The sequence below is a fragment of the Paenibacillus sp. J22P51 genome (assembly GCF_059692215.1).
In genome coordinates this window covers 1-230,686 of the sequence record NZ_JCAUAZ010000006.1, presented here as the reverse complement: position 1 = coordinate 230,686, position 230,686 = coordinate 1, and the positions used below count along the sequence as shown (strand labels likewise).

Genomic DNA, 230,686 nt, shown 5'->3' with positions numbered 1-230,686 from the left:
TTCGGCTTTTGCGAATTGAGTCTCAAGACCAAAGAATTCTCGGGTTTAACGCGGTTCGCACGTTAAAAAGCGGAGATGAAACCACGCTGATTACGTGGTCGGGTATTCCAGGCGATCGGCCGACGATGGGGTTAGGGATGGGAGATTTACTGCTTACCCGGGGGCTGACCGAAGAGGAGATCGAGACGAGGAAGCACGAGGTTCAAGCGGAGAGCACGTACTTTTTTACGCGATGGGAAAAGTGGAAGATACCTCAAGAAATATACGGCTATGTGACGGAGAAACGTAAGGGCTTTACGGCTAGATTATCTAGAGCCGACGTTGACAAGGCTCGTGAGTCTGCAAACACGACACTTTGGGGCGGACGAGTGAAAGAAGAGATTCTGCAAATTGCAGATTACTGGGCTGCAAAAAGTGACGATGAGCTGTTCGAATTGGTACCAGTAGGCAACCCTAGGGCGCTTTCAGTTGGCCAATATTTCGGGGATCCTCTCGAAGGCGGCAAACGAACTGCTTATCAGCTTTGTCTAGAGCGGCCTTATCAATATTATAACCCTAAGACCCAAACATGGTGGTATAACGGGATGAAGCTGCATAACCCAACAACGGGTGAAGAGATCGTAATGGACGACGATGGCCAAGGGTTTTTGGCACCAGAAGGATTTCCAAATCCGGGTGTACGGTATATGTTTACGGCTTCGTACCGTCTATTTATCCTATCCATGTTGATGGGAAATCCATATTGCTCCGTCTTGGAGGATACAAATGTGTGTGAAGAGACGACAGGCATGCAAAACTCCGGTGCGATTAATAACTTGGCTTATGCTTATCTGCTGACTGGGGAAACGAAATATGCCTTCAAAGCTTTACTGTTAATTGGGCGAATTGCTGAGTTGGTTCCGTATATGAACGGCAACTATGGATCGGGCTACTACGACACGGTGCAAATATCCGAGCCGACTACGACGGAATCCCACTGGCTTTCTAACTTCTTTGAAGCAGCGGACCTGCTTTATGAAGCAGGGGAGGCGTTTCGTCCTGATCTAGAACGCTTTTTTGCGGCCAAACCCGATGCAGAGAATAAGACGAGAACTACTCCATTCAATGTGAACACGGCTGTCCACGAAATGATTCCTTACATTTTGTACAGTTGCGAAATTGAGAAAACTCGCGACGCCGACTGGTCTCTGCGTTGGATTTATTTACAGTTGCTTATCGGCTCGTATATGGGAAGCGGCAAGCTAATGCATCATATTTTGTATGGTGGAAAATATAGCTTGGAATCGAAGTTTCGTAATAACTTTTTCCGAGATGGCCGTTATATTTACGATTCATTGGGCTATATGGCAGCGATTTGCGAGCAAGTGTCCATGATGGCAAACAACAACTACGGGTTCACGGATGAGGAGCATTTTCCAAAAGGAATCGATCTGTTTGAAGATTCGGATTTCAGTCTGAAGCAGGTGATCGGGCTGTTTGCGAAGCTTCGATCGGGAAGCCTGATACCTATGTTTGGCGACACGCTCGCGGATAATGTAGAGCCGATATCTGAAGATCGTCGGAAAGGCAAAATCACTTATACACCGTCCTATGAAATCATTTACCGCCGTTCGCCATCGCTTCGTTCGGTAATAGGCGGGCTTTTATCCCGATATGATCAGGAGGAGTTAACCGCCTATCGCCTCAGGAGCGTTCGAGATACGAACAATAAGCACTCGTTATTACTGCTCGCTACGGCGGCCGAGTGGGAGGAATATCAGCAGTATGAGGCGAATTCCGATCAGCTTCAACCTTCCTTCCTTCTACAAGACTCCGAAACGAGTATGTTCCGTGTAGGTACGAATGCTCACAATTGCAAGCATGTGATGCTGTACGGACAGCCGACCGCAGGACACCATCATGGTGATAAGCTGGGTTTGTGGATTGGGGGCTACGGGTATCATCTGCAAGCCTCAGGCGGAAGATATCCGTTTACGTGGCTCAGTCCCAAATATGAGGCGTGGGAAACACATGCGGCTGCATGTACTGTTGCTATAGTCGATGGTAAGGATCAGATGCATTCCTATTCACGCCAAAAAAGCCACTACGAGGGTAATATACTGCAAATGGCGGGACTTGATAATACAATTGCTTATCCGGGAACGCTTTACGAGCGTTGGTGTTGGGTCGTTCAAGCTCCTGATCAGGAGAACGCATATATTGTTGATTTTAATGGCTTATCGGGCGGGAAAACGTTCGATTATAATACGGTAGGAATGGACTGTACGCCAGAATCCATACTATTCGAAGGTATCGAGGAAACGGAATGGCTGCCTATGGAAGGCACACTAGCTGGTTCGGATGTTCCTTTATACAGCAAGCCTGGCTACGGATGGATGAAAGCTTTGCGCAAGGCTAAGGTGACTCGACCCGTTTCCTGGACATTCCCTTATGGTGCTGCGTCCTTGAAAATTCATACAGTTCCAAAAGGGGAAGAGCGCGAACTCATCTTATGCCTCGGAGAAAAGGGCGGGGAGGAAATGCGGAAATCCCGTTGGGAACCCTTTGTTTTATGGAGGGACGAAGACAATTTGGACGCTGCGACTCATTCAGCAGGTTTTAATAGCGTGTTGGAGCCGTTCGAGGGAACGTCGTTCCTGCAAGCTGTTCATCCGCTGAAGTCGGTCTTGGACTCAGCCACTCATCACGCTATGTCGACTGGCATCGAGATTCAGTATAAGGATGGTATTCATCGGGATATTGTGCTCAGTTCTTATACGGAAGGGGAAAAGGTCCGCTTCTGTGATTCCCAGGGACGAATCTTTGAAACGGATGCCAAGGCTTTGGTGCTGCGCTATCGGTATGATCAGCTCGTTCAACTTGAAGCTGTACGTTACTCCATTATCCGAACATCGGATGGTGAGTGGACAGCAGACGTATCTGCTTATCGAGGGGTTGTTACTGAAGTGGATGCAGAAACCCGAGCCATTAAAGTTGAGCTCGATCGCGTTGACGAGGGCTTGGAACAAGCGTTCCAAGGGCAGGCTGCATTAATTGACTCCGCGGATTACTTGAAGCCATCTGCCTATAACCTACATGAGACGCAGCTTGACGGTCGCATACTTTCTTTTCGCTCAGACATGACGCTCATTAAGTTGGAAGAAGGTTGGCCTTCTCCACACAAGCGGCTTGGATTGGGGAATAAACAGGTTATCGAATATCGTGGTAAAAGGGTGCACATGGACGTAAAACCCGGGGATTCGTTCACACTTTCTAATGTACTTCGACTTAGCTTAAGTTAGAGCGAGTAATCGGGATAATAGCAAGGCTGGAGCATTTCTACGGAGGGGACCGCATATGAACATTGCTAGAGTCGGAATTTTACTGGATCGACGCATAGAGGAACAACGGTTGAAATACGGTTTAAATGTGTTCGAACGGTACATAGGAGAAGTGCTTTCCCATGCTGGAATTCCGTATGAATGGTTGGATAGTGTCCATCATATGATGGAAAAATTCTATGATTTGATTATCGTAGCAGCAGCCCCGAATGATGAAGCGACATCTCAATCGATCTGGGCTTACGCGGAGCGTGGCGGGATCGTCGTCAGTTATGCGGGGATCAACGCATTGGCGAAGCGGCTCGGCTATATGAAATCAGTCTCGCTCACGACAGGTTACGCCGAATTGCCTGAGAGCCTCGGGGACACCCGGTCGCTCCGATTTCTCGGCGCTGTTCCTTGGGTGCGCCCTCAGCAGCATGCGGAAGTGGGCGATTGGGGACCCGGTGTCCGTGACACAAATGGATCGCTTCACGGAAGTATGGAATGGGGAGACATCGCCTGCGAGCCGAAGGGAAAGAAGCTTGGATCGGTGCTGCAGCATTTTCAAGTCGGCTCGGGCTCTATCGAACGATGGAGCGTCGATCTACCGGGCACAATCGTCGGTCTGCAGCAGGGGACGGCACCTGTCTACGATGACGGAGTTCCTGCACCGGACGGGAGCGCGCCCGTCGATGAAGGACTATGGAAGGCAGACGACCGAGTAGAGCTGGATTGGACACATGACCGCGTGCTAACGGAGCAAGGGGCTCCCTATTTCGCCCATCCTTACGCTGATTTGTGGCGAGAGGCCATCGTTTCCCACATTTTGCGAAGAGTGGCGCAGAAGGGTAAAATATTGCCATTTGTCGACTATTGGCCCGAAGGAATATCAAAGATAGCCATGCTATCCCATGACAGTGACCGCAATTGGGACGAAGACGCTATTGCGACTTTGGAAATTCTCGAGGAACACGGGATCCAATCGACATGGTGCATGATGAAGCCGGGCTATAGCGCTTGGGTCTATCCGCGGATTAGGGAAGCAGGACATGAACTTGCGCTTCATTTCAACTCAAACGTGAACGAAGGCGGGAGTTGGACGAAAGAGGACTTCAAGCGGCAAGCCGAATGGCTGCAGGATAACGTCGTACAAAAGGCGGTCACCAACAAGAATCACATGACCCTCATCGAGGGTTGGGGAGAACTGTTTTTGTGGTGTGAAGCTTGCGGCATCGAATCGGACCAGACGCGGGGACCGAGCAAGAAAGGAAATGCCGGTTTCTTGTTCGGAACGTGCCATCCTTATTTCCCGATTGCTTGGTCGGATGAACGGAACAGGATGTACAACGTTCTGGAAATCGGTTTCCTTACACAGGACCTTCCCCAATTTACTGATACGGGTGTTATCGTTCCTTTCTTGGAGCAGGTAAGCCATGTTCGGGGAGTAGCTCATTTCCTGTTCCACCAGGGGCGTATTCAAAGGTACCCCGAAGTGCGGGAAGCGTTTCGACAAGTCGTCAAGGAAGCGCGGGAGCGTGGCTTCACTTTCTGGACCGGCAGTCAGATCAACGAGTGGGAACGAGCTCGAAGAACCGTTCGCATCATTGGCGTGACGGAAGACGAGTCCGTCATCCTGGGCGCTGCTGACCATGCAGCTCAGGCTGTTTTCTGGCGGCCGCTTCGCGAGGATGAACAAGCAACCCCAGATGATGTCATTGAGATGAAGTTCGGAATTGTGTGCAAACGAATGTCGAGGAGCAAATCAAAAATAGGAGTTGAACAAACATGAAATTTGCTATTGTCGGTTGTCAGCACTATCATATCAAGTCATTTATCGAAGAAATGATCAAAGAAGGGCATGAATTTACAGGAATATTCGACCAAAGCGATTATCATATTCCAGGACAGTACGCAGCTTCTTATGGAGTTCCAATGTTCCAGTCCATAGATGAACTCCTTGAACTGGGAGTAGAAATCATTGGCAGCGCCGGACCAAACATTAGTAAAATCGACGTGATTGAATGGGCTGAAAAACATGGGATCCACGTCATGACGGATAAACCGGTTGTCATCGACGAGAACGGCTTGAGCAGGCTACGCCAAGTGATCGACCGGAAGCGAATTAAACTTGGGATGATGTTGACCGCCCGTTTTGCTCCGGCCCAATTTACGCTGAAATCAATGATCGACGAAGGGCTGCTAGGTGAAATCGAGGATTTCACCTTCTTGAAGCCGCATAAACTTCATCCAGCCACCAGACCTGCGTGGTTTTTCGATAAAACACTGAACGGAGGTCTGATCATCGACCTGATGATTCACGACGTCGATATGCTCTGGTGGTTTACGGGCAAGGAAATCGTGGGGCACAATAGTATGTTGGTCAAAAATCGGTTCCCGGAATATCCAAGTCTTTATGAAAACGCAGTTGTCAACGTAATTCTTGAAGACCATATAACGGCTACGATGAAATCAGATTGGTTGATGCCGGAAGCGTTCGAGTCTTGGGGAGACGGCCGTATCTTCGTATCTGGTACCAAAGGAAGAGCTGAAATTCGGACGTCCGGAGACCCGCTTGGACAACCAGGACCATTCATTGCCTTTACCGATCATCATAACAAGACGACTCGCTGGGAAATCAAGACTCCACCCGCCACACTGGCGGCAGATTTCTTAAATCAAATCGCCGGCAAACCTCACCGTTTGTCGGTGGAGGACGTATATCGCGCGAATGCAACCGTTTTGAGAATCGACCACGCGAGCACAAAGCTAACTAATGTGTAAGAACCACTTTGAATAAGTTGAAGGAGGAACTGAAATATGGAAAAGTTAGCGATTGACGGAGGAATACCAGTTAGGAGCAAGCCGCTGCCTCCACCTTTCAGAGGCTCGATGCTGATCGGTGAAGAGGAAATCGATTCGGTCTCTAAGGTGTTGGCCGCCCAATCACCGTTCCGTTACTATGGACCGGATATGCAGTATGCGGTAAAGGCTTTGGAAGATATGATAGCACGGGACTTGAATATCCCATATGTGCTTGGCGTCTCTTCATGTACGGCCGGTTTGGTGGTTGCCATGAAGGCGCTCGGAATCGGTTACGGCGACAAGGTGATTGTACCGGCAAATACGTTCATCGCAACGGCAGGAGCCGTCGTAAGCAGTAATGCGGTGCCCGTATACGTCGACATGGACGAATCGCTCAACTTGGATCCGGACGATCTAGAACGGGTTTATGATGACGAAGTCAAAGCGATCATCGTGGTACACATCAACGGCAGTCCGTGTGACATGGATAAAATAATGGCATTCGCCAAAAAACGCAACATTTTCGTGATTGAAGACGTAGCCCAATCCCAAGGCTGCACGTACAAAGGACGGATTTGTGGCACAATCGGGGACATCGGCGTGTTCAGCTTTCAAATGAATAAAATGTTGACGGCAGGCGAAGGCGGAGCGGTCATAACCTCGAATCCCGAGCTGTTCGAACGTGCTGTGCGCTATCATGATCAAGGCATGTTCCGGGACAAAGACCGCTTCGGAATCGAACCTCAATACGTGATGTCCGGACAAAATTACCGAATGAGCGAGCTGACCGGCGCCGTCATGATCGAACAGTGGAAGAAGCTCGATACCGTGATCGGAACTATGAGAAGACATCACCGTAAAATTCGCTCGTTCATTGCGGCTGAGATGCCGAATGTAAGATTCCGCGCGGCCGTTGACGACGACGGCGATACCGGCTGTGTATTGGGCATCGTTCATTCTACACTGGAACGGGCCCAGGAATACGCAGCAGCGATGAAAGCGGAAAATGTCTCTACTCATGCGATGTACGATGGTATACCTTGTTATATGATCCCATGTTTCTTCGAGCAGCGTACGGCCGAAAAGGACAATTTCCCGTACAATTTTCCGTTCAAGAACCCGGTCGTATATACAAAAGACATGTGTCCAAAATGCGATGACCTGCTGGGTAGAATAACGATCACTTTGATCAGCCCGATCCTCACTGATGAAGAAGCGGATGAAATCGCTACAGCAGCTGTTAAAGTGTTAAAGGCGTTGGAAGTCAAAGAAAGCGCCAAGGCTCACGGTTGATGAGAGGATCTTGCCGAGATTGAAGGCAGCCGTAGTCATCCTACTTGATTGGAAAGGAAGAATGTCGCGTGAACATAGCGAGAATCGGGATTCTGCGGGACAAACGGTCCATAGAGCAGCGATTGAGATATGGGCTGAATACGTTCGGTCTTTATGCTGGTGAAATCCTTTCCCATGCAGGCATCCCGTTCGAATGGATCGATGAGCTGCATCAGATTCTGGAGAATAAGTTTGATCTCATCCTCATTGCTGCAGCACCGAGTCACGAGGCCGCTAACGATACCATTTGGCGATATGCGGAGCGTGGAGGAATAGTTGTTACATTCGCCGGGTTAAATGGCTTTGCACGTCGGCTAGGCTTCGCTGGAACTGAACCACTTCCTGCAGGCTATGCTCATTTGCCAGAGGGGCTGGGAGACACAAGACCCCTGCGTTTTCTAAGTGCCTCGCCTTGGGTGAAACAGAAAGAGCCTGCAGAAGCATGCAAGGATTGGGGGACGATTGCTAATGTTCCCCTGGGTGTTTCTTCGGGTCCCCTGTTGCAACAATTCACAATCGGTTTAGGAACAATCGAACGTTGGAGCGTCGATGTGATGGGAACGATTGTTGGTTTGCAGCAGGGAACAGGACCCGTTCTGGAGGACGGGACACCAGCTGCTGATGGGACTGGGAACTTGAACGATGGGCTGCTTAAAGCTGAGGATGGGCTAGAGATGAATTGGGAGTATGATAGAAAAACGACAGAAACTGGAATGGCTTACTTCGCACATCCGTACGCGGATTTATGGCGTGAAGCTGTTGTTTCACATATTCTCAGACGAATGGTTGAAAAACAAAAACCTGTGCCATTTTCTGACTATTGGCCAGAAGGTGTAGAGAGAGTAGCCATGATTTCACATGATAGCGACCGAAATTTTGACGAAGACGCAGTCACTACTCTGCAAACACTAGCAGCCGCAGGCATTCACTCTTCTTGGTGCATGATGAAGCCAGGGTACAGTGCCTGGCTTTACCCGCTAATCGAGGAAGCTGGTCATGAGCTCGCTCTCCATTTCAACTCGAATATCAATGAGGGTGGCAGATGGGATCAAGCGGATTTCAATCGGCAAATCGAGTGGCTTAGGAACACCGTCCAGAGCAAAGTGATCAGCAATAAAAACCATTTCACCCGATTTGAAGGCTGGGGAGAGCTGTTCCAGTGGTGTGAAGAATGTGGCATCGAATCGGATCAGACGCGAGGTCCGAGCAAATCGGGAGCGGCTGGCTTCCTTTTCGGAACCTGTCAACCGTATTATCCGATGGCTTGGTCGAATGAAGCCAACCGCCTTTATGATGTGCTGGAAATCGGATTTTTGACACAGGATATTCCTCAGTTTACCGATGCAAGCGTAATTGTCCCCTTTTTAGAAGAGGTGGAAAAGGTTCGCGGTGTAGCGCACTTCTTATACCATCAAGGACGAATACACAGCTCGCCGGAGGTTCAAGAGGCTTTGCTTCAAACTGTGCATATAGCCAAAGAACGCGGATTCACGTTCTGGACCGGGGGACAAATTAACAGCTGGGAGCGTAAACGAAGGCAAATGAGAATTACCGGTTTGGATGAAAAAGGGAATGTCATCACCAGAACCGAGTACGATGAGAATGAAGCTGAGCAGGCGGTTTTTTGGCGTCCGATTCTTTCGGAAGAGGAACCGGGGGCTGAGCAGCTTATCAACGAACGCTTTGGCGTTAAGTGCGTACAACTGAAAAGAGGGTGAACCTATGCTAACGATGTATAATAATCGAAAAGATTTTCAGAATGCCGAATGTGATACAGCGATTTTGCCAGTTGGCGCACTGGAACAGCACGGAAGTCATCTTCCTTATGGTACAGACAATATTATTGCCGGAGCGCTGGCAGAGAGAATAGCGGTGACGCTAGATGCTTACCTGCTCCCTCCAATTAGCATTGCTTCTTCCATCGAGCATCGTGCCGCCAAAGGTACCGTTTATCTCAAGGCCGATACGCTCGCACTTGTCATCAGAGATATTGCTGAATCCCTGCTATACTCTGGCTTCAGACGCCTTCTTCTCATTAACGGCCACGGTGGTAACTGGATACTAAAGCCGACGATTCGGCAGCTTAACAGAGACTTCGCAGACCGCTCAGTAGAGATGGAGGTCATTCTCATTCATACATCGGTCGCGCTGGGACGGCAGCATGAAGTGATGGAGCATACGAAACTCGATATCCACGGAGGGGAAAAGGAAACCTCACATATTTTGCATCTATGTCCTGAACATGTAAAGGACTATGTCCCGCAAACTGCGCCGACGACAGTGCCTCAGGATTTCATGGATTACTTTGACGTTACAGAATTGACGGAAGACGGCTACTGGGGTTATCCAGAGGTTGCTAGTGCGGAGAAGGGCATGAAAATGATGGACTTAATGGTAGAATGCTCTTTAACGTATTTGCAACAAATAGAGAGGGAAAAAGAAAGAATCCGCCAACTAAAGAACTAATACTTGGGCCAGCTAAGAGGAGTGGAATATTCATGCATGAGAGCGGATTGAGCGTGAGGGCAATGACAGAGGAAGATCTTCCTTTTGCCATGGAATTGAAAAATATAGCTGGCTGGAATCAAGTGGAGAACGATTGGCGAGGATATATGCGCTTTGCCAAAGACGGCTGTTTTCTCGCGGAAATGGGTGGAGAGAAAGCGGGTACTGCGACGGCCATCCCTTATGAGAACCGATTCGGCTGGATAGGCATGGTGCTCGTACATCCGTCTCAAAGAAGATTCGGTATAGGGACTGCCCTTCTCCAGAAGACGATTACTTTTTTGGAGGAACATGGCGTTGACTGTATGAAGCTGGACGCCACGCCGATGGGGAAGAAGGTTTACATCCCACTCGGGTTTCAGGATGAGTATGAAGTTACGAGATACCAGGGAAAGGCACCTACCCTGCCGCTAAATCGCTTGGTCACGGACCTGACAGCGGAGCCCCTAACCCCGGGGAATATGGATGAGATCATTGCCTTTGATGCACATAGCTTTGGAGCCAATCGCGGAGAAATTCTGCGTACCTTATATAAGCGTCATGAAGAGCTGGCCTTTTATGTAAAAGAGGACGGCGTTGTACTTGGATACCTGCTTGCCAGAATTGGTTTCGATGCGGTGCAGATCGGCCCATGGGCAGCTGTCAATGAATTGGCGGCAGAGGTGCTCTTTGTTGAGGTCTTGCGAAGCATCCCAGACAGAGGAATATTTTTGGACGTTCCCAAACCGAACTTATCAGGTACTGCCTTGATGGAGAAGTACGGTTTTGAAGTGCAGAGAGGGTTTTGGCGTATGTTTTTAGGAGAGAACCGCTATCCTGGGCAACCGGAGCACATCTATGGCACATCAGGTGCTGAAAAAGGCTGAAAATTCGAATAAATATGTTTACGAAATGAACCCTTATTCGTTACTATAAGAGGAGATGCAGATCGCTTTCTTCAAAGGGGGAACGAAAGGATCATGAGTAAACGCCTTCTTATGTTTTTGATTACAGTAATGGGCACGAGCGGCCTTCTAACAGCTTGCCAAGGTACGGATACATCAGCACTTAAGCAAGCTGTCAATAAGGTTTCGAAAAAGCCGATCGACATCACCATTCTCATGCAGGACGGCGGGAACCAATACGCACAGAACATAACCGAGGACGATAAGTATTTTAAGGAAATGTCGAGGCTTTTCAGCCAATATACCGGAACCCCCTACAATGTTAAGTTTGAAATGGTCAGCTCCAGCATTTATGACAAACAGCTTGCCATTCGTTTTGCTTCCGGTGATATTCCTGAAGTTATGTGGTCGTCCCGCATCGACAATCCGAGTCATCCGAACGCGGTTGAGGACGGTGTGTTTCTAGAGCTTGGGCCGCTCATTGACAAATATGGTCCAAACTTGAAAAAGGACATTCCGGCTGAAGCCTGGAAAGATCCGCGTGTAAGCAAAAACGGAAAAATTTTCGGAATTCCCAAAATGTCAGCGCTTCCGAACATGCTTGTTTTGTTATACCGCAAGGATTGGCTGGACAAGCTTGGCATGAAAGAACCAAAAACGATGGATGACTATTTAGCATTCTTCGAAGCGATTAAGGATTTAGATATGAACGGCGACGGCAACACGAACGATGAAGTGCCTTTTGCCATGCGTAAAGGTCTTGCGTTCTCTGAAGCCTTCTTCGGATATTTCGGTGCCCATCCGGATGCCTGGCAATATCGTGATGGACGTTTTGTTCCGAATTTGATTGTACCTGAAATGAAGGATGCGATCCGTTTTTACAAAATGCTTTACGATAAGGGCTACGTAAATCGAGACATGTTCACGATGAAGGATAATGATTGGGGAGACCTGATTCATCAGGGCAAAGTGGGCATGTGGTTTCATCAAGTGCAAGTTCTGACTAGTGGGGGTCAAGAATATTTATTCACCGATCCGAAAGCCAGTGTGGGAGTGCTGCCGGGCCCAATGAATGCACAAGGAAAAGTGAATTTGGTTCCAGAAAGAACAGGTGTGAACAACGTCTATACCATATCGTCTAATGCTTCGCATCCTGAGGATATCATTAAGTTTTTTGACTGGGTCCATTCGGATGATCCGGCTAAAAACAAGTTCTTTGCTTATGGGATTGAAGGTATCAATTATCAGGTAACTAATGGAAGTATCAACTGGGATCCGAATGCGAAAGTCAATATGGACAAAGGCACGAGGATCTTTTACCAATCTATGATTAACCCAGCCGGTGATTCGCGGATGTCTCCACTCGTCGTTAAAGCAGGAAGATTTGCCGACTTGACTCAGAAAGGAATCGAGTATACGAAAATGAATTTCTTTAAAGATGAGTCTATGTATATGCCGACACCGGGCTTGCTGAAAGCGAAAACTGAGCTAGGATATCGTGATGGTTCCTTATATATGGACATGTTCATAAGAGTGCTGACGGGTCGAGAACCCCTCGACACCGCATTTGACAAGTTCGTAACGGACTGGAAAAACCAAGGTGGGGAACAGGTTATTCAAGAGGCAACGAAATGGTATAAAAGCTATTATAAAAAATAATAATCTGTTTAACAGCCCGTTTATGTAATCGATAAACGGGCTGTTTTCATAGGAGGAGAATTCTATGCAAGAGATACAAGGTACTCATTATAAAACCGGTGAATCGATCATCGTTACTGTGAATCAGGGCAACATTACTGATATCCGTGCCGTACCTGATGAGTGTGATTACAAAGACCAATGGTTGATTGCACCGGGGCTTGTTGATTTGCAGATGAATGGCTGCATGGGTATTGATTTAAACGTGTTCCCAATTGATTCAGAGCGAGTACATTCGATTGTTCGGGAAGTTTGGAAACAGGGAATAACGACATTTTTTCCAACGATCACGACAAATTCGGTTGCTAACATTTCGTCAGCGATGACTGCGATTGCTAAGGCTTGTAAAGAAGATTCAGCAACGGATGCCACAATAGGCGGCATCCATCTGGAGGGACCATACATTTCACCTGAGAATGGCCCACGAGGAGCTCATAAACGGGAATATGTTTGCGAGCCCAATTGGGATACCTTCGTACGTTGGCAGGAGGCGGCAGGGGGACGAATAAGGATAGTTACATTATCCCCCGAGTGGCCAAGCTCCACTGATTTCATTCGGCGATGCTCAGAAAGCGGCATTATTGTCGCAATCGGACATACTGCCGCATCTCCAGAGCAAATTCGGGATGCGGTCTCTGCTGGTGCCCGGATGTCGACCCATTTTGGAAACGGAGCCCATTTAACACTTCCACGTCACCCTAATTACTTATGGGAACAGCTGGCCCAGGACTCACTTTGGGTTTCTTTAATTGCGGATGGGTTCCACTTGCCCGAATCTTTTCTTAAGGTCGTTATGAGGGTGAAGCAGGAATGTGCCATTCTCGTAAGTGATGCGGTGCATCTAAGCGGGATGCCGCCTGGCAAATACTACTCTCACAATCGCGTTTATGTTGTGAAAACAAACGAAGGCCGTCTTCACTTAGCGGATGAACCTCAGCTGCTAGCCGGTTCAGCACAGATGCTTCCATGGGGGATCGCGCATTTGATACGTAAGAAGCTGAGCTCCTTGCATGAAGCTTGGGAAATGGCTTCTGTTCGTCCGTCGACTTTGATGAATTTGCCATCAAGAAGCGGGTTGCAAATAGGAGGTCCAGCTGACCTTGTGCGGTTTAAAAAAGAGAGGGACGGAGGAATTACCATCTGCGAGACCTATAAACAGGGGATTTCCCGATATGCAATTGAAGCACAAAAAGACATGTTTTAACGCTAAAAAACATGTTCAAACCCGCTCAAATTGACTAATCTGAATATGAATTTAGGGAAAGGGTGCTTTATATAATGTTGAACCTATCGAGAAGTGGCAATTAACATGAAAAAATGGGGTATCGGGCTTATAGGCTGCGGTTCTATTGCTGACGTTCATTTAGAAGCAATAAGCGGTATCGATCAAGCACGGATTGTCACGGTTGCCAGTAGAACAGAACAACGTGCACGGAATACGAGTGAAAAGTATGCTTGCGGATGGACGACCGATTACCTAGAGATTTTGGATAACCAAGATATTGATATCGTCTGCATTACGACTGGCAGCGGCAGTCATGGGCGCATCGGTATGGAAGCACTGCGAGCGGGCAAACACGTGCTCGTTGAGAAGCCTATTGCAATGTCGGCTAATGAGGCTTCGGCGATGATCCGTTTAGCGGAGGAGAAACAACTTACTTTGTCTGTCGTGTCACAGACTCGATTCTTTCCGCATCATCAGTTGCTCAAGCGGACGATTGACGAGGGCAAGATCGGCAACCTGCTGCTTGTTGAGGTTTCTCGACCGTTTTATCGATCGCAGGACTATTATGATGAAGCGGATTGGCGTGGTACGAAAGCCGAAGATGGAGGGGCCTTACTTAATCAAGGTATCCACTCGATTGATCTGCTGCTCTGGCTTGCCGGTAAGGTGAAGTCAGTAACTGGGCGAACTGCGACGCAGACGCATCATATGGAATCCGAAGATATGGGGCTCGCCTTGTTTACCATGGAGAACGGAGGATTTGCCACACTTATGTGCACAACCTCCGCATTACCTGGATTTCCACCTAGCATTAATGTTTACGGAGATAAAGGAACTATCAAAACTGTTGGTCAAGAGATCACCCATTGGACGGTTCCCGGCATTCCTCTTCCAACCTATGAAAATGACAAGACAAGTGGAAATGCTGGTGCTGATCCCCGAAATCTTAACTCCGCTTATCATAGCATGCAAATTATCGATTTTATTGAATCCGTCAGTCAAAGGCGCAAGCCAGCCGTGACGGGTAAAGCAGGCAGAGACGCGGTGCGCCTTGTTGAGTTGATTCACCGCTCATCTGAGCAGGGTGGAATACCAGTTCCATTCGAATAATAACCAGTCAAGGAGGAATAGTCTATGAAGGAGCAATTGGCTATCAATGGTGGAGACCCGGTTCGCATTAAACCGTTACCGCCGATGTTGAGAGGTGCAATGGTTTACGGGGAAGAAGAGACGGCGTATGTAGCCAAGGTCGTTGACGCAGGCTCTCCGTTCCGTTATTATGGGCCGAACCTGCAGGGAGCAGTTGAGGAGTTTGAACGTCTTATGGCCGAACGGTTGAATGTTTCATATGTTCTTGGCGTTTCGTCTTGTACAGCGGCACTCATTGTTGCGTTGAAGGCACTCGGCATTGGCTATGGAGATAAAGTGATCGTTCCGGCGAACACGTTCACAGCAACAGCGGGAGCGGTCGTGTGTGCGAACGCCGTTCCGGTGTTTGTCGATATGGACGACACGTTAAACATGGACGTAGACGATTTGGAGAGGGTCATGGACGACGAAGTGAAGGCTATAATCGCAGTTCATATTAATGGCAGCGCCTGCGATATGGACCGAGTTATGGCATTTGCTCGTAAGTACGATCTTCCGGTTATTGAAGACGTTGCGCAATCACTTGGCTGTACCTATAAGGGACAATACTGTGGCACGATCGGGGATATAGGCGTATACAGCTTTCAAATGCAAAAGATTCTCACTGCAGGAGAAGGCGGGGCTGTGGTCACGAATTCGCCGGAATTGTTCGAAAGGGCCGCACGATATCATGATCAGGGTAATTTCCGAGACAAAGGCAAGTATCAAATAACGCCTCAGTTTTCGCTCATCGGCCAAAACTACCGAATGAATGAAATGACCGGGGCGGTCATGGTTGAGCAATGGAAAAAGCTGGATACGGTCATATCCGCTATGCGGAAGCATCATCTAACGATTCGCGAGGCTTTGAATACGCAATTGCCAGGCATTCGAATTCGTCCGTCGGTTGATCTGCAAGGCGACGTCGATTGCGTTTTTGCGCTGCAGCATGCAACGAAAGCTGCTGCGGATTCTTTTGTGGAAGCGATGAACGCGGAGAACATTTTCTGCTTCAAAATGTACGGCGGAGAGCCGATTTACATGCAATCGTTTATTCTTAATCAGAGAACAACGGATAAAGATAACTTTCCATTCAACTATCCGTTCCAAAAACCGGTTGTCTACAGCAAAGGGATGTGCCCGCACGCGGAAGACTTACTTCAGCGGACTACGCTCCTGCCAGTAAGCCCGATTATGACAGACGAGGACACACAGGATATCATCAACGCTGTGGTTAAAGTTTGTAAAGGTCTGCAACTGGAGGGAATCTCATGGCCGAACCCGAACTCAAGCTTGGCTTAATAGGCTTAGACACTTCCCATTGTAAAGTGTTCTCCAAAATTTTGAACGATCCGAATGATCCTAATCATATTACGGGGGGTCGCGTCATTGCGGCTTTTCCCGGTGGATCACCGGACTTTAAAGCGAGCGCAACACGTGTGGAGGGATACACTACCGAGCTTCGAGATGTGCTGGGGATTCACATTGCAGAATCTCCGGAAGATGTAGCCTCGAGCTGTGACGCGATACTTATCACTTCGGTAGACGGACGGGTTCATCCTGAGCAATTTGCCAAGATTGCTCCTTTTGGAAAGCCTGTTTTTATTGATAAACCTTTCGCTGTCAGTCTGGAGGAAGCTCGAGCCATTGCCAATTCCGCAGAGAAGTACGGTGTTCGATGGATGAGCGGTTCAGTACGTCGCTATGCGGATGCCTTGAATAAGGCGCTAAGCAGGGAGGACAGCAGTAATATCACCGGGGCTGACTGCTATGGTCCGATCGAGTTCACGCCTACTCAGCCAGGCTATTATTGGTACGGAATTCACCTTGTTGACGTCCTATATCGGGTACTCGGGACCGGCTGCCGTTCTGTCACGGCCTTTTCTGGGAATGGTCATGAAACGGTTACTGCGGTCTGGCAAGACGGTCGCATCGGAACTTTGCGGGGGAATCTGCACAATGGCACACATGGAACTTGGATTCACCGAGACAAGGCCTCGGAGTACGTTGACACAGCCGCTGATGGGCTGCGTAAGTATGCTAATTTAATGCAGGATATTTTACATATGTTTCGAACCGGAGAGCCCCGCATTAATCCGCAGGAGACATTAGAAATTATCCGTTTCATAGAGGCGGTCAACGAAAGTCGAGAAAGCGGAAAAACCGTATCACTCTAGGGGGAATTCATATGCAATTACAAGCTGATGGGTTAGCACAATGGATCTGGTCAGACGGTGAGGAGAGTCCACGCAACGAGTGGAGATGTTTTCGCAAATCGTTTGATGTACCGACTATAGGTTGGGATTCAGCTACAATAGCAATCACAGCTGATTCACGATACGTGCTTTATATAAACGGGGAGCTATTGGGTCGTGGCCCTGCTCGCTCGTGGCCCTCAGAGCAATTTTATGATGTTTATGAGATTGGGAGGCTTCTAAAACCCGGACGGAGTAATACTGTTGCTGTTCTCGTGCAGCATTTCGGCTTGTCCACCTTTTATTATTTGAGAGGACGGGGAGGTCTTGTTGCGCAGCTTGAGCTCTTTGAGCAGGATCAGAAGGTTAAAGCAATAGGTACGGATGCTTCGTGGCTGACGTCACGTCATCTGGGGCAGGACCCTCGTGCGCCAAGGATGTCGACGCAGAACGCTTTTGCAGAACGAATTGATGCAAGACAGTGGGACAACGCATGGGTGAATCCTGACTATAATGACAGCGCATGGACACCGGCAACCCTAATTGGGCCTGTAGGAATGGAACCGTGGACACGTCTTGTTCCTCGAGATATTCCTTTCCTGACAGAGGAGCCCATTTATGCAGCACGAGTTGAAAGCTTAAGCAAAGTTAAACCAATTCGATGGAACGCTTATATCGACATTCGCTGTCAAATGGTGCCCGGCAGTGAGAGTCACATGAACGCGGTCACGTTTGGCGGATTTCTGGCCACGGTCATACGTGTACCGATAAGGACGAAAGCTATTCTTGGTTTTCCTAACTCAAGTATATTCGGTCCCCTTACTTTAGGGGGAGTTCCATACACAACTGATCAGTTCTACGGAGATGCACCTGAGAAATATGTGGAAGTTGAGCTAGCGGATGGCGACAACCTGTTTTATATGGATATCACCGGAGCTGATCATTCGGTAGGCTTTTACATGGGAATTGACTGTGAGGAGTCCTTCGAGGTCGTATCCCCGCTCCCATCTGATGAATCAGAATCTCCGTTCGTTACGATAGGGCCGTTTGAATATGAAGTTATTGCCAGCCGCCCCGTTGACCGAAAAGTAGTGTATGCTCATCCTGACTATATCCGGGCGAAAGGGTTATCTTCAAAAGAAGAGTTAACTGACTTTCAGGAATGGGTAAAGCCGGTACGGAAGGCGCTCGTCGACGAAGCTAACGTGTTTACGTTAAGTGTGTGGAAAAACCGAACCGAAGCGCTCGCCGTGCCGAATCAGCTGCAAAATATCGTCAAAGCAAGCCATTTACCTGCTGAAATACCCTTGTTTAAAGGACAAGATACGGAATTAATCATCGATTTCGGACGAATAACTTCCGGTTTTATTACATTTGAGGCAGAATGTCCCGAAGGTACGATCTTTGACTTTTATGGATTCGAATTTATGGAAGATGGTTGGCGCCAGGAAACATATAAGTTAAACAACACACTTCGTTACGTATGCCGAGATGGCTTTCAATCTTATGTGTCTTCGGTTCGCCGAGGCCTTCGCTATTTGATGGTGACTGTACGTCGTGGGGAAATGGAAAGGGAAGAACCTGTTCGACTTTACAACGTAGGTATGAGGCAAAGCACATACCCTGTTGCAGAGATTGGACGTTTTCAATGTTCCGATTCGCTGCTTACAAAAATATGGGATATTAGCCAAAATACCGTTCGGTTATGCATGGAGGATACGTTTGTAGACTGTCCCACTTATGAGCAGGCGTTCTGGGTAGGAGACGCGCGCAACGAAGCATTAATTGGGTATTACTTGTTTGACGCGGATCCGCTCGTTCGTCACTCTCTGAGCTTAGTACCTGGCTCTGCAGGACAATCACCTTACTATGTCAGTCAAGTCCCAAGCGGTTGGAGCGCAGTCATACCAAATTGGACGTTTTTCTGGGTAACGGCATGTAAGGAATATTATCAACGTACGGCTGATGTGGCTTTCGTAGAGCAGATTTGGCCCCACATCCGTTTTACCTTAGATCATTATCTAACTCATCTGAATGAACAAGGTTTATTTGATTTCCAAGGCTGGAATTTCTTTGACTGGGCTGAAATTGATCAGCCTAATGACGGGGTTGTCACGCATCAAAATTTATTTTTGATGAAGGCCCTGCAAGAGGCCTCGGAGTTAGCACAAATAACGGGTGATCAACAAACAACAGCAATATACGAGCAAGCTGCCGAAAAGCTGATGACAGCGATTAACCTTAATTTATGGTCGGAGGATGGAAAGGCCTATATAGACTGCATCCATGCGGATGGACGTAAGTCAGACCGTTTCAGTATGCAAACCCAAGTAGTGGCTTCATTATGTGCGGCAGCAAAAGGAGATCGTGAAGCGATCATCGATCGTTACCTCGTGGATTCCCCTACTGAGTATGTGCAGGTTGGAAGTCCGTTTATGTCCTTTTTTTACTATGAAGCTTTAGCCCAAAAAGGTCTCTATAGTCAGATGATAGAAGATATCCGTATACGGTTCGGGCAGATGATCGAGCATGACGCAACGACTTGTTGGGAAATGTTCCCGAATTCTACCAATAGGCAAAATGACAAGTTTCTATCTCGCAGTCACTGTCATGCCTGGTCGGCTGCGCCCGGATACTTTTTTGGAGCTTATGTTCTGGGGGTTCGAAGCAAGGTCCCAGGTTGGCAGGAAATTATCATTGAACCGAACCCATGTGGATTGGAGTGGGCGCGAGGCAGTGTCCCTCTGCCTGTGGACGGACGAGTTGATGTTTACTGGAAAGTGGAGGAAGAGGGTAAGATCAAGATTCGGGTCGAGGCCCCATCTCATATTCAAGTAGATATTCGGGTTCCGAATGGTTATGAAGGACATGTAGAGCTCATACAAAATACAGCGATAAACGGAGGGGACACCCATGACAAGCTATGCTCAATCGAAGTCCCATTATGAAACATCCTCTCAATATTTAGCAGGGGGAGTAGCCAGCTCGCTTCGGGCGGCGATGAAGCCTGCTCCGCTTTTCGCTGATTCTGCTTCCGGCGCTTATATTCGTGATGTGGACGGCAATGAATATGTCGATTATTTGCTCGCTTATGGACCGCTGATTCTGGGTCATGCCCATCCGGAGTTAACGGATCGCGTCTACAAGGCCATGCAGGGTGGATTTACATACGGACTTCAGCACAATGGAGAAATTGAACTGGCGAAGCGTCTCGTAGAGGTGCTGCCAGGTGCAGAACTTGCAGCATTCAGCGGTTCAGGCACCGAGGCCGTCATGCTTGCTTTGCGTGTAGCGAGGGCTTACACGGGTAAACGCAAAATCGTACGGTTCCATGGTCATTACCACGGATGGTCGGATTCGATATTCACCTCTTTTCCGAGTGCCGACATGAAAAAAGGAGCCGGTCAGGCGAACGCAGATTCTGTCATTTTACCCGGAACAGGAGGACAGAGCGAAGTTAGTCTGCAGGAAGTCATCTTGCTTCCTTGGAACGATCCGCAAGCGCTGGAGGACACGCTGAGACAGCATTACAATGAGATTGCCGCAGTCATAACAGAGCCTGTCATGTGCAACTCCGGCTGTCTCGCTCCTCGGCCAGGTTACTTAGAGTCGATGCGGACGCTAACCGAAGAGCTCGGTATTACGCTCATTTTCGATGAAGTGATTACCGGATTCCGGCTTGGTCTTGGAGGGGCTCATGGACGTTTCGGCATCCAGCCTGATTTAATTGTCATGGGTAAAGCTTTAGCTGGCGGTATCGCGTTAAGTGCGGTAGCTGGTAAAAAGGAATGGATGAATCTTATCGCAACTGGTGAGGTCAGTCACTTAGGGACGTTGAACGGCAATTGTATCTCCACTTCAGCGGCCCTAGCGGTTCTAGATGTGCTTTCACGTAATGAAGGGGCTGCTTTTCAGCAGATGGAAACCACTGCTAATGCTTTGGTCGACGGACTCCGTGGCCTGCTGCAGAAACACAGAATCCCTGGCGTCGTGAATCAGGTTGGACCCGTATTTCACATGATGTTTGTGGACCTTCCGGAGGTGAGTGATTTCGCGGGGTTTTCCAAACGGGATGCTGGTAAATATGCAACATTTGCAGAGCGAATGCTGCAGCAAGGTGTATTAGTAAGGCCAAATGGCTTATGGTACGTTTCCGCAGTCCATGGAGAAAAAGAAGTGACTCAAACGCTCCATGCCGCTGACCTTGTGTTAAACAGTCTTTAACATCGTAACGCAGATGGGAGATTCGTTCATGACCAACGAAGAGAGCATGCGCATTCGAACGATCGCTTGGCACAAAGCTTCCGAAAATGAGATGTCCGCGCGAATACGCCGTATTTTGCAGAAGTGGCTTCCCTTTGCCGACAAGCAGTTTGCAGATTGGTCTGGGCGCCCTTCATGCGGGCATTTTTTTGGCGGTGCCTATTGGTATGGGCTTGAAACTGCCTATACGGCATCCGTCTATGCTTTGCTTGCGAAGCTTCCGAATTATGAGGAAAAGATGACTGGAATCCCTCGAGATGAGGTGAAGCGGAAAGCTATTGCAGCGATCCGCTATTTGGGCTTCACCCATGATACAGGCCCGGAGGATTGTGTGCGGGCTGAAGGGAGGAACCGTTTTTGCAGCTTAACGAAATGGGGCGGAAAAGGTCAAAAGTTTTTCCCCGCCAGCCAAGTCGGAGTGACAATTGCTTCCTTCGGGTTATCGGCGTGGCTGCTTTGGGAGGATCTAGACGAAGAAACACGCTGTTTGAGCCGAAATGTGCTGACCGATTATGCGGACCGCTGGTGCGATGAAGATCCGAGAAATGGCGCTTATTTCGACACACAGACCGAGGAAAATGCATGGACGGCAGGTGGAATTGCAGCGGCACTTGCGCTGTTTCCTAACCACCCACAGCATGAAAGTTGGAAAAAAGGTTTTGAAGCTTGGTCACTAAACGCCATCACGACGCCAGTCGATCGAGCTAGGGAACCGCGGTCCTTTAAAACCGTTACGTTTCATCCAGACTTTACGACAGAAAACCACGGGTTCGCTCACCCCGGATATATATGTGCAGGCATTAATCTTCGAGGGATTCATGCCGTTTTTTCTTTAATAGGGGATGAACCCATAGCGGAAACAGTGCTGTATAACAATGAGATACTCTACAATAAAACAATCAAAGTGTGGGCGCAGTTTGACGGCTTGGCTGTCCCCGTACAGGGTCAGGATTGGTGGTATAACAGGCAGCATGAACGTCAATTCACTCATGCGTTTATGAATGTGATTCATAGGGACAGAGATGCGTCTTTATTAGAGCGCAGAGCTCTTGCCATTATTGAAGGCATTCAGAATAGCAATCAACATGGTTGCCTTCTTGAGGAAAACGGGGAGCAATGCGTGATCTCCGGTTATCAAACAGCAAAAGATATGGAGCATACATCCGCGAAGGATTTGGTCGCTTCCTGTCTGCTTCATTTGTTTGGAGGGGCAGGTGCTGAACCCAGTGATGCGGACGAGATGGCCGATAGACTGAGTGGGGTTTACGTGTATCCGTATGGCTGTTCTGTGATTCACAGGACACGTGACAGCTTCTCGAGCTTCAGTTGGCGCAACCGTGTGATGGGACTTACGATCCCTGCAAAAGGATGTTGGAGCATCACGCCACTGCCCGCTAGTTACACGGGTACGGCCCAGTTTGAGATTGAGGCGGATTCACAAAGAACTCTACATTCGAATGAGCGATATGTACTGCGAACCGAGAAGGAAAACATTCGTGAGTATGCGGATGGTTTTGGTGCGATAGCTTCGCTAATGCGTGGTGTCGAAGAGCTTCGTCAGGATGTCGCTTTCGTTTCTTTGCCAGATGGGAAAACCGTCTATATAGAATGTATTCAGGTGTTGAAATCTTGCAAGATTGCTGAAATGAATACGGGGATGATTGGAGTCCGCAATGAACATTACAGTGTCATGCCGGACTTGGCCCAGGGACGAAGGACGCTTTACTTCCCAGATCGAACAGCTTCTTACAAAGGGTTTTATGGGTATGAGCCGAATGAGATTACAGACTTAGACCCGGTGGAATGGATACAGGTGGATGATGAAATCGGTTATGTCCTGTTCGGTTCACAAGGAATACGGTACATCAATCAGCATGAGTATAAGAAATGGAAGGGCGTTGAGGATATTCTCATTTTAAATCGACGCAGCGAAGAATCGTTCATCGGTCAGCGTACATTGGAACCTTTCGTAGTGGTCACCTTGCCTAATCGAACCAAGGAACAGACGAAAGCAATTGCGGATCTCACGCACCTTTTTACTTGTGAAGAAGATGGTGTTGTGATGCTCGGTTGTGAGAGGCAGTTCATATTTGCGAATTTCAATACGACTGCTTTGACGGTCCATGCCAAAAGGGAAAGTAAGTTGAACCTGAATCGACTGCCCTTATTCGAAGGAAACAATCGGATTGAAGGAAATACGTACATGTGGAGCGGCAGATTGGACGCGTTTACGAGCGGATTTCGAAATAGTGAATGGACACTGGAAATTTTGGGGGCTGGTCAAGAGGAAACATGTCATGTAGAGATTTCAGTACTGCCTGATCGCCTTTATGTGACGAATCGGAGAGAGGAAAGCATCTCGATTATGCTTCAGCATACTGATGACGGACATCGGCGAATAATAGAGCTTGCGCCAGGCTTGACGGAATTTTTGGAATTATAGCCTTTCACGAGCAACTCGAAGCCCGCAGGCCCGATTTTCGACGAGTTAGTCGATATTTTCGAGCAACTCCAGGTCCGCAGGCCCGATTCTCGACGAGTTAGTCGATATTTTCGAGCAACTCGTGGTCCGCAGGTTCGATTCTCGACGAGTTAGTCGATATTTTCGAGCAATTCCAGGTCCGCAGGTTCGATTCTCGACGAGTTAGTCGATATTTTCGAGCAATTCCAGGCCACATGCTCGATTTTCGAGGAGTTAGTCGATATTTTCGAGCAACTCGTGGAGGAGGACGAATTAGCCCAATCAGATTCGGACATCCAGTGTTTGAAATGCCATGTCAATGCGTCAGTCTAGACCCCACAGTGAAACAAAGAAGAAAAGGTGTCCCTCATAAGGGACACCTCTCTTATATAAACCTATGCAGGCGAAGGTCTGTCGAAGTAGACAGTCTTGACTTGGGTGTAGAACTCACGAGCCGACTTGCCTTGCTCACGGGAATTGGAGCTTGATTCCTTCATACCCCCGAACGGGACATGGGGTTCTGCGCCGGCTGTTTCGGAGTTCACATGTACGATGCCGCATTCGATCTCATCGACGTAACGCATAGCTTTACCAATATCACGAGTGAATACAGCTGTACTTAGGCCGAATCGGCTTGTGTTAACGAGTGCGATGGCCTCGCTAAGATTTGCTGCAGGCACGACTGAGACGACGGGTCCGAAGATCTCTTCAGTAGCTAGACGACTGTTAGGATCGACATCGGTGAACACCGTTGGGGTTACAAAGAAACCTTCTGAACCGAGAGTTTCACCTCCCGTTACGAGTCGAGCTCCTTCTTCTTTTCCGATTTGTATGTAGTCCAATACGGTTCGTTGCTGATCAAGGGAAGCAAGAGGTCCCATGTAGGTTTGCGAATCCAAAGGGTTACCCACGGCAAGCTTGCGGCAACGCTCGGCTAGCGCTTCAGTGAATGCGTTCAGCAATGGCGTTTCCACGATGACACGACTGGTAGCGGTACATTTTTGTCCGGTCGAGCGCATGGCTCCGCGGATCGTCATCTCAACGGCTAAATCCAAGTCAGCATCGGATAGAACGACGACGGCATTCTTACCGCCCATTTCTAGCTGATACTTCTTACCAAGCTCAGCACTGGCAATAGCGATGCTGCGGCCAACACCATTGGAGCCGGTGAAGGAAATGCCGCGCACTTGATTGTCTGTAGTAAGAGCGGGGCCGAGAACGGATCCGCGACCGAACACGACATTGAGCACACCTTCCGGAAGCCCAGCATCAACCAGGGCACTCGCCAAATGATAGGCTGTCAGCGGAGTCAGATCTGCCGGCTTCCAGACCACGGTGTTGCCGTAAATGAGGGCGGGCGCGATTTTCCACGCTGGAATCGCGATAGGGAAGTTCCATGGTGTTATGACACCGACTACGCCAATTGGGTCACGGCGTGTGTAAAGAAGTGTGCTCGGATCCGAAGCAGCGTAGACTTCGCCGGTTTCCTGACGCGCTTCTCCGGCATAGTATCGGAAAATCGCTGCAGCCCGCATCGTTTCTCCAATGGCTTCGGGTAATGTTTTTCCTTCTTCCAAAACCAAATCTTTAGCAATGAGTTCGGCACGAGCTGTAAGCAATTCGGCTGCACGGTATAGAATCTCACCTCGAGCGACCATACTCATGCTGCGCCATTTGGGGAAAGCAGATGCCGCAGCTGTTGTGGCATTCTGAAGATCATGGCCATCGCTGTCTGGAAATTCAGCCAAAACCTCTGAAGATTTAGTAGGATTTAAATTAGGACGCATGCGTCCGGATTGGGTTCCGACCCAGTGGCCGGCAATTAGATTATGATAACTTTTCAACGATTCCAACACCTTTCCGTAGTGGATGATCATTAAGAATAATAGATTTAGTTCAGCTTAAGTTGATGGAATCTAACGAATTCAGCAGCAAGAGTTCGGGAGATGATTTCGAGAAGTTTCTGCCCGCTCTCCGCACTTGCTGAGCCCGCATCGTCACTGTAGCCGTCAATCGCTGCCCAACTACCGTGGCGTTGGATAAGCGGGCCAGTGGAAGGGTCTCTAGGTGTTGAAGGGATGGTACGGCGTTTCGGTAAAGGCAGCAACTCGGTTCTTACCAAATCAGGTCGTAATGCGAGAAGTAATGAAGTTTCAAAACCTCCGGCATGGCCAGGGACGATACCCAAACTACCAGCTTGACCTTCCTGAACGATTTGGTCCCAGGCGACTGTCCAATAAGATACGGCTCCAGCAATAACGGGGTGACGCAGTGCAAGTTCACGGGCCGCGAGTCGCACGCATTCTTCATTTCCGCCATGGGAATTGATCAAGTAAATCCGGCGGAAACCGCTGCTCACCAAGGAGTCAGTCAGGTCGCGAAGCACCCCAATTAATGTGTCATTGGAAAGCGACATCGCTCCTGGATAGATAAGGTGATGGTGCGAGGAACCATAGGTTACGACGGGGCACACCAAGATTGGAATCTCATTACTAGCTCGTGCTGCGGCTTGAAGGGTAATGCTTTCTGCTAGAAGGGAGTCAGTCCAAACGGGTAAGTGCGGTCCATGTTGTTCAATGGCAGCAACGGGTAAGATGACGGTTGCTTCAGGGGCCCATTTCCCGATTTCGTCCCGGTTCAATTCTTGAAAAAGCAGGCTTCCTGGTCGATCTGAAAACGTATACATTTGGAAAAATCCTCCTTTACACCCGAACTCACTCCTATTATACTTGGAATATCATCATTTTTGAAGTGGGTTTCAAAATACTGAACTAGATTTTTTCGCCAGACCTTTTTCCAATAAAACCGGGGGTGCTGTTATGAAAGAAACGCGAGAGTTTTTGGCCAGTCTAGGTTATCCAACGGGAGATGCTCATCATCTTCCGACTTCATCAAAACGTTTTGCAGATGGGGCGCAGGTTCGATTTGAAATCCCGAGTGTAGAAGGACCAAACGCTCTAGCGGCTACTTTGGAAGCAGCCAAGGAGTACGGTGTAACCATACACCGTGTATCACAAGGCAGCGGAATTATGATGCACACCGATTCGGAAATTCGTGAGATGCTCGAGCTTGCAGTGGCTGATGGTGTGGAGGTCAGTCTGTTTGTGGGACCACGTACTACATGGGACATAACGGCAGCTAGTCACACCCCTGCAGGTAAAGGCCAAGCATTGCGACATGAAGGGATGGATCAGTTGATCTATGCCGTCGAAGATATTAAGCGGGGCTGCCGTTTGGGACTGAGAGGCGTACTTATTGCCGATGAAGGCCTTCTTGCTATTGTTGGTCAAATGAAGAAGGCGGGACAACTGCCAGCTGATCTGGTCGTAAAAGGCTCTGTTTCACTAGGAGCAGCAAACCCTGTCTCCATTAAGCAAATGGAGACGCTCGGCGCAGACACCTACAATGTACCAACGTCGCTTACATTAGCTCGATTGGGGGCAATTCGCGAGGCTGTTGATATGCCAATTGATATTTATGTGGAGGCACCAGACGATTTTGGCGGTGCCATTCGCTTTTACGAAATTCCGGAAATTGTCAGAGTTGTTTCACCGGTTTATGTGAAATTCGGGCTAAGAAATGCGGCTAATGTATACCCAAGCGGTATGCATATTGAACATATGGCAATAGCCCAATGTAAGGAGAAGGTTCGACGGGCTGCATTAGGATTGGAAATTTTACAGCGCTATTATCCCGAAGCCATCATATCCAAGCCTGGAGCGGCTGGATTGGCAGTCCCAGTACTCCAATAAGGGGGATTTCAGTTGTCCGTTAACGTTGTAAAACTAGCCGTGATCGGATGCGGAGACATTGTGATGGGGCAGCATCTTCCGACTCTCCTTGAGAACCCGTCTGTTCACGTAATGGCGGTATGTGATAAAGATCCGGTTCGAGCTGCGGCGGCTGGAGCTGCTTTCGGCAGCTCTTATCATACAACCGACCATAAACGAATTTTAGAAGATAAAGAAGTGCAGGCCGTTTTGGTATGTACGCCACCTTGGGCAACACCGAGTATCACAATGGAGGCTCTACATGCGGGTAAAGATGTTCTCTGTGAAAAGCCGATGGCTACTTCGCTCGATGCTGCCGAACAAATGGCTGAAGCAGAACGTTTGAGCGGGCGCCTTCTACAAGTCGGTTTTACCTATCGGCACGGACCGTTAATGGATGGTTTACGGGGATGGATAGGGAGCGACAGGCTCGGGCGCCCGCTGCAAATTCGATTAAGCACATTTGATGAAGTGTGGGATCCTGAGGGGAATCAGGAGCACTACGAGCGAATATTAAACACCTTGCGCCACGGACCGCCCTGTATACATGACGGAGCTCACGCAGCTGATCACCTTGCTTTCTTGACTGGCTCTACTCCAATTAGGATTACAGCTCGGGGGCTGACTAGCAGACCGGAGTTTCCTTCACCTAATTACAATTCAGCTCTGATTGAATTCGCTAATGGAGATCAAGCTAAACTGGAAATCGGCTGGTTTTTCCCTGGATTTCCGCTTGGTGAATTTCAAATTCTTGGTCCTAAAGGAATGGCCTATCTAGATCGAGCCAAAGGCGAAGCCGTATTGATCAGTAATCGGTTAACCGAGCGCATTCAACTGTCCGAGAACCGAGTTAGCTCTTGTTTTCGGGCTCAGTTACAGAAATTTCTAGCATCCATAGAGTTACGCCAAACGCCTGTACCTGGCAGCCGGGAAGGTATTTCAAGCCTGCGTCTAACGTTAGCTTTCGTTAAAGCTATGGAAAACGGTGAGTCGGTGCAGTTAAGTGAGGAGAGAGAAACATGATTATTGACGCTCATGTGCTTGCAGGTGTAGGACAGTATCATCGAGTAGATCCGGAACAATTGATCGATCAGATGGATCGAAGTGGGATTGACATGGCCTTAATTAGCCCGATAGATCGTGAGATGGCGGTTCATAACCGAGAGGGCAATGACCGTGTGCTAGCACTTTCCCGTAAGTATGCAGGGAGGTTTCTCGCTTATGCCACAGCGAATCCATGGTATGAGAGCGGGGCTGTAGCTGAGCTGGAGCGGGCCTTGGGAGAAGGTGCGGCTGCAGTTAAACTTCATCCTCCTTTGCAAGGTTTTATGATTCTAGAGAAGCTTGTCCATCCATTGATTGAGGTGGCAGCACGTCACCGTGCGCCGGTTTATGTGCATACTGGGACACCAGCTTTCGCTCTTCCTTTGCAGCTTACTGAATTGGCTCAGAACTACCCTGAAGTTTCTTTTATTATGGGGAAGAATGGGAAATCCGACTTCTGGATGGATGTCATGCCAGCATTTGAACGAGCGCCTAATTTGTACGGCGACACAGCCCATGATTTTCCGGAACGGGGGATGGCACGCATGTACGGAGGAATTGGGTCACAACGAATGATCTTTTCCAGTAATCATCCTGTTGCCCGCATGGCGCTTGAAGTCGATAAGGTACGAGGCATGGATGTGCCCGATTCAGATAAGTCAGCCATCTTAGGTGGAAATGTTGAGAGATTGATAGCTGAACGATTTCGCCAATAAGCGACTTCCCAGATAGGAGGCATATGTATGAAAATAGACTTTCACGTACACCAACCCGCTAGACGGGAAGACGGTACCTATCCATTTTCGGCAGCAGAGTATGTTGCGTATATGAACGAGCTGGGCATCGACATGAGTGTCATATTTACGATTGACGGCTTTTGGCAGAACGCCAAAGCTTGCAACGATTATTTAGCCGAGTGGTGCTCGCCATTTCCGGATCGCCTTGTTCCCTTCTGCACGGTAGACCCTAGGCGGCGAGGAGCAGCTGAGGAAGTATATCGTTGTGTAACCGAATTAGGGATGCGTGGCGTGAAACTGCACAACTGGTTGCAGGGTTTCAGTCCTTTAGAATCCTTCATGGCACCAGTATGTGAAATAGCCTCAGAGCTGGGTATCCCTATCCTTTTTCACGACGGTACACCGCCATACGCTTCCTCACTTCAAATCGCTGAGCTGGCTGTTAGACATCCAAAGCTAAAGGTATTGCTTGGACACGCAGGGTTGCATGATCTTTGGCCGGAAGCGATAGCTGCAGGAAAACGACACCGTAACGTGTACTTATGCATGTGTTCTACGCCTCCTTTTGCCATGGAACAGATTGTGGCTGAAGTTCCGATAGAGCAGATCGTATTCGGCACAGACGGAGGTTTGTTTCATAAGCCACAACAACCTTATGTTGACTACCGGTTCCGGGAATTTGATTTGCTAGATATTCCTGAAGAAACGAAAACACAGATTCTAGGTCCCAATGCCATACGTCTATTAGGGATGGATGGGAAGGAGGCATTGCATTGAATATGAAGATCACCAGCATCGAAACTATTCCCGTTCAGGTTCCCATACATCCGGAGCGTGCGATCCGATCGGGTCGGGGTAGCCACTTGGTTTCACCGTTCCTACTGGTTAAAGTCCATACAGATGAAGGGATCACTGGTCTGGGTGAAGTGTCCTGCACACCGGGATGGAGCGGAGAAGATAGCGTTACTGCGGCTCATTTCATTCGCAACTTTTTGGGTCCCTTGCTGATCGGGGAAAATCCGTTACATATTGAACGGTTAACGCAAAAAATGCAGAAACGCATTGCGCATAACGTCTTCACGAAGGCAGCATTGGAAATGGCCTTATGGGATATTTTAGGGAAAACCGCTAATTTGCCGATCTATCAACTTCTAGGAGGACCCGTACGAGATTTCGTGCCTACTAAATTTTCTATTACCGGTGTTGAGCCAGATCAGGCTGCGGAAATCGCTGCATGGGCCGTAGAACAAGGTTTTCGCACCATGAAAGTCAAAGTTGGAACAGGACCCGAGAACGATATAGCTCGAGTGAAAGCAGTTCGGAATGCGATTGGACCATCGATCCGTTTAGGCGTTGATGCGAATGGCGGCTGGACGCCCCGTGCGGCAGTTTCTACGATTAGACGTCTAGCCGAAGAAGGCATATATTTTGCGGAACAACCGGTACCTTCACTTGATATGTCATGGTTAGCCGATGTGCGAAATCAAGTGAACGTGCCAATCATCGCCGACGAAAGTCTATACTCGCTGCAAGATGCTATGGCGTTAGCACGTTCTGGAGCTGCAGACGTATTCTCCCTCTATATTGGAAAAGGCGGAGGTATCGGGCCTGCAAGAAAATCCGCAGCAGTTGCGGAAGCAGCCGGTCTCACCTGCACGGTGGGCAGCAATTTGGAACTGGGCGTAGCCAGCGCGGCGATGATTCACCTTGCCATGGCTACTCCGGGGATCGGCGCGGAAGAGTATCCTTGTGATATTTTGGGACCTTTTTTCTATGCTGATATGCTCTTAGCAGAAGCGTTGCCAATTCAAGGAGGCGAAGCTAGACCTCTCGAGCGGCCTGGGTTAGGTGTGGAGTTGGACGAAGAAAAGGTGGAGCATTACCGGGTCAAATAAGGCCAGATGGATTAGGAGGAGAAGCCGTGTATTTACCTAGGAGCAACGGTGCGCGTATCAGCTGTGATGTCATGTATCAAGGGCATCGAATGGCTGTTCTGGAGAATGAACTTTTATCTGTCACTCTGTTATTAGATCAGGGGGGCAGTATTGTAGAATTTCGATACAAACCTTTGGATGTAGATGTGATGTACCGGGCTCCGTGGGGAATGCGGACTTGGGGGAACTGGGTTCCTACCACATCCAATCCTCGGGGCAACTGGATGGACCATTATCCAGGCGGCTGGCAAGTGATCTTTCCTGCGGGAAGTACGGCTTCCACTTACAAGGGGGCTGAGCAGGGCTTACATGGCGAAGCCAGTCTGATGGCTTGGGAGTATGAAGTGATCTTGGATACGCCGGACGAGGTCGCCCTGTTGATGCGTGTAGAAACGCAACGTTTGCCTTTCCGCATGGAAAGAGAGCTGCGGCTCAAGCGGGGAAGCGGTGCTTTACAAATTCGTGAAACGGTAGAAAATGTAAGCCCTGTCGAAGTTCATTGCATGTGGGGCCAGCATCCAGCTCTTGGTGAGCCTTTCCTCGGTCCGGAAATGGAACTGCATTTGCCGCCTTGTCGCATTACTCGTTCGGCAGGCGGAGAAGACTTGCCGGGAAGGGTTGTTCCTGGGACAACTGGCGAATGGCCTTTTCTGCCGGGAAGAGACGGTCAGCCAGTCGATTTAAGACAAATGCCGCCTCGCGAGCAGTTGGCTGCGGATATGCTTTTTGCTGCTGAGCTGGAAGAAGGTTGGGTAGCGGCATGTAACCCACAGCTCGGAATGGGGTTTGGTATCAGCTGGCCTCTGGAGGTTTGGCCGCATCTGTGGATTTGGCAAGAGTTCGGCGGAACGACCGGCGCTCCATGGTTCGGTCGAGCCTACACGATGGGGATTGAGCCTTTCAGCAGCATTCCAGGGTCGGACTTGCCTGGACTTACGGGGGCTATCGCCAATGGCACCGCTTCGCTTTTTGCCCCTTTCGAAAAGAAATCCATTACATTTAACGCGGTAGCTTTTGCCTATGAAGGGAATTTGCAACGGATTACGCCTGATGGGAACGTACAATGGCAGGATGGAGGCAAGGACCAATGATCGATTATCACACTCACTTGGGTGAGCCTAAGCATTATAGTCCAGCGTATTTGGCAGAGGGTTTCAAGATGAGAGGCAAGCCGGTACAGCGCACGACACCGGATGAACACTATGAAGCGATGAAAAATGTGGACAAATGTATTGTGCTAGCTTTTCGCAGCCGTCATCTGGGTTTTAATGTCCCTAACGAATATGTAGCGGAATATTGCCAACGGGACCCGCAGAAGCTGATCGGATTTGCTTGCGTCGACCCCCATGATTACAATGCGTTGGATGAATTGAAGGAATGCTATTTCAATCTGGGTATGAAGGGTCTGAAGACGAGCCCCATCTATCAAGCCTACGATCCTATGGATGAGCGTATGCTGCGCATTTACCGATTCTGTGAGGACAAAGGGCTTCCGATTCTCACACATCAAGGCACGACATTTCCTCAAAGGGCTCCCATGAAATGGGCTCACCCGGAACAATTGGAACAAGTTGCACTTGCCTACCCTGATTTACGGATCATTATCGCTCATCTTGGTCATCCGTGGGAAGCTGAAACGATCAGTGTAATTCGCAAGCATCCCAATGTGTACGCGGATGTATCGGCACTTTACTATCGTCCGTGGCAGCTTTATAATTCCCTGATGCTTTGCAAAGAGTATGGCGTTTGGAAAAAGCTGATCTTCGGAACGGATTACCCAATTTGCAACTTTGAGGACTCGGTTAAAGGGCTTCGTAAAATGACAGAATACGCCCAGCAGATGCCTTTTCCGGGCTTTACGACTGAGGATATGGAAGCACTGCTGAACAATGATATTTTGGCAGAGCTGAATTTAGCTTAATTTTTTTTATAATTGTAGGAGGCGACAGGATGAAAAAACAAGCCATACTAACCGATGGGGCTCCGTTACCCGTTGGGGCTTATTCGCAAGGATTAAGGGTTGGAGACTTTGTGTACGTTTCCGGTCAAGTGGGGCGTCATCCCGTAACCGGAGAACTTGCAGAGGGCATAAAGGAGCAAACAGCGCGTACTTTGGAGAATGTCCTTGCTATTCTTCAGGCAGGCGGAGCGACTTTTGAAGATGTGGTGAAGTCTACCGTTCATTTGAAAGATATGAGTGATTTTGCTCCTTTTAATGAAGTATATGACAGCTATTTTCCAGATCCCAAACCTGTAAGGACAACTGTGGGCAGTTATTTGCCCAAAGCGCTGGTGGAAATTGACGTTGTTGCCTATGCACCGATTCAAAAATAGGTCCTAAAGCCGGAAAGGGGAAGATACGATGGTGGAACCACTCACGAAAGAATCACTAATCGAGTTTTTTAGAAGCTTGGGGATTCGTACTGGAACTCGTCTTGTCGTCCACAGTGCTTTACGCAATTTAGGGCCTATTGAAGGCGGTGCGGATACCGTTCTAGATGCGCTATTAGCATGTATTGGCAGCACAGGCTTGCTGGTCATGCCTACGTTCACCTATCAAAACGAAGGTTTTAATCCGGCCATTTCCCCAAGTAAAACAGGCATATTATCCGAAATGCTGCGCAAACGAACAGATGCCGTGCGGTCCCTACATCCTACACATTCCATTACTGCGGTAGGGGAAGGGGCTGTCGCTCTTTGCGAGGCACATTATTTGAAACCGGGCCTTGGTATAGACAGTCCGTTAGATCTATTGGCCAAAATGGGCGGCGGAATTCTTTTACTTGGTGTTGGTCACACGAGCAATTCAACGGTCCATGTAGGTGAGGCTTATGCCAAAATGCCCTATTTGGACATTCCTTTTCGTCCTAGTGATTCAAGGAGTATTCCGGTACTCGGTTCCGTTCAAATGGAGGTGGAATTACTTGATCCGCCTGGCTGCAGCCGAGCTTTTGGAGTCATTGAGGCAATACTACGGAAGCGCAGCGCCATTCAAGATGGTCTTATTGGCAAAGCGCTAGTCCAGTGGATACCGGGAGATGAAGTCATATCTGCCACGACAGAGCTTTTGCGCTTGGACGATGCAGCCCTGCTCTGCAGTGATCCAATTTGTTATCGCTGCAGCAAGAGTCGTGAGAGATTATGGCGATAGAACGTTGGTTTAATCAGCATCAAAGAGATAGAGAAGGTGAGTTCTAATGAATAAACGAGTATCAAAGTCCCAATTAATTCCAAACGTCGATCGAGCTTTCAAAATTCTTGAACTTTTAAGCGCATCCCCTGACGGGCTTCGGTTTGTTGATATTTATGAACGACTTTCCCTAGCTAAAAGCAGCGCTTTTGTTCTCCTAGATAACTTGGAGATGAAAGGGTACGTCGAGAAGATGGCTGAGGGTAAATATCGGGCGACGCTTAGGCTATTTCATTTAGGTAGTCAAGTTTTGAAAAATATGGATATTCGCGCGATTGCGCTCCCCTTTATGGCCGCTTTACGTGACGACACAGGATTCCCGGTCCACCTGGCTATGCTGGACGGATTGGATGTCGTTTATTTGGAAAAAGTCGAGGGCACGAGCTTCATCCGCTTCGACACCTATATAGGCAAGCGTTCTCCGTTGCACTTAACAGCAGTCGGCAAGGCTATCGCCGCCTTTCTGCCCGAGCCGCAAACGGATGAGATCCTTGCGGCTCGAGGTCTCGGAGGAGGAACGGGAAAAGCTGCCGCTACTTTGGCAGATTTCAAGGTGATGCTGGAAACCGTAAGAGAGAAAGGCTATGCGATTGAGGACGAGGAAGAGGTGCTCGGAGTACGCTGTATCGGAGCACCAATACGGAATCACGAAGGCAATGTGACGGCATCTATCAGCATCATCGCCCTTCTTCACGAGATGCCGAAAACTCGGTTTTCCGAGCTCAGCTCAAAGATTATTCATACGGCAGGACTAATTTCATCAGCGCTTGGAGGCTCAAGATGATAAAGTTAGGTTTTTCCGAGTGTAACGTTACACCCCCAGTAGGGATTTGGCTGGGTGGATTTTCCAACCGGACGGAACCTTCAATAGGGGTAAGAGACCACCTCCGTGCCCAGGTTATGTGGCTGGAAGGCACGGATCGTGAAGAAGAGCATATAGTCGTCGTAGTCGATCAAGTGGGCTTAACCCGTAGCTGGACGGATTCGCTTCAGGAGCGGCTCCAACATCTATGGGGCCTTCGTTCTGATCAAGTGTTGGTTCACTGGACTCACACCCACTGTGCACCGCTTTATCGGGAACCGACTCCAGGCTTTGAGCACGCGGTATTTTCAGCGGATTATTTCAATGGCCTTATAGATGCAATCATTGAAGTATGCCGGGCCGCCCGGAACGATTTGGAAGCAGTCTCGTTATTCTTCGGCACAGGCAGCAGCGATTTAGCGGTTTCCAGACGTCTCATTGTGGACGGTCAAAATGTATTTGCCGCAAATCCTTACGGCGTAGTAGATCATGAAGTTCCCGTGGTGAAAGCCTGCCGTTCCGACGGGAGTTGCAAACTTGTGCTGTTTAGCTATGCCTGTCACCCCACTATGACCAATGGGCTTCTCATTTCTGCAGAATTTCCGGGTGTGGCACGGAGTTTGATTGAGAAACGCATACCGGGGACCCGCGCGATGTTTCTACAAGGCTGTGGAGCTGATGCCGTGGTCGGCGTCCTCAGCAGCGAGAAGGAGCGCTATCTTCTCCAAGATCAATGGGAGGATATGGAGGCTGCCGGGCGGAGTTTAGCTTGGAAGGTACTGCTCACATTGGCTCACCAAATGGAGCCTGTAATAGACGATACACTGGCAGGCTTTACAGAAAGTTGTTATCCGACCTTCGAACATTTCCCTACACGGATTGAACTTGAAGAACGTGCAAAAGGTGATCATGTCGGAGATTCCCGCTGGGCGAACTATCTTTTGCAGCGCTTCCCGAGTGAACCTGTCTGGCCAGTAAACATCGAAGCACGCATTCATGGACTTCGACTCGGCGATATATTCATCCTAGGCCAACCGGGTGAGGTTGTTGCTGCATATGGCCTTCGTCTAAAGGAGCGTCACCCCAAACTCCGTTTGATCACTTTAGGTTATTGCCACTCTCAGATCGGATATATTCCGCGCCGATCTATGTACGATGAGGGGGGCTACGAAGTGGATGCTTGGAGGACTTGGGGCTATCCGTCCCGTTGGGATCGTAACATCGAGCAATTGTTTGAATATACAGCGGAAACCGTACTATCACAATTGAAAATGGGGGAGACGCCATGAAATACACGGCTGAACTTGCTGTTGACGCACATTGTTCCTTAGGGGAAGGGCCTGTCTGGGACCCCTCAGGGCAACAGGTACTTTGGATTGATTACGACGAAGGAACACTGCATGATTATATGCTTTCCAGCAGTGTTCATCGCGTACGCAAGCTGCCGATGAAGGTGGCTTCATTTGCATTAAGGGAGGGCGGAGGCATCCTCATTGCGGGTGACCGGGGACTTGCTTTTTACAATCCAGAAGATGAAACCATAGAGTTTGTATGCGATCCGGAAGGCCACCTTCCCCAGACTCGGTTCAACGACGGAAAATGTGATCCGAAAGGCCGTTTTTTTGCGGGTACCGCATCCAACGGAGCTGGGCGGGTAGGGGCACTGTATGTCTTCTTTCCAGATGGAAGTTACAAGCAATTGGATTCAGGGATTAGTTGCTCCAACGGCATTACCTGGTCCATTGACGAAAAAACGATGTACTATATCGATTCACTTGCCTACCGCGTGGACGCGTTTGATTTCGACATAGAAACGGGACTAGTGACCGGAAAACGTACGGTGATCCCTTATCAGGGAACGGATATTTTACCTGACGGGATGACCTCTGATGAAGAAGGTATGATCTGGGTGGCTGAATGGGGTGGCTGGAAAGTGAGCAGATGGAATCCTGCTACGGGAGAGCGATTGGCCGTCGTTGAATTGCCGGTGAAATATGTAACATCCTGCGTTTTCGGCGGTAAGGATATGGACGAATTGTACATCACGTCGGCCAGTTCCCCTTTGCCTGCGGATGCCCACGCAGAACAACCATCGGCAGGCGGTTTGTTCCGTGCGAAAATCGGCATCAAGGGCCGACCGACCTATCTCTTCAGAGGGTAGAATTCCTAACCCGTAATTAGTTAGCAAAGGAGCAACGGGAATGAACGAGAAACAGCAAAATATTTTGTTGATTTTGACCGACCAACAGCGCATCGATACGATGAAATGCTATGGGGGAACGGTGTGTCAAACGCCAAATCTCGACCTTTTGGCTGAAGAGAGCATTGTATTTGATAATGCGTATGCAAGCTGTCCCATCTGTACGCCTGCAAGAGCGTCCTTGCAAACTGGATATTATCCGTTCAACGTCGGGATGCAGGCGAACACCTATGGATCTCATTGTCTGATCCGCGAGCTGCCTGATGACCCGATGCTGCTCAGCCGCCAGCTTTTGAAGCAAGACTATAGTGCTGGATACACAGGGAAATGGCATCTCGGCCATGGAAAAGAGATTCTTGAAACGGAGGATTTCAGAAGATACAGTAAGAAGTCGATTAAGTTTCCTGAATTCCAATTCAATATCCGTAGCCTGCCCACTGACTTGGGGTACGAAGGCGATGATTTCCCTGGGCACGGGGATGGCGGTTACGAATATCCGGAATATCTTCATTACTTGGAGGAAAACAATCTTCGCTTTGAAACGGTAAACACGTTATCCGGCAATTTTGACGTACATACGGCATCGGAGGTCGTGTCTCCAATCGAATCGACGGTAGAGTATTATTTAACCGAAAGGGCTATTCATTACATCGACCGTTTCCGTCGGCGAAAGCGTCCGTTTTTCTTTGCTTTGAATTTTTGGGGGCCTCACGAACCGTATATGGCGCCGACGAAGCATCTTGATTTGTACCGGGATAAGCAGCTGGAACCATGGCCTAATTTTTATGACAACAACGAGAATAAGCCGTCGATTCATAAAGCCCGAATGGCCAATTCCAAGGATTGGTCGGCATTTGAGCCGTACGTCAAGCACTATTATGGTTTTATGAGCTCGATTGATGAGCAGATCGGGAGACTTCTCGATTATTTGAAGCGAAACGATTTGTTTGATAATACGACGATCATCTTCTCTGCTGACCATGGCGAATCGCTTGGCATACACGGTGGCTTGAGCGATAAAGCGTTCTTCATGTATGAAGAGACTTGCCGTATTCCGCTGCTCGTAAAGCCAGCTGGTTCGAAACAAGAGATGCGAAGAGAAAATCGGTTCATCGGCTCCTGCGATTTGTATTCCACGATTTTGGAGCTGTCTGGGGTACATCGGGAAACGGCAAACTCCCGGGACGGTCGTTCGTTCGTGCCGCTTTTGGAAGGAGAATCCGTCACGGATTGGCCGGATTGCGTCGTGACGGAATGTTCCGGCCTTGAAAATGTGTTGTTCACCCAGCGGATGATTCGACACGGCAATCTGAAGTACGTTTTCAACTGCGGGGACTTGGACGAACTATACGACCTTAGTCAGGACCCACATGAAATGTCCAATCTGGTCGCTAATCCGACATACGCATCCTCGCTCACGTTCATGAGAGGAAGGCTGGCGGAATGGATGAAAGAGCACCAAGATGGATTGCTAAAGCTTTTCAAACGAATGAGGGAAGTGTAAGGATGAACGACATAAAGAAGCCCTCGAATTCGAACATGCAGTACAATGAACGGATTTATTATACAGTTAATTGATACATGTACAATGAACTAGGGATGGCCGAGGGGGTCGTCCCTTTTCTCTTTTTTTCAAATCTATTCATAAAATGCCATGCTTCTGAAATTTCTCCCATACCTCAAATTAAGAGGGAGATTTACGATAAGGGTTGAAAGTGTCTGCTTAGAGGTCTACTAATTATACGAGGAGGGTTTATCGTGAGGACAGGTTTCACTCGTAAGGTACTTAGTATGGTCATGGCAATTGTCATCGTATTGACGATGGTCATCCCGGTCTCGGCACATCTTAGTATTTCCACCGAAGATGGCATAACAAAGCATATCCAGCAAGTAGTTGCGAACACTTCGAACGCCACTGTTACATTCGGCAGTACGGCGCTTTTGGTTGATGGAAGCGTGTACATGCTGGGTGGAAACGGTAATGGTCAGCTTGGAAATGGTACGATAGGCGGTGCAAGCACAGTCTTTAGTAAAGTCTTAACCGGTGCAGGCACACCGCTTACCAACATCACGCGCATTTACCAAAATAGCGGCACAATGTACGCGTGGAGTCAGTCCAATGGCAAACTCTATGGATGGGGACGCGCATACGGAGGTAAATTGGGTGTACTCGGTGGCACGGGTACAACTCCAACTGATGTTCCATATGCGACCGAATTAACGTTTTATGGCAATAAGACGCTATCGGAGCTTGGAATTAGCTTTGACGGCTCTAACGAACAGACTTTAGGCGGAATAGCTGGTACTGACGGGACCAAGCCCAGCACGATCTTGGCAATAGCCACAGACGGGAAGGTATATTCCTGGGGCTCCAGTGGCAGCAATAACCTTGCATCGAATGACTTTCGTCTCGGGCGCGATATCAGTGTTGCTGAAGCTGTTTATAGCATGAACGTGTCATATAGCAGTGTAATGCCGACTCAAGTAATATTCAACCCTGCAGATGCGAGCGAACGGGCGATAGCAGTTGCTGGTTCAGATGATGTGCCAAACGTCAATTATATACTTTCTCAGTCAGGCGTCCTATATGCTTTTGGTAACGGGCTTACCACCTCGGCTGCCGCGACATTCGTTACAGTCGAGCATCCTGACAAGGCTGCAGGCAGAAAATTTGTAAAAATGAGCGTATCCTCCAGTGGAATAGCTAACCTGTTGGACGATCAAGGATACATATATACGGTATTTAATACAGGAGGCTCCAATAATGTGTATTCGGCTGCCGCGAGAATCGCAACCCGTCCTTCGGCCGTTTATGGCAACGGGACGACAGGCGGTATAAACGGGAATGCGGCAACAGGAATAACATTTAGAAATGTTTACACGATGGGTCCAACTAACAACCATGTCATGTTCGCCATAGCAATCGACGGCACAGTTTATGAGTGGGGTTCGTCAACAAATGGAGGAGCTGCACATGGTGTACGTTTCGGCGATGGGACAGCGGCAAGTAAAGACGTATCAACAGCAGTTAAAAATGATTATTTAAAAGACGTTGAATATATGAGTATGTTCCGGACAACGGCGGCAGCGGTAAGGGGCAATGTCATTTATACGTGGGGTTTCAATGCAGGTGTCGATCAGCTTGGCAACGGCTCTGGTATTGGCCAGACCGCTTCACAAGGCACACCGAAACCAATTAACGAAGCGGCGCTCGTTAATATTCCCACGCTCGCCGCGCATGTGAATGACGAATTGCCGCTTGCAGTCTCCTATTCCCCTGCGAATAGTGCTGCCGGAGTTGCTCTTACTATTGCACCGAGTATTACATTTAATAAGATCGTTTCTCTTGCCAGCGACAGTTCGATTGCCGATACGGTAAAGGTATACAAAGGAACGAATAATACAGGAACTTTACTGGCTCCTAGTGCTTATACGGTAACGAATACCGGTAAAGTACTGACGATTACATTTGCAAACGCGCTTCAAGAATTATCAGACTATTATATTGAAATTCAAGGAGGCAAGCTCAAGGATTTCAAAGGGACAACCATTGCAACACAAGGTTCAACGTTCAAAACAGTTGGACAGTTATCGGCTGCACCTCTGCCGGCGCACAATGCAACAGGTGTTTCGATTCAAATAAAGCCTTCAATTGCTTTTTCAGCTTCATTAAACAGCGTTACCAATTTAAACACTTCAGTCGAACTGCATCAGGGTACGTTCACAGGCACGCTGGTCCAATCTACGGCTGCTTTTGAAAATCAGAACTCAGTGGTGAGGATTTCGCCCGTATCCGCACTTGCCTATAACACCGACTATTATATAGTCCTTAAGGCTAACTCTTTTAAAGATCCCAATAATGCCATGTATCCAACCGCGGACATGGTTTACAAATTTACAACAAAAGCCCCTGCCGCTTTCTCATCAGCTGTCATCAAGCAGGCCGTTTCCTTTAGCGGCTCGGACGCGGACGGAAACGCGACAGCGCTTTTAACGACCGACGGTAAAGTCTATGTCAACGGCAATAACGCTAACGGCATATATGCAAACGGTTCAATTTCAATGCCGAACGGCGGATTAACCGGTGTATTCAGACCAGCATATACAAGTGCGGGCGTCGAACTCAGCAGTATTGATATGATTTACACAGCTCAGGGCAGCCTGCTCTATGCTTGGGATGAGGAAAACAATAAACTATATGCTTGGGGCAAAAACGGCTTTGAGCGATCAGGTATTCTTAACTCCGCTGCATCCGTTCAGTGGGCTACCCGGTCTACCTTCCACAATATCCCTATCAATTTTGCAGGAGCCCGCCGTTCTCTTACCGCAAGTGTCGGCAGCACTTATGTAATCGACAAGGACGGTGCGGTATGGTCGTGGGGTCAGGCAGCGGCCGCCAACACTGGCAATGAGGCTAATGGGTGGACGAATGACTTTCGGCTTGGTCGTGACCTTCCCGGTATATCTGTAGCTTCAGGCGTATTAAGAACGGTCTGGGAAACACAATCTTCTAATGGGATCAAATATTCGGATGCCGGTAAGGCATGGTATTCGGCAAAGCCGGATAAAATTGTATTCACTTCCGACCCAAATGAAAAAGCAATCGAGGTAGTCGGTGCGGGCACGACCTCGGCCTTCATATTGACAAATTACGGAAACATTTATGCTTTTGGAGGTACAGGTACAAATCAGTTCTCATCCGATCCGGCTAATCGCTTTGCGAAGATAGCTCACCCTGTATCGGGGCGCAAATTTGTCCAGATCAGCGCGTCAGTCAATGGCACGGCAATCATGCTTGACGATCTAGGTCAGGTATATGCCCTATTTGCCGGGGCCTTCTCCAACAATAAAACAAACCTTGCTCCACAGAAGCCTGCTGCCATTTACAACGCTACAAACGGCATACCGAACGCGGAAAGCCTTATTTTCGACGACATCTTGGCATTCGGTAGCGCTACCAACGTTACCTATATGGTGAAGACTTCCGACGGTAGGGTCTATGTATGGGGCAGCAACCAAAGTGCCAAGCTTGGCCTCGGTATCGCGGACGTTAGCAACACTTCTGTCATCCCGTTTGCAACCGAGAACACCGCGCTAAAGGACGTAGAAGGTTTCTATGGAATTAATGATACGGCACTCGCTTGGAAAGGCGACGTCATTTATACATGGGGGTTTAATCCTTACAACACCTTAGCCAACGGAACCAACATAGCGGACTACAGCTTGTCGCCGTTGCTGATTACGAAGCCTTATCTTGCGAATATACCGGGCTTGCAGGCTATCGCTCCTGACGGCGATCCGCCAACTGCACCAGATTCGGCCCTTGAAGGGACCAACGCAAACTTTGTTTACAAGCCAGCCGTATCGCAAGACATCAATAACAATATTCTGGTTGATGACTTTATGGGCTGGGGCGGCCAGTACAACCATCAGCTTTTCTCCGACCTCAACAGGACGGTTTATGATGCCACGGACGCCAATCTTAAGAATCTCGAAGAGAAACTCGTCAATCTGAATCCGAAGTATACACGCATTTTCTATGACCCAGACCCACAAAGGGCGATTCCCTATGTCAATAACGCGGCGGGCGGAAATTCGGGATATACGGCGCTCTACGGAGACCTGAATTTCGAATCGCTCGAACAGACGCTGCAGCTTGCTAAGGATACCCACTCGTCCGTAAACCTCACCTATTGGCATCCGGCCACTGAGTTAAACGGCCAGGTTGTAGCTAGCAGTGATACCAGTTGGGATATCAGCACAGGAATGGGGCGCTGGGCTAAACATCTGAAGACACTTATTGTGGATAAAGGTTTTACCAACATTAAAGCCCTTACGATTTACAATGAACCGAACGACGGCATTCCTATGGATAAGTATGTGCAAGTCTACAGGGCGCTTGACACAGCCCTTAAGAACGAGGGGATAAGAGATCTCGTTAAGATTGTAGGAGGCGACCTGCTGACCGGAAACCAGACGGCTTGGTTCAAGCTTATGGGTGAGAATCTTAACGACGTGGTTGACGAATACTCGATCCACAGATATTGGTTCGACGGTTCGACGAGATACAACATGCTGCTCACTGTGCAGGCGATTATTAACACTCTGCCCGAAAACCAACGCAAGCCGGTCCAAATCACCGAGTTTGGTCCGAACAAAGGCTATATGAACGCAGCCTACAGCGGAAGCCAGGCCAATCTAATCAAATACGCCTACGAGACCTCAGGCTTTAACATTATGTCGGCTGCGCTAGGCTTTGACGGAACTAGCAAGTGGGACATCTACCATGCCAAGTATGACGGGGACATCCAGGACCACAGCATGATTAGGGATGCGAGGGATGGGTATGAGCTTCGTCCTGAGTATTGGGCGTTCTTGCTTCAATCCATGACGTCGGAATCGGGCTGGAACAACGTAAAAGTTCGCGCTGGCAATGGCGACGGCGGTTCCAACAACAAGATTGTCGCGGCGCTAGAGAGTCCTAACGGTTCCGAGCAAAGTTTCTTCCTTCTGAATCAGTCTACGACGTCAGCAACCAACATAAGTGTCGAAGGCCTTGACACTTCCAAGACCTACTACGTGTATATGTGGAACGAGAACGGCGACGGCAAGATAACCGAGAAGGGCGCGCTCACCCCGTCCGGTACAGCGTCAGCGCAATCTTCCAATGCCGCTGGAGGCATCTATAAGGTTACAGGTATTAAGGGGAATTCGTATGCTGTATTGACAACAAGACAGTTAGACTCTGCAAGATGGGCGGATGTATGGGATTATGATAATACTCCCGATGTGTTTATATCCCCGTCAAACAACACGAATGGAGTATCGGTAGATGCACAAGTCGAAATCGGCTTTAATGTCGAGTTCCTTAATCGAGATGGGATCGGCGACATCAATAAGATCGACCCAACAAGCACGCCGCAGGTTTTGGATGGACCTAATTTCGCAGGGATTGTGAAAATTTACAAAGGAACAAGTAATAGCGGTACAGCGCTTGTTGAGGGGACCGACTTTGTGGTCAAATTCAAAACCGGCGTAGGCTATACCTATAAAGATAAGAAGCTGGTTGTCAGCTTCCCGAATGAACTTGAACGGAATACGGACTACTATGTTGAAGTTCAGCCAAACGTGTTAAGACATGTCAGACCAGCTCCGACTTCCATCCCGTATTCGTTTGTAAATACGATACTAGTTGGTTCAACCTTCAAAACGGAAGCGGTTCTGGACACATCGCCGCCAGTGCTTTCCCTTCCGGGAAATATTACAGCTGAGGCTGCTGATCCTTCAGGTGCTGCAGTATCCTTTACAGCAACAGCCACCGACATCGTGGATGGTTCAATCGCTGTAGCCTGCACTCAGAGCTCTGGTTCTACCTTCCCATTGGGGATTACAACGGTAAACTGTTCAGCTCAAGACAATGCTGGTAACGCAGCAACAGGCAGTTTTACAATAACGGTAAACGGGACTCTCATCAGTAGTAAAGATAGCTATTTACGGCAAGGATCTCCTAATACCAACGAAGGCGGCAATCCAAATCTGAGAATTCAAGCTAGCGGTAATAACCGTGTGCTGGTTGGATTTGACGGCCTAGATCAACTTAGTACGGTCGGTTTGAAAAGTGCCACACTTGTTCTTACTATTATGGACAATTCAGATAACTGGGGTAGTAACGACATTCGCAGTGTAGATGCACATCGCCTCTTAATGCATTGGACTGAGGGGAATGGTTCAAATGATGAAGTTAGGCAATCGGTTCGTGGGACCGATCATGGAGTTACATGGAACAGCCCAAGTGATACGGACATAAGCAATCAAAACGATGATGGAAACAAATGGGATATGCTCAATCCAGGAAAAGTGAGCAAACAAGGCGGGAAATATGCCGATGCTACAGCAGCGGGTTTTAGCCATTATAACGGTCTAAGCGGGAAAGTCACTTGGGATGTTATCGAAGATATGAAGGCTGGAGCTGGATTTGGGTGGCTTATTAAAAAGACAGAGGAAGGTGCAAGTGGAAAAGTAATTTACTATTCCAGAGAATATGCTATTGATCATAATAATCTAGATTTAGCTCCGCGATTAATACTGGAATATGGTCCTTGAAATAGCTGAGGGAAATCTGAAGGCTTGAAGTAAGGTTGATTTTAAAAGTAATAACGGAATATTAATAAAAAAAATGGGTTGCCTCTATAAGGCAACCCATTTCACTTTGATCTCCCAGTTAATAAGATCCCTTTTTAAGTGCGTTAAAGTAACAGTGCCATTGGTTTGCGGGCGGAGAAGTCCTATACGGGTATCCCTTCAATAATAAAATTATTCATTGGCGTAGGGACTATTTTTGTTAATTTAAACCCTGCTTTTTCGAATAGTTCACGAAACTCAGATTCCGTTCGCTCTTTGCCAGTTAAGAGCACAGCCATTTCCAAATCAACAAAATTGAGAAAGGGATCAGATTCGCTATCTGTTTTAATGACATTTTCAATTAATATAATTTTTCCATGATCAAGTATTCCTTGTCTGCAATGTTGAAGGATCTTGATGGACTCCTCATCACTCCAGTCGTGAATAATACTTCTTAAAATATAAGCATCCGCGCCTACCGGAACAGAATCGAAGAAACTTCCAGCAATGCATTCGCAACGATTTTCAAGCCCTACGCTCTGAATGAATGTTTTTGTTCCTTCAATGACGGTTGGAAGATCATAAATTGCTCCTGTAACATGAGGATATTTGCACAATATCGCTTCCATCAATCGGCCATGTCCGCCACCGATATCAATAATCTTGTTGAATGGGGAAAAGTCGTAAATTTCCAACGTAGGACCAATTACTTTTGAAAATCCTGACATCGCATTATTAAAAATTTCTCCAGCTTCTTGGTTCTCCGATAAGTAATCGAAGAAGGGGATGCCATACGTTTTCCGGAAGGCGGGTTCTCCGGTTTGAACTGCATGCAGAAGATTACTCCATGAATTCCTATCCCATTCTTCTCCTACCATAATGGCGATGCCTCTGGCAGAACCTTTAATGTCTGTCTGTAGGAATACACCAAGCGGACCATTTTCAAAGCACTTATTGTCCAACTCTTTGAATATCCCTGTACTAGAAAGCGCTCGCAGTAGACGATATAGCGTAGGTGCATGCGTTTTTGTTACTATAGCGAGTTGTTCAAGACTTTTAGGAGACTCTTTTAACAAATCCGGAATGCCCAACTTCGCGGCAACGGATATGGATTGTTGAATCCATCCCCCAAAAATCAATTGGTATAAATGCTGCGATTCACCTGCCATTCGATCTCTCCTTCATTTAATAAATTTAAGATCAAATTATTCGCATCTCCTAAAATGTAGAACGTTATTCTAAAGGCGATTATGGATAGGAGGGCGCCTTTTTTCTTAATAAACTTGTTATCCTTATCGACATGATTCCCCTTTACGCTAGGCCTTATCGCACTGTAATATATATAATACAACGGGAGTGCTTGAACTTGAATGCTCCTTTAGACACTGGATCAATTAAATTGTAGAAAGCGATTTCTTTGTTGCTACACTTAAAACCACGGAGGTCTAATGAGGAATATTTACCTTGACTACAACGCTATTTCTTTAAGATTAAATCAGTTAGCACAAGAAGTTAGAGACAAAAAATACGAAGCACTAGTCATTATACTCCGTGGTGGTGTTTTCGCTGGTATACAAATGGCATTTTTGACTGGGTTACCCTTTTATTTCTTGAATTATGACCGTAGGATTAATAAACCTACTTGGTTTCAAAAACCGCCGAATTCAGAACATATTTTGCTTATTGAAGACTTTGCTGGATCAGGAAAAACACTTATTGATTGTAAACAATTCCTAATCGATTCAGGTTATAGAACGGATACTTTTGTTGTATGCAGAGATCATTTATCTGCCAGTCAAACAGATTTTTATTGTTTCGATTGTCAAGACAAAGGAGCTAGATTTATTCTACCTTGGGAACGTCATCGTTTGTATTCTTCAACATTGACTGGAAGTCAAGGACTGGATGACCACGAATATATAAAAACAGCTTGGGATATGGATGGCATTTTTCTAGATGACGTACCATCGGAACGGTACAAAGAAAGCTTAGAGTGTGCATTGCTACTTAGAGACACATATTCTTTATCGCCATTAGCACCCATATTAGAAGAACAAGATGTCATTGTAACTGGTAGACCCATGATCGATAAAGAGAGGACTATGCTATGGTTGGCAAGGCATGGCATTAAGTCTCCTCTTTATCTTAGAGATGATCAAATAGATAAGCCCACTAAAGAAACCACTGCAGAATGGAAAGGGAAAAGGGCACTTGATCTTGGTTGTACCCGTTATGTGGAGAGTGAGGCACAACAAGCCGTTCATATTGCGAAATTGTATCCTGAGCTTCAAGTGGTATGGTGGAATACTGGCGAGCCAGTATTAATTCAAGCGACAAGTCGATGTATATATACCAAAAGGGGGGAAATACGTGAAAGTGCTTTTCAATGATGCTGACTTCGAAAATTCTATCATGTTTAAGCACAGAGAACAGCTGATCGATTATCGCGATAATAGTTTAGGAGGTTCGATTCTTAATGAATCTTGATTTAGGAACTCATTTTCTTACCTTTCGCAATCAGATTATAGGTAACGAAAAATCATTTATCTCACCTTTTGGTAACCAAAACATCCTCTATGCGGATTGGTCCGCTAGCGGGCGGCTATTCCTTTCCATCGAAGAAAAAATCAGCCATATATTTGGCTCATTTGTAGCGAACCCCCATACCGAATCCAGCATCACGGGCTCCACGATGACACAAGCTTATAAACTAGCCAAGTCCATCATCAAACAACATGTCAACGCGCAAAAAGATGATGTTTTACTAACGTGTGGTTCTGGCATGACAGGGGCTTTAAATAAATTTCAGCATATTTTAGGGTTGAAAATGCACGAACGTTTTAAACCCCTTATTTCACTGGGAGAAAACGACCGACCGATTGTTTTCGTGACACACATGGAACACCACTCTAACCATACCACATGGACCGAAACGATTTGCGATGTGGTTGTAATCCCCCCTAATATAGACGGGCAAACCGATCTGAATAAGCTCCGGGACTTATTAGTTCAATATCAAAATCGAACTTTAAAAATTGGTTCCTTTACTGCCTGTTCGAATGTAACTGGTGTAATTACACCCTTTTATGACATGGCACGGATCATGCATGAACATGGCGGTTATTGTTTTGTTGATTTTTCTACTTCGGCTCCGTACGTTTCAATTGATATGCATCCGAGCAATCCGTTGGAAAAATTGGATGCCATTTTCTTCTCTCCCCATAAATTTTTAGGTGGACCGGGTTCATGCGGCATCGTTATATTCGATACACAGCTCTATCACAATCAAATACCCGACCAACCAGGCGGCGGAACGGTACTATGGACCAATCCCTGGGGAGAAAAAAGCTATGTCCGCGATATTGAAGAACGAGAAGATGGTGGGACACCAGGATTTTTACAAACGATCAGAACCGCACTCGCTATGACAATAAAGGAAAACATGGGAGTAGATAACATGTTGACTCATGAAAAAGATTTAATGAAAGTGTTGTACAAACATCTTGACACCATTCCAAATCTTCATATTTTAGATCGTCATCTTGAAAATCGCATCGGAATTCTCTCTTTTTATATAACGGATATTCATCATAATCTGATCGTTAAATTGTTAAATGATAAATACGGCATTCAAGTGCGAGGTGGCTGCTCTTGCGCAGGCACGTATGGTCATTTTCTACTCGATATTGACCGAATAAAATCCAAACAAATCACTGACCAAATTAATCAGGGGCTGCTTCGAGCAAAGCCGGGTTGGGTGCGAATCTCCATTCACCCGACAATGACTGAAGAAGAAATGAAAATCATAGGTCTTGCCATTTCTGATATCGTAGGTCACATTGACGAATATAGAACGATGTATCGCTATATTGAGGAGAAGAACGATTATGTCCATGTAAATAACATAGACAGACACATAGATGCGTGGTTTACCTTTTAAAACCACTAAAGCGAAATGATTTTAGTGGGCCATAAATGATTCGGTCAATGCGAAACGAGCCTTAGAAGCGATTCTAGAGGCTCGTTTTCCTTTAATTTTTTTCTTGTGTTAGAAATGTAGACTCTTGCAGCGGTCTCCTTAAAGAGGGGCTTTTTAAATATTATTTTGCGGGTTCGTAGAGATCGAAAACGCGAACGAGTAACGGTTCAAGCGCGATACCTGCAAGTTCCTTCGTTCTGGCTCCTATAGCAGGCGTGGCATGTTCCATTTGCGCATGCGTTTGCCACACAGTGTAAGCCCCGTATTCACGATTTTCGTCGTCGATTAGCAGATCAATACGCACCAATCCGTCGGCTTTACGAATCGCTATGCTGGTCACGTTCCAACATTCCATTTCTTTAACTTGATTAGAAGGTAATTAGTTAATTACTAGCGAATACTTTTGCACAGTATTTTATGGGGGAGAGTATTGCAAATGAACAATCTTATAGGGGATCGAATATATTTACGCGAATTTATGTCTTCTGACTGGCTAGATGTTCATGCGTATGCTTCGCAGGAAATTGTTTGCCGTTTCCAACCTTGGGGGCCTAACACTGAAGATCAATCAGAAGCATTTGTAAATCAAATCTTAGTTGACACTAATGAGACAACTAGAACACGTTTTGTGTTTGCAATAGTTGAGAAAAGTACAGAAAAAATGATAGGTGCAGGAGAATTTAATATCAGATGTTTTACACATAAAAATGGCGAGCTAGGCTATATAGTTCATCCTGATTATTGGGGTAAAGGAATCGCTACAGAAGCTGCTAAATTATTAGTGAATTTTGGCTTTAAGAAGTTTCAACTCCATCGAATTTATGCAACTTGTGACCCAAGAAATATAGGATCCACTAAAGTACTTGCCAAGATAGGAATGACACAAGAAGGAAGATTGAGGGATGCACTGTTAATAAAAGACGGTTGGCGTGACTCACTGGTGTTCGGTATCCTAGAAGATGACTGGAAAATCATATAATTTTTTAGTCCCCGTCAATCGGGGATTTTTTATTTCAAAGCACCTATGTTTGTGTCGCGAGTATCAGTAGAACGATCTCCTCTAAACGCATCGCAATACAACAACATTAAAACACAACGCAGGGCAAAGACAAGAGGTTAGTATGACGCTAAAATGGAATCGAACACACATGATGACAACATGGCATTTTGAGAAGCAGCAAAGTATACAAACAAGATGTGGCTCTAATACCCAGCGCAGCCTAGAGAATATTCCAACCACTATATCGGGACGCATCCCTCGAATTCTTTGGGTTCCACATCCAAGTACATGTACATGGGAGGGGTTATAAAGTTGCAAATTTTGTAACAGTGGGATGACTGAAAATTTTATGAATTCAATTAAGAAAGCGCATTCTTTTTATGATTTTAATTAGCAAATCCCAAAAGGAGGATTTTATTAAAATGGCTAACAAAAAGAAACCAAGTATGAGCTTTTTACTTATTGTTGCATTATTACTTTCACTTGTTTTTCCTAGTTCAATATTTGCGGCATATACGCATCAGCCTGTTGATATTCAAGAACCGACATCGCCTATCCAGATAACTGCAAACGGCAAAAACATGAAATCGGATGTACCGCCTAAGTTTATTGACGGTAAAATATGGGTGTCTGCTGAGGCCATAGCTCATTATCTATATTCGGTATTTTATGAGTCTATCGACGGCAAAGAATTTGTTCTGAAGAATGATTTTTATGAGATGACAGCTGAATACGGAAGCAACAAAGTAACATTAAAAGACGGCTCAACGGTTATTACCGAAATGCCCTTTAAAGACGGCGTTAGAAGTTTTATCCCCTTGGATACTGTCATGTATGCGTTTGAAGCAACATACACGTGGGATGCCTCGAGCAATACGGCAAAAGTTCAATTTGATGAAAACCTGTATATTGCCGCTGATGCCGCTTTGCCGGTAGCGGTACCGGGTGTTGATATAACAGCTGTGGCAGTTTCGAGAGACGGATATTATAGCATTCCGAGCAACGATCCAAACGCAGAAGTAACAGTATGGCGGAAGTCAGCGGGTCCGGAAAACTATGTAAATGGTAATGTGCCAGAACCGAGAAATACCGGATACGCTTGGGTTATACAGCCTAAGCCTGGTTATAACGCGGCAACAGGTGCCTTTGAAGGTGGTATTAATTATTTGGCCGGCGGACAAGGCACTGACGAAATCATTAGAGTGAGAATTCACTACTCAGACGGCAGGCCGGATAAGGAATTTAAAACCACAATTACCTCGAAAGCCCAAGTTGGTTCTGGAACACCCATACCCATTACAGGAAATGATTTGCTGTTAAGAACTACGTTCAATAATATAAGCATGTATCTCAATTATGATAGATACACTTCCGGAGATACGATTCCATATAAGATTGCGACAACACCTGCCGCCACCACAATACAGGTTGTCTCTGACCCTGCAAATGAGGTGCATTTCAGAAAAGTAGGAGCTGCGACATGGGAAGATGGCCTTGCACTGGCATGGGATTCGCCTAACAAGCAGTTCAGAGGCTCTATCGTCGGTCTTGAATCAGACACCGAATATGAAGTGCAAGTTAAAGTTCTTAAGGACAATTCAACCTACACTAAAACAATAAGAACATGGAAAGAAGACGTCCCCATTGCTAGAGATATACCTATCGCATCCATATATGAGCCAGGAAAACCGCTTTCGGTTCAAGGGTTAAGAGGGACAGAAAACGGGTATATCCGTATCATTGGAGACGGAAAAACCGTTATCGATGTAACCGATGAATTTTGGTCAGCGGTAGTGATCGCGCAGTCCGAATACGTGATTTTGGAAAATTTGATTATCCGTGGAGGCAAGAGAAGCGGGCTAGCTATTCTCAGTTCAAGTCACCACATCCGAATTATCAATAATGATATTTCCAATTTCGGAAGACCAACAACACAATACTTAGGTCTGCAAAAGATCGTCGCCAATGCTGATCCAAACCTGGCTGTTGACTTGCGTACAGGGCAACTTTATACTGCCAACGCCACGCCTGTTAACAATGACTCCGGTATTTTTATAAGCGACGTAAGCAATCTTGTCATTGAAAAAAACTATATTCATGACCCAAAAACAAGTAGCAATGCCTGGAACGGGGGCGGAGGCAGAGATTTTTGGCCTAACTGGAATGAAAAGCATCCGCAAGGTGTAAGCGGCATGTATGCAAGAGGTGGACAAGGCAACGTTATTCGATACAATGACATTGTCGGAAGCGACGATCACCGGTTTAACGCTGGCATTGAAACTTTTGTAAATGGCGATAAAAACGGCGGTATTGGGACAGACTCCGACGTATACGGCAATTATTTGGCGTATGCGCAAGCTGACAGCATGGAATTAGAAGGCGCGGATATGAACTTAAGGTTTTACAACAACAAAATAGAAGGGGTTTCTGGCGGCATCGGCATGGATTCGAATTATGTTGGTCCCGTGTATATCTATAGAAATCTTATAGAAAACTTGGGTGACGAATGGGGATTGATTGCAGGAGTAACCAAGTACGGAACAACTCTTAATGAAGCGGTTTCTAAGGGTATGGGTGTTAACTATCTGTTTAACAATACTATCCTTAGTTCAATGGGTCATATCACCCGAAAAGACGCTCAAATATACAGAGTGTATCAAAGGAATAATATCATGGAATCCATAGATAGTCCGCTTCTTAGTGGCCAATACGAAATTACGATTAAACATATGTTTAATTATCCGGGAGTCAGTTACGATTATGACTTGTTTAACGGAACCGGGGTAACCCCTAATGTCTACAGTACTACGGGTGGACCTCCGCCTATTGTTGAGCCTCATGGGATAACCGGGGCCAAAACCGGAAACCCTGTCACAGCAATTGCTGCTGATAACAGCAAAAAGGCAACTTTCACTAACAGAGATGAAGGTGATTTTAGCCAAACAAGCAGCAGTCTTGGCTTTGATATGGGCACAACGATTCCTAATTTTGTAACCGCGGCCGACTACACAGGCGCTGCACCTGATATTGGAGCGATAGAAAGCAGCAAAGATGTGATTATGCCTACCCGACCAACCGCTTTAAGGTCAGGTGGCGGCAAGTATCAGGTTAACATTACAGGGAATGAGACTGGGCAAGTCATTATTAAAACAGCAGGTATTCCGAGTGGAACAAAGTATGATTTGACGAAGAACAGAGATTATGATTGGTTTACCGTTACAAATGCAGAAGGGAAGACCCAAGGCTCAATAACTCAAGGTGTCGATTTGGTACTCACTTTAAAAGGCGACCCTAAAAAAATCGGTAAAAATTTCTTGGGTGGACAATTCGGAACAACAATAACAAAAGGTCTTGCTGACTTTGCTAATTCAAAAGCTAGTGTATTAACCGGTCAACCGGCAAAAGGAAAAGGAGCCTTCCTTGTTAAATTGGACGATGGTCTTTCTCTGCCGGTTTCGGTTTATGTAACGGAAGGTAACTATGATGCGAGCTATAGTCTAACCTATAACTACAATGACGGTGTTACATCTGATGAAACTGTGACGGTTCATGCAAACGGAATGTCGCTCGGCGAAACGGTCACCCCTCCTCCGACGCCTACAAGAGAAAATTATATCTTTGTAGGTTGGTACGACGAAACGCTTGCGCACAAGTTTGATTTCAGCAAAGCAGTCGAAGCTGATACCGTTCTTTACGCAAAATGGAAGCCTGGTATAGTTATTACAAGTGTGTCCCCTGGCAATGGGCAAAGCGATGTAAATTTTGACATTGTTTCAGCGAACGGCAAGGGTTATAAGGCGTTTACTGCAAACAGCAAAGATGGAATATTCACAGAATACAGCAATGTAAATTACAACGCCAAAGGCGCGCACATCAAGGGACTTACAAACGGAATGACCTATTATGTGTATATCGAATATACAGATGATACGGGTACAATAAGAAGCGGCACTGTTGAGATAAAAGCGAGCAAGTAGATAAAGATATATCCCCCTGCCTAGCAGGGGGTATATTTTATTATTAATGGAATCGGATAAGAAAGGTGTGTCATACATGGCAGAAAAGAATTTATTGCCGACTGGTATCCCGGAAGAGGAGGGTATTCCATCATCTTCCATACTTCATTTTATTAAACGCTTAGAAGCTAGCCATTTGTGTATGCACAGCTTTATTATAATGCATTCGGGAAAAATAGTAGCGGAAGGCTATTGGAAACCTTTTACCGCTGACAAAAAACATCGTATGTATTCCACCAGTAAGAGCTTTGTTTCAGTTGCAATCGGTTTAATGGAAGGAGAAGGACTCCTGTCTCTGGATGATCGTGTTATTACATTTTTCCCTGAAAAGCTTCCCCTTGAGGGCGTACATCCTTACATAGAAAAGATGACGATTCGCGATCTGCTGATGATGGCATCAGCCCATGACAAGACAACTTTCAAGCAAGTTGATGATGATGACTGGGTGAGGACATTTTTTACGGTTCCGCCAACACATCTGCCAGGCACCGTTTTTTCGTACGATACATCTGCGACTGTTACACTTACTGCAATTGTAGAGAAAGTAAGCGGGATGTCTTTGCTAGCCTATATGCATCCTCGTGTGCTGACGCCAATCGGTTTTTCGGAAGATGCTTACTGTTTGAAAACACCTTTAGGCGTCTCTAACGGGGGCTCAGCCATTTTTTGTACCTCGCGTGATCTCGCGAAATTTGCCTTAACTTGCATGCAGGAAGGCAAATTTGACGGCCAACAGTTAATTCCTGCGGACTATATGAAAGCTGCAACATCTTACCAAATCGATAGCACAAATTCGATTTTCAATTTTATTGATAATCAGCAAGGTTATGGTTATCAATTTTGGAAAACTCGCAATAATGGGTTTTCTTTCCTGGGAATGGGAGGACAGTTGGCTGTCTGTTTGCCGGACAAGGATCTGCTCATTGTTACTACGGCAGACACTCAACCGAATCCAGATGGCATACAAACTATATTTAATGTGATATGGGATGACATCTATCCGCATCTTTCAGACACACCATTGATGTCAGACGAAAAATCATATAGGGAATTGTGCGAGAAAACAAGCAATCTTTCTATTTTACTTCCGGAAGGAAAGTTAACTTCTCCAGTTACAAAAAGCATTAACGGAAATACTTATCAATTAACGGATAATCCTATGAACATAACGAAATTAAGAATATTTTTCCATGAAGAAGAGGGGATATTGGAATTTGAAAATCATAAGGGCAAGCATCAGATCGCTTTCGGTTTTGGAAAAACAATTGCTCAAAAGTTTCCTGTATACGATTATGACTGTATAACAGCTGCTGTATGGAAAGATGAAAATACACTATATATTAATCCAATGATAATAGATGATTACTTTGCACATTTAAGAATTACCCTTTGTTTCAAAGACAACACCGTTACAATAGTAATGAAAAAGTTTGCAGAGCGCTTTTTAGATGAATATTCCGGCTTTGCCAGTGGAGTAAAAATTTAGTTGGATCCGCAATCTTAATAAAGAGAGGCTGCATATCCCCAAAAATATGAGAAAAGGATTATTCTGGAAATAAATGATTATTGCTCAGAAAAACCCGCACAAGCAGACTACTGTAAATTCGACAATTGTCGTACCAGCAGGGACAACATACGATGGACAAGGCGCAACTTTCGTGGCTAATGCAAGTACATTGGGGGATGGCGGACAAGGTGAAGGCCAAAAGCCAATGTTCAGATTAGAGGCTGGCGCAACATTGAAAAACGTTATTCTCGGCGCTCCTGCCGCTGACTGCGTACACAGCTACGGTTGATTTACTCCAACAGGTCGTTTTGAACTTGCGCTGCATGTATGGCTAACAGGCAGAAATCTTCAATGATTTGTGTTAAAATATGGATGATAATCAGCTCTGTTACCGAATCATTCCTAATAAGTGTTCAACTATAATTTAAATATTCCCAGATTGACCCTTTTGTGATCCAAGCAGAAGGGTTTTTGATGTTGGTGTTAATCTTCAATCTTACACTTTGACTCTTTACAGAGGAGTCTAGGTCTGCTAGAATTACCAAATCCGATTGTCAACTTGCGAACAATGATTTTGGTTAACAATCAAAAAATTAGCGGATGGTGATCATTTGTGATAACGGATTACGAAAGGCTTGCGGCCATGAATAAGGATCACTTATGGCATCCTTTTACTCAGATGAAAGACTACAATAACTCTAATCCACTCATTATTGAACGCGGCGAAGGCATCATGCTGTATGACGTTCAAGGACGCGCTTATTACGATGGTTTCTCATCAGTTTGGCTCAACGTACATGGACACAACGTGCCGGAGCTTAATCAGGCGATTACAGAACAGCTAGGGCGTGTCGCCCATTCCACCCTTCTCGGAATGGCCAATGTACCAGCAATCGAGCTTGCAGAAAAGTTAGTGGAGATCACTCCGGAAGGATTAAACAAAGTGTTTTACTCAGATTCAGGAGCAACTGGAGTTGAGATCGCGATCAAAATGGCTTTTCAATACTGGCATAACAAGGGGATAAGGGGTAAAACGAAGTTTATTACGATGAATCAAGCGTACCACGGAGATACAATTGGCGCGGTAAGTGTTGGTGCAATTCCTCTGTATCATGACGTGTTCCGTCCCATGTTATTTCCTTCGCACGTTATTCCTTATCCCTACGCTTATCGACATGAGGGTGGTGAGACAAAGGCATTGGAAGCTACGCTAACTGCACTAAGTAATTTGCTTGAGACGAGGGGAGATGAAATTGCGGCTCTCATCGTGGAGCCGATTGTGCAAGGGGCTGGTGGCATCATTCTCATGCCGCCAGGTTGTTTAAGTCAGATGGCTGCACTGTGCCGCATGCATGGCGTGCTGCTCATCGCTGACGAGGTGGCGACAGGTTTCGGTCGGACGGGCGCTATGTTCGCTTGTGAACTCGAAGATGTTTCACCAGATTTGATGGTGATTGGGAAAGGCTTGACCGGTGGTTATTTGCCGGTGGCAGCGACGCTTGCGACTGACGAGGTGTATGAAGCGTTTTACGCCGATTACAATGAGCAGAAAACATTTTTCCACGGTCATTCTTACACAGGAAACCCGCTTGGTTGTGCGGTTGCTTTGGCCAGCTTGAAGCTGTTTGAAGAGCGAAACATGGTCGAAGGAGTAAAGGCAAAGGCATCATTTGTCGAGCATAAGCTCGCAGCGCTTAAAGACCGCCCGCACGTCGGTGAAATTCGACAAAAGGGACTGATGATTGGAATAGAACTTGTACGGGATAAGGTTACACGAGAGCCATACGATTGGGAAGATCGAATCGGCGTTCGTACGAGTCAGCGGGCTAGAGAACTTGGAATGCTAACTAGACCACTCGGGAATGTGATTGTTTTCATCCCTCCGCTTGCCAGTGGTGAAGCTGAGCTGGATGCCATGATACATATTTTGTCTGAATCAATATTTCAAGTCACCGAAGGTGGTTAAGTTACATGAACAAAGTGAACTGTGAATCGATACGCGGATTATTTGTGACAGGTACGGACACCGGCGTGGGGAAGACGGTCATAACTGCAGCTATTACCGCTATGCTTCGTGCTGAAGGGCTGAATGCCGGTGTCTGGAAGCCGATTCAGTCTGGTGCACTTATTGGTAGTGGACTTACCGATGCTGAGCGACTGCTGAAAAGCACGGGAATCAATGAGCAGCCAGAGTCAATCGCGCCATTTACATTTGAAGCTCCGCTTACGCCGATGCTTGCTGCCAAGCAGGCAGGTGTGACCCTTACACTGAAAGAGCTAATCGCCGCTGGCTTACCGCTCACTAAACGTTACGAAGCACTGCTCATAGAAGGTGCGGGTGGCGTAGCTGTTCCGTTGACCGAAGACGCCCTCATGGTGGATTTAATCTCGGAGCTTGGGATACCCGCTCTAATTGTAGCCCGTTCTAGCCTCGGAACCATTAACCACACACTTCTGACTGCTTCATTCCTTCGGAATCGCGGTGTCCCAATTGTTGGTGTCATTTTAAACGATGGAGAATTAACAGAGCTAAATGACGATCCAAGTGTCGCCACGAATGCACAACTAATTGAACAATACATTAACCTTAAGGTCCTAGGTCGGTTTCCACATTTATACGCCGAAGCGACTTCAGATACGTTGATACATACCGTACGAAACACAATACAATTCACGCCTATCAGAGAGGCATTTGCAGTTCAACTTATGGGAGGATGATTGAAATGAAAAAAGTTGCACCTGAGATGGAGTGGCAATCACTTGCCCAAAAAGCTTTGCATGGAGAATGTTTAACATTAGAGGAAGGGTTTGCTGTGCTCGAAGCGGACAATGATGAGATACTGCTACTCATGCAGGCTGCGTTTAAGGTGAGAAAACATTTCTACGGTAAAAAAGTGAAGCTGAATATGATCATCAATGCCAAAAGCGGTCTATGCCCTGAGGACTGCGGCTACTGCTCACAGTCGATCGTTTCCACGGCCCCGGTTAAGAAATACACCCTGCTTGATAAAGATACGCTGCTTTCAGGCGCACGTGAAGCGTTGGCACGCAAAGCCGGAACCTATTGCATCGTAGCGGCTGGGAAGGGACCAACAGACAAGGAACTGGATCAAGTAGTGGACGCGGTTAGAGAAATTCGTCAAACAATGCCGCTAAAAATATGCGCATGTCTGGGCATTCTCAAGGACGATCAAGCGAAACGTCTTGCAGAAGCTGGCGTACATCGCTACAACCACAACTTGAATACGAGCAAAGCTAACTACCCATCCATCACGACGACCCATACCTATGATCAGCGTGTTGAAACCGTGGAGAAGGTAAAAACATACGGCATGTCCCCTTGCTCTGGTGTCATTATCGGCATGGGAGAGACAAATCAAGAAATTGTAGAAATGGCCTATGCGCTCCGCGAACTAGATGCGGATTCGATTCCGATCAATTTTCTGAATGCGATACCGGGAACTCCTCTGGAACATGCAGGCCGCACACCGTCGATGAAAGCGTTGAAGGTACTAGCACTATTTCGTTTCATTTGTCCGTCTAAGGAAATCCGCGTGGCTGGTGGTCGTGAGGTCAACCTCCGTACGCTGCAGCCATTGTCACTGTTCGCCGCAAATTCACTCTTTGTAGGTGATTATTTAACGACAACAGGCCAAGACATATCGGCTGATCATCAAATTATTGAGGATTTGGGCTTTGAGATTGAATTAAATGCCCTATAAGGCGGTGTCGACCATGAACTGGATGGAAAAAGAACTTGAATTATTGGCTGATGCTTCATTGGAGCGTTCCTTGCGTGCAAATAGTTCAGTATTGGGATCTCCTGGCTATACAATGCGCGGAGAACAAGTGTTACTCAACATGTCCTCCAATGACTATCTTGGACTCTCCCAGCATCCTGCCATACTGGAAGTGATGCGTGAGGCTCTGCTCACGGAAGCAGCTGGCTCAGGCGCTTCACGCCTAGTGACAGGCAACCGATTGCCTTATGTTCGGCTTGAAGAGGCACTAGCCGATTGGCAAAGCTGTGAAGCAGCGTTAGTATTTGCAAATGGCTATATGGCTAATACTGGTGTAATAAGTGCGCTTGTAGGACGAGGAGATGTTGTTTTCAGCGATCAGTTGAACCATGCAAGTATTGTGGAAGGCATAGTATTGAGCCGAGCGGAGCATGCCCGGTATCGACATAACGATATGGAACATTTGCGTACGCTATTGAATAAATATCGTGATAAACGGCGTAAGCTGATTGTTACTGATGCTGTTTTCTCCATGGATGGCGACCAGGCGCCATTGCATGAACTTGTTGCGCTCAAACACGAGTACGGAGCGATGCTTATGGTGGATGAGGCACATAGTGGGGGGATCTACGGAGCACAGGGCGAGGGATTATGCCACGAACTAGGGCTGCAAAGTGATGTGGATATTCACATGGGAACATTCAGCAAATCGTTCGGTGTCTACGGCGCATATATCTGTGGCAGCCGTACGCTAATACGATGGCTTGTAAACAAGGCTAGACCGCTCATCTATTCAACTGCGCTGCCTCCTTCTATCGTAGCTGGTATTTCAAGGGCTTTAGTTTTGGTACAAGAGGAACACTGGCGCCGAGAAAGGATTTACTCGGCAAGCAGGTTATTTCGGTCCTCACTTTGTGACGCCGGGTTTAACATCGGTGCCGGCGGTTCCCCGATTGTACCATTAATCGTAGGCGATAACGATACGGCTTTGCGCTTCAGCAGTGCTCTTGAAGAAGAGGGGATCGCAGCGGTTGCCATCCGTCCACCTACTGTGCCTAATGGCACAGCACGCATTCGCTTTTCCTTGTCAGCCGTTCATACAGATGAGGAGTTAACCAAAGCATCCGCACGCATCCACAACATCGGACTTCGACTAGGGGTGTTGAGTCCATGATTGTACTGGATATTAACTCAGAGAAAACGAATCGCCAGACAAGCGGCACCATATTGTGGTTGAGCGGATGGAGTATGCCGGATACGGTTTTCGATCTGATTCGTGCGTTATTGCCGGATTTCCATCATATTTCCGTAGATTACAGTGATGCCGATTCTCCCGATAAAATGCTGTCCCTGATTGAAAAAGCAGTAAAAGATTTTATGTGTTTGGAAGGTGCAGCATGTAGGACAAGGGCTTTCCAAGGTCCGCTATTAATCGGAGGCTGGTCTCTCGGAGGCTTACTGGCGCTAAGACTAGCAGCCAAAGGGTTCGTTGATGGGCTTGTGTTGTTCGGAGCAACTGCTCGGTTTACTCGGTCAAAAGAAGAGTCTGACCTCGGTTGGGCAGATATATACGTTAAGAAGATGATTTCAGGTCTCACACAGGATCGATGGGGTGTTGAAACAAAGTTCCGACAGCTCATGTTTACGCAGGCAGAATGGGAAGCAGATCTAGGCGGAAATCTTCCCCCAATCGGTAGCTGGACTTCCCCTGCGCTAATAGCAGGACTTCAGATTTTGCGAAGCGAGGATTGCTTGCCTCAACTGAAGAGCATCACTTGTCCGGTATTTCTTGTGCACGGAACTGAGGATAAGATTTGCCCTTACGGCTCTGCATCAGAAATTATGGCTCATTTACCTAAAGCAAAATTACTCACGATACCTTCCAGCGGGCATGCCCCATTTTTGGGTAGGGAAGATCATATCGCTCATGAACTGAGGAGATGGTGGCTTGAGCAATAGAATAAGTGATATTCGACGTCAATTTAATCGTAATGCAACTTCGTATGATGCTCACGCTCATGTTCAGCGTATGATGTCAGATCGACTTGCACAATCTTTCATAGGTTGGAAGAACAAAGCTAACATAGCCGGGCTCAACATTCTTGAGATCGGCTGCGGCACGGGGATACTGACCGAGATTCTAGTAAATGAATGGCCCAGTGCGAGTATTATTGCACTCGACATTGCACCTGTGATGCTCAAATTGGCTGAACAACGTGTCCTATCAGTTCAAGCGAACTTTGGCATCAGTAAAATTACATCGGATCGTTTACGTTTTCTTCATGCTGATGTTGAAACATGGGCGACAGATGCTCCGACATCCTCGTTTGATCTCATCGTCTCCAACGCCTGCTTTCAATGGTTGAGCAATCCTAAGCAAACACTTGGTCACCTTCGGCGGATGCTTCGTCCTGGAGGCTTGCTGATATTCACGACATTCGGGCCTGATACATTCTGCGAGATGCATAAGGCTTTTAATGAAGTTTATCGAGCCAGTGGAATGGAGCCGCAGCGTCACGGACTGTGGTTTCTATCGACAAATGAATGGAACAGCTTGCTCAAGGAATCAGGATTTTCAAGTATCCAATATGAACGCTCGATTCAGATGGAAAAGTATGCTTCAGCAAGAGATTTTCTTCACTCGGTAAAAGCGATGGGAGCCAGCACTTCAGAGGCTGTTACTATGCGTGGACTCAGTTCGCGACACCTGTTCACAAACATGTATAAGGAATACGAGGAAAAGTTCAGCATACAGGGAGGCGTTGCTGCCAGTTATGATCTTCTATTGTTCCAAGCATTGGCGGATGGGTAGATAAGAGATTCGAGAACATGATAAAAATTTCAAACCGCTAATCGAAGAGTTGAAGTTAAAATAACCAAACTGAGTGAGTGAAGAACTTAACTAAGGCGTCAATGGAAAGGAAAGAGAAGCAATAAAAATTGCCGCTCACATCATTATCGGTGAAATTATACCTTTAGTGATGTGAGCGTTTTTTATGCAGCGGAATTGTCGGATGACAAGAACTAGTATAGTGTTGTATTGATGACATGATTAGTGGGATTATTATTACGAAGATAACTTGTTTTGGAGGAAAAAATAAAAATGAAAAACAAGCTGCTAAAAGCAGTTTTTACTATGTTGACTTTTTGCTTCCTTTTTTCAGCCTGTGATTCCAAAAAGACAACGATTGAAGAAGTCAAAGAAAAGATATCGATTGAAGAAGCGGAAAAACTGATTTTAGTAACACCAGATATTACTCAATCGAACAAAACGGATATAGAACTGATGGAGATTACTCCTTCTAATATTTGGGATCAAACAAAATGTCAGCTTTATAAGATTGTAGATGAGTATAAGAACTCGGAAACGTTTATCGTGACGAATCAAAAGGCTGTTCATATAGGCAATGGGTTTGGCGGGTTCGGTGTAACAAGCGCTGTGCCATACGATGTCAATAAAGACGGGATATTGGATATCGTTTATGCCTATTCATTCGGTTCAGGTATCCATCGCTCTGATATTTCGTGGATAGATCTCAAGAGTTTTACTGAGCATCATGTTGAAGATATGCCTGAAAGAACGGTAATTAGAATAGATGATTTGATATTAAAAATTGAAAGTAATAAAGTGCTAGTTTATCGTATTGCCGAAATGGATGAAAATAAAATCAATTTCGATCGTTTGCGATTATACCCCACAGACAAGGATATAGATTACATGAGACTAGAAAAGAATGGTACTTTATTTTGGGAGAATAGCAAATTATATAATAAACGTTAATGTTAAAATATAGATGCAACGAATTCGAGACGGATTGAGGTAATTTCTTCAGACAGCAACTATTCGCTCCGGAGGTTCGTCTATTTAACGACGCCTTTATTTTCCAATGGATAGAGACTATAGACAAAGGTACATGAACGGAGCTGCTGCTGTTGATGAAAAAATGGATAACGGTTACTGTCCTTTCTGCGCTCCTGCTTAGTTCCTGCTCCGCCGCAGGGGAGGAACGGTCGAAAGCCACGGATGCTGTTACGGGAAACAAATCCCATAAACAACAATTGATTCATGCTGAAGGAACAAATGTGATGGAACGGATAGCCGTTCCTAACGGTTATGAGAGGGTGCCCGTAGAGGATGGGTCATATGGGGATTATTTGCGGAATCTGCCTCTGAAGCCCCATGGCTCCAAGGTACATTTGTTTAATGGGGAGCTCAAGGCTAAGGAAGTTTACGAAGCTGTGCTCGATGTGGATGTAGGGGAGCGGGATCTGCAGCAGTGCGCGGATGCGGTTATGAGGCTGCGGGCGGAATACCTGTATGGCAGTGGCAAATATGATAAGATTCACTTCAATTTTACAAATGGCTTTAAAGCTGACTATATAACATGGAGGAAAGGGAATCGGATTGAAGTTTCCGGCAACAAGGTCTCATGGACCAAACGGGGAGCGGCATCCGACAGCTACGAGGTGTTTCGAAGTTATCTGAACATGGTATTTGCGTACGCGGGAACGTTGTCATTGTCGAAGGAAATGAAGCAGGTGCCGCTGTCAGAGATGCAGGCTGGAGATGTGTTTCTGGAAGGGGGCACGCCGGGACATGCAATCGTCGTATTGGATATGGCTCAGAACCCCAAGACCGGTGAAAAGCTCTTTATCTTAGCTCAGGGCTACACGCCTGCGCAAGACATACACATTCTGGAGAATGAGGATAACGGGGCGGGGAATCCTTGGTATTCCACTGCCTTTGAAGGGAAGTTGAAATCCCCGGAATGGACATTTACAAGGGAACAACTGTACAGGTTCACAGATTAATGCCAAGGGAGAAGGTCCAATAGGATCTTCTCCTGTTTTTTTGTTATTCCGGGCCTATTGCACGAAGATGAATAGTAGAATAACCTCGTTTGTTCTAAAAAAAATTGCAATAGAATAATTTTTATAAAATAAGAAGAACGTCTGATTCCATGAAGAACTTTTTAAATCGACTGACATAATGTAGTTTATTTCCTCAGTAATCAATAATGGAGGATGCAATTATGGCCATTATAGAGCAGACGATTTTCAATTCATTTGGTAACAAATTTATTACTAAGGATAAAGAGATTCATATTGTCGGTAAAATGGATGAACCGCTTATTTTAATTTTGGACAATGTATTAAGCTACACAGAATGTGACGCGTTGATTTACTTAGCTAATAACAGAATGCAGCGAGCTAAAATCGGCAAATCTCGCGTAGTAAGCAATATTAGAACAAGCAGCAACATGTTTTTTGAGGAAAGCGAAAATGAATTGATTCAAAAAATTGAGACCAGAGTTTCTGAACTGATGAATATACCGATCTCACATGCTGAACCGCTGCAAATTTTACATTATAAAGCTGGGGAACAGTATCAGCCTCATTTCGACTATTTCACATCCGGAAATGTTGTAAACAATCGCATCAGCACACTGGTGATGTATTTAAATGACGTGGAAAAAGGTGGCGAAACGTATTTCCCTTCGCTCCGTTTTGCAGTAACGCCGAAAAAAGGCAGTGCCGTGTATTTTGAATATTTTTATAACGATAATCGCTTAAATGAACTAACATTACATGCAGGAAATCCCGTCGCAATCGGGGAAAAATGGGTAGCGACCCAGTGGATGAGAAGACAAAGACATCGCAACACTTAAAGGGAAAATTCATCCGTCAAAAGGAGCAGACAAGGTAATGACCTTGTTCGCTCCTTTTTTATCGAATATGTGTGTTTTGATTGTGGATGGCTAATTTCATTGTGGATGAATGTGCAGGGTAATTTTGTTCTAGCATATTGCTAAATATTTATGTATAATACCACAAAATAATAGATGGGGGTGACAGGTGCGTGCAGAAGCGCTGGATCGAAGTAATTGAAGCACAATTGCTTCCGAATTTGCAACTTGCCAGTGAGCGGCCTTATGACCCGATCGTCGTTTATAGTGTTCCTGAGCCTTGGCAGCTTGTCGGAGCGGGTAATTATGCGGCTGTGCTGATGCATCCAAGTTATCCGGATATGGTGGTGAAGGTGTATGCGCCGGGGCGGCCGGGCTTAGAGGATGAAAAAGAAATATATCGACGGCTGGGCAAGCACCAGGCTTATTCCGAATGCCTGTATTCGGGTGATTATTATCTCGTACTGCGCCGACTAACGGGCGTTACGCTATATCAATGTGTGTTGCGCGGCATCCCGATTTCGCGTCAAGTGCTGCACGATATCGATGATGCGCTGAAGTATGCGGTTAGCCGGGGACTGACTCCGCATGATGTGCATGGCAAAAATGTGATGCAACGGGGCGGTCGAGGCTTGGTCGTCGACGTATCGGATTTCTTGAAAGAAGACGATTGCTCGATGTGGGACGATTTGAAGCGCGCTTATGATCGCTTTTATTTCCCATGGCTGCGTAGGCTGCCGTTCCCGGAGCTCCTGCTGCACCTTGTGCGCCGAGGTTACCGGAAATACCGCAGTTGGGCGCGAACTTCGAGTGAGTTACACAAGAAAGGTATGTAAAATGGTTTTTAACCTTCAATTTCTGGTTCGACATCTGGTTGTGTAAGAAGAAAAGCGAAACAATCAATATAGATGATCCGGCGCTACCTTGCGGTAGTGCTTTTTGTTTATTGGGGGTCTGCAGCGTCTTTTTAACATCTATTGTAAAGGGGAACTTCCAACAACTAATAACATTTATTGCCCCTAACTGGTTGTATAACACCTCGTATTAGTTTTGCCCAAGCACAATTGGACTCTTGCTCATAACATGAAGATACACTGACCTTTATGGAAGGGAATTTATTTTACACACATCTCAACATTGTTCTTCATTACAAGAATGACTTCTCGAGAGCGCATATATAGATAAAATAATAGAAGGTGAACGAATATGTCTGAAATTTTAATAGCTGCTGTCGGAGACCTTATGGTAAAACGGTATATCATTTCCGATGCTAAACTGGCTAACGGGACTTACTCTTTCGACCCACTTTTAGAAAAGGTAGCTCCAATTCTAAAAAAAGCGGACTTAACAATTGGAAATCTTGAAACCACTTTCGCTGGACCTAAGGGGGGAGTAAGACGGAAATCACGTGGTCCATTGTTCAAATGTCCTGATGAACTAGCTCCAGCTCTTAAAAGAGCCGGTTTTGATGTTTTAATAACAGCAAACAATCATTGTATGGATTTCGGCACCACAGGTTTGCTTAGAACGTTACGGATTTTGAACCAAAATGGGATCGATCATACCGGTACATTCGAATCTGTAAACAAGGCGAAAGAATATCTAATCAAAAACATCAAAGGTGTAAAGATCGGAATTCTATCCTTCACATCGGGGCTCAACGGTATTCCAATACCATCAAATAAATCGTGGATGGTCAAACGAATCCAAACGAAAAAAATAATTGGGGATGTTCAACATTTGAAAAAACAAGTTGATCTTGTGATCATTTATTTACATTTCGGAAATGAATACAGTCATACTCCAAACCTGAAACAGAAGCAATTGGTGAAACTTTTATTTAAACATGGAGCCCATATAATTTTGGGGTCACACCCACATGTTCTTCAGCCGTTAAGTACGAGGGGAAAGCAACAATTTGTTATTTATTCCTTAGGTAATTTTATATCTACTAAATTGAGGGGAAACCCCCATACACAAAGCAGTATTATTCTTAATATTAAAGTCAAAAAAAATGAAGAAGGGAAAATAATTATTTCGGAGACTAATTATATTCCGACTTTAGTTCATCGAAAATTTGAAAGCGGTCGTAATAAAACAGAGGTTACCTCCATTCATGAAGCCTTAAATGAAAACAATCCGAAATTAAGTGCAAAGCAACGTGAACGATTTCAAAACATGTTAAACCAAACGGAAAAAATAATAAAAAGTAAGGTGTAACTTTTTTAGCTCTAGTGTCGCTGATATACCCTATGAAAAATAAGGGAGTCATATATCAGGTCCATTAGGCAAATCGTTTGCAGCCACTTGCGAGAGTGGTTTCTTTATTTTTCTTAATTCAGCTAACTGCAGTTGAATAATGAAAAAAACCACGGGATTCGGGATTCCAGTGGTCATTTTGAAGAGATCTGCTCTTATTCAGGCTATTATGCCGTAATATAGCCTATTATTTAAGCGGAAAAACAAACTAAATCCGATGTCGGCTTCAAATTCCGGAGAAGGCTGCTCTCGGGTAATCTCGACACGAACGAGCTGCGATGCTGTTACCGTTTCGCGGACAGACTTCGAGAGATCTGCCGCATTATTCATGTTGATTGCCCGGACAAGCCTAGCTGCGTAGACGCGATCTAAAGAGATTCTTCGATATAACGGGATTACCGCTTGAGCTATGATTCTAAGCTGTCCCGCATTGGGAGCCGGTGTTCTGATAGCAAATGAAAACGCTCCGAAACAATTGGTTGGACTCGGCGACGCAAAGCAGACAAAGAATCCGCCAAGTCCTGTTACAACAATCCGCCTGGTATACAAGGGTTGGATCAGCTTTTCCACTTCGATGGGTGAAACTTTGAGCAGCGCTGATAATCGTGCAGTGAAAACCTGGTCCGTCGCGATTTTCCGATATAGACGCAAAGCCCTGATGGATGTGATCCTGAGAGAGTTCACATTTGCAAGGGGCAGCGTCTGACCCGGCCTCACTCTCTTACATTTCCATTTCCGATGAAGAAAACTCATCAAGCACCTCCTCTGAATACTTACAATCCCCACAATACGAGTTGTGGTAACGGATTATTTGTATGCATCGGAGGCGACAGGTGCTTGGACGACGTTTTCGTTAGAAAAAACCATCACATTAATTATAATGCGATGGTTTTTTTATCATTGAGATCTCAGTCTGGCATGAGGAAGGGCCTTAGCGGTTCTGATTGTAAAGGTCTTTTATTTCGCTATCGAGCAGCTTGCGGCTGTAGATCCGCAGATTATCGATCAATCCGTTCCAGCGCTGATCGTTCACTTTGCTGACACCGATTAACATGCCGCTGGTTGTCGATTCTGCAGTTCGGGCAGCGGAACCATCTGGTACTCCGTTTAAATACAGGCGCGCTGTAGTGCCGTCGTAGGATACCGCTACGTGTGTCCAAGTTGATAATGGAATGGTTCCGGTTGATATGAGAGGGGTGTTACCGATATAAGTCTCAAGATTACCGCCTGTCGTCCGACAAAGCCAGATGCGCCCGTTTGTTCCGTCTTGCTGCAGGATGAACTCTGCGTTTCCTGAAATTGTGTCCATCTTGACCCAAGCAGCTGCTGTAAACGGTGTCACCGAAGGATCAAGCATGAATGGTAAGGTACCATAGTCATTGACGCCATCCATATCAATCGAATTGCCCATTTTGCCAGCTACCCATGTCGGTCCGTTGATAAGTGTTCCAACATCGTTGGGTCCGGCCGAATCGTTAGCTGCCGTTCCCGACGTTTCGTCAAAGCGCCAGTAACCTGCATTGTAAATATCCTTTATATTCTCGACTGTTAGTTTACGGTTGTAGATCGACAACTCATCGATATCCCCGTTCCAGTAGGAGGTGGAAGTCAGCGGTTTATCTGCCCCAATCAGCATCGTATCTGGGGATGACTCTAATGTTCTCGTTGCTGTTGTGTCCAGCTTCCCGTTAATGTAGAGCCTGACAGTCGTGCCATCATATGTTACACCGACATAGGCCCACTGACCAATTGGCACGGTTCCCACAGAAATCGTGGCAACGTTGCCGAGGTAGGTTTCAAGCGTCCCGTCCGCTCGGACACAAAGCCAGATGCGTCCATTTGTACCCTCTTGCTGCAATATATATTTGGCAGTAGAAGATGTCGCAGCCATCTTAACCCAAGCCATCGCAGAAAACCCACTCGATATTCCAGGATTCAAAAAGTTCGGCGTCCGAACGTAATCATTAACGCCATCCAAATGAAGTGCACCGCCAAATTTTCCGCTAGTTGTCCATGTAGCGCCATTGTTGAGCGTACCGTTATGACCGAATAAAGTAGCGTCCGCTGCAGTAGTGCCGCTTGTTTCGTTAAAATGATAAGTCGCCACCTGTTCCAGATCGTCTGTCGCAACCGTGGTTAGCGCTACAAAACTTTGATTCGCTAGCGTGACAGTAATCTGACCTGATGAGTTCGTTTGAACGTCGCCGATTGTTTTCGTGCCCCCCGTACCTTCGTCATTCCAAATAAACATCGAGAACTTCTTATTCGCAGCTAGACCTCCGATCGACACTGTCGTTGAAGCTCCCGTGTCATTGAGCGCATAAACGGCCATGTCTGATGTCGTCGGACTTTTAAGTGCGGTCACCAACTTACCTGTGACTGAACCGCTAACGCTAACTACCTGCCAACCCGGCTTGGCTGTTTGCGTTAGAAGTCGTGTAACATTATACGCTGGTTTGAGCGGATACCCATCTGTTCCGCTTCCGATTTCGGAATAGTACTGGGAGCCGTTGTCATATTTAGCCTTGTAAGCGTCCCATTTGACGGTAGCGACAAACTTGCGGTTGAGCGCATTTAAATGAAACCAGGCTTGCTCGAAGGCACTTATAGTCGTATCACTAATTGGAGTCGATGTACCATTCAGGCAACCTGGGTCTGGACATGTGGTTTTATCCCCGCGTACTCCGTATTCGTTAATGTATACCGGTTTCTGCGCACCAGAGGGCAAACCGCTTACGATGGTTCGAATGTCATCCAGACGTGTAATACCATAGCTCTTATTGTCGTAGTCCCAATAGATATGCACGGAATACCCATCCAGGACATCGCTCATATTGTTGCCCATATAGGTGAACCATGACTGTTGATTGGTGGAGACGAGGTCACCACCAATCAGCTTGATGCTGCTTCGTATACCGTATGTTGTCAAATCTGCCGAAAGCGCACGGTATAGGGATTCGTAAATGGACTGAGTGATTGATGTGCTGTTCACTTCGTTCTGAATCGTCACATATTGAACGCAGGTAAGTCCTCTAGTGACACGCAGATCATACAGTACATCTGCGAATGCTTGCATTTGTGTGGTTACATTGGTATAAGGCCCGTGCCAATAAGTGATGTTTACGGTAGATCCTGAATTTTGTGCAAGCTGCACTGTACTAATGAAAGAGCTCATGTAGTCCGGATAATTCACTGTATCAAACGCCTTGTCATCGAAGAAAATACGGACATGCTGCGAGCCGAGTGCATCCACTTTTGCCTCAAGATCGGGAAGATTCCCTGTCGTAATCCCGTCTACGCTACTAATGGAAGAGTAGAGATTTTGATTGTATTCCGTACCATGCCCAACATAATTAGAAACCAGCACAGTACCAGTATTGACCGTAAACTCTGGTGCGGCGAGCGCGACGCTGACTCCAAATAAGGTGTTCGCTGCAATAAAAGGAATCAACAGAAGGCTTCGCGTTTTATTCCATACCTTTCCCATTTCATTTACCTCCTATCATATTATACTGAGTGGTATTAGGTAAAAGGTCATACCACTTAACTCCTATGATATTACGAAAAAAAATGGACAATTATGACAAGTTATGGCTTATCCTCTATTTGCGTATGCCTTCATGGCCGTTCGGTGGTGTCACCACCACTATTAAATCGTTGTATCCTTTTACCAAGAGGGATGTAATCATGCGAATTAGCGAGTAGTTGGACAAAGGGTATATCATGTCATTTGGCGAATTTACTATCATTAATGATAAGAAGTCGTTGCAAACATTATCAAAATTGCTGTGTTAGGAAGTGACAGATTGACTGTAGTGTTGGAGAAAATCATGGAAGAAGGATTAGATGCTTTAAAGAATCTCTTTGAATTTGCTGCTTATGATCTGTCAGAGTTAAATAGATCCAACATTAATGAAAAGGGATCTTATATCTCGAGTCTCAATTGTAGAGAATGGTATGAAGATCCAAACTATAATTTATATTTTATTCGAGTTGATGGAGAATTAGCAGGATTTGTTATCATTAAGCATTTATCAGAAGAAGAAATATACTACCTCAATCACTTCTTTGTCTTGAAGAAATATCGTAGAAATAATATTGGAAAGCAAGCTGCAATAAAAGCGTTTAAATTATATACAGGAAAATGGAGAGTGAGTGAATTCGATTGGAATACTCCAGCACAAATCTTTTGGAGAAAAGTTATTAAGGAATATACAAACGATCAGTATCATGAGATCAGGAGAAAAGATAACAAAGGTCCAGCACAAGAGTTTACATTGTAATTCAGATTAGTTTAATTGTGACATCTCAGACAGTAACAAGTATTCAACTCCCGGAGAAACGTTAGCTACATATAAATAAACGAGCAGGCACTGCGACGACCTACTTTTTTCTATTGAAGCAAACTCAAAAGGAAGGAATTACCATGGTTTGAGAGAATAATAAGCGACATGTAGATGAGTGGGTGATTGTTAGTGGAAATTGAAGAAATATTTTTTAGCAGATGAAGGGGTGAAACAGATGAGGAGAATTGCTGTTACCGGTGGAAACGGTCAATTCGGCGAAGCTCTTGTTATAAGTTTAACAAAGAGAGGATATAAAGTTTCGATTCTTGATCGATGCGAGAAACCAGGGTTATTCGAAGGGAATCAGAACGTATCGATTCACCTCGTCAATCTGTGCGAATTTGAAGAGGTAGTTCAAGCATTAGATGGATGTGATGCCGTCATACATATAGCAGCTATTCCGACGCCAAAAGTGGAGGCCGCTGATGTGGTTTACAGCAACAATGTCGTTAGTACCTATAACGTGCTCGAAGCTGCAGCGTCAATCGGAATAAACAACGTTGTCATAGCATCAAGTGAATCGGCTTATGGCTTTGCATGGGCTCACAAACCTTTATCCCCTCTATATGTGCCGATTGATGAAGAACATCCGCTGCTTCACGAGGATTGTTATGGTACGTCTAAAGCTGTTAACGAATTGACGGGCCTGTCTTTTCATCGAAGAACTGGAATGCAAGTCGTCAATTTACGACTCTCCAGCTTGTTGAATGAAAAGGAGTATGCATATTTCGAATCTTGCCTTGAGAAGCCGGAAGAGCTTCGAAGAGTGCTGTGGAGCTATGTGGATATGCGCGATGCCGCAGAAGCTTGTATACTGGCTGCCGAAGCAGAGGGAGTTGGCTGTATTACATTGAATATTGCAGCTGATGATACGTTTCAGACACGCAAGTCGGCAGAGCTCTTGGCCGACTATTTTCCCGAAATCAAAGATATACGCAACGAGTATCAAGGGCATGAAGCGTTCTATAGCAATGATAAAGCGAAGCAGGTGTTAAACTGGAAACCTGTATACTGTTGGAGACACCGTTTGGGACGAATTGAAGGATGAGGCGATGTGTTTATGAAAGCAAAAAGGTGTAGTTAAATCGGCTTACCGCGTGCTGGACATCATTGAGTTATTGGCAGAAAGAATCTTTGTCTATGAGTTTAATGGATATTTCCCACGGGAGGTCAAATTGAATGAAAATAGCTGAAGTGTTATCGAATCATCCCGATCGATTATGGCATATCGCGAAACAGGCGGGCGTGACGCATGTAGTATCTCGGATGCCACTTAATAAAGAAAGTTTGCCATCATCGGATTATATGGATTTACTGAATCTGAAGATGCGTTATGAGGATTTTGGACTGAAGCTGGAAGTGTTCGAGCCCGGTCTCGAGTGGCAAATACATAAGACGCGTCTCGGAATAGATGGACGCGATGATGAAATTGCGATGTTCAAACAGTTAATTCGCAATATGGGGAAATTAGGCGTACCGGTTCTCTGTTACAATTTTATGGCCGTATTTAATTGGATTCGAACCTCCCTTTCTCTACCAGAGAGAGGAGGGGCGACCGTGACGGGGTACGACCATTCTTTAATGTTAGAAGCTCCTCAAACGGAAGTAGGTACGATCAGTGAGGATGAGCTTTGGGAAAATCTAAAGTACTTTATGAAGGAAGTTGTACCAGTCGCCGAACAGTCAGGCGTTAGGCTTGCTCTGCATCCTGATGATCCGCCACTTTCGCCTATTAGGGGGATTTCTCGGATTATTACAAGCACGGGTGCCTTGAAACAAGCAATCGAACTCGTTCCAAGCGAGATGAACGGCGTAACTTTTTGCCAAGGAACGCTTGCAACCGCAGGTGAAGATATCCAGAAATCGATCGTAGAGTTTGGGAGTCGAGATAAACTGTTTTTCGTCCACTTTAGGGACATTCGCGGAAGTAAAGAGAAATTTACCGAGACCTTTCATGATAACGGTCAAACGGATATGTTCGGCGCCATACAAGCTTATAAATCCGTTGGATTTGACGGGCCGGTGCGGGTTGACCACGTACCTACGATGGCAGGGGAAATGAATCATGATCCCGGTTACGAGTCTATGGGACGGGTATTTGCAATCGGTTATTTGAAAGGGCTACTTGATGGAGCACGATCATAAAGGGAGATAATTGTCATCGCAAATTACGGGAATATAATGCTAACTGCGCTGTAGAAATTGGACGGGCAAAATCTTTCGGGATATCATGGTATTTAAAGACGATACTTTTGGACTAGAGGGTATGATGTTTTCCATGATCAGGGGCATTTCTTGCTTATGTTCGACAATTTTATTGTATACGCTTACAATTTATTATGTGTCCATCTCCCTATATAATTATCTAATTATTAGGAATATAATAGATTTACAGTAAATAGAAGTCTACCCAAGATAATGGCAAAACCGTTTAAAGGCGGCGACGCAAAGCTACAGGGGCTAAGGGAAACTATGCCAGCCAGCTATCAAAAGGGTAGGCTTTTTCTGTCCAAAAACATCCTTGGGTCCTATTATTACCCTTTCACATTACACTTTGTAGACTCTATTTGTTAGATACTAGGCCACCCGGATCTCCCTTTCGACAGGAAGGAGGAGGGTAAAGGTGAAACCAGATGAAATGATAAAGTTGATTCTACAATTTGGGAGTTTCCTGCTGGCATTGTTAACCTTCATCGCTGTAGTCTTAATAAGAATACATTAATACCTTAAGAGGCCTACCTTTCGCCGCTAAACGATTATCAGGTAGGCATTTATGAACTATTAGCCCAGGAGGTCCCAAAAGCCAAAGTATCTAAAAAAACAGGAGTGTTGGTAGCACTCTTGTTTTTTTTTCAAAATTACAACTAGAAAAAATGTTCTCCCCGAATAATAGCATATAGATAACAGTCCGATCAACAGTAAATTCAGAATTTTTAAAATATTTACTGTATCACAATTATGGCTTCAATTTATAATTTAATCATATATAGGAGGTAATTTAAATGGAGCGAAAAGTACATGTAATTCCCTTTCAAGTGCTGGAACAGGCTGAAAAGGTCAATGAAATTCCTAAAGGTGTTGAAATGATTCAGGCCCCCAAAATTTGGCATCAAACAAAAGGGAAGGGTATAACGGTTGCTATATTGGATACTGGCTGTGATATTACTCACCCTGACTTAAAAGAACGGATTGTCGGAGGAAGAAATTTCACGAACGATGATGGAGGAAAAAGGGATGTATACAAGGATTACAATGGCCATGGTACCCATGTTGCAGGGACGATCGCGGCAACGCAAAATAACAATGGTGTTGTAGGTGTTGCCCCTGAAGCAAATCTGCTCATTATCAAGGTTCTTGATAAAAATGGTTCTGGTCAATACGAATGGATTATTAATGGGATTAACTATGCAATTGAACAAAAAGCGGATATTATTTCTATGTCACTTGGCGGTCCAGTAAATCTTCCTGAACTTCATGAAGCAATTCAAAAAGCAGTTAAACAGAACATCCTTGTCATTTGTGCGGCAGGAAATGAAGGGGATGGCGTTGAATCAACAGATGAGTTTGATTATCCAGGTTGTTATAATGAAGTGATAAGCGTAGGTGCAATTGACTTGGAGAGACACTCATCCAATTTCTCAAATTCAAACAATGAAGTAGACTTAGTAGGTCCGGGCGAGAAGATTTTATCAACTTACTTAAATGGCAAATATGCTACATTGAGTGGAACCTCCATGGCTACTCCACATGTTACCGGAGCAATGGCTCTAATCAAAGTTCTTGTCAATACAAGCTTCGAAAGAAATCTTACAGAGCGTGAGCTTTATGCCCAATTAATAAAAAGAACGGTACCCTTAGGGAATTCTCCAAAACTTGAAGGTAATGGACTTGTCTATTTAGATATAATGGACAAATTGTCTGGAATATTCAATCAACAATTTGTCGCTAAATTGCTTAGCTTATAATGAATAGTCCGCAAAAAATAAAGAGCCGTCTTCCAACAATTAATTGGAAGGCGGTTCTTCTATTTGCATGAACTTAAAAGAGTATCGTCCAGCCTGGTTTCACTTGATGCTTCGTATATGAGACTCCGGCGACTTTTATTCCGCTAGGGTCGAGTAGAGTAATAATATCACCCGCGTCTCGGAAGAATGCAGGTTCAGTTACTGGGATGGACATAAACTGTCCGGGTTCGATGATGCCATGAATCTTGTACTTTTGCTTAGCCTTGTTTGCGATTACCCACCCTGTCAAGTCTACGGCCCAATTGGAAGCATTCAGCAGTGTGACCGTTTCGTAACTGCCGTCTTCAGTCAGCACGACGACCCCTGCGATTCGAATGCTGCTTCCCACCAGAACCGGCGTTATGTCGGTATTAGGTACTGGTTCCTCCGCAGGGCCACTGATTACGTGTCCCGAATTATCGTCGGTGTGCCATGACTGGGACTGAAAAGCGAGGAATACGGCGATCCACCTGTCCTCCGACGGGAAGTGAAACAGCAGCCCCCCGTCCTGGTAGACACCGTCGTCTTTCGTAAACGTGCCACTGTTACCTTGATTCATATGAATATCGTGAATGCCGTTGCCGATTTCGAATCCAAAAATTTTGTCCGGCTTGCCGTGTTCAGGACCCCATCTTTCACCGAATGCGTACATAACGGAATCTTCTGTTTCCATCGCGCGTCTGATGTAGAAGTCAAGTTTCTCGTTCAGATCGTTGTCTCTTCCTGGTACATTGAAGGCAAGCGGTAGCATGTTTCGGCGATCGAATAGATTGCTACGAATATAATCAAGTGCCTGTCCGTCAGGCTTGCTTGCCAGCGGCGAAAAGCCAAAAGGCATAGCAGCCAATTCGGCCGTCGTGACATGCTGAAAATGTTCAATCGTACAGTACAACAGCTCGGATGGGCTAAGTTGCGACTTGACATTGATCGCTATGCGGAAGTGTTCGTTATTTGCGATAGCGTGTACCTGGTAATGCGGGTTCTCGTTTGTGCCGAGACGCCTGTCGTGTGCTTTGCATTTGAGCAATCCGTAGGGATGGATGGGCATAATATTCCTCCTTCAATCCGGACTCGACAATGTCCGTTCACTCATTAAACCTTTCCACATAAGGGGAATAATTCCTCTTTCTATTCGTTGTAACTTTTTGTAAACCATGATACACATACAAAAGATGAAACTACAATCCTTCAACCAAAATAGAGCCCTTTCCGCAGGCTTTAACGGAAAGGGTGAAGTTTAGAAATATGAAATTCGTTTGGAGCTTTACGGGAGTTTCGTTAAGAATACAGTGGTCAGACAAACCATACTTCCGGCCGGAGCATTAACCGAAACCGTACCTGTATTACCGGAATTTACAGTTCCTTCATTCGACAATTTGCCGCTGCCGTCGGCATTCCAAATGACCACATTAAAATTCGTGTTGGCCGGCATATCTCCGATGCTGAACGACGCACCAGCTTGATCGGTGCTCAACGCGAACAGGGTCAATTCGCTATTGGGACCTTTATACGGAGTGATCAGTTTGGCCCCTGAAGTGCCGTTGTAGCCGAGCACCTGCCAACCTACACTTATTGCATTTCCGAAGAGCCATTCCATGTAGTAAGCAGGGCGAAGGGGCCAACGATCCTGACCAGGTTCTGGGTTGAATAGATATCCAATCAGCGAGTAATCCTGATAGCCCATATCATACTGGGCTCTGTACATATCCCATTTGGAGAATCCGCCAAAACCTAAGTCAGCGCCCAGCATATTGAACCATGCCTGTTCAAACGCGCTGATATTGGTTTCGCTAATTGGCGTATAGCTTCCATCGCTGTTTTTGTAATAACCGAATAGTGTTTGCTTCAGAACGCCATTCTGATATGGATTTGGATCAAAAATTTTACTGCCGTCGTCATATGTTTTTTTACCCCGAACGCCATACTCAGTAACAAATAGCTGTTTGCGCTTTTCCGGTGCAATGGTATTGTAAATTGTTTTAATACCGGTCAACCGCGACTGCAATTTTGCAGTATCCCAGTAATCCCAGTAAATGTGCACAGACCATCCGTCTAGAATGTCGCCCATATGATCGGCCATATAGTTGAACCATGCTGCCTGGTTATCGCTAATCAAATCCCCGCCAACAAATCTGATTTGATCGCGAATGCCCGCATCCTTCAAAAGTTGGTCGAGCGTGCGGTAGTATCGCTCATTGACAGGGATATTCTGGGAAATCCATGTGCCTGTGGTATTCGGCTCATTTTGAATCGTAATTTGCTTGATGACGGTTATGCCCTTATTTTTGATCAAATCAACCAAAGTGTTTGCAAAGTTCTGCATACGGCTTTGTATATCCGCATCAAGTTGGGCCGGCGTATCCGGTATTGGCTTAGGTGCTGACTGCCATGTAATGTTAACATAAGCCCCGATTTTCTGAGCGAGTGCTACAGTATTGTAGAAAGATTCCAATTGGCTGGAGTTACCTGGCAGGAAGTCCTCTTTCGTTATGAAAATACGGGTCAAGCCAGGTCTCAAGGAAGCAACCTTATTTTCTAAATTATTGGCAACGTCCTTAGGCGGTAAATTAGTTGTGCCTTGCGTGTTTATCGCCGTATACAGATTTGCATTCATTTGAGAGCCATAGCCCTTGAAGTCGGACACTACGGTCTGATGAGCGTTTAAAGCAAATTCGGTAACAGCAGTTTCCGCATTCAGGACTTCGGTATTAATTGTTTGTGCTGTTTGGACTAGCACCTGAACGGAAATTTTCGTTTGTAGCGGTACGTCTCCAAGATCTATGATAGCACTGCCATTTGGAGAAGAAACGTTTTTATTGTTTTCCGTGCTCTGCAGCTGCCCGTCAGTTCCGATCACTTTAACCTGGATTTTTTTAAGCTGATCGGGTGCAGCAGTCTGTGCGTCGGGGGGCAAAACCGTAAGATACAGTTTGGCGCTCGAATCTTGGGGTCCACGAAGAGCGTAAGCATCGAGTCCAAAAGACTGTCCATTCGATGCGGCGGGATGCTGTTGGCTGGATTCTGCTCCAGCAAATCCCGAAAGTGAGAAGGTCATTAGCAGAGAAAGTACGATGGCCAATAAAGATTTTTGTTTACCAAATAACGTCATACATCGATCCTCCTATTTTTTACAAGTACCATCCAAACATAACTTCCAATATAGGGATATGCGGTTCTTTAGCGCTCAAACTCCTTTCATGTTTAGAATTGTTTTCACCTTAAAGGTACTGCTCAATTGGTTGAATTAATATGGGAAAAGGTAGCAATAATATGTTCTTTTTAAACTAAAAGTACAAATCTTAACAGATAAGACAGAGAAATTTAAATCAACCATCAGGAAATCTTTTGTGTATCATCTTTAGCAAATGAAAAGGCAATTGATCACATTAGTGGATCAATTGCCTTTTTTCTTTATATCTTAAAGATACATTCACAATAGACCATAATTTTAAGGATTAAAACATATACCAACACCTAAGGAGTTGAAATAATAGAAAAAATAGATTTTTTAACAAAAACGATGATGAAACGGTTTCTAAAATGGTATCTGGAGAGATGTTGAACGATGAGCATTTATAATCGCATTCTTCTGCTGCTCTTTGCTCTGTTAATTCCGGTGTTACTCATGAACAGCTACACGAACCAAGTCAGTGAAAGCGTGTTGAATAAGCAAATCCAAAGGACGAACTACGATCAATTGTCCTATTTTTTAAGTTTAATTGATTCCTCTGTCTATCGACTAAAGTTAAATTCCATTGTGCTCAGTAACGATCCAAGCGTGAAAGAATTCGCAGCTATTCCCTTTTTACGAGAACCGCTTGAAAATCAAAAAATACGATCTACACTTCAGGACAAAATCAACTTTCAGGCACTTTCTTATGATTGGACTAGTCATATTGCAATCTATTCCCTTACTACGCAGGAAGTCATCTCGACTGATCCGCAGCCGGCTTACGATGAATCCTACCTGACAAGAAATGTATCCGCCGATTGGGTGTACAAAAAAGGTGCTCCTTATAGAGCCGGTTTTTATTCTTATGTGACTGGCCCTTTCACGGCAGACGTTTCTCTAGAAAAGGCCAATCTGATTGTAGAAATGAGCCTGTCGGAAGATAAAATTAAAAATATGCTAGACGAATTCAAGGCTAGTGGCCGTGGAGATCCTTTTCTTTATTCGATGAAGGATGGATTTATCGGAAATAAAAGCGTTAATGAGCAGTTAATCCATCAGGTCATTGATTCTATTCGTGCTCGTTCATCCGAAGATCCGCCCACCTTTACGTTGAATATAGGAGGGAGGGGGTACTTAGTAAACACGATTAAATCAAAGACATTAGGCTGGTACTTAATCGACTATGTTTCGCTTGAGGACATACTAGCCCCGATCAATAAGAGCAGTAATTTGTTTCACTTAGGGTTGTTTGTATTGTTGATTATGGGATTTATTACTTCCTATGGTCTGTATCGGAATGTACAAAAACCAATCCACTCGTTAATTGGGGCAGTGAAAAGGCTCAAAATGGGGGATTATTCCTATCGGATAAAATCATTTCCGAAAAATGAATTTTCCTTTTTGTTCGTTCAATTTAACGAAATGACGGCGACCATTCAAGAGTTGATGGAAAAAGTGGTAGTAGAGAAACTGCACACCCGCGAGGCGGTCTTAAAACAGTTGCAGTCACAAATCGATCCTCACTTTCTATACAATTGTCTAGGATTCATTGCCAATATGACAAAGCTACATAACGAAGAGGCTGTATTGGCCATGGCCTACAATCTTTCTGATTATTACCGGTATACGACTAGACTCGAGAAAAAGGTTACCACCCTCAAGGAAGAAATCAAGATGATTACGCATTACTTAGAAATCCAGAATCTGCGAATAAACCGAATACGCTATGAGGTGGACATTCCGGATGAAATGCATGAAATGCAAGTACCACTGCTAATTTTACAGCCGATCGTCGAAAACTCGATTATCCATGGCATTCAGAAGAAAATCAGCGCAGGCACCGTTAAAATCGTAGGGAAACATGATAAAAATAACCTGGTCATTACGGTAGATGACGACGGTCCAGGATTGAATGAGGAACAACGACAAAGGCTTAAACAAAAAATTAGGGAAGCGCTAGACGACGAAGTTGGTTGCGGGATGTGGAACGTTCACAGAAGATTGACTTACTTTTTCCCAGAGGGGGCAGGCCTTGATTTCGAACCTTCCCCGCTAGGTGGGCTGAAGACCACACTTCGTTTTGGTAACATTACCCAGTTAAAGGAGTGTGAACCTATTGAACGTCCTGCTGGTTGACGATGAAGCACACTGGTTGGAAGGATTATCGGAATCGATTCCGTGGGAAAGTCTCGGGATTGATCATGTGCATACGGCACAAAATGGAATTGAAGCATTGAATCTGCTTGGTCTTTACCCAATTGATATCGTAATAACAGATGTGTTGATGCCGGAGATGACAGGTATCCAGCTAATTGAGCATATTCGCAAAACTTGGAGCAGGATCAAATGTATAATTTTATCAGGTTATGGGGAGTTTGATTATGCTCAAAAGGCATTATCTCATAACGTTTCCGACTATTTGCTCAAACCGGTTAGAGATGAAATCTTAGTAGATGCGCTAATGCGAGCTATTAAGCAGTTGAAAGAGGAATGGGAGCAGATCACTTCCACGGAACAGGCGATTTCCACCCTGCGTGAGAACTTGGCTCTCTTGAAAGGGAATTTCCTCGAAGGATTGCTCTCGGGACGCTCAATAACGAAACAGGAATGGGAGCGAAAAAAAGATGGGTACCAACTCCCTATTGAATTCGGATCGAACTTTTGCCTGTTATTGGTACGACTAGAGGGTAAGTTCAACCATTTGGAAGAAACCGATTTGAGCTTAATTGAATTTTCGGTCTTTAATATTGCGGATGAGATATTCACGAGGCATTTTACCTTATGGTATTGCCGTGATAAGTATGGATTCCTTGTATTTGTAGCAATGCCCAAACCTAATCAGCTTGAATCGCTGTTTAACCAAGACAGATTACTGGTTGAACAATGCGCTGTCCGGCTTCAGCGTATGGTTAACGTATTTTTGAAAGGTACGGTTTCTATTTTATTGTCAGATTGGGGTAAGTTCCCCGAAAATCTATCCCCGCAATATCATGCTTTATTAAATTCATTTCGACAACGGGTAGGGGAAGACCAAGGTGTATTTATGGGAGTCTCTAACGAGCCGGTTTTACCCCAAGTCAAAAGAATGACGCAAATCTATGAGCAACCCCGATTTGTACACTTGTTGGAGGCAGGGCGTTGGACGGAGTTGGGTGAAAAAATGAATAGTTTGTTTGAAGAATTAAACGAGTCCTTTTCTGATTCGCACGAGCATGTCTTGGAAGCTGGATATGAAATTGCTTGTGCTTTCTTTTATCTGGCTCATAAAAACGGGCAACGATTATCGGAGTTAATCGGAAAGGATTACGAAAAGCTATCAGACGGTACATTATTTCGATCGATAAGGGAGCTCCGACAGTGGACACACCAAACGATCGATAAAATAAAGGGCGAAATTGAAAAAGAAATGACGCATACCAGATCCGACATCATACACAAGCTGCACCGATTTATTGAAACTCATTTAGCGCATGATCTTTCTTTGCAAGCCTTGGCGGATCATGTTTTTTTGCATCCAACGCATTTGTCTAAAATGTACAAGACAGAAACAGGAGAAATGTTAAGCACTTATCTTAATCGATATCGGATGGAGAAAGCAGCGTATTTATTGAGCGGCAGCGACGAAAAAATATATCGGGTCGGGGAGTGCGTAGGCTATCCTAACGCCGCATATTTCATTAAAGTTTTCAAAAAGTATTTCGGTCTGACGCCTCAGGATTATCGTGACGCCATGACACTAACAAAATGATATAGGACTAATACTTTACTATGTAACCTGAGATTTTCGTGGTTTATATTGGATTAGAGTCTATTAAACCCATAACAAGGAGGGGTCATAGCATGAGTAAAATATATCGAAAACCGTTTGCAGTCCTTTTATCTACTATGTTAACTGTCGGCTCTATGGCCGCATGCAGCTCGGATAATACACCGCCATCTGCGTCAGGATCGGATAAACCAACTGCAACTGCAACCGACAGCATCGCGGAAGTATTCAAAAATGGTAAGTATGATCCGCCGATCACGCTGACAACCGTAAAAGAGGTTTGTAGCTGCTGGAAATTTAAAGATGGTGAAACAACCGAAAATAACGTTCATACGCGAATGATCAAGGAGAAGCTTGGTATTGACATCAAATTCGCTTGGACGACTCCAAATACGAACAATGCGTTTAATAACAAGCTTCGCCTTTCCTTATCCGCGAATGAAGAAATGCCTGACGTAGTTATTCTCAGGGATACAGCAGTGGCGAACCTGCTGATCGACACCGGGAAGTTTATGCCCGTCGATGAATTGTTTGACAAATATGCGACCAAAGTATACAAGGATGCGGTTAATAGCGATAAAGCAGTTTGGTATCCTTATATGCGCGACGGAAAGAAGTATGGACTGCCGATTTTTGACTATTCGCTAAATACAGAGAACGTTCTTTGGATCCGTCAGGACTGGATGGATAAATTCAATCTCCAGGCACCAAAAACAATTGAGGATCTGGAACATATTATGGAGGTCTTCAAAACGAAAGATCCGGATGGAAATGGAAAAGACGATACGATCCCGTTAACAGTCGGTTTTAAACAAAATTTAAACTCGGCGGCGTTTGTTTTTGGTTGGTACGGCTCCATCATCAATCAATGGAATAAAAACTCCGGGAATACGTTGGAGTACGGTTCCATTCACACTGGCGCCAAGCAAGGATTGGCTAAACTAAGCGATTGGATGTCAAAGGGTTATATCTCGAATGAAGCTGGAACGATGGACGATACGAAGGCTGCTGAGGTGTTTATTGCCGGCAAAGGGGGTATCGTCGTAGGTCCGCATTATTATCCAGACTACCCGCTGCGTGACATTTATAAAAACGTTAAAGACGCGAAATTCAAAGCCTACCAATTCCCTCAAGGTCCAGACGGCAAAATCGGAATTCGCGGAGTTCAGAAAATAGACAATGGCGTGATCTTGATAAATAAGAACAACAAGCATCCCGAGTCGATTCTTCTGTACTACAACTACTTCTTCGACAACTATGCGGATCCGAAAGTGGGCAGTGAATTTGAATATGGTCTTGCAAAAGGATATGACTGGGATGTCTTTGACGGAAAACCGAGGTCGAATGGAACGGCACAAGGCGGTACGAATGTCTGGCCGTATACCATCACTTATACAGGCGCACGCATACCGGATTTGATGACCAATGCATTAATTAAGCTCGCTAAAGGCGGCGAACCTTCGACGCCATATGAAAGAACCACGAAGGAAACGAGAACGAAAGAGGAAATGGACGCGACCGTGATCGTCAAAGATAGCAAGGACAAAGGCTATATTTACAATCAGGCTTTTACCGGCGCACCTACTAAAACGATGGAGTCCAAATGGGATCTATTATCTCAAATGGAACTGGAAACGTACAACAAAATAGCGCTTGGCAAATTACCTTTGAGTGCATTTGACAGTTTTGTTCAGCAATGGAAATCGTCAGGCGGGGATAAGATCACTGAAGAAGTTAATCAGTGGTATAAGGCGCTGAAATAGGATTTTGAAAAAACGGATATGGGGCGGAGTGAGCGTACCATATCCGCTTTAACTTTCGAGGAGTGATCGCATGCAATATCAGACGAGGACTTCAGAACCAGCAACTGTAAATCGTAGTGTTTTTAAATTAGCGAGAAGCTGGTCACTGCATCTCATGCTGCTGCCTGCTGTCATCCTGACTTTCCTTTTTCATTACGTGCCAATGGCCGGACTTATCATTGCTTTTCAGGACTATAAACCATATTTGGGTTTCTCGAAGTCACCATGGGTAGGATTGGAACATTTCCGGTTTTTGTTCATATATCCTGATTCGAAACGTGTTATTTGGAATACGTTTTTCATATCTGCATTAAAAATCGTGTTCCACCTTCTTGTGCCATTTTTGTTCGCGCTTTTGCTAAATGAAGTACGTAAACCGTTGTTCAAGCGGTTTGTGCAAACCCTCGTTTATTTACCGCATTTTCTATCTTGGGTTGTGCTTGGAGGAATTTTGCTCGATATGCTGTCGCCACAGGGTGGACTTGTCAATCAGGCGCTAAGTCTGATCGGAGCAAACCCCGTGTTTTTTCTGGGAGATGAGAACTGGTTTTTATTCACGGTAATCACAAGCGACATTTGGAAGGAATTCGGCTTTTCCACCATAGTGTTTCTCGCCTCCTTGGTGGGGATCAACCCTTCGCTATACGAAGCTGCGGAAGTGGATGGGGCAAACCGATGGAAGCAAACGATTCACATTACGATACCAGCGCTTCTCCCGATTGCAATTGTAGTCGCGACGTTGTCGCTTGGTAATATTCTGAATGCAGGCTTCGACCAAATATTCAACTTGTATAATCCACTCGTGTATAACAAGGGTGACATTATTGACACATTCGTATATCGGATGGGGATTATAAACGGCAACATGAGCTTCGGAACGGTTATCGCCCTATTCAAATCCGTCATCGGATTCGGTTTGATCGTTTTGGCTTACAGGCTTGCTTACAAATTTGCGAACTATCGAATCTTCTAACGTAGGGGGGAGGTGTCTTTGTATCATAAATCAATTTCTTATAAAGCGTTTTCTTTGACCAATTCTATCTTCCTTGCACTCCTGGCCATTCTTTGCATTCTACCTCTCGTTCATATCTTGGCGGTTTCATTAAGCGGAAAAGCAGCAGCCAGCGCCAATCTGGTTACCTTGTTGCCCATAGATTTCACTTGGGATGCTTATGTTAAGTCGATCTCCAATCCCTTTTTTCTTAATTCCCTTTGGATTGCGGTTAAGAGAACGGTGTCTGGTACCGTAATCGGGATGATGGTCGTTGTACTCGCAGCTTATCCGTTGTCCAAAAGCAAATCTCACTTTAAAAGCGGGAGCATATATAAATGGTATTTTGTTTTTACAATGTTGTTTAACGGAGGGATGATTGCCAATTATATATTAATCCTGAAGTTAGGCTTAATGAATTCGTTGTGGGCGCTGATTTTACCGGGGGCCGTTTCAGTGTGGAACTTGATTTTGCTGCTCAATTTCTTTCGTACCGTACCGAAGGAATTGGAGGAAGCTTGCTTAATGGATGGCGCTGGGCACTTTAAAACATTAATTTACGTCTATCTGCCCATTTCACTGCCGGCCATTGCAACCCTTTCTTTGTTTACAATGGTGACTCATTGGAATGCTTGGTTTGACGGTTTGCTCTACATGACCAAATTTGAGAAATATCCGCTTGCTACTTTTCTTCAAACCATAATAGTCCAACAAGATTTCGATAAGATGAATGTCAACAAAGAGGATTTAGAAAACATATCGCAAAGGACGGTGAAAGCCGCACAAATTTTTATCGGAGCTGTTCCGATTCTGCTCGTATATCCATTCCTGCAAAAGTTTTTCATTAAAGGGATCGTTCTTGGCGCAGTTAAAGAGTAATGCAATTCGGTTAAAAATTACGTTCATTGAGAAATTGAAAGCGCTTTATGCAGTCCAATAATAAAAAATGGGGGATTGTCCGATGAAACGTAAATCTTGGTTGCCAAGTATCGCCGCTTTGCTTTCTCTGGGAGTCGTATTAATGGGTTGCAACAAGTCCGAAACGATGGAGACCCAAGCTCCGGCCCAGACCGATGGGCCCAAACCAACAGCAGCTCAGGCGCCAGTGAAGATTCAAGTATGGGAGCGGCTCGCTGGCGCGTATCTAAAGAATATGAATAAGCTTGTCGAGCAGTTCAATAAGGAGCACCCGAACATTACGGTGGAGCTGAACGCCATCGCCCCGGGTGATTACACGCCCGCTTTACAGGCCGCCATCTCCGGCAACAATTTGCCTGACATTTTTATGAATGGATCGATTCCTCTGCAGCAGCTCGTTCAGTCGAATTTGCTTCACGATCTTGGTGATTTGATTACACCCGCGAAGCGTAATGATTTTGTCTCCGGAACCTGGAATGAAGGCCAAACGATGTTAGACAACAAAATTTATGCGATCCCTCACGCGGAATCTCGTTATTCTAATGTTCTGGTTTACAATAAAGATTTATTGCAAAAAGCGGGGTATACGGCGGAGGACCTGAGCAAGCAGCTCACATATGAGCAATTCATCGATATCGCCAAGAAGACGGTGGCGGCAAATCCAGGTACGAATGGTTTTGTGTTTCCCGGTATGGCCAGCTGGATAACAGGGCTCTTTTATGGGCAATTGTCGACGGCTGTTACACCTGAAGCTTCACCGATAGGCACCGATGAGGGATATCTGTTCAATTTCAAGACGGGCACGTATGCCAATAATGCTTCCGGTGTCATCGATGGGATGGGCTTCTTCAAAAAAATGAAGGATGAAGGAATCCTGCATCCGAACAGCATGCTGTTCAACCCGGCGGATGCACGAGCGCCTTTCTGGGATGGGAAAGTGGCGTTCATCTTAGACAGTACGGAAGGCATTCAAACTTACCCGCCGAATCACTTGGACTCCAAATTTGTCGCTATGAGTATTCCGACCAAAGACGGAAAACAGACCTATCGTGGGTTCCAGGGCTTCGCCGGCTCGAGCTTCGAGGTGAACAAAAACACGAAGCATTACGAAGAGGTCAAGATCTTCCTGAATTATTTCATTGATAATTATGGCCAAATTGGGGCGGCTACTTACGGACCGGGATTGCCAACGGTTAAACAAACCCAGGCGAAGTCGGACTGGGAGGTTTACAACACGGCGCAAAAATTGAATGCGCAAACCTATATCCAGATTCCGAACCCGATCAATAAAAACAAATACACGATTGACGTATTGACCGACGTGAGCAAGCACTTGCCGACAACGACGCTCTTGAATATATTCCAGGGATACATGACCAATCAGATTACTGATTTGAAGGGAGCCCTTGATAAGCAAAATGCGCAGATGAACCAAGCGCTAACGGACGCGATCAAAACGGTTTCCGGAAGTGGGAAAGCCATCAGCCAGCAGGATTTCACGTTCAGCGACTGGACACCATTGCAGCCCTATACTAAATAACGCAATAGAATGCGGGTGTTGATAGATGAATACAGGGATGATCAAGCAGGCTTCGGTTATTAGAAAAAGTACACTTAGCAAAATTAAATACCGGAAATACATGTGGGCCTACGTGTTTATTTTCCCGCAGTTGTTGTTTTTTATTGCCTTTACACTTTACCCGATCGTAATGAGCTATGTGTACGTAGTTTTTGATTGGTACGGGATGGGGCCTCTCGACAAATTTATCGGTCTTGCCAATTTCCAGCGTGCATTCCACGATGAAAATTTTTGGAATTCCATCCGAAACAGTTTCACCTATATGATCGGGAAAATCGCACTTGAAATGCCGCTTTCCCTATTAATGGCTATTTGTTTGAACTCTGCCATGCTGAAGTGGAAAGGGCTGTTGCGTACTCTTTATTTTATCCCCGTCGTGTCGACAACTGCGATCATCGGCGTTGTGATGAAGTTCATATTCGGCAACGACAACGCGCTGGTTAACAACGTATTACTGGAGCTGGGATGGATCAAGCAATCCATCCCCTGGCTCCTTCAGCCGCAAACTGCCATGTTTGTCATGATCGGTGTTGGTGCTTGGCTGCATTTCGGCATGTCTATGATCTATTGGCTGGCTTCGCTGCAGTCACTTCCACGCGAAACCTACGATGCCGCCAAGGTAGACGGCTGCAGCATATGGCAAACGTTTCGATTCATCACCTGGCCGCTGCTTTTGCCATACGCCGTCGTCATTCTCATGCTTGAAGTGGTCAGCGGCTTCAACGCCTTCGATTTGGCCAAGACACTGACCGGGGGCGGCCCCTTCTTCGCCACTACAACAGTGGATATGTACGTCTATAACCTGATTTTTTCATCGGCAATGCCGAACATCGGTTACGGATCGGCGGCTGGTATGATCTTCGGGTGGATGGTGTTTCTCTTGACCTCTCTGCTGGCATGGGGTGTCCGGATAACAAGGAGGCATACCCAATGAAACCCAATAAAGTATTGTGGTTTGTACTGCAAATTTTACTGTTGCTGTTCGGCATCGTCTGGGTGTTTCCACTGATTTGGACGCTGCTGGCCTCCTTGAAGAGCGATTCCGAATTCATTACCGCTGGCCTCAATTTATGGCCGAAATCGTTGCAATGGGGGAACTATGTCCGGGCTTGGGAGGAAGCGCATTTCAACACCTATTTCGGCAATACGGTGCTTTATTCCGTTTCAACCGTAGCGATTGTCGTGTGTATTTGCTCGATGATGGCCTACGCTTTGGCTAGGGTGCCGTTTCCAGGCAAAAAACCATTAATGGCCGTTTATGTCGCCACTATGTTTATTCCGAAGGGATATACGATCATTCCTGTTTATCTGCTGATCAAATCGCTCGGACTTCTGAATACGCGAACAGGTGTGATTTTGGTGGATTCCTCCTCCGCGCATGTGGTATTCATTTTGATGCTGACTGCCTATTTCGCTAAAATTCCGATGGAGCTTGAGGAATCGGCTGAGATGGACGGCGGAGGATTTGTAAGGATTTTCATTCAAGTGATGCTGCCGCTAGCCAAGCCTGTTCTGGCCGCGATCGCTATTGTGCAGTTTATTTGGACATGGAACTCGTTCTTCGTGCCATTGATTTTCACGATCAACAATCCGAAATTGAAGACACTAGCTGTCGGAATGGCCAATTTCGTGAACAATATCCAGACCGATTACACCGCTTTGGCAGCCGGGGCGTCCATCGCGATCGTGCCGATCATTATTGTGTTCGTCTTTTTCCAAAGGTATTTTATTGAAGGAGTGTCCGGATCAGTCAAGGGCTGAATTTTCTTTTGGAAAGGATGGATTTGCCGTTGTCACACACCGTGAGGCTTGTCGTTTTAAATGTGCATCCAGCAGTGAATTTCGCTGCTCAAGAGCTTGAAAAGTATTTGCAGTTGTTATCGGCCGGTGATTGCGAAATCGAATGCTTAAACGTAAATGTATCGGAATATCGGGCTAACGAAGCTGAAATTTGTCTGGGTTTGTTTTCGGATTTCGGCCTTCCTCTTGATGAACTCGAATCCCCTGCGCTTGATGATGCCATTACAATCGACGTTATTGGAACGAAGGGGATCATCGCCGGCTCGAATGCCAGAAGCGTTCTGCTCGCGGTTTACCGGTTTTTGGAGGAAGCAGGCTGCATTTGGCTACGGCCTGGCCCCGAGGGAGAGTATATCCCTCGCAGGGAACTAGAGGGTATCGTCATCAACATAAACGAAAAAGCTTCATACCGCCACAGAGGTCTCTGTATCGAAGGGGCTGTCAGCTATGAAAATATGCTGGAAAACATCGAATGGGCACCTAAGAGAGGATTCAACTCCTACTTTCTGGAGTTTAAAACGCCGTTTATTTTTTTCGACCGCTGGTACAGTCATCGTCATAACAAATATAAGCATCCCGAGCCGATAACTCCTGAGCAAGTGGATGAGTTTACAGTCGAGCTGGAAAAGGAAATCAAGAAAAGAGGACTCATTTATCACGCGGTCGGCCATGGCTGGACCGGCGAGCCGCTGGGTCTGCCGTGTTTAGGCTGGGATAGCGTCAATTACGAGGTCGGCGAGGATATTTCCCATTATTTCGCAGAAGTGAACGGCAAACGGCAACTGTGGCACGGCATACCGCTCAACACCAACCTGTGTTATTCGAATCCAGAGGTACGGAATCTGATTGTTCAGTATGCCGCAAACCATGTCGAGAAAAACCGCCATATTGATATGCTGAACTTCTGGCTAGCGGATGACCTTAACAATCACTGCGAGTGTGAGAACTGCCGGGCAAAATCGCCTACGGATTTTTACGTCATGATGTTGAATGGACTGGATGAGGAGCTTGCTTCAAGAGGACTGGATACAAAAGTCGTATTCCTTCTTTACCTTGATCTTCTATGGAGTCCCGAAACCGAGCACTTAAAAAATCCATCGCGTTTTGTGCTTCTATTTGCGCCGATTACCCGTACGTACAGCAGAACATATGATGCAGATACAACAGGTGTAGCCATTCCTCCTTACGTAAGAAACAAACTCAAGTTTCCATCCGATATTCGTCAAAACATTGCTTTTCTCAAGGAATGGCAAAAGCAGTTCGATGGTGACAGTTTCGCCTACGAATATCATTTCATGTGGGATCATTATCACGACCCCGGATACTTTCAAATGGCCGAGATCCTTAGCGCCGACATGAAAAATTTGAAGCTGCTCGGCCTGCGCGGCGTAATCAGCGACCAAACCCAGAGATCCTTTTTCCCGACAGGTCTCGGCATGTATATCATGGGGAAGACGCTTTGGAATGACTCCTTTGAATTCGAAGATTTGGCGAGGAAATATTTTGAGGACGCATTCAGGGTCGATCACGAAGCCTGCATGAATTACATGGCGAAGCTTTCCGAGTTATTTGATCCACCTTTTATGCGGGGCGAGAAGCCGAGAATTAGCCAAGAAGCGGCAGAAAGACTATCCCAGGTACGGAAAACCGTGGACGAATTTATACCCGTAATTGAAAAGAACATTGCCGCTGATTACGATCCATGCCGCACCAAGTCATGGATGTATCTACGCTATCATGGAGAAATTGTCATTTTACTAGCCAACGCCTTGCAGGCGAGAGCAGAGGGTAAAATGGAGGAAGCGCGGCGGATGTGGAACGAGGTGATCGATTACGTAGGGCGCAACGAGGATCGCTTTCAACCGGATTTCGACGTTTTCCTATTTATCCAAACATTGAAAAAAGAATTCGAGGAGAACTGTCTGCGTTTCGGCGGTGCAGTATCGTAACGCTCCATTTTGGCAGATCCTCTTAGTTAACAAAGCCTAATCAGACTGGCGCTTAAGCTGTCCGGTTAGGCTTTTTTTCTTTTTGCAAAGATCAGGTAAATGATAAATAGCAAGGGAATATAGGCGTAAACAAAATAAAATCCTAAATCAGCAACGAACTTTCCTAGCATATCAACCTTAAATCGATCGTTGAACGGAAGAGCGGCAATGAAGATAGTTATGAGTATAAAAAGTAATGACATCTGAGGTTTAAGATTGGTCACTCTTTTTATAATTCTTGTACAGCTCCATATCGAGATACAAAGCGGCGGGATAAAAATAAGAAGCCAAATACAAATGAAAATAAATTCAAACCTTGCAAGGAGTGAAAATTCAATACTCTTAGTCATCACCAAAATGGGCCAAAGCGAATGTTTTAGCATACCCTGACTAAAATACAAAAGGGTTACAACCGTTATTGCTAAATATTGGATTGTACTAAAAAGTAAAGCGAAATGAGCCCATTTCACGTTTTTTTTAGGGAATTTTAAAAAGGGAAGTAAAGAAGCAAAGTTTCAAATCCGACAAACATGGTACTAGAAGATTTAAATGATTTGAGCATATCTTGAAAAGAGTGATTAAATAGAGGTAATAAATTTTCAATATGTCCAGATTTAAAGGGGAAGTATAATAAAAGCATTATTAGAGTACCAAATAGAACCGCGAAAAAAGTAAATCCTGTTAATACTCTGAATCCTCCGGATACAAGATAATAGATGATGCAAATTAAGAGTAGTGCCAATTTTAGATTGGTATCTATATCTTCGACAAACCCGACTTTCGGACCAATTACGCTGTATTCATTATCAGCTTCATTATTACCACGGTATCCACTTTTTAAATCCGCAATATTAACTAAGAGCCCTTCACTTAGGTTGGGCTCCAATTGTAGATATAGAACACCTTTTAACAAACTTTGAGAAATCTCTTCCAAGTTTGATGTTAACTTGATTCCTTCAATCGGAATTATATTTTTAATGTCATACAGATCTTTTATGTCAGCATTAGACATTTGGATAGAGGGATGTAATGAATGATTTTCGAAAATGGATTGACGCAGAAATTTGCAAGATGCTATAGTTATACCAATTACAAAAATTCAAAGTATTTGCATCGGATATACGATAATTAACGAAAACATTGAATGAATCTACCAGATGACTGGAGAGGCATTCCCCATTAGGGGGTGCTTCTCTTTTTTTTATGAAAAGGAGGGGAACGAATGAAAGTTCAGTTTTATTGGTTTGCGCCATCCAATGGAGATGGCAGTCAGCTAGGTTTGAAAAAACCGGAGCGAGCGCCGACACTTGACTATTTGGTTAAGATTGCGCAGACCGTGGAGGAGCAAGGCTTTGACGGTATTCTGGTACCTGTGGGGATTCCGTTTCTCGATTCCTGGATGGTGGGGTCAGCCATCGTACATCACACCAAACGATTGAAACCGCTGATTGCTTTTCGACCCGGATTTATATCTCCTTCTCTGGCTGCAAAGATGGCGTCAACTCTAGATCAGTTCAGTAAAGGTAGATTAACGATCAATGTGGTCACAGGGGGATCTCCTTTTGAATTGGGTCAAGATGGTGATTTTACGGAGCACGACGAGAGGTACCACCGGACGGATGAGTTCTTGAGTGTTATCCGAAAACTATGGGAGCAAAGCGCAGTTGATTATGACGGTGACTACTTCAAGCTCCGGCAAAGCACACTCATTCCCTCACATGTTGATAATCGCAAGCCACCTATATATTTCGGTGGTTCCTCACCCGCAGCGCTGGATGTAGCGGCAAAGCATGCAGATATTTATCTCCAGTGGGGCGAGCCGGTCGCCATTGTTAATCAGCAGATTGCGGAGCTGAAACGCAAAGCGGAAACCTACCAAAGAGGCCCAATCGAGCTGGGTATCCGCATTCATGTCATTGTTCGTGAGACAGAAGAAGAAGCATGGGAGGCAGCGGAGCAATTGCTGGAGGGCATTGAGCCGGAAGTTGAGGCCAAGATGGCGGCTTATTTCAATGAAGCTGATTCGGTTGCGCAGAATCGAATGAATGAGCTGCTTAAGGGCGATTATCGCTTTGATAAACATAAATGGGCAGGCATCGGCCGAGTGCGCAAGGGGGCAGGAACAGCTGTTGTAGGCACCCCTCAGCAAGTATGGGAAGGTTTGAAGGAATACATCGACCTTGGGGTTACTCATTTTATTTTATCCGGTTTTCCACATGTTGAGGAAGCTGAACGATTTGGCAAAACGGTTCTCCCACTTATACAAAAAAACTTAAAGGAGCTTGTATAACATGAAAAAGCATCCTTCACAGATGCAAGGAAGATGTTGATCTCGCCGTGGATGCTGCAAGTCAAGCATTTCCGGCCAAACGGTACACATATGGATATTACATTGCTAGGGAGGTAACGGCATGTATAAAGTGATCATTGTGGATGATGAACCATCAGTGAAACGCAGTTTAAAGACAATCATTGAGAGGGGGACTTCTTCATTTGAAGTAAGTGCATGTGCTGAGAACGGTCAAGAAGCTCTGGATCTCTTTAGCAGCTCCTTACCGGACGTTGTTATTACAGACATTCGAATGCCGGTGATGGATGGGTTGCGATTAGCTGAGGAGATCGTAAGCCGTGGGATCCAGACTGAAGTGATTATCATTTCCGGATACAGCGATTTTAGCTATGCCAAACAGGCACTTCGACATGGAGTTTCCGATTATCTGCTTAAGCCGCTTGATGTTGACGAAGTATTAAGAGTACTTTCTTTAACCGAGAAGAAACTGGGCAATGAACGTAAAGGCATCATTGAGCGGAGTGAATGGATCGCTGTGTGTAAGGTAGAAGCGGAGACAATGGCGAAGCACATGTGGGTCCTCAACGTGGCTGCCGTTTGGGAGCAGCTTGAAGGGATACACCAACAGTTGCAGACTTATCGAGCAAATTCAGCGAGACTTAAAGAGATGTTTATACACCTGTTTTACTTGCTGCAAGCAGAAATAGCGGGTCTGAGCGGCAACAGAATTCAATTAAAATCTCTAACCGACTTTGAATGGAACGGTCAAGCCGAGCAATTGAAACGATATTTTGAGCTGGTGCTGCAATGTGCAATGGAAGAAATCCGGCATATTCGGAATTGGAGTTCGCATAAAAATATGATGGAATCCTTAAAACAGATCAATCAGAATTTTGCGAACGAATCGTTTTCCATGATGAACGCAGCTGAACTTGCAGGGAAGTCGCCTACGTATTTCAGTAAGTCGTTCAAAGAAGAAGTTGGTGTTAGTTACACACAATATATAGCCAAATTACGAATGGACAAGGCGATCGAGCTATTGAGTGATCCGGGAAAAAAGGTGTACGAGGTTGCCTACGCGGTCGGCTACAATGAATATGCTCATTTTGCTAAAGTGTTCAAGAAGTATTACAAGTTTTCTCCAACGGAGTACCGCCATTCCTTAGAAGGATGAGGAGTTTGGGAAAAGCGAACAGTGAAGCCATTTTGTCGGGTGGCAAGAACATCCGCATAAATCGCGGCTTTTTAATTTTATGGGATCAAGTTGTTCAGCAAATGGGCAGCGTAGTACGAAAGATTGACCCCCAAAAAAGAAAAATATGGTAATATTAATATGGATAAAGGGGGGGATCCAAATAGAGATTATTAAACATTCCGTTAAAAATCCTTCTGGTATACGAATCATTATATCCATGACAATAATAAGTTTGATTTCACTAAAAAATGCAATTAACCTATTGAATGAAGAGAAGAGTGTAATACTATTAGTATTTACGATGGCAGTGGTTCTTTCATGTTTAGTTATATTATTATTGACATTGTACAGAACATTTAAGAAACCAACGGAGTTGTGCATGTACAACAATAAAATCCTATTAAAAGGGCGAACAATTCAAGCGAATGAAATTAAGGTAATGATGAACATGGGATATTTCAGACCCGTTATTGGAATAAAACCATATGGGAAGAATATTGTCCCAATTAATATGTGTTTTAGGTTTTCAAAGGATGAAGACTGCGGCATCGCGGATTTAGTTAATTGGGCAACAAAAAACAATGTGCAGATGGTCAATAAATCTTTTCTAAGGTGGCTATAAATTATCCACCAGTTCTTTGAACTAACGAGGAACTTTAGTTTAATAACATAAAGAGAAGAGGCTGCCGATATCAAATGATCGGCGGCCTTCTCAGCGCTATTGTATACTAATGGATAGTTGGTTCAATTAAAGCTTCTTTTAAATTGTCATCCAAGTTAAAGCAGTTTATTCGAATATAGGAGAAGTATGTGTCCCTTTTCCAGAGATCTTCTTGCGGCATTTTGGGGATCCGCACTGGCAATGAAAACTTCTGAACAGCTTATCTTCTGTAGTTTCGTAATCCATAGTAATTAAATCACCGGGTTGAATGTCTTTACTTGCCCAAAATTCTTGCGTTTCCATATCGACAGTTGTGTTGGGGTCACAGCAATGTAATATTTTCCCCATAAAGTAGGGGTCTTCAATAAAGACTTTTTGCTTTTTTTGTAGTGTGTAAAGGGTTTGATAATCCAGTAAAGTACCGTGAAAACGGAAAATGAGTTCGCCTTTGCAAAAAAACGTTTTTGCAATCACGCCTTCGCCGTACGTTTGATTATAGATGATAGTGAATTTATCTTTGGTAGGTTCGTTCGGATGCTGCTCGAAACGGTTGGGGTAAAATCTTTTACTATTCTCTGATGATCGTTTGGGTTCCAATGCGTTCTGGTGAGAAAAATGTATGAATGCAATCAGTGACTTTATCCTCTGAAAAATCTTTGCAGCTAAATACATCCAAATAACCCTCCCGATGCAGATCGTTAGTGTGTATAGTAATGCTGCTTGTATAAATTAACTGTACACCCGATAACCCAATTTCATCGCCTTCGCCGAAGCGAAAGCACTGACATTCGCCATAAGCCACCATATCGATTTCTTGTACCAACGTAGCAATAAATGTTCGAACCGCTTCTATGCTTAAAATATGTTCATTGCAGTTTTCCAAGTGAAATAAAGAGTGCTTGCCGTAACAAAGCTTCCCGTCATGAAGAATTCTTTTGTACATAGCGAATGCTCCTTTTTCTTTGTTTGAAGTTGATACATTATATTGCGGAGTGCCTGTATGCGTTATCAAGATTTACTAAAATAAAATGTTGAATTCTCTTGAAGAAGTAAATCACTAGAGGTGAGATATGAAACAATTTGAAGGTAAGGTAGCAGTAAATCCAATGATTGACTCATTGGCCGGTATTGATTGGCATAATACAAACCCAATTTTGAACAACCTGTTTACTTCAGGGGCTGAACTGACGCTTAGCCCGCTTTCACCGGGATTTGAGGCGGATGTAGTTAAGATCACGCAGGGGGAGAAGCATTTTGTGTTGAAGGTGTGGAACAAACGCTCGAAACCTGACGTCCTGCGCCAATATCGCCTTTTGGATGCTCTTCATCGTCAGGGAATCCGCGTATCCGAGCCGATAGGCTATGGGCGAACCGAAACTGGAGACGCTGTACTGCTGACCCGCTATCACGGAACTTCAGTAACGAAGGTGAGTCCGAGCATTTTTAAGATAATTGCCGCTTTTTTAGCCGAAATTCACCGGCTGCCTCCGGATGGATTGGAGGGGAGGGCGCTAGCTAAGTATGATTTTGTTGGGTATTTTTTCCCGGGGATCGAAGCGTTTCCGGCAATGAAAAAGGAACTAATCCGTCTCGTCAGTTCCGCGGATATGAAAATGGACCGGATTATTCACGGCGATTTCAATTTAGGCAATATTCTAGAAGAAAATGGACAATACACGGTGATCGACTGGACGAACGGGCAACTGGGGGATCCTAGGTTTGATCTGTCATGGGCTTGTCTGCTTCTGCGTATCTATTTGAGCGAGAGTAAAAGCCTTACATTTTTGTACAAATATCAAGAGGAAATGCCCGTAGCGGCGGGGGAATTGGAGATCTTTGAAGCGCTTGCCTGCCTGAGGTGGCTGTTGCTCGACCGAATCGCTGGAGTGCCCAAACACGCGGATACGATGAAGAAAGTAAGAAAAATCGTCAGGGAAAATCGATTTTTAAATGAGAATGTGCTGCTGTAAAGGCAGCTCCCGCTCGATTGGAGTTGCGGAGGGTTCCGAATGGACATTGAATGGATTAATGAGAACTACAAGGAAGCAAGTAAAATATTTGACACTACTCGGGAAGTTTATGAATGGGCAGATTCACTTTATCCTGACTTTGCAGGAGGTCTAAGAGTTAACGTTGGGTATGCAACTCCAGATGATAAGGTTTACGCATATTTAGCCGAGCACCTTCCAAAATGGGCAAGCAATAACAATATAAGGATTACTGTAAATACTTCTCAGGATTTAGTAGATGGGAAGATGATATATAAGATTTGGATAACACCGTGTAACGACCTATAAATCTTTAGAAGCTTTGGGGGAAATATCAAAAGGACAGGCGACAACCCTTTTCGTGCCGACTGAAGCGGTAAACGTATTTTCAAGTATTAGGTCATTATCCAAAATAGTTGAAACGGATAGCTGAATAAAGATGTTAGTTGAAACCATGGCAATATAGGAAGAAGTGAAATAGATGAAAACCTTTATTTATTTTGTCAGACATGCCGAATCACCATATATTGAAGGTATGGAGAGGATAAGAGGGCTGTCGGACAAAGGTAAATTGGATGCACTTAAAATAAATGAAATTTTGAAAGATGAAGAAATTGATGTTTTTATATCAAGTCCATATGAAAGAGCGATACAAACTATTAAAGGCGTAGCCGGAACTAACGAAATTATATTATATGAAGAGCTCAGTGAAAGAGATATTGGTCAGATCAAGGATATGAATTTTATGGAAGCCAAGCTGAAAGTGTATAAAGATATTAATTTTACATTTTTTAATGGGGAATCAACCACTATGCCAGACATATATAAATTAGAATTTGAAGATCAAAAATTAATAGAAGTAGAGAGACTATGGAGATGATTCTCTAAGTATCTCGGAGTAGAAGTTTAGTACAGTAATTATGTTGATTATCATATATGTTAGAATTCGGACCAAAGAGACAGGAGGAAAAGTCAATGAATATTCGAGTTTTAGATGAGCACGATGCCAGGTTATATCAAGAATTACGATTATGTGCACTGAAAATCAATCCTGAGGCTTTTGGTTCAACTTATGAGCGAGAAGTAAATTTCTCACTGGAAACTGTAGTAGAGCGATTGAAACCCACTAGGGACAAGTTTGTACTTGGGGCTTTTGATGATAGCGGTTCGATAGTTGGGAGCGTAGCTTTTGTACGAGACACCAGTCTAAAAACTGCCCACAAAGGTAATGTTTTTGGGATGTATGTGGATCCTGAAAAGAGAGGGCAAGGTTTGGGGAAGTTACTAATGCTTGAACTAATTAGAAAAGCAAGTGATTGCGATGGAATAGAGCAAATAAACCTAGCAGTCATGTCAGAAAATAACTTTGCAAAAAAGCTTTACAAGTCTTTAGGATTCAATGTCTATGGTGTGGAAAAAAACGCGTTAAAGTATAACGGAAAGTATTTTGATGAGGATTTTATGGTACTAAAAGTATAATCTTCACTGACTAACGCAGAACGATAGCTCCAAAAACTAACGGAAAACGAGAGTTCAATGAACAAGGAGCAGTCTGCCAATGCAGCTGCTCCTTGTTCTTATTACGCTAAACGGCAGAATTACTGATCGTTCACGGATTTTTTGCAGGAACTGCCTTACGATAGGTTAACAACTCAGAGACGGTAACAAACCGATACCCCCTCTTTTCCAATTCCGGCAAGATCTTTTTTAGAGCCTCGATGGTCTGAGTATGACCTTCCACGTAATCGTGGAACAGTACGATATCCCCGCTGCTAGAATTGTCTAAAACTTTATTTACAATTTTATTGACCCCTGGCCTACTCCAATCCCTCGTATCCAAATGCCATGACCACATTATCATTTTATATCCTTCTTGTTTGACAATACTGACTAACCTCTCGTTATAAAAGCCCCCTGGGGGACGAAATAAATGACATCGAATACCGGCGACCGAGTAAATAGTTTCCTCTGCTTTATTAATTTCATTTTTCATGTTTGTCCGTTTAGAAAGAAAAGCATGGCTATATGTATGATTGGCTATCTCATGTCCTTCGTTTATTTCTTGTTTGAGTACGTCAGGATAAAGTTTTATTTTATTCCCAACCACAAAAAAAGTGGCTTTAGCATGATACTGCTTGAGCAAGTCCAAGATCTGCGGTGTATAACTCGGATGAGGACCGTCATCGAATGTTAAGGCGATCACTTTCTCATCGGTAGATACTTCCCAGACGACTTCTCCTCTCGTTTCATAATAAGATCGGTCTTTTTGAGGAGCGGCGTAACCAACAGACTGGAATAACAAAAAACAAATACAAAGATTTAGGATCGTTCTCATTGTTACCTCCTGATTTTAGTTTATTGTACAATATTAGGATGCTCCAATCCTTTAAATTAACACGGCAAAAAAATGGGTATAAATTATGAACAGAATGTTCAAATTATTAGAAATTAAGTCTTCTGGTTATTTCGTTTTCAGTTTTTCCGGATTTGAAATGAACGGATGTCAAGCAGTTGGATATGAATAGAGAAGTAGCCTTTAATCGGAAAAGTCAGCAAACCATTGTGTTTGCTGGCTTCTTTCACTTATTCCGAACATGATCGCTAACGCGATAAAGTAACCCCATTGCCACTTCAAATCCAATGATCAAGGAGCAGTCTGCCAATGCAGCTGCTCCTTGAGAATAAACCAACATGTTATTCTTCAAGCAATTGAGTATTATTTACTCAGTAGAAAATTGAACCTTAAAGCGTTGAAATAACGAAGAACTATAGTTGAGGGGCTTGCTTCGCGGCAACTCCTCTGACAACGACCGGCGAGTGGATCTCGATGCTCGCTTATGGAGCTAAGTACCTCCGAGATTTTCCTTTTATTTTAATAGAAACGGGAATTGCTTTCGTTCTTTTAATTCTTTCCCTGCAATTTTTCCTGAATCAATTCAAGAAACGGACTCAATAATGCTTGTCAATGACAGATCGAATTATCGCGGATGTAGCTGTAAGGTTCTGACGGGTTGGTGAATCATCACCAGCCCTTTTTTATTTACTAATCCTTTATTAATTCACCGCGGTAATATGTACTTAGGTTGACGCGACGCGGCCAATTCCCACCGAGGGTGCCCAACTTATAGGCATTTCGCTTTTCTATCGCATAAGGTGTAATCATGAAAGGAGTGGCTGGATAGATGAAAATCACAATCGCAGCAGTTGGGGATTTGTTGATGAAAAAGCAGATGATCGCCTCGGCCGCACGGGAAGGCGGATTCGCCCCTATTTTTTCAAAAGTGAAACCCTATCTGCGGAAATCCGATTTAACGATAGGCAATCTGGAGACGACCTTCTCCGGCAACAATTTCCGCGAAGAGCCCGGAAAACTGTTGTTCAACGCCCCGGACAAATTCGCTGCTACGCTCCGGAACTTGGGCTTCGATATATTAGGAACAGCCAATAACCATTGTATGGATGGGAAACTATCCGGTTTGAGGCGGACATTAAACGTCCTCGATCGACACGGTCTGCGACATACGGGCACGTATCGCTCCGCCCGGGAAGCCCGCCGGAAACTGATTGTTAACGTAAAGGGAATAAAAATCGGAATATTGGCTTATACGAAAGGAACGAACGGGATCCCAGTCCCGGAGCCGTGGTTAGTCAACCGGCTAAACCAGAAAAAAATAATAGCGGACGTGCGTAGCTTGAAGAGTAGAACAGATTTTATCATCGCCTGCCTACATTTCGGGAAAGAATTTCGAACTTATCCCGACCGCAACCAAATCCAGCTCATTCAGGTGTTGTTTAAAAATGGTGTGAATGTAGTGCTGGGAGCGCATCCCCATGTACTGCATCCGATAAGAATGTTTAAGGTGAAGGACATCGACGGACTCACAAAAAATCGGGTAGCGGCGTCTTCTCTAGGCAATTTCGTCTCTACCGAACTTCCCCGACATACCGCTAGACTGCGAGGAACAATCTTGATGTTAACCTTAACGAAAAATGCAAAAGGGATAACGGATGTGTTGAAAATATCATATGTGCCAACCCGCATTTTGCAAAATGTAGGGAAGAAAAACGTTTATCGGGTTGTGCCAGATTGATAGAACGGATATCGACAAAAGCATGGATACTGATACTTGGGGTGAAGGTATGGTTTACTGGAATAACAAGTTAGGCAAATACAAGGCGTTATTAACTAATGAGGAACTAGCTCTTAATCTGCCACCAACAATCCTTGCAACCGAAGCAAATGTGGAGGGGATGTTGGATAAATATCGAGTCGTCTATCTAAAGCCGAGTAATGGCACCGGAGGCTATGGTATTTTTAAGTTGTCTCGCACAGATACCCGATATCAGTTGGAGAACGGCACGCGGTACCGTTCATTCGCAACCTTTAAGGGAATGTACGTCGCTTTCCAGAAAGCAAAAAGGAAGAAAGCCTACTTGGTGCAGAAGGGCATACCCTTACTCCACTATCAGGGACTTCCGTTTGATCTGCGTATTATGGTACAGAGAGACCGGCAGCGTAAGTGGGTGGTAACTGGAATCGTGGGACGAGTAGCCCTGCCTAATAAGGTCGTGACCAACTACCATAGCGGGGGTAGGCCGATGCCGGTGGGAAAGCTGCTTTCCCCTTTTATGCCTAAAATGGAGCAGGTTCCCTATGTGGAATCGCTTAAGGCGTTAGGCGTTAGGATCAGTAAACATATGAGTAGAATTTTTCCGACTTTTAGGTCGTATGGGGTGGATATAGGCATTGATAAAGAGATGAAGCCTTGGATCATAGAGGTCAATACACGGCCAGATAAATACATTTTTAATGCCCTTTCCGATAAGCGGATGTTTCGCAAAATCATACGTTACGAAAGATTCACAAAATTAAGAGGATGATGTAAAACTCATTTCCCTCTTTTATAACCACCTAACCTCGTCGTTTATTCTTGTTGGATTTCGGATAAGAACTACTCGGATACGTACCATTCCATGTACAGGCACAATGCCAAGCGACATTTCCGATTATAGGCTAAGGGACGCTGAAAAGCGTCTAACGGGCAGGATAGTTGAATAGTTCATAATCGGCTTTTAATGTAATATACTGAATTGGGGTGATGTAGATGGGTAAAAATGGTGATATCAGAATTCTTGCTCCTATGAGCGAAAACGATAAGGAATGGCTGAAAGACCTGTGGTTAAGTGAGTGGGGTGGCGAATTCGTGTTATCCAAAGGCAAAAAGCATCATCTTCATGACTTAGATTCTATCATTGCCTGGGCAGATGGTGTACGAGTCGGAGCGGCTACCTTTCGTCTAGAGAAGGATGAATGTGAAGTAACGAGCATTAATTCGACTGTAAAAGGCTTAGGCATCGGGAGCAATTTGATTCATACTGTAGAACGGACTGCAAAGCAGTATGGAATAAATCGCGTTTGGCTCATAACAACTAACGATAATGTAGATGCATTACGGTTCTATCAACGACGTGGATATCGGATAACCGCGGTACATCCAAACGGAGTTGATAAGGCTAGGATGCTTAAGCCAACAATCCCACAAGTGGGTTATTACGATATACCCATTCATGACGAGATTGAACTCGAAAAAATACTATGATTATTAAGCTACGAGAAACTATAGTTGAATAAACATTAATTGACGAAGCTGCCGACACAATTGGCAGCTTCATTACGTTAAAGGGCAGCTTAGTTGAATGCTTAGTTGATATTTCATGGTATAAGAAGAAAACTGGATCATTGGTTTCCTATTTATGGTAAAATTTTAAACACAGAAGAACTAAATCGAGAAATTAATTTTGTGTTTCAGCGAAATATACTTAGTTGATAGGAGGCGATTTTTATGTTTTGGATAGCGTTGGGAGTTTTAGGTTTGTTAATAAGTTTCGTTATCTCATGGAAACGCGAAGGAATTACACAAGCGATTCTAAATCTCATTAGCCTGCTCAGCTTCTTTTTCGCGTTTATTGATCCTTTTAATAACACTATTCGCGTTACTATATTTCTTCCTGCGCTTATCTTTGCATTAGCATCTATTACATTATCGATTATTTTATGGAGGAGAACCAGTACGCGAAGATAAATGACTTATTTCTAACGGAATCGATATCTAATCTTGAAGAATAGAAATAATCCCTCTCATTATAAAATTATGGTAATATAAGGTAATTATGTTTGAGAGGAGTGGATTTAACTGCGGAATAAATCGTTGTTTATCTGCTTGTGTATTGTACTCACTGTAATCACAGCAAACGTGGAGACTCATACTGCTATAGCGAAAACATCTGCTGATTACAAAGACCTTATCGGGTTGGATGAGAAGACGAAGGCTAAAGTAGACAAATGGTTATATGAAGGCTTAATTCAGGGTATCTCGGAAGAAAGGTTCGGTATCAATGAAACGATTACACGTGCTGAGTTCGCGAAGATCGTGGCTCTTGCCGTAAGAATAAAAATAAATAACACATTGGAAATTTCTAACTTCAACGATGTGAAGTCAGATGATCCTGCATTTGGAGATACACTTCCATTTATAGAAGCACTTCGCGAAGCAGGTATTACTGATGGTATAGAGAGCGATCGTTTCAATCCTAGTGGATTGGTTACAAAAGAGCAGTTTGTTGTTTTTTTAATTCGCTCTCTTGGAAAAGATGCAGAGGGCAAACAAACGCAAGGAGGAACCGATGAAACAGTATCCGATTATGCTAAAGGATATGTGGCACTAGCATTAAAGTTGTTTCCATATCTACGTTCTGATGGATCTTTCAATGGCGCGATCCCAATTACTCGACAAATGGTCCTACTCGGATTGGATGACTTAACATTAGGTTTTTGTGGCTGTGGGACCCCGAAGGTGTTAGAGTAAGATAACGATGTTAAATTATGGTATAGTGTTTGATTTTATGATGCATCTAGTAACAGCTAATTCAATACTTTGTGAACCTTTAAATTTTTTTGTTCGTATCTAAATAAACAAGTTTTAACAACCAAAGGAGGTATAAAGATGAAATGTAATCAATGTCAAAATGAAATGATAAAAGATTTAAACGTTAATGTTGAATATGATCTGACTGGAATTAATATTTTTAAAAAGGGAACAGGACTTTTCAATAGAATATCTGCAAAACCTAAGGCAGCCGTTTGTACAAATTGTGGTTATGTAGCTTTTTACATTGATGAATACAAAAAATTTAGTGAATAGTACGTACGTTTGTTGAATTGACAAGTGCATTCTTTTAGTGAGGGATGTCTATTTGTTCAAGTAATGGGAAACTATAGCGCGGGAGCTGCCTTGAAGCAGCTCTTTTTTTGATTCAATGAAGTAACGGGAAGAATTCTTACAATAAGCCGTTGGCATCACGTGGGAAGGCGTCTTAACGTGCACTACGTTGGCTGCGGCCGTTAGTAGCCGCTTTTGGTTTTCTCCAGTACCAAAGTGTACTAAAGATGAGATAAAGTCCCGTGACTGCCGCAAGCAGAATAAGGGTGAAGTCCGACATGTTCTCCATGTAATCAAGCCAACCGATTCTTTTCATGCTGAACAAACTGATGTTAAACACGATCCCAATCAGCATAATGGACCATATGGATGAAAGGCGTACATAGATGGATCCATAAATGAATCCTAACGCTACACCCAGAAGCTGCATCGCAATTCCTCCTGGCTGCAACGCGGCAATAATCAAAGCGATGACTAGAATTGGCCAGAATACGGGAACATGTTTCCGGGCTTCGTTAAACATGATACCAAAGAACAGGATCAGCTCAAGGGCGGTGGTGAGCACTGAGGAAAGTATAATGTAAACGAAAGGAACAGAGTCGAAATATTCTTCTGTAAAATCATTGAACGTTGTAATGTTGTAGTAAAGAAGTAGTTTCATGGATACAGCGTTTAATAAAGTGAACGCCAGTCCGATTGTTATCATGTGAACCGAAAAGCTCGAACTGATCGGCGAGAAGCTACTAAGTCTCCAGAAGCTTACCGGTGTCTGCTTCAAAAGCCGATATTTAATGGCGTAAACAATTGCGGAAAGAGCGATTGTAATTGCAAGTACCATGAATACCTGGATTGGGATGTTCTTTCCTTTTCCGAACTGCCCCCATCCTAATACAGGATCAATGACGATATTATAGAGGAAGATCACTAAAATGATGATCGTCAAATAGAGTAAGTAATTCCCCAGCATCGATAAATATCTCTTCATGAGAATCGCCGCCTTTCATTTTCGGAAAATAAACTAACGCACCCATTTTCAGGTTATTCCTTACCCGTGAATAATATAATAATACGTTTTTTATTTAGCGAAATATAGTGCATTCCTGCAGGATGGTTTGAATATTTCGATGAAATAAAGTTTCCTTTTTCATTACGCTATCGCAGAACGATAGTTCATGTTACGGAGTTTTCTATAGATATGTTCAGCTAAGTAGGAACGTTAGCTGAATATAGACAGACAAATAAAGCAGGCGCGTGGCGACCTGCTTTGTTAATTAAGATGAAATGTAGTTGAGTAAGAGCAAGGGAATTTATATTATGTATTTCCAAATAATCCAAGAAATAAATGCTGATATCCAAGATATGAACCCGGTAAAGTATCCTCCGATCGCTTCAATTAGAATACCTCCACGTCCGTCCAAGTGTGTGTTATAAACAACTAAAAATAATTGGTGAAAGATCCAATAAGTATTTTGGCTAAAAACTGGTATAATCAACTAGCTACTCATTTATGTTTCCACTCATATTCATAAAAATGGAAAATTAAGGAAGTTATATATGAATAATAAATCAAAGGCAGCAAGGTTCAATACTCCTTTTAAAATCACTTTTGTCTATGTGTTTATCGGTTTTCTATGGGTACTCCTATCTGATAGATTAATGGACACACTGAACATGTCAGCGGCAATTACTATACATACCTCGAAGGGGCTGTTTTATGTTCTAAGTACGGCCTTGATTCTTTATTTTTGGGTCAAACGTTTGAAAAAGGCGCTTACCGAAAGCGAAGAACGTTATCGAATACTTGTGGAACATTCGCCTGAACCGGTAATCGTTCACAGTCAAGGAAATATAGTCTTTATTAACCCTGCTGGAATTAAAATATTTGGCGCAACTAGTCCAGATCAACTTATGGGTCAACCAGTCATTAATTTCGTTCATCCAGACTTTATAGACATTGCGAAGAAACGTATTAGGCAAGTCTCAGAGGATGGAATACCAACGGATCCCATTGATCAGAAGTTTTTTCGCTTGGATCGTCAAGTTTTTGATGTAGAGGTTCGAGGAGTTCCTATTGTCTTCCTTGGTAAACCGGCTGTACAGCTTTTATGTAGGGATATATCTGAGCGTAAACAAGCCGAGCGTATGCTGGAAGAAAGAGAACAAAGTTATAAATCGCTTGTAGATCATAATCCTGATGCCATTTTTTCGTTAGATTTAAACGGGTGTATGCTTCATAGTAATCCTGTTACTGAGAAGATAATGGGCTATCCGAAGGAAGAGCTCCATAATCAATCCTTCATTCACTTCATTGTCGCTTCAGATCAAGAGAAAACATCGCATCAGTTTGAAAAGGCGGTAAAAGGTGAATCAAATAACATCGAAATTGCCATCACACATAAAGATGGGACAAGCGTGGAAGTAAACTTGAAACTGGTTCCTATTATTATCAATGATAAAATCGATGGTGTTTACGGTATAGCAAAAGATATCACAGAACGTAAGCGAACAGAAGAACTATTGCTTAAATCAGAGAAGCTTTCGGTAGTGGGGCAGCTTGCGGCTGGTGTTGCTCATGAAATTCGAAATCCGTTGACCTCACTTAGAGGATTTGTTCAATTATTACAAACAAGGATTGATGGTTATAAAGAATTTTTTCAGATCATGTTATCTGAATTGGATCGAATCAATGATATCGTGAGCGAGTTTATGGTTATTGCCAAACCGCAAGTCGTGAATTTTGAGATGAAGGATCTTAGAAAAACTCTTCATGATGTGATATCGCTGCTAGACACACAAGCAATTCTTAGCAAAGTACAAATTCATACTGAGATTATTGATGACGTCATTCCTTTAATCAATTGTGAGGAAAATCAATTAAAACAGGTATTCATTAATATTCTAAAAAATGCGATAGAGGCGATGACAGGTGGGGGGGATATCATTATTCAAATGAAGGTAGACGACAATAAAATTGTTATTCGTTTTATTGATGAAGGCTGTGGAATCTCGGAAGAACGATTACCGATGTTAGGCGAACCCTTTTATACGACAAAAGAAAAAGGGACCGGATTAGGATTAATGGTATGTCATAAAATCATTGAAGCGCATCGCGGGACTCTCCATATAAAAAGTCAGATCGATGCGGGAACAACTGTTGATCTTATTTTGCCAATATAGTTATAGATATTAATAAACCGCGCACAGCGCGGTTTTATTATTTATCATTGGGATGATCCTTTCAATCGTTGCGCTATTATTTTGGGGTACGTATACATTATTACGTAATGATTTAATAAGAAGATTTATGAGGTTTCAACTCTCCCAACTAACGCAGAACTGTAATAGAGTAGGAGTTTGCAAAGTAACATTTCCTCTTGTAAATGACTACATAGCTGAAAGGAGCTATTCTGGAATGATTGTGATCCCCGATACATTTATTAAAAGAATGCACGAACTCCACGGTGAGCATGGTGTCGCCTGGTCGGAGGCGCTGCCTACGCTAATCGCCGACTGTGCAAGCCGCTTCGACTTTAGCCCTCAAGCTCCATTTTCCAATTTATCATATAACTTCGTGCTCCGCGCAACGCGCAGCGACGGGAAGCGAGTTGTCCTTAAATCATCTTTCATGAAGGGTGAGCTTTCTAGAGAAGTTAGTGTTCTTCGCGCTTATGAGGGCCGCGGGGCGATTCATGTGCTTGATGCAGACGAGGATTGGGGAGTTGCACTGCTGGAGGGTGCCGAGCCTGGCTTACCTTTGTCGACAATTGAGAATGATGTATTTGCGACGGATATCTTTTGCGAAGTATTTCGCCGCCTTCACCTTCCGCCACCAACTGGCAGTCTGTACCCGTCGATGAAGCAGCATTTCGCGGCAATTGAGCGATACCGAGCTCGATTCAACGACATGAATGTTGACGTTCCACTGCCTCAGAGCTGGGTTGAGAATGCCGAAGAATGTCTGGAATATCTCATCGCGACCACGAGTGAGAATCTCTTACTGCATGGCGATCTGCATCATGATAACATACTTCGCCAAGACGAAGAGAAATGGGCTGTCATTGACCCCAAAGGTATCGTCGGCGACATCCATTTTGATACGATCCAGTATCTGCTTAACTACGAGGATCGGGGTGGTGACTGCGAGCTGGTGCTGCGGGACCGGATAGCGATTATGACCGATCGCCTTGGTCTTGACCCTCGTCGAATCGCGATGTGGGGTGTGGCGCGAGGTGTGTTGGAGGCTTGCTGGACGATTGAAGACGGAGGAACGAATTGGCACAGAGGCATCCAAATCACAGAACGCTTTGCCAAATTTCTGGATTGAGATCTATCAAAACAGGTAATTGAGTCGACTGTAGACATTATGTTTCCTCTCCACCAGCCATCGTTAAACTAACGGCGAACTGTAGTTCAATAAACATCAGGAGAAGGCTGCCGACAGAACTGGTGAAAAATTGGCTCTATACGAACCAGGTAATTATGTACCCGACAACCTTGGAACCTATCTAACGGAGAACTATAGTTCGGGAGCTTGCCTCATGGCAGCTTCTTTTTTTGTATATTAAAGTAAAGGGATAGTGAAACGTGGGATCTCCACAATTATGATTGTGCAATTTAACAACAATAATGTGTTGTGTAGCAACACTAATCTATGATTTATTTAATATAATAATGTAATGGGAATATTATCCATGGACTAATCATACTACCACGATAGTAGCAAAGCCATAAAAAAATGGTGACGCAACGCTGAGGGGTATTCATCAGAAATTTCCAGTATGCTTGCCAGTTACCGAATTGTATTATCCGTAAATCCTTTATTTAGGTCAATTTAAGGGAGGGTCTTGGGTGGTTAATTTATTTGAGTTCCTCTTTGAGGAAATAGGAAATTTGAGAAAGAAAATGCACCAAAAAGAATCGCAGGTTAATAGGTTGTGTGATCCTGAGATAGTGAAAGTAAGCGAAAGATTAGATGAGAAATTAATCAATTTTCAAAGAATATTAGAATTAGCATCACCGGAAGGCATTGATCAAATACTTCTCACACATGAAAATTTGATTTTGCAATATCAAAATAAAAATATGTCATTCGAGTACATTCGAGTACAACGTGTGTAAGACGTTTGTACATTTTTTTAAGACCACGCTTGAATATGTGCAAAAGAAATCAGATAATTTTGCTGAATCACTAGATAAAGATGTTAGGGATTTTTTAGCTGGAATAAATGAATCGGATGAATTTATTCTGAAAAATTTTGTTTTGACTTATGAGGGAAGAATTCTTAGAGAAGAAGAAGCGAAGACCTTTATTTCTTTTGTACGAGACGAAATAAAATGTTAGCCCCTCTGACTCTTGTTGTTTTATATCTTGGGTAAAAACTATGATCAACTATGGACTAGGACTTTATTTGGGGGACAGAGAAGTGAATACTGTAAATGATGTTTTAGAGGAAATTAACCGCCGAATTAAAGAGCTTCAATTATTGGAAGATGAATTTAGCAGGAAAAATAATGTGAGTGGTCGGCTTAATGCAAAAACGAAGCGTGAAGAGTTGCGAAGATTAAAGAATGTTATTTTGGGTGAAAATGTTGGGATAGCTTCCCCTTCGGAACACCCCTTGGCTGATCATAAGAAGGAAAATTAATTAATTGAGGACAACGATTTCATCTCCAGAAGTATAAAAAAGGACCTGTAAACCAATTTCTTTTTCTCGATCGAAACTTATTCGACTGAAATGGAAAGTGGAAAATGGTCCTTTCTGTTTGTTGGGCTTGTGCTAACGGGCAGTATACAGCAATAGGAAATTAGTGGTAATCTAGTTTTGTTAATTTAAAAAAGTGGAGGGCGATGAAGTGGCTCCAAAACATATAGTTTCTGCGGCAACAATTGTAGTTAATGAGCGTAACGAAATATTATTGATAAAAGGACCTAAACGAGGATGGGAAATGCCAGGAGGGCAGGTTGAAGAAGGTGAGTCATTGAAAGTTGCAGCGATAAGGGAAACAAAGGAAGAGAGCGGTATAGATATAGAAGTGACAAAGTTTTGTGGTATTTTTCAAAATGTAAGTAGTAGTATTTGTAATACTTTATTTATAGGCAGACCAGTCGGAGGAGAATTAACAACTACGCCTGAGTCTTTAGAAGTAGGATTTTTTCCAATCGAAACAGCATTAGAGATGGTAAATTGGGGGAATTTTAAGCAAAGAATTGAGCTTTGCTTGAATGAAGAACTTCATCCTTTTTATGTTGAATTTTCCATTCCGCTTAAGGATTGCTAGAGCGCCTTAAGTTTTTTTTCGTCGGACAGCGTTAACCTATTATTAATTACAAAAAAAGGAAATTGGGATTTACTCTCGAAAGTGTAGAAAACCAAAAAGTATTTTGGAGGTGTAGTTTTGGGTCTTGTAGTTCGTTCTGTTGAGGCAAACGATGCCAAATCAATTCATCACATTAGCACACAGGATTCTGTTCTCCCGTACATGGTATGGCTTCCTAGTCTTAGAATTGAACAAATTGATGTAATGCTCAAAAATTTAGGACCAAATGATCATCATTTCGTTGCGGATTTGGATGGCACAGTAGTTGGGTACGTCTGTTTGTCTCAGAGCAGAGCGGGACGGAAATCGCATATTGGTGAATTGTATGTTGGAGTGGACAGTGAATATCACGGCAAAGGAATCGGAACCGCTCTGATTTCAAAGGCTTTGGAATTGGCTGATAATTGGCTCTTCCTCGAACGAGTAGAGCTTGAAGTACTGGAGACCAACCCACGAGCACAAGCATTGTATGAACGGCTCGGGTTTGTAGTGGAGGGAAAGAAGATTGCTGCTTTCCGTAGTTGTGGACAGTATGTTGACGTATTCTTCATGGCCAGATTCCGCCCAGATGGTTCACTTTCAAAAAAATGAAACAAAGAAGCAAAAGTTGAAGCAAGAGCCTCATAATCACTATATAAAAAAAACGGCTCCTACTTTCCTTTGCACGAAATAAGGATCGTAGCGAAGAACTTCCACTTCACTTTGGCGGATCAGTCCTCACAGGAATAACAGAGAACCGTGGAAGCCTTCCGTATTATAGATTGGAAGGAATATGGAAACACATCAGCGAATTAAAAGGACTGTAAGTAACAGCATAAAAAGGAGGTTTTTTTTAGATTATGGATCATAAAAAAAATTTACTTTACGGAATATTTGCTGGTGTAATTCTTCTTTTTTTAAATAATTCGATTGCATTTCATACAATACAAAGTCTTTTCTATAGCATGCCAATCGCTTATATTACAGTTAGATGCATACTCTATATTTTATCTTTTATTGGTATTTTAACGGTGGCTTTTTGCTCGATAGAATTGATAATAGAAGTACATAAATTCAGAAATCAAAGATGACCTTTAATTTGTTCAACAAACGGGAAACGTTTCAAGCTCAGCTTTAAGCTAGCAAGAAACGAGAGTTAAATATTTGTTACACGATTGAAATCTTATTTTCATCTGGCATTAATCATTCAAGATTATAATAAAATTCGACCCCCTTTTAAAATATAAACTTAGACCCTCAGCCCGTTGCTGAGGGTCTCTTTTTGCTATTAAACCAAAGGGCAGCCTTTAGGATAATTCAGGAGGATAGACATGCAAACCGCTATTTCCATTCTATTCGATCGGACAGACGAATAAATCTATAGTATTGCGATCTGAGAGGTTCGTTTTGACTTTGAATTAAGCAAATCGTGTATTTGCGGTGATAGGAATCGTGGGGGTTATCATTCCGTTGTTGCGAACCTTATAAGGTTGACTAACAGCATTGGGATAACCTTAGCCATCTTCAGCTGAGCTTAAGGAGGACATTTACATGAAGATTCCAAAAAACGAAAGTGAATTAACTGCTCAGTGGCTGCAGGAGATTTTTCGTGATTATGGGACGCTTTCTGATTTTGCGGTTGAACCTGTTTCTGAACACACGGGGATGACAGCTCCGCTAAAACGAGTCCGTCTAGTGTTTGATTCGAATTCCGATGCAGGAGCTCCGACATCTGTGATTGTGAAATTCGCCTCGCAAACGGTGCCTGATTTCATTCATCTTTACTTTTATGCATCTGAGCATGGCTTTTATCAATCTCACCTTGCAGAACCGAGCCTATTTCCACTTGCCAAATGCTACTTCAGTTACTGCAATCCGGAGGAGAGGTCCTTCATTCTCGTGCTCGAAGATCTAAGTCAGTACCACTCAGGAAGCGCGAAACATGGATTCAACGAAAAACGATTGATGAATACGGTCACATTCCTAGCACGGCTTCACGGAAAGTGGTGGGAAAAGCCAATTCCCGATGCTCCATGGATAAAGGGACACGTGAGTCAATTGTCTATCGCAACCCGCGACTACTTCAAGCCCGGCATTCTAAAACTCTCCCAAGCTGTGCAGGATGATTTCTTAGATTATGTATCAGTGAATATCGACAAAATCATTGAAACGGCTAAGCGTATTCAAAGTACCGAAACCGAAGCGAATGTAACCTTTATCCACGGGGATTGTAATTTTGGAAATTTGTTCTTTGATGATAACGATGAGTTAGCCGCTGTTATTGACTGGCAAATGACAGCAAGGATCAAGGGGGCTTACGATTTGGCTAATTTGATTGGCAAATCAATACCCTCCAAGCTCCGTCGAGAAACTGAACATAACCTTCTAAATCACTATCTTAGCGAAATGAAAGATAGCGGTGTGTCTGGATACAGCATGCACCAGCTTAGCCGCGATTATTCTATTGCGCTCTTTTACTGCGGATTTAGGATGTTAGAGGCTTATGGATATTTTTTCACTGGTTCTGAAGAACAGATATTATGGATCGAAGAATGCTTAGACCGCGTAAAAACCTCCTTTGAAGATTGGAAGGTATGGGAAGCGGTCGGAATCGATTGAATTACGCGGCAGGTTGGTTCTAAGGAGTTGTGATGGGGATACGATAGTTTATGGAATAAACTCTAACAGAAAACTATTGTTTATAAATCAAGGGCTGCCGAGCAAATTGGCAGCCTTTTCCCAACTAAAGGGCAGTAGAACGTGGTTGCTTGACCAGCCAAGGACATGCATGCCCAGTTCGGTAAATAGGATGATTTATATGAAATGAATATACTATCAACCATATCATTTTTTTGTAATTTTCATATCTTATTACAGTAAGTTTAATATATTAATAGGAGTGATAGTGATGGGACTTTATTTTCGTAATCTGACCAATTTACCCGTATATGCTGCATTCGCCTACCGTGATAACAGCTGCAGAAGCGAAGGTGTCGCTTATAGGAAAAACGGCTGGTATCGTATTGGCCCCGGACAGACGAGGCGGGTTTTGAGCGGGTACGTCGGGGGCAGCCGATACTATTATTATGCCGAGGACGTGAACGGGGACAGCTGGGGAGGAAACTTCTAAAGTTATATGTTCAATCCTTTCACTTGGTTTTGCCAAGGACACCAAAGAAATAGTTGCTGGTATCGGCTTTTTAGGTGATCCCGATCCGGACGCTATGATTGAAATCGTTTGCTACTTAATGAAAGCCACCGCAGCATAGCTTATTGTTTCAAAGCTACCCGGAACATTGGTTTTTCGTAATTATTTTCTGCGTGTGCTGTGTCGGTTTGTGGGAGGAAGTCGAATTCTAAAGAAAACGTTGGATTGAAAGTTCCGCTGTTATGTATATGGGTAGGAATAAGAAAATGGTACAGCTTGAGGTTGCGCATCCAGAATGAAATTTAGGTTGATGTGACATCCCTGCGGCACCTAAACAACCTAATCATTGTGAGGGATGCAGACTGCTTGACATCTTACTAACTAGTAAGTTAAGATGCAAACATGGAAAATAGAAAAACACAGATTCTTGACCTGACGCTGGATCTGATTCGCGAAAAAGGTTATGTAGCATTTAGTTATGACGATATTTCTAAGCAGTTAGGTGTTACCAAGGCAAGTATTCATTACCATTTCGAAAAAAAGGAGGATTTAGCAGTTGCATTAACGGATAGGATCCATCAGACTTTGCAAAAATTAATATTGTCCTTGAAGAATGATTCCATATCCGTCAATGAGAAGATTAAAAAATTCATCGTGAGCCAGATAAAGCTGGCGGGAAATGGCATATGTCCCATATCGTCACTTCAAACCGACTATGAATCCCTTCCTGAAGCCATACAAGTAAAAGTTCGAGAACTAAGTGAGTTTGAATTAACGAATTGGATGGAACTTCTGAAAGAAGCACAGGAAGAAGAGCTAGTTAAAAGTTTCGTCGACGTCGAATCTTTATCGTATGCTGTATTGGCATGTATCAAAGGTGGACTACAGTACAGACGAGTGTTAGAAAAGGATATCTCACTTCAAATTAGCGAGCAAATAGAGAGATTAATAAGAAGCTAATTTTTTTAAAGAATACTTACTTACTAGTAAGTAAAGTCATCTAGATTGCCATTGTGTTTTTCCTGTATTTCTAGATAGAAAGAGGACAACTTAATGCAGATGTTTGAACATAAACTCCTGTATTCCCAAAATACTAAGAGGTGATCAATTGAAAAGAATGCTTTGGGTTGTTCTTATGATGTCCTGCGGAGCTACGTATATCTCCTCCTTATTCCCTTTATATGGTGAACATTTTCAGTTGAGTAGTCTCGAAATTACGGTATTGTTTGCCGTTTATGCCGCTATCCTGCTGCCAACCTTGCTTGTCGTGGGAGCTAAAGGGAACGGCTGGGGATTGAGAAGGGTGCTTCGCGGTAGTATTTGGATTTCTATCGGATCAACGTTGCTTTTTATCCTGAGTACTAACGTTTGGATGCTCTATGGAGCCAGGATTTTGGAAGGGATCGCCTATGGTGCTTTTACAGGTACCGCGAGTGCTTTTTTATTAAAACAAACTTCTCCCAATAAAGTCGTCACGGCAATTAAGTTATCAGGGGTAATCGTAAACATCGGTTTTGGCCTTGGTCCAGCTATTTCAGGCTTAATTGTGCAATATATCCATTATGCGCCGCTTCGTTTACCATATTGGTTTTTGCTCGTCATGTTATTGAGTTCCTTAGTAATCCTAAAAATGTTACCGAAGCACGAAGAGTCCCAAGCACAGAACTCAACTAAATCAAAAATTTCGTTAGGTGTACCAGACAATATTCGTTCTCATTTTTGGTCTTTTATTGGACTTCCAATCTTTACTGTTTTCACGTTAGGTGGCATTGTATTTGCTCTTATTCCATTATTCGTCAAAACAGTTATTCACACCAATAATCTCTCAATTTCCGGTTTGTTAATTCTGGTACTGTTAGGCGGTGGTGCCTTGATGCAGTTCTTTCCTTGGCCGCGTAATCCCGTTACACGGATGCGTTTAAGTATCTTTTTTCTTGCTATTGGATCGTGGGTCATTGTTTTTTCAGGGCAGACAGCGAGCTTATTTTTGCTCTGGGCCGGTATTTTCATTCAAGGAATAGGGGCAGGATGGACGTTTCAAGTTTCATTAAGATTTGCCAGCCAGTTGCCAAAGCCGGAAGAACGTCCGCGAGTCATTTCAGCCTTTTATTTAAGTGCATACGCTGGATTCATTGTTCCTCCAGTTGGCGTCGGTGTGTTAACTCAATTTTTTAGTTTGAACTTTTCATTGATCCTGCTAAATCTGTTTGCTGCACTAATCGTTATCTATGTATTATTTTATTCATTCAAATTTAATCGTTATTATATGAAAGTTACCTCACAATCATCATCAACATAAAATCCAAGAAAGAAACCAAATATAAATTTGAGGAGAATGAAAGATAAGAAAAGATTTTATGTTTTACCTGTATCATGTTAAACATAAAACTATTACCCTTATGCCAAAGCAACACGCGGCAATATCGAAATTATAACGAAAATAGTTTGGATAAGCTGAGCACAAAGTGTAAAAAATATACCAGCCAAAAGGAGATGTTACTATGATTACAATGGAAAAGAAATTGTACACTGCTACTGTAAATGTTGAAGGTGGAAGAGAAGGTAAAGCAGTTTCGAGCGATGGCAATCTTAACTTGGACTTGAGATATCCGAAGGAGCTTGGCGGCCCAGGTAACGGAGTCAATCCGGAGCAGTTGTTCGCTGCTGGATTTGCTGCATGCTTTGAAGGTGCAATGGGAACTATTATTAGGAAAAAAGGAATTAAAACGGAAGGCATCTCAATAGCTTCAAATGTTTCACTCGGTAAGGATGCGAATGACGGCTATGTACTTGCAGTTCATTTCGACATTTCAGTAAAAGGCGTAGATATTAGTGTGGCTCAGGAAATTGTCGATGAAGCCCATAAAGTTTGTCCTTATGCCAGAGCAACTCAAGGCAATATCGAAGTCATATCGAATGTGATTGGCTAACGTTTCATTTCTCAAAAACCCCGCTTGCCGAAAGCGGGGTTTTCATTGTCTTAAAGCTACATATTGAATTCAGGCTTTCTATAACCTTTTAAGAGTAATATTAAATTCATCAACGTACATAAGGAGGCCCTCATGGAGTCAAAAATAGTAGCTGCTGAAAAAGCTGTGGAATATATACGACCTAGTATGGTCGTTGGTTTAGGCCCAGGTTTCTACTGCATATTGGGATCAACAAATTAATTAAGAGGAGGTTACGGCATGGAAATCCATTCATTAAGAAAAGAAACTTTTAGGGGACAGATCGATCATGGGATTACACTCGTTGACTTTTATGAGCCTAGAAGCAAATCTTGTCAGGAACAGCTTCCCATTGATGAGAAGCTGGCTCAAGAAGTAAGAAATCAGGCTACTATTACAAAAGTTGATATCAGTCAGGAAAAAGAACTCGCAGCTGAATACGGTGTGTCTAGCGTTCCAACCTTAATGCTTTTTAAAGATGGATATAAAGTAGAGACTTGGGTTGGGCAGCAAAGTAAAGAAGTCTTGTTACAGCATATCATTAGCTTTGCTACCATGGGTGATTCTTGCGTGTAATGAGTATCATCCTTACAAAGAAAAGTTAGGCTAGGCGAAAAGGAAATCTGCTCATGGGGCAGGTTTCTTTTTTTATGTGGTACAGAGAACGAGAACACGATCTTCAGAATATTTTTGGTGAAAAAATGGAAAATTAAAATTAATAGTTATTCTTTAGGAGGCTCATTCGGTGAAATGGTTTAGGAAATGGCTACGCACGAAACCTGGGTATCCCATTATACCTGAGGATCATCTATCTGAAGAAGAAGAGAACTCCGAATTAACCACGGATTTAGAGCAAAATGAATTCATTTTTAGACGTATATTCCACAACAGTGAGGATTTTGTTTTTCGCAAAGTGCAAATGTGTGGACAAAATCATTGGCTGATCATCTACTTTGCAACGCTTGTTGATGAAGTTCTGATTGACGACTATGTGTTGAAACCGATGATAGCTAAATCTGACAATCAGGAACATGTCGTCATTGAGAAAACAGAATCGCTGGATGATCATATTATCTCCATTGGGTTGACGTGTGTTACATCCAAAATAAATGAAATTGTCAAACAAGTGTTAAAAGGCCAAGCAGCTGTGTTTACCATTGGGAACAGTGATGCCATGATGGTCAAAGTGAATAGTAAGTCACAACGAAGCCTTGAAGAACCTTCATCTGAACCTGTCATTCGTGGTCCGAGGGATGGATTTATTGAGAATCTCTCAACGAATATTGGGTTAATCCGCAGCAGGCTTAAAACGTCAAGACTTAAAGTGGAATGCTTAACGATCGGGGAGCTTACGCAAACCGAAATTGTCATTACGTATATCGCCGGTATTGCTTCCGAAACGGTTATTGAGGAAGTTCGAGCGCGAGTATCTCGGATACAAATTGACGGCATTATTGACTCCGGGTATGTGGAGGAATTTATTGAAGATAGTCCTTATTCTCCTTTTCCTCTTGTGCACAGTACTGAACGACCAGATGTTGTTACTGCCGAGTTATTGGAAGGGAAAATAGCTATTATCGTCGATACCTCACCATTTGTACTCATTGTTCCCATGACGTTCTGGACTGGACTCCAAGCGAGTGAGGATTATTATGTTCGCTGGCCTATTGCAACTTTCGTACGGTGGATTCGATTCCTTTTCATCAGTATCGCCATATTTGCCCCACCGCTATATGTGGCGATTACGACCTTCAATCAGGAAATGATTCCGACCAATCTGGTGTTAAGTATTGCCTCCTCTAGAGAGCCTGTTCCTTTGCCAGCTGTGATCGAAGCCTTCATCATGGAGATTATCTTTGAAGCCTTACGGGAAGCAGGAATTCGATTACCTAAACAGATCGGGCAAGCGATCAGCATTGTTGGGGCATTGGTTATCGGCCAAGCGGCTGTGCTTGCGGGTATTATTTCCGCTCCGGTCGTTATTATTGTATCGATTACGGGTATTGCCGCGTTTACGATTCCTCGCTATAGCTTTGCTAATGGCATCCGATTACTACGGTTTCCCATGCTATTGTTGGCGGGTACACTTGGACTTTATGGCATTGTAATTGGGTTTATTGGCATTGTGTTACATATCACATCGCTTCGATCATTCGGTGTCCCCTATTTCACTCCGGCAGCCCCGATGACTTTCTCCGACTTGAAGGATGTCATCATCCGGGTGCCGATATGGGCGAAAACGCAACGTCCGCAATCAACAGGATCTAACAATCCGGTTCGTGAGCCGGCAGGTCAAAAACCAAGTCCAGAATATGCGGGGAAAGGGAAGGGGTCTTCAGAATGAAACCATTCCTTTACATTGGTTTGCTATTCACACTATTGACCACAAGTGGGTGTTGGGATCGTACGGAGATTAATGATCTTGCCTTCATAATGGGGACGGCATTTGACATAACGGATGATGGGGATTATATCTTATCACATCAAATTGCGATCCCTTCTTCCTCCCAGGGAGGGCCAGGGAGTGGTGGAAGCAGCAATGAAAAGTTTTTTGTGATATCAGCTGTTGGTAAGAGTATTAATGAAGCATTCTTTAGGCTGCAGAAAAAGAGCTCACGCAGGTTGTTTACGGCACATCGTGTCGTTATTTTTGTAGGTGAGCGGTTATCCAAAAGTGGGATTGAAGATATTCTCGACATTTACACGCACGATTCGAAACAACGTTTAAAAACATACATGATGGTGGTTAAGGGGGGAGAAGGGCGGGATATTCTGAAAGTAAAATACCCCTTTGAACAAGTACCCAGCGAAGCAATTAAAGAAATGGAAGCTTTAAATAGCGAGTTGGCGATTACATTGCGCGACTTTTTTCAAGCTTCATCTGGAGAGGGAATTAGTCCCGTATTGGGGGCTATAACCCCTGATGGCATAACGGAAGGTTTTAAAGAAGGCCATATATTTAAGCTAGCTGGGTCAGCCATTTTTAAAGATTTCAAACTAGTAGGATTTCTAAATGAGAGTGAAACCAATGGGCTCCTATGGGTGACAGATCGAATGAGGTATGGCAGTCTTAATGCCAGTTTACCTGAAACTGATGGAACAGTGGGGATGATTCTGGCAAAGGCAAAGCGGAAAATCACCCCGCAGATCACTGGTGATAAGGTTACATTCAAGATACAACTGCAAGGGGAAGGTAATATTTGGGAAAATACGACTAATTTAGATATTCGTAAGCCAGAGAACATTAAACGTGTTCAGAAGGCATTAGAGACCTCCGTCGAAAATCAAGTCAAAGATACATTAACTAAAGTCCAATCGCAGTACAAGGTTGATAGTGTTGGGTTCGGCAGAGAAATTCATCGCAATAAGCCAAAACAGTGGAAAGCGTTGAAAGCCGAATGGAACGATAGGTTTCCAGAGGTAGACGTTTCCCTTGAAGTGTCGATCAATATTTTAGGCAGCGGGATGGCAGGTCCTCCTTTACACTTGGAGAGAAAGGAGATTAAAAAATGATTTTCTATACAATCGTATTTGTATGTTTCCTGCTTGTGTGGTCTTTGGTTAGAATTCGCACTTTCCTGAGTATGCAAAAAAACAAAGAAGCGGCTGTATTCGGCACTTTAATTGGTGTATCCTCTGTTGTCGGTTCTTTATTAATTTTACGGGTCAACCTGCCGAGCATGGTTGTCCCGTTCAAAGTTATATTTGAACCCTTTGGAACAATGCTTTTAATGCAGTGAACGGTTCACTTTTCTTTTGATCGTGTCGATCATGAGAAGTAGCAGTGGGATAAGACTTTGTGTGACTAAACCAGCGCTCGGATAAATCAAAGTCAGATACGTTTGAAGTTCCGCACTATTCTTGAAAACCCAGACCGATCCAATGAGGCACAATAAGGTTATCGGTGCAACGAGATCACGATAATTTTGGATGCGAAAAATCTGGCTAATACTAATACACAATATAAACAACGACACAGCCACTTTTGAAAAACTTCCAATAACCCATATCATAACAGCGACTGCCTCAAGACGTTCAAATGAACCTTCAATTCCAATGTATTGCATGACACTTAAATACGAATAGTTCAGTTGACCTGTCAATGAACCGAGAATCATAATCGACGTTATGACAACGAGAAAAATAAAAATAAATATACCTAAAAGTGCAAACATAGAGACCTTGAATGCCTTTTTCGGCTGATTCAAATAAGGAAGAAGCCAGCCCAAAATAAACAATTGATTCATAAATGCGCCTCCCGGAAGGATAGCTCCTTGTAAAACCGGTAGAATTCCGTCTCCCAGAATTGGTTTTAGCAGTTCCGTATCTATTGCCCCAATTTTCAAAATCATGAGCGGTATCAAAAAAATCAATTTCATTGGTGTCAAAAACTCCGTACATCTTCCTATGACTTCTATTCCCATATAGACGGCTAGACCGCAAAGGATTAATAACGTCAGACTACCTATGATGGACGGACTTCTTGGTAATAACAGCGCTTTAATGAAAAAGGTATGCTGTATGGTCATAATTGAAATCGACATAAACCAAAAATAGATGTAGTATAAACCCAGACATGTACCTAACCATTTCCCGAGAATTTTTTGACTATATTGGATAATCGTCAAACCAGGATAACGTTTCGAAAGTAGGATCATCACCCAAATACTTAATAATCCGGTCAACGTGGATGGGAATACTGAAATCCAAGCATCTTGCTTGGCATACATCGCCATCAATCCGGGAAGCGTTAAGATGATCGTGGAAGCGACAAAAGAGAATAGGATCATACCAAACTGGTTAACCGTAATTTTTTCTGCAGGCTGCATCTTTACACTCCCTCTCCTAACCTCACAGAGGTTGCTCCAAGTATTGACTTTTCGTTACAAATTTATACAAATATACCCCGTATAATGCTACAGTTCTCATGTAACTGTCAGCAATGATATGTGTGTTGTCCGGCAGCAGGCACAAGATTAATTCGGCTTGCTACTCATAGATCAGCGGCATGAATTTTTTATTGAGATTTTGCGAACCGAACGTTTACCGCTGGTGGCGATGGAACAATTCATACAAGATGCCATAAGGCTAATGAATAAATAAAGCGAATACCGCAATTCCGCGGTAATCGCTTGTTTTTTTAACCGATCTAGTTTTTAGGAGCGTTGTCCGATATTAGCTAAATGGACCATGCATCACCAATTAGGTTTTACAAAAAATCTATTTGATACCTTTGGCGATATATGCCGGCACTGAATTTATCATTTTATATTATAATAAGAAACTATTTGCGGAAGCAGGCGTACAGGCACCGATCAAAACGATTGATCAATTAAAGGATGCCGCTAAAAAATTCAACGCAAAGGGAATCATTCCGCTCGCGATATTCTCCAAAGAAAAATGGATTGGCAATGCGTTATTGCAAGGCTTCATGACTCGCGAGGAATCGAAAGGCTATGGTGCTCTGAATGGCGCAATGGAGGCGCCGGCAGCACTGAAGCTGGCCGCTAAGCAAGTAGAGGAGCTGCAAGCCGCGGGATTATTCGCGAAAAATGCGACCCAAACGAATTACGATCAAGCTTCCTCGTTATTTTACCAAGGTAAGGCAGCCATGTTTGTTAATGGCCAATGGGAAATTCCGAGTTCGCAAAAAAATCTGGGGGACAACGTAGATTTCATGAACTTCCCAGCGAAAGATGAAGCGACCTATGAGAAAGCAAAGTTTGCAATGAACGGAGCAGGCGGTCCTGGAGGTTTCGCTGTTTCTGCAAAAACGAAAAACAAAGAAGTTGCGACTAAAGTAGCTGCGTTCATGGCACGTAAATATGCAGAGTACAAATATACACAAGTTGGCACACCGATCGTATCCGTCAAAGTCGATAAGGCGATCACTGCGCAAGTGCCTGCGATGTTGACACGTCTTGGCAAAGAAGTGATCCCGAATATTACAAGCTTTGCGACCGTGCAGAACGATACGAATGTTAATCTGAGTATTGACGACAACTCGCAGAACTTAATTGTAGCTGGATTTACAGCGGATCAATTTGTAACGAACCTCAATAAAACGCTGAAGAAATAATACCTTGAGTACCTAATGACTCGCATCGACTTGTAAGTCGGTGTGAGTCTTTTTAAAGAAAGGGAGCATGGAAATGAAACAATACCTAGGAAACAAACACGCCATTATCATTTTTTTAACACCGGCAATTGTTCTATATAGCGTTATTGTGTTTTATCCCATTCTTCAAGTATTTTATCGTAGCTTCTTTGAATGGGATGGGCTTAGCGCCGCGACCTTTATCGGCGTCAGAAATTATATCGATCTTACGCAAGATTATTTATTAACCACTTCTCTCCGTAATGGCATGTTATTCGCCATTGTTCTGGTCATATTCCAAATTGGTCTAGGTACGATGTTGGCGCTTATTTGCGCTGACCCGACGGTGAAAGGGCGTAAAGTTCTGAAAACAGCCTATTTTATTCCCGTTATCCTATCGGTCACCGTCGTGTGTCAACTTTGGCTTTCCATGTATGACCCGGTGAATGGCATCATCAATAAATTATTTGAAGCACTAGGGATGGACTACCGTCAAGATTGGTTGAACTCACCGAGCTTCTCGATTGTTGCGATTGCGTTCGTCAACGCTTGGCAGTATATGGGTTTTCAGTTTGCTTTGCTCTATGCCGGCGTGAAATCCGTTCCTGAGCATTATGCGGAAGCAGCTAGAATTGATGGAGCGGGTAAATGGAAGGCGCATTGGTACATCACGCTCCCACTGATGAAGGAAACGTTCAAGTTTTGCACAATCATTGCTATTACAGCAGGGATTGGTGCTTATGTGCAGATGGCGATTATGACGAATGGCGGCCCAGGCACGACAACCTATACGATTACATTCATGATCATCCGAAACGCTTTTTCGGGCAATCAATATGGGTATGCTTGTGCCATTTCGGTAATGTTGATTGTGATTAGCCTAATCGTCACTATGATTATCAACAAAGCCTTTGATAGCAGAGAAACTGGATTGGAACAGGGATAAAGGAGAGTCATGGTATGAACAAAATCGTAGGAATCGTCCTGCAGTCCTTTTTATGGATTTACTTCGTGATTTCCGTATATCCGTTAATTTGGATGGTCTTTTATTCGTTGAAAAATAACGATGAAATTTTCGTAACCAATCCATTTGGAATACCGACGAATTTCAGAATCGAGAATTACGTAAATGCATGGAGCAAATTCAATGTCCCCACCTATATTGCCAATAGTGTGATTGTGTCAACAATAACAACGATCGGTGTTGTCATCTTCGCCGTTATGTTTGCTTACGCAATTGCCAGACTTCGCTGGAAATTGCGTGAATCGGTACGAATTTACATGATTATCGGCATGTTTATTCCAATTCAAGTCATCATCATTCCCTTGGCTATTATCGTGAAAGATTTTCACTTGACGAATACGTACGGCGCTCTATTGATCCCCTACGTGGCGTTCGGGCTACCCTTTGCCTCGATGGTATTTTACGGTTTCCTGCGAGGGATTCCGCAAGAGCTGGAAGAATCAGCATGCATGGATGGCGCCTCGATTTATCTCGCTTTCTTTCGCATCATTCTGCCAATCCTTACTCCAGCCATCGCAACTATTGTTATTCTTCAGTTTATGGGGACGTGGAATGAGTTCTTTTTGGCGTCGATCTTGATTACAAACGAACAATTAATGACCTTGCCGATTGGACTCGTCTATTTCCAAGGGCTACATGCGACCGACTGGGGCGGAATGGGTGCTGTTATGACGATTGCGAGCTTGCCGATGGTCGTGTTATACCTGATTTTCACTGAACAAGTGGAGAGGGCTTTGACTGTTAGTTCTGCTGTGAAGGGTTGACGTGCTTTAGCAGGGAATATAGATAGTAATCGAAATGTTAATTTATTCCTTTATAAGATTCAAAAACCGAAAGGAGAAACAATATGAGCGAACTAGGCGTTAAAGATAATGCGTGTAGAGTGGTCAAACGAGGATTCTCAGCAGTTGGAACAAGGCATGAAGCGAAGTATTCAGAATACCCAACCGTAATTCCGCAATCATTTGAATCTTTAATAAGTCGTATGGAGGAAATCCAAAATCGAACTGGTGAAAGATTGGCTCTATACGAACCAGGTAATTATGCACCCGACAATCTTGGAACCTACTATACAACCGCTCAAGTCACAGAGATTGGTTCTATTCCAAATCGAATGGTAAGCCAGACTACTCCTGTGTGCACCTATGCTGTCTATACGCACAAAGGTGAGATTTGGAAAATAGGTGATGCTTATGGTTCTCTTAATCATTGGATTGATGAGAATGGCTACAAACATAGTACTGGTTGGGTAGTGGAGTTGATGGACGAAAGATTTAATCCGACTTCACCTGAAAGTGAGCTAGAGATTTATACACCAATCGAAGAGAAATAGTCGATGAAAGAACGGGCAGTTTTGTTGAACATGTTGTAAATTTAACATTTTAAAGTAAGAGCATTTCTTTGTAATGAGAAATGCTTTTTATTTTTGCCAAAATAAAAAGGATATTTAAACAACAATAATAATTTAATTAAAACAATACAAATTTATTGTAAAACGATAAATCATATGCTAAAATCATGATGTAATTAAATAAGTGAGGTGTTTTTAATGAATGTTAAACGAGGTTCAACCACTTTCTTAAAGGTAATTATTTTTCTCGCTGGAATTGCAGTGCTTGCTTTGTGTATCTGGTTGCCTGAGATAGCCGTAAGAGATGCAAGGGAACATCCAGATACGGCTTACTTCCTAATCCCCTTTTTAGTATGTGCATACGGATTCTGTATTGCGTTTTCTGTTGCGTTGTATCAAGCCTATAAACTATTAACCTACATCGAAAAGAACAATGCTTTCTCTGAATTATCCCTTAAATCTTTGCAGATTATTAAGAAATGTGCTTTTACAGTCATTTTCCTCATTTTAATAGGAATAGTAAGCTTAAGGGTGCTTGCTAAAGTTACAGTTAGCGATGATGCAGCGGGTCCTACATCATTGTGTCTAATGGGTATTTTAGCAACAAGTATCTTCGCAGCCATTGTGGATGCACTTCAAAAGCCATTAAAAAATGCCCCAGATATAAAGTCAAAAAATGAATGATTAACGGATAGTTAAGGCTTTGGATTGTCAGCCAAGGTGATTTTGGAAGTACAAAAGCGAAATTGTTTGATTGGATGAGATCACTTTGAGAAACAGGCTAGACACGTTAGAAGCATCCTTGTGATGCTTTTTTTCATTTGTCATGGGGAAGAATTATGATCAAACAGTAGTTTGTGCTAACGGATAACGATAGCTCACTGCAACAGGTTACCGAGATAATCGGTAGCCTATTCAATACGAAAGAGCAGATTAGCGGAACGGGAGCAGTTTGCTGCGGCAGCTGCTCCTTATTTCTTTTTTTAGCCGTATGTCATCAAGGGCAGCATAGTTTATTCGGTTCACGAATATTTCAATATGGAGCATCGAATTTCCCGTTAATGTATTGGGCAATTATTAATGCCAAATCTTTAAATGATGAAGTTTATTTCTCCATGTAACACCCTTTATTCACCAAAAGGTATAACTGCTGGAAATTAAGTGATTTTGGGAAAAGGGGAGAATATCGTGAAGAAACAAGGTCTTATTTTTATCATGCTATTATTAGTGCTCGCGGTGTCAGGTTGTTTGTCCTCAAAAGAAGCTCTGAATACGCCGAATCCATCGGAACAGCACTCTACAGCTGCACCAGAGTTCACGCCTACACCCACGCCATCGCCATCGCCATCGCCCTCAAATTCACCAACGGTCGTTTCGCCCACACCTGCAGCTAGTCAAGCACCTGCATTTGATCCCCCCGTACATTTCGAATATCCAGATGCTGTACGTGGAATTTATGTAACAGGTTGGTCAGCTGGTGGGGACCGTATGTCTAAACTTCTTTCACTTGTTGATAACACTGACCTAAATGCAATGGTGATAGATATAAAAGATGATGACGGATATATCACATTTAAGCCTGAGGGGAAACTTGCAGAATTTGGCCAACCTTACATAAAAGATGCCCACGCACTCATGAAAACACTTGAGCAGCATAAAATCTACCCAATCGCTCGTATTGTTTCCTTTAAAGACACGGTTTTGGCCAAAAAACGTCCAGACCTTTCCTATGTAGAGGGCAACAGTGTTTGGCGTAATGGTAACGGTGACGGGTTCATCAACCCATTCCTTAAAGAAACCTGGGATCATAATGTAGATGTAGCAAAATTGGCTGCAGAACTTGGGTTTAAAGAAATCCAATTTGACTACGTGCGATTCCCAGAAGGCTTTGAAAGCAGGGACAAAGTTCTCAAATATTCATTGGGCGATTACAAGGATAAAAAACCAGCTAAATTTGTGCAAGAAGAAAAAGACTATGCGGAAACCTCTAAGAAGTATCAAGACGATTTGACATCTTTACAGATAAAGCTGACAGATGCTACTAATACCTACAATTCAACGAATACCGATGTAAATAAAAAAGCAATGAACGATGCTCAAAAGAGCGTATCTGACCTTTTAAAAAAAGCTCCCCAAGAACCTGATTTTAGCGATAAAGCACGTATGACTCAACTTCGTGTTGATGCTGTCAGCGATTTCGTCGCTTATGCCAAAGATCAACTAAAACCGTACACAATAAAAGTCTCTGTTGATATCTTCGGATATTCTGCTACCTTGCCTGAAGCGCCGGGTATCGGTCAGAACTTTAACCGCATTTCTAGCTCCGTAGATGTAATTTCGTCTATGATTTATCCAAGTCATTGGTCCAATGGTTATTTCGGAATATCAAAACCGGATAAAGAGCCATATAGACTTGTTACCGAATACATGAAAGCTGAAAAAGAGAAGTTTACACAACTCCAGTCTCCACCCCAGTCACGTCCATGGATTCAAGACTTTACTGCAAGCTGGTTAGGTACCGGCAATTATATTAAATATGGCAAGGCTGAAGTAGATGCACAAATTAAAGCCTTAAAAGATGCGGGAGTTAATGAATACTTAATCTGGAATGCTAACAATTCCTATACAGAGGGTGTAACCTATATACCATAGGTGACCAACGAATATTCATCCCTGGGAAAGGGAGATGGCCATCCGGTTTGAATGGCGGACGAATAGTGGGGGACACCTTATTACGCTAACAGAGAACGAGAGTGAAATTAAGCGGACTGCTGCGGTAGTCTGCTTTGTTCGTTTAAGTAACGGGCAGTTATGCTCAATAATTCAAACTTCAAATGGGGAAGTACCACGCTTTTAGTTGACTTATCAACTATTGTGGTATATTCTTTCATGGGATGTGATTACAAAATGGATTTTCTCGAAAATATTGCTGTCTTAATTCATGATGTCAAATTAGATATATCTATGCGCATGGCTAAAAATTTAGCTCCGTATGATATTACGCCTGAACAAGCTTTTATAATTGTTTTGCTCAATGAACGGGATGGGTTGTCTCAAGGTGAAATTGCTATCGCTTTAAGAAAAGATAAATCAAGCATCACTCGGATGATAATGAGCCTTGAAAATAAAGGTCTAATGCACAGAATTACTAGTAGTTATGACCGTCGTTACTTTAAAGTATCTTTAACAGATAAAGGTAAGAACTTAGCTACAAATGTAATACCTTGTATTTCAGGAACTATTGATGTACTTGAAACAGGTTTTTCACTTGAAGAAATGAATGAATTACGCAGGCTTCTAATTAAGATGCGCGATAATGTGAAAAAATGATTTGCGAACACCCAATAGTTGATGTGTCAACTATTAGATGAGGAGGAGTATCATGTTTGAGCATATCAATCAAAATTATGAAGGAGTAGACTTTTGCAATCAAGATTTGAGGTATGGCGAGCTTATCAGTTGCACTTTTCATCGTTGCACATTTGCTAACGGATCGTTAGAAGAGATTACAACGAGGAACTGCCGTTTCGTTGAATGTAATTTTCGGGGCGCCTCGTTAAATAGCTCCGTTCATATGGAATCCGCGTTTGAGAATTGTAACTTTACCGAAGCAAATCTATTTGTCTCAAAATTTGAAAAATGTAAAATGACGGGTTCAGATTTTTCCAGTGCCAAAATGGATGGGATCACTATATTCCAAGGGGATTGGTCTTATACGAATTTGAGAAGTGCCAGATTGGTTAAGCAAGATTTACGTGGAATCAAATTTTTTGAATCTGATTTAACTGAAGCCAATTTAGAAAGAGCCGACTTAAGAAATTGTGATCTTACGAGAGCAATGCTAGCAAAAGCGAAATTACAGGGAGCTGATGTAAGGGGAGCTAAAATGGATGGTGTGGATTTCAAATCTATCACACTCAAGGGGTTACGAATGGATACAGAGCAAGCAGTGTTGTTTTCACTCTCGCATGGAGCCAAAATGAATTGATGAATGTACCAGCGTTGATTCAATGGGGCATTGACTCTTTCGCTTAGCTACGACTCCCTCCATATTCCGCTTCTTAATCACGTCCAACAGCGCCTTTCCCGTGCCCTCTATTGTAAGCACGGATTGGAACGACTTTGACACACCACCATACACGTCCTCCAGGATCCACTGGCGTCGTATAACGGAAGCATGATCTATGAGGGGCAAGAAAAAAGATATTTAACTAAGGTTAAGCTAGGTAATGGGGTAGTATGACAATTAGTACGGAGAACCTGCACCGAATAGGAGATTGATGACATGGCTTTCGGAATATCCAGACATGAACTGAATGAATGGAAAAGCAAATGCTCACAGGGAGAAATTGCCTTTTTGACGCATTATTGGGTAGAGCCTCGCTTTCCAGGAGTGAAGACGATCACTAAGGTGGGCTGCAGTGATCTAGAACGATTGAAGGAATGGTGCTTGGCGAATGGTTTAAATCCAGTTTACATACATCTTCGTGATGAATATCCACATTACGACCTAATAGGGAACAAGCAGATTGAAATCTTAAAGAGAGAACATTTGACTGAGCATCTGCTCAGATTCAAACTTTAGTGATATAACCTAAAAAGGCTGCCGACAACATAGACAACATAGAACGGTAGCCTTCTCAACTAACCGCCAGAAGATTACTAAATGAATGTGATAAAAGTTCGTCTTGCTTGCATTACGAATGGGATCTGAGGAATAATTAATATTGACTGTTATGATTTGAATTACAAATTTAGGTTATGGAGGTTTTCGTAAATGTCGGAAAACACCGCAAATTACAAACCGGGAAAACTGCACTTTATGTTATGGTCTACTCCGCCAAGAACAACTTTTCATCAGGATATGACCGTAGAAGAACGAAACGTCATGCACCAACACATTGCCTATTGGACGGATAAACAGAATCTGGGGATTGCTCTGGTTTTCGGACCGGTTCTAAAACCGAACGATCCTCATGGACTCGCCATCATTGAGATTGATAATGCAAACCAAGTCTATCAACTCATCGCAGAAGATCCAGCCGTTATCGCTGGAATCATGACTATGGACTTTTATCCGATGATGGCAACTTTACCGAAATAATACCTCTTACTCTGGTTGTAACTTTTATGAATAACCTAACGAGGAACTATAGTCTAGGATCTGCTTCGCGGCAGATCCTTTTTTGCTCATTCAAGAAACGGGGGTATACATGATACGAACAAGTTTTATGAATCGGGCTGCGTTGTCCTCTTTCTTATTAACGCTCGTTGTAATTGGCTGTAATACTAATGACACTTATTCAACATTCATAGAGGGTCAAATAAGTGAAGTTTTGCCGAACGGTGTAGTTGTCGATTGCTCCGACGAGGTAAATAAAGGGGTAAGAGGAAAAATTAATTCTATCGGATATAACTGTCTCGTCCAGTTCAAAGAGGATACGAAATTCATAGATGATAAAGGGGACTTACTAACGAAGAATGATTACATTAGTTCTCACACGGTGAAAGTTACCCTTGAAACACCTGAAAAAATAAGGAGATGGCAATCTACCGAAGAATCGAAACGTTCCGTTCTTAAGGCTAGTGAGATTGTTTTAGTACCGTCCAAATTGATGCAGAATTAGACTTTTTACAAGCAGATAATGTCGATCATATGTGAACGGACTGACAAAATAAACGCAGAAACCCCTCGTCATTTTATTGGATAGAAAAAACGATCCAATTTTATACGGATGTTTTGGGCATGCAATCAAGCAACATTTTCCCGAAAAATCCCTTTCACGGGCGGCATGCTTTCATTAAGCCAGGGGCAACTGCCGAAACTTGGGGGCTACATTTCTTCGAGCTCGCTGAGGCGCAAATTCATTCGCATCCCGAAGCGCTGCAGCGCCTAACCTTTATTCCAGGTGCTTTGCAGCATATTGCTTTTGCTCTTCAGGATGAGGCTGCCAGTCTACTAATGAGGAGCAGGTTGGAGGAATTCAGTGTGGAAATGACCGTACTGATGAGCAATGGACCGACAAGAAGTTTCGGATTTTTCGATAACAACGGCATTCAATTGGAAGCAATATGGCCTAAGCATCAATAATATTTCGGAGACTGTTAAGAAAATAATTACACAAACCTATTCAGTACAGAGAAGCGACAGTGATGGAGCCTGATTCGTGGAAGGTTCTTTTGTTATTCATTCAAGTTATGTGTCATGAATTGCAATGTAAAAATTTAGTCATTATAAATAGAACCTCATCATGGAGTTGACTCATGCGATTAGTAAGAAGAATTAGTATCGTTAACCCATGTACTGGTTCGTACGCTCCCTCGAGAAACGTTAGTTGAAAAATAATGGAGTAGTTTGCCGCGCGGGCAACTACTCTTTTTTATTGAAATAATGGACAGTTTAGTGTTCCAAAGGTTCTAAAATCGCGTACTGGGTACATTCTTGATTCAGAAGTATGAAATTTAAGGAAAATTTTATAAATACCCCACTTTTTATTAAACAGTTTTCCTTATCCTTATTAGAAGAGGTAAGGAGGAGTGAGGACGAAAACAATGAATCTAACGAAATTAATGAATCGCCTTGTGGTGCCAGGAATGTTTGCCTTATACATGCTTACCTTATGTAGAGTCATTTTATTTAAGTACGGCTCGATTGATATAGACTTTCTTTGGCATCGGCTGCAGAAAAATATGGAAAATCCTGAATATAGTATGCACCGAATGCAGTATGGTAATTTTATTCCGCTTAAAACAATTTCCGATACCTTTGTAAGTCCGTCAAGTCATGAAGTAATCAATTTGGTCGGGAATATCTTGGCATTCATGCCGTATGGAATTTTTCTTTTATTATTGTCTAAAAGCAAAACGATTTCGCTAATTGGAGTATTTATCCAATCACTGGGAATGAGCTTACTCTTGGAATGCTTGCAGGTCTATTTTTCCATTGGAAATTTTGATGTGGATGATCTGATCCTGAATACCTCTGGAGGCCTACTCGGGTACTGTGTTTTTATGTTGTATGGCAAGTATGTAGGAATTAAACAATTGTAAGGCTCTCGTCTTAAGTCATTAAGCTAACGAGAAACGAAAGCACAATAACAAATAAGGATGCCGGCATTTTCGGCACCCTGTTCAATTAACGAAGGTAATATGAACTGTTTTCAAGAAAATTGAAACTACTCCTTATGTTTAACGTCAGTTTAAATAGACATTAAATGGTTTCCTCTCGGTGATCGTTTTTTTTTAAAACTTAAACATGGAGTTGATAATGGTGAGCAAAAAAGGGCGTGTAATTTTCATAACAATTTTAGGACTAGTTTTACTATTTTGCTTTTTTCCTTCTCCTACAGCAAATATTGAAGTAAGAAAACACATCTTTCTTACTGGACATCCATTACTTGCTGTTACAACTGAATTGAAAAATCAAGGAAAAAGGGGATCCGAAGGATACTTGTTCTATGCTAGAGATCTAAGTTCGAGTTATATTTATGTTAAACAAACAAGATTAGGATGGACTTTCGATAAATCAGGGACAGGCCCTTAAAAAGATGTTCTTCTCACGATTTCTATTTATTTGCTTTCATAAAGGGGAGCCACTTTTCCCTGAAGAAGTGTATGGTATGGATGGCGTAATTCTTAAAGGAATCATAGAAAATAACGAACATTATTTGTCAGCTCGTACTCTTAATTGTTGATAGTACATACGTCTCGATCTATTGCAAAGATAAAAATTTAATTGAAAGTCTGTATCATAACGTAACATTAAATGGATACGAAAATGTCCATTTCGTTACAGATGAAAATGACGAGCGAACGAGGCTGATGGCATACTGATCCGGCGGCCTCGTTAAGCTAACGGGCAGCATAGTTGAATAAAACTATGAGTCCATTTATATAAACAGCTTTACTACGCCCGACTTCTCGCTGGTTTGCTGGGTAGGAAATTTATAAAAGTTGTCGAAACTATAGACTATCCAATTGACAAGGAGGAGTAGCCATGATTCATCAGTTCATACCTCAACTTTATTTTAATACGATAGGCCAGCATCCACCTATATTGACGATTCGGGATGGGGATACGGTCATTACGACGACAGTCGATGCGAGAGGCTGGGACAACAACGGCGAAAGCGCAGCTGCTCGCGGGAATCCAATGACAGGACCTTTCTATGTAGAAGAAGCGATGCCCGGTGATACGCTAGCGGTTCAATTCGAATCAATCACTCCGAACCGCGATTGGGCTTGGACAACCAACATGCTTGCCCCAGCAGTTATCGAACCATATGTTGCTGCTGCATTGCCGGCATCGGACATCGTACGCTGGACGGTTGATGTTCCACAGGGGGTTGCTTTTCTCAAGGAGCCAACTGCGGGGCTAGCTGAATTGAAGCTGCCTTTGCGTCCTTTCCTAGGCTGTTTTGGTGTAGCGCCTTCCAATGGTCAGTTCATCTCAACTGCAACAAGCGGCGAGTATGGCGGTAACATGGACTATAAAGGACTGGTCGCAGGATCTACAGTTTATTTTCCGGTGTATTCCAAAGGTGCATTGTTTTATTTGGGTGATGGTCATGCCTTGCAAGGCGATGGAGAAATCACCGGTACAGGGCTCGAAATATCTATGGATGTTCGGTTCACAGTTAGCGTTCAAAAAGGCAAAATGATAGGCTGGCCAAGAGGTGAAACCGACACGCATTGGTTTTGTATCGGCAATGGACGGCCGCTTGACCAGGCGCTTCAACATGCAACGACCGAGATGTTTCGGCTGCTGCAGGAAGATTTCGGCTTAACGTCTTCGGAAGCCAGCTTGTTGCTGGGACAAGCAGTGGAATATGAAATTGCCAACATGTTTAACCCCGCCTACAGCGTAGTTTGCAAGCTGCCGAAATCGGTTTTATCGGAATTAAGCTAAACGGAAAACGATAGTTAAATAATACAAGCTGCCTGCATATTGGGCGGCATGTTCAAGTAAACGGATAGTTTAACTATTAATTATTTTCTACAAACATAGAGCAAGGAGTGATAGGTATAATGAAGGTAATATCCCATGAAAAGTAGGATGATTAGTGAATTATTATGACCCTAATGAAAGTGCTATTTATTCGCAAATCGTTAGCGAGCTTCGTGATGCCGGTTGTGTTTTTGCTGAAGATGAGGCTCGGCTGCTGATTTCTGCTACACAGACTCTTGATGAACTCGTGATCTTGGTGGAGAGAAGAGTCGCCGGTGTGCCTCTCGAACACCTAATCGGATGGGTGGAGTTCTGTGATTTGCGGATTAAGGTGGATCCAGGAGTCTTTATACCACGCCATCGTACTGAGTTTCTTGCCCGACAGGCGGTCGCTCTCGCTAAGCAAGGTGACGTAGTGGTTGACATGTGCTGCGGCACCGGTGCCTTGGGTGCTGCTTTACTCGCTAACTCGGAACGTATTGAATTGCACGCTGTCGATATTGACCCTGCAGCGGTGCATTTCGCTCGTCGTAATATCCATTCCGGTGAAGGGTTCGTGTATGAAGGGGATCTCTACGAACCGCTACCCGAACAGCTTCACAACCGCATTAATATCCTCATAGCTAATGCCCCTTACGTACCTACCGAGGCAATTAAACTACTTCCACAGGAAGCACGATTCCATGAGGCACGTATTGCACTAGATGGCGGTGCGGACGGACTTGACGTTCTAGGGAGAATTGTAGCTGCAGCACCTCTCTGGCTTGTAGAGGACGGCTACCTACTAGTCGAAACTAGTGCTCGGCAGGCTCCGTTGACCGTAGAACTCTTTGCTCAATACGGACTACTCCCGAAAATAATCGAATCCGAAGAACAGGACGCCACAGTGATCATCGGAACACGAGCAGATCACGCTTGTGTCGCAAAGACAAAAAATTTCGGGTGACAAGAACTTGATCCCATTCCCGACAAAGCCAGTTCAAAAGCTTTTTTGTTCAGCTAACGAGGAACGATACCACAAAAACAACAGGCTGCCAGCTTACTGGGCAGCCTATTGGTGTAATGGGTAGAAATGTTCAACTAGGATCTAAATAAATCCAAGGACATATATAATCAACATTTCCTTTGACATAGTTCAACTTAAAAATTAGTATTTGATTATGTTTAGTAATTTATGGATATATAAATGATCGCACTAACTAATTAATGGGAGATCAAGATGGTTAATAGTATAATTAAAATTAGAGGAAAAAACCTTTATGTAGAAGTTTTAGGCGAGGAAGGATCGCGGCTTATGAACTTAATAAAAGCGGGAGAGAAGACCTTTCCGAATATTATTTAAATGCACTTAGAGAAGAGTCTGACTATAAAGAAGTTAACCATATCATGGGTAAAGCATTTAGCGACTTAGGTGATGATGGCCCCGTTTTTTGGTATGGCGATGATAAGCAAGTAATCAATAGAATTGTTGGTGCCAGTTCCGAGACATTGGATCTTTGGAAAAAATCAAATAATACAAGAAGTAAACTGATGAAGAATTGGAGAATGTATGATTCTATCTTTTCAAGAATTTCTACAGTTGATAAACCCACAATACTCATTAAAGGGTTACATGATCCGATAACGTGTGAAGAACAAATTAACGGGTATAAAGAGAAATTTATAAATAATTGTATTGAGATGTTTAATGAAAGTGGGCACTACGTGAGAGTTGAAGAACCAGATAAATATGCAGAAGTTGTTACGCAATTTATTTTCAATAGTCGGAAAGCATTGTTACCCTAACGGATAACGAGAGCACAATAAAGATCAACGGAGGGAGTCACTTTGACAAGTCATCTAAAGGAAAGTGCACAACGGTTTCAAAATAATTTGTTAGATTTGGGATATGCCAATATAGTTGTAGAATTACCAGATAGCGCACGAACTGCTCAGGAAGCTGCAGTTGCAATCGGTTGTGAGGTCGCACAAATTGCTAAATCGATTATTTTCCGACTTGAAAATTCAGATAACCCGCTACTAGTTGTTGCCAGCGGGATTAATCGTGTGAATGAAAAACAACTTTCCAAACAATTAAATGACAAACTAGGGAAAGCTGATGCAGATTTTGTACGTGAACGTACAGGATTTGTAATTGGCGGAGTCGCACCGCTAGGGCATAAAGAAACCGTAGTGACAATAGTCGACGAAGACCTTTTCAGATTCAACACAATATGGGCTGCAGCAGGGCATCCTAATGCTGTTTTTGAATTAACACCATATGAATTAGTAAAAATGACACAGGGGAAAGTTATGGCCGTAAAATAACGTCCGATGTTAATCTAACCGAGGCAGCAGCCCTGCCGGAGGACAAGAACATATATCCATTTGAAGTCGCAATTTTGCGGCTTTTTTCTTTCTAAGGATATAAGTTATTGTCATTTGCTTAGGACAAGAACTTATATCCTTTCCCGAATTAAGAATAGATCATTTATCCTTTGCCGCGGACTAAAATAGAGGAGAAGAGTGTGTCATTAAGCTAACGGGCAGCATAGTTCAATCACTTCGCGAATACGCCAAGTATGGTATTTTTGTGAAGTTCGTACAATAAACTTTAGACGAAAGTAATGTAGATCTCATTAAATAATACTAAGGAGAGATAATTATGTTTTCTTATATTATCAGTGAAGAGATTGCACTAAAGTTAATAGAAGTAAGACATGCCGAAATCATATTTAACGAAATTGAGAATAACAGGACCTATCTTAGTAAGTTTAATTCATGGGTTAACAAAATTAAAACTGTCGAGGATCAAAAGGCTTTTATTGAATCTGAACTTAAGAAGTTTGCCGACAATAAAGGACTATATTGTGGGATATTTTTTCAGGATAGATTCATTGGAGAAATAATCATACATAACATTGATTGGCTTAACAAAAAAACATCATTAGGATATTGGATAATCAATGATTTCCAAGGGAAAGGAATAATGACAATTACCTGTAAAGAAATAACCAATTACATTTTTAAAGAATTACAATTAAATAAGGTTGAAATAAGAACTCGAACAGGTAACTATAGAAGTCAGGGAATTCCCAAAAGACTTGGGTACAGAAGAGATGGGATCCTAAGATCTGAAGAGTGTGAAAATGGATCATATTATGATCATATTGTTTATTCAATGATAAGATCGGAATGGAAAAACTAAATGATTAAACTAACGGATAACGATAGTTAAACGAAGAGAAGGTAGTCGATCAAAGTGGATCAGCTGCCTACCTTTTATAACGTTCATAAACTTTCTATAATTCACCATAAGTATCATAACTTCTGCATTGCTTTGGTAATTATTTCGTCAAACTTTGAATTGCTACCATCGCCAAAATATTATCCGTTCGGTGACACTAACATAGTGTTATCGGCAAAGGCGCAGTCCCCGCCATAACCCTGACCAAGTTAAATAAGCTATTAAGTTTATTACGAAAAAGAATGTAGAACATCTTTTTACTAAAAATATTGAGAGTCATAAGCATGAATTACAAAAGATTATTGAATTCAATAAATTTGATTTTCAAAGGAAATTGCAAGATTTTAATTTGTATACTACAAAAAAACATGAAAATTATCAAAAAACATATCATCTAATAACATTAGCAATTGGAAAAACTAAACCTATACTTAATTTCCTTCCAGTACAATATTATCTTTCATTATCAACGAAAGGTCTCCAATATATACTTTTAAAAAATAAAGCCCAAGAACACTTAATAGAAATGTATTTAGCAGATTGGGATCATAACAAAATTAATCTAGTTAATTCATTAATTGGTTATATGAAGTTAAATGAATTGAATGATGCCAAATCGACATTAGTTGAAGCAAACAAAGAGTATTTTCTTAATAAGATTTATCTATCAGACAAGGTCTGTGAAGTCTGTGAAGAATTAATTAATGGTATTGATAGTCTAATTGACGATGTTTATACACTTATTATTTATTTTTATGATAATGAAAATGCTGTATTGGAAGCAGCTGAAACCGGAAGGAATGAATGTATTGATACTTTGAATAAATTAGATAAATGCATTTTAGAGCTTAGAGGAAAAATGGTGGAAGAAATTGGTGTAGGATATTACTAGTCAGCTAGACCTGGGGGGGAGTGCTGCTATTATTGTCGCGTGACAAGAACATATATGCATATAGAAAATGTCGAATGACACGAACAATGTCCGAAAGCAGACAAGTTAATAAGAACCGATAATCGCAAAGATTCCTATCTGTTATGGAAGTTATCTCCGGATAGACTAGTTATTACTATTGCTCAAAAGAAAGAAAATTTAAAAATGACCGAAAATCCTTTTAAGTATAAGGAATTCCGGTCATTTTTTTATCAAACAAAGTTAATATTAGATTCAATCCAACTACTTCAGCACTTTAAGCGGTTCGAAATTCGGATAAACATAAGGTGAGCTGGGCGCAGCAATTTTCTCGATTTTGGTGGCAGCAATTGTGAAAATATCATTGCCATTATAGTTCCCATTCTCAATCGTCCCTGTTACTTTGACCCACATGTCCTTCTGATACGATTGAGCTGATGGAAAGTCAATCAGTACGCCATATGGTGAAGCATCTGCTGAGCAACAGCCTAGTGCAAAGCGGCCTTAATAAAAAACAGTTCGCTGCAAGAGTTGAAAAGCGATGTGATGTTCTTCGAATCCAGTTTCTGGCATCCATCTTGACTGTCTAATTTGTAAGCTTCACTATCGCGTTTGTTAAACGATATGGGAGCATTAGAGCAGTTCTATTTTATGGATGGGGGATAGGTAGTTTTGTTTGTTTCTTTGGATATGATGTTTGTATATATGGAAAAGGAGCAAAGGCATATGAAGAGTAACAAATCAGTAAAGATAGATGATTTAATCAGTGAAATTGAACTTCAAATTGATGATGCTTTTACTTATATAAACACTAAGACAGGCGAAGTTATTACATTAATGAGAGAAGAAATTGGGGCTGCTGAAGATGAAGAGCCTCTCGAAAAATTCCCTGTATGGCAAAGGGAGAATATTGAAAAAGCAATTAGAATCATTGAGGATGAAGTTGGTGTTTACGTCGACTTCACATTAAGAAACGAATTCAATGAATATGAAATCATTGAGGAGTTTATTCTGAGTATAAAGGATCAGAGGATTCGAGAAGAATTGTATGAAGCCATTCAAGGAAGAGGAGCTTTTCGGAGATTTAAAGATGGATTATTAGAACACGGTGTCGATAAACAATGGTACAAGTATAGAGAAAATAAGATTAAAGAATTAGTAATTGACTGGTGTAAAGAGCACGACATTGAGATCCAAAGTTAATATTGGTTTTTATCAATCCCGAAAGACTAAAAGCAGAAAATCTAAGATGTCCTCGATCTATACAGTGTGATTCTACGGATTGTCTATGGGAAAAATAGCATTCGTCCATCCTTTTTCAATCAAAAATCGAATATTTTTGTGATGACAATGGTTATATGCTTTATAAATTCAGTTAAAAAACGGCATTACGTTGGGCTCTGAGAAGGGTGTAGGGGAAGTCGCTTATGCTGGACATGGACAATGCACCGGGAACGGAGATTATCGCGTGAAGTCGGAATCTCCGGCTCTGGCCTTTGATTTCGTAACTTCCCGATGAATGAGTTCGGGTTATTACAAGATTCATTGAAAGCGTAACCAATTCTCAGCGGATAGGAGGTGATCACACGGAAGAAGCAAATCCCGAATATCCGCGAACGAATGAGCCATGGCAATAATGATACACGCTAGCGGGGTAAATGAAGTGGCTATTCGACGGTTCCACAAACCGGTCCGAATCCACTAAACCGCTTAAAAAAGAGGAGGTAAATATTAATGACTAGGAAGCTTATTTCAAGAATCATGATTGCACTTTTGCTCGCTTCATTCATTCCCATTTTTTCTTCAGTCTCCTATGCTGACACAGATGTGCCTCAGGCAGGACCAAATCCGATTGTTTTCAATCAAACGGCAACGACTGACAATCTGGTTTATTTAATGGCGGCGGCGGCACAGCACAATTCAAGCTTGACGATTGATAATTACGGTCAACCAAAGCATGCATGGGTTAATAATTTTTTTGGCAGGACAACAGACTATATGATCTGGACGATAAACTTGCCTACTGCCGCCGTTTATCATGTGGATATGCTGCTGAGCAATAACGCAAATACGCCATTAAAATTAACCGTTGTCTCAACCGGTACCGTTCGTAACTTTACAACGAATAACTTTGGATGGGATAAATTAGATGCCGGCACCATTTCACTTCCTGCAGGGACTAGTCAGCTTAAGCTTGAAGGAAATACGGGAACAGCTCATGCAATGTCCGTTAAATCGCTTGAACTTATACGCAATTCCGATCTAGCGGCATACCAGTCACGGATTGCAAGCTTCAAGAAAGATACCACTTGGCTCGCCAATTCAGGTTATGGTCTTATGTTCCAATATGGCGGCTGGGGATACCCTCAATCCGGTGCTGCAAAAACGTTGGATAATCAAGCGAATGATTTTAATGTCGCCAATTTTGTGACTATGGTCCAGAACACTGGAGCGAAGTATGTGATCTGGTCTGCAAGCTGGTGGACTTTCCAGCTTAATGCGCCGATTTCAACTGTAGATACGATTACAGGTAATGGAAACCGTACCTCCACACGGGATTTAATTGGCGATGTGGCTACCGCCTTACATGCGGTCGGAATCAAGTTTATGCTTTATTATCATACAGGGCAAGACAGTCACTTAGGCTATAATTCAACGAATTTTTGGCAGAATCAGAACTGGCCTTCTACATTTACAACGACTGGAACGGGCAATCGATCGACGTTTTTTAACAATTGGATCAATATTATTACTGAAATGGGTAACCGTTATGGAACAAATCTGGATGGATGGTTCTTTGATGATGGAATGATTTATTACCCTGGTCCTTTTGAACAAATGGGGGCCGCAGCACGTGCAGGGAATGCAAATCGCTTAATTTCATACAATTCATGGGTGGCTTCAAGAATTACTGATTTTCAGGATGTTTATTTTGCTGAAGAAGTTCATGGAGAAGTGCAAACAGGCAGTGCTCCTGTGGGCGGTAATGGGATATTCACAAGTGGACCGCAAAAAGGTTTATTACAGCAAGCTATGTTCAGGATGGAACAGGATTGGGGTGTACATTCTGCGAATACGTCGATAAATACTGGAATTAGTAGTGCCCAATCGATAGGATGGTATCAAAGCGCAAGCCCGCGCAAGGTTCCTTTATCCTTTAATATGATGATGTGGGAAAACGGAACGGTTTCAGCGGCATCACTTCAGGTGCTCACTGATGTCAAAAATGCAGCGGGGGGAGGAGGCACGGGAACCGTGAATAATTCGGATCCCAACATCGTTTACACGGGTGCTTGGACACTTAGCTCCGGTAGAGCTGTAGGCGATTATCAAGATGATGTTAGATATACCGGGACTGATAATGACTCTTTTGTATACACATTTTCGGGAACTGGAGTTAATTATATTACTGAAAAAAATAGCGATCAGGGTGATGTGGACATTTACATCGATAATGTTTTCCAGCAGACTGTGAGTACCTACAATGCGACCAGACTTGTGCAGCAGACTGTTTATAGCAAGACGGGTCTGACTAATGGCACGCACACTATAAAGGGTGTCAAAAAAACCGGTCAGTATATGCTTGTAGATGCCTTTTCCATTCCATCCTCAGGACCAGTCTATAACAAGATTAAAAATCGTACCAGCGGCAAAGTGCTTAATGGCGGATGCGGAACGGATGGTTGTACCGTTTCGACGTGGTCGGATGTAATAAGCACAAATCTCCAATGGGAGGTTATTGACCTAGGTAATGGTTACTTTAAAATCAAAAATCGTACCGATGGTAAAGTGCTTAATGGCGGTGGAGGAACCGATGGATACGTTGTCACTGAGTGGTCTGATATAACAAACAATAACCTGCAATGGCAAAAGATTGATGCGGGGGGCGGTTATTGGAAATTCAAAAATCGTACCGATGGTAAAGTTCTTAAAGGGGGCAGTTCAACCGATGGTACTGCTGTCACGGAGTGGACGGATGGCACAAGCAATGATCTACAGTGGCAGATAATAGCTAACTGATTCAGACGCCATTATTACTAGAAAATGATTTTTTGAGTAAACCTACGGATCCTCCTCCTAAGAGTCTCCGTAGGTTTTATTTTTCTAAAGATCGTCCATGCAAATCATATGAATGCTCTATTTCACAAAAGATAAATATTGATTAGTATAAGGGTATGGTTATTCCGGGTAATCATAAAGAGCTCTGGCAATGCTTCGTAAAATGAAAACGTTTTATAAATTGCTACTAAGGGGATAAACAAGCGATGAAAAATAAAAAAATGCTGTTTTCACTTATTTCCGGTCTCATGACGTTCTCTTTATTTGCAGGCTGTAGTTCAACTACGCCAACTCCTTCACCGGAGGCAACTGCTGCACCAGCAGCCACGGCGGCTGCAACGAAAACACCTGAAAAACCAGTGGAAAAAGTGACATTGACTTTAATGGCTAATCAAGACTGGGTCAATAAGCCAATGACGCAAAAAGCTTGGAAAATGTATGAGGAAAAAACGGGGAATAAGCTGGATATTCAAGCAGTTCCTATCGATAGCTGGGAAAAAGTTATGAAAACCAAGTTCGCCACAGGCGAAATGACAGACCTCGTCATGTACTACGGTGGTTATCAACTGTCTGCGATCCAGCCTGATAAAAACTTCGTGGATATGAGCGCTGAGCCGTGGGCTGCCGATTTGAAAGATTTCGTCCTCCCCCAAGTAAAAGTAAATAACAAGATCTATGGATTACCTCTTTGGGAAGGCTCCGTAAGCGGCATGTTGTATAACAAAGAAATCTTCCAAAAATATAGTATCGCGGTTCCAAAAACACAAGCAGAGTTCTTAGCGGCATGCGAAACCCTGAAGAAGAACGGCATCACGCCGATTTACATGGCATTCAAGGATATTTGGCCGCTGCTGCCGCAATTCGGCTTCGATCCAGTCCTAAAGAAAAAGCCTGATCTGCTAGATAAACTAAATGCCAACCAAACGAAATTCGCTGATGTCAAAGAGTTGAACAGCCTTGTTGAATGGTATAAGATGCTTGTCGATAAAGGGTATCTGGGAGCAAAATTCTCTACAAATACTTGGGATGGGCAACCTGAAGCATTAACGAGCGGTAAATACGCAATGGTATATGCATGGGATACGTATCTGGAATCGGATATCGAACCGAAAGCGAAAGGCGCATCCAGTAAATTTGGCCTTATGCCGATGTTCCTCGGAGTTAATGATGAGGGCACATATGAAGGCCCGAATGCAATCTCCACATACGTCAACAAGAACAGCAAGAATGTCGAGCAAGCTAAAGCATTCATTCAATTCTTGGCGAAGCCTGAGAATCTGAATGAAATTTACAAAGACCAGCCTACGCAAACCTACTTCAAGAGCGTATCGTCGAACAAACCGACAGCGCAATATTTAGAAGCTAAGGTTTCCGTCGATAAATTGATTAATGCTTCCGTCCAACAAAACATAATCGGCTATAGCCAAGTAGAAATGGTGAAACCACTGCAAGATTTGATGTTGGGCAGCAAAAGCGTAGAGCAAGCGATAAAAGCAATGGACGACGAGCGCATCAAAGCAGCCAAAGCGCAAAAAATTCCTGGTTTCTAAATGTAAGGATATCCCTAGGGAAGACCTTAGAAGAGGGTCTTCCCTCATTATAAAGCCCGTCAGGTGAGTGACTATGAACTTAAAACGTATCTATCCTCAATATTTAACGTTTCTCCCGTTAGGCGTCTACTTGTTGTTCTTTATCGTGCCTTCACTAGTGGGATTTTACTTTGCTTTCACGGACTGGAACCCTTTTGTCGAAGGTATACATTTCGTAGGCTTCGCCAATTTCACTGAGATCTTAAACAATAAATCACTCGGCGGCGCTGCTTGGAATACGATTAGCTTTACTTTTATTACGACGATTTTGAAAAACGGCTTTGGTCTGATCATTGCCATTATTTTAAATCAGCAACTCAAGAGTAGGAATTTACTTCGGACCATCTATTTTATGCCTATCATTTTGTCAGCATTGGTTGTCGGGCTGTTATTTAATGCGATCTTTGATGCACAAGGTGGTGTCATCCATCGTTTCGTTACACAAGTGGGACTCGAACAATGGGAACCTGAATGGTTGGGACGTCGCTTGCCTGCATTATTCGTCATTAATTTAGCTGAAATATGGAGATCTACGGGGTATGCGGTCGTGATTCTCCTAGCCGGTTTACAAGTAATCCCCAAGGATTACTATGAAGCTGCGATGATTGATGGAGCAAGTGCTTGGCAACGATTTAAAAGCGTGACGATCCCGCTGTTAATGCCTGCCATTCATATTAATATCCTATTAAGCATCATTTACGGGTTAAGGGTGTTTGATATCGTGTATATTCTTACTGGTGGGGGACCTGGTCATGATACGGAAACGTTCAGCACGTTAATCCTCAATGAGTTCTCGCAAGACCGTTATGCACAATCCACAGCGATTAATCTCGTATTCTGCTTACTTCTTGTAGGAATAGCTTTCACATATCAAAAGTTTTCTCAAAAGACAGAGGTGGAACTATGAGCACAAGCAGGAGATATCCGATCATTTGGGAAGTTATTTTGTGGTTAATGAGCTTATCCATTCTTTATCCGCTGGCAATGGTGGTCATGACCTCATTCAAATCTCTTGGTGAAGCCAGTCAGCTCAGCATTTCGCTGCCTGACCACTTTTATTTTGAAAACTATAAAACTGTCTTTGTGCAAGGCAAAATGTTACGGGCGTTAATGAACAGCATACTTATCACCGGTTGTGCCGTGCTGCTCATAGTGATACTTAGCGGTACCCTTAGTTTTACCATCATGAGGAACCGAAGTACCCTGAATAGAGCAATTTACAGTTTGATGACGCTTGGCTTAATCGCTCCTTTTGCAGCACTGCCCACCATTAAGACTTTGCAATTTCTGCATATTTATGGAACATATATTTCTGTCATTCTGGTGTATACAGCGTTATTCATGTCTTTTGCTACGATGTTGTTCAGCGGATTTATGTTAACTGTGCCCAAAGAGTTAGATGAAGCGGGGATTATCGATGGATGTATCGGGTTTTCCTTGTTTTATAAGGTAATCCTGCCTCTGCTGCTTCCGATTACGGTTACCGTCGCCATACTAAACTTCATGTGGGTGTGGAACGAGTTTTACTACCCACTTTTCCTAGTGAATAAATCATCGATGTGGACGCTGCCTCTAACGGTATATAACTTTTACGGGCAATTTAACCGCAGCTGGCACTTGGTCTCAGCCAATATGATCATCGTTTCCATGCCCGTTGTGATCGCTTATTTGTTCGCACAAAAGTATATCGTTTCTGGTATGACGGCAGGCGCGGTAAAAGGCTAATTCTGGATATAGATATGTTATACTAGGTGTAAAACCGCGCCCGATCTGGAGTGATACCGTGTTTAAAGGCATGCAATTCCAATATAAGTTGTTCATCTCTTTTTCTGTTATTACATTTGTTCTGCTCTCCGTTTCCAGCGGTTTTTTTTACTTATATACAGGTTCGATTGTCGAAAAAAATGTGGTGGAAACGCAGCAACATACCGCGCAAAAAATTCAAGAGCAGCTTGATCTTCTCCTGGGCCAAATTGACAATATGACAATCTCCGTGAACTCGTCAGATATGATTATGAATGCGTTGGAAAATATACCTGATATGCAGGATGAAAATTATTTTGATCTATACCCGCAGATTAGCGAAGAAATCCGAAATTATTTGTTCTCCTTGACCGCATTGAAGTCATTAAATGGTAGAATCAGTATCGTTTCCAAGTATCATGATTTCTTAGACTTCAGCAATCAAAGCGATACGCAAAATATCACGAAGAACGACGTACGGAATTTTGAATTCGTTAAAGAAGCCATGCAGACGGAGCGCTTCAAATTTTTCTTGCCGCCGCACCAAGATGAGTGGACTTCAAAAGGAAAGACTGTTTTTTCCGTCGTTCGGCCATTGAGGAATATGAATTACGAGATTCAAGGGCTCATAGAAGTCAGTTACAATGTAGAGCAGATCGACCTTTTGTTTGGCGTGGAAGGGAATTCGCGTGTGCTCCAAGGCGCCATATTTGACCAAAACCAAACACTCATTTATCACAATTTTGACATCAATTCGATTGGCGATTGGCTCTATGATGATCATCTCCGCACAGCAAAATACGGGAATTATCAAGTGGAAAATCCGAAAATCCACCGTAATTATCTCGTGACGTTCAACAAATTGGCTGAAGTGGATTGGAGCATGTTGATGCTGGAAGATAGTGCGGATTTTGAACGGCCGATCACCATTTTGCGCACGATGACATGGGTAACCTATTTCTCTATTTTCGTAATCTTCTTAATCATCCTCTATATATACACGAGGCATATTACCCGGCCAATCCGGAGTTTAAAAAAATCTGTCTTATCGGTCAATATGGATAGCCTAAGACTTAGGCTCAATACAGGCCAAAGGAATGAAATCACTCTGCTTGCGCAAGCGTTTCAGGATTTATTGGACGAAGTAAAGGGGACAATGGACCTTATGGTGGAGTCCCGTTCACGGGAGATGAGCGCTCATATGTCGGCCATGCAAGCACAGATGAATCCTCATTTCTTATACAACACGCTTGCTGTTATCGGAGCTTATGGCATCAAAAAGGGTAACACCGAAGTTATGCAAATGTGTGCCGATCTATCTGACATGTTGCGGTATACGATCGATTTGGACAATGGTCAAACGACTCTACGATCTGAAGTGATCCATATGCAAAACTACTTGAAGCTGATGTCGCTACGATTCGAGAATGATTTGCAAGTTGAGATCGACATGGATGAGGCATTGATGGAGGTCCCAATTCCTAAGCTCACACTGGAGCCGTTAGTGGAAAATATTTTCCGCCATGCCTTTAAGGATGTCGAACCTCCATGGATCTTAACGTTGAAGGGAACGGTCGGGAACGGTCGATGGGCGATTGAAATAAAGGATAACGGAAGAGGATTTGATGCCGAGGCGATCAGGCAATTAAAGGACAAAATGGACGAAGACCGGTATTTGCTGCAAGCTGGCGATTTTTTAGACAAAAGCAAAGGTGGCATCGGAATCATCAATACGTTTATGAGGCTGCGTATTTTCTATAAAGGCCAGGAAACGATTGAGTTTCAAAATTCCACAGAAGGCGGAGCCATTATAGTTATTGGCGGACCTATCGGCGAGTGAGGTGAGCGTATGTACAAATTGATGCTGGTAGAAGACGAACCGCCAATCTTATACGCGGTGAAACATCTGATTGATACAGGAAATTATGGATTTGAGGTTAGCGCAGTCGCCCGTAATGGCAGAGATGCTTTGAAAATGCTGTACGATGACGTTCCTGATGTCATCATGACGGATATACGCATGCCTTTCGTCGATGGGCTTGCGCTTCTTGAAGAGGTGCGTCAAAAGTACCCAGAGGTCGCATGCGTCATTATGAGCGGTCATAATGATTTTGAATATGCGGTTAAAGCACTGCGTATCCATGCCTTTGACTACCTGCTAAAACCAATTCAAATCGAAAAGTTGCAAATCATGCTGCTGGGGTTAAAGATTTCCTTAGATACTAGAAAATCAGCAGAGGATCAAGCTGCACTTAGCCAAGCGGTTTATTTCGAGGAGTATTCTGGCCTTCGGGAGATCGATTTCGGTACTCTGCAATTTATTCCGTTGATTATTTGTTCTGGTCACTATGTCGGTGACTTTGCGCAAAATCTTGATCATCCAGGCCGCGAATTTTGGGAACAAGTGGATCTTCGGAAACAATTGGATTCTCTGCTGGGAGAAGTCCGCTTTTGGGTGCTGAATGGATTCTCCTTCAATGAAAAAATTGTCATAGTGGCCGCGGATCATCTTGATAAAAAACGTATAGAAACGGCCTCGTTTGAGTTAAAGAAACGATTAATGAATGATGTTGTTCCCGTGCAAATCAGTGTGGGGAAGATGACACTTCATGTAAAAGAGCTTTCCAAAGCTATAAAAAAACTTAGGACCATTTTAAGCAAAACAATCGTATTTGGCCATTCAGGGTTATTTGTTGATGAAATGACGAAACCGAAAGCATTCATAATGACAGATGAGTTCGAGAAAAGATATGAAGCTCTATTTAATGGGATGCCAATTGACGAGATCAAGAAGAATCTGCAAGGCCTGTTGAAAGAGTGGGAAACCAAGGGATATACGCAGGATGCAGTTGAGCATTTGCTTCAGCAGTTGATTTTGAAGCTGATCAACTGGCAGAAGAACTATAAGGGGACCGATGATCTTTCCAATGACATTTCAGAGATCGTCTCCAGCTCGACTAGCTATCACGACTTGTATATACGATATGTCCGTATTGTTGAAATGGTTTATGCGAATTCAGAAGGGACTTCCTCTCTCACCATATCCATCGCGGAAATTGTTGACCGTATGGAACAGTTTCTGAAGGACAATTTCACTCAACCTATTTCATATAAAATGTTTTATGATCTTTTTGGCTATAACGAAACGTACTTGAGCCATGTATTCAAAGTGAGTAAGGGAATTACACCGAACAAATATGTGACAAGGCTGCGGATAGACAAAGCGAAAGAATGCATGGCAGCCAGTCCGGGTATCGCGCTAAAGAAGGTCGCATCCATGGTGGGTTATGAGGATGCCTTTTACTTCAGCCGAGTATTTAAAGATGTAACCGGTTTCAGTCCGACGGAATTTATGAAACAGGAAACAGGGCAGTAACAGTAGTTTATCAATAAGATACAACATGGAGGCGTATCATGGAGCAAAAGTCTTACGAAATCTATGCTTTATACGTAAGCAATAACGGGAATGATGCGAATCCGGGAACGATAGAAGAACCATTCTCTACGTTAGAACGTGCTAAACTGGCTATTAGGCAATTGAAACATAAAGTGAGCGGGCCGCTTACTGTTTTTGTCCGTGATGGGACTTATTATCTTGATAGCACGCTCACTTTTGAGCCGGAGGATTCAGGCCTTGAAGGTGCCGTTATCACTTATCAAGCTTATCCGGGGGAAAAGGTGGTATTGAGCGGAGGCCGGAGAGTAGTTGGTGAATGGCAGCCTTATCGGGATGGGATTGTTGTCTGTGAACTACCCGATTGGGCGGAGGCAGGAATAAGCTTTACGCAGTTATTTGTCGATGGCAAGCGCCAAATTCGCGCGCGATATCCAAAGGCTGATTCATCAGGTGCGAGAGAGAGTGGGTTGCTTCACCCCGCTGCAACTGAGCTCGTGTGGCCCCATACGCAGTTCAAGTTTAACCCTACCAACTTTACTAAGAAGAGATGGAGCAACCCTCAGGAAGCCATCGTGCATATTTTCGCGAAGAATTATTGGGGTAACCTTCAGTGGCAGGTTTCGGATATTGATTGGGAAACGAACACAGTCTATTTGGGAAAAGGTGGATATCAGATTAACGATATCATGCAGGGTGAAGATGCTACGGGTATCGATGAACGATCGCTTTATTATATTGAGAATGTATTTGAAGAATTGGACAGCCCCGGAGAGTGGTACTGGAATCGAGAGCAAGGGAAGCTCTTTTGGATGCCTCCGGAGCATGTCGATATCCAGAAGGTTGTTGTCGAAGTATCTTTCCTGAAAACGTTGCTTCAATTCAAGGGTTCCCAAGAAACCCCTGTTCACCACATTCGACTATCCGGATTTCGGATTGCTCATACGGAAACGACGTTCCTTGACGCTTATGAAGCCCCTTCCTTGGGAGATTGGACGATTCACCGAGGGGGAACGGTTTATTTCGAAGGCAGTGAGCAATGTGTGGTAGAGCACTGTTTTTTTGACGCAGTAGGTGGGAATGCCATATTCTTAAGCAACTATAATCTTGGAAACACCTTATATGGCAACAAAATTACGGAGGCTGGGGAAAGCGGTATTTGCTTAGTCGGTTCGAAGCATCTCACGTTAGGCAGTAATCGTGCCTATTCTTCGAAGAATGTGATAGGCAATAATTTAATCCGTGATATCGGCAAATTCGGCAAGCAAACAGCAGGTGTTTTCATGTCGATTGGTAAGGAGAATACGGTTAGCCATAATCATATCTTCAACGTGCCCCGTGCGGCAATTTGCATTAATGATGGAACATGGGGAGGTCATGTCATTGAATTCAATGACATCCACGATACCGTTCGGGAAACTGGAGATCACGGGCCGTTTAATTCGTGGGGACGCGACCGATTCTGGTGTTTGAATCAATCGCACGGCCCTTCCTCTCACTGCGCCGGTGATGTAAAGCGGGATGCACAACAGACAGTAATAATCAGGAACAATCGCTTTAGAGATCATAAAGGTTGGGGTATCGATCTGGATGATGGTTCTTCCAACTATCACATTTATAACAATCTCTGCATCGGCGTGAGCATTAAATTGCGCGAGGGGGATTACCGAACTGTGGAAAACAACATTTTCGTTAACGGAGCGAATCCTCCTGGGATCCACATCGGTTATGAGGAAAATCACGATAGATTTGTATATAACATAATTGTTTCAAATTCCCAGTTCGATAATCCAGAAACCGATATCGATTTTAAAAAAGGTGATTCCAAAGGGAAGCTATATGAATTTATTGGACCTCCTTTACAAGGCAGATGGGTCGAAAAAATGGACGGGAACTTGTTTTATAACGATTTGGGACATTTCCTCGCAACTGTTCATTTTCGACCGCTTGGCAGCAGCAGCAACACGTATACTCTTGAGGAATGGCAGGAGCTTGGATTTGATGTGAATTCGGCCTATGGCGATCCTTTATTCGTCGATCCCGAGCATGACGATTACACTGTGAAAGTGGAGTCTCCGGCCTTAAAGCTTGGATTTAAAAATTTTGAAATGAGCCGGTTCGGACTTCTTCAGGATTTTAGACTTTGACTTTTCAGCGGATCTTTTAATCGGAAAAGCCAGCAAACCATTGTGTTTGCTGGCTTCTTTCACTTCAACACTTAATTATCCTCCAACATCTTCACATTCTCATAATGGGCATATTGAACTTGATCGGCCTCCACCCCTGGGATAGGTGTAACGAAGGAAGGTAAGGGCATAGACCCGTTGAGATATGGGAGGGTGAACCTCCGAGGGCATTGTGGAGAATGCGTGCAGTAAATGGATTTATGAGGAAATTAAGGCTAATCCTCTATTTGCGTATGCCTTCATGGCCGTTCGGTGGTGCAACAACCACTACTAAACCGTAGTATCCTTTTACCAAGAGGGATGTAATCCTGCGAATGAGCGAGTAAACGTGAGAAAATCCCTTAATACCGAGGGAAGTAACGGGCAGTTTAAAACAAATGTGGTATTGAAATCATAAATGAAACCCAAGCCTCACCTTGTAAGAATGCATACCTTATCCTTGGAAGTAAAATTTGAAATTTCCAAGGAGGGTAATTCTATGGCGACAAAAATCAAGCAAGTCCAAAAGACAGTTTCCGGAGAAATTGATGTTTTCGTCTCAGGAACCAATCCGGTAGTAGTTCTTAATACAGAATGTGGAGGTGCCATTGAAAACAATTTGAGTATAATTCCTGACGGTGCCGTTATAACGCTGCGTCGCGGAACAATAGCTCGCAAGGTGACGGTTATACAAGAAGGTTCAGGTGAATGTGGTGCTAACTTTATGTCTGTAAGTAAGACTCTAGCAAAAACATTTCACTTCAAACCTGACACACGCTTCATAGGGACATACAATCCTGCAAACAAAACATTAACCTTGCGTCGTAAACGAGTGACGGTCCGTAACATATTGGTGACTTCCAGTTCGAAGGCAAGGATAGGAAACGTCGTAATTGGAGACGGACTGGCGATTTCGATGGGTAACTACTTAGATGAGGGAGCTCTTCTAACTTTGAAACACGGTGCAACGCGGTTACGGCTTCGTTATGTTCGTATTCCGGACCTTTTTAATAACGATTTCCGCCTAAATCCACTTAACATTCGTAGGCTGGGACTTAATGCTGGGAAGACGTATAAAGTCGCCTATAATCAATGTACAAGAGAGATAACTTTCTTAACATAAACGCTAATTTTGAAGCGATAAAGTGTTTCCTGGTCGCAGACAGGAACTCTGATCCTTTCCGATTTAACCTATCCTAGTTCCGTAAACGTTTGTTCAATAAGAAATCAGGACGAGGCTGCCGGAATGAATAGTCAGCATGTTAAAGTAACGGGCAGGATTGTGGAACCATTCAACGAATACCAATTGTTAAGAGGAGTTGAACGAAGGTGGTATTCCGATGAAATATTTAAACACAATACAAACCAAAATACCTTTGTTTATTTTGGTTGCTTTAATCTTTGGATTTTTATGGATTGGATTAAGAAGTGTTGTCGATCAACAACTTATTGAACTAGACGAGATAGAGAAAACTATATATTTTGGGGGATTAATATGCTTGGGCATAATCATTCTTGCTCAGTTTTTATTAGCGTTGGTTAGTAAATTTATAAGAAAGAAGTTCAATTTAACTTTACTGAAATTACTCTTTGGTTGTTTATTTGCTTGGGTTATAACTACATGCCTATTTATAATTACAGTTATTCAAAATCTCAAAATAGGGTTGTAGAACGGTTTAAGCTAACGGATAACTATAGTTTAACAAACCTAAGAAGGCTGCCTCGTGCAGCCTTTTGTGTTGACGGGCGGAAATGATTAATGACGATCTAATTTAAAAGCAACAGGAAGTATTCCAATTTATGGTATTTTTAGATTGTGAGTATGAAAGTTGCGATAGTTTATAGTCCAGTCAGGTGCCTTAGCAAAAAGGCCGCAATGCGGCAATGAGTGCGTCAGTCGATGAATACCTGTCCTTATTGTTTACGTCAAAGGGATTTAATAACACACGCCTAAGATCGCTATCGCTAATTTCCGCCTTATGGATATCCGCTAGCGTCCCGTTCATGAGGAAAGCGCATATTTTGCAAACATCCTGTAGCTCCTTTTTAATGACAGCGGGACTCACAATCTCTTTGGCAATGTTGAAATCTATTACTTTGACCGTCTCTGGCTTATTGTGAAGTATCATTACATTTTTGGGCAGCACATCATCATGGATATACCCCGTTTTGTGGAGTTGTCTAAGACCCTTGAGGATGTTGATTGTAATCTCTACACTTAAGTCCTGATCCCGCTTCTTGGTGAAGGTATTATGAAAGTCATCGCCCAAAGTCGACCCCCGGATATACTCAGTAACCAAATAGCCTTTTTCTCCGATTTCAAAATAATCATAATAGCGTGGCAAAAACTCACCGATCCGGTAACTCTGCATAATCCGCGCTTCGCGTCTTGCCGCCTCACGGTTGGAAGTCTCTTTGATTGCCAGCTGTCGTCCTTTCGAATCATAAGCTTTATAGACCTTGCCTAAAGCTCCGGACCCGATCAAGTTAAGATCAACGGTATATCCACCCCACATGGTTCGCATCATCGGCCCTCCTATTTCTACGAGATTGATAGATTTATAGATTTATTTTATGTGGACCGTGCAAAAATTGCTTGGACATATATATCAAAAATTATAGCGGGTTAGATAACGACAACTTAGTGGCGCTTCATTAAGCTAACGGGCAGCATAGTTCAATTAATAACTAATTTATACCTTCCAATTTATATCTATTTATTACATTATTAGATAATTATTCTAATGAAACGTTTGGAAGAAAGGGGATTATACTTTAAATTTTAAATTAGGCGAATTACATAATCATTTAAATCAGCTTAAAAATTCAGAAAACATTTTAAGCGAATATAAGGGACAGAAAGTTGCTATTGGAACTCACGGAGCCGTTATGACAATGATGATGGGCTACTTCGATCCTCAGTTTGACTTGGACTTTTTGTTAAACACTTCAAAACCTGATATCTACAAGATGGAAATTGATGAAGGAATATTAACTAAAACAGAGAGACTTTGGAGGGTAACTTCTGCGTGATTCCTTTGAGCTAACTAACGGGAAACGAGTGCTGAAAAGACAACACCACGCTATAAATGAGTTCATACAAACAATCGCAAAATAGTAAGGAATAAGAAGAAAACTGGACCATTTGTTTCCTATTTATGGTAAAGTTTTTATTTGAACAAGCATTTTTGAAACAGTTCCGTCAAATAATTTGATAAAATTAATATAATTGAGAAGGGAGTTGAGGATGTAATGGAAATCAATTGGCTGGCAGAAGTGGAAAAAAGAAAAGATGATCTTTTAAAGGACTTGGAAGGCTTATTGCGTATTGCGAGTGTTAATGATTTAACAACGAGTACTCCCGAATATCCAATGGGGGAAAAGATTGGCGAAGCATTGGATTATGTTTTGGCATTAGCCCAAAATGAGGGTTTTAAAACTAAAAACTTAGACGGCTTTGCCGGGTTTGCAGAATGGGGAGAGTCTGAAGATTATATAGGGGTACTTGCCCATGTCGACGTGGTTCCAGCTCCCGGAGAATGGACAACACCACCTTATGAGCCAACTATTCGAGAAGGAAAGCTCTATGCCCGCGGTACCATTGATGATAAAGGACCGGGAATGGCTGCATTTTATGCGTTGAAGATATTGAAGGACCTAGGCCTTCCTTTAAAAAGGAAGATCCGCATGATCTATGGCACAGATGAGGAAAGTGGTATGCGCTGTGTGAAACATTATCTTGACGTAGAGCCCGAGCCAACTTACGGTTTTTCTCCTGATGATGTATTTCCGATGGTGTACGCCGAAAAAGGGCAAATTAACGTGAAACTGACTTTAAGTGGCAGTGTAGAAGAACAACATGGAACTATTTTAGTTAACTTTTCTTCGGGTGACAGGGGAAACATGGTACCTGGACAAGTCGCTGCTGAAATTAAAACGAATCAACCTGAGGAATTTATGAATCGTTTTAATACATATTGTAAGGAACAGGGGCTACATGGTGAGGTCAGCAAGTCCGATGAAACGATTACTTTAACCCTTTACGGTAAAACCGTGCATGGTATGGAACCGCAAAATGGAGTGAATGCCGGACTTGAGTGCCTGCATTTCTTAAACACATTAAACTTTGCGGGTAGTGACCAATCATTTATCACATTTGCCGAAAACTGCCTATATATAGATCCTTTTGGGGAAAAGTTGGGAATCCAATACAGTGAAGATGTGCTCGGACCTTTAACGGTTAATGCCGGAATTTTCAATTACAATCATGCAGATGGTGGTTCAATTCAGTTGAACATCCGCTTCCCATTAAATAATGATTACCAACATACCATTGAAATGATCACGAAAAAAGCTGAGACCTGCCATTTCACAATCGCTGATGCGCGGCAATTCTCTACACATTATATCCCTGCCGATCATCCAATGATTAAAACACTACAATCGGCTTATCAATCGATTACAGGGGATGAACCCACACTTTTAACATCGGGCGGGGCAACGTATGCGACGGTAATGAAAAATGCGGTGGCTTACGGTGCGCTTTTCCCTGGTAAGGTAGATAGCTCTCACCAAATTGATGAATTTATAGAAATCGATGATTTAATCAAAGCGACAGCCATCTACGCCAATGCATTATATGAATTAAGCCACTTATAAAATGAAAGATGTTTTTTTCTGATGTTTGCAAGACACTTTTTCTTGTTGGCGTACAACCGACGGCAGCCGGCCAAACGATGAAGTGCCCCCTTAAGTTAAACAAATGTTTTATGCAACCTGTTGGGTATGAGCTCGGTACTGTACCGGGCTCTTACCTTTTAATTTTGACTTGATGCGTTTGTGATTGTAGTAATAGGAATTACCCAGAGCATGTCACGTAGTTTGGCTTTGCGGGCTTTGGAAGCCCATTTGGTAATCCTTTCTTTTTCCGCCAACCGTATCAGGGAACACCTTTCCATTTCTCCCCTGACGTTTTTTGTAGGTGAACGACTGTTTTTACGCATGGGTGGACAGGTATCCAATCGATGTTAGCTACACTGGAGTACATTGTATAGCAATGAATCTCTGGAGGCAGAAGGAGGTGGACGTTCGTGACATCCCAAATTCGGAAAGAGGACGTTCGTAAAATGGTCGGTAAACAAATTATGGCACTGAAAAAAGACGGAACAAGCGTATCAGGCAAATTGGTCAGAATTAGCGGAGACACATTGATTGTAGCTCCACAACAAGGTAAAAAAGTACAGGTTAAAGCGATCATCCCATTGGTATTGTTTGATCTCTTAGCCATCGGCACTGAACCTTTTGCATTCGGTGGTTTTGGCGGGTTCCCGTTTGGTGGCGGCTTTGGAGGCGGCTTTGGAGGCGGCTTTGGAGGCGGCTTTGGCGGCTTCGGTGGTCCAGGATTCTTTTGGTAAAATGAAATAAGGGGGCTGCACCGAAAGATTTATTTCGGCGCAGTCCTTTTTTTAAAAGGACCTTTAACAACTACATGGCTGAACTAACAAGGAACGTTTGTAACTTTTACCTTAAAGTTCTTCGTTAATACATTGTTTTTCCATTTATATAAGATAAACTAGTGAGCAGAACCCTATTACTTTGAAGGGCTTCTGCTCACTTTTTCATTAATCTTGGATTCGGTGCTTGGGATAGAAATGAAGTAATCCGCACAGATTACCATTAAATGCTTGCTTTCAATAACAAAGTGGTGCAAGAGCAAAAGGTGACTATCAAAGGGAAAGTGTGTTTGATCCGACTGATGTGATCAGCCGAGTAGCATGCAATAAAGATTGTCTTGAAACCTTAGCACATACGGTTTAAAAATGAGCATATAAAATTTAACAAAAATATGTAAGGAGCGATTAAAGATAATGACAAAATTAGCGCAATTAAATACGGAGGAACTAAAAAGAGAAGATTTTGAAAAAGAGTACAAGGCATATATGGAAGCACAGTGTACTCATGAGTTTGCGCTAAACAATAAATCAACAATTTACATTTGCAAGATCGGATTGGCGCAAGGAGCTAACACTAATGATGCCGAACCTAGCAGGAATCTTTTTACAGGTAACGTTGCTTTAGGTGTTGAGCTTCAGCCAGGCAATATCAGTACTGTAAATATTGTTGACAGAAAAGTAGCTGCAAATATTGCAAATCTTTCACTCATATATAGAATTATCGCTTCTGGGGAAGAGCTTGTAACGGAGTTTGAGGAAGTTCGTGCGCCAAATGACGAATATTTAACTTACGTTACGTGGTCAATAAAGGATCCGGAGAATTTCGAACAGGAAAATTATCCAAAACCAGAAATTGAAGTGATTATTAAAACAAATAAAACAACTCAGTCACCAGGACCGACAATGTAAGTCAACCATTTTATGCGCCCTATCAAAGGAAACACGTCAAGTCTTGTCAACCGACATTAAAATAGAAATAAATAAAACAACAACTATCGGGTGACAAGAACTTTATCTCATTAATGGCCGCGCAAATCGCGGCTTTTATTATTTATGGGATCAAGTTCTTACCACGAGCCAATGACAATAATTTGATCTCATCCCCGGTAAATTCAGATTTCCACTTGCTTGAGCTCGGCCTGATCGACGAATTCCTGCTGACGAGTTGTCCGGTCATCTTGGGCGGCGGAAAATCGGCATTCCATGGCGACGGTGAGAAAATCAGGCTCAAGCTACTGTCCAGCCGAACGCTCAAGTCGGGCATTATCGCAACCCGCTATGAATTGGAGAAATAAATAGGTATGACTAAGTCGGAGTATAGAGAGGTTAAGAAGATGAAAATATTTCTTGCTTTTTCTCTTGCTTTTTCCGCCATTATTTTTATGATTTTAATAGTTATAATTGGTGGGTTTACAGTGCCTGAACAACACAGGTACATCGTTCAGGAGAGTTATACCGGCTGGGTTGAGGTAACTTTTGACCAAGCGGATTCTCCGCCGCTAGAGAAAGAGAACGGAAACTATGTTTTCCACATTCCGGCTAGCGGAAAGCTAAAAACATCTTCCCCAATGAAAGAAGGAACCTTGAGAGTGTTCTACCTTGGTAGCGACGGAAATCTTACGGAAACGGGCCATAATGAGGAAACTATACATGCCGTAAGCACCAAGAGCCATAGTACAAGTTACGCAGACGGACGTAGAGAAGACTCCCCAACCGTCGTTAGTTTTTTTCTAGACGACAAAGAACAATGGGGAATTGAAGCTGAAAAGCTAAAAGAAGAAGCTAACAGATAACTATAGTTGACAAAACAAGGAGCAGTTCTGCCGCGGCAGCTACTCCTTGTGGTAGATATCGAGCGAATCCTTTGTTTAGGTTAGCGCAGAGTCTATCCTACAGCCATCCTCCACTTCAACCCGTCTCCTAATTGGATAAACGTATATTTATGTCGTAATTAGAGGTGTTCAGAGGGCTCAAGCTGAATAAAATTCAAATGTTTCATTCGGTTTATGACAGATAATACTTCATTAATTCTTGGTAATTCAAGCCATCTTTCGAAACCAGGAAAAAAGGAAGAAAATACAATATCCACTCCTTCTCTCTCCATATCTTCGAGAGCTTTTTTGATCTTTTCATGAAGAAAGATGAGGCGATCCTGATTACTAATAGCGATTTTTCGAATTAAAAAGGCAATAGCTGCAACCTGGGCGGGTGATGTGATATTGTAAAGCCCTCTGATATCAATTTGTTCATCACCTATAATAATGTATCCCATGGTTGAAACCTTCAACTTTTCTGTACCACTACCATGTGGATAGCTCGAAAAGTGATCGGCGGTTATTTTTCTTTCTATTTCCCATTTTGTAAGGGGGATACGTTCGCGTGGTTTGTCGTGTTCACATAATTTTTTTGCTTCCTGAGTTACGTTTTTTGGCACAAAATTGTCCATCAGGATGATTTGATCGGCAACGGATAAAAATTCGCCACTACCTCCAATAACAAGAACGGATGATACGCCAACAGACTCATAAAGCTCCCTGACACGTTCCGTAAAAGGTGTAATGGGTTCATGCTTGATTAATGAACGCATTTTGATGTCTTGAATCATAAAATTCGTCGCACTTCTGTCTTCATCAATAAGAAGAAGTTTACACCCGACGTTGATTGCCTCCATAATATTAGCGGCTTGAGATGTGGAACCTGAGGCGTAGTCAGTCGAGAATTGTTCAGCCGAACTATTAGGTATCCATTTTATGAAAGGCGTAATATTGATATTTTTTATGGAACGACCTTCCTCTGCGGATATTTCCATTGCACTTTGATCTGTAATCACAAATTCTCGTCCGTCGCCTAAGCTGTGATTGTAAATCCCTGAATTTAGTGCATCCAGCAATGTGCTTTTACCCGAATAACCACCGCCAGTGATGACAGTCACACCATGTTTTATTCCCATTCCTCGCAAACCACAAATTTCAACTTCAACATCTTCCGGAGATGTAAAAGGCGAGGCACCCTCCAGTGGTCCGCTGTTGTCTTTATTTCTTGGCAAAATGCTGCCATTCGCAATAAACGCACAATAGTCACTGGATTTCAGCCATTTCCGAATCATATTTTGCTTTTTTACCAATTCATAAGCAGCATTTAATTTGTTGAGATCAAAATTGGCAATTAAATCCTCCACTTCTTTTGGAAGCATTTTGCAGAGCATGCGCATAGCTTTATCATTATTCTTGAATGGAAGTTGAACTGTAATCATTAAGCATAGATACCATTTTTCGGAGATGACTTGGACAAAGGATGCATTACGTTGCAACACCACATTGGTTGGACGAAAACAATAAAAAGCACCATTTTCTTTATCAGAACGTGACCGGTTATAAATCAATTTATTTAATGCCTCAATATGATCAACCCATTCTCTTAATGCAAAATCTGAGAGAACAACTTGATCCATATTTTCATCTAAGCCGAGACGGTCAAAAGGTATTTTTATGGTGATACATGGTATATCCAGTGTGAGTTTATGTGTCCGTTCAATGTAATAGGCAACATCATTATTCCAATAGGTTGGGTCAGATATCGTCCCCCCTTGATCATAGTATGAGCCTTCATAAATCATACTGTAAGATGACTGTACGGATTGCAATGAGCGAAAATATTGAGCGAGTCTTTTAATAAAGCATCATCCTTTCATATTTGGAAAGCGGTGAATAACGGGAAACAATGCCGAAGTTGAAACGATATCTCAATAAGGGCATATTCCCCCTAATATAAAAATAACAGCCACTCCTATAGTGGCTGTCATAGACCGGGAAGAAAGCTTAAACGCTCCTTCTGCCTAATTATAAAAGCCCTGAGAGTGAATCCTACCCTCAGAGCCTAATGTATTCGTAAAAGAATAACTAAAAAGCAACATGAGGATAAGACGTATATATTTTTGTGTTCATTGTCCTCACCTCGTTACGATTTATTTTTACAGCAACAGAATCATAACATTAAGATCATCCACAATATAGGGAAAGATTAATTATAATTAACTCAAACCCTGATTGGCGGAGTGCATTGTGTCCCTATTTTAGATGATGGAAATTTAATGATGGTTTGGGATCAGGAAGAGAAAGTATTAACAACAATTGGTGGAAGACTAAAACCTGGTGAATCAATAAAAGATGGCCTAGATCGAGAAGTAATGGAAGAGGCAGGGCTTGAGGTATAAGATGATAGAATTCCATTCGCATTCGCAAGTTGGTGTTGGAAAAAAATTTTAACAGGCCAATTCGACGAAGGAACAGAGCTGTATCCCACTGCAGAGGTGCATCGTTTGGAAGGAATTAGTAATTCTTGATAGAATAAATATGAAGATGATCAGGTAATAAATTTGTACACATAAGGAGATAAAACTATGTCAAAAAACAAATTACTAAGAATGGACAATGTTGGCATCGTTGTAGAATCCCTTGATGACGCAATCTCTTTCTTCGAGGAGATTGGCTTGAAGCTCGAAGGGCGAGCTACTGTCGAAGGTGAATGGGCTGGTCGCGTAACCGGGCTGGGTTCACAGTGTGTAGAGATTGCTATGATGGTTACCCCAGATGGCCACAGCAGACTTGAACTTTCGCGATTTCTCACCCCACCTACTATATCAGATCACCGAACTGCTCCTGTAAATGCCCTCGGTTATCTACGCGTCATGTTCACCGTTGAAGACATTGACGAAATGGTATCCAGACTCACTAAGCATGGCGCTCAGCTCGTTGGCGAAGTGGTTCAGTACGAGGACTCATATCGGCTCTGCTACATTCGTGGAAATGAAGGACTTCTAATCGGTTTGGCGGAACAACTCGGTAATAAATAAGTGGCGTTTATAAAGAAGACTTAACTGAGATATACATTACTAGAGTAAAAATAGAAACAGAAAAGCAGTGTGAAAGTATCTCGAAGAAGTCGAGTGCATCATATAAACACCGCATTCAGGTCTGGGCGACCCTCGGTCCCGGAAATAAGGAACGAGGATTTAATTGCCGGGACACATCCGCACCGACTAACCGCATCGCGGCCGGCAGCAAGCTGCCTTAACTCGGTGGGACTTCGTGATGCATGAACTTTAACGGAATCAATGCAAAACCAAATTAAAGGGACTCAACTAACGGAGAACGATAGCTAAATCAAACAGGGAGCAGCCGCAGGTAGCTACTCCCTGTTTCCATTGAGGTAAAGGGCAGTTATAACTGGGACTGTTCAACATAAAAAAAGCTCATCTTGTTGCTCCTTTGAGAAACTGGCGATTTTTTTCTATTTCGGAGCGTTCATTTCGCTCTCTTTTTTTCAAATTGCCGCTTTTTAAACAACCCTAGAGGGGATGACTTACACAGGGCACATAACCCTCCGAATTACATCTTTACAGTAACCGTAATTAAAGATTGGAAAACCGACGGAAAATGGGTAATGAAAGAATACAAGGTAAGAACAAGAGATAAAGAAACTATAATTGTAGAAGACCAGCTTAAAATTATCAATTGAAGCAACAAAAACCTTAAGTTGAACAATCCCAAAAAGGCTGCCATGTGTAGCCTCTTGTACGTTTTCCTGCATTTTTCTCAGATGCAAAAGCTGCTTCAGAATTTTAATGTCGCTGGACAACAGAGTAGATTTTGTGCATGAAAGCTACTATCAAAACGTACAATAGAGCATCAAAAACGTAAGGAGCGTGGATACCGATGTCTATTCCACGAACGGGGGATCTTGCTTTCGCATGGGGCGAGGTGAGCGCGACGGCTGTTAGTAAAGGTTATGTCGGTGCATACCCGACATATATCGTTGAATCGGAGGGCAATACCAAAAAAGTACTCGCTGTCTTTTTAAAAAACAAACGTAGTTTGGAGTGGCGGCAAGTGGGTAAATTTAAAGTGCCCATGTTTGTTCCGCAAATCGTACATCAAAAGATTGGCTTGCAGCTGGATGATCCCGAAGATTTTTGGGGCCTCTTGCGCGCGGTGGATGCATACGCGGGCGTACATGGCTATGGCGGTGGGTTTCCAACGCTGATCAAAGCAGAGAGTCCCGATCCACAGGGCCGCTGGGGCGTCGTACTTCTTAAAAGACCATACGTCACGTGGGAAGATGTCAAATTTACCAACATTGGCAATCCGAGCGCCGACGATGCGTTTGCACGTTTTCGCGGCTTGCATCATTACGCAACTCCGCACTACATAGGAGCCTTCCCCAATGGGCACGAACAAACCTACGCGGACAAAGGGCACGTCTGCGGCGCTTTACGTGTCGATAAAAGCGTCGGCGAAATGGCCCAGGTGGTGTATGACCGCCTCAATTAAAATACAAAAGCCGCTCCTATTGAGTGGCTTTTGTATTTTATGACATCTCCAGTCTAAACGCTCCCTGTACAGACTTATTCGACATCATTAGAAAGCCAGATTGCTGTTGTGATTCTGGTATTAGTAAATGATAGAATTAATAATATTTACACTTGAATTCTTTCTTTATATCAGGAGGATGGCAACGATTAACGGGCAGATTTCTTTTTAACGCGGCTGTTCGAATCACTAACACAAATGCATGCACAAGACTGAATCTTGGGGACACTTTAGTTGAATAGAGGAGCTCAAACAGTTGCGGTCTAAGACTTTATTCTCAGAGTCTTTAACCGCAGCTGTTTTTTTGTATGAAGTCAGATTGTTTTCAGGTCGATGGAGATGCGTGAAAGATGCAGCGAGGTGAAGGGCTCATAAGCAATCCAATTATCAAAATGGCAGTTTAGCGGAATAAGACAATCAGTAGATTTTTCCTTATTTTAGTAGTTAGAGTGAAAGTATCTATGCTCTTAAATAAAATTCTGATAATTTTAACTGTTAAATAATATATATATATAAATGAAGTTTCGTTATCAGAGAGGGCGAGATGCATGGAACTTTATCATCGACTGATCTCCTCAATTGAGAATCGATTAGGGGTTGCCTTAATCACAGTCACAAGGATCAATCTTCATGATCCAAACCATGATAGTCAGCTAAGGGAAGTTACTGTGGGAACCAAGCTGCTGGTTTACTCTGGTGGAAAAGTATTTTGTGAAAAAGAATTAGTAATTGAAGAATGGAAGCCTTTATTGGAAATTGCAAGAATGGCATTGGCCCATCAAAAATCAAATACGTACATCTCACAAATAAAGTCCTGCGAAATTGAATATTTTGTGGACGTGTATCCGCAGCCGCTGCATTTAATAGTTGCGGGAGCTGGCCATGTGGCGAAGCCTTTGGTGGAAATGGGTAAAAAGCTTGGGTTTTATATCACTGTCATTTGCGATAGGCCTCAATTTGCGAATTTTGAACAATTTCCTTGGGCAGATGAGGTTACATGTAGACCTTATAATGAGTATTTCCGAAATTTGGACATATCGGATAGGCCTTATATTTTGTTGCTCACACGGGGCCATCAGTATGATGTTGCGATCCTTCGTGAAATCCTGCATCTTTCTGTTCCCTATATAGGAATGATTGGAAGCCGCAGACGCATTTCAGGTGTATTTTCTCAGCTCCATGAGGATTTTCCAGATGTCGGATTTCAGAATGTATACGCTCCTATTGGCCTGGATATTGGTGCACAGACGCCTGAGGAGATAGCAATCAGTGTATTGGCGGAAATTTTACGGGTGAAGAATAATAAATCCGGAAAATCACTTAAAGAAGAAATCGGCCATTTTATCGTGGATAGGCAGGAGGAAGATGAATGAACGAACTTGAGCTGATGAAACGGATCGTGAGGATTAAATCTACCTGTACAAATGCGGCTCTGGCTACCGTGATTCGAACGAAGGGTTCTACGCCCAGAAAGGTCGGCGCGAAAATGATTATTTATGCCGATGGAACAATAGCCGGGACGATCGGAGGCGGCTGCGGGGAAAGCGAGGTGATTGAAATAGCCATGCATGTTATAGCCACAAAGATGAGCACCCAGCACACGGTTGATCTGACTGCAGGGCTGTTTTATGAAGATGGAGGGATCTGTGGCGGCATTCAGTATGTATTTATTGAGCCCATACATTGAGGAGATAGAATAGATAAATGTACAGAACGTGTAATAAAGTTTATTCAGGTTATACGCAATATTCAGGAGCATATATTATATTACATTTTACTAATAGGCCAAAGAGGTGGAATCGATGGAAGCGATCATCCTTGCAGCCGGATATTCAAGCAGAGCAAATGATTTTAAAATGACCTTAAAACTAGGGGAAATGACAGTATTAGAGCATACCATCTCCAAATTTGAAGGAATATGTAATAGGGTTATCGTGGTGAGTGGTTTTCAGTGGGAACGGATAAAAGAAGCAACATCTGAGATGCAGAAGAATAACAAATATGCCATGGATATCGTATGTGTGGTTAATCCAAGTTATAACCAAGGTATGTTTAGTTCCGTTCAAAGAGGTTGCAGAGAAGTGGAAGCATCTAGTTTCTTTATAACACCTGGGGATTGTCCGCTTGTAGCAAAAGAAACGATACGGAAATTAGCAATAGAACAGGGGAAGGTAGTGATTCCAAGTTATCATTTGAAAAGTGGACATCCTATTAAATTATCTGGCGAGATCAAGAACCGCATTCTTGAAGCCAATACAGACAGTAACTTGCGAAAGATTATTCAAATATATGAAAAGAATTATTTGAATGTAGAAGATTTGGGTGTCCTTATGGATCTGGATACTCCGGAAGATTTCGAAAAAGCGACCGAATATTACAACCATAAGGGGTGCTGTTCCGATGAATGCTAAGGATATTAGTATCTCTGTGAAAAAAAAGGATCACGATGGGAAAGTATCAGGTGGGCTAGCTTATATCGGCGATGTGAAACTAGACTCTATGCTGTATGGTGTATTGTATCGCTCACCTATCGCATACGGTAAAGTACGATCCATACAGCTGCCGCCATTGCCTGAAGGTTATGAAAAAATTGGAGCCGAACACATCCCTGGGGTCAATTTTGTAAAATTGTTACATAAGGATCAGCCCATTTTTGCTAATGATTGGGTCAATTATATTGGTGAACCCATGTTCATGCTCGTGGGCCCTAAGTTAGACATTCTACATCAATTATTAGATGAAGCCCAAGTGGATATTGAAGAACATCAAGCCATCTATACATTAGAAGAAGCGATTAAACAAAAGGATCGAACGGGAGTATTCGCCAGTCATGAATTTGGAGAAAGTCTCGAAGTGATACAATCTATCGAAAAGAATGCGCATCAAATCGTAGAAGAAGAATACGAGACGGGTTATCAAGAACATGTCTATTTGGAACCCCAAGGAATGCTTGGGATTTATAAAGAGGCTGAAATTCTTGTAGAAGGATCGATGCAGTGTCTTTATTATGTGAAAAAGGCATTGATAAGCGCACTGGAATGTAAGGATGACGAGGTTAGGGTGATACAAAGTCCTACTGGCGGCGGGTTTGGCGGGAAGGAAGATTTCCCTTCCATGATGGCTTGTCACGTTGCCGTAGCTGCTAAGGTTGTCAAAAAACCAGTCATGCTACTGTTTGACCGAGCAGAGGATTTTGAGGTAACGACAAAGAGACATCCCTCCAAATTTAAATATCGAACAGCTTTAGATGAAGAAGGAAATATTCTAAGTATGAATGTAGAGCTCTTTCTTGATAGCGGAGCAAATGCAGGTTTAAGTCCTGTCGTTTTACAGAGGGCATTACTGAACAGTGCAGGCGTATATAAAATTCCGCACTTTCATGCGAAAGGCTATGCGCTGAAAACCAATACTGTGCCCAATGGAGCTTTTAGAGGCTTTGGCGCACCGCAAAGCTTTGCAGCAATTGAAAGTCTTATGGGACACATTAGTAGAAAGCTAAAACGAGACCCCATTGAATATAAAAGAAACTATTTGGTGAAACAAGGTGATCCAACCATTACAAACGGGAGATTTAAAGACCCGGTTTTGATGGAAGACATAATCAAAGATTTAATGCTTACAGTCGACTACACAAAGAAAAAAGAAGAGTTCCTCGGCTTTAACCAGCAAAACAAGCGCTACAAAAAAGGAATAGGCACTTCCTTTTTCTTGCATGGCTGTGGATTCACCGGAAGCGGGGAAAGAGACCATATTAAAGCTACTGTAAAGTTAGCAAAAACAGAAAACGATCAAGTGCTGATCAAGATCTCAAATTCGGATATGGGTCAGGGCGCGCTAACCATTATGAGCAAAATTGTAGCTAAAGAGCTTGGACTGCCTTACGAGGACATATCGTTTCCATATCCGGATACGAAAGAAGTTCCTGATTCTGGTCCAACCGTAGCATCCAGAACCACGATGATTGTCGGCAAATTGCTGGAACGGGCAGCAAGTAAACTGAAAGCAGGGTGGCAATCAGGTGTACCTCAAGAGGTAGTAGAACACTATGTTCATGAAGAAATGATTCCTTGGGATGAGGAAAAATTCTCTGGAGATGCTTACCCCGCATATTCGTGGGGAGTAAATATGATTGAACTAGAAGTAGATATCTTAACTGGAAATGTTCAAGTGGAGAAAATTTACGGCAGCTTTGATATAGGAAAAACGATTGATGAAAAAATTGTTAAAGGTCAGATCGATGGCGGCATGGTACAAGGAATCGCTTACGGTTTTATGGAAAAAATGACGTCTAAACTAGGCAAGATCCAGCAAAAAAGCATTTCAGACTATGGCCCACCAACGGCTATGGATGTAGTCCATATTGAAAGCAAACTCTATGATAATCCTTTTGCCGGAGGACCTTATGGCGCGAAAGGTGTAGGTGAATTGCCACTAACGGGAGGAGCGCCTGCTGTGCAAGCAGCGATTGAGGATGCCTTGCAAATATCCTTTTATCAAATTCCTGTTACGCCAGAATTGATTATCGAAAGTTTGGCGAAGAAGGCGGGGGAAGCGATTGATTAAATTTAACCTAAATGGAAGAGAAGTAGAAACAGAAGCTCCATCCACCCTAAGATTAATTGATCTATTAAGAGACGAATTTCAGTTAATCGGTTCAAAGGAAGGCTGTGGGGATGGAGAATGCGGGACTTGTAGTGTCCTTGTTAATTCTCTTGTACAAAATAGCTGTCTCATTCCCATTGGCGCCATTGAAGGAGCAGATATTATAACCATTGATGGATATTGTAAGACGGAACAGTTTCAAATGTTAAGTGAATGCTATTCTGAAGCAGGTGCAGTTCAATGTGGTTTTTGCATTCCAGGAATGGTTATGGCGAGCGCAGCCCTTTTATCCCAAAATCCTCATCCGACAGAAGAAGAGATTCGTGAAGGAATCTCCGGAAATTTGTGCCGTTGTACCGGATATAACATGATTGTGGATGCGATTGACTTAGCAGCGAAAAAGGGTGAAGGCTTATGGTAATGAAAACCATTACGTCATACCGATATAAGAATCTAGAAGAAACCCTTTCTCAACTAAGTAAAGAAGAATGCCAAATTATTGCGGGCGGCACGGATGTCATGGTACAGCATAAAAGTCCGAGAGGGACACCTGCCAAGTTGGATAAACCCATTGTTTTTATCGATCAATTAAAGGAATTAAAACAGATATATAAGATGAATCATGACATTCATATAGGTGCTTGTTGTTCCTTTAGCGAAATGATGAAACACCCCCTCATACCGAAAATACTAAAGAAAGCAATAAATGAAATTGCCGCGCCAGCTATTCGAAATAGAGGAACGATTGGCGGGAATATTTGCAATGCATCCCCTGCAGGAGATACTTTGCCTTTGTTATATATCTATAACGCTAAAATACGACTGAGATCCGCCAAAGGTGAAAGGGTAATAGAGATTCGAGATTTTATTCAAGGACCAAGAAAAGTGAACAGATTTAAAGATGAAATCGTTACAGAAATCATTTTGCCAGAAGTGAAAGAAGATCGTACTTATTTTGTTTTTGAGAAAGTGGCTAACAGAAGAGCAGATGCAATAGCAAAAATATCGTTTGCAGGTTCGTTACGTTGGGATGAAGGCAGGATATGTGATGCTCGATTTGCTTTCGGTGCTGTAGGACCAACTGTTGTACGTTCCATTGATATTGAAATAAAGTTATTGGGAGAAGCATTCCCGTTGGATAATAAATTAATTGATGGGGTTGTTGCTGATTTTGAAAGCATATTAAAACCAATAGATGATCAACGCTCTACAGCGGTTTATCGGAAAACAGTGGCACTAAATTTATTGCGTCATTTTCTTGAAAACAAAGCGATTTGAAGATCTTAAAGTTCTTGTCACGGCCAATTGACAAGAACTTTTTCTCATTCCCGACGGCTCCTTAGCTCTTGACTACCTCGAAAAGCTGTCCGCACCCAAGCGGCAGCTTTTTCTATTTAGCATTCTGCATAATTTTTTTAAAGAAATATGTCGATGCCTAAAAAAAACCCTCCAACAGCTAAAATTACTCCATAGTCTCCAAATATAAGTATGCATTACGATAGAATCAACACAAATTGATAGCGCTTACAAATAAAAAAATCATGGGATGAGGGATTTCTATGAGAAAGTGGAAATGGATGGCGAGTACAATGGCTGTTGTACTTAGCGTTGGCGTGATCGGTTGCTCGAATGGCGCCGACACTAGCAAGCCGGCTGATACGAAGCCTGCAGAATCGGCTAAGCCCGCAGCTGAGACGCCGAAGGCGCAGCAAGGCCCAACGAAGTTTAGTATCTCGATGCGTACGCTTAACTTTGACTATGTAGAAAAAGCGGCCAACCTGAACGAGGACAAATGGGTGAAAGAACTCGAGAAAAAGACGAATACCGACCTTGATATTCAACTGGTCCCTCATGCCGAATTTGAAAAGAAAATGGTCCAAATGTTTGCCACAGGCGACATTCCGGATGTTGTGCAAGCAGGCGCCGGCACAAGCGGGAAAGAGCTAGCAGGCTCCGTGCAAGCAGGCATATTCCTGGAGTTGAACGATCTGATTAAGCAGCATGCGCCGAATTTGCTGAAGGTAATTCCACAAGCGGCTTGGGATGAAGTAACGCTCAACGGCAAAATCTATGCGATTCCGGAATTTATTTCTCAGCCATCCCGCAGAGCGACTTGGGTACGTGAAGATTTAATGAAGAAGGCAGGTATTACGAAGGATCCGAAAACGGTTGACGAATACCTCGAAATGCTTCGTGCCTTCAAGAAGATTGGCGTCGAGCACCCGTTCATGGGACGTCAGGATTTTAAATACGCCGATATATTCTTCGGAGCTTACGACGTATATCCGTATTCGAGCCAATATGAAGTAGTTGACGGCAAAGTTCAGCCGAAATTTTTCGATACCGGGAATATGCAAAAAGCATTGACAACGTATAAAACGATGTTTGACGAAGGGCTGATCAACAAAGAATTCGCTACGATCAATCCGACGAATTTCAAAAATATTATTTTGGCCGGTAAAGCAGGCATGTGGGAAATGAATGCTCAGGAGCTCATTCAATGGGAAACACAATTGAAGGCAGCTGTGCCTGATGCGAAAATTAAAATTATTCCTTCCCCAGTAGGAACAGACAGCAAGGGCGGCGGTTACTTATACTCCTCCGGAGCGCGTGCATACTTTATTAACTCCAAAATTAACAAAGACAAAATTCCGGGCATTCTGAAGTTCTTTGAATGGCAAGTATCGGAAGAAGCGGACAAATGGTTTGACACGACGCTGCCGATCAACCCGAAAACGGATGCGGAAGTTTCCGAGCAACGCTATTTGAGCGGATTCCTTCATATGGTGAAGGACGATGCTTACCGGAAGCAAATTTTGAATGCAACGCCGGAAGGGCAGTCTTTGCTCAAAACGTTCGAAACGATTTTGCCGAATGAAGGACGCGGAGGTCTTGAGTTCGATGTGGCGCTTCCAGCTATGGTGAAAAATCCGGATATCGCCGCTTTGTCTGATACGGCAGCTCCAGTGCTTATTGGGCACATGGTCAAAATGGTGTACGGCAAAGAGCCGATCTCGGATTGGCCGAAGGTCATCGAAGAGTGGAAGACTAAAGGCGGAAACGATGCACTGAAGGAAGCAAATGACGTTTACCAAAAGAAAATTGGCTACAAGCTGCGCGGTCCAGAAGCGCAAAAGTGGAAGCAATAAGATGAATAAAAGCCAGCAGGAGGGACCCCCGCCTTGCTGGCTTTTCACTTCAGACGAACAGAAAGTTGAGCTACTAATACCTGTGGAATAACACTTAAGTTATTGGCAGTTTAATCCTAAAAGAATGAGAAGCATGTATTAGGTCGGAAAAGCAGAATCAGGGGATTGCTCTAGTTTTCGGACCGGTTCGAAAACCAAACGATCCACATGGACTCGCCATCATTGAGGTTGAGAATGCAGACCAAGTCCCACAACTAATCGCCGAAGATCCTGCCGTTATCGCGGGATTGATGACTACGGAATTTTATCCGATAATGGCAACCTTACCGAAATAACACTCTTCACTCTGAAGTATGATGTAAATGGGGCCAATGCGACAAAAGTATTGGGCCCCTTAATGCACTAACAGTGTGCGAGAGTTAAGTAATTGCAAAAGGAATGAAATCTTTATTTTCATCTGGAAAGTCCCCTTTAATATAAAAAAGAGACCCTCAGCCCGTTGCTGTGGGTCTCTTTTTACCTGAGCGGGTATATTCATACATGCAAACAATTTTCCATTTATACCTACATAAAATAATACAGGTTATGTGTTCGTATCGTTTAATTATAATAAAATGTTGCAAAGCGAAACAAATGTTCGGTAATATATTTATATATACAAATAAAGGAAATAAAGAGGTGTAGTTATGGATATCGCCATCGAGGTAATTGAAAGTATGTTGCCCAAGTTCAGATCGGAAATGAGAGGGACACTTAAAGCGATTGAACAATTGTTAGATGAAGACATTATTTGGTCGCCAAACTCTGAAAGCAACAGTATCGCAAATCTAATTGCACATATTCGTGGATGTGTTCACTCAAGAATTGAACAAATCTTTTTTAATACCCCTGACACAAGGGACAGAGAAAAAGAGTTTGAACGTGGGCTTCAAATATCGAAAGACGAAGCTTATCAAAAGGCAAAGGAAGCATTTGATATTATCATTCAATATCTTGAGCACCTAAAATCAAATCCTCATCTACTCATGTCTCAACCCTTTCTCAATCTGCCACCCCTTACGTATAGCCAGGTAAACAACCAAACGACTGTGCTTAACTTAATGATTGCTATGGTAAGAGAGGTTCATTATCATACAGGGCAAATTGTGTATATAGCAAAGATAAGAAAAGGGCAACTTCTGTGGAAATAAGATATTTAAGGAGTTGTTCCTATGCCGTAAGTGCAGCTTAACAACGTGGGAATGTACTATGAGAAGATGGGCGTCGGCAGTTGTTAGGATCCTTTTCTAGACTACTTGGTTTATTACAATGGTGCTCTAATAACATGCAAGTCTAAGCAAACTCAGCGGCACATTAGTATCCCAATGGAGATTAGCCAACAGATTAACAATTTCATCGAGTTGCATGCACCTCAATCGTTAATTTCATACGAGGTCAATGACTCATGGTATACGTGTACACCAGTTCCCGACTCGCAACGTGGTCATTTCGGTATCCGTTCAAATGATCTCAGTGGAAGATGCCGTGCACGATTTAGGACTATTCCATAAGTGCGGATTTCCGATCGCTATGAAAAATGCGATAATTGAGCTGAAAAATTGTGCAAAATACATTACCGAATCAAATGATAACGATGGTGTTGCTGTTGCTCTTGAGAAATTTGTGCTGTGAATCAGAAGCTGATAATAATTCAACTAACGAGGAACTATAGCTCAATAGACATCAGGCGAAGGCTGCCGACAGCGATGAACGGTAGCCTTCACAGCTAATGGGCAGGAGAGATACATTTACACCATAAATATTTGTGAAGTATACTCAAAAAATGTAATGAGATGTGTTTTAATTTTGGTATGATCGAGTAAATAACGGACCATGAAAAAAAGTCCGATAAATCTAGTTATTTTTCAAGTTGGGATTGACTAGAGGACAGCAAGTTGATAAGGAGGCAGCAGAATGAATATAAGAACAATTCAAGATGAAGATAACAGCGCCATTGAAGCGATTATTCGGCAATGTTTGATCGAGTTTGGCGGGAATCGCGCAGGGTTAGCATGGGAAGACGAAAGCTTAAGCCATCTGTCCGAATACTATAGGCAGGAGGGCAGGGCATATTGGGTTGCGTTTGATGCAAGCGGGAAGATGCTTGGCGGCTGCGGGATTGCGGAATTCGGTTCCCCCGAGGAAAGGATTTGCGAGCTTCAGAAGATGTATTTGCTTCAGGAGGCGAGAGGTACGGGAATTGCGGTGCATCTGTTACAGACCGCACTCAGTTTTGCAAAAGAATATTATAAAGTTTGCTACCTGGAGACCCTGCAAAATATGCAAGCAGCTAACCGCTTTTATATGAAATATGGTTTTGAACAACTAAAAGCACCGCTTTCCGGTTCTGACCATTTTGCATGCGACGCATGGTATATCCGTGAGTTATAATTTTTTGATGTCGGGTGACAGGTTAAATCATACATAATCGATATTGAAAGGTTGTGAGTATCATGAATAAAGCGTTGATTGCTGCCGTTGAGCGTGGTGATATAGAAGAATTACAACGGCTTCTGGAAAAAGGGGTCAACTTAAATGAGCAAGACAACAGGGGCAGGACAGCTATCATGGCAGCAACGCATGCCAACAATCCACAGATCGTAAAGCTATTGATTGAAGCTGGGGCAGATATCCATTTGAAAGATGATATGCAGGATAATCCATTCCTGTACGCAGGCGCCGAAGGACGTCTTCAAATTTTGAAGCTGCTAATAGAAGCTGGGGCCGACACGAAAATGACTAATCGTTACGGGGGAAATGCGCTTATACCTGCTGCAGAAAAAGGTCATGTTGAAAATGTAAGAGTACTGCTTTCAACGACAGATGTGGATGTCAACCACATTAACAACCTAGGTTGGACCGCGTTGCTTGAAGTAACAATTTTGAGCAACGGCGGATCTAAGCATCAGCAAATTACCCAACTGCTCATTGACCATGGTGCTAACGTAAATATTGCGGATCGGGATGGCGTTACTCCGCTACAACATGCTACGCGAAATGGTTTTACAGAAATCGCACAAATCCTGAATATTACAGGAGCGCGATAATTTAGAATTTTACACGGGCGGGATAACGGAGAAATGCCATACACCAACTGGTTATTCAGTGAGGTATTTAGATCCTTACAAAGAGTACAATTATTATGACGATAAACAAATACATTGAGAACTACGTTCGAAAATTAAATGCTCAATTAAATATCTATGTTGATGCATATAAAGATTGAGAAACTCGCCGGTTTAGTTACAACAATACTGGCGGCTTTTTTTATTTCGGTAGAGAGAAGAATCGGATAATATTCTTGTGTCATTTGCAAAACAGTAACAGGGGATTCAATACCTATATCGTAAAAATCCATAAAAATAAAGGGTAATACATATTAGTCATGAACAATATGTATCACCCTTTTCTTTCCTGTTCCACAATCGCGCCGCCATTGTTTAGTAACGCTTAGTAAGATAAATGGATATTGTGAAAAAAATGGTCAATAATCATCCTTTAAAGTTATTTATTTCCGTCACTATAAAAGGTAAGGCATTTTTTATATATTGTTCTGCTGAAAGAGAACTATTATTTTCCCAATCTACAGATGCTCCGTAAATTCCCCAACTCAACACAGTAGTACCAATTTTTAAGGCTTCCGAATCCAAGTTAAGTTGTTGTTTTAAATATAGGGAATAAAATAATTCTCCGAGCTCTTTTTTTATTTTTTGTTCAATTATTGAATAAAAGGATTCCATACTTCTTCTACATTGTGAGCTATATTCTGTACGTTTTTTTGTATGAAACTTAGTTAATGTAAAAAAGATACTTACAATAGTCTCTTCATTTAACCTATCGTAATGATTCAAGTGTTTCACAATGCTTTCTAATATCTCTTCTGTAATGGAGGCATCCATTAAGTCGTATTTATCTTGAAAATGAGAATAAAAAGTGGCGCGATTTACGGTTGCTTCCTCCGTAATGTCGTTTATTGTAATGTCTTTGAACTCCTTTTTTTGAGCTATTTTCATAAAGGCATCCATTAACAATTTTCTTGTCCGTATAATACGTGGATCTACTTTTATCTCTTCCATATTTATCCCACTCTTTTCTATGAATAGACAACAATTTATTTTGTTTGTTGTTTAGGCGATAAAACACCAAAACTGATGATTGAGAATAAAAGAATTTTCTTTTAGTATCAAGTGTACAACATCCATTGTTTAAACAAAAGATGTTGGATTCTACATTTTTAATATTTGACAACTGGATGAGTAGGTCAATCTCTTCAAAAATAAGGAATCGTATATATATTTTTCTTATGATGAAATGCTAATAAAGACTAGCTTATCTAAAACAACTAAGAAGGAAGTGTTTGAATATGACACAAAGAGTGATAAAGAGACAAGAAATTCTTGATGCGTTTAATTTTAGACGTGCTATAAAATCCTTTGATCCAACAAAAAAAATCTCGGAGGAAGACTTTAATGTTATCTTAGAAGCAGCCCGACTTTCACCAAGCTCATGTGGCATTGAACCTTGGAAATTCCTCGTTGTCCAAAATCAGGAATTCAGAGAAAAGCTACTAGAGATTTCTCCAGGCGCACAAGGTCATCTGCCAACTGCGAGCCATTTCGTTATCATTCTTTCAAGAAAAAGCAAAGATACAAGGTACGACTCAGAATATGTAAAAAATCAATGGCTTAATGTTTGGGGTGTTCCAGAAGAAATAACTGATAATATAATAGAGGGTATAAGAAATTTCCAAGTAAACCAACAAAATCTGTTTGAAAATGAGCAAAAAGCGTTGGATTGGGCTAAAAGACAAACCTTTCTTCCCTTTGCCAATATGATGACTGTAGGAGCGTTACTAGGAATTGACTCTTGTCCAATAGAAGGATTTTATATCGATAAGGTAGAAAAGCTCCTTGCGGAAGAAAACTTACTAGAGGATGGTCACTTAGCTGTTTCGGCTATGGTCGCATTTGGATACCGAGCAAATGAGCCTACATTCCCTAGAGGAAGAAAAGACATGAAGGATATTGTACATTGGATTAATTAAAGATTTCAGACAGTTGGAAAGAGAGTTCTTTTTTAAAAAAACAGATGCCCCTTTAATGTTTGTCTTTTTTGTATAAACTTTATTGTCCTTGGACATTTATTGAGAACTGTAGAAACCATTCTACAGTTCTTTTCGTTCTTCAACTAAATGGCTCCTTTATTGGGCGGATCTCAATGCTGGTGGTAAATAGGTAAGAGTAAAAAGGCGCTCATTACAGTATGCTTTTTGATGTTCTGTCACTTTAATGACACTTACATTTTCAATATATTCGAATCCCGACGTATACTTTCACTGAAGGTTTAGATCGTCGAAGGAGTATGGTTTAAGTCTATTTTCTTCTTCATTCACTTCATACGTTGCGCTTAATGGGCAGTTAAGCAGGATATCCAACAACCGCACAGGAAATCGGTGTACACGTAAGTAAACTACAGTATTGGATAAAAAGTATCAATATTATGGAGTGGAGGCATTTCTAAACACCTATACAAAACATACATTTCTTCCATATTTATCTCTCACTTTTCTATGAATAAACAACAATTTAATTTGTTTGTTGTTTAGGCGATAATACACCAAAACTGATGATTGAGAATAACTGAATTCTATTTTAGAATAATTGAGTATACAACATCCGTTGTTTAAACAAAAGATGTTGGATTATACATTTTTAATAATTGACAACTGGATGAGTAGGTTAATCTCTTCAAAAATAAGGGAATCGTATATATTTTTCTTATTGATGAAATGACAATAAAGGATAGCTTATCTAAAACAACTAAGAAGGAAGTATATTAACTACGAAAGAAGGTTTTATTATGAAATTAAGCGTGTTGGATCAAACTCCAGTTTCAAATGGGCAGACTCCTCATGAAACTATACAAAATACTATTGAATTAGCTCAATTAGTAGATGATTTAGGATATCAAAGAATATGGTATTCCGAACATCATGGCTCTCCAAACTTCGCCAGTGCTTCACCTGAAATATTGATTGCCCATATTGCATCAGTGACAAACCAAATTCGTGTTGGTTCTGGTGGAATCATGCTGATGCATTACTCACCATTAAAAATGGCAGAAATATTTAAAACACTAACGACATTATACCCTAATAGAATTGATTTCGGTGTAGGCCGTGCATCGGGTGGTGACCAATTTTCTACTCTTGCATTACATGAAGGAAAACAACCGAACTTATTCAACCTGTACGATAAATTAGCAGAAACGATGATGTTTATGTCAGAAACGATGCCTATTGACCATCTATATAATCGTACATTGGCAGCTCCATTGGGTGCTCCATTACCTGAAGCCTGGCTATTAGGATCTAGTGGCAGCAGCGCTGCACAAGCAGGACGATTCGGTATTGGATATTCGTTTGCTCAATTCATTAGTGGACAATTATCTGCCGAAACGTTGGAGTCTTATCGTACAAATTTCATTCCTTCGGAGTTTTTGCAAAACCCTCAAATTAATGTTGGATATTTCGTGATGGTGGCAGAAACAGATGAAGAAGCTCAATATCATGCAGCTAGTTTAGATTTAAACTTATTATTTGTAGATAAAGGGATGCCTTTTCAAGTAGTATCTCCTGAGAAAGCATTAAATTATTCTTATACCGAAATGGATAAGATGCATATACAGAATAACCGTAAACGATTCTTAGTAGGGAGTGCAAAAGATGTTGCAAATACATTACGTGCACATGATGAAAATTTTGGTATTAATGAAGCTTTGATTGGGACAATCAGTCATAGTCATGAAGCAAGACTACAGTCTTATCGATTACTTGCACAAGAGCTTTTATAAAAAGAAAGGTGGAGAAAGAAATGATTGAAATTTTAAATCGAATTAATATATTAGCTAAAAAACAAAAAGAAGATGGTTTAACACAAACAGAATTAAAGGAGCGCCAAGAATTACGTCAAGAATATCTTCAAATTATTCGTGGACAAGTAATCAGCACAGTTACAGGGTTAACAATATTAGACCCTTTAGGTAATGATGTTACACCTGAAAAGTTAAAAAAAGAACAGCAAAAACACAAAAACAATCATTAAAAAAGAAAGATGAAGCATGAGTCCTTTAATTGAAACATTAACGGATTATATTACTTCTTAAGTGAGTACAATATATATGTTTCAAATTACTCAAAGGGGTGTGCTAAAGTTATGACTAATCAAAAGAAAAGCGTGAAATCCGAAAAGCAAAAAAACCAAAAACCAAATCAAAAGGGTAAAATTGATGAGGCAAATATTAATTAAGGTGGTTAGTTAACAAAATGGTTCACATATAAAGCCCTAAAAAAGCCTGAGGAAACTTTCCCACAGAACAGGCTAAATTTTTTAGCTTATTTCATCAAAATAGAAAGGAGGTAATCTCAATGTCCGATAAAACTAAAACTAAGATAACCAAATCTCAGCGTACTGTAGATAAGGAACTGCAATCTCGAACTCGAAAATCGCCTGACCAGTCTGCACAAAATAATACACACGATCAACCAGGTGATGCTTAACAACATTTCAGCGAATCATTAAATATAGTTGTTTACAGTAAGTAAAAAGTGCGTAACAGCGATATCAGGGGTATAGATTTATCAAACCAAACCTTCATTTAAGTGGAGCCGATTTAGTTGAGGTAAATTTCAACAATGCCGACTTTACCAATCGATGAATGTGATATTTCATTTTTGTTCAAAACAGAACTTCGACATCACCACGTGTAGTTAGATTTCAGACTCCCTTACGATTTGGTTACTGTAAAATAACAAAGAAATGTCCTATATACATGGGAGTTGGTGTCCTGGCAACCGGGAACTTTCTCAGGAAACAGGAAGCCGCCTTGCAATATGTGCAAGGCGGCTTTGATTTTATCGTAAACCCTTCATATAACTTTGAACTTTCGGGGCAAGCAGTAGAAGGATGAAACCAAGGATTAGTGATATCGCTCCAATGACACCGAAGTAACCCATTTCGTTTTCTGGTGTGTAGAACTTAACAATTTGTGCATTAACGGCCTGAGCGGCAGCGCTTGATAAGAACCACAGGCTCATGCTTTGCGCGTAGAAGGCGGCGGGCGCTAATTTGGTCGTAGCGGAGAGACCTACAGGTGATAAGCATAATTCACCGAGCACACATATGAAATAGCTCAGAACGAGCCATAATGGATTAACCAAAGACCCGATGCCGCCAAAGTAAGCAGGTAATAGAATGACAATGAAGGATAAGCCGGAGAACAATAAGCTTAATGCAAATTTTATAGGGATGGATGGTTGACGTTCTCCAAGCTTTACCCAAAACCAGGCGAATATGGGTGCAAAAATGATAATAAACAACGGATTTAATGATTGGAACCAAGCAGGTGAAATATGAATGCCTGCAAAGTCTAACTGTGTGCGTTCATCGGCATAATTGGCAAGGATGGTTGATCCTTGTTCTTGGATCGCCCAGAACATAACGGAAGCAATGAACAGCGGAATGTAAGCAATGATTCTGGAACGTTCGATAGCTGTTGTTTTAGGACTTCTGTACATGACAACGAAATAAAGGGTTGGAATGAGAATCCCGAGAATTCCCACTAACTTAACAAAAGTACTAAATGTAAGGAGCCCCATTGGAATTGTAATAACAAGTGCTATAGCGACGAGAGCAACACCCAAGCCAATCCTGAAGAACGCTTTTGCCCTTTCAGCCGGTGAAAGAGGATTGGCGACGAATGTGCCGGCAAGACCGAGATTTTTTTTCTTGGTGAGCGTAAAAACGACGAGCCCTAGAAACATCCCTACAGCTGCAAATGCAAACCCTAGATGGAAGTTATATTGTGTGCCTACAGTTCCGACAACCAAAGGAGAAAGAAATGCTCCAAGGTTAATCCCCATATAGAAAATGCTGAATCCGGCATCGCGGCGGTTATCTTTTTCACCGTAAATTTCACCTACAACACTGGAAACATTAGGTTTTAACAAGCCTGTACCCAGCACGATGAGCACCATGGAAACAAAGAACAACGTGACGCTTCCAGGCACTGCAAGAACAATATGGCCAAACATAATCAAGATCCCGCCGTAAAATAAGGCTTTTGAAGTGCCGAATATTCTGTCGGCCAGCCAGCCGCCGATGATGCCGGACATATACACCAGCGAACCGTAGATGGACATAATGGCTAGAGATTGGGTTTTGTCCAGTCCCAACCCACCTCTTGACACCTCGTAGTACATATAGAAAACAAGGATAGCCCGCATACCATAATAAGAGAAGCGCTCCCAAAACTCGGTAAAGAAAAGTGTGAATAATCCCTTTGGGTGTCCGAGAAAGCCCTGTTGGGGGACACTCTCGACAATTTTTTGTTTATTTGAATCCGACATAAAATCAACCTCATTTATTTTTTCTATTAATTTCCAATAAGTTATTAATTCCCATGTTGAGTATGATTTATGTGTTCAACACAAGTCGATTTAACTAACGGAGTATGCGAAGGAAGAAGAAAAGGTCAAATGGCTGTTTAAGTTAAAAAGACCATTGGTTTATTTGGAACTATATGGTAGAATGAAGATGAAATATTTTGAAACTTGGTTTCATTGAATGAAACATTGAGGGGGTTTTAAATGCCTATTAACTTCCACGAAGCCAGAAACAGAATGACCTACACAACAAGAGAAGCTGATGAATCCTGGATTTCTCTAATTGAAAAAAATGTTGATGTTATTGGAAGTCAAGTTGTTGATATCGGTTGCGGCGGAGGCATTTACACAAAATCCTTTTTAAGTATGGGTGCATCACAAGTTACGGGCGTAGACTTTTCTGAAGAAATGTTAAAAGGTGCTTCACAGAACTGTAAGAACTGCAAAAACGTAACGTTTTTGCAAGGAGATGCTTATGATACGAAGCTTCCTGAGAGTAAGTACGATATAATTTTAGAGAGAGCTTTAATTCACCATCTAGTTGACTTGAATAAGTGTTTCAAGGAAGCAAATCGCATTTTGAAGAATAACGGTATTTTTATTGTTCAAGATAGGACAGCTAAGGATTGCTTAATGCCAGGCAACGAAAACCATCTTAGAGGTTATTTTATTGAGAAGTACCCTAAATTAGTTGATAAAGAAATTAATCGCCGACATGAATCTACTAATGTACGGAATGCACTCGAATCTAATGGGTTTAGACTGCTTAGTGAAAATCAGATATGGGAAACTAGACGTAAATACAATGATGTTGAATCATTACACCAAGACCTTCAAGAAAGAACAGGTCGTTCAATTTTACACGAGTTAACGGATAATGAACTTAATGAACTATTATTGTATATCGAAAGTAAAATTGATGGAACACAACTTCCGATAATTGAAAAAGACTCTTGGACGGTGTGGTTTGCTGTCAAAATAAGTTAAGCTAATGGAAAACTATATCGCGGGAGCTGCTTCAAATTCTTATAATCTGTTCCAAAAAAGACATTACTGAATGAATAGCATGATCTTTTATAGCTTTTTCGAGCCAAACTGTTAATGTATTAGAAAAATCCAATCTTCCATTTTCAAAATTTAAAAGCATCAGTTCAGTTTCACCTTTATATTTCCAAGATGTTAATTTTTCTAGCTCATCAATAAAACCACTAGGTAAAAGTGTTTTTGACGAAATTATTAACCAAATTCCATTAAATGCAGGTAAATCTATTAAAAAAGCAACATATTTCATTAAAAGAAATATTTCTAAATAAAGTTGAAATTCACCTAACACCATGTTGGAATTCGGGACGCTGTTCGACTCAAGTCATTTCGGTATCTTCGTCTTATCTTTATTAAGTTCTTATGGCAGCCCCATTCGTGTTCGCTGAAGTAAAGGACATGATATATGGGCTTGCCAGGGTCATTTTAGAGCTAATGTGGAAATACAGCACAATCTCATTTGCAATCGAACAACCATCTGATGTAGCATTAATGAGAAAACTTGGTCATAACTCAGCATCTACAAATGCAATAAATCTATAAAAATCAATTGAAAGCAGGAATAATATATGGCAAATGAAGAACTAAGAAATAGTACAATCTTTCCGTTGGGACAAAAAGTTAATCCAGCATATTTTATTGGGGAAGCTTTCTTACAATTGGTGGTTACCGAGGAAACACCACTCAATGCATCAATAGGTAATGTAACCTTTGCTCCAGGAGCACGCAATAATTGGCACTCTCATACAGTTGGACAAGTTTTGTTGGTTACTGGTGGTGAGGGTTGGTATCAAGAAGAAGGAAAACCTGCTCAATCACTCAAAAAGGGTGATGTGGTGAATATCCCGCCGAATGTGAAACATTGGCACGGGGCAACAAAAGATAGCTGGTTTGTACACATAGCACTTACACCAGGGCAAACAGATTGGTTAGAACCTGTAACCGATGAAGAATATCTCAATCTTAAGTAAATGAAATTAAGGCTCATCGGCCGAGTCAAGGCTGCTGTTGTTCCAAGGATACAATAAATAACGGATCTGTCGTTGAACAAACCAGAACTATAGCTCCATATGACAACAGGCTACCGAATTTATCGGTAGCCTGTTCAACTAAAGGGCAGATTAACGTAGTTAACCATTACTGACATGTTGCTTAAAATTGAAATAAATGGAATACTAAATTCGTCTCACTTTTAGCGACTTGGAGGTTTTTCTAAATGGTACATATTGTACTGATGGTCATATTGATTTCAATCGTTATTTTGCCACCACTCATTTTTTTTGGTTATATGTATGCTTTATCCAAAAAACCAAAGCATTCCATCATCCGATCCCACCCGTTCCTTGGTTGGTTGCGCTACTTGCTTGAAAAGCTCGGGCCCGAGTTCCGCCAATATTGGTTTGACAATGATACGGAAGGGAAGCCTTTCTCGCGAGCCGATTTTGTCGGTATTGTGTATGCAGCGAAATACCGAACGGATCTCATCTCATTCGGCGGTAGGCGCGATTATGAGAAGCCCGGTTTCTATTTGTCAAATGCCATGTTTCCGAAATTAACTAGCGAGCTTAGGGTAGATAACAACGGGATGATACCCGGAAAAAAATATGTAATTACCGACGAGGGGCTTTTTACTCGGAGGGAAAAATTCGTAGAAGAACAAGTAAAACCTTGGTTGCTGGATGATGACGATGTCATTGTGGTAGGCGAAAACCGTAAAAACCCTTGGCGCCTCAAGGGCATGTTCGGCGCTTCGGCCACATCCTACGGAGCAGTCGGCGAGCATTATATTCAGTCCACTGGGAGCGGTGCATGTATGGCGGGCGGCTCATGGATTAATACAGGCGAAGGCGGGGTTGCGGATGTACATCTTGCCACTGGGGTCGATGTCATTTCACAGATAGGGCCTGGCATGTTTGGCTTCCGAGATGGTAGCGGTAAGTTCTCAATAGAAGAATATAAGCACAAAGCTAAGGTCCAAAATATAAAGGCTTTTGAATTGAAGTTTCATCAGGGCGCCAAAATACGTGGCGGTCACCTCGAAGGCTCAAAGGTAACCGAGGGAGTCGCAGCAGCTCGCTTAGTGCCTGTTGGTAAGACGGTGAATTCACCGAATCGGTTTGAATTTCTAACTAATCCGGTGGAAGCGCTCCGTTTCATAAGCACCTTACAAGAAGAGGGAGGCAAACCAGTGGGCATCAAAATAGTCGTTGGTGATCCGAAGCGACTAGAGCCGTTTTTCCGTTCTATGGTAGAATTGGATATCTATCCAGATTTCATTACCGTAGACGGTTCTGAGGGTGGTTCTGGAGCGACCTTTAAAGCGATGGCGGATGGCATGGGATTGCCGCTCTTTCCCGCGTTGCTTATCCTCGACGATATAGCTAGAAAATTCGGTGTGCGTGACCGATTCAAAATTTTCGCTTCCGGTAAACTCATTACGCCTGATAAAGTTGCAATCGCCCTAGCATTGGGCGCCGATTGTGTCAACTCTGCTCGCGGCTTCATGATGGCAAATGGCTGCATCATGGCAATGCAGTGCCATACCGGTAAGTGCCCGACGGGCATTACAACTACGGATTCCAAGTATCAGGCTGCTCTGGCTCCAGAGGAAAAGCAATGGCGGGTAATGAACTACATTCTTCAACTGAGGGAAGGTTTATTCTCGCTGGCTGCGGCCTGTGGCTTGGAGAGCCCACGTGGATTTAGGAGAGAACATGTAGTGTTTACGAACGAGAGCGGTCAATCCGTGCGAATCGTTGATTTGTTTCCTTATCCAGAATCCTGATTAACTGCTGCAATGCAGCACTTCGTTCCGCATACGAGCAGGATTGGATAGATAGATCATAATGATTTCATGACCTTAAGGTATTCAACCAACGAAGAAACGATAGCACAATAAACAGGGAGCAGAGTGCCGTGGCAGTTGCTCCCTGTTTTCATTCGTGTAACGGGTAGTAGAGCGTGGTGATATTTATGATAAGGTACATAGTAGCCAACAACCTTACCGAGTTGTTAGCTAGTTTTATATTTCAAAAATACATAAATTCCATAATATGGTATGTTTAATTGAAAGTTATATGTTGATGAAAGAATGATTCCATTATTAAAAAACTACTCCAATTGTCATAAGTGGCTTTGTCTTTATATATTAAGGGCAGGCCGTTGAGCTAACTCGATTGGGGTGCAGTTCATCTCACGAGACTTGCTTCTATTCAACATTGAACTGAAGTGACACGGTTTGATAGTCCGAGAAGCTGAGTCGATTGGAAACTGCCCCCAACCATTTGATCATCATAATGAGTCAAATAAAACGAGAGCGAAATATGATTGGGAAGAACAAGCTGGACCCATTGACCCTTGCAAGCCTCTGCATGTTGTGAATTTTGAATGGCAGTCCCGTTGCAAACTAATGAGTTATAAGATTGGCGGGTCAAAAATCCTGTTGCATAGTTGAAATCGGCAGAGGTCACGTTGACTTGCAAATTAGTCCCATCATCTAATTGGATGGTCACCCATTTATTCATACATTGTAAAATGTTTGAAATTCCTCGTCTGTTATCGGGATATGCTGAGAAGCTATTCCACATATGATTATCTCCTTTGAAATTAAAGTTGGGACTATACTCCTCCGAGTGAACTGATCATACATTGCTTCCACCATATGAAATGGAGTGGGCATTTGTGCACAAATTGAAAAGAGCCACAGATGCTCGTGGGCTCTCTCCCTATTTATTTTTGTATAAAAAATCTTATTACCTTCATGTTTTCGATCGATGTTTCAGCGTTTGTATGTACAAGACGGATGTGGGTTTAACTGCAAAGATTGTGGTTTTAAAACCTCAGGAAAAACACTGTTGAGTCGAAAAGTGGTTATAGAGTATGCATGTGGTTTGTTGTCCTCTGATTCCCCTGAATACCACAAGAAAAAAGAGCTGTTTGTTTCATTTTTAGGAATCGTCTATTAACATTTGCATTATTTATTAATCTAATGGCGAACGGTAGCTCAACAATTTCACGAAGGTAAAAGATTACCAGCTGCAGCAGACACATCTGCTGCCAATATTAAGGCTCTGATCGCGATCCATACACCATGGTCCAGATCGGAACCTGATCGCCGGGGTTCTTCTCATTGTACATATTGCCCACCCAAGGTGTGCCGCAGTTAAATAATAAAGAGAGCTACTAATTTTTTAAAAGGGAATTAAAAGGTAAGTAATCATTAAGCTAACGGATAACGATAGTTGAATAAATTAACATATAACGAGGCTGCCACGGATGAATTGGCAGGCTTGTTACGTTATCGGGCAGTATCTTCAAAAAACGTGGTAGTTTGTAAGTTAAAATAAACTAAACATAATCAAATAAATGGAATATTATATCAATTAATGCTACTAGGGGGTTAAGGTATGAGTATAGTGAAATAAATCATTATCATAAGAGTTTGGGTTATATCATTAGGACTTTATTCTACTCACTTTTTATATGTAGCAATAATTAAAATGCTTTATGATTACATAGTAACAAACTACCTTATTAAAGAAAAAGGTTTTCACAGAAAAGAACAATAGATGTTTTTCAACAAGTAGACTTGGCGAGATAAATTACATAGGCATTATAAGGCTATCCATTTTAATTACCTTATCTCCCCAATAGGGAAAGAATGTCGGCCCTCAGAGGATATCTGGGGGACGGCGTTTTTGCGTGTCCGGACGTTTTGGTACAGACGCCCAAAAATGGGCTTTTGACTCAGTAACATTCGCGGAGCGTCGACCATAAGTTGGTATCATGTTGAGATGAAAAAAGAGTTACTGGAGGTTTATCACATGACCAATATTCAAAATGAGCTTCAACAGTTGGGTGTTTCGCAGTTCCAGGCAACCGAAATGACGCCTTGGGAGCAGCAGGCTCAATATCTTGCCGCCCAGTATCCGAACGGCCAAGTGCCTGCGGATCCGTCGCGTCTTTGCGTCGGACTTTGCGCCGGCGTTTGTGCCGGATTTTGCGCAGGATTTTGCGGCGTGTTTTGCGCCGGCGTTTGTGGTGGATTTTGCGGCGGCTTCTGTGGTGGCGTTCGCTGCCATAACTGCGCGGGCTTCTGCCACCAATGCGCAGGCAACTGCCACCAATGCGCAGGCAATTGCCACCAGTGCGGTGGCGGACACCGCTGCCGCTGACGCCTTCGTCTTCTCTTCAGGATTGCAGTAAACCGATCGCCCCTGCACGGCTCTGTGCAGGGGCGATTTTCTTTCCCTTAAGAGATGGCTGACATGAGGGACAAATAGTAGTACATATGATATAGAACGAAGATTGCAAATTGGAGAACAGCGTTTACGGCTAGGAGGGCTGAGATGTCAAAGTTGACCTCGTCTGCGCGCCTTCAGGTAAAGGCGGATACATTTTTTTTGCCAGTTCAGAATGACGGCGTCTATTTCCGAAACAACGTTGGCACGTTCCACATGAAAGGTGAGATGATTGACCGATGGCTGGAAAAGCTCATCCCCATGTTCAACGGGGAGCACACACTGGCGGAATTGACGGACGGGCTATCCGGCCCGTACCGGGACCGGGTGTACGAAATCGCGGAAGTGCTGAGGGATAAAGGCTTTGCGCGCGATGTGAGCCAGGATCGCGCGCACGTTCTCTCGGAGCAAACGGTCCGCAGGTATGCAGGGCAAATCGCTTATCTCGACAGCTTTGGCGATTCCGGCGCTTACCGGTTTCAGTGTTACCGGCAGGCCGAGGTGCTCGCGGTCGGCTCCGGCCAGATCTTTTCCGCGCTTGTGTCGTCGCTGCTTGAGTCGGGCCTGCCCCGGTTCCGCATGCTGATTACGGATTCGCTGCCGACGGATCGGCGTCGGCTTACGGCTTTGGCGGAACACGCTCGTTTGACGGACCCCGAGGTTTCGATCGGGGAAGCTCTACTGCCGAACAGGGGTGTCGACTGTTGGAGGGAAGCCGTTCGGCCGTTTCAAACGGTCCTCTATGTGTCTGAGCAGGGCGATTGCGAGGAGCTGCGGCTTCTTCATAAGGCATGCCAAGCGGAACGCAAAACGCTACTTCCCGCCGTGCGACTGTATCAGGCCGGCATCGCGGGACCGCTCGTGCAGCCAGAGAGAGAGGTCTGTTGGGAATCGGCATGGCGGCGAATCCACGGGTCCGAAGTTTTTAAAGATCCGGAAAGGTTTGCCTTCTCCTCAACTGGGGGGGCGCTACTCGCGAATGTGATTGTATTCGAGCTGTTCAAGAATGTGACGGGCGCCGCCGATCCGGAGCTGAGAAACTCACTGTTTCTGCTTGATTTGGAGACATTGGAAGGAAGCTGGCACCCATTACTGCCGCATCCGCTTGCTGCTGGAAAAGTCAACGCCGTAGCCAACTGGGTGGATGACGCGGAGCTTCGGCTCGAGGAAGAGCCGGAAGGCGCATTGAACGGGCTGTTTTCGTACTTCAGCAAGTTGACTTCGGACCGAACAGGAATTTTCCATAGCTGGGAGGAAGGGGACCTTGGCCAGCTGCCCTTGTCACAGTGCCGCGTTCAGGCAGCCGATCCGCTGTCGGAAGGACCAGTCAGTCTGCTGCCGGACATCGTTTGTTCGGGATTGACGCACGGGGAGGCGCGGCGTGAAGCGGGGCTGACAGGGCTTGAGGCGTATGTGTCGCGCCTAGCGGGGGTTCTCGTTAACACGGAGCAGTTTATCGGAGTCGGCATCGGGGAGACTGCCGCAGAAGGCGCGGCTCGCGGACTGCAGGCTTGTTTGACGAAGCATTTGGAGGCGCGGCTGACAGACCGGAAGCCGTCTATCGTTCGGGTTCGGCTCGGTCAGATTGACGACGAGCCATGCTTATTTTATTTAGAGGCTCTGACCACGATGCGGGGCACACCGACGATCGGGCTTGGAGAGGAAGTTTGCGGGTTACCCGTCTTATGGGTAGGCACTGAGGATGGATGGTTCGCAGCCACCGGTTTAACCGTGACAACGGCGCTGCGCAGGGCGCTGCATGCGTCGCTGATGAAGGCGCAAAACGGGTCCGCATGCCACGTGCCGCATGCCGTGGAGGTGAGGACCATGGTGCTTGGATCGGGCGCCCCACTGGAGCTGTCCGTCCCCGCCGAGGAGTCGGAGTCGAAGCTGGATGGGGTCAGGGATGCGATGAGGAAGCTGAAAATGAGCGGTCGGGAAGTATTCGTCATCGATTTGGCGGTGGAGCCGTTTTTGCGTGATGGTCCTGCTGCTGTCTTCGGCGTGCTGCTGGGAGAGGGGGAAGCCGGATGAGCGCGGTCGTAGCCGTTGTCGGAGAAGGAGTGCTGGCAGAGCTGGTGTGTGGGGAGCTGATCTCCGAGTGCCGAATCGTTCGTTTGACCGATATCAGGGAGGGGTTTCCGGAAGATGTGGAATTTGCCCTTGTGCTGAACGATGCCTGGCATCCAGCCGTTCACCATGAGGCGGAAGCGGAGCTGCAGGCTGCTGGCATTCCGTGGCTTCGCGGTTTCGTCGCCTTCGGTGAAGGCGTTGTCGGTCCGCTCGTGAGGCCAGGCCAGTCTGGATGCTCTAGGTGCGCCGATACCCGGAAGCTTATAGCAGGGCGCGACCGCAGTGAAATGTGGGGGCTGCAGCAGCGTTTGACGGAAATCGGGGGTATCCCGTCTGACACATGGGCATCGCGAACGGGACTGTTGCAGATGGCGCATCTGATTACGGCGGAATCGCGGAATGTGCTGCGGCGCATCCGCTCTCGCACGGAAGAGCGTGTGGTTTTGGTCAACCTGAAGACGTTGAATTGCTCCAGCCATTTCTTCTTACCGGACCCGTTGTGTCCCATATGCGGAAGTCTGCCCGAAGATTCGCGGGATGCTGCCCAGATATTGCTCAAGCCTTCTCCGAAAGTCGGAGAAAACATCTACCGCAGCCGATCGCTCCAAGAGCTGAAAGCTTTTCTGGCACGGGACTATCTCGATTACAAGATCGGATTTCTGAACGGAAAAATGCTGGATCTGATTTCGCCCTTGGCCGATGCGACCGTGAATCTTCCCATGTTAGAGCAGGACGAGGTGACGGCGGGCCGGACGAACTGCTATGCGGATAGCGAGCTGTCGGCTATTCTGGAGGGCTTGGAGCGTTATTGCGGCATGGCGCCACGCGGCAAGCGGTCGGTTGTTCGCGGCAGCTACCGGAAACTAGCGGGGGAAGCGCTCGATCCCGTGACGGTCGGGCTGTATGCGAAAGAGCAGTATGAGCTGCCTGGATTTCCTTTTAGGCCGTTCGATCCTGATGCCGAGACCGATTGGGTCTGGGGGTACTCGTTTGCGCAAGGACGCCCGATTTTAGTGCCGCAGTGGCTTGCGTATTACAGCTCTCCCTGTCGGCAAGGCTTTGTGTACGAGACATCCAACGGCTGCGCCCTGGGCGGAAGCTTAGAGGAAGCGATCATGTATGGGATGTTGGAGGTCGTGGAGCGCGATTCGTTCTTGCTGACATGGTACGCACAGCTGCCGCTTCCCCGTATAGACCCACAATCCGCTGGAGACCGCGACCTGAAGCTCATGGTGGACCGGCTGCGGGCCGTTGCCGGTTTTGACGTGCTCTTGTTTAACGCGACGATGGAAAATGGCATTCCCAGCATTTGGGCGGTGGCGAAAAATAGAAAACCTAATGGAGTGAATCTTATTTGTGCAGCCGGAGCGCACCCGGATCCGGTACGGGCAGCGAAAGGGGCGGTTCACGAGCTGTCGGGGATGATGCTTACACTAAACCACAAATTCGAGGCGAACCGGGAGGACTATGTGCGGATGCTCCACAATCCTTCGCTGGTTCGGGGCATGGAGGACCATTCCATGCTGTACAGCCTGTCGGAGGCGGAGCCGCGACTGCGCTTTTTGCTGGAGGAAAACCGGCCGATGCGAGCATTCGCTCAAGAATTTGGGCCCACTTCGGAGCACCGGGATTTGACCGAAGACCTGAAGGCGATGATCGGTAAATTCCTCCGGCTGCATTTGGACGTGATCGTGGTTGACCAGTCGACACCGGAACTGAGGCGTAACGGGCTGCACTGCGTGAAAGTGCTAATGCCCGGCATGCTACCGATGACATTCGGCTACAATTTTACCCGGTTGGCGGGACTGGATAGGGCGCTTCGAGTGCCGACCGAGCTCGGGTACACGGAGCGGCCTTTGCGTCCGGAGGAGCTCAATGCTCATCCGCATCCATTCCCATAAATAAGCTGGGCCGATATCGCCTAATGCCAAATCGCGGTATCACTATAGGGCGATTGGGGGGAAATAGAATGAGTCTGGATGCGTTTATTCACCAGCTTCATGCCGACGGCAACGAGAGCGGGCTACCCGGCTGGGAGGTCGATTGGGACGATGCGCCGCTTGCCTATAAGTTATATCGCGGCCTGCCGACTCTTCCGCTGTCCTCGGATATCCCGATGACGCTAGAAGCGCGGGCAAAGGCTGTTGAACCGAGCCTGAAAGACATCAGCCATTTTCTCTGGTATGTTTACGGGTTGACGCAAGTAAGCTATTCTCTTGCGGTTCCGATGGGGACGTACCGCAGATTCGTTCCTTCCGGCGGAGGGCGGTACCCGAATGAATTGTACGTATATCTCCGCACGGAAGCCGGTGCTCCCGGACTTTACCATTACGATGCAGCGCATCACCGCCTGGTGCTGCTGCGCGAAGGCGATTACGATTCGTACTTGGCCCGGGCTCTCGGCAACCGCTGTGATCTATCTGCATGCTTCGGCGTTGTCTATGTATCGACGATGGGTTGGAAAAATGCTTTCAAATACAACACCTTTGCTTATCGTCTGCATGGGCTTGATTCAGGCGTGCTGCTAGGGCAGCTGCAGGAAGCTGCGAAACGGTTCGGTTATGCATCAAGAGTGCATTTCCGGTTTCTAGACCGAGCCGTGGGCCATCTGCTCGGGCTATCTGGCTCAGAGGAGAACGTTTATGCGGTTATGCCTCTTTCGGTGCAGCGCGACATCGCTTGGATCGATGATGCCGGCGGTACGCCGATGCAAGTCGCAGCGGATGAGCTGATCAGCGAGCTTCCGGCTGTTCAGCATGATTATTTCGTGCGTTCGAGATCCGTTAAGGAGATTCCGCAACTGACTCTGATGAACGAAGCGGCGGCGCTTGATACGCTGTCGCCGTTTCGCCGTTTCGAGCCCGTCAATCGAGCGGAAAGCGGACTTCAGACTGTCTATTTACCAACGGTGAAGCGGCTGAACTTCGATCTGGCGGCGACCAGCCGAGCACGGTATTCGCCCGAAAACGATTTCGTCTTGAGCCGTATAACAGCGCAGCAGCTAGCCGCCCTGCTGCAAGAAGCTACGGCCTGCTTCGCTTATCGCAACGATTTGGACGGCGTGGGGGAGGCTCCTCCGCTTCGTGTCGCGTTATACGGGTGTTTCTATAACGTCGAAGGCGTACCAGACGGTGCTTATCGCTATGACGCGGCCGCCCACGCGCTCCGGTGCGAGCTTCCCGGTGATCATCGGCTCTGGCTGCAGCAGGGAATGACCCTGCACAACGTCAATTTGTTTCAAGTACCGATCTGTCTGCACATCGCCGGTTATGAAGATCACCTGATTCCCCAATTGGGGTATAGAGGATACCGCATCCAACAGATGGAAGCCGGCATGCTGTTACAGCGTCTGCTGCTGGCGGCGTCCGCTCTCGGCATGGGTGGGCGTCCGCTGCTTGGCTTTCAGGCCGGATCGTGTGACGAGCTATACCGGATGTCCATGCATGGACGAATCAGCCTCATCCAAATCCCGATCGGTCGCTACCTTCCACGTCCACGGCTGGAGGGAGGTTTGCATAGCTAGTTTATACTGGAAAATCTCCGAGATGCGGTTATGGGAAAAGTTGTTTTCACTATCCTCTCCATACATGTGGAGTATTGTTCTAAGGATGGTAAATAATTAGAAGTAACGGTGTCATGCCCTCCAAAGTTAAGGAGGGCTTTTTCTTATGTTGATTGCAGGTCTGGAGTCTGTTGATCTAACGGGCAGAATAACGCAGGAATTCTTAACTTTGATACGACTTTCACTTTTGAATAAAATCAGGTGTCTATTCCCAAAGAGCAAGCGATAAAAAGAACTATCAATGAATCGTAGTTCAAGCATAAAGTACAAAAATGATATGTGTCAGCCTTTTCCAACAACTTAGTGACAAGAATATATGCTGATTAAAACCCGCCCAAAATGCGGGTTTATTTCTTTATAGGTATAAGATCTTGTCATTTTCCTGGGACAAGATCTTGTACCTCTCTCAATATTGGACAGAACTTATACCGATTGTCGTAGGGGATTTTGTAAGTAAATCATGAGAGGTCGAGTTTGGAAACTTACGTCCCTACTGTATAATTCCTGTTATTGAACGTACTTTTTGGAATTTTAACCATTAGTGACTCAAAAAATGGATATTAGGCGAATACACTATAAGTATAAGGGGGAACACGTCTATGGATAACATCGGAAACCGCTATATGCGTGATCAACCGATTAAGCGGTTGACGAACGGGCTGTTGTTAAAAGGTATGGATTTGACCTGCAAACGTGATGTTCTTCTATATACATTCCAAGAGACCGACGAATCAGCGCATCAGGAAGCATTGCGTTGGCTGAGAAAAGCGTCCCAGATGTCCGACGAGCATTTCATGCACATTCTGGATGCCGGTTCTGAAGACGGAACGTTGTTCGCCGTTCTTCAGGCGGTAACGGGAAGGCCTTTGTCAGATCGGCTGAGTGATTTGGAGATAACCGGCCACAAGGCACTCAAGTATGTGCACGAGCTAGCAATGGGCATTCGAGAAACTCGCCGTAAACGACTGCTGGAATACTCCGTTGACGCGGAAAATCTGTGGATTGAAGATAACGGCCGGTTGCGGATCATGAACTTTTGGGCGGAAGGTAAGAACGGACGACGCGGTGTGCCGGGGCTGGCTCTGCTTCTGTATCAGTTGGGTGCCAAAACGGATATCCCAACATCCTCTATTAGTGCCTACTCATTCGAGCTGAACCGATTGTTTGCGGATTTGTCGGATGTAACTCGGGAACGTGCCGTAGCTCTGGCCTGCCAGGCATATGAAGGGATTTGCACGCTTGCCGATTTTCAGCAGGAGCTGGAAGTACTGCTTGGTATCGGCAGCGAGAGGAAGGAGCCACTTCTTACATCTGCTTTACCTGCCTACGATATGATTGCTTCAAACTGGTGGAAGCGGAAAGCCGCCGTACCTGAGTCACATGCGTTTTTAGAGTCTAAAACCTGGGACAGAAAGACCGAGGACCGAACGGCAGGTGAGCCTCAGGTGCGTATCAATGTGGCTTTTAACCGCAAAATAGCGGAACTACGAGAGATGTTCCTCGAAACGTTCCAGCTACGAAAATGGCATCTGTTTGCTACCGCTGGCTTCAGTGTGCTCGTTCTGCTATTCTGGCTGTCACTGCCGCACTCGGAGCATGTGAACGATTCTAAGCTGCAGATAATTCCGACGCCGGACTCCACGAAAGTATTGGTGAATCGTACAGAGACTTCGAAGCCTTCCGCATCAGCATCCGCGATGCCGACTCGAATGGCCGCACCGACGGCTAAACCTTTAGACGCCGAAGTTCAGCCAGCAGACGATGACGGGGGACAAGCCAAGGCGGCCGTCGTCCCGGATTTGGTTGCTCATACAAGGGAGGATGCCGAAAAGATGACAATTGCCTCTGGCCTTCGATACCAGTTTTTCCTGGAATCGAACGCCGCTGTTAAAGGGGTCGTATTCAAGCAAGACCTCACTCCCGGAACTGAAGTCAAAAATGGCGACCGTATTACGTTCTGGGTGAGCAAAGGGAAGTAAATCGGTGGCAAGAGTGATTTTTGAGCCACCTTTATAAGAAGAGCAGTGTAGCAGAATTTGTGTTTAATGGATTGAGCTAACGGGAAACGATAGCACAATAAGCAGGGAGCAGATTGCCGCGGCAGCTGCTCCCTGTTTTCATAAAAGTAACGGGCAGTTAAACGTGACGAGAACACGCATATTTAAAGACTAGCCACCAGAAATGGTGGTCTTTTGTTGTTTAGGTTATTTCAAATTGGATATGGGAACAACTTATCATGTATCTAAATGCAGAAAACAAAGAATTTTTCCATGGTGCTTGGAATTTTAAAAATCAATCAGTAAGGGAGATTATTTTACATGTCGCACGTAGTTGGGAGTGCAATCTTTGCAATTATAGGATTTTTGATGATTTTTATTATTTTTCTAATTGGCTTTTTTATATTCGACTTTCATTTATTAAAGGAGTTAATAACAAATCTACGTTCTAGACCCATATTATTAATTCTTATACTTCTTGGTTTATTTATATTTTGGATAATATTTAATCTTTTAACAGGCTCGTTACAAATTGAACCCTAACTATTAGCCACCTTTTGAGGTGGTTTTTTGCTGCTCCGATACCATCTTGTTTGTTTCCTCCACCTCTCTCAGCGCCGTTTTCCCGCTTTGCCCTCCATATAGTCCATTAAACTAACTCAGAACATATCAAAAGGGTTGCCGCGTGCAGCCCCTTTACTCGACTAACGGACAGTTTGTGCAGTAAGTCTGAACATTCTGTATAAAAATATGGCTGAACCCAATTTGGTTGGCAAGCTTACTTAGGAAGACTATACTCAAGAAGATTAGAGCGCGTTACACCGTTATTTTAAACTATAATTTACAGAGAAGGATGGAATGTAAAGATGAAACATTTTGCCGTATTTCTACCTATGCTCGATGTGCAGAAAAGCCAGGACTTCCGTCAGCAGCACCTCGATTATTTGGCACAACGCCGCAGTGAAGGAAAGATTTTTGCCAACGGGCGGTTTGTTGATGGTGCAGGGGGCCTTGTCATCTATATGGCCGAAACTGAGCAGGAAGTTCTAGGAATCGTAATGCAAGATCCATACATAATTCATGAGGCAAGAGGGTATGAAATTCATGAGTGGGACATCGTGACTGAAACGGTTCTTCCATTTTTACAAAGTTGAAAAAATTCCATCTACAGGAATCTTACGAGGAACGATAGTTTAATGTTCAGGGAGCAGTTTGCCACGGCAGCTGCTCCCTGGTTTTATTTAATCTAAACGGCGGGACTAATCTGGAACTAGAGCACTTCCATACGAATAAGATGACTATGTCAGCGGATCTTAGGACTTAGATTCTCAGCAAACTTGGATAGAGAGGTAGGTTGATATCTTGTATGTCCAATGTACCAAATGAATGGGAGAATGTGATTAACAAACTGAGAGATCAAACATCTAGAACTCCTATAGGTTTAAAACTATCAGAAGAAAGATTAAGCATGATTATTAAACAAGCCGTGAAAGAACAATGGGAGCATCTTAATTTAATTAATTCAGGAATCAATGATATCCCAAAAGAAATTGGTAAGATAAAGTCACTTAAAAGTCTATCTCTAGGAAAAATAACTACTGTTATTGAAGAAAAGGAATTGCGCAACACGATATATGTGCTTCCTGAAGAAATTTATGAACTTGAAAATCTGGAATTCCTAGATTTGTCTGGGTGTCCAATTGTTAGTTTGCCTTATGGAATCAGTAAGCTTAAAAAATTAATACGTCTACATTTACAAGCGACTAAAATAACCATTCTACCCAAAGAAATATTGGAGCTTAACAATTTATTAGAAATTAATTTTGGAGGGTCACCAATCAAAAGCTTGCCTCATGGAATCAGCAAACTTCAGAAACTTTCAAGATTATTTTTGCATAATACTGAGATTACTACTCTCCCTAGAGAGCTGTTCGAATTGAAGAACTTATGTGAACTGAGTCTTTGTCACAAAACAACAGAAATCCCTCAAGAGATCGTACGACTTTGCAACTTGAAGACTTTAATACTCGGTTATTCTGAACTTAATGAAATACCTCCCTATTTTGGTTCTCTGACTACTTTAGAGGAACTTTATTTACATGGAAGCAATATAAAATATTTTCCGAATTCACTAAAAAATCTAGTTCACTTGAACAAACTTGTTGTCAGTGGTTCTTATTTCGAAAAAACAATTCCACCAGAGATACTGAAACAGCCCGCTTCTGACGTTGTGAAATATATCCTTAGATATCAAGAGGATTCGAATAAAATCAAATTGAATGAGTCTAAAATGCTCATTGTTGGTCAAGGGGGTGTAGGAAAAAGCTCACTATTACAACGATTAGTGGATAAATCCTACATTGAACCGGGTGAACTGAATTCTACAGAAGGAATTGATATCAAGCAGTGGACATTTCAAATTTATGGTGAGGATTATAAGTTGAACGTATGGGACTTCGGGGGGCAGGAAATATACCATTCGACACATCAATTTTTTTTAACCAACCGTTCAATGTATATCCTCGTATGGGATGCAAGACAAGAGGATGAATATGGAAGAATAGATTATTGGTTAAATACTGTTGAATCTTTTGCTGGTGATAGTCCAATTTTGCTTGTAATTAATAAATGCGATGAACGTAAAAATGTTAAGCATATTGATCTAAGTAGTTTACAAAAAAATTTCCCTCAAATCGTTGATGCGTACAAGGTGAGTTGTAGTAACGGAATGGGTATAGATGCTTTAGAACAGACTCTAAAGGAAGAAGCAGTTAAACTCCCCTTGACAAACATCATTTGGCTATCATCATGGATTAATATTCGTAAACACTTGGAGGATCTTTCTAAAACTATACCATTAATTTCTTACTCAAAATATCAAGAGATTTGTCATCAATATGATGTGGGTGATGAAGAATCTAAGAGTTTAAGCCGATATTTACATGATTTAGGCATAATATTGCATTTCCAAGAAGATTTACTGCTAAAGGATACTGTTATTTTAAGTCCAGATTGGGGTACTGATGCAGTATACAAAGTATTAAATGCAGAAGACGATCTTCTACAACAACGAAATGGCATGCTGTACATTAGTGATCTCCCTGTAATTTGGACGGATAGGGAAGTGTATCCAGAAGATAAGTACTCACTTATCCTTAGATTAATGGAAAATTTTCAGTTATCATTTGAAATGGAGAAAAATAAGGCATTTTTAATTCCAGAACTAATGGAGAACAATGAAATTGAAATAGAAGGCATAGATTTCAATGATGACACAAGTTTAACGTTCCAGTATGATTACAAGTTTCTTCCTGCTGGTGTGATGACGCGTTTCATTGTCAAGGCACATAGTTATTTGCTGGATTGGAATAAAAAAAACAAAGCTTGTTGGAAGAAAGGCGCTTATTTACGTTATAAAAAAGCAACCGGAAAGGTTAGATTGTTTGATAACGTAATTAATAAGCGTATCGAGATTCATATCATTGGATCGAACCAGAGGCAGAAACTGGAATTACTTCAACGCATTCGTTCGTATTTTGATGAGATTCATACTAGTATTATTAAGCTGAAATTAACAGAGAGGATTCACTGCAAATGTAATCCAGGATGTGAACATAAATATGACTATAAAACGTTACTCAGATTTGAAGAGTACGGCCATGATGAGGTGATATGCGAAAAAACAATGAAAAAGGTTTCCGTTACTTATCTACTCGATGGGATCGGATCTTTTAATGAAAGACAAAAGGAGAGAGTATATGGTATGGACAAATATCCTCAGTTTATCGTTCATAATGTTATCAACAATGACAATCACAGTGAAAACAAAATCAATAATGAGAATATCAATTCTAATGATAATAAGAATGTAAACAAAAATGAAAATACTACAATGATAAGTATCGAAATTCGTAGTGCCATTGATACCCTACAAGGTAATTTGCAAGATATGAAAGAAGAAGTAACCGCTAAGGAACCCGGATTGACTAGGGAGTTCGAAAAACTAGAACAAGGGTTAGATAAACTCAATAACGCTGCATCAAAAGAGGAAATAATTAGGTCTGGAGCTTTAAATAAATTTAATCGGTTCATGCGGGAACTGCAGGATGAGGAGTCGCTACTTGGCAAAACGATTAAAAACATAAAGCATGGTGTCTCGATAGCACAGGATCTAGCGGATAAGTATAATACAATCGCGGAATGGTGCGGTATGCCTGTAGTACCAAAGCTTTTTTTGAAAAAAAATTAATGAATTATTCGAAACTAATTAGTGTCGAGTGTCAAGAATATAGACAGATAGACATCCGCAGAAACTGCGGCTTTTTTATTTTATCGGAACAAATTCTTGTCATCAATGAATGCCAAGAATTTGTACCGATTACCGATTCAGTGGAAGAAATTGGGGAATTGCAAGCAATATGTATGGATCGGATGAACTTTATCCCATTCCTGATTTTGACAAGAACTTTATCTCATTCCCGACGGATGATAAGAAAGAAGGTTAGTTCGGTTAAAATATAGCTGAAATCTGGACTTACAGCTAAGCTAACGGGCAGGATTGTTCAATCACTTCGGCGAGTAAGACATTAAATGTATAGTTCAACTTCTCTCGGATATCCTATTGGCTAACGGGGACGCATAATCAATGTTGATGCCCGCGGCAAAGAGAGGTGTTTATTTACGCGAGTAATTCCTATGATGGGCGCTGTAGCGACGCTAGCGATAATGTTGTCATCCTGCGGCACTTCACCCAAATCGAATGTGAAGCAATATGCAAATGACGGATACGTAGTCAGTGATAGGGGCATTAAAGCGAATGAGAACAACACTACAATAGCTAAACAAGGACAAGAATCGATTTATGTTGCTTCTGAAAAGGTTCCTAAAAAGGTACAAGAGTATGTACAAAATCTCGAAAATCAAATTAATACGCTGACAAATAAAGTGAATCAGCAACAAGAAACCATAAATACTTTGCAAGCTAATCAGAGTCTTTTATCTAAATTCCATGTAGGGATGACAAGAGGACAAGTAAGAAAGTTGGATTCTGAAGAAAATATCAGGTTTGGTGTTGATTTAGTTGGTGGCTCTACTTTTCAAGTGAAAGTCTCTGACAACGAATATGCAGGTGTAACCACTTACTATAAGGAACCATGGGATTATAATATGGGTGACGACAATGTTATCGAACAGGTAGTGATTGGTATTGTTTCTAAAGAAGAGTTTATTAGTAGAAATGGTGGAATCGATATTTTCGCATCAACAAAATAAAGCAATACTTCAACTAACCGCTTTTATCAGGAGCGGTTTTTCTTTTGATTAAGCTATTGTTGATATTCTCATATAAGTCACTAAACATATTGCTCACCTATTCTCAGCACAAAGTAAAGCGACCTATTGGACACTAATCCGCACGGTCGCTTTTTATTATAGTAAGTGGTGGCAATGCTAACGACTTAGAGAGTTTCGCCAATTATTTGACCAAAAACGCCCCAATCCCCAATGATTGGCAAGAGCTTTTTGAAAAAGATTTGTTAGAAAGTTATGGAGAGAACGTAGTTAGAATAGAAGGATTGAATGAAGATCTATACCAAGCATATATCGAGCTAGATGGTTCTGAAGTACCCTATGTTGTTGTTTCATCAAGAACTGGTTATTTTCACGGGTAGTCATTATTTGAGAAAAGTTGATAAAACTAATGGGTAACGTTTGTTCAATACATAGCTATGGGAGGCTGCCGGCACAATAGGCAGCCTTTCGCTCACCTAACGGGCAGATTAATGCAATAGCATCCTGTCGCCGTTTCGGCATTATATTCGTGGAGCAATGAGAATTTTTTACGGTCTATTTGGGGAATACCACCATGAAAAGGGAACTATGGAGGGGTGTATGTATGGGAGTTATTATGGGAATTATTTTTGGACTAATAGCTTTTTTCATTCTGTTTCTCATATTCATGTTGAATTTCGGGATTTTACCTAGAGACATTAAAGGACTATGGGTAGAACTTGGGAGTTTCGGTTTATCCAGAAATATTAAAATATTATTAGTTATTGGGATACTTATTGCTTTATTTCTGGGGTGGATGCTATACAAGGTTTTGACTGGTAAATAAAATCACAGGCTACCATTTCTTCTTTAACTAACTAATACTTAAAAGGTACTATTGAGTTCAAAAATAGGGATTACGCTAACGGGAGGTTTGCGTAGAAGCACTCGGGGGAAATAGGTATAATGAAGAAGGGTCTAGGAAAGGAAATAAATGAAAACCAGTAGAAACCTTCTGAAAGTATTAGCTGCTCTCGTGCCAAGTTTAATTTTAGTTTTCTATTTACTAAACCATTTTCCAAATACAGGGTTAGGTAGAATCATCGCACTTCCGTTTATTTTCGTTGTAAATGCGGTTCTCATTACGATAGGAATAATCTTTTTTCATCGATTTAAAAAGCCTGCTTTAGACATCTATATGGATAACGATTATATTATTAACATTGGTTATTACCGTTTTAATTTATCCTCAAGAATATGGTCCAAGTGTAATTAATCAAATGTGGAATAAGATGTTCATTGGTCGTTAAGCTAACGTGAGAACGATAGTTAAACATCTGAAGGGCTGCCGTCGTGGTAGCCCTTCACACCGCTAACGGGCAGGATACTTCCAATATAACTCCCGCGGAGGAACATTACCCTTATAATTTTATTCCTTCCAGCAAGTAAGCCCTGACTTAAGTCCAATCAATCACTATGTAACGAGCGTATGATTATACCGTAATGAAAATTCACTTGAGGGGAATGAGTAAACATGAGTGGAGTAATTGGTGACGGTTTTCATCATCGTACAAGCGCATTTGTCTTGGTTCTCTTTATTCTTTTGGTAATCATCACATCAGCTTTTGTATGGTAAATTCTTGATCCAACATCACAAAGAATATCGAGGAAAACAAAAACGGTCTTTCGCGAAAAGCGAATATAGACCGTTTTTTCTCGTTGTTTAACCGAGGGTGATGAATGAGTGTTGAGTGGGTTGGCAATATCAATATATGGTCAAGTGGATGATTCCGCACTAGGTCTAATACCCCACTTCGATACCCATTTAGCTCCGTGCTATTCCTTCCATCACTTACCGCCAAGGAAGATCAGGCTGAAATGCTAAACGGGGATGGCTTGGATAGATTTTGGGGAGATCGTGGTGGCTAGGATTGACGGTTGTTTCTAAAGCGGCGTTAAGCTAACCGGCAGGATTGCGTGGTAGGGGATGAGGGTATCCTTCAAAAATACAATATGTAGGAAAAAAGTTAATTTAAGCGAATATACTTTAAAAGATTGCTTAGGGAAATTGTGAGGTTGAAAGCATGTGTTTGATTTAGAGGAGGTCAAGATGGTTAGTTTTGGCTTGGTGTGTTTAATCGTGCTAACTCCAATAGTTATTGCAATCTTTTATACATGTGTTTTGTTGGACTTTATCAATCCAAGTGCTCTTCAAGTTCAACTTTTAGGTGTCATTATAATACTGTTCGGAATAATTGTATTGTTGGCTTTTAAAGGTTCTTCTGGATATGGATTTACTTTTGGGTTAATTGGGCTTATTACAGGCATTTTCGGTTCATTTAGAGAACCACAACGAGTTCAAAAAGAGAAAGTTGATTGAACTAACGGTGAACGATAGTTGAATAAGAATAGCACAACAGGCTACCGTTGATATAATCTCGGTAGCCTGTTCTAACGGGCAGCATGATGCAATAGTTTAGCGCAATAGTTTAAAGAGATATATGATAAAATGGACTTAAAACAAATAAAGGACTGAATTAAATGAACAGTTGTACTTTTCTCATATCAATGGCGACAATTGATGATCTTGATGAATTAACAATGTTGTTTAATGAGTATCGGTTGTTTTACAATCAGGAATCAAATATTTCAGCAGCAAAGGAATTCTTATTTGAACGATTTGAACACAGAGAATCTATTATCTTCGTTGCTAAAAAACTTAATCACAAAAAAATAATCGGCTTTACTCAACTGTATCCTTCATTTTCTTCAATTTCTATGCAGAGATCTTTGATTTTGAATGATCTGTATGTACTTTCAGATTTTAGAGGTGAAGGAACTGCTCGGGCATTATTAGATGCTGCAAAAGATTATGCAAGCAGCATCAAAGCCAAGGGATTAGCACTCTCAACAGCGATTGATAATGTAAGAGCACAAGGAATATATGAAAAAAATGGCTATGAAAGAGATGAAGAATTTTATCATTATTTTCTAAGGGTTTAGAGCAAGGCAGAAAACTCAATGCCAAGTCATAGTAATATCTACAAGAATTGTGCTAACGAAGCTATAGTTCAGGGGGCTGCATTGAAGCAGCTCCTTTTTGATTTCATTGAACTAAAGGGCAGGATTGCGTGGCGGTTACAACGAAGAATAACTGAGGAAAAAACCCAAGTTAGCTTATAGAATAGAATGGTTGAAATATTATTAAAAATAGGTGGTGAGGGGATTGAATGACTCCTTAGAATTTGAAATCATTCCAAGTAAGAGAATCGGGAAGTACCAATTAGGTTGGGATCTTAATGAACTATTGTTGAATATAGAATCTGAACACACAATTGAAACTCATCAACTAATAAATGACAAATACTCAATTGTAAAATGTGATAATTTCTGGTTCATGTTTGATGAAAAATATGGTTTATACTGTATTTACGCTTTTGGCTTATATCAAGGAAAATATAATAACCTTGTAGGTATAGGGACAATCTTAAAGGATCTCCATGAGACACTAGACTATGAACTAGATGAGGATTATCTTGAAGATACAATGTGGTGGCGATTCAAACCAAAGGGTATACATGGAATTCATTTTGTCCCTGAAAGGGAATGGGACGACAATACTCCCTTGAGGTCAATACATGTGTTTGTGAATATTAATGATTCAACTAATGAGAAACGATAGTTCTACAAACAACGGCAGTCTAGGATGAAAAGATAAAGTCCTAGACTACCGTTGCATTACTGAGCCATGTTAAAACAAACGTTCAAGTTCGTCTATCAAAGACCCGACATACTGAACGGCGCTGCGAATCGGCTGGGCTTCCGACATGTCGACACCAGCAAGGTTCAACAGATCAAGCGGACGCTTCGTGCCACCTGCCTTTAAAACGTCCAGCCAATGATCGATTACCGGCTGTCCTTCTACCTTCATAAGCTGCATGACTGCCGTTGATGCAGTCAAGCCTGCTGCATAGGTATACGGATAAAGTCCCATATAGTAATGTGGCTGTCGCATCCAAGTCAAATTTGCCCCTGGATCAAGCTCCACGGCGTCTCCCCAGAATTCGGAAAGCACATTTCCTTTTAATGTTGACAGCTTCTTTGCTGTCAGAGCCTCGCCGCTTTCCGCCGCGGCATACACTCTTCTTTGCATGTCCCCTTCGAGCAAATGAGTAACGAAGTTATGGTAGTAAGTATTCAGCAGCTGCAAAATGACCCAACGCTTCATCCGTGGATCGTTAGACTGGTTCATGATATGTTCAGCCAGAAGCAGCTCGTTCATCGTAGACGGCGCCTCGATGAAGTACGTTGACGGTCTGAAGTTTGTGTATGGTTGATTGCGTCCCGCTAGCATCAAGTGACCCGCATGTCCAAGCTCATGTGCCAAAGTGAAGGCACTTCGCATATTGCCGCCCCACGTAATCAGGATGTAGGAATGAGCTCCATGCGGGGTAGCGCAGAACGCGCCTGTTGACTTACCGACATTGTCTGCATAGTCAATCCATCTTTGAGACAAGGCTTGCTCCATCAGTTCTGTGTATTCCGGCCCCATAATACGTAGAGCCTCTAGGATTGTTGCGCCTGCCTCTTCAATGGAAACCTGAGGATTGAATCCTGGATCAAGTGGAGCTTTTAGATCACAAAACTTGAGCTGATCCATACCGAGTACCTTTTTTTTCAATTTCATTAAGCGCCGCATATGGGGCGCAAGCTCTAAACGAATGACGTCGAGAATATTATTGTACATCTCTTTCGTCACTTGTTGAGGCTGCAAAAGCATATCCGTTACGGAATCATAACCGCGCAAACTGGATGTCACGATTTGTCTTTTGACTTCAGTTGAATAAGTCGCTGCAAACGTATTCTGATACTGTTCCAGTGTCCGAGTGAACGATTCGTAGGATGCTCGACGCAGCGAGGTATTCTCGGAGAATTCGTAAGTCGTCTCGAACAGGGCGAAAGAAACTGGATGATTTCCACCTTGCTCATCTTGAACGGAGGTAAAGATCATGTCAGATAGCTTACTGCGCTGATAAATATTGTACGGGGCTCCCAACACTTCACTAAGCGACGCTAAAACTTCTTCGGTTTCAGCACTTAGTTGATGCGACTTCGTTTCGAGTAAATCTTCCAAGCTTTTTTGAAATGGCTTAAGGCGTAATTCTTCCTTAATATATCTTTCGATCGTTCCTTCAGGCAGTGTAAAAATTTCCGAACGGATGAACGAGAGCGCTGCACTGATCTTTGAGGCAACATCCCCAGAGATAGCGGAGTTCGCTTGATTCTGAGGATTACTCGAATCTTCCGTAAAACGCAGTCTAGCATAAGTTGCCACTCGCGTTGTTCGCGCTAGCAATTTCTCCTGCGCTTCTAAGCAATCTGCTAAACGGTCCGCTCCTGTAATCAAATCCCCCTTATATTGCTGAATACTAGAAGCTAGCATTTGAATGGATTTCAGTTCTACTTCCCATGCTTCATTACTTGGGAAAAGCTCGTCTAAATCCCATGTAAGCTCAATCGGCACTTCGTTTCTAAGCAATCTTTGTCTCATGATATTGCTCCTTCCATATGTTATTGTTCATAATTACTGTTTCGCTGGCAAGAAAGAAATCCCTTTCTTTGTAATTTCACGGTGAGATACTAGAGAATAATAAATATGATTGGGGTGATCTCAAAGAGGCTGATCAAAAAATACCTTATTATAAATGCGATAAAAATTTAATTGAATCAGGATGTAATCCCTTACAATTTTCAAGGGAAACAAACAATTAAATACTACAATCATTTTAAGTTAAAGGTAAAGTCACGAAGTTGAGGATCCCTATTATTACTGAACTAAAGGGCAGGTTAACGCAATAAATGTTGCAAAACCCCGTTGCTATTCCTAATTATGGTAATATAAGAACAGAGAAATATTTCACTTATTTCTGAGGGAGGAGTAGAGATGAGATATTCAAAACGTAGGTGGTCTTTTGTTATAGGCAGTATAATAGTTGCCTCTATTGCGTTAGCGATTTTTGCAACAAAAAATCCTGTTATCAAAATAATTGCATCATCCAACGCTTTTAATGTAACCGATACACGTAGGCTTCTCGGGTGGGCAGATAATGTATTTGTCGGGAAAGTGATAAAACAGGATGGAACTAAATCATTGGATGGCACTCCTGAAACTCAGTTTAAGGTGGAAGTTTCTGATAATATAAAAGGTAAATTTAACGGAACAGTAATCGTAAATCAACAAGGTGGATTCAAAAGATTTGAATTAATACTAATTGAAAATGACCAATTACTTCAAGAAGAACAATCATATTTATTTGTAACCAAACATTTGAAGGAAGAGAATTGGAATACCTTAGTACCTGTTTACGGCGACGTTCTAATTGACAATGAAGTAGCAAAAAAAGAACTAATTGAGAAATATACAACAGCTTATATAAATGAAATCCCATTTAATATGAACAAGTCATTAAACTAACGGATAACGATAGTTCAATCACGACATTACGGCAGCTGATATGCGTTCAGCTGCCTTTTTCATTGAAGTAACGGGCAGAGCGCGCCTAGCCAAGCTAGGTACAGCTAACTGATGCAAGTTCAGTCGGGGCAAGGACCAAGCCGCCTCATAGCTATCAGGCAGACGTTGGCGAAATCCAACGGCTGAAGCCCTGTGAAAAGTCACGAAATATCGTGATGAAGCAAATCTGCAGGCCGTGTAATGAAGTGAATCCTACCGCATCGTGAAACTGAACCCGAAAGGGACAAGAGGGAGCCGAGCCACGTCTGCCCCGGCAAAGGCCATAGAACGCGCAAAGACCTTGGAACCGCAGCGCGGAAGAACCCTCCGGTGTATGGGGAACGGCATGTAGAGAAAGTTGTATCTGGAACTAGGGAGACCCTCCCCCGCACGAAGTTTTTTTTTTCGTAAACGGTAGACCTATAAGCCCCAAAGGTGAAGTGGCGAGCTGCGGGAAGGGAGTCGGAGGGGGCCATACTACCGTGGATCTGGTGGACAACATAACCCCGGGGAGGGAAGGGCGCCGAAAGGCAATACCCCACTTCGTTCATGGGAATTTGAGGAGGTAAGAGCAAGTGAATGCCGAACATACGGCTAACGCCACCAATGAAAACGCTCGACGACTCCAAAATACCCTCTATCTTGCGGCTAAGGACAACCCTAAACGCAAGATTCATGCTCTGTACGATAAAATATTCCGGAAAGACGTCCTGCGGGAAGCATGGATGCGGGTGAAGAAGAATCGAGGCAGTGCCGGTGTAGATGGACAAACGATTGAGTCCATCGTTCAAGCATACGGAGAAAATACCTTTATCGAAGAAATCGGACAGCAGCTGGCGGACGGGACATACAAGCCATCCCTTGTGAAGCGGAGAGAGATACCTAAACCGGATGGGAAAACTCGTCCCTTAGGAATTCCGACGATCAGAGACCGAACTGTACAGATGGCAACAAAAATGGTGATCGAAGGTATCTTTGAGGCGGACTTTAAAGATTGCTCTTATGGATTTCGCCCGAAGAGGTCGGCACACCATGCCATCAAATGTATTCGGGATAGCGTCAATGGGGGAATTGTTAATTGGGTAGTCGACGTAGATATTACGGGCTATTTCGACAACATCTCACATAGCAAACTATTGAGACTGGTAGAAGAGCGTATCTGTGACAAGCGCATCCTGAAATTAATCAGGCAATGGCTTGAAGCAGGTGTAATGAAGGAAGGGATTTGGCGCAAAACGGAAATCGGAAGTCCGCAGGGCGGAGTTATATCTCCGTTACTCGCCAATAACTATCTGAACTACCTTGATACGACTTGGGAAAAGCGGTTTTCCCATCTTGGAAAACTGGTTAGGTATGCTGATGATCTAGTCATTCTATGCAGGTTCAAACCGCAGGCACTCGAATCAATTCGAATCCTTAAGTCCATCTTTGGGAAACTGGAACTAACCATGAATACTAGCAAGTCGAAGTTAGTACGTCTTTGGAAGAACGAGGACGGGTTTGACTTCCTTGGTTTTCACCATCGAAAAAGCCGTATCTTCATAAAAACGGAGTTATGTATAGACTTCGAAGTTTTCCATCAAAGAAAGCGATGAAGAAAATGCGTCTGCGAGTGAAAGAAGAAACGTCTTCAAGAGGCCGACTCCAATGGTCACTAAAATTGATGGTGGAAAAACTTAATCCGATGATTCAGGGATGGCGTAACTATTACGCTCATCTGGAAGCCGATCGGAAGAAGTCAAATGGCTTCCTAGCCAAGGTAGACTGGTACATCCTTAGGAGAATGAGGCTTTTCTGGAATAAGAAGCACAAGAGGCACAGGCTAATTTGGAGTGAGATGCATCTGCTGCTTCAGCGCTCAGGCTTGAAAACTGTAAGTACATGGAAAATCCGTACTGCCCTGGGTGAAGAACGTCGGAAAGCCGTATGCAGGAAAACCGCACGTACGGTTTGATGAGGAGGGGCTGGAATCCCCAGCCCTTTACTCTACAGCGCAGGGGATCGTATTGCCGTAACGTCAGGATTCTAATCTCTGTAACAATCTGAGTGCGATTTGAATATAATCTTAGCAACTTGAAGCGTATTAATGGGGTGGTGAGCATACGTAAAATAAAAATCACGAGGAGTAATCCAAATTGGTTTATTCGTACAACACGGAGGTATCTTACTGCCAGACATTCAAAGTTACAGCGAGTAAGAGGAAAAAATACAACATATTTCCACAATGAAACCAATCATTATTCGGAAGCGAAACGATTAGTTCCTGACATTCACGAAAACTTTCGGTCCCGTACGGTGAGGTCGCCGTACTCATTTGTTGTCGTACTGAATAATGGTCGTGTATGTAGGCGGAAAGATTTTGTTCTCACAGCAAACTATAAACTGCTGCAAGACGTTTCCTTTGCATTTTCTGGAGAGCATCTTAAACCAATAAAAAAACGGGAAGCGTACCAGACATGGAAAGCTCGCCCTTATAAATATTTCCCTGAAACTGTCGCTGTGCTTAGCTTTTGTTCCTCTAACAACTATTTCCATTGGATGTTTGACGTGTTGCCACGAATTGAATTGCTGCGCCAAAGCGGTATTGAGATTGATAAATATGTCATGAATCGTAAAAAGACTCTTCCGTTTCAAGACGAAACACTTGCTGTTCTTGGGATATCCAACAAGAAATTAATCGATAGTCGGGTTGACTTGCAAGCCAGAAAACTCGTAGTGCCTTCGTTTATATGCCGTTATATTATAAAACCTGACACCTATGTAAGACCACGCGTCATTCCCAAATGGGCATGTGATTTTCTTAGAAGAGAATTTCTGCTTACAAACGATACCGATCATTCGGAGAAAAACGAATATATCTACATTAGTCGAGAGAATGCAACATACCGCAAAGTAATAAATGAGGAAGAAATCATCAAACAATTAGATGTATTCGGAATTAAAAAAGTTACGTTGGAGTCTATGAAGGTAGCTGAGCAAGTAAAATTATTTTCTAATGCAAAAGTTATCATTGCTCCACATGGTGCGGGCCTTGCCAACTTGGTATTTTGCAAACCAGGGACGAAGGTAATCGAGCTCTTTTCTCCCAAATACATGCCCTCTTACTACTGGATGATTAGCAATCATGTTCATTTGGATTATTATTATTTAGTTAACGAAGTTGAGCAATCAAGTCTTACATCATCAGATTTTACCGTGAATATAGGTCGGTTACTAGAGTTAGTTCAATATGCAGAATTATAAATATCGTGTGAATGAGGGCGGAATATGAGAATTTTAGTTACAGGAGGAGCAGGCTTTATTGGTTCACATCTAGTTGATCGATATGTCGATATGGGCCATGAAGTCATAGTTTTGGATGATCTATCCACAGGGAGCAAAGATTACAGAAATCATAATGCTGAATATGTAATGATAAGCCTCTCTGATCCTCAGCTAGAAGAAATCTTGTGCGATAGGAAGCCTGATCTTATTAATCATCATGCAGCGCAAGCAAATGTTAGATTGTCTATAAAACAACCCTGTATGGACATCGAAACGAATGTAACGAATACCGTTCGGTTACTTCGCGCAGCCGGAAGTGCAAAAGTGAAGAAGATCATTTTTGCTTCTTCCGGTGGGGCAATATATGGGAATACGCCTCGGAAGGCCATTTCAGAGTCTTGTTACTGCAAGCCGATATCACCCTACGGAATCAATAAATTCACAGCCGAACAATATGTTCGTATGTATTCTGACATTTATGGATATCAATGGACCACTTTACGATACTCCAACGTCTATGGTCCCCGTCAAAATCCACTTGGTGAGTCAGGTATTATCTCGATTATCCTTGACCATATAAGTAGAGGGGAGAGGCCTGTTGTATTCGGAGATGGGGAGCAGGTGCGTGATTACATTCATGTAGACGATGTGGTTGAAGCCAATATGCTGTTTCTACAGTTGGACAGAATATCGAATGCTGTATTTAATGTTGGAACACAGCGTGGAACTTCATTAAATGATCTCATAAAAATCATATTGGAGGCTAATCACGGTTCAACCTCACCCCAATATGTGCCCGCGAAAGATGGAGATTTGAGATGGAATGTACTTTGTATCGAAAAGCTTAAAAAATTAGGTTGGAAACCTAAAATTACACTGGATAATGGAATTGAAAAACTTCTTACAAAATGAACAAACCACTTGACTGTTTGAAGTAGGTCAAATGGTTTGTTGTTTCTATATTCTTTGAAAAAACGTCCGTTATAGGTAGTAAATTTATTAAAAAAGATCTTATAATCATATATACTACTGGCAATAAAATCGAGGGTTGACATTCTCGCTATTGTACAAATCTCGGATAAACTTTCTTTTATTGGTTGATCTTCTTCTGGAAATATCGTATTTACGAGCTCAAATTGAAGCATGTCATCAATAGGAGAAATAGGATCTCTGTTCCCCCTCCAATTTAGTGGACAATTTTATTTTTACTTTATGTTGTTCAAAGCCTTTTGGTGAACCTTTTTAGACCAAAAGCAATGCTGTTATGCCATAGCCGTGTCCTTGATACGCCATGTTCATAATATGTAGGAAAGAGATTCAAACGAATTGATGCCTCCCTCAGATTTTTATGAATCAACACTAGATTGGATCAAACAGACGCAGAATGAAAAATTGTTATACAAGATTTATCCGGGAATTCCTATCCCCAAGGTTGAGAGAGATGAAGAATTGCAATTGCTCGTCGATAAACCTAGATTCAGCAACAGGGCAATTTGTTGCAATCATACCAAAAGGACGCGTGTTGGGGGAACGGGCTGTAATTTCACCAGATAATAAACTATTATGGGACGTTTCGGTTGAATGGGGGAAACTACCACCAGAACATTCCGTTTTTCAGGAAAATAAGCTGCCACCACTTATCACAACTGATAAAACAGTGGCTCTGCTCAATCATTCATCTGCCAATAATTACTAACATTGGTTATTAGAAGCAATAGCTCGCATTCATCTACTACAAAAGAGTCGTATCAAAATAGACAAATACATCGTTAACCACCATTCGTTGCCATTTCAGCTTAAAACACTTGCTGCATGTGGGATAACAGCAGAAAAATTGATTCAACCGCATGACCGCTTTCATCTGTCTGCACGAAAGCTAATCATTCCATCTTATGTTAATTTACCTAATGCGTGGTCCTGCAAGTATGTGAGAAATTTACTTTTACCCCATATGGCCTTTCAAATTGAAGACGGATATGAGCGGATTTACATCAGACGGAAATCCTATAGAAGAGTTGTTAATGAAGTGGAAATAGTCGGTCTATTAGAAAATTATGGTTTTAAATGCGTCGAATTGGAAACATTGCCTTTAGATAAACAAATCAGATTGTTTTATTCCGCAAAAGTCATCGTTGCTCCACACGGAGCTGGGCTCGCCAATCTCGTTTTTTGTCAGCCAAAAACAAGAGTGATTGAATTATTCACACCAAGTTTTATGGAGCCGCACTATTGGCAAATCAGTAGATTAATGGATTTAAAATACCGTATGATCGTCGGAAATAGAGAAAATCCACATCATTATTGGACGGGATTCGACGATTTTTCAATTGATCCAAAACAATTAATGGAGGTATTGTCATGTCAGTTGTTTTGATAACAGGTTCTGCAGGGCTGATTGGATCAGAAGCGTCCGAATTTTATGCGAGCTTGGGCTACCGTGTCATTGGCATTGACAACGATATGCGTCAAGACTTTTTTGGCACTGAGGGAACAACGAAATGGAACCGTAAGCGACTTGAGAATAACTTAGGAACCAACTATGTTCATTATGACATTGACATTCGGGATAGCCATGCACTTAGCAAAATCTTTTCGAGTTATAAGCAAGATATTGAACTCATCATTCATACTGCTGCTCAACCGTCCCATGATTGGGCTGCCAGAGAGCCGTTAACAGACTTTCATATTAATGCTAATGGGACGCTTAATCTGCTTGAGATGATGCGTTTGTATTGTCCGGAATCCGTATTTGTTTTCACTTCGACGAATAAAGTTTATGGCGACCGTCCAAATGATCTACCGTATTTGGAGCAAGAAAGTCGATGGGAGCTTGATTCCAAGCATCCCTTCTATAATGGAATACCTGAAACGTTCAGTGTAGACCAGTGTTTACATTCTTTGTTCGGTGCTTCAAAACTTGCAGCGGATATCATCGTACAGGAATACGGCCGTTATTTTCAGTTAAAAACTGTCTGTTTCCGCGGAGGGGTATTAAGTGGTTCCAAGCAATCCGGGGTGCAACTGCATGGTTTCATCAATTATCTGTTAAAGTGTGCCATGACGAACAGTTCTTATACCATATTCGGATACAAGGGAAAGCAAGTCCGAGATATAATTCATTCGAGCGATGTTGTCGCTGCCTTTCATACGTTCTTTCAAAATCCGAGGCGAGGAGGGGAAGTTTACAATCTTGGTGGTGGGCGTGATTCAAACATTTCCATTCTTGAAACGATCGAGTTAGTCCAACAAATTACTGGAAAAAAATTAAACTTTTGCTATAGTGACCACCCTAGGATGGGTGATCACATTTGGTATATTACCGATATGACAAAATTTCGGAATCATTATCCGAATTGGAATATTCAAATCCCCGCACCTCAAATTATGGAACAGATCTATCTTGAAAATAAAGACCGTTGGAATACTTGACTCAAAAAAATCCCGGACCACTTTGCTTGGTGGTTCGGGAGCGCAATATTTCAAAATCTAAAATTCCAAATTTTAAATAGTTTCTTTTTCCTGCCTAAACCTCTGCGCAGGAGATACTTATATACTGCTTTTGATAATCGGTTGTTTAATATCACCGCCGCATGATGCTTGCCTTTTTTATTCAGTAAACTTATTTTTCTGAAGTCTTTTTTCGTAATTACTCGGACATAATTTAGATTTTTAAACTCCTTACCCACATGGTTTTTAAAGAATGAACATCCTCTTCTTGAGCCAACAATTGTTAGGACAGGCTGTTTTTTCTTTTCGCGGAGTATCTTGTTGTAAATACTACGGGATGAAATCGTCATTAACTCCGTGATCGTGTTGTTGGTATTTTGTTTTCCTAAGGAGTCTTTACGTAGCCGGTAGTGATATAAGACCTTTGGTATTTTCTCAATGGGTGAAATATCGAACAATCGTAACCAAAGATCATAATCATAAGAAATTTTATATTTTGGATTATATCGCCCAACATCGTAGAAAGCTTTCTTCGAGAAAATGACAGAGCCATGGCACAAATAGCACATAAATAACCGATAATTATAAATTTGTTCCTTTTTCAGCATGAGATTATAATACTCAACTTCAGGATTGATTACTACCTCATTTCCTATTCGACCTAATATCAAAGAACCTACACCTATACTGCCAGGGTGTGACTGCAAATAACTTGCCTGTTCCTCTAACCGAGTTGGTTCACTGATATCATCCGCGTCATGAATCGCGATCCAATCGCCTGAAGCATGCTCAATACCCAAATTAAGTGAAGCCGCTGCTCCTTGATTAGTTTCAGCATGAATAATTTTAACTCGATGATCTAGAATTGCGTCTAGTATCTCTCGCGTTCGATCAAAAGAACCATCGTTAACGATAATAAGTTCAAATTGTGAATACGTTTGATTCAATATACTATGGATGGCTTCCTCAATATACTTCTCACCGTTATATACGGCCATAACAACAGAGATGTACATCTTGACTCCCCCTCTTATTTACTTATCAACCACTCCAAGAGTGTGAGCAGCTTGGTATATTCCTTCGAAGATCTCAGCAGATTCAATTCCGTAAGAAAAGCATTTTTCCAGTGTTCATCAAGCATAGTATCCGAAACATTCATGAGATTTTTTACGGGTATGTCGTGAATCAGCAAGGTTAGAATATTCTCAAACAAAATATGAAATGCTTGAACAAGATTGAGGTATTGTAGCGGATATTGAAGAATCATTGCTTTATATTCAACTACCAGTTCATTGACTTCAAACATGTTTTTACCGATCCAGCATAACGATTGTACACCTACATCAAATTCAGGATGCCGAGTAAAGAAATATTTATAATTGATCAAACAGTCTTTATTTTGGTTCCCGATATTACGGGGATGTTCTTGGTGGTAAACCTTAACATTTGGGTTGTCAATGATTTTTACACCATGCCTATATAAGCGATAGCCAAATTCCCAGTCCTCGCATCCCCAACCTTGAAAACCTTCGTCAAACGGTCCAACTTTGTAGAATGTGCTTCGCCTGACGGAAATATTATGGGTAATTACAAAAATATATGGCAAATGAAATCCTTCATATTGCACGCCAAAGCGGTCTATGATCGCTTTAAAGAAGGGAGCTGGGTACGCATATTTCTTATATTTTTGCTGAAGAATGCTCTTTTTGTTAAATAGTCTTTGTTTCGAGTATTTCTTGAGCATTCTCAGGTTCCTCAATCTCAGTTTTCGGAAGTTTTTTTTACGATTCATTTGCTTGAACAGCTTTAATTGTTTCATGTTAAATCTTTTATCTAAAACTGTGAAGGTGTTGTAATGTCTGGAGCAACCGGTTACTACTAAATTATGGTCGGCTTTATGGAGATTATAATGTTGTTCTACGTACCTAGGGTCCAGAATCATCTCCGCATCTAATATGATGAGGACTTCCCCGATAGCAGCTTCAACTCCGATATTCTTGGCTTTTGATCGCCCTACATTCTGTTCATTGCGAATAATTCGAAAATCATAGGGGGGATGATAGTTTCTCAGCCTTAGCGTTTTATCTGTTGAAGAATCATCCACGAGGATTACTTCCATTTTCTTAGGGTCAAACGTTTGCTTTTCCAAAGCATATAACGAATATAAATTTTGCGGATACTTATTATGCGTAATCATAATAATGCTAACTTCAATACTCATCGCGGTTCATCGTCCCTTCTTCCCCGAGGCTATTTCACTTATATGCTTATCCATTGTGACGTGACACGGCATTTGCATCAATTCTATTTAAACTATTTTCATGCGTACATTAGCTGATATCACGGCCTCATTCACCTACATACGATTATAATAGCTGAGCATCGAGAAAGGGGGAGTTTCAATCAAGATCATTCGTAAAGCCATTATTCCTGCTGCCGGACTGGGTACCCGATTTCTTCCAGCGACTAAGGCCATACCAAAAGAGATGCTGCCTATCGTCAATAAGCCTACGATTCAATATATCGTGGAAGAAGCCGTACAATCAGGAATTCACGACATTTACATCGTGATAGGAGACAGCAAACGTTCGATCCAGCATCATTTTGATAACAATAATGAGCTTGAATTAACGCTGAAAGAGCAGAATAAAATGGATCTGGTGAGTCTTGTTAAGGAAATCGGCTCGTTAGCTGATATTCATTATGTCAGACAGGAGCGGGCACTCGGACTCGGTCATGCTATTTGGGTAACTCGTAAGTTTATTGGTAATGAGCCCTTTGCGGTCCTATTAGGGGATATGGTTATTGAAAGTCAAGTGCCATGCTTACACCAGTTAATCGATGTTTATAAAGAGAAGCAATCATCGATAATCGGTGTCGAAAGGGTAGATTGGTTAGAAACAAGCAAGTACGGAATTATCCAAGGTAACCAAGTAAGCGACCGGCTAACTCTTGTTACTGATTTGATTGAAAAACCCATAGAGAATCCTCCTTCTAATATAGCCATTATAGGAAGGTATATTTTAGAACCGCAGATATTTGATTTTTTAGAGGAAATGAAGATCGGAGTAGGTGGAGAGATTCAATTAACAGATGCCATGCAGCATCTAGCACAGGAACAATTGTTATGGGCTTATGAGTACGAAGGAAAGATATATGATATTGGCGATACGCTAGGTTTTCTTCAGGCAAACGTTGAGTTAGCTTATAAAAACGACAAGGTAAAAGAGAAGTTCAAACTATTCTTGCATAAATTTGTTGAAAGCACCGAAAAAAATGATCGAAGGGAGTAGATCCTTTGAAAAAAGTCATTGTGACGGGTGCGGCTGGATTTCTTGGTTCGTGTCTGACAAAAAAGCTGCTAGCCGACGGAAACCAGGTTATCGGAATCGATAATTTGCTTACCGGTAAAATCAGCAATCTTTCAGGGTTACAAAAATGTGCAAATTTTATGTTTATCCAGATGGATATCGTTTCAGAAGCTATTTTAAATATGAAACAGTTGGTAGGGGTTGAAGAAATCTATCATCTAGCCTCACCAGCATCCCCTAAATTTTATCAATCTGCTGCTCTCGAAACAATCGCAGTCAACACTATTGGAACTAAAAATATGTTAGAACTGACTAGATCCAATGGAGCAAGAATGGTTTATACCAGTACAAGCGAAGCATATGGAGATCCAGAAATGCACCCACAGCAAGAAATATATCGGGGTAACGTCAATACATGGGGACCCAGAGCCTGTTATGATGAAGCCAAAAGACTCGGTGAAGTATACTGCTATGAGTATTATCATCAATTTAAAGTACGTGTAAAAGTTGCACGTATTTTTAATACTTATTCGGCGAATCTACGTAACGACGACGGACGAGTGATTTCGAATTTTGTGAACCAGGCCATAAGGGGGCAAGATATTACCGTCTACGGGGATGGAAGTCAAACGAGGTCTTTTTGCTTTGTAGATGATACGATACAAGGACTTATGATGATGATGGAAAAGGATTCGGCTACAGGAGAAATCATTAACCTTGGTAATCCCCAAGATTACACTGTGTTACAAGTTGCGGAGCTTGTAAAGAAGCTGGCAAATTCCAATAGCCGCATCACGTTTCATAACCTCCCGAAGGATGACCCTAAGCTACGTTGTCCGGCTATTAGTAAAGCTAAAAGTCTCCTCAATTGGGAGCCTCGAATCACATTAGAGGAAGGGCTTTTAAGGACCATTGGGATATACCATTCGCAGTGGAACGAGTCAGAAGGAGGGGAGAGGGGAGCATGAATGTGGTATGCGTAGGTTCAGGCTATGTCGGAAGTGTAACGGCTGCCGCATTTGCGATCGTAGGACATGATACGACCGTTATCGATATTGACTTGAACAAGGTAGATTGTATAAACGCAGGTCGAAGTCCCATTTTTGAACCCGGTCTTGATTCGCTTATACAGCAAAAGGTCGGTAAGTCATTGAAGGCATCCGGTTCGTATCATGACGTGAATGATGCGGACGTTGTATTTATATGTGTTGGTACGCCTTCACTTAGCGATGGTACCGCAGACTTGCGCTTTGTGGAGGCTGCTGCCCGTTCAATAGGAGAGAATTTGAACACACAACGATTCACAGTCATCGTTAACAAGTCTACGGTTCCGGTCGGTACTGCCGATCTCGTTACCATGATCATTGAAGAGGCGTCAGGATTGAAAGCAGAGGAGCAATATGCTGTCATTAGTAACCCTGAATTTTTGAGGGAAGGCTTTGCACTAGAAGACATTTTTTTTCCTGATCGCATTGTGATTGGTACAATAAATTCAAGAGCAAGAACGATCATGAGGGAGCTGTATAGACCTTTCGTTGAGCGGCTTTATAATGATGAGGACGTTATGAGCTCCTTACCATTTGAAATAGACAAGAATCGACAGAAACCCGTCTATTTTGAAACCGATGGGAAAAGTGCGGAATTAATCAAATATGCTTCAAATGCGTTTTTAGCCGTTAAAATAAGCTATATTAATGAAATCGCAAGATTATCAGAAGCACTCGGCTCAAACGTTTCAGATATTGCAAGAGGGATGGGGCTCGACTCGCGAATCGGCGAGAAGTTTCTGCAGGTTTCAAGTGGTTGGAGCGGTAGCTGTTTTCCCAAAGATACGGGGGAATTATTAGCGACCAGCCAAAAATACGGGAGGGAGCTCGCCGTCGTTAAAGCAGCAGTCGAATCCAACCATCAAATGTACCAATTTTGCGTGCAAAAGATTCAACGGAAACTAAAAATCTTAAACGGCAGGACAATCGGAATTATAGGATTAACATTTAAGCCGGATACGGATGACGTGCGTCAAACGCAAGCAATTATTATCATTAACAAACTTCTTCAGTTTGGGACAAGGATAAGAGTCCATGATCCGAAGGGGATGAGAATGTTTCAAAGTATGCATGAAGATCTGCCCATTCACTATTGTAACAATGCCGAAGATGCTGCTGATCGTGCAGACGCGCTCGTTCTATTGACGCCTTGGAATGATTATCAACGATTAGATTGGAAGCGAATATACAATTCGATGAAAACTTCTTATATTTTGGACACACGCAATTTTTTACCGGCAATCGAGTTGCGTGAAATTGGTTTTGACTATGAAGGTATAGGTATAGTATAGTGGCGCCTGTGCTCGTAGTTAAAAATAAAGTTAATAACGTATTCGATTTTGATGGGACAATGGCCGATAATTGTCGGGTGACAAGAACATTATCTCATTAATTGCCGCGTAAATCGCGGCTTTTTTATTTTATGGGATCAAGTTCTTGTCAAAACCCAATGACAAGAACGTGATCTCATTCCCGACAGAATCAGTTCAAATGCTTTATTGTTACGAACGGGCAGGATAGTTTCATAATTATTTTTACGGAAAGAGCAACCACCCTCAAAAGTATTGATAATTATATAAACAGTGAGAATATGCAGGCCTTCGGGCTTGCTTTTTTTATTTACAGGAGGGCGGTTATGTTGGTTCGTCCAATCAACATCTAATAGTAGTCATACAATAGTATATAAAAAATAGTAGAAAATGAATAAAAACAACTGTATGAGAGGAGAAACAGCTTAATATCTATTTGGAAATTAGAACACGTATAAAGGAGGAACCAATTTTATGGGAAAATTTAAAAGAGTAGAGAATGCTATTGAATCTTTAGATATCCAAGAAATCAAAGAAATTGAAATTAAATATTTTAATGGGGATAAATCCGAGTTATCTTTCGATAAAGACGAAGACGAGGATGAAAGAGAAGATGAACTCCAGGCATTTTTGGAAAGAATCGATTGGAAAAAAGTTAAGGATGTGAAAATAAAACTGTACAACGGAAATAAAATTGAAATCGAATTTCATGATGATGACGACCATCATTGTCACCATGGTAGACGCGGCCCGACAGGCCCGACAGGAGCATCAGGTGTAACGGGAGCAACAGGACCAGCGGGACCTACCGGATCCACAGGAGTTACGGGAGTTACGGGAGCTGCAGGTGCAATCGGGGCAACTGGACCAACAGGAGCAACAGGCGCTACGGGTGAAAGAGGAGCTACAGGAGCTACAGGTGCAACAGGTGCGACGGGTGAAACAGGAGCTACAGGTGCAACAGGTGCGACGGGTGCAACAGGTGCAACAGGTGCGACGGGTGAAACAGGAGCTACAGGTGCTACAGGTGCTACAGGAGCTACAGGTGCGACGGGTGCAACAGGTACAACGGGTGCAACAGGTGCGACGGGTGCAACAGGCGAAACGGGTGCAACAGGTGCAACAGGTGCGACGGGTGAAACAGGAGCTACTGGTGCAACGGGTGCAACAGGTGCAACAGGTGCGACGGGTGAAACAGGAGCTACAGGTGCAACGGGTGCAACAGGTGCAACAGGCGCAACGGGTGCAACAGGTGCAACGGGTGCAACAGGAGCAACAGGTGCAACAGGCGCAACGGGTGCAACAGGAGCAACAGGTGCAACAGGCGCAACGGGTGCAACGGGTGCAACAGGCGCAACGGGTGCAACGGGTGCAACAGGTGCAACAGGACCCTCTCCAACGCCAGCATATGGATATGTATTTAATACTGGCGCTCAAACTGTTACTGCAGGGTCAGACGTTATTTTCAGTACAAATGGACCTTTAGCTGGAGGAGTCGCACATGTAGCAGGCACAGCTGTAATTACCGTAACTACTGCAGGTGACTACCTGAATATTTATGAGGTTACAAATGGGTTGCAGTCGGGTAACAATCCAGCAGCGTATGCGGTTGTGGTCAATGGCATTGTGCAAGCCTCTACGGTATTTGGGGACCAGGCGTCTGGACCAAATGAAGCTCATACCTTAGTCGGTTCTTCAATTCTCACTATCCCAGCGGGGGCAACGCTTAGACTTCGCAATGTTGGCGCATCAGCTGATATACTTCCAACAACTATTGATGGAGCAATAATTGTTAATGCCTCGTTTCGACTTGTTAAAATAAGTTAGGGTAAAAACAAAAGCAAACATCGCCGCGTAAAAGTTTTTTTGTGAAATTAGCTTGGCGCGGCAGTAGTTGGAAGTTGCAAATTGGTCATTTAGAGATAAAGTTCTTGTCATCCGATGTCGGGTGACGAGAATATTCTCCCATTACAATCCGCTTATATTGAGGATTTTTTTATTGAGGATTTAAACTTCATAGTAGAGCGTCCTCCTGGATGATGGAATTAAAGGGCTTTTGACCCGTAGCGTACTTCCATCGTACTGAGGCGCTCGTTTTTTTACAAAGCTGAAATTTATCCATCTACAGGAATCTAACGGGGAACGATAGTTCAATCAATAAAGCATAAATGCAGCCGGCCTGATGATCGGCTGCATTTTCTCAACGTACGGGCAGATTTACTTAATACGAAAAGGGTTTTAGACTGTTTCAACGAATAACGATTATATATGCGAACAATAGACTTTGGGGGAAGATACCTATGAAGTTAATCAATTGGAAATTTGACGATGAAATTGATGCTCCAAAAGATGAATGGAATTGGGTTGAGATTACTTTAACATTTGATGATGATAGTAAGCGTTGGAGTATTTTATACACCCCCGAACGCTTAAAAAACAACCTTTCACGACCTGGTATGAACCCACCGGGGTTATTTATTCCACACATGATTATTGTTAGAAGCTACGAAACTAACGATATTGATCTTACCCTGAGATATTTGGAAAGTGAAGGGGATTTGTTAATAGCAACTAGACCATTAGAATGATTCGTTATTACACTAACGAAGAAAGTATGATCAATCAACTACAAATAATAAGCTTAGAATAGAGGAATGAAAAAACATTGGATAATAAGGAAATAGAGCTCTATAAAACGTTTATTGATGATTTAGTTGAGCTTCGTCCCGCTGTGTATTCCCGTAGGATAATGGAACCGGTTGGCCACAGACTGTAGAAAACGAAAAGATAAACAGGGTATTAGGTGAGTTATCACTAGAACAAAAGGAGGTTTTTGCTTTAATAGCGCAATCTGCTCGCGATGGTGGAATTCATGATGTACTCGTTTATTTAACGGATCAGATTAATCTAAAGGGTCTTGAAATAACATAAGTAAACAGTCTGGTTAAGCCGTTGAGCTAACGGAGAACGATAGTGGAGTGGACTTCCTTTTTTCCGAAAAAAAGAACCCGACGGCAAGATTCTCACAGGCTCTTTGTAAAAATATTATTTTGTTTGTTGTCATCTCAACACTGCAATGTTCTCTAATGCTCTTCCTGTCCCAATAGCAACACAATTCAGAGCATCCTCTGCAACAAATACAGGAGTTCGAATCTCAGCTTGTAGGTATTCAGCCAATCCCGCAAGCAATGCGCAACCTCCTGTTAAAACAACACCCCGTTCAATGATATCTCCCGATAATTCCGGAGGGCATTGCTCGAGCGTTCGTTTAACAATGTCGCTAATTTGTTTAACGATATCCGCTAAAGCCTCATGTATCTCATGAGATTTTACACCCAAAGACTTCGGCAACCCCGAAACAATATCTCTTCCCCTAATATTGAATGTGGTTTCTTCCTCTGGAACCAAGGCGCAGCCTAAGTTGATTTTTAATTTTTCAGCAGTCCGCTCGCCGATTAATAAATTGTATTTTTTCTTGATGTAACTTTCGATGATTCTGTCCATTTCATCCCCGCCGACTTTCAAGGTTTCGCTTATCACAATAGCACCCAATGAGATAATCGCAACTTCTGTAGTCCCGCCTCCAATATCTACAATCATACTACCCACAGGTTCTGATACCGGGAGATTAGCTCCAATCGCCGCCGCAAAAGGCTCCTCAATAATATAGACTTCTTTCGCCCCCGCTTGTTTTGCTGCATTCTTGTACGCTCTGATTTGAACAGAGGTAACGCATGTGGGTGCACAGACAACGACTCTGGGTTTACTAGAAAAATACCGACTTTTTTTAGATTTATCAATAAAGTATTTCATCATCTTAACCGTGGTCTCGTAATCAGCAATTACTCCATCTTTCAGAGGTCTAGATGCAGATATATTCCCGGGAGTTCGTCCGACCATCGCTTTGGCTTCTTCACCTACGGCAACAATGCTTCCATTATCATTGATTGCAATGACGGACGGCTCGTTTAAAATGATTCCTTCTCCCTTCAGATACACCAAAATGTTCGCAGTCCCTAAATCAATCCCCAAATCACGTTGGAACATAAAATGTACCCCCTTCTTGAGTATTTTCATTCATGGTTATATTGTCCAATTTTTACATAAAAAAACCAGTGGAAAAATCCACAGGTATTATTCACAACAATTTACTTTCCCACTTTCATATTGTTCTTTCAAGGAATACATATAAGATTCATCCTCTATCATCGACATTTTGTCCGGATGATGTCGTAATCAGGGAATCCGAAGATTGGTTGCTATGGCTTTCTTCGCACCCATTATTATTTTCTCATTCGAATTTACACTGAAGGATCTGGTTACCTCATATTACGAACGGGCAGGATAGCTCAATTGTACGGTATTGTTAAAGGATAATGATAATACACGACAAAACGGAACAATAGACGTGAATGTTTTTGGAATATCGAAAATAAAATGTTGGTAAAGCCTGCTGATTGGAGAATGCTGGCATGAAGGAGGGATCCTGTGTTCGGCTTGATCAAAAAAAGGCGCAAACCTGTTGAAGTGGTGGATGTGACGAGTCGTACGTTGAATTCATTTCGGGGCAAATATTTTTTCGGTCAGACCGACGCGCTCATAATGGAGGGTCAGCAGCAGAACGCTTGGGGTGGACTGTTCAATCCCGCAGAATCAGGAGTCATCCTGTTCTTAGACATTTTTACCATCACCAATTTTTCAAGCCAATTCTTTAATGTGGAAATATGGGTTAACCCCAAACTTTCTGGAAAAGGCAATACGTCCTCTCTTGTTCATCCCGCAAATCTCACGTTAAATCCACCCACCCAGCCTAGAGCAAAGCTGCAATATGCTAGCCGAATTAATGAAATTCCTATAGGGGGAGTAAATGTGAGTAACCGAATCGTTCCCCCGAATTCAACGTTTTTGAGCGATTCTAACAAAGGCGGAATCATATTGCCACCCGGTGGGTCCTTTGCTATTTTCTTGAAATCTCCAGGCCCATTTATATATGAGTCTAGAATCGTATTCAGATGGTGGGAGGAAAAAAATGCGGTTGGAGGTCAGCAATGAGCTATCAACACAGAAAAAGAGCAGAGCAGCCTGTAGAGGTCATCAATATGACCGAATCAGTTTATCAAACCCGGCTTGGAAATTATTTTCTCGGACAGACGGGGTTGTTAACTTTTGGAGAACGTAATCACGCTTGGGGAGGATTATTTAATCCGAGTGATTCTGGTATCCATTTATTATGTGATGTATTTACGGTTACGAATTATTCACCCAATCCATTTACTGTTGAATTTTGGTTGAAAAACAACTCCCTGGGAAAAGGAATAGTCTCTCGGAATTTTGCCTCCGTCAATCAGGCGATTTGTCCCGTTCCGATACCTAAGGTGGAGCTGCGGGATGCGGATCGGCTGAGCGAATCTCCTAAGGATGGTCTATTTTCATTTGTACAAATAGCGGAGCCTAAGTCAACCGTTACACACGATTTACAAGGCATGATTATCCTGCCTCCAGGAAGCTCTATCATTGCTTTTTTACGCTCACAGGAGCGGGGGACTGTTCCGGCGCGAGTAGGCTTCGGCTGGTGGGAGGATCCTGCTCCATTGACCTAAATTATAGTCGAGGCTCTTTTTAAGAATCACACGGATTGTGGGTGGAAGGCACTGCGAAACCGTAGTTGTCCTAAAAAATACTGTTGTACGTCAGCATCTCGTTGAGCTAACGGAGAACGATAGTTGAAGGAGTATGCCGCGATGCAGCTCCTTTTTTTATTGAAGTAACGGGCAGATTAGTTCAAACAAAAAGGGTATTGTTAGAGGGAGTTTAATAGTTAAATGATAAAGAAGAAATGGAAATTCAATGATTCGGAGAACACAGCAGTATTATCAATAAGAGAAGTTGTATTTAATAAAAATCCAATATTAGTTGTTCAGTTGTTATTCCATATTGAAAAACGATTAAGACGGGAGCGATAGTTCAATAACAAGTCTTAAACCCACCAACAAATGGTGGGTTTAAGCTTTGTTATTGAAAAATCACACCGAATTTTAACAGGGTTTTAAGAAAGTTGCTCGATGGCGCTCCATGTCTTCGGCACCACAGATGCCACATAGACGTTCCCAGCCAAGGCATATTTCTGCGCCACCCGCAGTACCTCATCTGCGGTCACCGCCTCTACTTTGGCTACGAAAGCATCAACATCAAACTCCAGTCCATACAGTGTGCTATAACTCAGAGAATCATTTTGAGTGAGCACATCATCCATACCGATTACCAGCTGTCCGGTCAAACAGGCAATGGCGCGGCGGAGCTCCGCAGCACTGACGAGACTTGTCTCCAGATCCGCCAGGTGCTTAAACAGAATTTTTCTTGCCCCGTTTACGTACGTTGCCGACAGTCCCATGTATCCCAAAAGGTAGCCGTGGTCATGAAAAGACTCGTAATCCACATCGACCGCATACGCGAGTCCCTTTTCTTCACGAATCTCATCATACAAACGAGAAGACGCATTTCCATGCGCTCCTAAAATCGTGGCAATAACTTCAAGCGCCGGCTCATCGCCGCTCCCGTAACCTGCTACCGGAATTGCCCATGAAATATGCGCCTGTTTGACGCTGCGTTTGACAACCGCCTCTTTTTGCTGCAGATCATATTCACGCCTCTCCTGCTCGGCACGATCCTTCGGCTGATGAACTTTTAGGCGTTCCAAATAGGAGAGCACCGCAAATTCATCAAAATTGCCCGTCGCTACAAAGATCACAGCGCCTGTGTGATAGTGCGCATTATAAAACTGAAGGAGATGTGAGCGCTGGATCTTCCGCACGCTTTTCTTAGTACCCAGAAGCGAGCTTCGCTTCAACAGACCTTCGAGCACCTCGCCGGAAACCGAAGACGGTTGATCGGCATACATATGAATTTCTTCGATGATGACCTGCTTTTCTTTTTCGATTTCTTCTTCCGGGAGCGCCGGCTGCCAAAAAAAGTCCGATAGAAGGTCCAGCGCCTCCATGCCGTACTTGCTTTGCACCTGGATGTAGTACTTGGTTTCATCCTCCGAGGTATAGGCATTGGGAAGCGTGCCGAGGTCCGCGGCGTCCTGGTTAATCTTTTTTGCCGTTTTCGTGGCGCTGCCTTTAAAGAGCATATGTTCGAGAAAATGAGCAGTCCCGGCAGGGAAGCCTACTTCCATGTTGCATCCTGCTTTAATCGCGTAGGCAAAGACCGCACTGCGCGAAGACGAATCTGGCTTCAGCACGACTTGTAAATGATTTTTTAATGTCATGATCTCCATGCGCAGATCCCCCTTTACTTTTTGCATTATGAATTTTCCGGAGGGAACCTTCGTATCTGGCTTCCGTGCTAATATATATCTATATTACACTATTTTGGTTCATACCTGTAGGAGCGTTGGTATGTTCGAGTCGAATGAGGAAATCAGGATCATGCACTCTTCAATATAGAAGTTACAAACGCTGAGGATAAGGAACTTCTCGAAATATTAGAGTCTGTATTAATAAAATATACCTTGAAACAGGACAATTAATTGAGGATATTACTAAGTGTTATAAAGGAAGGATTCATGAATTCCAAACTGATTATGAGCGTTTTTGGGTTATTTAAAGATATGATGAAGTTATCAGGAGAGTGCTTGTCCGTTATAGGGCATTTGTAAATGATGTATTAGAGCAACCAACGGATTGCTTTATTATCCTTAAGGATACGAGAACTCCATGAAACCAGGCTGCAGCGCAGCCTATTAAGCTAAAGGGCAGTTTAGCGCAACTTTGTTTACAACTTCTCGTAGAATAAATATGAGGTAAAAAGTGGATAGGGAGGATGAATTATGAAATTTACATTACGCCATCTCCTATTTATCGTTTCTATAATGGGCTTACTAACATTCATCACTGGCTGTAAAGATAGCAACGACACAAAAGAGTTTTCTGAAATCGGAAATGGTTTAGCCAAGAATCTCAATCAACTAAGGGACGAACCAGGTGTCACTCTTACAGGCTTTGCAAGCAATCCTGATGAAAAATTATTCAGTATAGGGATTCGCATTGACCATGACAAAATAACAACTGAAAAATTGAAGCTAGCTTTCGATTTTTATCTCAAGAATGCCGCCTCGTATACTCACGAAACAGACCCAATGAAAATGCTACAACCCTACAATTTACGCATTGATGAGATTGTCACCGATAAGGAAATCCATCCCATTTTAGCTGAAAAACAAGCTGGTTCTAACGAAATTAAATGGAATGAAATAAAGTAGTGCAAAAGGGTAAGTTTATTACGCTAACGGATAACAATTTAAAAAAGAGGTTTATCACATTATATAGAAATGGTTGGTGACTCATGGGACTGGGAGAACGGATTGGCAGAGGCAATACTGCGGATATTTATGTATTAGGCTCTGATCAAGTCCTTAAAGTATTCCATGACCCCGAATTGCTATGCCTAGAGCAAGGGATCAGCAATATTATTGAAGAGTTAGCAGTAGGCGCTCCGACATTTTATGGTACTGTGGAAATTGACGGATTTACTGGGCTTGCTTATGAGAGAATTAAGGGGCCTTCTATGTTGGAGATTTTGCTAGGAAAGCCGGAACAAGCTGCAGAATGCGGTCGTCAGCTAGCTCAGATACAAGTCAAGTTACAAAGCGTCAAGACTAACGAACGTTTGCAATCTATTAAAAGTCGACTGGCTGATACAATTAATCGCATTCGTCACGTCGGATTTGAGCCATTTCGAGAGGCTGTCGTAAATCGTTTGGCCGATCTACCTGAAGGGAATCATCTTTGCCACGGTGATTATCACCCTGGCAATGTACTCTTAAGTCAGCAGGGACCTGTTGTAATCGACTGGATGACTGCAGTATATGGACCCGCACAAGCCGATGCAGCAAGGACGATCATGATACTTCAGCATGCGGTCTTGCCAATAGAGCTTCCAGAAGTCGTCAGCCAAACGTTTGCTCATACTCGAACCATATTGCTGAAAAGTTACGAAGACGCATATCTTGAACAAACCGGTTTCAATAGGGAAGAGCTCACGAAGTGGGAGATTCCATTGATGGCAGCACGCCTAGGTGAGAGCATTCCGGAAGAGGAGCAACGCAAGCTACTAGTTCTAATACAGCGGAATCTAATATAAGCTTACAATTTGTTGAAAAGTTAATAACTGGATATGCTTTTTGAAAATTAAGGGAGTAGATTGCTGCGGGCCGGCATTAACTCCCTATTCGTTTAAGTAACGGGCAGAATATCGTAGCGAAACATTAAGTAGTTGGCAACGTATAGAGTTATACCTACATCTTTTGGAAAGTCGTTGTATGAGGCGAAACTGTCACAGCAGCAGTAAAGCATTTGGAATGAAATTAAGAAGCGGAGTGATTATTTGAAAATGAAAGATGTCGGAAATGGTGCTTTCATAGGCGTTGGAATTGCTTTAGGTGTCGCTTTAGGTGTCGCATTTGGAGCAGTATTCGGTAATGTAGGTCTTGGAATTGTATTTGGAATTGTAGTCGGATTAGCAATCGCTATGTTTAGAAATAACAAAAATAAAGATCAATAATTAAGGTATACTATTCACCTAATTACTAGAAAAAATCATTACTTCACAAACGGATACGATAGTTGAGGGGCTTGCTTCGCGGCAGCCCCTCTTTTGTTTATTAAAGTAACGGGCAGGATTGTGTAATCATTTTAACGAATATCATTTGTTAAATATAAACATGGATTTTGTTTTAAGGAGAGGGTTGAACTTGAAATTTGAGTATGAACTGTCTGGATTAGGATGGGCTGATGGATATATTGAAATAGACCAGAATATTTGTTACTTTACAACAAGCTACATGACAAATGCATTAGATGATTTTTTATCAGCACTTACACATGTTATTACAGCTTGCGTACCTAATGATGAGTTGAAGTCGCAAACCATTTTTGAATGGTATGCAGAGCCTTCAGGTACAATGCGGATAATACGGATGGTAGACGATGCTAATTTACATATTAAGATTGTTTCGTATAAGGACATTCACCTTAAGTTAGAACCAGAGACGGAATTAGATTGCACATGCCGTACGATTGACTTAGTTGAGATAGTTGTGAGAAGCATGGACTTACTAATTAAAACACACGGTATTGTTGGTTTTAGGGAATGTTGGTATAGACATGATTTTCCTCTATCCCATTTTTTGAAATTAAAGAACTTTTATATCACTCATACAAATTTCAACGTAACTAGGTATGAGGATAAAGGTTGTGAACTTCTTAAAACGGACATAAACAAGGACATTGAATTGTTGTTTCGTGATTTATAAGCATAATAGTCAGGAGTGGTTTTGTCTTATATACTGATGTATATTTTATGGCCAAACTGCACTTTGTGTTTAGATACATTACGGTGAACCGTAGCATAAATGGAAGTCAGGTCGTTAAGCTAACGGATAACGATAGTTCAAGAGTAGAATGGAAGCAGCACCTTATTAAATTCGTAGAAGTAATACTTGGAACGGAGAGATGAAATAAGTGGATATTGCCTTAGCTTTATTATCCTTTTTCTTTATGTTGTTTTTCCTAAGTACAATTCGAGCAATTCTAAACAAAGATAAAAGTGACGTTCTCATATTCACGACTTCGGTTTTTTTTGCAGCCATTCTCTTTATTAGTGTAGTTGTTTTTGCTCAGTAAGTGCGTTCAGTTTTACTAACGGGTAACGATAGTTCAATACAAAACGGCTGCCTCGTGGCAGCCGTCATTGAGCTAGCGGGCAGATTTGTTTTTTGATAATGGACTAAAACAAGGAATATTTCGAAAGAGAAAAAATGTGATTATCTTTAGTATTGTAGGCACAATTGCTCTCATTTCCTTATTAATTTATTTGATATTACTTAGTTTTTTTATTGCGAAGAAAATATTTATTAGCCTTAGGAAACAGCGCAAGATGAGAGTAAGAGGGTTCATACAACTTATTCTCTTTATAGTTGTTTCTCTTTTGGCAGTAATAATGGTGTATTTATTATTTTTTTATATTTTATTAATAATTAGATTACAATTTGCACTTAGAATTAAAAGTGGACGTCTCTTAGTGTAGAAGTAATAATAATCTTAACTATTATCTAAGAGGTGTCTGTCCATGAGCGAATCAAGACAACGATATAATGAAA

General features: G+C 43.1%; 198 protein-coding genes, 7 pseudogenes and 1 riboswitch (1 of these 206 cut by a window edge). Of the genes and pseudogenes, 177 read left to right on the top strand and 28 right to left on the bottom strand.

The genetic code is table 11. From position 1 onward, the window contains the following. The 15 genes from AC58QC_RS15695 to AC58QC_RS15625 all read left to right on the top strand — a co-directional run. Positions 1-3,281 carry the 3' portion of a hypothetical protein gene (locus AC58QC_RS15695; protein WP_497416056.1) on the top strand. Its footprint begins 433 nt before the window's first position, so the window shows 3,281 of its 3,714 coding nt (coding positions 434-3,714); the start codon falls outside the window, past its left edge; it ends in the stop codon at positions 3,279-3,281. Positions 3,282-3,336: 55 nt separating this feature from the next. Further along, positions 3,337-5,091 carry a polysaccharide deacetylase family protein gene (locus AC58QC_RS15690; RefSeq protein ID WP_497416055.1) on the top strand — a complete coding sequence of 585 codons (1,755 nt, stop codon included), beginning with the start codon at positions 3,337-3,339 and terminating at the stop codon, positions 5,089-5,091. Further along, positions 5,088-6,083, top strand: a complete 996-nt coding sequence (locus AC58QC_RS15685) for a Gfo/Idh/MocA family protein (RefSeq protein WP_497416054.1) — start codon at positions 5,088-5,090, stop codon at positions 6,081-6,083. Before AC58QC_RS15690 ends, AC58QC_RS15685 begins: the two co-directional genes overlap by 4 nt. Before the next feature lie 36 nt (positions 6,084-6,119). Further along, positions 6,120-7,397, top strand: coding sequence for a DegT/DnrJ/EryC1/StrS family aminotransferase (locus AC58QC_RS15680; RefSeq protein ID WP_497416053.1), 1,278 nt, complete (start codon positions 6,120-6,122; stop codon positions 7,395-7,397). Between the two features lie 68 nt (positions 7,398-7,465). After that, a complete protein-coding gene (locus AC58QC_RS15675; RefSeq protein ID WP_497416052.1) occupies positions 7,466-9,154 on the top strand; it encodes a polysaccharide deacetylase family protein in 1,689 nt (562 codons plus the stop codon). A gap of 4 nt (positions 9,155-9,158) precedes the next feature. Continuing rightward, positions 9,159-9,902 carry a creatininase family protein gene (locus AC58QC_RS15670; RefSeq protein ID WP_497416051.1) on the top strand — a complete coding sequence of 248 codons (744 nt, stop codon included), beginning with the start codon at positions 9,159-9,161 and terminating at the stop codon, positions 9,900-9,902. A 32-nt stretch (positions 9,903-9,934) separates the two neighbouring features. Next, positions 9,935-10,807, top strand: coding sequence for a GNAT family N-acetyltransferase (locus AC58QC_RS15665; RefSeq protein ID WP_497416050.1), 873 nt, complete (start codon positions 9,935-9,937; stop codon positions 10,805-10,807). 93 nt (positions 10,808-10,900) lie between these two features. Continuing rightward, the gene (locus AC58QC_RS15660) at positions 10,901-12,484 is read left to right on the top strand and encodes an extracellular solute-binding protein (protein WP_497416049.1); all 1,584 of its coding nucleotides are present in this window, start codon (positions 10,901-10,903) and stop codon (positions 12,482-12,484) included. A 64-nt stretch (positions 12,485-12,548) separates the two neighbouring features. Beyond that, positions 12,549-13,727, top strand: coding sequence for an N-acetylglucosamine-6-phosphate deacetylase (locus tag AC58QC_RS15655; RefSeq protein ID WP_497416048.1), 1,179 nt, complete (start codon positions 12,549-12,551; stop codon positions 13,725-13,727). A 105-nt stretch (positions 13,728-13,832) separates the two neighbouring features. Continuing rightward, positions 13,833-14,858, top strand: a complete 1,026-nt coding sequence (locus AC58QC_RS15650) for a Gfo/Idh/MocA family protein (protein ID WP_497416047.1) — start codon at positions 13,833-13,835, stop codon at positions 14,856-14,858. 24 nt (positions 14,859-14,882) lie between these two features. Further along, on the top strand, positions 14,883-16,178 hold the full coding sequence (locus AC58QC_RS15645) for a DegT/DnrJ/EryC1/StrS family aminotransferase (RefSeq protein ID WP_497416046.1): 1,296 nt from the start codon (positions 14,883-14,885) through the stop codon (positions 16,176-16,178). Next, the gene (locus AC58QC_RS15640; protein WP_497416045.1) at positions 16,148-17,053 is read left to right on the top strand and encodes a Gfo/Idh/MocA family protein; all 906 of its coding nucleotides are present in this window, start codon (positions 16,148-16,150) and stop codon (positions 17,051-17,053) included. Before AC58QC_RS15645 ends, AC58QC_RS15640 begins: the two co-directional genes overlap by 31 nt. A gap of 11 nt (positions 17,054-17,064) precedes the next feature. After that, on the top strand, positions 17,065-20,019 hold the full coding sequence (locus AC58QC_RS15635; RefSeq protein ID WP_497416044.1) for a family 78 glycoside hydrolase catalytic domain: 2,955 nt from the start codon (positions 17,065-17,067) through the stop codon (positions 20,017-20,019). Next, positions 19,985-21,295, top strand: a complete 1,311-nt coding sequence (locus tag AC58QC_RS15630) for an aspartate aminotransferase family protein (RefSeq protein WP_497416043.1) — start codon at positions 19,985-19,987, stop codon at positions 21,293-21,295. The genes AC58QC_RS15635 and AC58QC_RS15630 overlap by 35 nt, the downstream gene beginning before the upstream one ends. Before the next feature lie 28 nt (positions 21,296-21,323). Further along, positions 21,324-23,777 (top strand): hypothetical protein, encoded by a 2,454-nt coding sequence (locus AC58QC_RS15625; protein ID WP_497416042.1) that lies wholly within the window; start codon positions 21,324-21,326, stop codon positions 23,775-23,777. Positions 23,778-24,190: 413 nt separating this feature from the next. Here AC58QC_RS15625 and AC58QC_RS15620 read toward each other — a convergent pair whose 3' ends face one another. Then, positions 24,191-25,672, bottom strand: coding sequence for an aldehyde dehydrogenase family protein (locus AC58QC_RS15620; RefSeq protein WP_497416041.1), 1,482 nt, complete (start codon positions 25,670-25,672; stop codon positions 24,191-24,193). Positions 25,673-25,686: 14 nt separating this feature from the next. Next, positions 25,687-26,481 carry a creatininase family protein gene (locus AC58QC_RS15615; RefSeq protein WP_497416040.1) on the bottom strand — a complete coding sequence of 265 codons (795 nt, stop codon included), beginning with the start codon at positions 26,479-26,481 and terminating at the stop codon, positions 25,687-25,689. Positions 26,482-26,614: 133 nt separating this feature from the next. Here AC58QC_RS15615 and AC58QC_RS15610 point away from each other — a divergent pair, with 133 nt between their 5' ends. The 14 genes from AC58QC_RS15610 to AC58QC_RS15545 all read left to right on the top strand — a co-directional run bounded on the left by AC58QC_RS15610 (position 26,615) and on the right by AC58QC_RS15545 (position 45,575). Then, positions 26,615-27,547: a hypothetical protein gene (locus tag AC58QC_RS15610; RefSeq protein WP_497416039.1), complete on the top strand. Its 933-nt coding sequence runs from the start codon at positions 26,615-26,617 to the stop codon at positions 27,545-27,547. A 12-nt stretch (positions 27,548-27,559) separates the two neighbouring features. After that, complete coding sequence (locus AC58QC_RS15605; protein WP_497416038.1) at positions 27,560-28,588, top strand: Gfo/Idh/MocA family protein; 1,029 nt, start codon at positions 27,560-27,562, stop codon at positions 28,586-28,588. After that, positions 28,585-29,325 (top strand): amidohydrolase family protein, encoded by a 741-nt coding sequence (locus AC58QC_RS15600; RefSeq protein WP_497416037.1) that lies wholly within the window; start codon positions 28,585-28,587, stop codon positions 29,323-29,325. The genes AC58QC_RS15605 and AC58QC_RS15600 overlap by 4 nt, the downstream gene beginning before the upstream one ends. A gap of 27 nt (positions 29,326-29,352) precedes the next feature. After that, positions 29,353-30,123 carry an amidohydrolase family protein gene (locus AC58QC_RS15595; protein WP_497416036.1) on the top strand — a complete coding sequence of 257 codons (771 nt, stop codon included), beginning with the start codon at positions 29,353-29,355 and terminating at the stop codon, positions 30,121-30,123. 2 nt (positions 30,124-30,125) lie between these two features. Then, on the top strand, positions 30,126-31,241 hold the full coding sequence (locus AC58QC_RS15590) for a mandelate racemase/muconate lactonizing enzyme family protein (protein ID WP_497416163.1): 1,116 nt from the start codon (positions 30,126-30,128) through the stop codon (positions 31,239-31,241). Positions 31,242-31,267: 26 nt separating this feature from the next. Then, positions 31,268-32,371 (top strand): DUF4432 family protein, encoded by a 1,104-nt coding sequence (locus AC58QC_RS15585; RefSeq protein WP_497416035.1) that lies wholly within the window; start codon positions 31,268-31,270, stop codon positions 32,369-32,371. Next, positions 32,368-33,201 (top strand): amidohydrolase family protein, encoded by an 834-nt coding sequence (locus AC58QC_RS15580; protein WP_497416034.1) that lies wholly within the window; start codon positions 32,368-32,370, stop codon positions 33,199-33,201. Before AC58QC_RS15585 ends, AC58QC_RS15580 begins: the two co-directional genes overlap by 4 nt. A gap of 29 nt (positions 33,202-33,230) precedes the next feature. After that, positions 33,231-33,614, top strand: a complete 384-nt coding sequence (locus AC58QC_RS15575) for a RidA family protein (protein WP_497267211.1) — start codon at positions 33,231-33,233, stop codon at positions 33,612-33,614. Between the two features lie 28 nt (positions 33,615-33,642). After that, positions 33,643-34,431, top strand: coding sequence for an AAC(3) family N-acetyltransferase (locus AC58QC_RS15570; protein ID WP_497416033.1), 789 nt, complete (start codon positions 33,643-33,645; stop codon positions 34,429-34,431). A gap of 46 nt (positions 34,432-34,477) precedes the next feature. Beyond that, positions 34,478-35,254 (top strand): IclR family transcriptional regulator, encoded by a 777-nt coding sequence (locus AC58QC_RS15565; RefSeq protein ID WP_497416032.1) that lies wholly within the window; start codon positions 34,478-34,480, stop codon positions 35,252-35,254. After that, positions 35,251-36,561, top strand: coding sequence for a neutral/alkaline non-lysosomal ceramidase N-terminal domain-containing protein (locus AC58QC_RS15560; RefSeq protein ID WP_497416031.1), 1,311 nt, complete (start codon positions 35,251-35,253; stop codon positions 36,559-36,561). The genes AC58QC_RS15565 and AC58QC_RS15560 overlap by 4 nt, the downstream gene beginning before the upstream one ends. After that, on the top strand, positions 36,558-37,433 hold the full coding sequence (locus AC58QC_RS15555) for an SMP-30/gluconolactonase/LRE family protein (protein WP_497416030.1): 876 nt from the start codon (positions 36,558-36,560) through the stop codon (positions 37,431-37,433). The genes AC58QC_RS15560 and AC58QC_RS15555 overlap by 4 nt, the downstream gene beginning before the upstream one ends. 40 nt (positions 37,434-37,473) lie before the next feature. Further along, positions 37,474-38,976: a sulfatase-like hydrolase/transferase gene (locus AC58QC_RS15550; protein WP_497416029.1), complete on the top strand. Its 1,503-nt coding sequence runs from the start codon at positions 37,474-37,476 to the stop codon at positions 38,974-38,976. Positions 38,977-39,230: 254 nt separating this feature from the next. Then, the gene (locus AC58QC_RS15545) at positions 39,231-45,575 is read left to right on the top strand and encodes an Ig-like domain-containing protein (RefSeq protein ID WP_497416028.1); all 6,345 of its coding nucleotides are present in this window, start codon (positions 39,231-39,233) and stop codon (positions 45,573-45,575) included. 182 nt (positions 45,576-45,757) lie between these two features. Here the strand turns inward: AC58QC_RS15545 and AC58QC_RS15540 are convergent, their stop codons facing one another. After that, a complete protein-coding gene (locus AC58QC_RS15540) occupies positions 45,758-46,762 on the bottom strand; it encodes a methyltransferase (RefSeq protein WP_497416027.1) in 1,005 nt (334 codons plus the stop codon). A 279-nt stretch (positions 46,763-47,041) separates the two neighbouring features. Between AC58QC_RS15540 and AC58QC_RS15535 the strand changes: the two genes are divergently transcribed. Both AC58QC_RS15535 and AC58QC_RS15530 read left to right on the top strand, forming a co-directional pair. Next, positions 47,042-47,983, top strand: a complete 942-nt coding sequence (locus AC58QC_RS15535; RefSeq protein WP_497416026.1) for a phosphoribosyltransferase — start codon at positions 47,042-47,044, stop codon at positions 47,981-47,983. Between the two features lie 86 nt (positions 47,984-48,069). Then, positions 48,070-49,533: an aminotransferase class V-fold PLP-dependent enzyme gene (locus AC58QC_RS15530; RefSeq protein ID WP_497416025.1), complete on the top strand. Its 1,464-nt coding sequence runs from the start codon at positions 48,070-48,072 to the stop codon at positions 49,531-49,533. Between the two features lie 160 nt (positions 49,534-49,693). Here AC58QC_RS15530 and AC58QC_RS15525 read toward each other — a convergent pair whose 3' ends face one another. Continuing rightward, a complete protein-coding gene (locus tag AC58QC_RS15525; RefSeq protein ID WP_497416024.1) occupies positions 49,694-49,912 on the bottom strand; it encodes a hypothetical protein in 219 nt (72 codons plus the stop codon). Between the two features lie 96 nt (positions 49,913-50,008). Here AC58QC_RS15525 and AC58QC_RS15520 point away from each other — a divergent pair, with 96 nt between their 5' ends. The 15 genes and pseudogenes from AC58QC_RS15520 to AC58QC_RS15450 all read left to right on the top strand — a co-directional run bounded on the left by AC58QC_RS15520 (position 50,009) and on the right by AC58QC_RS15450 (position 67,742). Beyond that, a complete protein-coding gene (locus tag AC58QC_RS15520; RefSeq protein ID WP_497416023.1) occupies positions 50,009-50,551 on the top strand; it encodes a GNAT family N-acetyltransferase in 543 nt (180 codons plus the stop codon). Between the two features lie 443 nt (positions 50,552-50,994). Beyond that, positions 50,995-54,549 carry an InlB B-repeat-containing protein gene (locus AC58QC_RS15515; protein ID WP_497416022.1) on the top strand — a complete coding sequence of 1,185 codons (3,555 nt, stop codon included), beginning with the start codon at positions 50,995-50,997 and terminating at the stop codon, positions 54,547-54,549. A gap of 76 nt (positions 54,550-54,625) precedes the next feature. After that, positions 54,626-56,074, top strand: a complete 1,449-nt coding sequence (locus AC58QC_RS15510) for a serine hydrolase domain-containing protein (RefSeq protein WP_497416021.1) — start codon at positions 54,626-54,628, stop codon at positions 56,072-56,074. A gap of 73 nt (positions 56,075-56,147) precedes the next feature. Continuing rightward, positions 56,148-56,381: pseudogene (locus tag AC58QC_RS15505) on the top strand (pectate lyase); the annotation flags it as partial. 357 nt (positions 56,382-56,738) lie between these two features. Further along, entirely contained in the window at positions 56,739-58,061 is a 1,323-nt protein-coding gene (gene bioA / locus AC58QC_RS15500) for an adenosylmethionine--8-amino-7-oxononanoate transaminase (protein ID WP_497416162.1), read from the top strand. Between the two features lie 5 nt (positions 58,062-58,066). Next, positions 58,067-58,813, top strand: coding sequence for a dethiobiotin synthase (gene bioD / locus AC58QC_RS15495; protein WP_497416020.1), 747 nt, complete (start codon positions 58,067-58,069; stop codon positions 58,811-58,813). 5 nt (positions 58,814-58,818) lie between these two features. Next, the gene (gene bioB, locus AC58QC_RS15490; protein ID WP_497416019.1) at positions 58,819-59,817 is read left to right on the top strand and encodes a biotin synthase BioB; all 999 of its coding nucleotides are present in this window, start codon (positions 58,819-58,821) and stop codon (positions 59,815-59,817) included. A 13-nt stretch (positions 59,818-59,830) separates the two neighbouring features. Further along, positions 59,831-61,009 carry an 8-amino-7-oxononanoate synthase gene (bioF, locus tag AC58QC_RS15485; RefSeq protein WP_497416018.1) on the top strand — a complete coding sequence of 393 codons (1,179 nt, stop codon included), beginning with the start codon at positions 59,831-59,833 and terminating at the stop codon, positions 61,007-61,009. Further along, entirely contained in the window at positions 61,006-61,794 is a 789-nt protein-coding gene (locus AC58QC_RS15480; protein ID WP_497416017.1) for an alpha/beta hydrolase, read from the top strand. Before bioF ends, AC58QC_RS15480 begins: the two co-directional genes overlap by 4 nt. Next, positions 61,784-62,647, top strand: coding sequence for a malonyl-ACP O-methyltransferase BioC (bioC, locus tag AC58QC_RS15475; protein ID WP_497416016.1), 864 nt, complete (start codon positions 61,784-61,786; stop codon positions 62,645-62,647). The genes AC58QC_RS15480 and bioC overlap by 11 nt, the downstream gene beginning before the upstream one ends. Before the next feature lie 291 nt (positions 62,648-62,938). Then, positions 62,939-63,616 carry a hypothetical protein gene (locus tag AC58QC_RS15470; RefSeq protein WP_497416015.1) on the top strand — a complete coding sequence of 226 codons (678 nt, stop codon included), beginning with the start codon at positions 62,939-62,941 and terminating at the stop codon, positions 63,614-63,616. Between the two features lie 155 nt (positions 63,617-63,771). After that, positions 63,772-64,647: a DUF4846 domain-containing protein gene (locus tag AC58QC_RS15465; protein WP_497416014.1), complete on the top strand. Its 876-nt coding sequence runs from the start codon at positions 63,772-63,774 to the stop codon at positions 64,645-64,647. A 221-nt stretch (positions 64,648-64,868) separates the two neighbouring features. After that, positions 64,869-65,504 carry a 2OG-Fe(II) oxygenase gene (locus AC58QC_RS15460; protein WP_497416013.1) on the top strand — a complete coding sequence of 212 codons (636 nt, stop codon included), beginning with the start codon at positions 64,869-64,871 and terminating at the stop codon, positions 65,502-65,504. A 191-nt stretch (positions 65,505-65,695) separates the two neighbouring features. After that, complete coding sequence (locus AC58QC_RS15455) at positions 65,696-66,358, top strand: serine/threonine protein kinase (RefSeq protein ID WP_497416012.1); 663 nt, start codon at positions 65,696-65,698, stop codon at positions 66,356-66,358. A gap of 370 nt (positions 66,359-66,728) precedes the next feature. Next, positions 66,729-67,742 (top strand): CapA family protein, encoded by a 1,014-nt coding sequence (locus tag AC58QC_RS15450; protein WP_497416011.1) that lies wholly within the window; start codon positions 66,729-66,731, stop codon positions 67,740-67,742. Between the two features lie 198 nt (positions 67,743-67,940). On the opposite strand, the gene AC58QC_RS15445 is transcribed toward AC58QC_RS15450, so the two are convergent. Continuing rightward, positions 67,941-68,534, bottom strand: coding sequence for a hypothetical protein (locus AC58QC_RS15445; protein ID WP_497416010.1), 594 nt, complete (start codon positions 68,532-68,534; stop codon positions 67,941-67,943). Between the two features lie 178 nt (positions 68,535-68,712). Beyond that, the gene (locus tag AC58QC_RS15440; RefSeq protein ID WP_497416009.1) at positions 68,713-71,268 is read right to left on the bottom strand and encodes a LamG domain-containing protein; all 2,556 of its coding nucleotides are present in this window, start codon (positions 71,266-71,268) and stop codon (positions 68,713-68,715) included. Between the two features lie 343 nt (positions 71,269-71,611). Here AC58QC_RS15440 and AC58QC_RS15435 point away from each other — a divergent pair, with 343 nt between their 5' ends. From AC58QC_RS15435 to AC58QC_RS15415, 5 genes are all read left to right on the top strand, one after another. Next, a complete protein-coding gene (locus tag AC58QC_RS15435; RefSeq protein WP_497416008.1) occupies positions 71,612-72,064 on the top strand; it encodes a GNAT family N-acetyltransferase in 453 nt (150 codons plus the stop codon). Between the two features lie 238 nt (positions 72,065-72,302). Next, entirely contained in the window at positions 72,303-73,175 is an 873-nt protein-coding gene (locus tag AC58QC_RS15430) for an NAD-dependent epimerase/dehydratase family protein (protein WP_497416007.1), read from the top strand. A 131-nt stretch (positions 73,176-73,306) separates the two neighbouring features. Then, on the top strand, positions 73,307-74,272 hold the full coding sequence (locus AC58QC_RS15425) for a mannonate dehydratase (protein WP_497416006.1): 966 nt from the start codon (positions 73,307-73,309) through the stop codon (positions 74,270-74,272). A 265-nt stretch (positions 74,273-74,537) separates the two neighbouring features. Beyond that, positions 74,538-74,618: riboswitch (cyclic di-GMP riboswitch) on the top strand. 147 nt (positions 74,619-74,765) lie between these two features. Next, the gene (locus tag AC58QC_RS15420) at positions 74,766-74,849 is read left to right on the top strand and encodes a putative holin-like toxin (protein WP_497345294.1); all 84 of its coding nucleotides are present in this window, start codon (positions 74,766-74,768) and stop codon (positions 74,847-74,849) included. A 280-nt stretch (positions 74,850-75,129) separates the two neighbouring features. Beyond that, positions 75,130-76,092: a S8 family peptidase gene (locus AC58QC_RS15415; RefSeq protein ID WP_497416005.1), complete on the top strand. Its 963-nt coding sequence runs from the start codon at positions 75,130-75,132 to the stop codon at positions 76,090-76,092. Between the two features lie 73 nt (positions 76,093-76,165). Here the strand turns inward: AC58QC_RS15415 and AC58QC_RS15410 are convergent, their stop codons facing one another. The 3 genes and pseudogenes from AC58QC_RS15410 to AC58QC_RS15400 form a co-directional block, all read right to left on the bottom strand. Then, positions 76,166-76,480 carry a lamin tail domain-containing protein gene (locus AC58QC_RS15410; protein ID WP_497416161.1) on the bottom strand — a complete coding sequence of 105 codons (315 nt, stop codon included), beginning with the start codon at positions 76,478-76,480 and terminating at the stop codon, positions 76,166-76,168. Positions 76,481-76,495: 15 nt separating this feature from the next. Then, a pseudogene (locus AC58QC_RS15405) lies at positions 76,496-77,179 on the bottom strand (DUF2278 family protein); the annotation flags it as partial. Positions 77,180-77,395: 216 nt separating this feature from the next. Further along, positions 77,396-79,240 (bottom strand): hypothetical protein, encoded by a 1,845-nt coding sequence (locus tag AC58QC_RS15400; protein WP_497416004.1) that lies wholly within the window; start codon positions 79,238-79,240, stop codon positions 77,396-77,398. A gap of 456 nt (positions 79,241-79,696) precedes the next feature. Here AC58QC_RS15400 and AC58QC_RS15395 point away from each other — a divergent pair, with 456 nt between their 5' ends. The 9 genes from AC58QC_RS15395 (at position 79,697) to AC58QC_RS15355 (ending at position 92,108) form a co-directional block, all read left to right on the top strand. Next, on the top strand, positions 79,697-81,439 hold the full coding sequence (locus AC58QC_RS15395) for a sensor histidine kinase (protein WP_497416003.1): 1,743 nt from the start codon (positions 79,697-79,699) through the stop codon (positions 81,437-81,439). Continuing rightward, entirely contained in the window at positions 81,420-83,051 is a 1,632-nt protein-coding gene (locus AC58QC_RS15390) for a response regulator transcription factor (protein ID WP_497416002.1), read from the top strand. Before AC58QC_RS15395 ends, AC58QC_RS15390 begins: the two co-directional genes overlap by 20 nt. Positions 83,052-83,143: 92 nt before the next feature. After that, the gene (locus AC58QC_RS15385) at positions 83,144-84,832 is read left to right on the top strand and encodes an extracellular solute-binding protein (RefSeq protein ID WP_497416001.1); all 1,689 of its coding nucleotides are present in this window, start codon (positions 83,144-83,146) and stop codon (positions 84,830-84,832) included. Positions 84,833-84,986: 154 nt separating this feature from the next. Then, positions 84,987-85,844, top strand: coding sequence for an ABC transporter permease (locus AC58QC_RS15380; protein ID WP_497416160.1), 858 nt, complete (start codon positions 84,987-84,989; stop codon positions 85,842-85,844). Positions 85,845-85,862: 18 nt separating this feature from the next. Further along, positions 85,863-86,741 carry a carbohydrate ABC transporter permease gene (locus tag AC58QC_RS15375; protein WP_497416000.1) on the top strand — a complete coding sequence of 293 codons (879 nt, stop codon included), beginning with the start codon at positions 85,863-85,865 and terminating at the stop codon, positions 86,739-86,741. An 82-nt stretch (positions 86,742-86,823) separates the two neighbouring features. Next, the gene (locus tag AC58QC_RS15370) at positions 86,824-88,320 is read left to right on the top strand and encodes an ABC transporter substrate-binding protein (RefSeq protein WP_497415999.1); all 1,497 of its coding nucleotides are present in this window, start codon (positions 86,824-86,826) and stop codon (positions 88,318-88,320) included. A 25-nt stretch (positions 88,321-88,345) separates the two neighbouring features. Continuing rightward, on the top strand, positions 88,346-89,293 hold the full coding sequence (locus AC58QC_RS15365) for a carbohydrate ABC transporter permease (protein WP_497415998.1): 948 nt from the start codon (positions 88,346-88,348) through the stop codon (positions 89,291-89,293). After that, positions 89,290-90,120: a carbohydrate ABC transporter permease gene (locus AC58QC_RS15360; protein WP_497415997.1), complete on the top strand. Its 831-nt coding sequence runs from the start codon at positions 89,290-89,292 to the stop codon at positions 90,118-90,120. Before AC58QC_RS15365 ends, AC58QC_RS15360 begins: the two co-directional genes overlap by 4 nt. Positions 90,121-90,149: 29 nt before the next feature. Then, complete coding sequence (locus AC58QC_RS15355) at positions 90,150-92,108, top strand: DUF4838 domain-containing protein (protein WP_497415996.1); 1,959 nt, start codon at positions 90,150-90,152, stop codon at positions 92,106-92,108. A 65-nt stretch (positions 92,109-92,173) separates the two neighbouring features. Here AC58QC_RS15355 and AC58QC_RS15350 read toward each other — a convergent pair. Then, positions 92,174-93,195, bottom strand: a pseudogene (locus tag AC58QC_RS15350) (GerAB/ArcD/ProY family transporter). A 174-nt stretch (positions 93,196-93,369) separates the two neighbouring features. Between AC58QC_RS15350 and AC58QC_RS15345 the strand changes: the two are divergent. Both AC58QC_RS15345 and AC58QC_RS15340 read left to right on the top strand, forming a co-directional pair. Beyond that, positions 93,370-94,437: an LLM class flavin-dependent oxidoreductase gene (locus AC58QC_RS15345; protein ID WP_497415995.1), complete on the top strand. Its 1,068-nt coding sequence runs from the start codon at positions 93,370-93,372 to the stop codon at positions 94,435-94,437. Between the two features lie 121 nt (positions 94,438-94,558). After that, positions 94,559-95,611 carry a response regulator transcription factor gene (locus AC58QC_RS15340; RefSeq protein ID WP_497415994.1) on the top strand — a complete coding sequence of 351 codons (1,053 nt, stop codon included), beginning with the start codon at positions 94,559-94,561 and terminating at the stop codon, positions 95,609-95,611. A gap of 808 nt (positions 95,612-96,419) precedes the next feature. Here the strand turns inward: AC58QC_RS15340 and AC58QC_RS15335 are convergent. Both AC58QC_RS15335 and AC58QC_RS15330 read right to left on the bottom strand, forming a co-directional pair. Next, on the bottom strand, positions 96,420-96,965 hold the full coding sequence (locus AC58QC_RS15335) for an SET domain-containing protein-lysine N-methyltransferase (protein ID WP_497415993.1): 546 nt from the start codon (positions 96,963-96,965) through the stop codon (positions 96,420-96,422). Further along, positions 96,862-97,236 (bottom strand): S-adenosylmethionine decarboxylase, encoded by a 375-nt coding sequence (locus tag AC58QC_RS15330; RefSeq protein WP_497415992.1) that lies wholly within the window; start codon positions 97,234-97,236, stop codon positions 96,862-96,864. The genes AC58QC_RS15335 and AC58QC_RS15330 overlap by 104 nt, the downstream gene beginning before the upstream one ends. 127 nt (positions 97,237-97,363) lie before the next feature. On the opposite strand from AC58QC_RS15330, the gene AC58QC_RS15325 reads away from it, so the two are divergent. The 4 genes from AC58QC_RS15325 (at position 97,364) to AC58QC_RS15310 (ending at position 99,760) form a co-directional block, all read left to right on the top strand. Further along, positions 97,364-98,263, top strand: coding sequence for a phosphotransferase family protein (locus AC58QC_RS15325; protein WP_497415991.1), 900 nt, complete (start codon positions 97,364-97,366; stop codon positions 98,261-98,263). Between the two features lie 39 nt (positions 98,264-98,302). After that, entirely contained in the window at positions 98,303-98,590 is a 288-nt protein-coding gene (locus tag AC58QC_RS15320) for a hypothetical protein (protein ID WP_497415990.1), read from the top strand. A 172-nt stretch (positions 98,591-98,762) separates the two neighbouring features. Beyond that, positions 98,763-99,161 carry a histidine phosphatase family protein gene (locus AC58QC_RS15315; RefSeq protein ID WP_497415989.1) on the top strand — a complete coding sequence of 133 codons (399 nt, stop codon included), beginning with the start codon at positions 98,763-98,765 and terminating at the stop codon, positions 99,159-99,161. Positions 99,162-99,256: 95 nt separating this feature from the next. Next, positions 99,257-99,760, top strand: coding sequence for a GNAT family N-acetyltransferase (locus tag AC58QC_RS15310; RefSeq protein WP_497415988.1), 504 nt, complete (start codon positions 99,257-99,259; stop codon positions 99,758-99,760). 130 nt (positions 99,761-99,890) lie between these two features. On the opposite strand, the gene AC58QC_RS15305 is transcribed toward AC58QC_RS15310, so the two are convergent. Next, the gene (locus AC58QC_RS15305) at positions 99,891-100,616 is read right to left on the bottom strand and encodes a polysaccharide deacetylase family protein (RefSeq protein WP_497415987.1); all 726 of its coding nucleotides are present in this window, start codon (positions 100,614-100,616) and stop codon (positions 99,891-99,893) included. A gap of 847 nt (positions 100,617-101,463) precedes the next feature. On the opposite strand from AC58QC_RS15305, the gene AC58QC_RS15300 reads away from it, so the two are divergent. From AC58QC_RS15300 to AC58QC_RS15275, 6 genes are all read left to right on the top strand, one after another. Beyond that, complete coding sequence (locus tag AC58QC_RS15300) at positions 101,464-102,372, top strand: CapA family protein (protein WP_497415986.1); 909 nt, start codon at positions 101,464-101,466, stop codon at positions 102,370-102,372. 22 nt (positions 102,373-102,394) lie between these two features. Further along, positions 102,395-103,162 (top strand): YheC/YheD family protein, encoded by a 768-nt coding sequence (locus AC58QC_RS15295; protein ID WP_497415985.1) that lies wholly within the window; start codon positions 102,395-102,397, stop codon positions 103,160-103,162. A gap of 224 nt (positions 103,163-103,386) precedes the next feature. Further along, positions 103,387-103,881: a GNAT family N-acetyltransferase gene (locus AC58QC_RS15290; RefSeq protein WP_497415984.1), complete on the top strand. Its 495-nt coding sequence runs from the start codon at positions 103,387-103,389 to the stop codon at positions 103,879-103,881. A 243-nt stretch (positions 103,882-104,124) separates the two neighbouring features. Then, positions 104,125-104,364, top strand: coding sequence for a hypothetical protein (locus AC58QC_RS15285; RefSeq protein ID WP_497415983.1), 240 nt, complete (start codon positions 104,125-104,127; stop codon positions 104,362-104,364). Between the two features lie 228 nt (positions 104,365-104,592). Then, positions 104,593-105,147, top strand: a complete 555-nt coding sequence (locus AC58QC_RS15280; protein ID WP_497415982.1) for an S-layer homology domain-containing protein — start codon at positions 104,593-104,595, stop codon at positions 105,145-105,147. 138 nt (positions 105,148-105,285) lie between these two features. Continuing rightward, positions 105,286-105,483: a hypothetical protein gene (locus AC58QC_RS15275; RefSeq protein ID WP_497415981.1), complete on the top strand. Its 198-nt coding sequence runs from the start codon at positions 105,286-105,288 to the stop codon at positions 105,481-105,483. Positions 105,484-105,655: 172 nt separating this feature from the next. Here AC58QC_RS15275 and AC58QC_RS15270 read toward each other — a convergent pair whose 3' ends face one another. Then, complete coding sequence (locus AC58QC_RS15270) at positions 105,656-106,486, bottom strand: hypothetical protein (RefSeq protein ID WP_497415980.1); 831 nt, start codon at positions 106,484-106,486, stop codon at positions 105,656-105,658. 569 nt (positions 106,487-107,055) lie between these two features. Between AC58QC_RS15270 and AC58QC_RS15265 the strand changes: the two genes are divergently transcribed. From AC58QC_RS15265 to AC58QC_RS15195, 15 genes are all read left to right on the top strand, one after another. Then, positions 107,056-108,678, top strand: a complete 1,623-nt coding sequence (locus AC58QC_RS15265; RefSeq protein ID WP_497415979.1) for a PAS domain-containing sensor histidine kinase — start codon at positions 107,056-107,058, stop codon at positions 108,676-108,678. A 235-nt stretch (positions 108,679-108,913) separates the two neighbouring features. Beyond that, entirely contained in the window at positions 108,914-109,825 is a 912-nt protein-coding gene (locus tag AC58QC_RS15260) for an aminoglycoside phosphotransferase family protein (protein ID WP_497415978.1), read from the top strand. 524 nt (positions 109,826-110,349) lie between these two features. After that, positions 110,350-110,619 carry an aspartyl-phosphate phosphatase Spo0E family protein gene (locus AC58QC_RS15255; RefSeq protein ID WP_497415977.1) on the top strand — a complete coding sequence of 90 codons (270 nt, stop codon included), beginning with the start codon at positions 110,350-110,352 and terminating at the stop codon, positions 110,617-110,619. 305 nt (positions 110,620-110,924) lie between these two features. After that, entirely contained in the window at positions 110,925-111,146 is a 222-nt protein-coding gene (locus AC58QC_RS15250; protein WP_497415976.1) for a hypothetical protein, read from the top strand. Positions 111,147-111,354: 208 nt separating this feature from the next. Next, the gene (locus tag AC58QC_RS15245) at positions 111,355-111,780 is read left to right on the top strand and encodes an NUDIX hydrolase (protein ID WP_497415975.1); all 426 of its coding nucleotides are present in this window, start codon (positions 111,355-111,357) and stop codon (positions 111,778-111,780) included. A gap of 117 nt (positions 111,781-111,897) precedes the next feature. Further along, complete coding sequence (locus tag AC58QC_RS15240; protein ID WP_497415974.1) at positions 111,898-112,410, top strand: GNAT family N-acetyltransferase; 513 nt, start codon at positions 111,898-111,900, stop codon at positions 112,408-112,410. A gap of 939 nt (positions 112,411-113,349) precedes the next feature. Beyond that, on the top strand, positions 113,350-114,417 hold the full coding sequence (locus AC58QC_RS15235; protein ID WP_497415973.1) for an oxidoreductase family protein: 1,068 nt from the start codon (positions 113,350-113,352) through the stop codon (positions 114,415-114,417). Positions 114,418-114,706: 289 nt separating this feature from the next. Further along, positions 114,707-114,928, top strand: coding sequence for a DUF1036 domain-containing protein (locus AC58QC_RS15230; RefSeq protein ID WP_497415972.1), 222 nt, complete (start codon positions 114,707-114,709; stop codon positions 114,926-114,928). A gap of 420 nt (positions 114,929-115,348) precedes the next feature. After that, the gene (locus tag AC58QC_RS15225; RefSeq protein ID WP_497415971.1) at positions 115,349-115,906 is read left to right on the top strand and encodes a TetR/AcrR family transcriptional regulator; all 558 of its coding nucleotides are present in this window, start codon (positions 115,349-115,351) and stop codon (positions 115,904-115,906) included. 157 nt (positions 115,907-116,063) lie between these two features. Beyond that, the gene (locus AC58QC_RS15220; protein WP_497416159.1) at positions 116,064-117,245 is read left to right on the top strand and encodes an MFS transporter; all 1,182 of its coding nucleotides are present in this window, start codon (positions 116,064-116,066) and stop codon (positions 117,243-117,245) included. A 202-nt stretch (positions 117,246-117,447) separates the two neighbouring features. Beyond that, on the top strand, positions 117,448-117,876 hold the full coding sequence (locus AC58QC_RS15215; RefSeq protein WP_497415970.1) for an organic hydroperoxide resistance protein: 429 nt from the start codon (positions 117,448-117,450) through the stop codon (positions 117,874-117,876). Positions 117,877-118,134: 258 nt separating this feature from the next. Continuing rightward, complete coding sequence (locus AC58QC_RS15210) at positions 118,135-118,470, top strand: thioredoxin family protein (RefSeq protein ID WP_497415969.1); 336 nt, start codon at positions 118,135-118,137, stop codon at positions 118,468-118,470. A gap of 169 nt (positions 118,471-118,639) precedes the next feature. After that, entirely contained in the window at positions 118,640-120,238 is a 1,599-nt protein-coding gene (locus AC58QC_RS15205; RefSeq protein ID WP_497415968.1) for a spore germination protein, read from the top strand. Then, entirely contained in the window at positions 120,235-121,407 is a 1,173-nt protein-coding gene (locus AC58QC_RS15200; RefSeq protein ID WP_497415967.1) for a Ger(x)C family spore germination protein, read from the top strand. Before AC58QC_RS15205 ends, AC58QC_RS15200 begins: the two co-directional genes overlap by 4 nt. Continuing rightward, the gene (locus AC58QC_RS15195; protein WP_497415966.1) at positions 121,404-121,634 is read left to right on the top strand and encodes a hypothetical protein; all 231 of its coding nucleotides are present in this window, start codon (positions 121,404-121,406) and stop codon (positions 121,632-121,634) included. The genes AC58QC_RS15200 and AC58QC_RS15195 overlap by 4 nt, the downstream gene beginning before the upstream one ends. On the opposite strand, the gene AC58QC_RS15190 is transcribed toward AC58QC_RS15195, so the two are convergent. After that, positions 121,623-122,723, bottom strand: a complete 1,101-nt coding sequence (locus AC58QC_RS15190; protein ID WP_497415965.1) for a GerAB/ArcD/ProY family transporter — start codon at positions 122,721-122,723, stop codon at positions 121,623-121,625. The genes AC58QC_RS15195 and AC58QC_RS15190 overlap by 12 nt on opposite strands. A 395-nt stretch (positions 122,724-123,118) precedes the next feature. On the opposite strand from AC58QC_RS15190, the gene AC58QC_RS15185 reads away from it, so the two are divergent. The 21 genes from AC58QC_RS15185 (at position 123,119) to AC58QC_RS15085 (ending at position 139,431) form a co-directional block, all read left to right on the top strand. Next, positions 123,119-123,973, top strand: coding sequence for an ABC transporter substrate-binding protein (locus AC58QC_RS15185; RefSeq protein WP_497415964.1), 855 nt, complete (start codon positions 123,119-123,121; stop codon positions 123,971-123,973). Positions 123,974-124,046: 73 nt separating this feature from the next. Next, positions 124,047-124,937, top strand: a complete 891-nt coding sequence (locus AC58QC_RS15180; protein WP_497415963.1) for a carbohydrate ABC transporter permease — start codon at positions 124,047-124,049, stop codon at positions 124,935-124,937. 14 nt (positions 124,938-124,951) lie between these two features. Further along, positions 124,952-125,779, top strand: a complete 828-nt coding sequence (locus AC58QC_RS15175) for a carbohydrate ABC transporter permease (protein WP_497415962.1) — start codon at positions 124,952-124,954, stop codon at positions 125,777-125,779. An 83-nt stretch (positions 125,780-125,862) separates the two neighbouring features. Next, a complete protein-coding gene (locus AC58QC_RS15170; protein ID WP_497415961.1) occupies positions 125,863-126,348 on the top strand; it encodes a GyrI-like domain-containing protein in 486 nt (161 codons plus the stop codon). Positions 126,349-126,564: 216 nt separating this feature from the next. Then, the gene (locus AC58QC_RS15165) at positions 126,565-127,050 is read left to right on the top strand and encodes a DUF2975 domain-containing protein (RefSeq protein WP_497415960.1); all 486 of its coding nucleotides are present in this window, start codon (positions 126,565-126,567) and stop codon (positions 127,048-127,050) included. A gap of 504 nt (positions 127,051-127,554) precedes the next feature. Then, positions 127,555-129,018 carry a putative glycoside hydrolase gene (locus tag AC58QC_RS15160; RefSeq protein WP_497415959.1) on the top strand — a complete coding sequence of 488 codons (1,464 nt, stop codon included), beginning with the start codon at positions 127,555-127,557 and terminating at the stop codon, positions 129,016-129,018. A gap of 255 nt (positions 129,019-129,273) precedes the next feature. Continuing rightward, positions 129,274-129,696 carry a MarR family winged helix-turn-helix transcriptional regulator gene (locus AC58QC_RS15155; protein WP_497415958.1) on the top strand — a complete coding sequence of 141 codons (423 nt, stop codon included), beginning with the start codon at positions 129,274-129,276 and terminating at the stop codon, positions 129,694-129,696. Positions 129,697-129,748: 52 nt separating this feature from the next. Next, entirely contained in the window at positions 129,749-130,354 is a 606-nt protein-coding gene (locus AC58QC_RS15150) for a pentapeptide repeat-containing protein (RefSeq protein ID WP_497415957.1), read from the top strand. A 297-nt stretch (positions 130,355-130,651) separates the two neighbouring features. Next, the gene (locus AC58QC_RS15145; RefSeq protein ID WP_497415956.1) at positions 130,652-130,951 is read left to right on the top strand and encodes a hypothetical protein; all 300 of its coding nucleotides are present in this window, start codon (positions 130,652-130,654) and stop codon (positions 130,949-130,951) included. Positions 130,952-131,143: 192 nt separating this feature from the next. Then, entirely contained in the window at positions 131,144-131,470 is a 327-nt protein-coding gene (locus AC58QC_RS15140; RefSeq protein WP_497415955.1) for a YciI family protein, read from the top strand. Between the two features lie 109 nt (positions 131,471-131,579). Continuing rightward, complete coding sequence (locus tag AC58QC_RS15135) at positions 131,580-131,993, top strand: hypothetical protein (protein WP_497415954.1); 414 nt, start codon at positions 131,580-131,582, stop codon at positions 131,991-131,993. An 80-nt stretch (positions 131,994-132,073) separates the two neighbouring features. Beyond that, positions 132,074-132,457: a VOC family protein gene (locus AC58QC_RS15130; protein ID WP_497416158.1), complete on the top strand. Its 384-nt coding sequence runs from the start codon at positions 132,074-132,076 to the stop codon at positions 132,455-132,457. Positions 132,458-132,903: 446 nt separating this feature from the next. Continuing rightward, entirely contained in the window at positions 132,904-133,416 is a 513-nt protein-coding gene (locus AC58QC_RS15125; RefSeq protein ID WP_497415953.1) for a VanZ family protein, read from the top strand. 220 nt (positions 133,417-133,636) lie between these two features. After that, positions 133,637-133,909: a YjcN family protein gene (locus AC58QC_RS15120; protein WP_497415952.1), complete on the top strand. Its 273-nt coding sequence runs from the start codon at positions 133,637-133,639 to the stop codon at positions 133,907-133,909. A gap of 110 nt (positions 133,910-134,019) precedes the next feature. Beyond that, positions 134,020-134,199, top strand: coding sequence for a DUF2691 family protein (locus AC58QC_RS15115; RefSeq protein WP_497416157.1), 180 nt, complete (start codon positions 134,020-134,022; stop codon positions 134,197-134,199). A gap of 163 nt (positions 134,200-134,362) precedes the next feature. Then, complete coding sequence (locus AC58QC_RS15110) at positions 134,363-135,274, top strand: acetamidase/formamidase family protein (protein ID WP_497415951.1); 912 nt, start codon at positions 134,363-134,365, stop codon at positions 135,272-135,274. A gap of 154 nt (positions 135,275-135,428) precedes the next feature. After that, a complete protein-coding gene (locus AC58QC_RS15105; RefSeq protein WP_497415950.1) occupies positions 135,429-136,259 on the top strand; it encodes a putative protein N(5)-glutamine methyltransferase in 831 nt (276 codons plus the stop codon). Positions 136,260-136,699: 440 nt separating this feature from the next. Further along, positions 136,700-137,098, top strand: a complete 399-nt coding sequence (locus AC58QC_RS15100) for an alpha/beta fold hydrolase (protein WP_497415949.1) — start codon at positions 136,700-136,702, stop codon at positions 137,096-137,098. 42 nt (positions 137,099-137,140) lie between these two features. Further along, entirely contained in the window at positions 137,141-137,620 is a 480-nt protein-coding gene (locus AC58QC_RS15095; RefSeq protein WP_497415948.1) for a YbaK/EbsC family protein, read from the top strand. Positions 137,621-137,957: 337 nt separating this feature from the next. Then, on the top strand, positions 137,958-138,500 hold the full coding sequence (locus tag AC58QC_RS15090) for a GNAT family N-acetyltransferase (RefSeq protein WP_497415947.1): 543 nt from the start codon (positions 137,958-137,960) through the stop codon (positions 138,498-138,500). A gap of 373 nt (positions 138,501-138,873) precedes the next feature. Continuing rightward, the gene (locus tag AC58QC_RS15085; protein ID WP_497415946.1) at positions 138,874-139,431 is read left to right on the top strand and encodes a hypothetical protein; all 558 of its coding nucleotides are present in this window, start codon (positions 138,874-138,876) and stop codon (positions 139,429-139,431) included. A gap of 282 nt (positions 139,432-139,713) precedes the next feature. Here AC58QC_RS15085 and AC58QC_RS15080 read toward each other — a convergent pair. Next, positions 139,714-139,938 (bottom strand): annotated as a pseudogene (locus tag AC58QC_RS15080) (TIGR03943 family putative permease subunit); the annotation flags it as partial. A gap of 237 nt (positions 139,939-140,175) precedes the next feature. Between AC58QC_RS15080 and AC58QC_RS15075 the strand changes: the two are divergent. The 10 genes from AC58QC_RS15075 (at position 140,176) to AC58QC_RS15030 (ending at position 154,069) form a co-directional block, all read left to right on the top strand. After that, a complete protein-coding gene (locus AC58QC_RS15075; RefSeq protein ID WP_497415945.1) occupies positions 140,176-140,652 on the top strand; it encodes a UPF0158 family protein in 477 nt (158 codons plus the stop codon). Between the two features lie 531 nt (positions 140,653-141,183). Then, on the top strand, positions 141,184-143,469 hold the full coding sequence (locus tag AC58QC_RS15070; RefSeq protein WP_497415944.1) for an RICIN domain-containing protein: 2,286 nt from the start codon (positions 141,184-141,186) through the stop codon (positions 143,467-143,469). 245 nt (positions 143,470-143,714) lie between these two features. Further along, the gene (locus AC58QC_RS15065) at positions 143,715-145,058 is read left to right on the top strand and encodes an ABC transporter substrate-binding protein (protein WP_497415943.1); all 1,344 of its coding nucleotides are present in this window, start codon (positions 143,715-143,717) and stop codon (positions 145,056-145,058) included. Positions 145,059-145,131: 73 nt separating this feature from the next. Then, positions 145,132-146,004: a carbohydrate ABC transporter permease gene (locus AC58QC_RS15060; RefSeq protein ID WP_497415942.1), complete on the top strand. Its 873-nt coding sequence runs from the start codon at positions 145,132-145,134 to the stop codon at positions 146,002-146,004. Then, entirely contained in the window at positions 146,001-146,822 is an 822-nt protein-coding gene (locus AC58QC_RS15055; RefSeq protein WP_497415941.1) for a carbohydrate ABC transporter permease, read from the top strand. The genes AC58QC_RS15060 and AC58QC_RS15055 overlap by 4 nt, the downstream gene beginning before the upstream one ends. Before the next feature lie 58 nt (positions 146,823-146,880). After that, positions 146,881-148,680, top strand: coding sequence for a cache domain-containing sensor histidine kinase (locus AC58QC_RS15050; RefSeq protein WP_497415940.1), 1,800 nt, complete (start codon positions 146,881-146,883; stop codon positions 148,678-148,680). Between the two features lie 9 nt (positions 148,681-148,689). Next, on the top strand, positions 148,690-150,216 hold the full coding sequence (locus tag AC58QC_RS15045) for a response regulator transcription factor (protein ID WP_497415939.1): 1,527 nt from the start codon (positions 148,690-148,692) through the stop codon (positions 150,214-150,216). A gap of 38 nt (positions 150,217-150,254) precedes the next feature. After that, the gene (locus AC58QC_RS15040) at positions 150,255-152,381 is read left to right on the top strand and encodes a right-handed parallel beta-helix repeat-containing protein (protein WP_497415938.1); all 2,127 of its coding nucleotides are present in this window, start codon (positions 150,255-150,257) and stop codon (positions 152,379-152,381) included. 517 nt (positions 152,382-152,898) lie between these two features. Then, on the top strand, positions 152,899-153,522 hold the full coding sequence (locus AC58QC_RS15035; protein WP_497415937.1) for a hypothetical protein: 624 nt from the start codon (positions 152,899-152,901) through the stop codon (positions 153,520-153,522). 217 nt (positions 153,523-153,739) lie between these two features. Further along, complete coding sequence (locus tag AC58QC_RS15030) at positions 153,740-154,069, top strand: hypothetical protein (protein WP_497415936.1); 330 nt, start codon at positions 153,740-153,742, stop codon at positions 154,067-154,069. A gap of 189 nt (positions 154,070-154,258) precedes the next feature. On the opposite strand, the gene AC58QC_RS15025 is transcribed toward AC58QC_RS15030, so the two are convergent. Further along, a complete protein-coding gene (locus AC58QC_RS15025; protein WP_497415935.1) occupies positions 154,259-154,924 on the bottom strand; it encodes a protein kinase domain-containing protein in 666 nt (221 codons plus the stop codon). 304 nt (positions 154,925-155,228) lie between these two features. On the opposite strand from AC58QC_RS15025, the pseudogene AC58QC_RS15020 reads away from it, so the two are divergent. Together AC58QC_RS15020 and pepV are read left to right on the top strand one after the other, a co-directional pair. After that, positions 155,229-155,432: pseudogene (locus AC58QC_RS15020) on the top strand (histidine phosphatase family protein); the annotation flags it as partial. Between the two features lie 219 nt (positions 155,433-155,651). After that, on the top strand, positions 155,652-157,058 hold the full coding sequence (pepV, locus tag AC58QC_RS15015) for a dipeptidase PepV (RefSeq protein ID WP_497415934.1): 1,407 nt from the start codon (positions 155,652-155,654) through the stop codon (positions 157,056-157,058). Positions 157,059-157,166: 108 nt separating this feature from the next. On the opposite strand, the pseudogene AC58QC_RS15010 reads toward pepV, so the two are convergent. After that, positions 157,167-157,250 (bottom strand): annotated as a pseudogene (locus AC58QC_RS15010) (IS3 family transposase); the annotation flags it as partial. Positions 157,251-157,489: 239 nt separating this feature from the next. Between AC58QC_RS15010 and AC58QC_RS15005 the strand changes: the two are divergent. The 4 genes from AC58QC_RS15005 to AC58QC_RS14990 all read left to right on the top strand — a co-directional run bounded on the left by AC58QC_RS15005 (position 157,490) and on the right by AC58QC_RS14990 (position 159,645). After that, positions 157,490-157,813 carry a hypothetical protein gene (locus AC58QC_RS15005; protein WP_497415933.1) on the top strand — a complete coding sequence of 108 codons (324 nt, stop codon included), beginning with the start codon at positions 157,490-157,492 and terminating at the stop codon, positions 157,811-157,813. Between the two features lie 453 nt (positions 157,814-158,266). Then, a complete protein-coding gene (locus AC58QC_RS15000; RefSeq protein ID WP_497415932.1) occupies positions 158,267-158,761 on the top strand; it encodes a hypothetical protein in 495 nt (164 codons plus the stop codon). Between the two features lie 113 nt (positions 158,762-158,874). Continuing rightward, positions 158,875-159,147 (top strand): dihydrofolate reductase family protein, encoded by a 273-nt coding sequence (locus AC58QC_RS14995; protein WP_497415931.1) that lies wholly within the window; start codon positions 158,875-158,877, stop codon positions 159,145-159,147. 39 nt (positions 159,148-159,186) lie between these two features. Further along, a complete protein-coding gene (locus AC58QC_RS14990) occupies positions 159,187-159,645 on the top strand; it encodes a DUF6843 domain-containing protein (protein ID WP_497415930.1) in 459 nt (152 codons plus the stop codon). 158 nt (positions 159,646-159,803) lie between these two features. Here AC58QC_RS14990 and AC58QC_RS14985 read toward each other — a convergent pair whose 3' ends face one another. Next, positions 159,804-161,468, bottom strand: a complete 1,665-nt coding sequence (locus AC58QC_RS14985; protein ID WP_497415929.1) for a P-loop domain-containing protein — start codon at positions 161,466-161,468, stop codon at positions 159,804-159,806. A 438-nt stretch (positions 161,469-161,906) separates the two neighbouring features. On the opposite strand from AC58QC_RS14985, the gene AC58QC_RS14980 reads away from it, so the two are divergent. From AC58QC_RS14980 to AC58QC_RS14915, 14 genes are all read left to right on the top strand, one after another. Continuing rightward, the gene (locus AC58QC_RS14980; protein ID WP_497415928.1) at positions 161,907-162,065 is read left to right on the top strand and encodes an NUDIX domain-containing protein; all 159 of its coding nucleotides are present in this window, start codon (positions 161,907-161,909) and stop codon (positions 162,063-162,065) included. A 186-nt stretch (positions 162,066-162,251) separates the two neighbouring features. After that, entirely contained in the window at positions 162,252-162,704 is a 453-nt protein-coding gene (locus AC58QC_RS14975; protein WP_497415927.1) for a VOC family protein, read from the top strand. Positions 162,705-163,566: 862 nt separating this feature from the next. Then, positions 163,567-164,181, top strand: a complete 615-nt coding sequence (locus AC58QC_RS14970) for a hypothetical protein (RefSeq protein ID WP_497415926.1) — start codon at positions 163,567-163,569, stop codon at positions 164,179-164,181. A 587-nt stretch (positions 164,182-164,768) separates the two neighbouring features. Then, complete coding sequence (locus AC58QC_RS14965; RefSeq protein WP_497415925.1) at positions 164,769-165,593, top strand: XdhC family protein; 825 nt, start codon at positions 164,769-164,771, stop codon at positions 165,591-165,593. Further along, the gene (locus tag AC58QC_RS14960) at positions 165,590-165,907 is read left to right on the top strand and encodes an XdhC family protein (protein ID WP_497415924.1); all 318 of its coding nucleotides are present in this window, start codon (positions 165,590-165,592) and stop codon (positions 165,905-165,907) included. Before AC58QC_RS14965 ends, AC58QC_RS14960 begins: the two co-directional genes overlap by 4 nt. 115 nt (positions 165,908-166,022) lie before the next feature. After that, on the top strand, positions 166,023-166,631 hold the full coding sequence (locus AC58QC_RS14955; RefSeq protein WP_497415923.1) for a nucleotidyltransferase family protein: 609 nt from the start codon (positions 166,023-166,025) through the stop codon (positions 166,629-166,631). Beyond that, on the top strand, positions 166,621-168,783 hold the full coding sequence (locus AC58QC_RS14950) for a xanthine dehydrogenase family protein molybdopterin-binding subunit (protein ID WP_497415922.1): 2,163 nt from the start codon (positions 166,621-166,623) through the stop codon (positions 168,781-168,783). The genes AC58QC_RS14955 and AC58QC_RS14950 overlap by 11 nt, the downstream gene beginning before the upstream one ends. Then, entirely contained in the window at positions 168,776-169,243 is a 468-nt protein-coding gene (locus AC58QC_RS14945; RefSeq protein WP_497415921.1) for a (2Fe-2S)-binding protein, read from the top strand. Before AC58QC_RS14950 ends, AC58QC_RS14945 begins: the two co-directional genes overlap by 8 nt. Continuing rightward, the gene (locus tag AC58QC_RS14940) at positions 169,243-170,100 is read left to right on the top strand and encodes an FAD binding domain-containing protein (RefSeq protein WP_497415920.1); all 858 of its coding nucleotides are present in this window, start codon (positions 169,243-169,245) and stop codon (positions 170,098-170,100) included. Before AC58QC_RS14945 ends, AC58QC_RS14940 begins: the two co-directional genes overlap by 1 nt. Positions 170,101-170,381: 281 nt before the next feature. After that, entirely contained in the window at positions 170,382-171,971 is a 1,590-nt protein-coding gene (locus AC58QC_RS14935) for an extracellular solute-binding protein (RefSeq protein WP_497415919.1), read from the top strand. Positions 171,972-172,657: 686 nt separating this feature from the next. Further along, positions 172,658-173,161 carry a DUF1572 family protein gene (locus AC58QC_RS14930; RefSeq protein WP_497415918.1) on the top strand — a complete coding sequence of 168 codons (504 nt, stop codon included), beginning with the start codon at positions 172,658-172,660 and terminating at the stop codon, positions 173,159-173,161. A 247-nt stretch (positions 173,162-173,408) separates the two neighbouring features. Then, entirely contained in the window at positions 173,409-173,642 is a 234-nt protein-coding gene (locus AC58QC_RS14925; RefSeq protein ID WP_497415917.1) for an HAD family hydrolase, read from the top strand. Between the two features lie 282 nt (positions 173,643-173,924). Beyond that, positions 173,925-174,401: a GNAT family N-acetyltransferase gene (locus AC58QC_RS14920; protein ID WP_497415916.1), complete on the top strand. Its 477-nt coding sequence runs from the start codon at positions 173,925-173,927 to the stop codon at positions 174,399-174,401. 62 nt (positions 174,402-174,463) lie between these two features. Continuing rightward, complete coding sequence (locus tag AC58QC_RS14915) at positions 174,464-175,057, top strand: ankyrin repeat domain-containing protein (protein WP_497415915.1); 594 nt, start codon at positions 174,464-174,466, stop codon at positions 175,055-175,057. A gap of 444 nt (positions 175,058-175,501) precedes the next feature. Here the strand turns inward: AC58QC_RS14915 and AC58QC_RS14910 are convergent, their stop codons facing one another. After that, positions 175,502-176,086, bottom strand: a complete 585-nt coding sequence (locus tag AC58QC_RS14910) for a TetR/AcrR family transcriptional regulator (RefSeq protein WP_497415914.1) — start codon at positions 176,084-176,086, stop codon at positions 175,502-175,504. 287 nt (positions 176,087-176,373) lie between these two features. Here AC58QC_RS14910 and AC58QC_RS14905 point away from each other — a divergent pair, with 287 nt between their 5' ends. The 5 genes from AC58QC_RS14905 to AC58QC_RS14885 all read left to right on the top strand — a co-directional run bounded on the left by AC58QC_RS14905 (position 176,374) and on the right by AC58QC_RS14885 (position 179,726). Then, a complete protein-coding gene (locus tag AC58QC_RS14905) occupies positions 176,374-177,054 on the top strand; it encodes an NAD(P)H-dependent oxidoreductase (protein ID WP_497415913.1) in 681 nt (226 codons plus the stop codon). Between the two features lie 815 nt (positions 177,055-177,869). Further along, on the top strand, positions 177,870-178,862 hold the full coding sequence (locus AC58QC_RS14900) for an LLM class flavin-dependent oxidoreductase (protein ID WP_497415912.1): 993 nt from the start codon (positions 177,870-177,872) through the stop codon (positions 178,860-178,862). A gap of 20 nt (positions 178,863-178,882) precedes the next feature. Then, complete coding sequence (locus tag AC58QC_RS14895) at positions 178,883-179,113, top strand: DUF896 domain-containing protein (protein ID WP_497415911.1); 231 nt, start codon at positions 178,883-178,885, stop codon at positions 179,111-179,113. Between the two features lie 323 nt (positions 179,114-179,436). Next, positions 179,437-179,568 carry a hypothetical protein gene (locus tag AC58QC_RS14890; RefSeq protein ID WP_261304347.1) on the top strand — a complete coding sequence of 44 codons (132 nt, stop codon included), beginning with the start codon at positions 179,437-179,439 and terminating at the stop codon, positions 179,566-179,568. Between the two features lie 80 nt (positions 179,569-179,648). After that, positions 179,649-179,726: a pentapeptide repeat-containing protein gene (locus tag AC58QC_RS14885; protein ID WP_497416156.1), complete on the top strand. Its 78-nt coding sequence runs from the start codon at positions 179,649-179,651 to the stop codon at positions 179,724-179,726. A 196-nt stretch (positions 179,727-179,922) separates the two neighbouring features. Here the strand turns inward: AC58QC_RS14885 and AC58QC_RS14880 are convergent, their stop codons facing one another. Next, a complete protein-coding gene (locus tag AC58QC_RS14880; protein ID WP_497415910.1) occupies positions 179,923-181,416 on the bottom strand; it encodes a peptide MFS transporter in 1,494 nt (497 codons plus the stop codon). A gap of 240 nt (positions 181,417-181,656) precedes the next feature. Between AC58QC_RS14880 and AC58QC_RS14875 the strand changes: the two genes are divergently transcribed. Next, the gene (locus AC58QC_RS14875; RefSeq protein ID WP_497415909.1) at positions 181,657-182,439 is read left to right on the top strand and encodes a class I SAM-dependent methyltransferase; all 783 of its coding nucleotides are present in this window, start codon (positions 181,657-181,659) and stop codon (positions 182,437-182,439) included. 31 nt (positions 182,440-182,470) lie between these two features. Here AC58QC_RS14875 and AC58QC_RS14870 read toward each other — a convergent pair whose 3' ends face one another. Then, complete coding sequence (locus AC58QC_RS14870; protein ID WP_497415908.1) at positions 182,471-182,743, bottom strand: hypothetical protein; 273 nt, start codon at positions 182,741-182,743, stop codon at positions 182,471-182,473. A gap of 319 nt (positions 182,744-183,062) precedes the next feature. Between AC58QC_RS14870 and AC58QC_RS14865 the strand changes: the two genes are divergently transcribed. Next, complete coding sequence (locus AC58QC_RS14865) at positions 183,063-183,464, top strand: cupin domain-containing protein (protein WP_497415907.1); 402 nt, start codon at positions 183,063-183,065, stop codon at positions 183,462-183,464. A 245-nt stretch (positions 183,465-183,709) separates the two neighbouring features. Continuing rightward, a complete protein-coding gene (locus AC58QC_RS14860) occupies positions 183,710-185,278 on the top strand; it encodes a glutamate synthase-related protein (RefSeq protein WP_497415906.1) in 1,569 nt (522 codons plus the stop codon). 427 nt (positions 185,279-185,705) lie between these two features. On the opposite strand, the gene AC58QC_RS14855 is transcribed toward AC58QC_RS14860, so the two are convergent. Then, the gene (locus AC58QC_RS14855; protein ID WP_497415905.1) at positions 185,706-186,080 is read right to left on the bottom strand and encodes a hypothetical protein; all 375 of its coding nucleotides are present in this window, start codon (positions 186,078-186,080) and stop codon (positions 185,706-185,708) included. 1,206 nt (positions 186,081-187,286) lie between these two features. On the opposite strand from AC58QC_RS14855, the gene AC58QC_RS14850 reads away from it, so the two are divergent. The 12 genes from AC58QC_RS14850 to AC58QC_RS14795 all read left to right on the top strand — a co-directional run bounded on the left by AC58QC_RS14850 (position 187,287) and on the right by AC58QC_RS14795 (position 204,315). Further along, entirely contained in the window at positions 187,287-187,667 is a 381-nt protein-coding gene (locus AC58QC_RS14850; RefSeq protein WP_497415904.1) for a heterocycloanthracin/sonorensin family bacteriocin, read from the top strand. Positions 187,668-187,841: 174 nt separating this feature from the next. Beyond that, complete coding sequence (locus AC58QC_RS14845) at positions 187,842-189,767, top strand: putative thiazole-containing bacteriocin maturation protein (RefSeq protein WP_497415903.1); 1,926 nt, start codon at positions 187,842-187,844, stop codon at positions 189,765-189,767. Further along, complete coding sequence (locus tag AC58QC_RS14840; protein WP_497415902.1) at positions 189,764-191,707, top strand: TOMM precursor leader peptide-binding protein; 1,944 nt, start codon at positions 189,764-189,766, stop codon at positions 191,705-191,707. Before AC58QC_RS14845 ends, AC58QC_RS14840 begins: the two co-directional genes overlap by 4 nt. Positions 191,708-191,775: 68 nt before the next feature. Next, complete coding sequence (locus AC58QC_RS14835; RefSeq protein ID WP_497415901.1) at positions 191,776-193,329, top strand: SagB family peptide dehydrogenase; 1,554 nt, start codon at positions 191,776-191,778, stop codon at positions 193,327-193,329. A 638-nt stretch (positions 193,330-193,967) separates the two neighbouring features. Then, positions 193,968-195,347, top strand: a complete 1,380-nt coding sequence (locus AC58QC_RS14830) for a PASTA domain-containing protein (protein WP_497415900.1) — start codon at positions 193,968-193,970, stop codon at positions 195,345-195,347. Positions 195,348-196,231: 884 nt separating this feature from the next. After that, complete coding sequence (locus tag AC58QC_RS14825) at positions 196,232-196,519, top strand: YciI family protein (RefSeq protein ID WP_497415899.1); 288 nt, start codon at positions 196,232-196,234, stop codon at positions 196,517-196,519. A gap of 212 nt (positions 196,520-196,731) precedes the next feature. Continuing rightward, the gene (locus AC58QC_RS14820) at positions 196,732-199,614 is read left to right on the top strand and encodes a COR domain-containing protein (protein ID WP_497415898.1); all 2,883 of its coding nucleotides are present in this window, start codon (positions 196,732-196,734) and stop codon (positions 199,612-199,614) included. 446 nt (positions 199,615-200,060) lie between these two features. Continuing rightward, positions 200,061-200,636: a hypothetical protein gene (locus AC58QC_RS14815; protein WP_497415897.1), complete on the top strand. Its 576-nt coding sequence runs from the start codon at positions 200,061-200,063 to the stop codon at positions 200,634-200,636. 1,531 nt (positions 200,637-202,167) lie between these two features. Next, positions 202,168-202,269, top strand: a complete 102-nt coding sequence (locus AC58QC_RS14810) for a YjcZ family sporulation protein (protein WP_497415896.1) — start codon at positions 202,168-202,170, stop codon at positions 202,267-202,269. A gap of 474 nt (positions 202,270-202,743) precedes the next feature. Continuing rightward, positions 202,744-203,013: a hypothetical protein gene (locus tag AC58QC_RS14805; protein ID WP_497415895.1), complete on the top strand. Its 270-nt coding sequence runs from the start codon at positions 202,744-202,746 to the stop codon at positions 203,011-203,013. A 161-nt stretch (positions 203,014-203,174) separates the two neighbouring features. Continuing rightward, positions 203,175-203,636, top strand: a complete 462-nt coding sequence (locus tag AC58QC_RS14800; RefSeq protein WP_497415894.1) for a GNAT family N-acetyltransferase — start codon at positions 203,175-203,177, stop codon at positions 203,634-203,636. Between the two features lie 223 nt (positions 203,637-203,859). Further along, entirely contained in the window at positions 203,860-204,315 is a 456-nt protein-coding gene (locus tag AC58QC_RS14795; protein WP_497415893.1) for a hypothetical protein, read from the top strand. Positions 204,316-204,384: 69 nt separating this feature from the next. Here AC58QC_RS14795 and pepF read toward each other — a convergent pair whose 3' ends face one another. After that, the gene (gene pepF, locus AC58QC_RS14790; RefSeq protein WP_497415892.1) at positions 204,385-206,184 is read right to left on the bottom strand and encodes an oligoendopeptidase F; all 1,800 of its coding nucleotides are present in this window, start codon (positions 206,182-206,184) and stop codon (positions 204,385-204,387) included. A 393-nt stretch (positions 206,185-206,577) separates the two neighbouring features. Between pepF and AC58QC_RS14785 the strand changes: the two genes are divergently transcribed. The 7 genes and pseudogenes from AC58QC_RS14785 (at position 206,578) to AC58QC_RS14755 (ending at position 213,840) form a co-directional block, all read left to right on the top strand. After that, a complete protein-coding gene (locus AC58QC_RS14785; protein ID WP_497415891.1) occupies positions 206,578-207,108 on the top strand; it encodes a hypothetical protein in 531 nt (176 codons plus the stop codon). 614 nt (positions 207,109-207,722) lie between these two features. Continuing rightward, positions 207,723-208,742 carry a group II intron reverse transcriptase/maturase gene (gene ltrA / locus AC58QC_RS14780; protein WP_497415890.1) on the top strand — a complete coding sequence of 340 codons (1,020 nt, stop codon included), beginning with the start codon at positions 207,723-207,725 and terminating at the stop codon, positions 208,740-208,742. Beyond that, positions 208,739-209,101, top strand: coding sequence for a group II intron maturase-specific domain-containing protein (locus AC58QC_RS14775; RefSeq protein ID WP_497415889.1), 363 nt, complete (start codon positions 208,739-208,741; stop codon positions 209,099-209,101). The genes ltrA and AC58QC_RS14775 overlap by 4 nt, the downstream gene beginning before the upstream one ends. Before the next feature lie 584 nt (positions 209,102-209,685). After that, entirely contained in the window at positions 209,686-210,390 is a 705-nt protein-coding gene (locus tag AC58QC_RS14770) for a glycosyltransferase family 61 protein (protein WP_497416155.1), read from the top strand. A gap of 24 nt (positions 210,391-210,414) precedes the next feature. Beyond that, positions 210,415-211,323 carry an NAD-dependent epimerase/dehydratase family protein gene (locus AC58QC_RS14765; protein WP_497415888.1) on the top strand — a complete coding sequence of 303 codons (909 nt, stop codon included), beginning with the start codon at positions 210,415-210,417 and terminating at the stop codon, positions 211,321-211,323. Between the two features lie 796 nt (positions 211,324-212,119). Further along, positions 212,120-212,785, top strand: a pseudogene (locus AC58QC_RS14760) (glycosyltransferase family 61 protein); the annotation flags it as partial. Beyond that, entirely contained in the window at positions 212,770-213,840 is a 1,071-nt protein-coding gene (locus AC58QC_RS14755) for an NAD-dependent epimerase/dehydratase family protein (protein ID WP_497415887.1), read from the top strand. The pseudogene AC58QC_RS14760 and the gene AC58QC_RS14755, both read left to right, overlap by 16 nt. A gap of 50 nt (positions 213,841-213,890) precedes the next feature. Here AC58QC_RS14755 and AC58QC_RS14750 read toward each other — a convergent pair whose 3' ends face one another. Then, on the bottom strand, positions 213,891-214,874 hold the full coding sequence (locus AC58QC_RS14750) for a glycosyltransferase family 2 protein (RefSeq protein WP_497415886.1): 984 nt from the start codon (positions 214,872-214,874) through the stop codon (positions 213,891-213,893). 14 nt (positions 214,875-214,888) lie between these two features. Continuing rightward, positions 214,889-216,079 (bottom strand): glycosyltransferase family 2 protein, encoded by a 1,191-nt coding sequence (locus AC58QC_RS14745; protein WP_497415885.1) that lies wholly within the window; start codon positions 216,077-216,079, stop codon positions 214,889-214,891. 181 nt (positions 216,080-216,260) lie between these two features. Between AC58QC_RS14745 and galU the strand changes: the two genes are divergently transcribed. From galU to AC58QC_RS14715, 6 genes are all read left to right on the top strand, one after another. After that, entirely contained in the window at positions 216,261-217,151 is an 891-nt protein-coding gene (gene galU, locus AC58QC_RS14740) for a UTP--glucose-1-phosphate uridylyltransferase GalU (protein WP_497416154.1), read from the top strand. A 5-nt stretch (positions 217,152-217,156) separates the two neighbouring features. After that, positions 217,157-218,137 carry a GDP-mannose 4,6-dehydratase gene (locus AC58QC_RS14735; protein WP_497415884.1) on the top strand — a complete coding sequence of 327 codons (981 nt, stop codon included), beginning with the start codon at positions 217,157-217,159 and terminating at the stop codon, positions 218,135-218,137. Then, complete coding sequence (locus tag AC58QC_RS14730; RefSeq protein WP_497415883.1) at positions 218,134-219,507, top strand: UDP-glucose dehydrogenase family protein; 1,374 nt, start codon at positions 218,134-218,136, stop codon at positions 219,505-219,507. Before AC58QC_RS14735 ends, AC58QC_RS14730 begins: the two co-directional genes overlap by 4 nt. A 492-nt stretch (positions 219,508-219,999) precedes the next feature. Further along, positions 220,000-221,352, top strand: coding sequence for a collagen-like triple helix repeat-containing protein (locus tag AC58QC_RS14725; RefSeq protein ID WP_497415882.1), 1,353 nt, complete (start codon positions 220,000-220,002; stop codon positions 221,350-221,352). 473 nt (positions 221,353-221,825) lie between these two features. After that, a complete protein-coding gene (locus tag AC58QC_RS14720) occupies positions 221,826-222,113 on the top strand; it encodes a hypothetical protein (protein WP_497415881.1) in 288 nt (95 codons plus the stop codon). A gap of 199 nt (positions 222,114-222,312) precedes the next feature. Then, entirely contained in the window at positions 222,313-222,456 is a 144-nt protein-coding gene (locus tag AC58QC_RS14715) for a DUF6547 family protein (RefSeq protein ID WP_497416153.1), read from the top strand. A 129-nt stretch (positions 222,457-222,585) separates the two neighbouring features. Here AC58QC_RS14715 and AC58QC_RS14710 read toward each other — a convergent pair whose 3' ends face one another. Then, positions 222,586-223,572, bottom strand: a complete 987-nt coding sequence (locus AC58QC_RS14710) for a rod shape-determining protein (RefSeq protein WP_497415880.1) — start codon at positions 223,570-223,572, stop codon at positions 222,586-222,588. A 441-nt stretch (positions 223,573-224,013) separates the two neighbouring features. Between AC58QC_RS14710 and AC58QC_RS14705 the strand changes: the two genes are divergently transcribed. Both AC58QC_RS14705 and AC58QC_RS14700 read left to right on the top strand, forming a co-directional pair. Beyond that, on the top strand, positions 224,014-224,577 hold the full coding sequence (locus tag AC58QC_RS14705) for a DUF6143 family protein (protein WP_497415879.1): 564 nt from the start codon (positions 224,014-224,016) through the stop codon (positions 224,575-224,577). Then, the gene (locus tag AC58QC_RS14700; protein ID WP_497415878.1) at positions 224,574-225,125 is read left to right on the top strand and encodes a DUF6143 family protein; all 552 of its coding nucleotides are present in this window, start codon (positions 224,574-224,576) and stop codon (positions 225,123-225,125) included. The genes AC58QC_RS14705 and AC58QC_RS14700 overlap by 4 nt, the downstream gene beginning before the upstream one ends. Before the next feature lie 446 nt (positions 225,126-225,571). Here AC58QC_RS14700 and AC58QC_RS14695 read toward each other — a convergent pair whose 3' ends face one another. Beyond that, positions 225,572-226,804: a M16 family metallopeptidase gene (locus AC58QC_RS14695; protein ID WP_497415877.1), complete on the bottom strand. Its 1,233-nt coding sequence runs from the start codon at positions 226,802-226,804 to the stop codon at positions 225,572-225,574. Between the two features lie 552 nt (positions 226,805-227,356). On the opposite strand from AC58QC_RS14695, the gene AC58QC_RS14690 reads away from it, so the two are divergent. From AC58QC_RS14690 to AC58QC_RS14675, 4 genes are all read left to right on the top strand, one after another. Continuing rightward, the gene (locus AC58QC_RS14690) at positions 227,357-227,788 is read left to right on the top strand and encodes a hypothetical protein (protein WP_497415876.1); all 432 of its coding nucleotides are present in this window, start codon (positions 227,357-227,359) and stop codon (positions 227,786-227,788) included. Between the two features lie 83 nt (positions 227,789-227,871). Beyond that, on the top strand, positions 227,872-228,669 hold the full coding sequence (locus AC58QC_RS14685) for an aminoglycoside phosphotransferase family protein (RefSeq protein WP_497415875.1): 798 nt from the start codon (positions 227,872-227,874) through the stop codon (positions 228,667-228,669). 249 nt (positions 228,670-228,918) lie between these two features. Next, positions 228,919-229,089, top strand: a complete 171-nt coding sequence (locus AC58QC_RS14680) for a glycine zipper domain-containing protein (RefSeq protein WP_497264344.1) — start codon at positions 228,919-228,921, stop codon at positions 229,087-229,089. Between the two features lie 190 nt (positions 229,090-229,279). Continuing rightward, positions 229,280-229,840, top strand: a complete 561-nt coding sequence (locus AC58QC_RS14675) for a hypothetical protein (protein ID WP_497415874.1) — start codon at positions 229,280-229,282, stop codon at positions 229,838-229,840. Positions 229,841-230,686 lie beyond the last annotated feature (846 nt).

Bases quoted from the DNA above. Each gene is read 5' to 3' on its own strand.
- AC58QC_RS15690 (WP_497416055.1), top strand. From the start codon at position 3,337: ATGAACATTGCTAGAGTCGGAATTTTACTGGATCGACGCATAGAGGAA.
- AC58QC_RS15685 (WP_497416054.1), top strand. From the start codon at position 5,088: ATGAAATTTGCTATTGTCGGTTGTCAGCACTATCATATCAAGTCATTT.
- AC58QC_RS15680 (WP_497416053.1), top strand. From the start codon at position 6,120: ATGGAAAAGTTAGCGATTGACGGAGGAATACCAGTTAGGAGCAAGCCG.
- AC58QC_RS15670 (WP_497416051.1), top strand. From the start codon at position 9,159: ATGCTAACGATGTATAATAATCGAAAAGATTTTCAGAATGCCGAATGT.
- AC58QC_RS15665 (WP_497416050.1), top strand. From the start codon at position 9,935: ATGCATGAGAGCGGATTGAGCGTGAGGGCAATGACAGAGGAAGATCTT.
- AC58QC_RS15660 (WP_497416049.1), top strand. From the start codon at position 10,901: ATGAGTAAACGCCTTCTTATGTTTTTGATTACAGTAATGGGCACGAGC.
- AC58QC_RS15655 (WP_497416048.1), top strand. From the start codon at position 12,549: ATGCAAGAGATACAAGGTACTCATTATAAAACCGGTGAATCGATCATC.
- AC58QC_RS15650 (WP_497416047.1), top strand. From the start codon at position 13,833: ATGAAAAAATGGGGTATCGGGCTTATAGGCTGCGGTTCTATTGCTGAC.
- AC58QC_RS15645 (WP_497416046.1), top strand. From the start codon at position 14,883: ATGAAGGAGCAATTGGCTATCAATGGTGGAGACCCGGTTCGCATTAAA.
- AC58QC_RS15640 (WP_497416045.1), top strand. From the start codon at position 16,148: ATGGCCGAACCCGAACTCAAGCTTGGCTTAATAGGCTTAGACACTTCC.
- AC58QC_RS15635 (WP_497416044.1), top strand. From the start codon at position 17,065: ATGCAATTACAAGCTGATGGGTTAGCACAATGGATCTGGTCAGACGGT.
- AC58QC_RS15630 (WP_497416043.1), top strand. From the start codon at position 19,985: ATGACAAGCTATGCTCAATCGAAGTCCCATTATGAAACATCCTCTCAA.
- AC58QC_RS15625 (WP_497416042.1), top strand. From the start codon at position 21,324: ATGACCAACGAAGAGAGCATGCGCATTCGAACGATCGCTTGGCACAAA.
- AC58QC_RS15620 (WP_497416041.1), bottom strand. From the start codon at position 25,672: ATGATCATCCACTACGGAAAGGTGTTGGAATCGTTGAAAAGTTATCAT.
- AC58QC_RS15615 (WP_497416040.1), bottom strand. From the start codon at position 26,481: ATGTATACGTTTTCAGATCGACCAGGAAGCCTGCTTTTTCAAGAATTG.
- AC58QC_RS15610 (WP_497416039.1), top strand. From the start codon at position 26,615: ATGAAAGAAACGCGAGAGTTTTTGGCCAGTCTAGGTTATCCAACGGGA.
- AC58QC_RS15600 (WP_497416037.1), top strand. From the start codon at position 28,585: ATGATTATTGACGCTCATGTGCTTGCAGGTGTAGGACAGTATCATCGA.
- AC58QC_RS15595 (WP_497416036.1), top strand. From the start codon at position 29,353: ATGAAAATAGACTTTCACGTACACCAACCCGCTAGACGGGAAGACGGT.
- AC58QC_RS15590 (WP_497416163.1), top strand. From the start codon at position 30,126: ATGAAGATCACCAGCATCGAAACTATTCCCGTTCAGGTTCCCATACAT.
- AC58QC_RS15580 (WP_497416034.1), top strand. From the start codon at position 32,368: ATGATCGATTATCACACTCACTTGGGTGAGCCTAAGCATTATAGTCCA.
- AC58QC_RS15575 (WP_497267211.1), top strand. From the start codon at position 33,231: ATGAAAAAACAAGCCATACTAACCGATGGGGCTCCGTTACCCGTTGGG.
- AC58QC_RS15570 (WP_497416033.1), top strand. From the start codon at position 33,643: ATGGTGGAACCACTCACGAAAGAATCACTAATCGAGTTTTTTAGAAGC.
- AC58QC_RS15565 (WP_497416032.1), top strand. From the start codon at position 34,478: ATGAATAAACGAGTATCAAAGTCCCAATTAATTCCAAACGTCGATCGA.
- AC58QC_RS15560 (WP_497416031.1), top strand. From the start codon at position 35,251: ATGATAAAGTTAGGTTTTTCCGAGTGTAACGTTACACCCCCAGTAGGG.
- AC58QC_RS15555 (WP_497416030.1), top strand. From the start codon at position 36,558: ATGAAATACACGGCTGAACTTGCTGTTGACGCACATTGTTCCTTAGGG.
- AC58QC_RS15550 (WP_497416029.1), top strand. From the start codon at position 37,474: ATGAACGAGAAACAGCAAAATATTTTGTTGATTTTGACCGACCAACAG.
- AC58QC_RS15540 (WP_497416027.1), bottom strand. From the start codon at position 46,762: ATGGCAGGTGAATCGCAGCATTTATACCAATTGATTTTTGGGGGATGG.
- AC58QC_RS15535 (WP_497416026.1), top strand. From the start codon at position 47,042: ATGAGGAATATTTACCTTGACTACAACGCTATTTCTTTAAGATTAAAT.
- AC58QC_RS15530 (WP_497416025.1), top strand. From the start codon at position 48,070: ATGAATCTTGATTTAGGAACTCATTTTCTTACCTTTCGCAATCAGATT.
- AC58QC_RS15520 (WP_497416023.1), top strand. From the start codon at position 50,009: ATGAACAATCTTATAGGGGATCGAATATATTTACGCGAATTTATGTCT.
- AC58QC_RS15515 (WP_497416022.1), top strand. From the start codon at position 50,995: ATGGCTAACAAAAAGAAACCAAGTATGAGCTTTTTACTTATTGTTGCA.
- AC58QC_RS15510 (WP_497416021.1), top strand. From the start codon at position 54,626: ATGGCAGAAAAGAATTTATTGCCGACTGGTATCCCGGAAGAGGAGGGT.
- bioA (WP_497416162.1), top strand. From the start codon at position 56,739: ATGAATAAGGATCACTTATGGCATCCTTTTACTCAGATGAAAGACTAC.
- bioD (WP_497416020.1), top strand. From the start codon at position 58,067: ATGAACAAAGTGAACTGTGAATCGATACGCGGATTATTTGTGACAGGT.
- bioB (WP_497416019.1), top strand. From the start codon at position 58,819: ATGAAAAAAGTTGCACCTGAGATGGAGTGGCAATCACTTGCCCAAAAA.
- bioF (WP_497416018.1), top strand. From the start codon at position 59,831: ATGAACTGGATGGAAAAAGAACTTGAATTATTGGCTGATGCTTCATTG.
- AC58QC_RS15480 (WP_497416017.1), top strand. From the start codon at position 61,006: ATGATTGTACTGGATATTAACTCAGAGAAAACGAATCGCCAGACAAGC.
- AC58QC_RS15470 (WP_497416015.1), top strand. From the start codon at position 62,939: ATGAAAAACAAGCTGCTAAAAGCAGTTTTTACTATGTTGACTTTTTGC.
- AC58QC_RS15465 (WP_497416014.1), top strand. From the start codon at position 63,772: ATGAAAAAATGGATAACGGTTACTGTCCTTTCTGCGCTCCTGCTTAGT.
- AC58QC_RS15460 (WP_497416013.1), top strand. From the start codon at position 64,869: ATGGCCATTATAGAGCAGACGATTTTCAATTCATTTGGTAACAAATTT.
- AC58QC_RS15450 (WP_497416011.1), top strand. From the start codon at position 66,729: ATGTCTGAAATTTTAATAGCTGCTGTCGGAGACCTTATGGTAAAACGG.
- AC58QC_RS15445 (WP_497416010.1), bottom strand. From the start codon at position 68,534: ATGAGTTTTCTTCATCGGAAATGGAAATGTAAGAGAGTGAGGCCGGGT.
- AC58QC_RS15440 (WP_497416009.1), bottom strand. From the start codon at position 71,268: ATGGGAAAGGTATGGAATAAAACGCGAAGCCTTCTGTTGATTCCTTTT.
- AC58QC_RS15435 (WP_497416008.1), top strand. From the start codon at position 71,612: ATGGAAGAAGGATTAGATGCTTTAAAGAATCTCTTTGAATTTGCTGCT.
- AC58QC_RS15430 (WP_497416007.1), top strand. From the start codon at position 72,303: ATGAGGAGAATTGCTGTTACCGGTGGAAACGGTCAATTCGGCGAAGCT.
- AC58QC_RS15425 (WP_497416006.1), top strand. From the start codon at position 73,307: ATGAAAATAGCTGAAGTGTTATCGAATCATCCCGATCGATTATGGCAT.
- AC58QC_RS15420 (WP_497345294.1), top strand. From the start codon at position 74,766: ATGATAAAGTTGATTCTACAATTTGGGAGTTTCCTGCTGGCATTGTTA.
- AC58QC_RS15415 (WP_497416005.1), top strand. From the start codon at position 75,130: ATGGAGCGAAAAGTACATGTAATTCCCTTTCAAGTGCTGGAACAGGCT.
- AC58QC_RS15400 (WP_497416004.1), bottom strand. From the start codon at position 79,240: ATGACGTTATTTGGTAAACAAAAATCTTTATTGGCCATCGTACTTTCT.
- AC58QC_RS15395 (WP_497416003.1), top strand. From the start codon at position 79,697: ATGAGCATTTATAATCGCATTCTTCTGCTGCTCTTTGCTCTGTTAATT.
- AC58QC_RS15385 (WP_497416001.1), top strand. From the start codon at position 83,144: ATGAGTAAAATATATCGAAAACCGTTTGCAGTCCTTTTATCTACTATG.
- AC58QC_RS15380 (WP_497416160.1), top strand. From the start codon at position 84,987: ATGCTGCTGCCTGCTGTCATCCTGACTTTCCTTTTTCATTACGTGCCA.
- AC58QC_RS15370 (WP_497415999.1), top strand. From the start codon at position 86,824: ATGAAACGTAAATCTTGGTTGCCAAGTATCGCCGCTTTGCTTTCTCTG.
- AC58QC_RS15365 (WP_497415998.1), top strand. From the start codon at position 88,346: ATGAATACAGGGATGATCAAGCAGGCTTCGGTTATTAGAAAAAGTACA.
- AC58QC_RS15360 (WP_497415997.1), top strand. From the start codon at position 89,290: ATGAAACCCAATAAAGTATTGTGGTTTGTACTGCAAATTTTACTGTTG.
- AC58QC_RS15345 (WP_497415995.1), top strand. From the start codon at position 93,370: ATGAAAGTTCAGTTTTATTGGTTTGCGCCATCCAATGGAGATGGCAGT.
- AC58QC_RS15340 (WP_497415994.1), top strand. From the start codon at position 94,559: ATGTATAAAGTGATCATTGTGGATGATGAACCATCAGTGAAACGCAGT.
- AC58QC_RS15335 (WP_497415993.1), bottom strand. From the start codon at position 96,965: ATGTATTTAGCTGCAAAGATTTTTCAGAGGATAAAGTCACTGATTGCA.
- AC58QC_RS15330 (WP_497415992.1), bottom strand. From the start codon at position 97,236: ATGTACAAAAGAATTCTTCATGACGGGAAGCTTTGTTACGGCAAGCAC.
- AC58QC_RS15325 (WP_497415991.1), top strand. From the start codon at position 97,364: ATGAAACAATTTGAAGGTAAGGTAGCAGTAAATCCAATGATTGACTCA.
- AC58QC_RS15320 (WP_497415990.1), top strand. From the start codon at position 98,303: ATGGACATTGAATGGATTAATGAGAACTACAAGGAAGCAAGTAAAATA.
- AC58QC_RS15315 (WP_497415989.1), top strand. From the start codon at position 98,763: ATGAAAACCTTTATTTATTTTGTCAGACATGCCGAATCACCATATATT.
- AC58QC_RS15310 (WP_497415988.1), top strand. From the start codon at position 99,257: ATGAATATTCGAGTTTTAGATGAGCACGATGCCAGGTTATATCAAGAA.
- AC58QC_RS15305 (WP_497415987.1), bottom strand. From the start codon at position 100,616: ATGAGAACGATCCTAAATCTTTGTATTTGTTTTTTGTTATTCCAGTCT.
- AC58QC_RS15300 (WP_497415986.1), top strand. From the start codon at position 101,464: ATGAAAATCACAATCGCAGCAGTTGGGGATTTGTTGATGAAAAAGCAG.
- AC58QC_RS15295 (WP_497415985.1), top strand. From the start codon at position 102,395: ATGGATACTGATACTTGGGGTGAAGGTATGGTTTACTGGAATAACAAG.
- AC58QC_RS15290 (WP_497415984.1), top strand. From the start codon at position 103,387: ATGGGTAAAAATGGTGATATCAGAATTCTTGCTCCTATGAGCGAAAAC.
- AC58QC_RS15285 (WP_497415983.1), top strand. From the start codon at position 104,125: ATGTTTTGGATAGCGTTGGGAGTTTTAGGTTTGTTAATAAGTTTCGTT.
- AC58QC_RS15275 (WP_497415981.1), top strand. From the start codon at position 105,286: ATGAAATGTAATCAATGTCAAAATGAAATGATAAAAGATTTAAACGTT.
- AC58QC_RS15270 (WP_497415980.1), bottom strand. From the start codon at position 106,486: ATGAAGAGATATTTATCGATGCTGGGGAATTACTTACTCTATTTGACG.
- AC58QC_RS15265 (WP_497415979.1), top strand. From the start codon at position 107,056: ATGAATAATAAATCAAAGGCAGCAAGGTTCAATACTCCTTTTAAAATC.
- AC58QC_RS15260 (WP_497415978.1), top strand. From the start codon at position 108,914: ATGATTGTGATCCCCGATACATTTATTAAAAGAATGCACGAACTCCAC.
- AC58QC_RS15235 (WP_497415973.1), top strand. From the start codon at position 113,350: ATGAAGATTCCAAAAAACGAAAGTGAATTAACTGCTCAGTGGCTGCAG.
- AC58QC_RS15230 (WP_497415972.1), top strand. From the start codon at position 114,707: ATGGGACTTTATTTTCGTAATCTGACCAATTTACCCGTATATGCTGCA.
- AC58QC_RS15225 (WP_497415971.1), top strand. From the start codon at position 115,349: ATGGAAAATAGAAAAACACAGATTCTTGACCTGACGCTGGATCTGATT.
- AC58QC_RS15220 (WP_497416159.1), top strand. From the start codon at position 116,064: ATGCTTTGGGTTGTTCTTATGATGTCCTGCGGAGCTACGTATATCTCC.
- AC58QC_RS15215 (WP_497415970.1), top strand. From the start codon at position 117,448: ATGATTACAATGGAAAAGAAATTGTACACTGCTACTGTAAATGTTGAA.
- AC58QC_RS15210 (WP_497415969.1), top strand. From the start codon at position 118,135: ATGGAAATCCATTCATTAAGAAAAGAAACTTTTAGGGGACAGATCGAT.
- AC58QC_RS15200 (WP_497415967.1), top strand. From the start codon at position 120,235: ATGAAACCATTCCTTTACATTGGTTTGCTATTCACACTATTGACCACA.
- AC58QC_RS15195 (WP_497415966.1), top strand. From the start codon at position 121,404: ATGATTTTCTATACAATCGTATTTGTATGTTTCCTGCTTGTGTGGTCT.
- AC58QC_RS15190 (WP_497415965.1), bottom strand. From the start codon at position 122,723: ATGCAGCCTGCAGAAAAAATTACGGTTAACCAGTTTGGTATGATCCTA.
- AC58QC_RS15180 (WP_497415963.1), top strand. From the start codon at position 124,047: ATGAAACAATACCTAGGAAACAAACACGCCATTATCATTTTTTTAACA.
- AC58QC_RS15175 (WP_497415962.1), top strand. From the start codon at position 124,952: ATGAACAAAATCGTAGGAATCGTCCTGCAGTCCTTTTTATGGATTTAC.
- AC58QC_RS15170 (WP_497415961.1), top strand. From the start codon at position 125,863: ATGAGCGAACTAGGCGTTAAAGATAATGCGTGTAGAGTGGTCAAACGA.
- AC58QC_RS15165 (WP_497415960.1), top strand. From the start codon at position 126,565: ATGAATGTTAAACGAGGTTCAACCACTTTCTTAAAGGTAATTATTTTT.
- AC58QC_RS15155 (WP_497415958.1), top strand. From the start codon at position 129,274: ATGGATTTTCTCGAAAATATTGCTGTCTTAATTCATGATGTCAAATTA.
- AC58QC_RS15150 (WP_497415957.1), top strand. From the start codon at position 129,749: ATGTTTGAGCATATCAATCAAAATTATGAAGGAGTAGACTTTTGCAAT.
- AC58QC_RS15145 (WP_497415956.1), top strand. From the start codon at position 130,652: ATGGCTTTCGGAATATCCAGACATGAACTGAATGAATGGAAAAGCAAA.
- AC58QC_RS15140 (WP_497415955.1), top strand. From the start codon at position 131,144: ATGTCGGAAAACACCGCAAATTACAAACCGGGAAAACTGCACTTTATG.
- AC58QC_RS15135 (WP_497415954.1), top strand. From the start codon at position 131,580: ATGATACGAACAAGTTTTATGAATCGGGCTGCGTTGTCCTCTTTCTTA.
- AC58QC_RS15110 (WP_497415951.1), top strand. From the start codon at position 134,363: ATGATTCATCAGTTCATACCTCAACTTTATTTTAATACGATAGGCCAG.
- AC58QC_RS15100 (WP_497415949.1), top strand. From the start codon at position 136,700: ATGGGTAAAGCATTTAGCGACTTAGGTGATGATGGCCCCGTTTTTTGG.
- AC58QC_RS15090 (WP_497415947.1), top strand. From the start codon at position 137,958: ATGTTTTCTTATATTATCAGTGAAGAGATTGCACTAAAGTTAATAGAA.
- AC58QC_RS15075 (WP_497415945.1), top strand. From the start codon at position 140,176: ATGAAGAGTAACAAATCAGTAAAGATAGATGATTTAATCAGTGAAATT.
- AC58QC_RS15070 (WP_497415944.1), top strand. From the start codon at position 141,184: ATGACTAGGAAGCTTATTTCAAGAATCATGATTGCACTTTTGCTCGCT.
- AC58QC_RS15065 (WP_497415943.1), top strand. From the start codon at position 143,715: ATGAAAAATAAAAAAATGCTGTTTTCACTTATTTCCGGTCTCATGACG.
- AC58QC_RS15060 (WP_497415942.1), top strand. From the start codon at position 145,132: ATGAACTTAAAACGTATCTATCCTCAATATTTAACGTTTCTCCCGTTA.
- AC58QC_RS15055 (WP_497415941.1), top strand. From the start codon at position 146,001: ATGAGCACAAGCAGGAGATATCCGATCATTTGGGAAGTTATTTTGTGG.
- AC58QC_RS15045 (WP_497415939.1), top strand. From the start codon at position 148,690: ATGTACAAATTGATGCTGGTAGAAGACGAACCGCCAATCTTATACGCG.
- AC58QC_RS15040 (WP_497415938.1), top strand. From the start codon at position 150,255: ATGGAGCAAAAGTCTTACGAAATCTATGCTTTATACGTAAGCAATAAC.
- AC58QC_RS15035 (WP_497415937.1), top strand. From the start codon at position 152,899: ATGGCGACAAAAATCAAGCAAGTCCAAAAGACAGTTTCCGGAGAAATT.
- AC58QC_RS15030 (WP_497415936.1), top strand. From the start codon at position 153,740: ATGAAATATTTAAACACAATACAAACCAAAATACCTTTGTTTATTTTG.
- AC58QC_RS15025 (WP_497415935.1), bottom strand. From the start codon at position 154,924: ATGCGAACCATGTGGGGTGGATATACCGTTGATCTTAACTTGATCGGG.
- pepV (WP_497415934.1), top strand. From the start codon at position 155,652: ATGGAAATCAATTGGCTGGCAGAAGTGGAAAAAAGAAAAGATGATCTT.
- AC58QC_RS15000 (WP_497415932.1), top strand. From the start codon at position 158,267: ATGACAAAATTAGCGCAATTAAATACGGAGGAACTAAAAAGAGAAGAT.
- AC58QC_RS14995 (WP_497415931.1), top strand. From the start codon at position 158,875: ATGGCCGCGCAAATCGCGGCTTTTATTATTTATGGGATCAAGTTCTTA.
- AC58QC_RS14990 (WP_497415930.1), top strand. From the start codon at position 159,187: ATGAAAATATTTCTTGCTTTTTCTCTTGCTTTTTCCGCCATTATTTTT.
- AC58QC_RS14985 (WP_497415929.1), bottom strand. From the start codon at position 161,468: ATGATTTATGAAGGCTCATACTATGATCAAGGGGGGACGATATCTGAC.
- AC58QC_RS14975 (WP_497415927.1), top strand. From the start codon at position 162,252: ATGTCAAAAAACAAATTACTAAGAATGGACAATGTTGGCATCGTTGTA.
- AC58QC_RS14970 (WP_497415926.1), top strand. From the start codon at position 163,567: ATGTCTATTCCACGAACGGGGGATCTTGCTTTCGCATGGGGCGAGGTG.
- AC58QC_RS14965 (WP_497415925.1), top strand. From the start codon at position 164,769: ATGGAACTTTATCATCGACTGATCTCCTCAATTGAGAATCGATTAGGG.
- AC58QC_RS14960 (WP_497415924.1), top strand. From the start codon at position 165,590: ATGAACGAACTTGAGCTGATGAAACGGATCGTGAGGATTAAATCTACC.
- AC58QC_RS14955 (WP_497415923.1), top strand. From the start codon at position 166,023: ATGGAAGCGATCATCCTTGCAGCCGGATATTCAAGCAGAGCAAATGAT.
- AC58QC_RS14950 (WP_497415922.1), top strand. From the start codon at position 166,621: ATGAATGCTAAGGATATTAGTATCTCTGTGAAAAAAAAGGATCACGAT.
- AC58QC_RS14940 (WP_497415920.1), top strand. From the start codon at position 169,243: ATGAAAACCATTACGTCATACCGATATAAGAATCTAGAAGAAACCCTT.
- AC58QC_RS14935 (WP_497415919.1), top strand. From the start codon at position 170,382: ATGAGAAAGTGGAAATGGATGGCGAGTACAATGGCTGTTGTACTTAGC.
- AC58QC_RS14930 (WP_497415918.1), top strand. From the start codon at position 172,658: ATGGATATCGCCATCGAGGTAATTGAAAGTATGTTGCCCAAGTTCAGA.
- AC58QC_RS14925 (WP_497415917.1), top strand. From the start codon at position 173,409: ATGACTCATGGTATACGTGTACACCAGTTCCCGACTCGCAACGTGGTC.
- AC58QC_RS14920 (WP_497415916.1), top strand. From the start codon at position 173,925: ATGAATATAAGAACAATTCAAGATGAAGATAACAGCGCCATTGAAGCG.
- AC58QC_RS14915 (WP_497415915.1), top strand. From the start codon at position 174,464: ATGAATAAAGCGTTGATTGCTGCCGTTGAGCGTGGTGATATAGAAGAA.
- AC58QC_RS14910 (WP_497415914.1), bottom strand. From the start codon at position 176,086: ATGGAAGAGATAAAAGTAGATCCACGTATTATACGGACAAGAAAATTG.
- AC58QC_RS14905 (WP_497415913.1), top strand. From the start codon at position 176,374: ATGACACAAAGAGTGATAAAGAGACAAGAAATTCTTGATGCGTTTAAT.
- AC58QC_RS14900 (WP_497415912.1), top strand. From the start codon at position 177,870: ATGAAATTAAGCGTGTTGGATCAAACTCCAGTTTCAAATGGGCAGACT.
- AC58QC_RS14895 (WP_497415911.1), top strand. From the start codon at position 178,883: ATGATTGAAATTTTAAATCGAATTAATATATTAGCTAAAAAACAAAAA.
- AC58QC_RS14890 (WP_261304347.1), top strand. From the start codon at position 179,437: ATGTCCGATAAAACTAAAACTAAGATAACCAAATCTCAGCGTACTGTA.
- AC58QC_RS14880 (WP_497415910.1), bottom strand. From the start codon at position 181,416: ATGTCGGATTCAAATAAACAAAAAATTGTCGAGAGTGTCCCCCAACAG.
- AC58QC_RS14875 (WP_497415909.1), top strand. From the start codon at position 181,657: ATGCCTATTAACTTCCACGAAGCCAGAAACAGAATGACCTACACAACA.
- AC58QC_RS14870 (WP_497415908.1), bottom strand. From the start codon at position 182,743: ATGAAATATGTTGCTTTTTTAATAGATTTACCTGCATTTAATGGAATT.
- AC58QC_RS14865 (WP_497415907.1), top strand. From the start codon at position 183,063: ATGGCAAATGAAGAACTAAGAAATAGTACAATCTTTCCGTTGGGACAA.
- AC58QC_RS14860 (WP_497415906.1), top strand. From the start codon at position 183,710: ATGGTACATATTGTACTGATGGTCATATTGATTTCAATCGTTATTTTG.
- AC58QC_RS14855 (WP_497415905.1), bottom strand. From the start codon at position 186,080: ATGTGGAATAGCTTCTCAGCATATCCCGATAACAGACGAGGAATTTCA.
- AC58QC_RS14850 (WP_497415904.1), top strand. From the start codon at position 187,287: ATGAAAAAAGAGTTACTGGAGGTTTATCACATGACCAATATTCAAAAT.
- AC58QC_RS14845 (WP_497415903.1), top strand. From the start codon at position 187,842: ATGTCAAAGTTGACCTCGTCTGCGCGCCTTCAGGTAAAGGCGGATACA.
- AC58QC_RS14840 (WP_497415902.1), top strand. From the start codon at position 189,764: ATGAGCGCGGTCGTAGCCGTTGTCGGAGAAGGAGTGCTGGCAGAGCTG.
- AC58QC_RS14835 (WP_497415901.1), top strand. From the start codon at position 191,776: ATGAGTCTGGATGCGTTTATTCACCAGCTTCATGCCGACGGCAACGAG.
- AC58QC_RS14830 (WP_497415900.1), top strand. From the start codon at position 193,968: ATGGATAACATCGGAAACCGCTATATGCGTGATCAACCGATTAAGCGG.
- AC58QC_RS14825 (WP_497415899.1), top strand. From the start codon at position 196,232: ATGAAACATTTTGCCGTATTTCTACCTATGCTCGATGTGCAGAAAAGC.
- AC58QC_RS14820 (WP_497415898.1), top strand. From the start codon at position 196,732: ATGTCCAATGTACCAAATGAATGGGAGAATGTGATTAACAAACTGAGA.
- AC58QC_RS14815 (WP_497415897.1), top strand. From the start codon at position 200,061: ATGATGGGCGCTGTAGCGACGCTAGCGATAATGTTGTCATCCTGCGGC.
- AC58QC_RS14810 (WP_497415896.1), top strand. From the start codon at position 202,168: ATGAGTGGAGTAATTGGTGACGGTTTTCATCATCGTACAAGCGCATTT.
- AC58QC_RS14805 (WP_497415895.1), top strand. From the start codon at position 202,744: ATGGTTAGTTTTGGCTTGGTGTGTTTAATCGTGCTAACTCCAATAGTT.
- AC58QC_RS14800 (WP_497415894.1), top strand. From the start codon at position 203,175: ATGAACAGTTGTACTTTTCTCATATCAATGGCGACAATTGATGATCTT.
- pepF (WP_497415892.1), bottom strand. From the start codon at position 206,184: ATGAGACAAAGATTGCTTAGAAACGAAGTGCCGATTGAGCTTACATGG.
- AC58QC_RS14785 (WP_497415891.1), top strand. From the start codon at position 206,578: ATGAGATATTCAAAACGTAGGTGGTCTTTTGTTATAGGCAGTATAATA.
- AC58QC_RS14775 (WP_497415889.1), top strand. From the start codon at position 208,739: ATGAAGAAAATGCGTCTGCGAGTGAAAGAAGAAACGTCTTCAAGAGGC.
- AC58QC_RS14770 (WP_497416155.1), top strand. From the start codon at position 209,686: ATGTTTGACGTGTTGCCACGAATTGAATTGCTGCGCCAAAGCGGTATT.
- AC58QC_RS14765 (WP_497415888.1), top strand. From the start codon at position 210,415: ATGAGAATTTTAGTTACAGGAGGAGCAGGCTTTATTGGTTCACATCTA.
- AC58QC_RS14755 (WP_497415887.1), top strand. From the start codon at position 212,770: ATGTCAGTTGTTTTGATAACAGGTTCTGCAGGGCTGATTGGATCAGAA.
- AC58QC_RS14750 (WP_497415886.1), bottom strand. From the start codon at position 214,874: ATGTACATCTCTGTTGTTATGGCCGTATATAACGGTGAGAAGTATATT.
- AC58QC_RS14745 (WP_497415885.1), bottom strand. From the start codon at position 216,079: ATGAGTATTGAAGTTAGCATTATTATGATTACGCATAATAAGTATCCG.
- AC58QC_RS14730 (WP_497415883.1), top strand. From the start codon at position 218,134: ATGAATGTGGTATGCGTAGGTTCAGGCTATGTCGGAAGTGTAACGGCT.
- AC58QC_RS14725 (WP_497415882.1), top strand. From the start codon at position 220,000: ATGGGAAAATTTAAAAGAGTAGAGAATGCTATTGAATCTTTAGATATC.
- AC58QC_RS14720 (WP_497415881.1), top strand. From the start codon at position 221,826: ATGAAGTTAATCAATTGGAAATTTGACGATGAAATTGATGCTCCAAAA.
- AC58QC_RS14710 (WP_497415880.1), bottom strand. From the start codon at position 223,572: ATGTTCCAACGTGATTTGGGGATTGATTTAGGGACTGCGAACATTTTG.
- AC58QC_RS14700 (WP_497415878.1), top strand. From the start codon at position 224,574: ATGAGCTATCAACACAGAAAAAGAGCAGAGCAGCCTGTAGAGGTCATC.
- AC58QC_RS14695 (WP_497415877.1), bottom strand. From the start codon at position 226,804: ATGGAGATCATGACATTAAAAAATCATTTACAAGTCGTGCTGAAGCCA.
- AC58QC_RS14690 (WP_497415876.1), top strand. From the start codon at position 227,357: ATGAAATTTACATTACGCCATCTCCTATTTATCGTTTCTATAATGGGC.
- AC58QC_RS14685 (WP_497415875.1), top strand. From the start codon at position 227,872: ATGGGACTGGGAGAACGGATTGGCAGAGGCAATACTGCGGATATTTAT.
- AC58QC_RS14680 (WP_497264344.1), top strand. From the start codon at position 228,919: ATGAAAGATGTCGGAAATGGTGCTTTCATAGGCGTTGGAATTGCTTTA.